The sequence below is a fragment of the Streptomyces sp. x-19 genome (assembly GCF_046549115.1).
Lineage (GTDB): Bacteria > Actinomycetota > Actinomycetes > Streptomycetales > Streptomycetaceae > Streptomyces > Streptomyces albulus_C.
On record NZ_JAJPWK010000010.1, the window covers coordinates 1 to 228,449 of the forward strand.

General features: G+C 72.6%; 192 protein-coding genes, 1 tRNA gene, 2 rRNA genes and 4 pseudogenes (1 of these 199 running past the window's edge). 121 read left to right on the forward strand and 78 right to left on the reverse strand.

Annotated elements, in window-relative coordinates:
• The 4 genes from ACLJT4_RS22880 to ACLJT4_RS22895 all read left to right on the forward strand — a co-directional run.
• A 23S ribosomal RNA gene (locus ACLJT4_RS22880) occupies positions 1 to 106 on the forward strand; the annotation flags it as partial.
• A 137-nt stretch (positions 107 to 243) separates the two neighbouring features.
• Positions 244 to 360: ribosomal RNA gene (rrf, locus tag ACLJT4_RS22885) — 5S ribosomal RNA — on the forward strand.
• Between the two features lie 248 nt (positions 361 to 608).
• Positions 609 to 1,607, forward strand: a complete 999-nt coding sequence (locus tag ACLJT4_RS22890) for a hypothetical protein (RefSeq protein ID WP_411125014.1) — start codon at positions 609 to 611, stop codon at positions 1,605 to 1,607.
• Entirely contained in the window at positions 1,586 to 2,356 is a 771-nt protein-coding gene (locus ACLJT4_RS22895; protein WP_411124993.1) for a hypothetical protein, read from the forward strand. Before ACLJT4_RS22890 ends, ACLJT4_RS22895 begins: the two co-directional genes overlap by 22 nt.
• A 94-nt stretch (positions 2,357 to 2,450) precedes the next feature.
• On the opposite strand, the gene ACLJT4_RS22900 is transcribed toward ACLJT4_RS22895, so the two are convergent.
• From ACLJT4_RS22900 to ACLJT4_RS22920, 5 genes are all read right to left on the reverse strand, one after another.
• Complete coding sequence (locus tag ACLJT4_RS22900) at positions 2,451 to 4,253, reverse strand: IucA/IucC family protein (RefSeq protein WP_411124670.1); 1,803 nt, start codon at positions 4,251 to 4,253, stop codon at positions 2,451 to 2,453.
• A complete protein-coding gene (locus ACLJT4_RS22905; protein ID WP_411124672.1) occupies positions 4,253 to 4,819 on the reverse strand; it encodes a GNAT family N-acetyltransferase in 567 nt (188 codons plus the stop codon). The genes ACLJT4_RS22900 and ACLJT4_RS22905 overlap by 1 nt, the downstream gene beginning before the upstream one ends.
• The gene (locus ACLJT4_RS22910; RefSeq protein WP_411124674.1) at positions 4,816 to 6,141 is read right to left on the reverse strand and encodes a lysine N(6)-hydroxylase/L-ornithine N(5)-oxygenase family protein; all 1,326 of its coding nucleotides are present in this window, start codon (positions 6,139 to 6,141) and stop codon (positions 4,816 to 4,818) included. The genes ACLJT4_RS22905 and ACLJT4_RS22910 overlap by 4 nt, the downstream gene beginning before the upstream one ends.
• A gap of 34 nt (positions 6,142 to 6,175) precedes the next feature.
• Complete coding sequence (locus tag ACLJT4_RS22915) at positions 6,176 to 7,723, reverse strand: pyridoxal phosphate-dependent decarboxylase family protein (RefSeq protein ID WP_411124676.1); 1,548 nt, start codon at positions 7,721 to 7,723, stop codon at positions 6,176 to 6,178.
• A gap of 188 nt (positions 7,724 to 7,911) precedes the next feature.
• Complete coding sequence (locus ACLJT4_RS22920; protein ID WP_411124678.1) at positions 7,912 to 9,177, reverse strand: DUF1015 family protein; 1,266 nt, start codon at positions 9,175 to 9,177, stop codon at positions 7,912 to 7,914.
• A gap of 177 nt (positions 9,178 to 9,354) precedes the next feature.
• On the opposite strand from ACLJT4_RS22920, the gene ACLJT4_RS22925 reads away from it, so the two are divergent.
• A complete protein-coding gene (locus tag ACLJT4_RS22925) occupies positions 9,355 to 10,404 on the forward strand; it encodes an HAD-IIA family hydrolase (protein WP_411124680.1) in 1,050 nt (349 codons plus the stop codon).
• A gap of 95 nt (positions 10,405 to 10,499) precedes the next feature.
• Here the strand turns inward: ACLJT4_RS22925 and ACLJT4_RS22930 are convergent, their stop codons facing one another.
• The gene (locus ACLJT4_RS22930; RefSeq protein WP_411124682.1) at positions 10,500 to 11,387 is read right to left on the reverse strand and encodes a siderophore-interacting protein; all 888 of its coding nucleotides are present in this window, start codon (positions 11,385 to 11,387) and stop codon (positions 10,500 to 10,502) included.
• Positions 11,388 to 11,460: 73 nt separating this feature from the next.
• Positions 11,461 to 12,489, reverse strand: a complete 1,029-nt coding sequence (locus ACLJT4_RS22935) for an ABC transporter substrate-binding protein (RefSeq protein WP_411124684.1) — start codon at positions 12,487 to 12,489, stop codon at positions 11,461 to 11,463.
• 112 nt (positions 12,490 to 12,601) lie between these two features.
• Here ACLJT4_RS22935 and ACLJT4_RS22940 point away from each other — a divergent pair, with 112 nt between their 5' ends.
• From ACLJT4_RS22940 to ACLJT4_RS22950, 3 genes are all read left to right on the forward strand, one after another.
• Positions 12,602 to 13,660: a FecCD family ABC transporter permease gene (locus ACLJT4_RS22940; RefSeq protein WP_411124686.1), complete on the forward strand. Its 1,059-nt coding sequence runs from the start codon at positions 12,602 to 12,604 to the stop codon at positions 13,658 to 13,660.
• Positions 13,661 to 13,730: 70 nt separating this feature from the next.
• A complete protein-coding gene (locus tag ACLJT4_RS22945) occupies positions 13,731 to 14,834 on the forward strand; it encodes a FecCD family ABC transporter permease (RefSeq protein ID WP_411124688.1) in 1,104 nt (367 codons plus the stop codon).
• A 100-nt stretch (positions 14,835 to 14,934) separates the two neighbouring features.
• A complete protein-coding gene (locus ACLJT4_RS22950; protein WP_411124690.1) occupies positions 14,935 to 15,768 on the forward strand; it encodes an ABC transporter ATP-binding protein in 834 nt (277 codons plus the stop codon).
• On the opposite strand, the gene ACLJT4_RS22955 is transcribed toward ACLJT4_RS22950, so the two are convergent.
• Positions 15,752 to 16,099: an SCP2 sterol-binding domain-containing protein gene (locus ACLJT4_RS22955; protein ID WP_411124692.1), complete on the reverse strand. Its 348-nt coding sequence runs from the start codon at positions 16,097 to 16,099 to the stop codon at positions 15,752 to 15,754. The genes ACLJT4_RS22950 and ACLJT4_RS22955 overlap by 17 nt on opposite strands.
• A 64-nt stretch (positions 16,100 to 16,163) precedes the next feature.
• Here ACLJT4_RS22955 and ACLJT4_RS22960 point away from each other — a divergent pair, with 64 nt between their 5' ends.
• Genes ACLJT4_RS22960 through ACLJT4_RS22970 form a run of 3 tightly spaced genes read left to right on the forward strand, consistent with a single transcriptional unit; the run spans position 16,164 to position 18,357 of the window.
• Complete coding sequence (locus ACLJT4_RS22960; protein ID WP_411124694.1) at positions 16,164 to 16,589, forward strand: hypothetical protein; 426 nt, start codon at positions 16,164 to 16,166, stop codon at positions 16,587 to 16,589.
• 14 nt (positions 16,590 to 16,603) lie between these two features.
• Positions 16,604 to 17,419, forward strand: a complete 816-nt coding sequence (locus tag ACLJT4_RS22965; protein ID WP_233660429.1) for a TlyA family RNA methyltransferase — start codon at positions 16,604 to 16,606, stop codon at positions 17,417 to 17,419.
• Positions 17,420 to 17,478: 59 nt separating this feature from the next.
• Positions 17,479 to 18,357: an NAD kinase gene (locus tag ACLJT4_RS22970; RefSeq protein ID WP_016579030.1), complete on the forward strand. Its 879-nt coding sequence runs from the start codon at positions 17,479 to 17,481 to the stop codon at positions 18,355 to 18,357.
• A gap of 25 nt (positions 18,358 to 18,382) precedes the next feature.
• Here ACLJT4_RS22970 and ACLJT4_RS22975 read toward each other — a convergent pair whose 3' ends face one another.
• Complete coding sequence (locus tag ACLJT4_RS22975; protein WP_411124697.1) at positions 18,383 to 19,855, reverse strand: S41 family peptidase; 1,473 nt, start codon at positions 19,853 to 19,855, stop codon at positions 18,383 to 18,385.
• 271 nt (positions 19,856 to 20,126) lie between these two features.
• On the opposite strand from ACLJT4_RS22975, the gene recN reads away from it, so the two are divergent.
• The 3 genes from recN (at position 20,127) to ACLJT4_RS22990 (ending at position 24,325) form a co-directional block, all read left to right on the forward strand.
• A complete protein-coding gene (gene recN / locus ACLJT4_RS22980) occupies positions 20,127 to 21,872 on the forward strand; it encodes a DNA repair protein RecN (RefSeq protein ID WP_411124995.1) in 1,746 nt (581 codons plus the stop codon).
• Between the two features lie 38 nt (positions 21,873 to 21,910).
• Complete coding sequence (locus ACLJT4_RS22985; protein WP_411124699.1) at positions 21,911 to 22,741, forward strand: hypothetical protein; 831 nt, start codon at positions 21,911 to 21,913, stop codon at positions 22,739 to 22,741.
• Between the two features lie 393 nt (positions 22,742 to 23,134).
• Positions 23,135 to 24,325, forward strand: coding sequence for a glycosyltransferase family 4 protein (locus ACLJT4_RS22990; protein WP_411124701.1), 1,191 nt, complete (start codon positions 23,135 to 23,137; stop codon positions 24,323 to 24,325).
• A 13-nt stretch (positions 24,326 to 24,338) separates the two neighbouring features.
• On the opposite strand, the gene ACLJT4_RS22995 is transcribed toward ACLJT4_RS22990, so the two are convergent.
• Positions 24,339 to 25,964 carry a PucR family transcriptional regulator gene (locus ACLJT4_RS22995; protein WP_411124703.1) on the reverse strand — a complete coding sequence of 542 codons (1,626 nt, stop codon included), beginning with the start codon at positions 25,962 to 25,964 and terminating at the stop codon, positions 24,339 to 24,341.
• A gap of 210 nt (positions 25,965 to 26,174) precedes the next feature.
• Between ACLJT4_RS22995 and ACLJT4_RS23000 the strand changes: the two genes are divergently transcribed.
• On the forward strand, positions 26,175 to 27,362 hold the full coding sequence (locus tag ACLJT4_RS23000; protein WP_411124705.1) for a beta-1,3-glucanase family protein: 1,188 nt from the start codon (positions 26,175 to 26,177) through the stop codon (positions 27,360 to 27,362).
• Between the two features lie 63 nt (positions 27,363 to 27,425).
• On the opposite strand, the gene ACLJT4_RS23005 is transcribed toward ACLJT4_RS23000, so the two are convergent.
• Positions 27,426 to 29,228, reverse strand: a complete 1,803-nt coding sequence (locus tag ACLJT4_RS23005; RefSeq protein ID WP_411124997.1) for a glycoside hydrolase family 15 protein — start codon at positions 29,226 to 29,228, stop codon at positions 27,426 to 27,428.
• 448 nt (positions 29,229 to 29,676) lie between these two features.
• On the opposite strand from ACLJT4_RS23005, the gene ACLJT4_RS23010 reads away from it, so the two are divergent.
• From ACLJT4_RS23010 to ACLJT4_RS23055, 10 genes are all read left to right on the forward strand, one after another.
• A complete protein-coding gene (locus ACLJT4_RS23010; protein ID WP_411124707.1) occupies positions 29,677 to 31,365 on the forward strand; it encodes a CTP synthase in 1,689 nt (562 codons plus the stop codon).
• A 99-nt stretch (positions 31,366 to 31,464) separates the two neighbouring features.
• Complete coding sequence (locus ACLJT4_RS23015) at positions 31,465 to 32,091, forward strand: NUDIX domain-containing protein (RefSeq protein WP_016573846.1); 627 nt, start codon at positions 31,465 to 31,467, stop codon at positions 32,089 to 32,091.
• A gap of 186 nt (positions 32,092 to 32,277) precedes the next feature.
• On the forward strand, positions 32,278 to 34,383 hold the full coding sequence (locus tag ACLJT4_RS23020; RefSeq protein WP_411124709.1) for a tetratricopeptide repeat protein: 2,106 nt from the start codon (positions 32,278 to 32,280) through the stop codon (positions 34,381 to 34,383).
• A 167-nt stretch (positions 34,384 to 34,550) separates the two neighbouring features.
• Complete coding sequence (ald, locus tag ACLJT4_RS23025; RefSeq protein WP_411124999.1) at positions 34,551 to 35,666, forward strand: alanine dehydrogenase; 1,116 nt, start codon at positions 34,551 to 34,553, stop codon at positions 35,664 to 35,666.
• 342 nt (positions 35,667 to 36,008) lie between these two features.
• Positions 36,009 to 37,172, forward strand: coding sequence for a ParA family protein (locus ACLJT4_RS23030; RefSeq protein WP_078487510.1), 1,164 nt, complete (start codon positions 36,009 to 36,011; stop codon positions 37,170 to 37,172).
• On the forward strand, positions 37,157 to 37,801 hold the full coding sequence (locus ACLJT4_RS23035) for a hypothetical protein (protein WP_411124711.1): 645 nt from the start codon (positions 37,157 to 37,159) through the stop codon (positions 37,799 to 37,801). The genes ACLJT4_RS23030 and ACLJT4_RS23035 overlap by 16 nt, the downstream gene beginning before the upstream one ends.
• A gap of 189 nt (positions 37,802 to 37,990) precedes the next feature.
• Positions 37,991 to 39,085, forward strand: a complete 1,095-nt coding sequence (locus ACLJT4_RS23040; RefSeq protein WP_411124713.1) for a segregation and condensation protein A — start codon at positions 37,991 to 37,993, stop codon at positions 39,083 to 39,085.
• Positions 39,082 to 39,765: an SMC-Scp complex subunit ScpB gene (gene scpB, locus ACLJT4_RS23045; RefSeq protein ID WP_411124715.1), complete on the forward strand. Its 684-nt coding sequence runs from the start codon at positions 39,082 to 39,084 to the stop codon at positions 39,763 to 39,765. The genes ACLJT4_RS23040 and scpB overlap by 4 nt, the downstream gene beginning before the upstream one ends.
• Entirely contained in the window at positions 39,765 to 40,907 is a 1,143-nt protein-coding gene (locus tag ACLJT4_RS23050; RefSeq protein ID WP_411124717.1) for a pseudouridine synthase, read from the forward strand. Before scpB ends, ACLJT4_RS23050 begins: the two co-directional genes overlap by 1 nt.
• Before the next feature lie 85 nt (positions 40,908 to 40,992).
• Positions 40,993 to 42,039 carry an ADP-ribosylglycohydrolase family protein gene (locus ACLJT4_RS23055; protein WP_411124719.1) on the forward strand — a complete coding sequence of 349 codons (1,047 nt, stop codon included), beginning with the start codon at positions 40,993 to 40,995 and terminating at the stop codon, positions 42,037 to 42,039.
• A gap of 35 nt (positions 42,040 to 42,074) precedes the next feature.
• On the opposite strand, the gene ACLJT4_RS23060 is transcribed toward ACLJT4_RS23055, so the two are convergent.
• Positions 42,075 to 42,800 (reverse strand): DNA polymerase beta superfamily protein, encoded by a 726-nt coding sequence (locus tag ACLJT4_RS23060; protein ID WP_411124721.1) that lies wholly within the window; start codon positions 42,798 to 42,800, stop codon positions 42,075 to 42,077.
• A 140-nt stretch (positions 42,801 to 42,940) separates the two neighbouring features.
• Here ACLJT4_RS23060 and aroH point away from each other — a divergent pair, with 140 nt between their 5' ends.
• The 5 genes from aroH to der all read left to right on the forward strand — a co-directional run bounded on the left by aroH (position 42,941) and on the right by der (position 47,453).
• Positions 42,941 to 43,303 carry a chorismate mutase gene (gene aroH / locus ACLJT4_RS23065; RefSeq protein WP_411124723.1) on the forward strand — a complete coding sequence of 121 codons (363 nt, stop codon included), beginning with the start codon at positions 42,941 to 42,943 and terminating at the stop codon, positions 43,301 to 43,303.
• Positions 43,300 to 44,385 (forward strand): prephenate dehydrogenase, encoded by a 1,086-nt coding sequence (locus ACLJT4_RS23070; RefSeq protein ID WP_016573452.1) that lies wholly within the window; start codon positions 43,300 to 43,302, stop codon positions 44,383 to 44,385. Before aroH ends, ACLJT4_RS23070 begins: the two co-directional genes overlap by 4 nt.
• Before the next feature lie 131 nt (positions 44,386 to 44,516).
• The gene (gene cmk / locus ACLJT4_RS23075; RefSeq protein WP_411124726.1) at positions 44,517 to 45,260 is read left to right on the forward strand and encodes a (d)CMP kinase; all 744 of its coding nucleotides are present in this window, start codon (positions 44,517 to 44,519) and stop codon (positions 45,258 to 45,260) included.
• A complete protein-coding gene (locus ACLJT4_RS23080; protein ID WP_016573450.1) occupies positions 45,257 to 45,913 on the forward strand; it encodes a lysophospholipid acyltransferase family protein in 657 nt (218 codons plus the stop codon). Before cmk ends, ACLJT4_RS23080 begins: the two co-directional genes overlap by 4 nt.
• Positions 45,914 to 45,983: 70 nt before the next feature.
• Entirely contained in the window at positions 45,984 to 47,453 is a 1,470-nt protein-coding gene (gene der / locus ACLJT4_RS23085; protein ID WP_411124728.1) for a ribosome biogenesis GTPase Der, read from the forward strand.
• A gap of 55 nt (positions 47,454 to 47,508) precedes the next feature.
• Here the strand turns inward: der and ACLJT4_RS23090 are convergent, their stop codons facing one another.
• A complete protein-coding gene (locus tag ACLJT4_RS23090; RefSeq protein WP_411124730.1) occupies positions 47,509 to 47,802 on the reverse strand; it encodes a hypothetical protein in 294 nt (97 codons plus the stop codon).
• Between the two features lie 170 nt (positions 47,803 to 47,972).
• Positions 47,973 to 48,761: a hypothetical protein gene (locus ACLJT4_RS23095; protein ID WP_275465297.1), complete on the reverse strand. Its 789-nt coding sequence runs from the start codon at positions 48,759 to 48,761 to the stop codon at positions 47,973 to 47,975.
• A gap of 287 nt (positions 48,762 to 49,048) precedes the next feature.
• Here ACLJT4_RS23095 and ACLJT4_RS23100 point away from each other — a divergent pair, with 287 nt between their 5' ends.
• The 3 genes from ACLJT4_RS23100 to ACLJT4_RS23110 all read left to right on the forward strand — a co-directional run bounded on the left by ACLJT4_RS23100 (position 49,049) and on the right by ACLJT4_RS23110 (position 52,045).
• Complete coding sequence (locus ACLJT4_RS23100) at positions 49,049 to 49,630, forward strand: transglycosylase family protein (RefSeq protein WP_411124732.1); 582 nt, start codon at positions 49,049 to 49,051, stop codon at positions 49,628 to 49,630.
• Positions 49,631 to 49,838: 208 nt separating this feature from the next.
• On the forward strand, positions 49,839 to 51,110 hold the full coding sequence (locus tag ACLJT4_RS23105; protein WP_411124734.1) for a glycosyltransferase: 1,272 nt from the start codon (positions 49,839 to 49,841) through the stop codon (positions 51,108 to 51,110).
• Positions 51,111 to 51,193: 83 nt separating this feature from the next.
• Complete coding sequence (locus tag ACLJT4_RS23110) at positions 51,194 to 52,045, forward strand: hypothetical protein (protein WP_411124736.1); 852 nt, start codon at positions 51,194 to 51,196, stop codon at positions 52,043 to 52,045.
• Between the two features lie 36 nt (positions 52,046 to 52,081).
• On the opposite strand, the gene ctaD is transcribed toward ACLJT4_RS23110, so the two are convergent.
• Positions 52,082 to 53,761, reverse strand: a complete 1,680-nt coding sequence (ctaD, locus tag ACLJT4_RS23115; protein WP_016573464.1) for a cytochrome c oxidase subunit I — start codon at positions 53,759 to 53,761, stop codon at positions 52,082 to 52,084.
• A gap of 477 nt (positions 53,762 to 54,238) precedes the next feature.
• On the opposite strand from ctaD, the gene ACLJT4_RS23120 reads away from it, so the two are divergent.
• Positions 54,239 to 54,457 (forward strand): I78 family peptidase inhibitor, encoded by a 219-nt coding sequence (locus tag ACLJT4_RS23120; protein ID WP_411124738.1) that lies wholly within the window; start codon positions 54,239 to 54,241, stop codon positions 54,455 to 54,457.
• Between the two features lie 116 nt (positions 54,458 to 54,573).
• Here the strand turns inward: ACLJT4_RS23120 and ACLJT4_RS23125 are convergent, their stop codons facing one another.
• Entirely contained in the window at positions 54,574 to 55,608 is a 1,035-nt protein-coding gene (locus ACLJT4_RS23125) for a phosphatase PAP2 family protein (RefSeq protein ID WP_382468940.1), read from the reverse strand.
• A gap of 265 nt (positions 55,609 to 55,873) precedes the next feature.
• Positions 55,874 to 57,067, reverse strand: a complete 1,194-nt coding sequence (locus ACLJT4_RS23130; protein WP_411124741.1) for a mannosyltransferase family protein — start codon at positions 57,065 to 57,067, stop codon at positions 55,874 to 55,876.
• 226 nt (positions 57,068 to 57,293) lie between these two features.
• On the opposite strand from ACLJT4_RS23130, the gene ACLJT4_RS23135 reads away from it, so the two are divergent.
• Entirely contained in the window at positions 57,294 to 58,937 is a 1,644-nt protein-coding gene (locus tag ACLJT4_RS23135) for an MFS transporter (RefSeq protein WP_411124743.1), read from the forward strand.
• A gap of 129 nt (positions 58,938 to 59,066) precedes the next feature.
• Positions 59,067 to 60,260: an acyl-CoA dehydrogenase family protein gene (locus tag ACLJT4_RS23140; RefSeq protein WP_016578964.1), complete on the forward strand. Its 1,194-nt coding sequence runs from the start codon at positions 59,067 to 59,069 to the stop codon at positions 60,258 to 60,260.
• Positions 60,261 to 60,269: 9 nt separating this feature from the next.
• Here the strand turns inward: ACLJT4_RS23140 and ACLJT4_RS23145 are convergent, their stop codons facing one another.
• A complete protein-coding gene (locus ACLJT4_RS23145; RefSeq protein ID WP_275465307.1) occupies positions 60,270 to 60,719 on the reverse strand; it encodes a cell division protein SepF in 450 nt (149 codons plus the stop codon).
• Positions 60,720 to 61,114: 395 nt separating this feature from the next.
• On the opposite strand from ACLJT4_RS23145, the gene ACLJT4_RS23150 reads away from it, so the two are divergent.
• The 4 genes from ACLJT4_RS23150 to ACLJT4_RS23165 are packed head-to-tail and all read left to right on the forward strand — an operon-like array spanning position 61,115 to position 64,944.
• On the forward strand, positions 61,115 to 63,598 hold the full coding sequence (locus ACLJT4_RS23150; protein ID WP_411124746.1) for a nitrate- and nitrite sensing domain-containing protein: 2,484 nt from the start codon (positions 61,115 to 61,117) through the stop codon (positions 63,596 to 63,598).
• On the forward strand, positions 63,595 to 64,020 hold the full coding sequence (locus ACLJT4_RS23155) for a roadblock/LC7 domain-containing protein (RefSeq protein ID WP_016578967.1): 426 nt from the start codon (positions 63,595 to 63,597) through the stop codon (positions 64,018 to 64,020). Before ACLJT4_RS23150 ends, ACLJT4_RS23155 begins: the two co-directional genes overlap by 4 nt.
• Complete coding sequence (locus ACLJT4_RS23160) at positions 64,017 to 64,358, forward strand: DUF742 domain-containing protein (protein WP_016578968.1); 342 nt, start codon at positions 64,017 to 64,019, stop codon at positions 64,356 to 64,358. The genes ACLJT4_RS23155 and ACLJT4_RS23160 overlap by 4 nt, the downstream gene beginning before the upstream one ends.
• Positions 64,342 to 64,944 carry a GTP-binding protein gene (locus ACLJT4_RS23165; protein WP_016578969.1) on the forward strand — a complete coding sequence of 201 codons (603 nt, stop codon included), beginning with the start codon at positions 64,342 to 64,344 and terminating at the stop codon, positions 64,942 to 64,944. Before ACLJT4_RS23160 ends, ACLJT4_RS23165 begins: the two co-directional genes overlap by 17 nt.
• Before the next feature lie 100 nt (positions 64,945 to 65,044).
• Here the strand turns inward: ACLJT4_RS23165 and ACLJT4_RS23170 are convergent, their stop codons facing one another.
• Together ACLJT4_RS23170 and ACLJT4_RS23175 are read right to left on the reverse strand one after the other, a co-directional pair.
• Positions 65,045 to 65,998 carry an ABC transporter substrate-binding protein gene (locus ACLJT4_RS23170; protein WP_411124749.1) on the reverse strand — a complete coding sequence of 318 codons (954 nt, stop codon included), beginning with the start codon at positions 65,996 to 65,998 and terminating at the stop codon, positions 65,045 to 65,047.
• Positions 65,995 to 66,501, reverse strand: coding sequence for a GNAT family N-acetyltransferase (locus ACLJT4_RS23175; protein ID WP_411124751.1), 507 nt, complete (start codon positions 66,499 to 66,501; stop codon positions 65,995 to 65,997). Before ACLJT4_RS23175 ends, ACLJT4_RS23170 begins: the two co-directional genes overlap by 4 nt.
• A gap of 490 nt (positions 66,502 to 66,991) precedes the next feature.
• Here ACLJT4_RS23175 and ACLJT4_RS23180 point away from each other — a divergent pair, with 490 nt between their 5' ends.
• The 10 genes from ACLJT4_RS23180 (at position 66,992) to ACLJT4_RS23225 (ending at position 78,117) form a co-directional block, all read left to right on the forward strand.
• Positions 66,992 to 67,855, forward strand: a complete 864-nt coding sequence (locus ACLJT4_RS23180) for an amino acid ABC transporter permease (protein ID WP_411124753.1) — start codon at positions 66,992 to 66,994, stop codon at positions 67,853 to 67,855.
• A complete protein-coding gene (locus ACLJT4_RS23185) occupies positions 67,852 to 69,756 on the forward strand; it encodes an FAD/NAD(P)-binding protein (RefSeq protein WP_411124755.1) in 1,905 nt (634 codons plus the stop codon). The genes ACLJT4_RS23180 and ACLJT4_RS23185 overlap by 4 nt, the downstream gene beginning before the upstream one ends.
• Complete coding sequence (locus ACLJT4_RS23190) at positions 69,740 to 70,672, forward strand: amino acid ABC transporter permease (protein ID WP_411124757.1); 933 nt, start codon at positions 69,740 to 69,742, stop codon at positions 70,670 to 70,672. Before ACLJT4_RS23185 ends, ACLJT4_RS23190 begins: the two co-directional genes overlap by 17 nt.
• A complete protein-coding gene (locus ACLJT4_RS23195; RefSeq protein ID WP_037634139.1) occupies positions 70,669 to 71,430 on the forward strand; it encodes an amino acid ABC transporter ATP-binding protein in 762 nt (253 codons plus the stop codon). The genes ACLJT4_RS23190 and ACLJT4_RS23195 overlap by 4 nt, the downstream gene beginning before the upstream one ends.
• A gap of 74 nt (positions 71,431 to 71,504) precedes the next feature.
• A complete protein-coding gene (locus ACLJT4_RS23200) occupies positions 71,505 to 72,473 on the forward strand; it encodes an ABC transporter substrate-binding protein (protein WP_411124760.1) in 969 nt (322 codons plus the stop codon).
• 61 nt (positions 72,474 to 72,534) lie between these two features.
• On the forward strand, positions 72,535 to 73,650 hold the full coding sequence (locus ACLJT4_RS23205) for an LLM class flavin-dependent oxidoreductase (RefSeq protein ID WP_411124762.1): 1,116 nt from the start codon (positions 72,535 to 72,537) through the stop codon (positions 73,648 to 73,650).
• A complete protein-coding gene (locus tag ACLJT4_RS23210; RefSeq protein ID WP_411124764.1) occupies positions 73,647 to 75,014 on the forward strand; it encodes an LLM class flavin-dependent oxidoreductase in 1,368 nt (455 codons plus the stop codon). Before ACLJT4_RS23205 ends, ACLJT4_RS23210 begins: the two co-directional genes overlap by 4 nt.
• A 1-nt stretch (position 75,015) precedes the next feature.
• Entirely contained in the window at positions 75,016 to 75,822 is an 807-nt protein-coding gene (locus ACLJT4_RS23215; RefSeq protein WP_411124766.1) for a DUF1684 domain-containing protein, read from the forward strand.
• 275 nt (positions 75,823 to 76,097) lie between these two features.
• Positions 76,098 to 77,009: a S1 family peptidase gene (locus ACLJT4_RS23220; protein ID WP_411124768.1), complete on the forward strand. Its 912-nt coding sequence runs from the start codon at positions 76,098 to 76,100 to the stop codon at positions 77,007 to 77,009.
• Positions 77,010 to 77,172: 163 nt separating this feature from the next.
• Positions 77,173 to 78,117 carry a slipin family protein gene (locus tag ACLJT4_RS23225; protein WP_411124770.1) on the forward strand — a complete coding sequence of 315 codons (945 nt, stop codon included), beginning with the start codon at positions 77,173 to 77,175 and terminating at the stop codon, positions 78,115 to 78,117.
• A 258-nt stretch (positions 78,118 to 78,375) separates the two neighbouring features.
• Here ACLJT4_RS23225 and ACLJT4_RS23230 read toward each other — a convergent pair whose 3' ends face one another.
• Positions 78,376 to 79,170, reverse strand: a complete 795-nt coding sequence (locus ACLJT4_RS23230; protein WP_411124772.1) for an SDR family oxidoreductase — start codon at positions 79,168 to 79,170, stop codon at positions 78,376 to 78,378.
• Between the two features lie 184 nt (positions 79,171 to 79,354).
• Here ACLJT4_RS23230 and ACLJT4_RS23235 point away from each other — a divergent pair, with 184 nt between their 5' ends.
• Together ACLJT4_RS23235 and ACLJT4_RS23240 are read left to right on the forward strand one after the other, a co-directional pair.
• Positions 79,355 to 80,239 carry a helix-turn-helix transcriptional regulator gene (locus ACLJT4_RS23235; protein ID WP_411124774.1) on the forward strand — a complete coding sequence of 295 codons (885 nt, stop codon included), beginning with the start codon at positions 79,355 to 79,357 and terminating at the stop codon, positions 80,237 to 80,239.
• Between the two features lie 428 nt (positions 80,240 to 80,667).
• The gene (locus ACLJT4_RS23240) at positions 80,668 to 81,696 is read left to right on the forward strand and encodes a S1 family peptidase (protein WP_411125001.1); all 1,029 of its coding nucleotides are present in this window, start codon (positions 80,668 to 80,670) and stop codon (positions 81,694 to 81,696) included.
• 125 nt (positions 81,697 to 81,821) lie between these two features.
• Here the strand turns inward: ACLJT4_RS23240 and ACLJT4_RS23245 are convergent, their stop codons facing one another.
• On the reverse strand, positions 81,822 to 82,262 hold the full coding sequence (locus tag ACLJT4_RS23245; RefSeq protein WP_411124776.1) for an SSI family serine proteinase inhibitor: 441 nt from the start codon (positions 82,260 to 82,262) through the stop codon (positions 81,822 to 81,824).
• A 323-nt stretch (positions 82,263 to 82,585) separates the two neighbouring features.
• On the reverse strand, positions 82,586 to 83,290 hold the full coding sequence (locus ACLJT4_RS23250) for a TetR/AcrR family transcriptional regulator (RefSeq protein WP_411124778.1): 705 nt from the start codon (positions 83,288 to 83,290) through the stop codon (positions 82,586 to 82,588).
• A gap of 136 nt (positions 83,291 to 83,426) precedes the next feature.
• Between ACLJT4_RS23250 and ACLJT4_RS23255 the strand changes: the two genes are divergently transcribed.
• Positions 83,427 to 84,197: an SDR family NAD(P)-dependent oxidoreductase gene (locus tag ACLJT4_RS23255; protein ID WP_020930774.1), complete on the forward strand. Its 771-nt coding sequence runs from the start codon at positions 83,427 to 83,429 to the stop codon at positions 84,195 to 84,197.
• Positions 84,198 to 84,336: 139 nt separating this feature from the next.
• Here the strand turns inward: ACLJT4_RS23255 and ACLJT4_RS23260 are convergent, their stop codons facing one another.
• Positions 84,337 to 85,410 carry a DUF3533 domain-containing protein gene (locus tag ACLJT4_RS23260; RefSeq protein ID WP_411124780.1) on the reverse strand — a complete coding sequence of 358 codons (1,074 nt, stop codon included), beginning with the start codon at positions 85,408 to 85,410 and terminating at the stop codon, positions 84,337 to 84,339.
• A gap of 186 nt (positions 85,411 to 85,596) precedes the next feature.
• Here ACLJT4_RS23260 and ACLJT4_RS23265 point away from each other — a divergent pair, with 186 nt between their 5' ends.
• The 3 genes from ACLJT4_RS23265 (at position 85,597) to ACLJT4_RS23275 (ending at position 91,340) form a co-directional block, all read left to right on the forward strand.
• Complete coding sequence (locus tag ACLJT4_RS23265) at positions 85,597 to 89,172, forward strand: DNA polymerase III subunit alpha (RefSeq protein ID WP_411124782.1); 3,576 nt, start codon at positions 85,597 to 85,599, stop codon at positions 89,170 to 89,172.
• Positions 89,169 to 90,266, forward strand: coding sequence for a hypothetical protein (locus ACLJT4_RS23270; protein ID WP_411124784.1), 1,098 nt, complete (start codon positions 89,169 to 89,171; stop codon positions 90,264 to 90,266). The genes ACLJT4_RS23265 and ACLJT4_RS23270 overlap by 4 nt, the downstream gene beginning before the upstream one ends.
• A 216-nt stretch (positions 90,267 to 90,482) precedes the next feature.
• Entirely contained in the window at positions 90,483 to 91,340 is an 858-nt protein-coding gene (locus tag ACLJT4_RS23275; RefSeq protein WP_411124786.1) for an esterase/lipase family protein, read from the forward strand.
• A 64-nt stretch (positions 91,341 to 91,404) separates the two neighbouring features.
• Here the strand turns inward: ACLJT4_RS23275 and ACLJT4_RS23280 are convergent, their stop codons facing one another.
• Positions 91,405 to 92,697, reverse strand: coding sequence for an APC family permease (locus tag ACLJT4_RS23280; protein WP_045788013.1), 1,293 nt, complete (start codon positions 92,695 to 92,697; stop codon positions 91,405 to 91,407).
• Between the two features lie 80 nt (positions 92,698 to 92,777).
• Between ACLJT4_RS23280 and ACLJT4_RS23285 the strand changes: the two genes are divergently transcribed.
• Entirely contained in the window at positions 92,778 to 93,245 is a 468-nt protein-coding gene (locus tag ACLJT4_RS23285) for an Lrp/AsnC family transcriptional regulator (protein ID WP_016578907.1), read from the forward strand.
• A 92-nt stretch (positions 93,246 to 93,337) separates the two neighbouring features.
• Here the strand turns inward: ACLJT4_RS23285 and ACLJT4_RS23290 are convergent, their stop codons facing one another.
• Positions 93,338 to 94,339 carry a lytic polysaccharide monooxygenase gene (locus ACLJT4_RS23290; RefSeq protein ID WP_411124789.1) on the reverse strand — a complete coding sequence of 334 codons (1,002 nt, stop codon included), beginning with the start codon at positions 94,337 to 94,339 and terminating at the stop codon, positions 93,338 to 93,340.
• Positions 94,340 to 94,920: 581 nt separating this feature from the next.
• Positions 94,921 to 97,422, reverse strand: a complete 2,502-nt coding sequence (locus ACLJT4_RS23295; RefSeq protein ID WP_411124791.1) for a SpoIIE family protein phosphatase — start codon at positions 97,420 to 97,422, stop codon at positions 94,921 to 94,923.
• Between the two features lie 188 nt (positions 97,423 to 97,610).
• Here ACLJT4_RS23295 and ACLJT4_RS23300 point away from each other — a divergent pair, with 188 nt between their 5' ends.
• From ACLJT4_RS23300 to ACLJT4_RS23325, 6 genes are all read left to right on the forward strand, one after another.
• Positions 97,611 to 98,783 carry a methyltransferase domain-containing protein gene (locus ACLJT4_RS23300; RefSeq protein ID WP_411124793.1) on the forward strand — a complete coding sequence of 391 codons (1,173 nt, stop codon included), beginning with the start codon at positions 97,611 to 97,613 and terminating at the stop codon, positions 98,781 to 98,783.
• A gap of 437 nt (positions 98,784 to 99,220) precedes the next feature.
• Positions 99,221 to 101,071: an asparagine synthase (glutamine-hydrolyzing) gene (gene asnB / locus ACLJT4_RS23305; RefSeq protein ID WP_411124795.1), complete on the forward strand. Its 1,851-nt coding sequence runs from the start codon at positions 99,221 to 99,223 to the stop codon at positions 101,069 to 101,071.
• Between the two features lie 138 nt (positions 101,072 to 101,209).
• On the forward strand, positions 101,210 to 101,599 hold the full coding sequence (locus tag ACLJT4_RS23310; RefSeq protein WP_016575414.1) for a GntR family transcriptional regulator: 390 nt from the start codon (positions 101,210 to 101,212) through the stop codon (positions 101,597 to 101,599).
• Positions 101,600 to 101,690: 91 nt separating this feature from the next.
• Positions 101,691 to 102,482: a dimethylargininase gene (gene ddaH / locus ACLJT4_RS23315; RefSeq protein ID WP_016575413.1), complete on the forward strand. Its 792-nt coding sequence runs from the start codon at positions 101,691 to 101,693 to the stop codon at positions 102,480 to 102,482.
• Between the two features lie 42 nt (positions 102,483 to 102,524).
• Positions 102,525 to 103,496: a pirin family protein gene (locus tag ACLJT4_RS23320; protein WP_411124798.1), complete on the forward strand. Its 972-nt coding sequence runs from the start codon at positions 102,525 to 102,527 to the stop codon at positions 103,494 to 103,496.
• Between the two features lie 520 nt (positions 103,497 to 104,016).
• Positions 104,017 to 104,724 (forward strand): YoaK family protein, encoded by a 708-nt coding sequence (locus ACLJT4_RS23325; RefSeq protein ID WP_411124800.1) that lies wholly within the window; start codon positions 104,017 to 104,019, stop codon positions 104,722 to 104,724.
• 83 nt (positions 104,725 to 104,807) lie between these two features.
• Here ACLJT4_RS23325 and ACLJT4_RS23330 read toward each other — a convergent pair whose 3' ends face one another.
• Positions 104,808 to 106,046 carry a S8 family peptidase gene (locus ACLJT4_RS23330; protein ID WP_411124802.1) on the reverse strand — a complete coding sequence of 413 codons (1,239 nt, stop codon included), beginning with the start codon at positions 106,044 to 106,046 and terminating at the stop codon, positions 104,808 to 104,810.
• A gap of 313 nt (positions 106,047 to 106,359) precedes the next feature.
• On the opposite strand from ACLJT4_RS23330, the gene ACLJT4_RS23335 reads away from it, so the two are divergent.
• Both ACLJT4_RS23335 and ACLJT4_RS23340 read left to right on the forward strand, forming a co-directional pair.
• Positions 106,360 to 107,166 carry an SGNH/GDSL hydrolase family protein gene (locus ACLJT4_RS23335; RefSeq protein ID WP_402541411.1) on the forward strand — a complete coding sequence of 269 codons (807 nt, stop codon included), beginning with the start codon at positions 106,360 to 106,362 and terminating at the stop codon, positions 107,164 to 107,166.
• Between the two features lie 239 nt (positions 107,167 to 107,405).
• Entirely contained in the window at positions 107,406 to 107,669 is a 264-nt protein-coding gene (locus tag ACLJT4_RS23340; RefSeq protein ID WP_351476546.1) for a hypothetical protein, read from the forward strand.
• Positions 107,670 to 107,819: 150 nt separating this feature from the next.
• On the opposite strand, the pseudogene ACLJT4_RS23345 reads toward ACLJT4_RS23340, so the two are convergent.
• Positions 107,820 to 109,050, reverse strand: a pseudogene (locus ACLJT4_RS23345) (type ISP restriction/modification enzyme).
• A gap of 170 nt (positions 109,051 to 109,220) precedes the next feature.
• On the opposite strand from ACLJT4_RS23345, the gene ACLJT4_RS23350 reads away from it, so the two are divergent.
• Positions 109,221 to 110,606 (forward strand): MFS transporter, encoded by a 1,386-nt coding sequence (locus ACLJT4_RS23350; protein ID WP_411124804.1) that lies wholly within the window; start codon positions 109,221 to 109,223, stop codon positions 110,604 to 110,606.
• A 40-nt stretch (positions 110,607 to 110,646) separates the two neighbouring features.
• On the opposite strand, the gene ACLJT4_RS23355 is transcribed toward ACLJT4_RS23350, so the two are convergent.
• Together ACLJT4_RS23355 and hmgA are read right to left on the reverse strand one after the other, a co-directional pair.
• On the reverse strand, positions 110,647 to 111,396 hold the full coding sequence (locus ACLJT4_RS23355; RefSeq protein WP_411124806.1) for a GntR family transcriptional regulator: 750 nt from the start codon (positions 111,394 to 111,396) through the stop codon (positions 110,647 to 110,649).
• A gap of 34 nt (positions 111,397 to 111,430) precedes the next feature.
• Positions 111,431 to 112,786, reverse strand: coding sequence for a homogentisate 1,2-dioxygenase (hmgA, locus tag ACLJT4_RS23360; protein WP_411125003.1), 1,356 nt, complete (start codon positions 112,784 to 112,786; stop codon positions 111,431 to 111,433).
• 324 nt (positions 112,787 to 113,110) lie between these two features.
• Between hmgA and ACLJT4_RS23365 the strand changes: the two are divergent.
• The 3 genes and pseudogenes from ACLJT4_RS23365 to ACLJT4_RS23375 all read left to right on the forward strand — a co-directional run.
• Positions 113,111 to 113,701, forward strand: a pseudogene (locus ACLJT4_RS23365) (TetR/AcrR family transcriptional regulator); the annotation flags it as partial.
• Between the two features lie 272 nt (positions 113,702 to 113,973).
• Positions 113,974 to 115,368 (forward strand): aldehyde dehydrogenase family protein, encoded by a 1,395-nt coding sequence (locus ACLJT4_RS23370; protein ID WP_411124808.1) that lies wholly within the window; start codon positions 113,974 to 113,976, stop codon positions 115,366 to 115,368.
• A gap of 64 nt (positions 115,369 to 115,432) precedes the next feature.
• Complete coding sequence (locus ACLJT4_RS23375; protein WP_411124810.1) at positions 115,433 to 116,533, forward strand: Zn-dependent alcohol dehydrogenase; 1,101 nt, start codon at positions 115,433 to 115,435, stop codon at positions 116,531 to 116,533.
• Positions 116,534 to 116,563: 30 nt separating this feature from the next.
• Here the strand turns inward: ACLJT4_RS23375 and ACLJT4_RS23380 are convergent, their stop codons facing one another.
• Positions 116,564 to 117,556, reverse strand: coding sequence for an urea transporter (locus ACLJT4_RS23380; RefSeq protein ID WP_411124812.1), 993 nt, complete (start codon positions 117,554 to 117,556; stop codon positions 116,564 to 116,566).
• 53 nt (positions 117,557 to 117,609) lie between these two features.
• Positions 117,610 to 118,272 carry a TetR/AcrR family transcriptional regulator gene (locus ACLJT4_RS23385; protein WP_411124814.1) on the reverse strand — a complete coding sequence of 221 codons (663 nt, stop codon included), beginning with the start codon at positions 118,270 to 118,272 and terminating at the stop codon, positions 117,610 to 117,612.
• 99 nt (positions 118,273 to 118,371) lie between these two features.
• Here ACLJT4_RS23385 and ACLJT4_RS23390 point away from each other — a divergent pair, with 99 nt between their 5' ends.
• Both ACLJT4_RS23390 and ACLJT4_RS23395 read left to right on the forward strand, forming a co-directional pair.
• Positions 118,372 to 119,523: an acyl-CoA dehydrogenase family protein gene (locus ACLJT4_RS23390; protein ID WP_411124816.1), complete on the forward strand. Its 1,152-nt coding sequence runs from the start codon at positions 118,372 to 118,374 to the stop codon at positions 119,521 to 119,523.
• 132 nt (positions 119,524 to 119,655) lie between these two features.
• The gene (locus ACLJT4_RS23395; protein ID WP_411124818.1) at positions 119,656 to 120,276 is read left to right on the forward strand and encodes a TetR/AcrR family transcriptional regulator; all 621 of its coding nucleotides are present in this window, start codon (positions 119,656 to 119,658) and stop codon (positions 120,274 to 120,276) included.
• 15 nt (positions 120,277 to 120,291) lie between these two features.
• Here the strand turns inward: ACLJT4_RS23395 and ACLJT4_RS23400 are convergent, their stop codons facing one another.
• Positions 120,292 to 120,753, reverse strand: a complete 462-nt coding sequence (locus ACLJT4_RS23400) for a MaoC family dehydratase (protein WP_016576217.1) — start codon at positions 120,751 to 120,753, stop codon at positions 120,292 to 120,294.
• A 125-nt stretch (positions 120,754 to 120,878) separates the two neighbouring features.
• Between ACLJT4_RS23400 and soxR the strand changes: the two genes are divergently transcribed.
• A complete protein-coding gene (gene soxR, locus ACLJT4_RS23405; protein WP_411124820.1) occupies positions 120,879 to 121,448 on the forward strand; it encodes a redox-sensitive transcriptional activator SoxR in 570 nt (189 codons plus the stop codon).
• Positions 121,449 to 121,487: 39 nt separating this feature from the next.
• On the opposite strand, the gene ACLJT4_RS23410 is transcribed toward soxR, so the two are convergent.
• The 3 genes from ACLJT4_RS23410 to ACLJT4_RS23420 form a co-directional block, all read right to left on the reverse strand.
• On the reverse strand, positions 121,488 to 122,930 hold the full coding sequence (locus tag ACLJT4_RS23410) for an amidase (RefSeq protein ID WP_411124822.1): 1,443 nt from the start codon (positions 122,928 to 122,930) through the stop codon (positions 121,488 to 121,490).
• A gap of 934 nt (positions 122,931 to 123,864) precedes the next feature.
• On the reverse strand, positions 123,865 to 124,593 hold the full coding sequence (locus ACLJT4_RS23415; RefSeq protein ID WP_411125005.1) for a 3-keto-5-aminohexanoate cleavage protein: 729 nt from the start codon (positions 124,591 to 124,593) through the stop codon (positions 123,865 to 123,867).
• Positions 124,594 to 124,673: 80 nt separating this feature from the next.
• Positions 124,674 to 125,288, reverse strand: coding sequence for a hypothetical protein (locus tag ACLJT4_RS23420; protein ID WP_233658080.1), 615 nt, complete (start codon positions 125,286 to 125,288; stop codon positions 124,674 to 124,676).
• Positions 125,289 to 125,539: 251 nt separating this feature from the next.
• Between ACLJT4_RS23420 and ACLJT4_RS23425 the strand changes: the two genes are divergently transcribed.
• Positions 125,540 to 128,362 carry a penicillin acylase family protein gene (locus tag ACLJT4_RS23425; protein ID WP_411124824.1) on the forward strand — a complete coding sequence of 941 codons (2,823 nt, stop codon included), beginning with the start codon at positions 125,540 to 125,542 and terminating at the stop codon, positions 128,360 to 128,362.
• Between the two features lie 147 nt (positions 128,363 to 128,509).
• Here ACLJT4_RS23425 and ACLJT4_RS23430 read toward each other — a convergent pair whose 3' ends face one another.
• On the reverse strand, positions 128,510 to 128,713 hold the full coding sequence (locus ACLJT4_RS23430) for a hypothetical protein (protein WP_411124826.1): 204 nt from the start codon (positions 128,711 to 128,713) through the stop codon (positions 128,510 to 128,512).
• Between the two features lie 225 nt (positions 128,714 to 128,938).
• Between ACLJT4_RS23430 and ACLJT4_RS23435 the strand changes: the two genes are divergently transcribed.
• On the forward strand, positions 128,939 to 129,979 hold the full coding sequence (locus ACLJT4_RS23435; protein ID WP_411124828.1) for a LysR family transcriptional regulator: 1,041 nt from the start codon (positions 128,939 to 128,941) through the stop codon (positions 129,977 to 129,979).
• 19 nt (positions 129,980 to 129,998) lie between these two features.
• Here ACLJT4_RS23435 and ACLJT4_RS23440 read toward each other — a convergent pair whose 3' ends face one another.
• On the reverse strand, positions 129,999 to 131,330 hold the full coding sequence (locus ACLJT4_RS23440; protein WP_411124830.1) for an MFS transporter: 1,332 nt from the start codon (positions 131,328 to 131,330) through the stop codon (positions 129,999 to 130,001).
• Positions 131,331 to 131,708: 378 nt separating this feature from the next.
• On the opposite strand from ACLJT4_RS23440, the gene ACLJT4_RS23445 reads away from it, so the two are divergent.
• From ACLJT4_RS23445 to ACLJT4_RS23455, 3 genes are all read left to right on the forward strand, one after another.
• The gene (locus tag ACLJT4_RS23445) at positions 131,709 to 132,395 is read left to right on the forward strand and encodes a hypothetical protein (RefSeq protein WP_411124832.1); all 687 of its coding nucleotides are present in this window, start codon (positions 131,709 to 131,711) and stop codon (positions 132,393 to 132,395) included.
• Positions 132,396 to 132,580: 185 nt separating this feature from the next.
• A complete protein-coding gene (locus tag ACLJT4_RS23450) occupies positions 132,581 to 139,480 on the forward strand; it encodes a polymorphic toxin-type HINT domain-containing protein (protein ID WP_411124834.1) in 6,900 nt (2,299 codons plus the stop codon).
• Between the two features lie 68 nt (positions 139,481 to 139,548).
• Positions 139,549 to 140,313: a barstar family protein gene (locus tag ACLJT4_RS23455; protein WP_411124836.1), complete on the forward strand. Its 765-nt coding sequence runs from the start codon at positions 139,549 to 139,551 to the stop codon at positions 140,311 to 140,313.
• A 99-nt stretch (positions 140,314 to 140,412) separates the two neighbouring features.
• On the opposite strand, the pseudogene ACLJT4_RS23460 reads toward ACLJT4_RS23455, so the two are convergent.
• Both ACLJT4_RS23460 and ACLJT4_RS23465 read right to left on the reverse strand, forming a co-directional pair.
• A pseudogene (locus ACLJT4_RS23460) lies at positions 140,413 to 140,610 on the reverse strand (site-specific integrase); the annotation flags it as partial.
• Between the two features lie 10 nt (positions 140,611 to 140,620).
• Complete coding sequence (locus ACLJT4_RS23465; RefSeq protein ID WP_411124838.1) at positions 140,621 to 141,889, reverse strand: exo-beta-N-acetylmuramidase NamZ domain-containing protein; 1,269 nt, start codon at positions 141,887 to 141,889, stop codon at positions 140,621 to 140,623.
• A gap of 192 nt (positions 141,890 to 142,081) precedes the next feature.
• On the opposite strand from ACLJT4_RS23465, the gene ACLJT4_RS23470 reads away from it, so the two are divergent.
• Genes ACLJT4_RS23470 through ACLJT4_RS23480 form a run of 3 tightly spaced genes read left to right on the forward strand, consistent with a single transcriptional unit; the run spans position 142,082 to position 145,145 of the window.
• Complete coding sequence (locus ACLJT4_RS23470; RefSeq protein WP_411124840.1) at positions 142,082 to 142,855, forward strand: SDR family oxidoreductase; 774 nt, start codon at positions 142,082 to 142,084, stop codon at positions 142,853 to 142,855.
• Positions 142,852 to 144,504 (forward strand): class I adenylate-forming enzyme family protein, encoded by a 1,653-nt coding sequence (locus tag ACLJT4_RS23475; protein ID WP_411124842.1) that lies wholly within the window; start codon positions 142,852 to 142,854, stop codon positions 144,502 to 144,504. Before ACLJT4_RS23470 ends, ACLJT4_RS23475 begins: the two co-directional genes overlap by 4 nt.
• Positions 144,505 to 144,533: 29 nt before the next feature.
• Positions 144,534 to 145,145 (forward strand): TetR/AcrR family transcriptional regulator, encoded by a 612-nt coding sequence (locus tag ACLJT4_RS23480; RefSeq protein WP_038518492.1) that lies wholly within the window; start codon positions 144,534 to 144,536, stop codon positions 145,143 to 145,145.
• Positions 145,146 to 145,173: 28 nt separating this feature from the next.
• Here the strand turns inward: ACLJT4_RS23480 and ACLJT4_RS23485 are convergent, their stop codons facing one another.
• The 9 genes from ACLJT4_RS23485 to ACLJT4_RS23525 all read right to left on the reverse strand — a co-directional run bounded on the left by ACLJT4_RS23485 (position 145,174) and on the right by ACLJT4_RS23525 (position 152,581).
• Positions 145,174 to 146,388: an acyl-CoA dehydrogenase family protein gene (locus ACLJT4_RS23485; protein ID WP_411124844.1), complete on the reverse strand. Its 1,215-nt coding sequence runs from the start codon at positions 146,386 to 146,388 to the stop codon at positions 145,174 to 145,176.
• Positions 146,389 to 146,395: 7 nt separating this feature from the next.
• Positions 146,396 to 147,445 carry a phosphotransferase family protein gene (locus ACLJT4_RS23490; RefSeq protein WP_275465358.1) on the reverse strand — a complete coding sequence of 350 codons (1,050 nt, stop codon included), beginning with the start codon at positions 147,443 to 147,445 and terminating at the stop codon, positions 146,396 to 146,398.
• Positions 147,446 to 147,602: 157 nt separating this feature from the next.
• The gene (locus tag ACLJT4_RS23495; protein WP_016573478.1) at positions 147,603 to 148,559 is read right to left on the reverse strand and encodes an MBL fold metallo-hydrolase; all 957 of its coding nucleotides are present in this window, start codon (positions 148,557 to 148,559) and stop codon (positions 147,603 to 147,605) included.
• A gap of 145 nt (positions 148,560 to 148,704) precedes the next feature.
• The gene (locus ACLJT4_RS23500) at positions 148,705 to 149,070 is read right to left on the reverse strand and encodes a DUF202 domain-containing protein (RefSeq protein WP_411124847.1); all 366 of its coding nucleotides are present in this window, start codon (positions 149,068 to 149,070) and stop codon (positions 148,705 to 148,707) included.
• A 14-nt stretch (positions 149,071 to 149,084) separates the two neighbouring features.
• On the reverse strand, positions 149,085 to 149,468 hold the full coding sequence (locus tag ACLJT4_RS23505; RefSeq protein ID WP_233658066.1) for a YidH family protein: 384 nt from the start codon (positions 149,466 to 149,468) through the stop codon (positions 149,085 to 149,087).
• 4 nt (positions 149,469 to 149,472) lie between these two features.
• Positions 149,473 to 150,024: an NUDIX domain-containing protein gene (locus ACLJT4_RS23510; RefSeq protein ID WP_411124849.1), complete on the reverse strand. Its 552-nt coding sequence runs from the start codon at positions 150,022 to 150,024 to the stop codon at positions 149,473 to 149,475.
• 65 nt (positions 150,025 to 150,089) lie between these two features.
• On the reverse strand, positions 150,090 to 150,881 hold the full coding sequence (locus tag ACLJT4_RS23515) for a glucose 1-dehydrogenase (protein ID WP_411124851.1): 792 nt from the start codon (positions 150,879 to 150,881) through the stop codon (positions 150,090 to 150,092).
• Positions 150,874 to 151,533, reverse strand: coding sequence for a TetR/AcrR family transcriptional regulator (locus tag ACLJT4_RS23520; RefSeq protein WP_411124853.1), 660 nt, complete (start codon positions 151,531 to 151,533; stop codon positions 150,874 to 150,876). The genes ACLJT4_RS23515 and ACLJT4_RS23520 overlap by 8 nt, the downstream gene beginning before the upstream one ends.
• 151 nt (positions 151,534 to 151,684) lie before the next feature.
• Complete coding sequence (locus tag ACLJT4_RS23525; RefSeq protein ID WP_016575377.1) at positions 151,685 to 152,581, reverse strand: DMT family transporter; 897 nt, start codon at positions 152,579 to 152,581, stop codon at positions 151,685 to 151,687.
• 332 nt (positions 152,582 to 152,913) lie between these two features.
• On the opposite strand from ACLJT4_RS23525, the gene ACLJT4_RS23530 reads away from it, so the two are divergent.
• On the forward strand, positions 152,914 to 153,525 hold the full coding sequence (locus tag ACLJT4_RS23530; protein ID WP_411125008.1) for a helix-turn-helix domain-containing protein: 612 nt from the start codon (positions 152,914 to 152,916) through the stop codon (positions 153,523 to 153,525).
• The gene (locus ACLJT4_RS23535) at positions 153,522 to 154,808 is read left to right on the forward strand and encodes an MFS transporter (protein WP_411124855.1); all 1,287 of its coding nucleotides are present in this window, start codon (positions 153,522 to 153,524) and stop codon (positions 154,806 to 154,808) included. Before ACLJT4_RS23530 ends, ACLJT4_RS23535 begins: the two co-directional genes overlap by 4 nt.
• Positions 154,809 to 154,865: 57 nt before the next feature.
• On the opposite strand, the gene ACLJT4_RS23540 is transcribed toward ACLJT4_RS23535, so the two are convergent.
• Entirely contained in the window at positions 154,866 to 155,678 is an 813-nt protein-coding gene (locus ACLJT4_RS23540) for a response regulator transcription factor (RefSeq protein WP_411124857.1), read from the reverse strand.
• A gap of 125 nt (positions 155,679 to 155,803) precedes the next feature.
• Positions 155,804 to 156,211, reverse strand: coding sequence for a (2Fe-2S) ferredoxin domain-containing protein (locus ACLJT4_RS23545; RefSeq protein ID WP_411124859.1), 408 nt, complete (start codon positions 156,209 to 156,211; stop codon positions 155,804 to 155,806).
• 148 nt (positions 156,212 to 156,359) lie between these two features.
• Between ACLJT4_RS23545 and ACLJT4_RS23550 the strand changes: the two genes are divergently transcribed.
• Positions 156,360 to 157,790, forward strand: coding sequence for a cytochrome P450 (locus ACLJT4_RS23550; RefSeq protein WP_411124860.1), 1,431 nt, complete (start codon positions 156,360 to 156,362; stop codon positions 157,788 to 157,790).
• 312 nt (positions 157,791 to 158,102) lie between these two features.
• Positions 158,103 to 159,728, forward strand: a complete 1,626-nt coding sequence (locus tag ACLJT4_RS23555) for an ABC-F family ATP-binding cassette domain-containing protein (RefSeq protein WP_411124862.1) — start codon at positions 158,103 to 158,105, stop codon at positions 159,726 to 159,728.
• Between the two features lie 87 nt (positions 159,729 to 159,815).
• Here ACLJT4_RS23555 and ACLJT4_RS23560 read toward each other — a convergent pair whose 3' ends face one another.
• Positions 159,816 to 160,499: an HAD family hydrolase gene (locus ACLJT4_RS23560; protein ID WP_411124864.1), complete on the reverse strand. Its 684-nt coding sequence runs from the start codon at positions 160,497 to 160,499 to the stop codon at positions 159,816 to 159,818.
• 335 nt (positions 160,500 to 160,834) lie between these two features.
• The gene (locus tag ACLJT4_RS23565) at positions 160,835 to 162,016 is read right to left on the reverse strand and encodes a helix-turn-helix domain-containing protein (protein WP_411124866.1); all 1,182 of its coding nucleotides are present in this window, start codon (positions 162,014 to 162,016) and stop codon (positions 160,835 to 160,837) included.
• A gap of 170 nt (positions 162,017 to 162,186) precedes the next feature.
• On the opposite strand from ACLJT4_RS23565, the gene ACLJT4_RS23570 reads away from it, so the two are divergent.
• From ACLJT4_RS23570 to ACLJT4_RS23580, 3 genes are all read left to right on the forward strand, one after another.
• A complete protein-coding gene (locus ACLJT4_RS23570; protein ID WP_411124868.1) occupies positions 162,187 to 162,417 on the forward strand; it encodes a hypothetical protein in 231 nt (76 codons plus the stop codon).
• Positions 162,418 to 162,694: 277 nt separating this feature from the next.
• The gene (locus tag ACLJT4_RS23575; protein WP_411124870.1) at positions 162,695 to 163,177 is read left to right on the forward strand and encodes a hypothetical protein; all 483 of its coding nucleotides are present in this window, start codon (positions 162,695 to 162,697) and stop codon (positions 163,175 to 163,177) included.
• A gap of 84 nt (positions 163,178 to 163,261) precedes the next feature.
• The gene (locus tag ACLJT4_RS23580) at positions 163,262 to 163,924 is read left to right on the forward strand and encodes a class I SAM-dependent methyltransferase (protein ID WP_411124872.1); all 663 of its coding nucleotides are present in this window, start codon (positions 163,262 to 163,264) and stop codon (positions 163,922 to 163,924) included.
• A 53-nt stretch (positions 163,925 to 163,977) separates the two neighbouring features.
• On the opposite strand, the gene ACLJT4_RS23585 is transcribed toward ACLJT4_RS23580, so the two are convergent.
• From ACLJT4_RS23585 to ACLJT4_RS23620, 8 genes are all read right to left on the reverse strand, one after another.
• Positions 163,978 to 165,327: a DUF3987 domain-containing protein gene (locus ACLJT4_RS23585; RefSeq protein ID WP_411124874.1), complete on the reverse strand. Its 1,350-nt coding sequence runs from the start codon at positions 165,325 to 165,327 to the stop codon at positions 163,978 to 163,980.
• Positions 165,328 to 165,421: 94 nt separating this feature from the next.
• Positions 165,422 to 166,180 (reverse strand): histone-like nucleoid-structuring protein Lsr2, encoded by a 759-nt coding sequence (locus ACLJT4_RS23590; protein WP_411124876.1) that lies wholly within the window; start codon positions 166,178 to 166,180, stop codon positions 165,422 to 165,424.
• A gap of 506 nt (positions 166,181 to 166,686) precedes the next feature.
• Positions 166,687 to 167,037, reverse strand: coding sequence for a hypothetical protein (locus tag ACLJT4_RS23595; protein WP_411124878.1), 351 nt, complete (start codon positions 167,035 to 167,037; stop codon positions 166,687 to 166,689).
• Positions 167,038 to 167,150: 113 nt separating this feature from the next.
• Complete coding sequence (locus tag ACLJT4_RS23600; RefSeq protein ID WP_411124880.1) at positions 167,151 to 168,056, reverse strand: P22 phage major capsid protein family protein; 906 nt, start codon at positions 168,054 to 168,056, stop codon at positions 167,151 to 167,153.
• 25 nt (positions 168,057 to 168,081) lie between these two features.
• Positions 168,082 to 168,450, reverse strand: a complete 369-nt coding sequence (locus ACLJT4_RS23605; RefSeq protein WP_411124882.1) for a helix-turn-helix domain-containing protein — start codon at positions 168,448 to 168,450, stop codon at positions 168,082 to 168,084.
• 608 nt (positions 168,451 to 169,058) lie between these two features.
• Complete coding sequence (locus ACLJT4_RS23610) at positions 169,059 to 169,658, reverse strand: hypothetical protein (RefSeq protein WP_411124884.1); 600 nt, start codon at positions 169,656 to 169,658, stop codon at positions 169,059 to 169,061.
• On the reverse strand, positions 169,655 to 169,825 hold the full coding sequence (locus tag ACLJT4_RS23615) for a helix-turn-helix domain-containing protein (RefSeq protein WP_411124886.1): 171 nt from the start codon (positions 169,823 to 169,825) through the stop codon (positions 169,655 to 169,657). The genes ACLJT4_RS23610 and ACLJT4_RS23615 overlap by 4 nt, the downstream gene beginning before the upstream one ends.
• A 71-nt stretch (positions 169,826 to 169,896) precedes the next feature.
• Positions 169,897 to 170,448, reverse strand: coding sequence for a hypothetical protein (locus tag ACLJT4_RS23620; RefSeq protein WP_411124888.1), 552 nt, complete (start codon positions 170,446 to 170,448; stop codon positions 169,897 to 169,899).
• A gap of 142 nt (positions 170,449 to 170,590) precedes the next feature.
• Between ACLJT4_RS23620 and ACLJT4_RS23625 the strand changes: the two genes are divergently transcribed.
• Positions 170,591 to 171,862 (forward strand): tyrosine-type recombinase/integrase, encoded by a 1,272-nt coding sequence (locus tag ACLJT4_RS23625; protein WP_411124890.1) that lies wholly within the window; start codon positions 170,591 to 170,593, stop codon positions 171,860 to 171,862.
• 88 nt (positions 171,863 to 171,950) lie between these two features.
• On the opposite strand, the gene ACLJT4_RS23630 is transcribed toward ACLJT4_RS23625, so the two are convergent.
• Positions 171,951 to 172,038 (reverse strand) — tRNA-Leu (locus tag ACLJT4_RS23630).
• Positions 172,039 to 172,342: 304 nt separating this feature from the next.
• Here ACLJT4_RS23630 and ACLJT4_RS23635 point away from each other — a divergent pair.
• The 3 genes from ACLJT4_RS23635 (at position 172,343) to ACLJT4_RS23645 (ending at position 175,339) form a co-directional block, all read left to right on the forward strand.
• A complete protein-coding gene (locus tag ACLJT4_RS23635) occupies positions 172,343 to 173,668 on the forward strand; it encodes a M20/M25/M40 family metallo-hydrolase (RefSeq protein ID WP_411124892.1) in 1,326 nt (441 codons plus the stop codon).
• 351 nt (positions 173,669 to 174,019) lie between these two features.
• Positions 174,020 to 174,253: a chaplin gene (locus tag ACLJT4_RS23640; RefSeq protein ID WP_411124894.1), complete on the forward strand. Its 234-nt coding sequence runs from the start codon at positions 174,020 to 174,022 to the stop codon at positions 174,251 to 174,253.
• Positions 174,254 to 174,448: 195 nt separating this feature from the next.
• Positions 174,449 to 175,339 carry a chaplin family protein gene (locus tag ACLJT4_RS23645; protein ID WP_411124896.1) on the forward strand — a complete coding sequence of 297 codons (891 nt, stop codon included), beginning with the start codon at positions 174,449 to 174,451 and terminating at the stop codon, positions 175,337 to 175,339.
• An 85-nt stretch (positions 175,340 to 175,424) separates the two neighbouring features.
• On the opposite strand, the gene ACLJT4_RS23650 is transcribed toward ACLJT4_RS23645, so the two are convergent.
• Complete coding sequence (locus ACLJT4_RS23650; protein ID WP_018537156.1) at positions 175,425 to 175,613, reverse strand: DUF5703 family protein; 189 nt, start codon at positions 175,611 to 175,613, stop codon at positions 175,425 to 175,427.
• A 47-nt stretch (positions 175,614 to 175,660) separates the two neighbouring features.
• On the opposite strand from ACLJT4_RS23650, the gene ACLJT4_RS23655 reads away from it, so the two are divergent.
• Positions 175,661 to 176,347, forward strand: coding sequence for a hypothetical protein (locus ACLJT4_RS23655; RefSeq protein WP_411124898.1), 687 nt, complete (start codon positions 175,661 to 175,663; stop codon positions 176,345 to 176,347).
• 81 nt (positions 176,348 to 176,428) lie between these two features.
• Here ACLJT4_RS23655 and ACLJT4_RS23660 read toward each other — a convergent pair whose 3' ends face one another.
• Positions 176,429 to 178,801, reverse strand: a complete 2,373-nt coding sequence (locus ACLJT4_RS23660; RefSeq protein ID WP_411124900.1) for a helix-hairpin-helix domain-containing protein — start codon at positions 178,799 to 178,801, stop codon at positions 176,429 to 176,431.
• The gene (locus ACLJT4_RS23665; RefSeq protein WP_411124902.1) at positions 178,798 to 179,781 is read right to left on the reverse strand and encodes an aldo/keto reductase; all 984 of its coding nucleotides are present in this window, start codon (positions 179,779 to 179,781) and stop codon (positions 178,798 to 178,800) included. The genes ACLJT4_RS23660 and ACLJT4_RS23665 overlap by 4 nt, the downstream gene beginning before the upstream one ends.
• 159 nt (positions 179,782 to 179,940) lie before the next feature.
• Between ACLJT4_RS23665 and ACLJT4_RS23670 the strand changes: the two genes are divergently transcribed.
• Complete coding sequence (locus ACLJT4_RS23670) at positions 179,941 to 180,990, forward strand: LLM class F420-dependent oxidoreductase (RefSeq protein WP_038518472.1); 1,050 nt, start codon at positions 179,941 to 179,943, stop codon at positions 180,988 to 180,990.
• A gap of 262 nt (positions 180,991 to 181,252) precedes the next feature.
• Positions 181,253 to 182,041 (forward strand): ferritin-like domain-containing protein, encoded by a 789-nt coding sequence (locus ACLJT4_RS23675; protein ID WP_411124905.1) that lies wholly within the window; start codon positions 181,253 to 181,255, stop codon positions 182,039 to 182,041.
• A 22-nt stretch (positions 182,042 to 182,063) separates the two neighbouring features.
• Here the strand turns inward: ACLJT4_RS23675 and corA are convergent, their stop codons facing one another.
• Positions 182,064 to 183,056, reverse strand: coding sequence for a magnesium/cobalt transporter CorA (gene corA / locus ACLJT4_RS23680; protein WP_233658051.1), 993 nt, complete (start codon positions 183,054 to 183,056; stop codon positions 182,064 to 182,066).
• A gap of 71 nt (positions 183,057 to 183,127) precedes the next feature.
• Between corA and ACLJT4_RS23685 the strand changes: the two genes are divergently transcribed.
• The 4 genes from ACLJT4_RS23685 (at position 183,128) to mshC (ending at position 186,807) form a co-directional block, all read left to right on the forward strand.
• Positions 183,128 to 183,823 carry a histidine phosphatase family protein gene (locus ACLJT4_RS23685; RefSeq protein WP_411124907.1) on the forward strand — a complete coding sequence of 232 codons (696 nt, stop codon included), beginning with the start codon at positions 183,128 to 183,130 and terminating at the stop codon, positions 183,821 to 183,823.
• A 126-nt stretch (positions 183,824 to 183,949) separates the two neighbouring features.
• On the forward strand, positions 183,950 to 184,540 hold the full coding sequence (locus tag ACLJT4_RS23690) for a DUF3090 domain-containing protein (protein WP_016570982.1): 591 nt from the start codon (positions 183,950 to 183,952) through the stop codon (positions 184,538 to 184,540).
• Complete coding sequence (locus ACLJT4_RS23695; RefSeq protein WP_411124909.1) at positions 184,504 to 185,409, forward strand: SCO1664 family protein; 906 nt, start codon at positions 184,504 to 184,506, stop codon at positions 185,407 to 185,409. Before ACLJT4_RS23690 ends, ACLJT4_RS23695 begins: the two co-directional genes overlap by 37 nt.
• A gap of 168 nt (positions 185,410 to 185,577) precedes the next feature.
• Complete coding sequence (gene mshC / locus ACLJT4_RS23700) at positions 185,578 to 186,807, forward strand: cysteine--1-D-myo-inosityl 2-amino-2-deoxy-alpha-D-glucopyranoside ligase (protein ID WP_411124911.1); 1,230 nt, start codon at positions 185,578 to 185,580, stop codon at positions 186,805 to 186,807.
• Positions 186,808 to 186,920: 113 nt separating this feature from the next.
• Here the strand turns inward: mshC and ACLJT4_RS23705 are convergent, their stop codons facing one another.
• Complete coding sequence (locus ACLJT4_RS23705) at positions 186,921 to 188,036, reverse strand: PAC2 family protein (RefSeq protein ID WP_411124913.1); 1,116 nt, start codon at positions 188,034 to 188,036, stop codon at positions 186,921 to 186,923.
• Between the two features lie 310 nt (positions 188,037 to 188,346).
• On the opposite strand from ACLJT4_RS23705, the gene ACLJT4_RS23710 reads away from it, so the two are divergent.
• The 8 genes from ACLJT4_RS23710 (at position 188,347) to ACLJT4_RS23745 (ending at position 197,270) form a co-directional block, all read left to right on the forward strand.
• Complete coding sequence (locus ACLJT4_RS23710; RefSeq protein ID WP_411124915.1) at positions 188,347 to 189,678, forward strand: enolase C-terminal domain-like protein; 1,332 nt, start codon at positions 188,347 to 188,349, stop codon at positions 189,676 to 189,678.
• On the forward strand, positions 189,675 to 190,457 hold the full coding sequence (locus tag ACLJT4_RS23715) for an SDR family NAD(P)-dependent oxidoreductase (protein ID WP_411124917.1): 783 nt from the start codon (positions 189,675 to 189,677) through the stop codon (positions 190,455 to 190,457). The genes ACLJT4_RS23710 and ACLJT4_RS23715 overlap by 4 nt, the downstream gene beginning before the upstream one ends.
• Before the next feature lie 90 nt (positions 190,458 to 190,547).
• Positions 190,548 to 191,600 carry a sugar ABC transporter substrate-binding protein gene (locus tag ACLJT4_RS23720; protein ID WP_411124919.1) on the forward strand — a complete coding sequence of 351 codons (1,053 nt, stop codon included), beginning with the start codon at positions 190,548 to 190,550 and terminating at the stop codon, positions 191,598 to 191,600.
• On the forward strand, positions 191,597 to 193,399 hold the full coding sequence (locus tag ACLJT4_RS23725; protein WP_411124921.1) for a sugar ABC transporter ATP-binding protein: 1,803 nt from the start codon (positions 191,597 to 191,599) through the stop codon (positions 193,397 to 193,399). Before ACLJT4_RS23720 ends, ACLJT4_RS23725 begins: the two co-directional genes overlap by 4 nt.
• Positions 193,396 to 194,427, forward strand: a complete 1,032-nt coding sequence (locus tag ACLJT4_RS23730; protein ID WP_411124923.1) for an ABC transporter permease — start codon at positions 193,396 to 193,398, stop codon at positions 194,425 to 194,427. Before ACLJT4_RS23725 ends, ACLJT4_RS23730 begins: the two co-directional genes overlap by 4 nt.
• 12 nt (positions 194,428 to 194,439) lie before the next feature.
• Entirely contained in the window at positions 194,440 to 195,441 is a 1,002-nt protein-coding gene (locus ACLJT4_RS23735) for an aldo/keto reductase (protein ID WP_411124925.1), read from the forward strand.
• Between the two features lie 38 nt (positions 195,442 to 195,479).
• Positions 195,480 to 196,331: an amidohydrolase family protein gene (locus tag ACLJT4_RS23740; protein WP_411124927.1), complete on the forward strand. Its 852-nt coding sequence runs from the start codon at positions 195,480 to 195,482 to the stop codon at positions 196,329 to 196,331.
• 153 nt (positions 196,332 to 196,484) lie between these two features.
• Positions 196,485 to 197,270 carry an SDR family oxidoreductase gene (locus ACLJT4_RS23745; RefSeq protein ID WP_411124929.1) on the forward strand — a complete coding sequence of 262 codons (786 nt, stop codon included), beginning with the start codon at positions 196,485 to 196,487 and terminating at the stop codon, positions 197,268 to 197,270.
• 19 nt (positions 197,271 to 197,289) lie between these two features.
• Here ACLJT4_RS23745 and ACLJT4_RS23750 read toward each other — a convergent pair whose 3' ends face one another.
• From ACLJT4_RS23750 to ACLJT4_RS23775, 6 genes are all read right to left on the reverse strand, one after another.
• Complete coding sequence (locus ACLJT4_RS23750) at positions 197,290 to 197,961, reverse strand: FadR/GntR family transcriptional regulator (protein ID WP_411124931.1); 672 nt, start codon at positions 197,959 to 197,961, stop codon at positions 197,290 to 197,292.
• A 90-nt stretch (positions 197,962 to 198,051) separates the two neighbouring features.
• Complete coding sequence (locus ACLJT4_RS23755; protein ID WP_411124933.1) at positions 198,052 to 199,149, reverse strand: LLM class flavin-dependent oxidoreductase; 1,098 nt, start codon at positions 199,147 to 199,149, stop codon at positions 198,052 to 198,054.
• Positions 199,150 to 199,388: 239 nt separating this feature from the next.
• Positions 199,389 to 200,993 carry an FAD-dependent oxidoreductase gene (locus tag ACLJT4_RS23760; protein WP_411124935.1) on the reverse strand — a complete coding sequence of 535 codons (1,605 nt, stop codon included), beginning with the start codon at positions 200,991 to 200,993 and terminating at the stop codon, positions 199,389 to 199,391.
• Positions 200,994 to 201,006: 13 nt separating this feature from the next.
• Positions 201,007 to 202,563: a glycerol kinase GlpK gene (gene glpK / locus ACLJT4_RS23765; RefSeq protein WP_411124937.1), complete on the reverse strand. Its 1,557-nt coding sequence runs from the start codon at positions 202,561 to 202,563 to the stop codon at positions 201,007 to 201,009.
• A gap of 46 nt (positions 202,564 to 202,609) precedes the next feature.
• Positions 202,610 to 203,398: an MIP/aquaporin family protein gene (locus ACLJT4_RS23770; protein WP_275465392.1), complete on the reverse strand. Its 789-nt coding sequence runs from the start codon at positions 203,396 to 203,398 to the stop codon at positions 202,610 to 202,612.
• A 227-nt stretch (positions 203,399 to 203,625) separates the two neighbouring features.
• Positions 203,626 to 204,390 (reverse strand): IclR family transcriptional regulator, encoded by a 765-nt coding sequence (locus ACLJT4_RS23775; protein WP_411124939.1) that lies wholly within the window; start codon positions 204,388 to 204,390, stop codon positions 203,626 to 203,628.
• Positions 204,391 to 204,628: 238 nt separating this feature from the next.
• Between ACLJT4_RS23775 and metH the strand changes: the two genes are divergently transcribed.
• The 4 genes from metH (at position 204,629) to ACLJT4_RS23795 (ending at position 212,735) form a co-directional block, all read left to right on the forward strand.
• Positions 204,629 to 208,138, forward strand: coding sequence for a methionine synthase (gene metH, locus ACLJT4_RS23780; RefSeq protein ID WP_411124941.1), 3,510 nt, complete (start codon positions 204,629 to 204,631; stop codon positions 208,136 to 208,138).
• Between the two features lie 226 nt (positions 208,139 to 208,364).
• Positions 208,365 to 209,078: an HAD family hydrolase gene (locus tag ACLJT4_RS23785; RefSeq protein ID WP_411124943.1), complete on the forward strand. Its 714-nt coding sequence runs from the start codon at positions 208,365 to 208,367 to the stop codon at positions 209,076 to 209,078.
• Between the two features lie 360 nt (positions 209,079 to 209,438).
• Positions 209,439 to 211,046 carry an ABC transporter substrate-binding protein gene (locus ACLJT4_RS23790; RefSeq protein ID WP_411124945.1) on the forward strand — a complete coding sequence of 536 codons (1,608 nt, stop codon included), beginning with the start codon at positions 209,439 to 209,441 and terminating at the stop codon, positions 211,044 to 211,046.
• 93 nt (positions 211,047 to 211,139) lie between these two features.
• Positions 211,140 to 212,735, forward strand: a complete 1,596-nt coding sequence (locus tag ACLJT4_RS23795; protein ID WP_411124947.1) for an ABC transporter substrate-binding protein — start codon at positions 211,140 to 211,142, stop codon at positions 212,733 to 212,735.
• A 97-nt stretch (positions 212,736 to 212,832) separates the two neighbouring features.
• On the opposite strand, the gene ACLJT4_RS23800 is transcribed toward ACLJT4_RS23795, so the two are convergent.
• Positions 212,833 to 213,504 carry a response regulator gene (locus tag ACLJT4_RS23800; protein WP_020929992.1) on the reverse strand — a complete coding sequence of 224 codons (672 nt, stop codon included), beginning with the start codon at positions 213,502 to 213,504 and terminating at the stop codon, positions 212,833 to 212,835.
• Between the two features lie 25 nt (positions 213,505 to 213,529).
• Positions 213,530 to 214,567, reverse strand: coding sequence for a RecB family exonuclease (locus ACLJT4_RS23805; RefSeq protein ID WP_411124950.1), 1,038 nt, complete (start codon positions 214,565 to 214,567; stop codon positions 213,530 to 213,532).
• A gap of 191 nt (positions 214,568 to 214,758) precedes the next feature.
• Between ACLJT4_RS23805 and ACLJT4_RS23810 the strand changes: the two genes are divergently transcribed.
• The 3 genes from ACLJT4_RS23810 to ACLJT4_RS23820 all read left to right on the forward strand — a co-directional run bounded on the left by ACLJT4_RS23810 (position 214,759) and on the right by ACLJT4_RS23820 (position 218,177).
• Entirely contained in the window at positions 214,759 to 216,054 is a 1,296-nt protein-coding gene (locus ACLJT4_RS23810) for a site-2 protease family protein (RefSeq protein ID WP_411124952.1), read from the forward strand.
• Positions 216,055 to 216,441: 387 nt separating this feature from the next.
• Complete coding sequence (locus ACLJT4_RS23815) at positions 216,442 to 217,395, forward strand: tRNA (adenine-N1)-methyltransferase (protein ID WP_411124954.1); 954 nt, start codon at positions 216,442 to 216,444, stop codon at positions 217,393 to 217,395.
• Positions 217,396 to 217,598: 203 nt separating this feature from the next.
• Positions 217,599 to 218,177 carry a hypothetical protein gene (locus tag ACLJT4_RS23820; RefSeq protein WP_411124956.1) on the forward strand — a complete coding sequence of 193 codons (579 nt, stop codon included), beginning with the start codon at positions 217,599 to 217,601 and terminating at the stop codon, positions 218,175 to 218,177.
• Between the two features lie 90 nt (positions 218,178 to 218,267).
• Here ACLJT4_RS23820 and ACLJT4_RS23825 read toward each other — a convergent pair whose 3' ends face one another.
• Complete coding sequence (locus ACLJT4_RS23825; RefSeq protein ID WP_016570825.1) at positions 218,268 to 218,561, reverse strand: ferredoxin; 294 nt, start codon at positions 218,559 to 218,561, stop codon at positions 218,268 to 218,270.
• Positions 218,562 to 218,810: 249 nt separating this feature from the next.
• Between ACLJT4_RS23825 and arc the strand changes: the two genes are divergently transcribed.
• The 6 genes and pseudogenes from arc to prcA all read left to right on the forward strand — a co-directional run bounded on the left by arc (position 218,811) and on the right by prcA (position 224,777).
• Complete coding sequence (gene arc, locus ACLJT4_RS23830) at positions 218,811 to 220,577, forward strand: proteasome ATPase (protein ID WP_411124958.1); 1,767 nt, start codon at positions 218,811 to 218,813, stop codon at positions 220,575 to 220,577.
• A gap of 275 nt (positions 220,578 to 220,852) precedes the next feature.
• Positions 220,853 to 222,364: a depupylase/deamidase Dop gene (gene dop / locus ACLJT4_RS23835; protein WP_411124960.1), complete on the forward strand. Its 1,512-nt coding sequence runs from the start codon at positions 220,853 to 220,855 to the stop codon at positions 222,362 to 222,364.
• Between the two features lie 188 nt (positions 222,365 to 222,552).
• On the forward strand, positions 222,553 to 222,771 hold the full coding sequence (locus ACLJT4_RS23840; RefSeq protein WP_016570828.1) for a ubiquitin-like protein Pup: 219 nt from the start codon (positions 222,553 to 222,555) through the stop codon (positions 222,769 to 222,771).
• Between the two features lie 24 nt (positions 222,772 to 222,795).
• Positions 222,796 to 222,966: pseudogene (locus ACLJT4_RS23845) on the forward strand (hypothetical protein); the annotation flags it as partial.
• 79 nt (positions 222,967 to 223,045) lie between these two features.
• The gene (gene prcB, locus ACLJT4_RS23850; protein ID WP_411124963.1) at positions 223,046 to 223,891 is read left to right on the forward strand and encodes a proteasome subunit beta; all 846 of its coding nucleotides are present in this window, start codon (positions 223,046 to 223,048) and stop codon (positions 223,889 to 223,891) included.
• Positions 223,892 to 223,961: 70 nt separating this feature from the next.
• A complete protein-coding gene (gene prcA, locus ACLJT4_RS23855) occupies positions 223,962 to 224,777 on the forward strand; it encodes a proteasome subunit alpha (protein WP_411124965.1) in 816 nt (271 codons plus the stop codon).
• A 54-nt stretch (positions 224,778 to 224,831) separates the two neighbouring features.
• Here the strand turns inward: prcA and ACLJT4_RS23860 are convergent, their stop codons facing one another.
• Positions 224,832 to 225,941 (reverse strand): LacI family DNA-binding transcriptional regulator, encoded by a 1,110-nt coding sequence (locus tag ACLJT4_RS23860; RefSeq protein ID WP_411124967.1) that lies wholly within the window; start codon positions 225,939 to 225,941, stop codon positions 224,832 to 224,834.
• 114 nt (positions 225,942 to 226,055) lie between these two features.
• Between ACLJT4_RS23860 and ACLJT4_RS23865 the strand changes: the two genes are divergently transcribed.
• Positions 226,056 to 227,315, forward strand: a complete 1,260-nt coding sequence (locus ACLJT4_RS23865) for an MFS transporter (RefSeq protein ID WP_411124969.1) — start codon at positions 226,056 to 226,058, stop codon at positions 227,313 to 227,315.
• 9 nt (positions 227,316 to 227,324) lie between these two features.
• Positions 227,325 to 228,449: the 5' portion of a Pup--protein ligase gene (gene pafA, locus ACLJT4_RS23870; RefSeq protein ID WP_407616779.1), read on the forward strand. Its footprint extends 237 nt past the window's final position; only the first 1,125 of its 1,362 coding nucleotides appear in the window; the start codon lies at positions 227,325 to 227,327; its stop codon lies off the right edge, out of view.

The window sequence follows — 228,449 nt, forward strand, 5'->3', positions numbered from 1 at the left end:
CTTGAGAGGGTAAGGCTCCCAGTAGACGACTGGGTTGATAGGCCAGATATGGAAGCACTGTAAGGTGTGGAGTTGACTGGTACTAATAGGCCGAGGGCTTGTCCTCAGTTGCTCGCGTCCACTGTGTGGTTCCCGGGTTGCGAACAGTCGCAGCATCGGTACACCAATTGATATCCCGCTATGCGGGGTAGAAATTGAACTTCTAATTGAAGAGTGTGCTTGTTCGCTAGAACCCGAATGGGTTTCGGTGGTTATAGCGTTAGGGAAACGCCCGGTTACATTCCGAACCCGGAAGCTAAGCCTTTCAGCGCCGATGGTACTGCAGGGGGGACCCTGTGGGAGAGTAGGACGCCGCCGAACAATTTTTCAAGGGCCCTTGGTCCCAGCGTTCAGCTGGGACCAAGGGCCCTTTTGCTTTGCCGGAGCGCGCCGAACGGATCGGTGCGTGAGAATGAATGCAGTACCGAAGACAGGAGTCACGTCGATGTCCACCAACTCTTCCGACGATCGCTCGGAGCGCCAGCCGAGGCGCGACGGCGGCGACCGTGGTGGTTTCCGGCGGGATGACCGGGGACCGCGGCGTGACGGCCGCGACACCCGGGACAGCCGTGACAACCGCGGGGGCGACCGCGGTGGTGACCGTGGTGGTGACCGTCGGGATGATCGCGGTGGTGACCGTGGCGGTTTCCGTCGTGACGACCGTGGCGCCGACCGTGGTGGGTTCCGCCGGGATGACCGTGGGGGCGACCGTGGCGGTGACCGCGGTGGGTTCCGTCGGGATGATCGCGGTGGTGACCGTGGTGGGTTCCGTCGGGATGACCGTGGCGGTGAGCGCGGTGGGTTCCGGCGTGACGACCGGGATGACCGCGGTGGGTTCCGTCGGGATGACCGTGGCGGCGACCGTGGTGGCTTCCGCCGTGACGACCGCCGTGACGACCGCGGCGGTGACCGTGGCGGTTTCCGCCGTGACGACCGCGGTGGCGACCGTGGCGCCGACCGTGGTGGCTTCCGTCGTGACGATCGCGGGGGTGAGCGTGGGGGCGACCGCGGTGGGTTCCGCCGTGACGACGACCGTGGCGCCGACCGTGGTGGCTTCCGTCGTGACGACCGCGGTGGTGACCGTGGTGGGTTCCGGCGTGATGACCGTCGGGATGATCGCGGCGGTGACCGTGGTGGCTTCCGTCGCGATGACCGTGGCGGTGAGCGCGGTGGGTTCCGGCGTGACGACCGGGATGACCGCGGTGGGTTCCGTCGGGATGATCGCGGCGGCGACCGTGGTGGCTTCCGCCGTGACGACCGCCGTGACGACCGCGGCGGTGACCGTCCGCGGGGTCCGCGCAGGGACGACGAGCGCGGTGGCTTCCGTCGGGACGGTGAGCGCGGCGGGTTCCGTAGGGACGACGACCGTGGTGGCTTCCGTCGGGATGATGACCGTGGTGGGTTCCGGCGGGACGACCGGGGTGGGTTCCGTCGGGATGACGAGCGTGGGGCGCGTCGGCCGTACGGCGGTGGCCGGGGTCGGGACGACCGGCGGGACGACCGTCGTGACGACCGGCGGGACCGCGACCGGGAGCCGATCAAGCGGCTGCCGATTCCGGAGGACGTGACCGGCGACGAGATCGACAAGGCGGTGCGGCAGGAGCTCCAGAGCCTGCCGAAGACGCTGGCCGAGGACGTCGCCAAGAACCTGGTGATGGTCGCGCGGCTGCTCGACGAGGACCCGGAGCAGGCGTACGGCTACGCGCAGGTGGCGCTGCGGCTGGCGTCCCGCGTCGCGGCGGTGCGCGAGGCCGCCGGCTTCGCGGCGTACGCGGCCGCGAAGTACGCCGAGGCGCTGAAGGAGTTCCGGGCGGCGCGGCGGATGACCGGCAGTGCCGATCTGTGGCCCGTCATGGCGGACTGCGAGCGCGGGCTCGGGCGGCCGGAGAAGGCGCTGGCGATGGCCGGCGAGCCCGAGGTGGGGAAGCTGGACCGGGCCGGTCAGGTCGAGATGCGCCTGGTCGCGGCCGGGGCCCGGCGGGACATGGGGCAGGCCGATGCCGCGGTCGTCACCCTGCAGAGCCCCGAGCTGGCGTCCAGCGCCGTGCACCCGTGGACGGCCCGGTTGCGGTACGCGTACGCGGACGCGCTGCTGGAGGTCGGGCGCGAGAGCGACGCGCGGGACTGGTTCGCCCGGGCGGTGGAGGCCGATCAGGCCGGTACCACCGATGCCTCGGACCGGCTGGCCGAGCTGGACGGGGTGCAGTTCACCGATGCCCTGGACGAGGACGAGACCGCGGAGGATGCCGCGGCGGAGTCTGCGGACGAGGCCGCGGGTGCCGAGGACTCCGGCAAGGGAGCCGAGAAGGCCGAGTAGCGGTGCGTCCGGCGTAGCCGGCGGCGCGACACAGCAGTGAGAGGGGCGGGCCCGGTGGGCCCGCCCCTCTTTTCGTTGTGCGGGGTGGTGCGGATCAGGGGGTGTAAGGGGCGATGGGGTTGCGGAGGGTGCCGATGAGCTGGAGGGCGCCGGCCGGGTCCTGGAGGTCGACCATCTGCTCGTTGTTGCGCAGTTGGAGCCGGTTGAGGCAGGAGAGGGCGAACTCGGGGACGAAGATGTCGTACTCGGCGAACTTGTCGGCGAGGTGGGGGTGGGCCGCCTGGTAGTCGCCGATGGTGGCGGCGACGGTGCGCCAGAAGGTGTCCTCGTCGAGGACGCCCAGGTCGGCGAGGGTGGCGCTGAGGAAGCGGAAGAAGCAGTCGAAGACGTCGGTGAAGACGGAGAGCAGCTTCTTGTCCTCGGGGACGTCGGCGCGGATGCGTTCGACGGCGGGCGGCAGGACCGCGTCGGCGGACATCACGGCGATCTCCTCGGCGATGTCCTTGAAGATCACGCGGGCCACCGCGCCGTCCTCGACGACCAGGATGGCGTTCTCGCCGTGCGGCATGAAGACCAGGTCGTAGGCGTAGAAGGCGTGTAGCACCGGGGTGAGGTAGCCGTCGAGGTAGCGGCGCAGCCAGACCTCGGGGGCCAGGCCGGACTCCGCGATGAGGGCGGCGGCGAAGGAGTTGCCGTCGCGGTCGACGTGGAGGAGGGAGGCCATGGTGGCCAGCCGCTGGCCGGGCGCCAGGGTGGGGACCGGGCTCTCCCGCCAGAGGGCGGCGAGCATCTTGCGGTACGGGGAGCCCTTCTCGGTGGCGGCCTCGTACTGGCGGTGGTGGTAGCCGATGGCGGCGCGCTCGCGGATGATCGAGAAGCGGGCGGCCTGGAAGGTGTCGTCGGCGTCGATCAGGCGGGCCAGCCAGTCGTTGATGGCCGGCGTGGCCTCCATGTAGGACGCGGAGAGGCCGCGCATGAAGCCCATGTTGAGCACCGAGAGGGCGGTCTTGACGTAGTGCTTCTCGGGGCTGGTGGTGTTGAAGAAGGTGCGGATGGACTGCTGGGCGAGGTACTGGTCGTCGCCGGGGCCCAGGCAGACCAGGCGCCGCTGGGCGACCTCGGCGGCGAAGGTGACGGACAGCTTGTTCCACCACTGCCAGGGGTGGGTGGGGAAGAAGTAGTAGGCGTCCGGGTCGAGGCCGAGGCCGGTGAGGGCGGCGGCGAAGCGGGCCCGGGTCGCGGCGGGCAGTTCGGCCTCGATCAGGGTGGCGTAGTCGAGGTCGGCGCCGGCGGTGAAGGTGCTGTGGTCGCGGTGGGCGGCCAGCCAGATCAGTGTCAGCGGGGCGGCGGCCTCGGGGGCGTAGGCGTGGTATTCGTGGATGCCGAAGCCGAGGCGGCCGTTGTTGGCGACGAAGCAGGGGTGGCCCTCGGTCATGCCGGTCTCGACGGCCTGGAAGCCGGCGGTGGCGAGTTCCGCGGCGCTGCTGGCTTTGCCGGCGAGTTTGTAGGCGGTGCCGGAGAGGGTGGAGCTGATCTCCTCCAGGTAGACCGGGAGGACGGCCGGGGACAGTCCGAGCGAGGTGTGGAACTCGGTGATGAAGTCCAGTGCGTCCAGGGGGAGTTCGGCGTCTCCGCGGTGGCGGGTGATGCTCTCCGGGGCGATCTGCCAGTGGTCCAGGGCGTGTCTGTGGGCGGTGAAGCGGTAGGTGGTGGCCGCGTCGTCGCTGTGGACGGCGTAGTGGTCGGCGTCGGCCAGTGGCTCGGGCGTCAGCAGCCGCTCGTGGGTGAACTCGGCGAGGGCCTTGCGGACCAGGGCGCGGTTGGCGCGTGCCCACAGCTCGGGGGTGAGGTGGGCGACGGCGTCCTGGGCGGCCGGGTTCTCGATGGGGGCGGGCATCAGCGGTCTCCTCGGGTGGCCAGGAACTGTTCGCGGGTGCAGGTGCTGAGGTAGGCGTCCTTGGAGGGGAGCGAGACGGTCCGGACGACCTCGAAGCCGACGGCCTTGTTCAGGGCGTGGACGGCGGTGTTGCGGGTGTCGGGTTCGACGACCACGCGCTGGACGGCCGGGTCGGCGAAGAGGCCCTCCATGACGGTGGTGATGACGGCGTGCGTGAAGCCGTGCACGGGGGTGTCCGTCGGGGCGGTCAGGAAGTGCATGCCGATGTCGCCGGGCCGGGCGACGTGGATGCCGACCAGTTCGCGGTGGGCGGGGTCGTAGCGCTCCATGAGGAAGGCCGGGGTGCCGTTGTGCAGGCCGAGGAAGGCGTCGTGGTGCGGGTCGGCGTCGATCCGGGCGAACTCCTTCTCGACGGCGGGCAGGTCGCAGTCCTGCATCAGCCAGAACACGGCCTTGGGGTGGGTGACCCAGGAGTGCAGGAGGGGGGCGTCGGCGGCGGGGTCGACGGGCCGCAGGGCGAACTCCCCCAGGGCGGGGTCGGTGCGGGTGAAGGTGGGGGTGCTCATGCGGATATCTCCATCGGGTCGTGCGGACCGGCCGGGGCGGCGAACTCCTGGAAGGCGATGGCCTTCTCGACCGGGTAGTACTCGCGGCCGAGCAGCTCGCGGATGATGCTGGAGTTGCGGTAGGCGGCCATGCCGAGGTCGGGGGTGACGAAGCCGTGGGTGTGCAGTTCGGCGTTCTGCACGTAGATGTCGTGGCCGGCGGTGTCGATGCTGTAGTTGCGGGCGACGTCGTAGCGGCCGGCGGCGTCCCAGGCGATGCGGTCGCGGACCGGCTCCAGGAACGCGGGGACGCGGTAGCGGTAGCCGGTGGCGAGGACGAGGCCCTGGGTGGTGAGGCTGAAGTCCCGGCCCTGCTCCTCCTGGCGCATGCCGAGGGTGTAGGTGCGGGTGGCCTCGTCGTAACGGGCTTCCTGGAGGGCCGAGTTGGTCAGTAGGCGGGTGCGGACCGGGCCGGCCAGGCGCTTCTGGTAGAGCAGGTCGAAGATGTCGTTGATCAGCTCCGAGTCGATGCCCTTGTAGAGGTGCTTCTGGGTGGCGTTGAGGTGGTCGCGGGTGGCCGCGGGGAGGGCGTGGAAGTAGTCCACGTACTCCGGGGAGGTCATCTCCAGGGTGAGCTTGGTGTATTCGAGCGGGAAGAAGCGGGGGGAGCGGGTGGCCCAGGTCAGGTGGTAGTCGTGGGCGTCGATGTCCTGGAGGAGGTCGTGGTAGATCTCGGCGGCGCTCTGGCCGCTGCCGACGATGGTGATGCTGTCCTTGGCCTGGAGGGCGGGCTTGGCGTCCAGGTAGCCGGCGTTGTGCAGCGCGTCGCCGCCCAGGTCGCGGCAGGCGTCGGGCAGGTGCGGCGGGGTGCCGGTGCCCAGGACGAGCTTGCGGGCCCGGAAGGTGTGCCGTTCGCCCTGGTGCTCGGCGTGGACGAGGTAGAGCTCGGCGCGCTCGTCGTACTCGACGGTGGTGACCGTGTGGGAGAAGCGGACGGTGTCGAGCTTCCCGACGGCCCAGCGGCAGTAGTCGTTGAACTCGGCGCGCAGCGGATAGAAGTTCTCACGGATGTAGAAGGAGTACATCCGGCCCGATTCCTTCAGGTAGTTCAGGAAGGAGAAGGGCGAGGTGGGGTCGGCGAGGGTGACCAGGTCGGCCATGAACGGCACCTGGAGGTGGCTGCTCTCCAGCATCATGCCGGGGTGCCAGTCGAAGCCCGGGCGGTCGTCGAGGAAGAGTCCGTCGAGCTCGTCGATGGGGGCGGTCAGGCACGCCAGGCCGAGGTTGAACGGGCCGAGCCCGATGGCGAGGAAGTCGTAAGGGGCGTCGTGGGGGACGGTCACGGGTCTCTCTTCCGGAGATGGTCGGGCGGGGAGGTCAGCGGGCGCTGAGGGCCGGTGCGGTGCGGTCGGCCGCGGGCTGCTCGGCCAGGTAGCGACCGGCGTGCTCGGCGATCAGGTCGAGGACGATCGCGATGTCGTCGAGCGTGGTCTCCGGGTTGAGCAGGGTGAACTTGAGGTAGTGCCGGCCGTCCACCTTGGTGCCGGCGACGATCGCGTCGCCGGAGGCGAAGAGGGCCTCCCGGGCGTGCAGATTGACCCGGTCGGTGAGCTCGGGGTCCTGGGTGCCGCCGGGGAGGTAGCGGAAGACCAGGGTGCTCAGCTGGGGCTGGACGACGACCTCGAAGCGCGGGTCGTCGTGCAGGAGCTTCCAGGCGTCGGCGGCCCGGTCGATGACCTCGTCGAAGAGTTCGCCGATGCCCTGGGCGCCCATGGTGCGCAGCGTCAGCCAGAGTTTGAGGGCGTCGAAGCGGCGGGTGGTCTGGAGCGACTTGTCGACCTGGTTGGGGATCCGCTGCTCGACCATCCGGCGCGGGTTGAGGTAGTCCGCGTGGTAGGTGACGTGCCGCAGCGTGGCGCGGTCGCGGACCAGGACGGCGCTGGAACTGACCGGCTGGAAGAAGGACTTGTGGTAGTCGACGGTCACCGAGTCGGCGCGTTCGATGCCGGTGAGGAGGTCGCGGCGGCGGGAGACCAGCAGGCCGCAGCCGTAGGCGGCGTCCACGTGCATCCAGGCGCCGTGGCGGGCGGCCAGGTCGGCGACCTGGGGGAGCGGGTCGATGGAGCCGAAGTCGGTGGTGCCGGCGGTGGCGACGACCGCCATGGGTATCAGGCCGTCGCGCCGGCAGCGCTCCAGTTCGGCGGCGAGGGCGTCGGTGCGCATCCGCCTGGTGTCGTCGGCGGGGACGGCGATCACGGCTTCCGCGCCCAGGCCGAGCAGGGTCGCGGACTTGCGGATGCTGAAGTGGCTGCAGGCGGAGGTGAGGATGCGGAGCCGGGGGAGCAGGTCGGTGAGCCGGGTGTTCTCGGGGGAGCCGGTGCGCGCCAGTTCGCGGCGGCAGGTCTCGTCCCGGGCGAGCAGCATGGCCTGGAGGTTGGACTGGCTGCCGCCGCTGGTGAAGATGCCGTCGGCGGCCGCGCCGAGGCCGATCCGCTCGGCTGTCCAGTCGACCAGGCGTCGTTCGATGAGGGTGCCGCCGGCGCTCTGGTCCCAGGTGTCGAGGGAGGAGTTGACGGCGGACAGCACCGCTTCGCCGACGAGTGCGGGGATCACCACGGGACAGTTGAGGTGGGCGAGGTAGCGGGGGTGGTGGAAGTAGATCGCGTCCCGCAGGTAGACCTGCTCCAGTTCGTCCAGGGCGGCGGCCGGGTCGTGGAGCGGGGTGTCGAGGTCCACGGCGGCCACGGTGGGCGCCAGTTCGTCGACCGAGACGCCGGTGAAGGGGCGGTCCGTGGTGGCGATCCGTGCGCTGATCCGTGCGACGCCCTCGCTGACGGCGGCGCGGTAGCGGTCGGCGGTGTGGTTGTTGAGGAGATGGGTGCGGCTGTCGGCCGGGTCCTCGGCGGAGTGCGCGAGGGGACTCATGAAGGGGCCCTCCCTGGAGCGGGGTCAACTGCGTCCTGTGCAGGGTGCGGAGGTGTGCACAGGGGCAGGGGAACCCGCCCGGCGACGCAGTGAGGTAAGCCTAACCTAACTGTGCCGGTGGGTGGGGGCGGGGTCCGCGGTCCGGCCGGACCAGGGGGATTCCCGCGCCGCGAGGGCGGTGGGGCGGCTCAGCTCCCTTCGTCGTCGAGCGTGCGCAGCACCAGGCCGGTGGCCGGCTTGGGGCCGAACGAGGTGGACTTGCGGGGCATCGTCACGCCCTGCTCGGCGAGTTGACGGACCGTCTCCTCGGAGGTCGCACGCATCAGGACGGCCGAGCCGCCGTGCCGGGCGGCCTGCGCCACCGCGGCCTCGGTGTGGTGGAGGTAGCCGATGTCCGACGGGTGGTCGGGGATCCGCCAGACCTCGTCCAACAGGACCGAGTGCAGCACCGTCGCGTCCAAGTGGCGCCACGCCGCGGGCCGGTCGGTGCGGATCGCCCGCTCCAACAGGTCGGGATCGGGCCGGTCCAGGAGGTGGAAGGAGTCCGGGCCGCCGGAGAGCACGAAGGCGCTGCCCGGGGTCTCGGCCAGGGCTTCCAGGGCGGCGGGGAGTTCGCCGGGCAGCCGGCGGGCCCGGAAGGCACCGGCCACGTCCGCCAGCGCCTTGGCCGGCGGCAGGTGCGGCAGCACCCGGTGGATCGCCCGGACCTGGAGCGGATGGTGGGCGGTGTCCACCAGCAGCACCAGCCCGGACGCCCAGGGCGAGTCGGGGCCGGCCTCCGGCCGCTGCTCGTGGAGCCGCTGGTACGTCGCCCAGCGGTGGTGGCCGTCGGCGATCAGCGCCTGGCGGACGGCCAGGTCGGCGTCGACCGCGGCCAGCTCCGCGGGGTCGGTGACCGCCCACAGGCGGTGCGCGAAGCCGTCCTCGGTGGTGGTGGCGAGCAGCGGGGCGCGCCGGACGGTGCGCTCGATGACGCCGTTCGCGCCGTTCGCGGTGCCCGGCCCGCGGTACGACAGCAGCAGCGGCTCGAAGTTGGCCGCGGCGGCGCCCATCAGGGCGGCCCGGTCCTCGACCACCTCCGGGATGACGTCCTCGTGCGGCAGGACCGGGCCGTCCAGTCGGAGCGCACCGATCAGACCGCGCTGCAGGACACCGCCGCCGCGCTGCTCGTAGACGTACAGCGCCGGCTCCGGGTCCGGGGTGAGGATGCCCTCCGCGCGCCAGCGGCGCAGGGTGTCGGCGGCCTGGCGGTGCCGGGTGGCCGGGTCCGCGGCCTGCGGCAGGATCAACCGCACGATGTTGTACGGATCGGAGGTCTCCAGGGCGCGGACCTCGTCCGGCCGCACGACGACGTCGTAGGGCGGTGAGGTGACCGCGGTGAGGCTGCTGACCCGGTCCGGGGCGTAGCGCAGGCCGCGGAACGGGAGGAGGCGGAGGCCGTCGGTACTGGTCATTGAAGAATGCTATGCCGGGAACGGGTGCGGGATGATCGGGGGAGCGGCCGGGAATCGGCCGGAAATTTCGGTGGCCGCGCGGCGGCGGACGGACCGGTCCGGAACGGGGCGGGCGGGGTCGTACCGGCGCGTGGACGGCCTTTGCGTACGGCACGCGGGAACGAGGAGCAGGACGGCATGGACGAGCGGATGCGCGCAGCGACGGACGGGCGCGAGCGGCACCGGCCCGACGGGTGCCGGCGGGCGCTGAACGAGGCGTACGACACGGCGCTGCTGGATCTGGACGGGGTGGTCTACGCCGGCGGACGGGCCATCGAGCACGCCGTGGCGTCCCTGACCACGGCCCGCGAGGGCGGCATGCACCTCGCGTACGTGACGAACAACGCGGCCCGCACCCCGCAGGCGGTCGCCGACCAACTGTCCGGATTCGGCCTTCCGACGACCGCCGAGGATGTGATCACGTCGGCGCAGGCGGTGGCCCGGCTGATCTCCGAGCAGGTGCCGGCCGGCTCCCGGGTGCTGACCATCGGGGGCGAGGGGCTGCGGGTGGCGCTGCGCGAGCGCGGCCTGGTGCCGGTGGCGTCGGCGGACGACGACCCGGCGGCCGTGGTCCAGGGCTACGACCCGACGTTGGACTGGGAGCGGCTGGCCGAGGCCGCGTACGCGGTGCAGCGCGGGGTGCCGTGGTTCGCGTCCAACACCGACCTGACCATCCCCAAGGAGCGCGGGATCGCGCCGGGCAACGGTGCGCTGGTGGAGGTGGTGCGGATCGCCGCCGGCGGGGCGCCGCAGGTCGCCGGCAAGCCGCAGCCGCCGATGCACCGCGAGACGGTGCTGCGGACCGGTGCCCGGCGGCCGTTGGTGATCGGGGACCGCCTCGACACCGACATCGAGGGCGCGTGGAACGGCGGGGTGGACTCGCTGCTGGTGCTCACCGGCGTCACCACGGCGGCCGCCCTGCTGGCCGCGCCGCCCGAGCACCGGCCGACGTACGTGGACGCGGACCTGCGCGGGGTGTTGCGCCCGCAGCCGGCGGTGACCGACGACGGCGCCGGCTTCCGCTGCGGCGGCTGGCGGGCCGGGACGGCCGGGGACGAACTGGTCCTGGACGGCGAGGGGACGCCGCTGGACGGGCTGCGGGCGCTGTGCGCGGCGGCCTGGACCGCGGCGGGCGCCGGGAGTTGTGCGGCGGACGCGTCCAAGGCGCTGCACCGCCTCGGCATGTGACGAGGCGCCCGTAGCCGTCGGGGGTAAGCCGGAGCGGTCCCGCTGCGCGGGGTGGCGGGACCGCGCAGCGGCGCCGGGGCGGCGGGCCGGGCGGTTCACTCCCGGCCGGCGGCGGCCGCCGCCGCGGTCAGCTCCGCGATCAGGTCCTCCTCGGTGGCGCCGCGCCGCCAGTAGCCGGTGAACTTCACCGCGCGACGGTCGAAGCCGCGCTCCCCGACGAGGTGGCGGCGCACCGCCTTGACGCCGCCCGCCTCGCCGGCGATCCAGGCGTACGGGGTGCCCGCGGGCAGGTCGGCGGCGCGCAGTGCGTCCAGCACGGGCGCGCCGCGGCCGGCCGCCGCCGGGTCCCGGACGAGCCAGTTGACCTCGGCGTCGGCGAAGGTCGGCAGCGCCTGCCGGTCGCTGTCGTGCCCGACCTCGATCCAGACCTTGGCGACCGTGCCCGGGGAGAGCCAGGACAGGATGCCGGCGATGGCCGGGAGGGCGGTCTCGTCGCCGGTCAGCAGGATCCAGTCGGTGCCGGGCGGGGGCCGGAAGTCCACTCCGCCGTTGTCCTCGACGGCCGGCGCGAGGACGGTCAGCCGGTCGCCCGCTCGGGCCCGCACCGCCCATCGGCTGGCCGGTCCGCCACTGGGCGCGGCCGGGTCGTCGGCGCCGTGCAGCGCGAAGTCCACGTCGAACTCGCTCGGGTCGGGGCGCTGTTCGCGGATCGTGTACGAGCGCATGATCGGGCGCTCGGTCGGGTCCTGGGCCCGCCAGGTGGTGTACCAGCCGTCGCCGGTGTCCGCGAAGACCGGTGCCGCCTGGTGGGCCTGCGGGAGGAACAGCTTGAAGCGCTGGTCCCGGCCGCCGGAGACCAACTCGTCCAGCCGTTCCCCGGTGAAGGTGATCCGGACCATGGACGGGCCGAGCCGTCGGGTGCGGGCGACCTGGACGTCGAAGAAGCGGAACGGCGCGGCGGTGGGGGCGGCGGTCGCGGTCATTCGGGAACCTCCCGGGACGGTGCGGGCTGGGGTGGGCGGTGCGGGCCCGCGGCGGGGCGGGCCCGGTGGTGCGTCAGGTGACCTTCTTGGCGCGCTCGATGGCCTGGGCGAGCTGTTCCATGAGCGGGGCGGCGCCGGCGTAGGAGAAGCGCGGCTCGCTGGACCAGGGGGTGATCTGGCCGGCCTTGACGGCGGGGAGCTTGTTCCAGGACGGCTTGGCGGCCAGGTCCTTGGGCTGGAGGGTGGCGGTCCGGTTGTCCAGCAGGAGCACGTCGGCCTGGTACTTGTCGGCGTTCTCCCAGCTGAGGCTCTCGAAGTAGCCGCCCTTGTCGACATGGTCGGGGACGATCAGGTCCACGCCGAGGGACTTGAAGTAGAGGAGGTCCGCGCTGATGCCGGGGTTGGAGGCGTAGAAGAGGTCGGCGCTGCCCGAGCAGGCCAGGACCTTGACGCGGTGGGCGGCGGCGGCCTTGCGCAGGCGCGCGGCGGCCCGTTCGAAGCGGGCCTTGGCGTCGGTGACCTTCTTGGCCTTCAGGTCCGCGCCGAGCGACGCGGCGAACTCGCCGTAGCGCGCGATGATCTGGTCGAGCGGCTTGCGGGACGCGGTGAGCGCCACGGTCTTGGCGAGCTTTGTGATCTTGTCCTTGCTGTCGTCCGGGACGTACCAGAGCGCGCCCGGCTCGTACATGTTGGTGACCAGCAGGTCGGGGGAGAGGCCCGCGTACTTCTCGACGTTGAACTGGTTGTAGCCGTTGCCGATGACGGTGACCTTCTTGACGTCGAGGTCGCCGGCCTGCGGGTCGGGCCTGCCGTTCGCCAACGTGGTCGGGCCGAAGACGCCGACGATCTGGTCGTCGATGCCGAAGTCGTGCAGGGCCGCGGCGGTGCCGGTGAACGCGACGATCCGGTGCGGCCGGTCGGGCAGCGCGACCTTCTGCCCGCGGTCGTCGGTGAACGACCAGGGGCCGCCCCCGCCCCCGCCGGTCGAGCCGCCTGACGCTCCGTTCCCCCCGCAGGCGGCGAGCAGGGCGCCGATGCCGACGGCGCCCCCCGCGGCCAGGACGCCGCGTCGGGACAGGGATACGCTTCGGGGGGTTCGCATGATGGTGGTGCTTCTCTCTGGAGGCGGAGTGCCCCCAACGGGCATGGTGGACGGGTCGCACCGGAAGAGCCGGTAGATCGACCGCTTGTGAGGGTAGGCTAACCTAACTAGCGTGTTGGTAGACAGTCCCCCCGTTGACAGTTCCCCCGACGCGGCGACGGCCCCCACCGCACCCGGGCGGCGGCCCGGCGTCCGTGCCGCGGGGTTGGGCGCGTCCCTCGTCCTCCTCGCCGCCGTCGCCGTCCTCGGCATCGCCGTCGGCGCCAAGCAGATCCCCCTCGACCAGGTGTGGCACGGCCTTTTCCACTACACCGGCTCCGACACCGACGTCGTCATCCACGACGTCCGACTCCCGCGCACCCTCCTCGGGGTGCTGGCCGGCGCCGCCCTCGGCCTCGCCGGCACCGTCATGCAGGCGCTCACCCGCAACCCGCTCGCCGACCCCGGCGTGCTCGGCATCAACGCCGGTGCCTCGGCCGCGGTGGTCTCCGCCATCAGCTTCCTCGGCGTCACCTCGCTCGCGGGCTACGTGTGGTTCGCCTTCGCCGGTGCCGCCGTGGTCTCCGTCGCGGTCTACGTCCTGGGCGGCACCCGCAGCGCCACCCCGGTCCGGCTCGCGCTGGCCGGCACCGCGCTGACCGCCGTCCTCACCGGCTATCTCAACGCCGTCAACCTCATGGACTCCGCGGCGTTGGACCGGATGCGCTTTTGGACGGTGGGTTCGCTGGCCACCGCGACCCTGCCCACGGTCACCCGGATCGCGCCGTTCCTGCTGGTCGGCGCGGCGCTCGCGCTGCTGCTCGCCCGCCCGTTGAACGCCGTCGCGCTCGGCGACGACCAGGCGCGCGCCCTGGGCGCCCGCCTGACCCGCACCCGGGTGCTCGCGATGGTCGCGGTGACCCTGCTGTGCGGCGGCGCGACCGCGGTCTGCGGCCCGATCGTCTACGTCGGGCTGATGGTGCCGCACGCGGTCCGCGCTCTGACCGGACCCGACCTGCGGTGGATCCTGCCGTACTCGGCGGTGCTCTCGCCGGTCCTCCTGGTCGGCGCGGACGTGCTCGGCCGCGTGGTGGCCCGGCCCGGCGAACTCCAGGTCGGCATCGTCACCGCCGTGGTCGGCGGCCCGGTCTTCATCTACCTCGTCCGACGTCGGCGGATGGCCCAACTGTGACGGGACGCAGGCAGGGAGCACGGAGCACCGCAACCGGCCCGCGGACGCGAACGAACGAGGAGGAGCAGCAGTGAACGCCACGGTCAAGCCCGGCCCGACGGACGGGGCGGGCCCGCGGGACCAGCCGCCGCCCGGCCGGCGCCGGGCCCGCACGCTACGGACCGCCGGCGGCCTCTCGATCCGCCTGGACCTGCGCGCCGTCCTGGCCGGCACGCTGCTGCTGGCCGCCGCACTGGCCGCGGCCGTCGCCCTGATCGGCTCCGGCGACTACCCGATGACGCCGTCGCAGGTGCTGACCACCCTGACCGGGGGCGGCACCACCGGCCAGCAGTTCATCGTGCACGACCTGCGGCTGCCGCGGGTGCTGGTGGGACTGCTGGTCGGCGCGGCGTTCGGTCTCGCCGGCGCGGTCTTCCAGACCGTCTCCCGCAACCCGCTGGGCAGTCCCGACGTCCTCGGCCTGTCCCAGGGGTCGTCGGTCGGCGCGCTGATCGTCCTGGTGTGGTGCCACGGCGGGACGTTCGCGGTGGCCGGCGGCGCCGTCGTCGGCGGGCTGCTCACCGGCCTCGTCATCTTCGCGCTCGCCTGGCAACGCGGCGTCCACGGCTACCGCTTCGTCCTCGTCGGCGTGGGCGTCGCCGCCATGCTCTACGCCGTCGTGCTGTACCTGCTGACGAAGGCCACCATCTACGACGCGGCCCGGGCCACCACCTGGATGACCGGTTCGCTCAGCGGTCGTGACTGGAGCCAGGTTTGGCCGATGGCCGCGGTCTGCGCGGTGCTGGTCCCGGTCGTGCTGCGCTGCGCGCGGCCGCTGCGGATGCTGGAGATGGGCGACGACGCGGCCGCCGCGCTGGGCGTCCGCACCGAACGGGTCCGGATCACCGCCCTGTTGGCCGCCGTCGTCCTCGTCTCCGCCGGCACCGCCGCGGCCGGCCCGATCTCCTTCGTCGCCCTCACCGCGCCCCAACTCGCCCGCCGGCTCACCGGCTCGCCCGGTCCCAACCTGCTGCCCGCCGCCCTGATGGGCGCCGCCCTGCTGGTCGGCGCCGACTGGGCCGCCCAACTGCTGTTCGGCGCCGACCAACTGCCGGTCGGCGTGCTGACCGGCATCCTCGGCGGCGGCTACCTGCTGTGGCTGCTGGCCACCGAACGGAAGGCGGGACGGGTATGAGCGGGCGGAGACCGCCACCACCGGCGCACGCCCCACGACCCCCCGCACCCACCGGCGACCCCGGCGAACCGACCACCCCCACCACCCCAGGAGCCCCGCAGTGAGCCGTCTCGCGGCCGAGAACGTCACCCTCGCCTACGACCAGCGGACCATCGCCGAGAACCTCTCGGTCGACATCCCCGACCGCTCCTTCACGGTCATCGTCGGCCCCAACGCCTGCGGCAAGTCCACGCTGCTGCGCGCCCTGTCGCGGATGCTCAAGCCGACCACCGGCGCGGTACTGCTCGACGGCCAGAAGATCTCCGCGCTGCCGGCCAAGCAGGTCGCCCGGACGCTGGGCCTGCTGCCGCAGTCCTCGGTCGCCCCGGACGGCATCACCGTCGCCGACCTCGTCGCGCGCGGCCGCTACCCGCACCAGGGACTGCTGCGCCAGTGGTCGGCCGAGGACGAGCGGATCGTCGCGGAGTCGATGACCGCGACGGGCGTGGCCGAACTGGCCGACCGCTACGTCGACGAACTCTCCGGCGGACAGCGGCAACGGGTCTGGATCGCCATGGCACTGGCCCAGCAGACCCCGCTGTTCCTGCTCGACGAGCCGACCACCTTCCTCGACATCCAGCACCAGATAGAGGTCCTGGACCTGTGCGCCACCCTCCACGAGGAACAGGGCCGCACCCTGGTCGCGGTGTTGCACGACCTCAACCAGGCGGCCCGCTACGCCACCCACCTGATCGCCATGAAGGACGGCCGGGTGATCGCCGAGGGCGCACCGTCCGAGATCGTCACCGACGACCTCGTGGGCCGGGTCTTCGGCATCGACTGCCGGATCATCGACGACCCCGAGACCGGCACCCCGCTGGTCGTCCCGGCCGCCCGCCGGCCCCGGGAGACCGCCGCGGCGGTCGGCACCGCGTCGGCTACAGCAGGCTCCTGAGCCGCAGCAGGTCGCGCAGCCCGGCCTCCAGCTTCACCCGGCCGCTGCTCCACGCCCGGGCGAAGTTCAGCCGGCCGTCCACCAGGGCCACCAGGTCGTCGCCGGTCATGGTCAACCGGATCTCGGCCTTCTCCGGCGGCGGCCCCGCGACGCAGGCCACGTCCTGGAGACTGCCGTCGGCCAGCCGGCCGACGAAGGTGGTGTCGAGGTCGGTGATGCGGCAGCTGACGGAGCGGTCGAGCGCCGTGGCGCCGCGCACCTCACCGTCCGCCGAGGACAGGTTGTGGGCCAGCCGGTCGAGCGCGGCACGGCACTGGTCGAGAGTTGCCATCGCGCCCGACGATACGCCAGGTCACGGACGGCCGGGGGCGCGCGAGCGAGGTAGCGTCGGGGGCATGGCAGACCCGATGAACGGCCCGGAGCCGGCGGCATCCGGCCCCCCGGTCGCCGCCGCGGCGACCGGCCCCGGCTCCCCCGATCCGGAGCCGCCGCCCCCCCGGGCCCCGACGGCTCCCCAGGCCCCCGGTGCGGCAGCAACCCCCACAGCCGCGGAGCCCGCAGAGCCCGCAGAGCCCGCCGGGCCGTCCGGCCCCCGGCCCCTCGGGGTGGCGGTGGCCCCCACCGGCCAGCCCGCCGTCGACGCGGGCCTGGCGCGCCTGGCCGAAGCCGACCACCTCCCGGTCGGCGGCCACCTCGGCATGTACGAGGATGTCCACCGTGGGCTGCGCGACGTGCTGGCCTCCCTCGACCAGCACTCCGGGCCGCCCGCACCGTCCCCGACGCCCGATCGACCCGGCCGACCCGACCGGCACGACCAGTAGGAGCTGAACCACAGGTGGCAGGAGTGGCACGACGCCGTCTCGACGCGGAGCTGGTGCGCCGCAAGCTGGCCCGCTCGCGGGAGCACGCGAGCCAGCTGATCGCCGCGGGCCGGGTGACCGTCGGCGGGGCGACCGCGACCAAGCCGGCCACCCAGGTGGAGACCAGCGCGGCGGTGGTCGTCCGGGAGGACGAGAGCGACCCCGACTACGTCTCGCGCGGCGGCCACAAGCTCGCCGGCGCGCTCGCCGCCTTCGTCCCGCGCGGCCTGCGCGTCGAGGGCCGGCGGGCGCTGGACGCCGGCGCCTCCACCGGTGGCTTCACCGACGTCCTGCTGCGCGCCGGCACCGGCCACGTGGTCGCCGTCGACGTCGGCTACGGCCAGCTCGCCTGGCAGCTGCAGAGCGACGACCGGGTCACCGTCAAGGACCGGACCAACGTCCGCGAGCTAACCCTGGACCAGATCGACGACGTCCCCGTCGACCTCGTCGTCGGCGACCTCTCCTTCATCCCGCTGGGCCTGGTGCTGCCCGCGCTCGTCCGCTGCGCGGCGCCCGACGCCGACCTGGTGCTGATGGTCAAGCCGCAGTTCGAGGTGGGCAAGGAGCGGCTGGGCAGCGGCGGCGTGGTGCGCAGCGCCGCACTGCGGGCCGAGGCGGTGCGCGGCGTCGCGGACCGCGCCGCCGCGCTGGGGCTGGGCGTCCTGGGCGTGACCGCGAGCCCGTTGCCCGGACCCTCGGGCAACGTCGAGTACTTTCTTTGGCTGCGCGCCGGGGCGCCTGCACTCGACCCGGCGGACGTCGACCGTGCAGTGGCGGAGGGGCCCAGTTGACCACTACCCAGGCAGTTGAAGGCAGCGCAGCACAGGAGACCGGCCGCGCCGGGCGCACCGTGTTCCTGCTCGCGCACACCGGCCGCCCGGCGGCCATCCGCAGCGCCGAACTCGTGGTCCAGGGGCTGCTGCGCAGCGGGATCGGGGTGCGGGTGCTGGACGAGGAGGCCGCGGACCTGCCGCTGCCCGACTCCGTCGAACGCGTCGCGACCGAGCCGTGCGCGGCCGAGGGCTGCGAACTCCTCGTCGTCCTCGGCGGGGACGGCACGCTGCTGCGCGGCGCGGACTTCGCCCGCACGTCCGGGGTGCCGATGCTGGGCGTCAACCTCGGCCGGGTCGGCTTCCTGGCCGAGGCCGAGCGGGACGACCTCGACAAGGTCGTCGACCGGGTCGTCACCCGCTCCTACGAGGTCGAGGAGCGGATGACCCTCGACGTCCTGGTCCGCAACAACGGCGCCGTGGTGCACACCGACTGGGCGCTCAACGAGGCGTCCGTGGAGAAGGCCGCCCGCGAGCGGATGCTGGAAGTGGTCACCGAGGTCGACGGCCGGCCGGTCTCCCGCTTCGGCGGCGACGGGGTGGTCTGCGCGACCCCGACCGGCTCCACCGCGTACGCCTTCTCGGCCGGCGGTCCGGTCGTCTGGCCGGAGGTCGAGGCGCTGCTGATGGTCCCGATCAGCGCCCACGCGCTGTTCGCCAAGCCGCTGGTCACCTCACCGCAGTCGGTGCTGGCCGTGGAGGTCCAGCCCAAGACCCCGCACGGGGTGCTGTGGTGCGACGGCCGGCGCACCGTCGAACTCCCCGCCGGCGCCCGCGTCGAGGTCCGCCGCGGCGCCGTCCCGGTGCGCCTGGCCCGGCTCCACCACGCCTCCTTCACCGACCGCCTGGTCGCCAAGTTCGCGCTCCCGGTGGCGGGTTGGCGGGGCGCGCCGCACTAGCGCGGCGGTCGGGCCCGGCGCCCGGCTACGCCCCGCCGTGCAGCAGCTCCCGGGCCCGGGCCAGGGCGCTGTCGCGCCGGGCGGACAGCTCCGCCTCGGTGAAGACCGGGGTGCGGACGGCGGGCGGGATCCCGGGCCCGTCGAAGGTGCGGCCGTCGGCCGTCAGGAACTCCTCGTTGGGCAGGCCGAAGCTCCAGCCGTTGGGCAGCGCCCGCTCCAGCACGTCGGAGAAGACGCCCTGGGTGGGCTGGCCGATCCGGGTGGGCGCGGGGGAGCGGCCCATCAGGGACTGGGTGAAGGTCTCGCCCGCGCTGATCGTCAACGGGCCGGTGAGGACCGCCACCGGCCCGGTGTAGACCGGTCCCCGGTGCGGGTGGACGGTGATCGGCTCCGGCGCGGTGAACGCGCCCGGTTGCCGCGGGTCGTTCCGGGCCCGCTTGCGGTAGGCGAGGTAGGGCCGGTCGGTGAGCCGGGAGGCGATGCGCAGGCCGAGTGCGTCCGAGCCGCCGCCGTTGATCCGCAGGTCCAGGACGAGCCCGCGCAGCGCGTCCGGGCCCCCGGTGCGGGCCGCGGTGAACACCGCGTCCAGTGCCCGGTCGAGCGCGGCGACGTCGCCCGCGTGGTCACCCTTTTCGGTGTACCCGGCGAACTGGGTGATCCGGAAGTAGCCGATCCGGCCGGGCAGATCGGCGTAGCGCAGCCTGCCGCCGGCCCACTGCCGCTGCACGACGTGCGGGCCGAGAGCGGCGGCGAGGGCCGCGTCGACCCGGGCGGTGGAGGCGGGGGTGGGCAGCACGGTGCCGGGGCGCTTGCCGGCGAACCACCGGTCCTTGCCGGCGACGACCCGGGTGTGCGCGTCGTGCAGCGGCTCGATCATCGCGCGCAGCACCGCGAAGAGTTCGGCGTCGGTGGTGGTGGCGGTGATCCGTGGGCGGTAGCGGTCCCGGACCGCGCGCCAGTCGATCCCCTTGGCGCGGAAGAAGGGGTAGTTCTCGGCGTACGTCTGCCAGAAGACGTCGAAGACCGCCCGCGGGTCCCGGGCCGGTCGGGCACCACAGCGCCGCGGCAGCCCGCCGGTGCGGTGCAGGGTCCGGTGGCCGACGTCGTCGGCGGCGGACAGCCGGGCCCGGTCCGGGCCCGCGGGCGCGACGGTGAGCGGCGCCCCGTCCGGCACGGTGAATCGGAGCGTGCCGTCCGCGCCGGGGGCGCCCGCACTGCGGCCCGTCACCGCACCGGGCAGGCAACTGACGGCGGTGGTCTCGTACGTGGTGAGGGTGGCGCCCGCGATCCGGACGAGCGTGCCGTAGCCGTCCGTCCGCCAGACGCCGTCCAGGGCCGGCGCCGCCGCCCGCGCCCCGGCCGCGTGGGCGGCGGCCGTCGGGGCGGCGCAGGCCGGGAGCGCGGTCGCCGCGGCCAGGACGGTGGCCAGCAGGAGGGTGGTGCGCGGACGGCGGGCCGGGCGGCGCCCGGTCGGGCGGGGCGTGGCCGGATCACTCATCGGGGTACCTCGTGGGGTCGGGACGGCAGGGTGGTGCACGCGGGGGACCGGTCCGGCGGGCGACCGGTGCGGTGTGCTGCCAGCGTGCCGATCGGGCCCGACCGGGCGCTATCCGGCGACCACCCGCCTTCCCGGTGGGGTTTTCCGCAGGTCCGGGCCGTGTGGCGGGTCCGGGGCGGGCGTTTTGGCGGCCGGGGCGGGGCGGTGGTGTGGGGGAGGCCGTCGCGGGGCGGCCCCGGGACCTCGTAAGGTCGTACCCGTGTTGGAGGAGATGCGGATCCGGTCCCTGGGCGTCATCGACGACGCTGTCGTCGAGCTGTCCCCGGGCTTCACGGCGGTGACCGGCGAGACCGGCGCGGGCAAGACCATGGTCGTCACCAGCCTCGGCCTGCTGCTCGGCGGGCGCGCGGACCCCGCCTTGGTGCGGATCGGCGCCAAGGCGGCGGTGGTCGAGGGCAGGATCGCCCTCGCGTCCTCGTCGCCCGCTGCCGTGCGGGCCGAGGAGGCCGGCGCGGAGTTGGACGACGGTGCGTTGCTGATCAGTCGCACGGTCTCGGCCGAGGGCCGTTCGCGGGCCCATGTGGGCGGCCGCTCGGTACCGGTCGGGCTCCTCGGCGAACTCGCCGACGACCTGGTCGCGGTGCACGGCCAGACCGACCAGCAGGGCCTGCTGCGGCCGGCCCGCCAGCGCCAGGCCCTGGACCGCTACGCCGGGGACGCGGTCGCCGGCCCGCTCGCCAAGTACACCGCCGCGCACCGCCGGCTGCGCACCGTCGCCGCCGAACTCGACGAGCTGACCACCCGGGCCCGGGAACGCGCCCAGGAGGCCGATCTGCTCCGCTTCGGCCTGGACGAGATCGCCGCCGCCGAGCCGCTGCCCGGTGAGGACGTCGAACTCGCCGCCGAGGCCGAACGGCTCGGCCACGCCGAGGCGCTGGCCTCCGCCGCGACCGTCGCGCACGCCGCGCTGGCCGGCAACCCCGAGGACCCCGAGGGCATCGACGCCACCACCCTCGTCGCCGGCGCCCACCGCGGTCTGGAGGCGGTCCGCGGCCACGACCAGGAGCTGGCCGCGCTGGCCGACCGGCTCGGTGAGCTCGGCATCCTGATGGCCGACGTCGCCACCGAACTCGCCGGCTACGCGGACGGCCTGGACGCCGATCCGCTGCGGCTGGCCGCCGTAGAGGAGCGCCGCGCCGCCCTCAACCACCTCACCCGCAAGTACGGCGAATACGGCAAGGACACCACGGCGGTGCTGGCGTGGTCCGAGCAGAGCGCCGCACGCCTCGCCGAACTCGACGGCGACGACGACCGGATCACCGAGCTGGCCGCCGAACGCGACGGCCTCCGCGCCGAACTGGGCGAACTGGCACAGCAGTTGACCGACGCCCGGACCGCGTCCGCGGAACACTTCGCCGCCGCCGTCACCACCGAGCTCGGCGAACTCGCCATGCCGCACGCCCGGGTGAGCGTCGCCATCCGCCAGACCGAGCTCCCCGAGGACGCCGACGACGCCGACGGCATCGAGGTGAACGGCCGCAGCGTCGCGTACGGCCCGGCCGGCGCCGACGAGGTCGAGATCCTGATGGCCCCGCACCCGGGCGCCCCGCCCCGGCCGATCGCCAAGGGGGCCTCCGGCGGTGAGCTGTCCCGGGTGATGCTCGCCGTGGAGGTCGTCTTCGCCGGGTCGGACCCGGTCCCCACCTACCTCTTCGACGAGGTCGACGCGGGCGTCGGCGGCAAGGCGGCCGTCGAGGTCGGCCGGCGCCTGGCCCGGCTCGCCAAGTCGGCACAGGTCGTGGTGGTCACCCACCTCCCGCAGGTCGCCGCGTTCGCCGACCGGCAGCTGCTGGTGGAGAAGACCAACGACGGCTCGGTGACCCGCAGCGGCGTCACCGTCCTTCAGGGCGAGGACCGGATCCGCGAGCTGTCGCGGATGCTGGCCGGCCAGGAGGACTCCGAAACGGCCCGCGCGCACGCCGAGGAACTCCTGGAGACCGCCCGCACGGGCACCTAGAGGCGAGGCCGGCCACCGGGCCGGCGAGGGGGAGCGGGATGAGGCGAACGACCACGGACGGCGGCCCGCCGGTCCGCAGTGCGGCGCTGCTCGCGGCGGCGGGCGCGAGCAGGGCCTGCTACGCGGCGCTGCGGCGCCGACCACCGGGCGGCGCCGCGCGCTGGCAGCGGACGAACCACGCGGGCCGGCCGGTCACCCTGCACGCCGGTCCGGCGGTCGCCCTCGGCACCGCGCTCGCCGCGGCCGGCGCACCGGGTCTGCCGGCCCGGACCCGCGCGGCGGCGGCGCTGGCCGTCCTGGCCGCCGGCGGCTGCGGGGCCTACGACGACCTCGTCGGCGCCGGGGACCCGCGCCGCGGCTTCCGGGCGCACCTGTCCGCGCTGCGGCACGGCGAGGTCACCAGCGGCGCCGTCAAGCTCTTCGGGATCGGCGCCGCCGGACTCGCCGCCGGCGCCCTGCTCCAGGATCGCCCGGCCGATCGGCTGTTGGCGGGCGTGGTGATCGCCGGCTCCGCCCACCTGGTCAACCTCCTGGACGTCCGGCCGGGCCGGGCCGCGGTGGCCGCCGTCGCGCTGGCGGCACCGGGCCTGCTGCGCGGCGGACCGGCCGGGGCGCTGGCCGCCGTCCCCCTGGGCGCCGCCGCCGCGCTGGCGCCCGAGGACATCGGGGAACGCACGATGCTCGGGGACGCCGGCGCGCACGCCCTCGGCGCCGCCCTCGGACTGGCCGCCGTCGCCGGAGCCGGGTCGCGCGGCGCGCACGGCGCGGGGCGCGGGGGAAGCCGGGCGGTGCTGGCCGTGCACGCTGCCGCGCTGGTCGCCGCGGCGGCCGTCGGGGACCGCGTCAGCCGCTTGGCGGGGGCGCGCTGACGGCGCCGCCGGCGGCGCGCGGCGGGCGCGGCGGGAAAGAACCGGAGCGACCCGATCCGGACAGTGAAGGACGGGTTCCGGACAGCGCGGTGCCGCACCGCGGAGGTGCGTCCACTCCGTTCGGGCGGCAATCCACACGCCCGCCAAGTCGCCCATGTGGGTGAATCCGTGGATCCGGGGGTGAGACTTCCCACCGGAACGGCGTCCGCACGGTGCCGAATTGACGCCGCCGGACTGGCATCCTGGGCGCGGTGCGCAGTGCCGGGGCGCGCCCGCCCCGACCTGCCCGCAGGACGGGGCCGACGCCACGACCCGGAACATCGCAGCACCTCGCAGTGCCAAACCGCCCCGCCGGTACGGTACGTACCGTCCCCGACCCAGGAGCCCGACCTCGTGACCAGCCCCCTGACCCCGCCGCACGGGCAGTCGCCGCTGCGCACGGTCCAGGTGCTCGGGCGCGGCGGTGCCGGCAGCGCGGCGCACGTCCGTTCGCTGTCCGAAGGGCTGGTCGCCCGCGGGGTCCGGGTGACCGTGTGCGCCCCGCCGGAGGCCGAGGAGGCGTACGACTTCACCGCGGCCGGCGCCCGGTTCGTGCCGCTCGCCCCGCGGATGGACCCGGCGGGCCTGACCGTACTGCGCGGCGCCTGCTGGGACGCCGACCTGGTCCACGCGCACGGCCTGCGGGCCGGCCTGCGCGCCTCGGTGGCGCTGCGCGGCCTGCGCGGCCCCCGCACCTGCGGCCTGGGCGCCGGTGGTTGGGGTCAGGTCCCGCTCGTCATGACCTGGCACACCAAGGCGCACACCGAGGGCGCCCGCGCCGGAATGGTGCACCTGATGGAGCGGCGGGTGGCCCGGGCCGCGGCGGTCGTCCTCGGCGCCTGCTCCGACCTCGTGGACCGGGCACGCGAGCGGGGCGCCCGGGACGCCCGCTTGGCCCCCGTCGCCGTGCCGCGGGCCCGCTCCGGCCGCGCCGGGCACGCCGTGGACCCCGACCGCAGCCGCGACAAGGAGCGCGCCGAACTGGGCGCGGTGGACCGCCCGTTGCTGCTCGCGGTCGGCCGGCTCGACCCGTCCCAGGGCCATGACCTGCTGCTGGACGCGGCGCACGCCTGGTGTGCGCTGGACCCCCAACCGCTGCTCGCCATCGCCGGCGAGGGCGAGCAGCGGGCTGCGCTCCAGCGCCGCATCGACAGCGAGCGGTTGCCCGTCCAGCTCCTCGGCCGCCGCGACGACGTGCCCGAACTCCTCGCCGCCGCCGACCTGGTGGTGCTGCCCAGCAGATGGGAGGCGCGTTCCCTGATCGCCCAGGAGGCCCTGCGCGCCGGCGTCCCCCTGGTGGCCACCGACACCGGCGGCACCCGCGAACTGGTCGGCCAGGGTGCCGCGTTGGTCCGCTACGGCGACGCCACCGCACTGGCCCGCACGGTCCTGGACCTGCTCGCCGACCCGGTGCGCCGCGCCGCGCTCGCCACCGCCGGCCGCGTCCAGGCCGCCGGCTGGCCCAGTGAGAACGACACGGTCGCCCAGGTCCTCAGCGTCTACGACGAGCTGACCCAGCCGCCGCAGCCGGCCCCGCAGGTCTGACCCGGCGCGCGTCCTACCGGTCGGTGTGCCGTCGCGCCCGCAGCGCCAGCCGCAGCCCCAGCACCGTCTGCGGGTCCTCCAGGTCGGTCCCCAGCAGCTGCGCGATCCGCGCCAGCCGGTCGTAGAGCGTCTGCCGGTTGACGTTCAGGTCGCGGGCGGTCTCCGCCTTGCGGCCGGCGCTGGCCAGATAGGCCTCCAGGGTCGGCAGCAACGGCTGGCGGGCGCCCCGGTCGTGAGCCAGCAGCGGGCCGATGGCGCGCTCCACGAAATCGGTGAGCACCCCCTGCTCGCCGTGCTCCCGCATCCGCCACAGCAGCAGCTCGATGTCCAGGCGGCGGGCGTCGTACCAGGGCGCCTCCGGCAGCCCCTGGGCCGCGGCCGCCGCCTCCGCCGCGTGCCGCAGGCCCGGGCCGGCCGCCGCCCAGTCACCCGCGGTGCCGACCACCACCACCGGGCGGTGCGCCGACGGCCGGTCCAGCCCGGCCCGGACCACGCCCGCGCGCAGCGCCTCGGCGACCCGGTCGGCCAGCGCCGCCCGGTCCGGGCCCGCCCGCAGCGCCACCAGCAGCGGCACCCGGCCCTCCACCGGCCGCACGCCGAGCAGCACCGGCACCCCGAGGGTGGCCAGTTCCTCGCGCAGCGCCTGGGCGAGCAGCGCCCAACTGCCGGGGGAGGGCAGCGCGGCCGGCAGCCGCATCACCACCGGCAACACCGACTCGGCACCCGTCCGGAAGCCCAGCAGCCGGGCCTGCGCCGGGGCCTCGGACGCGGAGATCCGACCCTCCGCCAGCTCGGCCAGGAAGTCCCCGCGACCGCGGGCGGCCAGCACCTCCTCCTGCCGGGACTGGAGCATGACCACGGCCAGCAGGTCGGCGGCGCGTTCCGCGGCGAGCCGGTGCACCGGCGCCAGCGGCCCGTTCACCGGGAGCAGCACCAGCCGGGCGCGCACCGCGTCCGGCCCGGGCCCGCCGCCGGGCACCTCGATGCGCAGGCCGGAGTCCCGCAGCCCCTCCCAGGCCAGCAGCGGATCGGCGTCCGCCGCGCCGTCGTCGCCCTCGGGCCCGGCGGCGTACAGCGGACTGCCGTCGGGGGCCTCCAGGCACAGCGGGTTGCCGGTGAAGACGGCGAGCAGCCGCAGCACCTCCGGGGCGCCGCCGCCCCGCAACAGCACGTCGGTGCAGCGCCGCAGCAGTTCGTCGGCGCGCCGCAGCAGGGTGTAGTGGCTGTTGATGATCTCGGTGTGGATCTCTTCGGTGACCGTGACGTACGGGACCTCGCGGTGCAGTTGGATCAGCGGCAGCCCGCAGTCCCGCGCGGCGTCGACCAGTGCCACGGGCAGGGTGTCGAACCGCGAGCCCAGCTCCACGACCAGCGCGGCGACGTCCCGGTCGGCGAGCTTGCGGATGAAGGCGCGCTGTTCCGACGGCCGGGTGCCCACTCCCAGCCCGGTGGTCAGCAGCAGCTCGCCGCCCTTGAGCAGCGAGGCGATGTGCGGGACCTCGCCGGCGTGCACCCAGCGCACCGAGCGTCCCAACCGGTCCTCGCCGGCCAGCACCTCCGGCAGGCCGCGCCGCAGCGCCGGCAGCTCCAGCGCCCTGCGTACCGTGACGTCGGCTTCGATCTTCCCGTGCGACCCCATGCCGGGAACGCTACCGCGCGTACGGCTATCCGGAGGAACGCGATCCGGATCACCTCCGCCGATCGCCCGGGGCGGCTCGCGCACACCCACCGGCCTGCCACTCAACTCCTTTCCCTGGGCGCACACTTGACGTTGGCAGGGGGGCCTGGGCAGGGTGCTTGGACCATACCAACGAGAGCGCTCACCCCACCCCCCACAAGGAGCCGCCTCATGATCTCCCGTCGCACCCTGCTCGGCGGACTCGCCGCCGGTGCCGCCACCGCCGCCGTCGCCGGCCGGGCCCTCGGCGCCCCCACCCCCCGGGCGGCGGGCACCCTCCCGCTGCACCTCGTCAACACGTCGGGCGCCTACGCCAACGGCTCGGTCTGGGTCTACATCCTGGGCAACGACGGCACCCAGCAGGTCCGGGTCACCCCGGACGGGAAGCTCGCCCCCGTCGCGGTCGCCGACAACGGCCCGGACGGCTTCACCGACTACGCCATCCCGCTCGCCGCCACCGGCACCACCACCCTCCAACTGCCCCCGATGTCCGGCCGGATCTACACCAGCCTGGGCGCCAAGCTCAAGATCAAGGCGGTCGCCGACGGCAACGGCAAGCCCGCCCTTGCCTACCCCGCGGGCTGGGTCGCCTCCGACCCCAACTACGACGTGCTGCACGACTGCGCCGAGTTCACCTACAACTCCGCCGGGATGTTCTGCAACACCACCATGGTCGACATGTTCAGCGTCCCGCTCGCCCTCCGGCTCACCGGCAGCGGCGACCAGACCACCGGCACCCTCAAGGACGGCGCCCGGGCCCGGATCTTCTCCGAGGTCAAGGCCGCCGCCGGCTTCGACCGCCTGGTCGTCGACGACCGGCGGGTGATAGCCCCCGGCCACGGCCTGGACAGCGGCCTGTTCGCCGCCGACTACTTCGCCCCCGCCGTCGACGCCGCCTGGTCCGCCTACGCCGGCAAGGACCTGACCGTCACCACCAACGCCGGCACCTTCACCGGCCGGGTCAGCGGCGACCAACTCACCTTCACCGGCCCCCAGGGCCGCGGGACCCGCTCCGCGGCCGCCGCCGGCCCGATCGCCTTCGGCAAACCGTCCACCCGCGACGTGCTCTTCTGCGACGGCATCCTGGCCGCCCCCAACGACGGCGTCCGGGGCCCGCTGGCCGCCGTCCTCGGGGCCGCCCTCAACCGCTCCACCCTGGCGACCCACCCCGCCCAGCCGGGTACCGACCCGGCCGCCTTCTACCAGCAGCAGGTCACCAACCACTACGCCCGCGTCATGCACGGCGCCACCCAGGACGGCAAGGCGTATGGCTTCGCCTTCGACGACGTCGCCGGCTTCGCCTCCTACGTCGAGGACCACGCCCCCAAGGAACTCACCCTCACCCTGACGCCTTTCTAGGGACGCCGGCCGGCCGCGGACCGCAGCGAAGGACCTCCGGGGGCGTGGTGCCCCGAAGGGGCGTCACCCCCCGTAGGCCCCGCTCGCGGTCAGCCGCAGCGCCGTGTCGATCAGCGGGACGTGGCTGAACGCCTGCGGGAAGTTCCCCACCTGCCGCTGGAGCCGGGAGTCCCACTCCTCGGCGAGCAGCCCCAGGTCGTTGCGGAGCGAGAGCAGCTTCTCGAACAGCTTGCGGGCCTCCTCCACCCGGCCGATCATCGCCAGGTCGTCGGCCAGCCAGAACGAGCAGGCCAGGAACGCCCCCTCGTCGCCTTCGAGGCCGTCCACGCCGAGCCCTTCGCCGGACGTCGGGTAGCGCAGCACGAACCCGTCCTCGGTCGACAGCTCCCGCTGGATCGCCTCGATGGTGCCGATGACCCGCTTGTCGTCCGGCGGCAGGAACCCGACCTGCGGGATCAGCAGCAGCGACGCGTCCAGCTCCTGCGAGCCGTAGGACTGGGTGAAGGTGTTCCGCTCCTTGTCGTAGCCCTTCTCGCAGACGTCCCGGTGGATGGTCTCCCGCAGGTCCTTCCACCGGTCCAGCGGGCCGTCCACGTCCCCGGACTCGATCAGCTTCACCGTGCGGTCCACCGCGACCCAGGTCATGACCTTGGAGTGCACGAAGTGCCGGCGCGGTCCGCGCACCTCCCAGATGCCCTCGTCCGGCTCGTCCCAGTGCTTCTCCACCCACTCGATCAACTTGATCTGGAGCAGCGAGGCGTAGTCGTTGCGGGCCAGCCCCGTCATGTGCGCCAGGTGCAGCGCCTCGGTGACCTCGCCGTAGACGTCCAGCTGGAGCTGGCCGGCGGCGCCGTTGCCGACCCGCACCGGCCGCGAATCCTCGTACCCGGGCAGCCATTTGAGTTCGGTCTCGCCCAGCTCCCGCTCACCGGCGATGCCGTACATGATCTGGAGGTTCTCCGGGTCGCCGGCCACCGCCCGCAGCAGCCACTCGCGCCAGGCCCGGGCCTCCTCGCGGTAGCCGGTGCGCAGCAGCGACGACAGGGTGATCGCCGCGTCCCGCAGCCAGGTGAAGCGGTAGTCCCAGTTGCGGATCCCGCCGAGGCACTCCGGCAGCGACGTCGTCGGCGCCGCCACGATCCCGCCGGTCGGCGCGTACGTCAGCGCCTTCAGCGTGATCAGCGAGCGCACCACCGCGTCCCGGTAGGGCCCGTGGTACGTGCAGTGCTCGACCCACTCCCGCCAGAACTCTTCGGTCGCCTCCAGCGACGCCTCCGGGTCCGCCAGGGCCGGCGGCTCGTGGTGCGAGGGCTGCCAACTGATCGTGAACGCGATCCGCTCGCCCGGCGACACCGTGAAGTCGGAGTACGTCGTCAGGTCCTTGCCGTAGGTCTCCGCCGAGGTGTCCAACCACACCGAATCGGGCCCGGCGACCGCGACGGTGCGCCCGTCGACCTTGTGCACCCAGGGGACCACCCAGCCGTAGGCGAACCGCATCCGCAGCTCCGAGCGCATCGGCACCCGGCCGCTGACGCCCTCCACGATCCGGATCACCTGCGGAACGCCGTCCCGCGGCGGCATGAAGTCGATCACCCGGACGGTACCGCGCGGAGTGTCCCACTCGGACTCCAGGACGAGTGAATCCCCGCGGTAGCGCCGCCGGTCCGCGGCCCGCGGGCCCTCCGCGCCGATCGGGCCCATCCGCCAGAAGCCGTGCTCCTCGGTGCCCAGCAGTCCGGCGAACACCGCCGGCGAGTCGAAACGGGGCAGGCACAGCCAGTCGACCGTGCCGTCCCGGCACACGAGAGCGGCGGTCTGCATATCACCGATAAGTGCGTAGTCCTCGATGCGCCCGGCCACGTGCATCTCCCGTCGAACTGGAGTCACGCCCCCCATGGGACGTTGTGTGCTGTCCGTCCTGCCCATGAAACGTCGCCGAGCAGCGGGACCGGGAAACGGGCTGGGAGCACTCCCCCAGCTATCACTGGGGCTCCACCCAGCGGTGACTGGGGGAGAGCGGTGCCTTCCCGGACGGCTCGTAGCGAGTGTCCGAGCAGGATACGACGCAGGGGGGTGCTCCGCGCGACGCTCACGTCGAGTGGGGGTGGTCCGAACGGGTGGCCTGGTTGCGGACGCCTTCCGGTGCGTGGCCGGACGCGACCATGTCCGGTCGCTGATAGCCTGGTACCCCGTGGACCGGTGGGACCCAACGGAAGTACGGCACCCCCGAACCGCAGCGACGGCGCCCCTGGCTCTCAGGACCGGCGTCCCTCGCATCTCTCCACCTCGCGACCACGGGAGCCCCCTCTTGGCCATGCCGCCCTCTGCTTCTCGAAAGAACGCAGCCACGACGACCAAGCACCTCTTCGTCACCGGGGGCGTCGCCTCCTCGCTCGGCAAGGGGCTCACGGCCTCCAGCCTGGGTGCTCTCCTGAAGGCGCGCGGCCTGCGGGTCACGATGCAGAAGCTCGACCCCTACCTGAACGTCGACCCCGGGACGATGAACCCGTTCCAGCACGGTGAGGTCTTCGTCACCAACGACGGTGCCGAGACCGACCTGGACATCGGCCACTACGAGCGGTTCCTCGACGTCGACCTCGACGGCTCGGCGAACGTCACCACCGGCCAGGTCTACAACACCGTGATCGCCAAGGAGCGGCGCGGCGAGTACCTCGGTGACACCGTCCAGGTCATCCCGCACATCACCAACGAGATCAAGCACCGCATCCGGCGGCTGGCCACCGACGACGTCGACGTGGTCATCACCGAGGTCGGCGGCACGGTCGGCGACATCGAGTCGTTGCCGTTCCTGGAGACCGTCCGCCAGGTCCGCCACGAGGTGGGCCGGGACAACGTCTTCGTCGTGCACATCTCGCTGCTCCCCTACATCGGCCCGTCCGGTGAGCTGAAGACCAAGCCGACCCAGCACTCGGTCGCGGCCCTGCGCAACATCGGCATCCAGCCCGACGCGATCGTGCTGCGCGCCGACCGCGAGGTGCCCACCGCCATCAAGCGCAAGATCTCGCTGATGTGCGACGTCGACGAGGCCGCGGTCATCGCCTGCCCGGACGCCCCGTCGATCTACGACATCCCCAAGGTCGTGCACGCCGAGGGCCTGGACGCCTATGTCGTCCGCAAGCTTGACCTGCCGTTCCGGGACGTGGACTGGACCCAGTGGGCGGACCTGCTCGACCGGGTCCACAACCCCTCGCACGAGGTCAAGGTCGCGCTGGTCGGCAAGTACATCGACCTGCCCGACGCCTACCTGTCGGTGACCGAGGCGCTGCGCGCCGGCGGCTTCGCCAACAAGGCCCGCGTCAAGATCAAGTGGGTCACCTCCGACGACTGCAAGACCCCGGCCGGCGCCCGCGCGCAGCTCGCCGACTGCGACGCGATCTGCGTCCCCGGCGGCTTCGGCGACCGCGGCGTGGACGGCAAGGTCGGCGCGATCACCTACGCCCGGGAGAACAAGCTCCCGCTGCTCGGCCTCTGCCTGGGCCTGCAGTGCGTGGTGATCGAGGCGGCCCGCAACCTCGCCGGCATCGAGGGCGCCAACTCCACCGAGTTCGACCCGGCCGCCACCGACCCGGTGATCTCCACCATGGCCGAGCAGATGGACATCGTCGCCGGCGAGGGCGACATGGGCGGCACCATGCGACTGGGCATGTACCCGGCCAAGCTCGCCGAGGGCTCCATCGTCCGCGAGGTCTACGCCGGCGAGCCCTACGTCGAGGAGCGCCACCGCCACCGCTACGAGGTCAACAACGCCTACCGCGGCGAGCTGGAGAAGAAGGCCGGCCTGCTGTTCTCCGGCACCTCCCCGGACAACAAGCTGGTCGAGTACGTCGAGTACCCGCGTGACGTCCACCCCTACCTGGTCGCCACCCAGGCGCACCCGGAGCTGCGGTCCCGCCCGACCCGCCCGCACCCGCTCTTCGCCGGTCTGGTGAAGGCCGCCGTCGAGCGCCAGGAAGCAGCGCGGGAGGCGGGCGCCAAGAAGTAGGCGCCGGCCCGCCGGTTACGGTTGCCGGGGTACGGCCTCCCCCACGGGAGGCGGTACCCCGGTTTCCGCGTTGGCACAGCTATCCACAGGAGGACGCGCATGGCGATCAAGGACACCGCGGTCGAGTGGACGGTCACCGGGACCACCACGCCGTTCACCGGGGCCAAGACGAGCGTGCGCACCGACCGCGTCGTCATGCCGGACGGTTCCACCGTCAGCCGCGACTACCAGGTGCACCCGGGCTCGGTGGCGGTCCTCGCCCTCGACGACGCCGACCGGGTGCTGGTGCTGCACCAGTACCGCCACCCGGTGCGGCAGAAGCTGTGGGAGATCCCCGCCGGGCTGCTCGACGTCCCCGGCGAGAACCCGCTGCACGCCGCACAGCGCGAGCTGTACGAGGAGGCGCACGTCAAGGCCGAGGACTGGCGGGTGCTGACCGACGTCTACACCACCCCCGGTGGCAGCGACGAGGCGGTGCGGATCTTCTTCGCCCGGGGGCTCTCCGAGGTCGACGGCGAGCGTTTCGAGGTCTCCGAGGAGGAGGCCGACATGGAGCTGGCGCGGGTTCCCCTCGACGAGCTGGTCCGCGGCGTCCTCGCCGGCGAACTGCACAACAACTGCCTGGTCGTCGGCGTGCTGGCGCTCACCGCGGCACGGGCCGGCGGCGGCCTGGACGCCCTCCGGCCGGCCGAAGCGCCCTGGCCGGCCCGCCCCTTCGGGGCCTGACACCGGCGCCGGGCGCCGCCGCCCGCCCCCGTTTCCGCTCCCGGTCGGATGGTCCGCCGATCCGATCGAGTGACCCAACAGTCCTGCTCCGCAGGGGACGTGACGGGTCGTGAACTACGCTCGACAGGGTTCCCGTACGCGTCCGCGACGGGAACGTGTCAGCGCGGGCGGACGGGAGCGTGACCGGTGACGGACCAGGTGGTGGGCGGGGGACACCGCGCGCCGGAGGCGGCGCGCGGGTCCGGCACGGGGGACCGACGGGGGACCCTGCCCCGCCAGGACGGCGCCGCCACCCGTTCCGCACTCCCCGGATTCGCCGGCCGCCGCCACGAACTCAAGGCGCTGCGCACCGACATCCGCCGGGCCGGCCTGGACACCCTCACCGGCCGACGGGGCGCCCGCAGCCGGGTCCTGCTGATCGCCGGCCGCCCCGGCTCCGGCCGCACGACCCTGGCCGAGGCCCTGCTGCGCGAGATCGCGGACGAGTACCCCGACGGGGTGCTGCGCGCCGTCCTGACCGGCCGGGACGGCGCCCCCGTCGGCCTCGACCGGACCGCCCGCGACCTGCTCGCCGCGCTGGGCGCCGACGCCCCGCCGGGCGCCGACGAGGACGAGCTCGCCGAGGCGGTCCGCACGGCACTGGCCGACCGGCGGACGGTGCTCCTGCTGGACGACGCGCCGGGTGCCGAGGACGTCGAACCGCTGATCCCGGACGCCCCGGACTGCCTGGTCGTGGTGGTCTCGCAGGGCCCGCTGACCGGCATCTCGGACGTCCGCCCCTGCGCCCTGGGCGGCCTCGACACCGCGGCCGCCGTCGAGGTGCTGTGCCACTACGCGGGGGCGACCCGGGTCACCGTCGACCCGCGGACCGCGGAGGCCGTCGCGCAGGAGTCGGGCGGTCAGCCGGCGGCGCTGATACTGGCGGGTGCCTGGCTCGCCGCCCGCCCCAAGCTCTCCGTCGCCGACCTGCGCCAGGCGCTGCTCGCCGCCCCCCTGCCGCCGGACCTGCCGGCCGGCGCCCACCCCCTGCACCGTGCCTTCCGTCTCACCTACGACGCGCTGCCGCAGGCCGCCGCCCGGATACTGCGACTGGCCACCCTCGCCCCGGACGGCCTGGTGGACCCGCACACCGCCGCCGCACTGGGCGGCTGCACCGTCCCGGCCGCCGCCGCGGTCCTGCACGACTTCGTCGCCCTCGGCCTGCTGCGGCCGCTGCCCGAGGACGACGGGCCGACCGCCCCGCCCGCGGACGCGGCGATCGGCCCCCGGTACCGGCTCCCCGGTTGCCTGGTCCCGCTCTCCCGGGACCTGCTCCGGGAGCAGGAGCGACCGGCCGACGTCCAACTCGCCCGCGCCCGGATGTTGGAGCGGACCGTACGGCTGCTCCAGTCCTGCCGGGCCGCCGCGGAGCCGGAGGGCTCGCCGTCCCGGCGCAAGGCCGGCGAACTGCCCCGCTCGCTGCGCTTCGGCAACCGGGCCGCCGCCGCGTACTGGCTGCGCACCCGCCGAGGCGCCCTGTTGGACGCCGCCCGGATGGCCGTCGAAGACGGTCAACTCGACACGCTGGACCGGAGGTTGATCTCCGCGCTGACCCGCGCGCTGCTCGCCCACCACGGCCCCGAGCGGGCCGCACCCGACCTCTACACCCTGCACGCGCTGGTCCTCCGGGTCGCCGAGCGGCGGCCGTTGCCGCGCGAGCGGGCCGCCGCGCTGCTCAACCTCGGCGACCTGGACGCCGGTGCCGACCGCAGGGAGCAGGCGCTCACCCGGTACCGGGGAGCGCTGGAGGCGGCACGTTCGGTGAAGGACCCGGTGGCCACCGGGCGGGCGCTGGAGTCGCTGGGCGACACCTACGGCGCGCTCGGCGACTGGGTCCGCGCCGCCGACTGGTACGGGCGGGCGCTGGAACTGCGGCTGGGCCGGGGCGAGCGGGCCGACGCGGCGCGGCTGCACGCCCGGATCGGTGCCGCGCACGGTGCCGCCGGCCGTTACGAGCAGGCCCTCAAGGATTGCCGGGCCGCCGCCCGGGCCTTCCGCAGGCTCGGTGATTCCGCAGGTCAGGCGCGTGCGGCGGAGGCGGCAGCCGGGGTCCACGAGCACGCCGGGGAGCTCGACGCGGCGCTGCGCAGCCGCCTGGAGGCGCTCGATTTCGCCCGTGAGGCGAGCGACACACCGCTGGAGATCCGCCTCCAGCTACGGATTGCGGAGATCCTCGACCGGCTCGGCGACCCAGCAGCGGCACGGCTCCACCGGGCGGCGGGGGAGCGACGACAGAGGGAGCCGCGCGACTGACCTACGAAATCGGTAGTGCTCTTCCGAAAAATGGGTCCTTTGCAAGGCTAGACAACGCGAGGTCCTTCAATAGACTGGTTGAGCCGCGTCCGGCGCGGTCAGTTCCGTCATGCATCGCATGAGGGATAATTCCTTCTGCAAGCTCTCATCCAAGGACCGTGATCGACGTGAAGGTCGGCATCCCCCGCGAGGTCAAGAACAACGAGTTCCGGGTGGCTATCACGCCCGCCGGAGTCCACGAGCTGGTCCGCAACGGCCACCAGGTGTTCATCGAGAAGGACGCCGGCCTCGGCTCGTCCATCCCGAACGAGGAGTACGTCTCCGCCGGTGCCACGATCCTCGACACCGCCGACGAGGTGTGGACCACCGCCGACCTGCTGCTGAAGGTCAAGGAGCCGATCGCGGAGGAGTACCACCGCCTCCGCAAGGACCAGACCCTCTTCACCTACCTGCACCTGGCCGCGTCCAAGGAGTGCACGGACGCGCTGCTGGAGTCCGGCACCACCGCCATCGCCTACGAGACCGTCGAGACCGCCAACCGCGCGCTGCCGCTGCTGGCCCCGATGTCCGAGGTCGCGGGCCGGATCGCCCCGCAGGTCGGCGCCTACCACCTGATGCGCCAGGCCGGCGGCCGCGGCGTGCTGCCCGGCGGCGTCCCCGGCGTCCAGGCCGGCAAGGCCGTCGTCATCGGCGGTGGCGTCTCCGGTTGGAACGCGGTGCAGATCGCCGTGGGCCTCGGCTTCCACGTCACCCTGCTCGACAAGGACATCAACAAGCTCCGCGAGGCCGACAAGATCTTCGGCACCAAGGTGCAGACGATCGTCTCCAACGCCTACGAGCTGGAGAAGGCCGTCGTCGAGGCCGACCTCGTCGTCGGTGCGGTCCTGATCCCCGGTGCCAAGGCCCCCAAGCTGGTCACCAACGAGCTCGTCGCCAAGATGAAGCCAGGCAGTGTCCTTGTCGACATCGCCATCGACCAGGGCGGCTGCTTCGAGGACTCGAAGCCGACCACGCACGCCGAGCCGACCTTCCCGGTCCACAACTCGGTCTTCTACTGCGTCGCCAACATGCCGGGCGCGGTGCCGAACACCTCCACCTACGCCCTCACCAACGCCACCCTGCCCTACATCGTGGAGCTGGCGAACCGCGGCTGGGCCGAGGCGCTGCGCCGTGACCCCGCGCTGGCCAAGGGCCTGAACACCCACGACGGCAAGGTCGTCTACCCCGAGGTCGCCCAGGCCCACGGCCTGGAGTACGTGGAGCTGCGCACCCTCCTCGGCTGAGGCGTCAACCGCACGCGTCAAGCACCGCACAACCGGCCGGGCCGCCTCGACAGGGCCCGGCCGGTCGCATGTGCGACGCGCCCCCGAGGGGGCCTTCCTCGGCCGTCTCTCAACTCGCCGTGAACGTAACCGTTTAACCGATTCGCGCACCCCCGAAACATCCGTCTTGTGCGCTGTGCACTCTTGACATCGGGGGGTTCCGTTACCGACACATCGGGCCGGGTCCGGCGGATTGTGTTGCTGCGGACGCCCGACACGCCATAGAGTCGCCAACCGTCGGCATGGTGCCACGCTGACCTATCGATAAGTTTCCTGGTCACATCCAAGGAGGTAAGACGACTTGTGAATGAGTCGACATTTACTCCCGGAAGTGGTCGGCCAGGAGCGGTTGCACGGGGCCAGGGTCCCTCGGGGCGCGAGGCTGTCGGCTCCGTAGCGGTCCACACCTTCGCAGCCCATCAGAGCACTTCCACGACAGCCCACCAGAGCATGGACGGCCAACACGTGAACGCCATGGCCGGCGACCGGGGCAGTGGACAACCCGCCCGTCTCGCTGACTACGACGACCTGCCCGAAGGGCACTTCTACGACCCGGATGCCGAGTACGAGCCGGACCCGGAATACGCGGCGACGCTCGCACCGGACGCGGCGCGCCAGCGTCGCGAGCGGGTCGGCCCGACCGGGCGCCCGCTTCCTTACTTCCCCATCCCGGGGCCGTTGTCGGAACACGGCCCGGCGAAGATCATCGCGATGTGCAACCAGAAGGGCGGGGTCGGCAAGACCACCTCGACCATCAACCTGGGTGCCGCACTCGCCGAATACGGCCGCCGGGTGCTGCTCGTCGACTTCGACCCGCAGGGTGCCCTGTCGGTCGGACTCGGCGTCAACCCGATGGAGCTGGACCTGACGGTCTACAACCTGCTCATGGAGCGGGGCATGTCGGCCGACGAGGTCCTCCTCAAGACCGCGGTCCCCAACATGGACCTGCTGCCCAGCAATATCGACTTGTCTGCGGCAGAGGTCCAGTTGGTCAGCGAGGTCGCCCGCGAGTCGACGCTCCAGCGGGCGCTGAAGCCGCTGCTGCCCGACTACGACTACATCGTCATCGACTGCCAGCCCTCGCTCGGCCTGCTGACCGTCAACGCCCTGACGGCCGCTCACAAGGTCATCGTGCCGCTGGAGTGCGAGTTCTTCGCGCTGCGCGGTGTCGCGCTGCTCACCGAGACGATCGAGAAGGTCCAGGAGCGGCTCAACCCCGAACTCCAGCTGGACGGCATCCTCGCGACGATGTACGACTCCCGGACCGTGCACAGCCGCGAGGTCCTGGCACGCGTCGTCGAGGCGTTCGACGACCACGTCTACCACACCGTCATCGGCCGTACGGTCCGCTTCCCGGAGACCACCGTCGCCGGTGAGCCGATCACCACCTACGCCTCCAACTCCGTGGGGGCCGCGGCCTATCGCCAGCTCGCCAGGGAGGTGCTCGCCCGGTGTCACGCCGAGTGAGTCTGCCCGGAGCCGACGAGCTGTTCCGCACCACCGGGGGAGTGGGCCTGCAACCGTCCACTCCCCGCCGTACGAACGGTGGCGCGGCCACCGGGGGCGACGACGCCCGGGTGCCCGCGCCGGCCGGCGAGCCGACCCCCGCGTCGGACGCGTCCGAGGAGGCCCCCGCGGCGCGTCGGCGGCGGGCCGGTGGCGGCCCGGACGGAGGGGCGCCGTCCGCCGGTGACGGCGCCGTCGGGGCGGCGCGCAGCGCACCCGCCGCGGCGCCGGCCGAACACGCCGGCCGCGAGTCGGAGGCGGAGGCCGCCGCGGGGCACCGCACGCCGGACGGCCGGGCGGCCCGCGCCGAGCGGGAGGCCGCGGCCCCGGCCGGTGCGTCGGGCCGCCGTCGGGGGCGCGGCGCCAACCGTCGCCCCAGTGGCCGGGAACGGCACGACGAGAAGATCACCGTCTATGTCTCCGCCGAGGAGCTCATGGACCTCGAACACGCCCGCCTGGTGCTGCGCGGCGAGCACGGCCTCGCGGTCGACCGCGGCCGGATCGTGCGCGAGGCGGTGGCCGTGGTCCTCGCGGACCTGGAATCGCGCGGGGACGCCAGCATCCTGGTGCGGCGGCTCCGCGGCCGCTAGGCACGCCTTCCCCGCGCCGCGGCCCGCCCGGCCCGGCTGACGCTGCCTGGGGCCCCGTCCCGGGGCGCGTGCGACACGCCCCGCGGGACCGGTCCCCGGCGCGCGGCGGGATAGCCTGCCAGTCCGGCGGGGTGTCCCGCCGTGACCACCCCCCCGCCCCAGCGCGGGACCGCAGCACCCTGGACCGCCATGCCGACGACCGACGACGACGCCCCCGCCCCGCGCCCTACCCGCCGCACCCTCGGCCGGGGGCCGGGCACCCTCCTGGAGGAGGCGCCCGGGACGTCCGGCCGGACGGTCGTGGCGCATCACGACACCGCGGACGAGGGGGCCACCGCCGCGGCGCAGGCGGGTGTCCCGGAGCCCGTGGCGGGCGCGGAGACGGCCGCGCCGACGCCCCGGAAGGGGGACGCGGAGGGTGGCGACGGCCGGTTCACGCTCCGGCTGGAGAACTTCGAGGGGCCCTTCGACCTCCTGCTCCAGCTGATCTCCCGGCACAAGCTCGACGTGACCGAGGTCGCGCTCTCCCGGGTGACCGACGAGTTCATGGCCCACATCCGGGCCATGGGGCCGGACTGGGACCTCGACCAGACCACCGAGTTCCTGGTCGTCGCGGCCACCCTGCTCGACCTCAAGGCGGCCCGGCTGCTGCCCGTCGCCGAAGTGGAGGACGAGGCCGACCTCGCCCTCCTGGAGGCCCGGGACCTGCTCTTCGCCCGGTTGCTCCAGTACCGCGCGTACAAGCGGATCGCGGAGATCTTCAGCGGCCGGCTGGCCGAGGAGGCCCGGTGCTTCCCTCGTACCGTCGGACTGGAGCCGCACCACGCGGAGCTGCTGCCCGAGGTCGTCATCGGCATCGGGGCGGAGGGGTTCGCCAAGCTCGCGGTGAAGGCGATGCAGCCCCGGGCGAAACCGCAGGTCTACGTCGACCACATCCACGCCCCGCTGGTCAGCGTGCGGGAGCAGGCCGAGGTGGTGATGGCGCAGCTCCGGGCGTCCGGCGAGGCCGCCTTCCAGGACCTGGTCGCGGACGCCCCGGACACCCTGACCGTCGTGGCGCGCTTCCTGGCGCTCCTGGAGCTCTACCGGGAGCGGGCGGTCGCCCTGGACCAGGAGGAGGCGCTGGGCGCGCTGATGGTCCGTTGGACGGGCGCGGAGGGGGCGGCCCCACGGGTCACCGACGAGTTCGACCGGGCGGCCGGCGCCGCGGACGGGGGGACGGCGGGGACGGCGGGGACGGCGGACCAACCGGAGACGGACGACGAGCAGGAGGAGCCGGCGTGAGCGGCGCGGGATACGAGATCACCGAACAGGGGCCGGGGGAGCACCGCGGGCCCGGGGAGGCGCCGGCGGGTGCGCTGGGCGTGGCCGCGCTGGAGCTGAAGCCGGCGCTGGAGGCCGTCCTCATGGTCGTCGACGAGCCGGCGACCGAGGAGCACCTGGCCCGGGTGCTCCAGCGGCCCCGCCGGGCGGTGGCGCTGGCGCTGCGCGAGCTGGCGGACGACTACACCCGCCAGGGCCGCGGCTTCGACCTGCGGCTGGTGGCCGGCGGCTGGCGGTTCGCCTCGCGCGCGGCGTACGCGGACGCGGTGGAGGGCTTCGTCCTGGACGGCCAGCAGGCCCGGCTCACGCAGGCCGCATTGGAGACTCTGGCCGTGGTCGCGTACCGTCAGCCGGTCAGCCGTTCCCGCGTCTCGGCCGTCCGTGGGGTCAACTGCGACGGCGTGATGCGCACGCTCCTCCAGCGCGGCCTGGTGGAGGAGGCGGGGACGGAACCTGAAACAGGTGCGATCCTGTACAGGACGACGAATTACTTTCTGGAGCGGATGGGCCTGCGCGGCCTGGACGAGCTCCCTGAGCTGGCCCCGTTCCTCCCGGAGGCGGACGCGGTCGAGGGCGACTCCCCGGAAGGTATCCCGTCGTTCGACGTAGACGACAGCGGCGACTCTCAGACGGATCATTGATGCGAAGCAGCGGCAGTAACAGCAGGGGCAGCGGCGGCGGTAGGGGCAATTACCGCGACGCGGGTGGGGGTACCTCCCGGCCGAAGGCTGGGGGAAAGCGGGACGAGAAGCAGCAGCGCGCTGGCCGACCCCGTCCCGAGGAGCGCCGCTACGACGTCGGCGGATCCGCGGGCGGCGACGAGCGCCGGGACGGCGGCAAGTCCGGCGGAGCCCGGGGCGCGGCGGCCCGCGGCGGCGCCAAGGGCGGTCCCCGCACGGGCGCGTCCCAGGGCGGCCGGTCGGGCGGCAAGGGCGGTCAGCAGCGCGGCCGCGGCCAGGCCCCCGCACGGCCCCGCGAGTACGACGCCAAGATCGAGGAGCGCAACCGCGCCCGCTACGAGAACAAGCCGCCGGTCAAGACCCCCAAGACCTTCGGTGACCAGGAGGGCGAGCGGCTGCAGAAGGTGCTGGCCAGGGCCGGCATGGGCTCCCGGCGCGCCTGCGAGGAGCTGATCGACCAGGCCCGGGTCGAGGTCAACGGCCGGATCGTCACGGAGCAGGGCGTCCGGGTCGACCCGGAGAAGGACGAGATCAAGGTCGACGGCCTGACGGTCGCCACCCAGTCGTACCTCTTCTTCGCGCTGAACAAGCCCGCCGGTGTGGTCTCCACCATGGAGGACCCCGACGGCCGCCAGTGCCTGGGCGACTACGTCACCAACCGGGAGACCCGGCTGTTCCACGTCGGACGGCTGGACACCGAGACCGAGGGCATCATCCTGCTCACCAACCACGGCGAGCTGGCCCACCGCCTCACGCACCCGCGGTACGGCGTCACCAAGACCTACCTGGCCGCCATCCAGGGCCCGCTCCCGCGCGACCTGGGCAAGCGGCTCAAGGACGGCATCCAGCTGGAGGACGGCTACGCCCGCGCCGACCACTTCCGGGTCGTGGAGAACACCGGTAAGAACTACCTCGTCGAGGTGACCCTGCACGAGGGCCGCAAGCACATCGTGCGCCGGATGCTCGCGGAGGCCGGCTTCCCGGTCGACAAGCTCGTCCGGACGCACTTCGGCCCGATCGGGCTGGGCGACCAGAAGTCGGGCTGGCTGCGCCGGATGACCAACACCGAGGTCGGGATGCTGATGCGCGAGGTCGACCTCTAAGGATCGCCCCGTCCGGCCCGGCCGTCGCTTGCGGGGCCGCCCACCACCCCTTAATGTCACCATGACGATTAAGGGGTGGTTTTCCATGACCGAAGCGATGGGGGAAGCGATGCGGGCGCCGGCGGGCGCCCGGACCGCGGCGACCGGCGCGCTCGTCGGGCTGGCGCTCGGTGACGCGCTCGGCTTCCCGACGGAGTTCGACGACGTACCGGCGATCCTCGCCCGGTGCGGTCCCTGGCGGGAGCTGGCACTGCCCGAGCCCGCCCTGGTCAGCGACGACACCCAGATGACGCTGGCGCTGGGGCGCGCCGTCCGCGCGGCCCTGGACGGCGGCACGCTGACCGCCGCGACGCTTCTTCCGCCGGTCCGCCGGGAGTACGTGGCCTGGTGGCGCTCGCCCGACAACGACCGGGCCCCCGGCGGCACCTGCCTGCGGGCCTGCGCCCTGCTCGCCGACGCCCACCGCCCCTGGGCCGAGGCCAGCCAGATCGGCTCGAAGGGGTGCGGCGCCAACATGCGGGTGGCGCCCCTCGCGCTGGTGCCCTCACTCACCCCCGAACAGCGCGCCGGCGCCGCCCAACTGCAGTCCGCGCTGACCCACGGGCACCCCACCGGGCTCGCCGCCAGCGACCTCACGGCGCGTGCGGTGCGCGCCCTCGCCGACGGCGTCCGCCCCGCCGAACTGCCCGGCCTGCTGCGCGCCCACGCCCACGCGCAGCGCACCCGCTACCGCGAGGACTGGCTCGGCGACCTCTGGCGGCGCTCCACGGCCCCGACCCCGACGACGTTCATCGCCCGCGGCTGGGACGACTGCCTGCGCGCCCTGGACCGGCTGGACGCGGCGCTCGCCGCCCCCGACCGGGAGGCCGACCCGTGCCTGGCCACCGGCGCCGGCTGGATCGCCGAGGAGGCGCTGGCCACCGGCCTGCTGTGCTTCCTGCTCTTCCCGGACGAGCCGGTCACCGCCCTGCGCCGGGCCGCGTGCAGCTCCGGCGACTCGGACTCGATCGCCTGCCTCGCCGGCGCCTTCGCCGGCGCCCGGCTCGGCGCCGACGCCTGGCCCCGGGAGTGGACCGCCCGCATCGAGCACCGCGACGAACTCCTGGCCCTCGGGGCGGCGTGGGACGGCTGATCCCGGCCGTGCGGGGCGGCCGTGGCCCGGGCGCCTCAGTCCCGCAGCGCCGACGCGCGGCGCGTGCGGTGCAGGAAGTCCGCGACCCGGGCCCGGTCCGGGCCGGCCGGCAGCGGCGAGTCGGGCAGTGCCGCTGCCGCCTGCGCGCACAGCACCGACAGCCGGCGCTCGACCTCCTCCCACGGAACGTCGCCCCGGCCCACCGCCAGCAGCTCCTCGCGGGCCGCGCCGACCTCCAGCGTCAGCACGCCGGTGCGGAGCAGGTCGCGGACGCCCGCCATCGTGCGCAGCAGGTGCATCGCCTGCTTCCACCGCGGCGCCCCGCGCCGGGCCACGTCGGCCCGCAGTTCCTTGCGCCGCCCCGCGGCGTAGCGGGCGTAGGTGTCGTGGACCGCGCGGGACAGGAAGGCGCCGCGTAGTGCCAGCAGTTCCCGGCCGGTGGCGTCGGCGTGCTCCACGAGGGGGGAGTGCAGGCATTCCAGGGCGGTGGGGTTGGCCCGCAGCGCCAGCTCGCAGAAGCGTTCCAGCTCCCAGGAGAACTGCTCCGGGCGGGGCCCTTCCACATGGGTCGGCGGCTTCTCGAAGCGCCAGAAGAGCGGGGTGGGCGCGAGGAAGACCCCGCGCCGGTCGGTGTCGCTGTCCTCGGTGGCCAGCCCGAAGGCGCGCGAGCCCATCACGCACGCGTAGACGGTGTGCCCGGTGACGAGCGCGTGGTGCGACGGGTCCGGGGGGCTGGCTGGATCCGCGGGAGGGGTCGGCATGACCGGATTGTCGCCGGGCGGGGCCGTCGCCGGCCACCGGTTTCCCGGGAGCTCGGGGTCCGCTCGTCGGTGGCGCTGGTTACGCTGATCAGTGCGTACGCGGACGTGTGCGCGTACGCACGACGCAGGGGAGCAGGGACGTGGCGGTACGGGCCGTGCGCGGGGCCGTCCAGTTGGAACGGGACGACGCGGAGCACATGCGGGAGCAGGTCGGCGCGCTGCTCACCGCGCTGTTGGAGCGCAACGACCTGCTGCCGGACGACCTGATCAGCGTGTGGTTCACCGCCACGCCCGATCTGCACAGCGACTTCCCGGCCGCCGCCGCCCGCGCCCTGGGGATCACCGACGTCCCGCTGATCTGCGCCCAGGAACTGGACGTGGCCGGTGCCATGCCGCGGGTGGTGCGGGTGCTCGCCCACGTCGAGACCGAGCTCTCCAAGGCCGGTGTCGCCCACGTCTACCTCGGCGCCGCCGCGGCGCTCCGGAAGGACATCGCCCAGTGAGAACCGCACTCGTCATCGGAACGGGCCTGATCGGCACCTCGGCCGCCCTCGCGCTCAGCGCCCGCGGCGTGCAGGTCTACCTGGCGGACCACGACCACGCCCAGGCCCTGACGGCCGCCGCGCTCGGCGCCGGCACCGCCGAGCCGCCCCCGGGGACGGTCGACCTGGCCGTCGTCGCGGTGCCCCCGGCGCACGTCGCCGCGGCGCTGGACGACGCGATCCGGCGCGGCGCGGCGCGCGCGTACATCGACGTCGCCAGCGTCAAGGGCGGCCCGCGCCGCGAGCTGGAGGCACTCGGCTGCGACCTGTCCGGCTACCTCGGCACGCACCCGATGGCCGGCAAGGAGCGCTCCGGACCGCTGGCCGCCACGGCCGACCTCTTCGAGGGCCGCCCCTGGGTGCTCACCCCGTCCCCCGGCGGCGACACCGAGGTGCTCAACCTCGCCCTGGAGCTGGTCGCGCTCTGCCGGGCCGTCCCGGTGGTGATGGACGCGGACGCCCACGACCGCGCCGTCGCCCTGGTCTCGCACACCCCGCAGCTGGTCTCCAGCCTGGTCGCGGCCCGCCTCAAGGGCGCCGACGAGACCGCCGTCCGCCTGTGCGGCCAGGGCATCCGCGACGTGACCCGGATCGCCGCCTCCGACCCCGGGATGTGGATCGACATCCTCTCCGCCAACCCCGGCCCGGTCGCCGACGTCCTGGCCGAGGTCTCCGCCGACCTGGACGCCACGGTCCGCTCGCTGCGCTCCCTGGAGTCCACCGACGAGGACAAGCGCGGCACCGGTGCCGACGGCATCGCGGACGTCCTCCGCCGGGGCAACGCCGGCCGCGAGCGGGTACCGGGCAAGCACGGCGCCGCCCCGTCCGTCTACGAGGTCGTCGCGGTCTACATCGGCGACCAGCCCGGTGAACTGGCCCGGATCTTCGCCGACGCCGGCCGCGCCGGGGTCAACATCGAGGACGTCCGCATCGAGCACGCCACCGGCCAGCAGGCCGGCTTCATCCAGCTCATGGTGGAGCCGCAGGCGGTGCCGGGGTTGACCGCGGAGCTGCGGGAGCGGGGGTGGTCGATCCGGCAGTGACACCGTGGACGGCGCGCTCCGGGTGAGCCAGTAACCTTGTCCGAGGCCCTGGGCCTCTTCGTCGAACGCCCGACCGCCGGTCGACGACCGGATCCAGCGTCCTGGACCGCGCCCCGTGTGTATCAAGAAAGGTGTTCGTCACCGTGGAAACCGCCGACCGGACCGCCCCGGCTGCAGTGATTGTCGCCATCGACGGCCCCGCAGGCACGGGCAAGTCCAGCACGTCCAAGGCCGTCGCCGGCAAGCTGGGTCTGGGCTACCTCGACACCGGTGCGCAGTACCGCGCGATCACCTGGTGGATGCTGACCAACGGCATCGACGTCAACGACCCGGTCGCGGTGGCCGACGCCTGCGTCAAGCCCGTGATCGTCTCCGGCACCGACCCGGCTGCGCCCACGATCACCGTCGACGGGCTGGACGCCGCCGGGCCGATCCGCAGCGCGGAGGTCACCGCCGCGGTCAGTGCGGTCAGCGCCGTCCCCGAGTTGCGCGCCGTCATCACCGACCTGCAGCGCACCATCGCCGCCGAGGCGCCGCACGGCATCGTCGTCGAGGGCCGGGACATCGGCATAACCGTCCTGCCGGACGCCGACCTCAAGATCTTCCTCACGGCCTCCCCCGAGGCGCGGGCCGCCCGGCGCAACGGCGAGCTCAGGGGCACCAACGCCCAGCAGGCGACCGACCTGGCCGCCACCCGCGAGGCGCTGATCAAGCGGGACGCGGCGGACTCCTCCCGCAAGACCTCGCCGCTGGCCAAGGCGGACGACGCCGTCGAGGTCGACACCACCGACCTGACGCTGGATCAGGTCATCGAGTGCGTGGTCACCCTCATCGAGGGTGTCAGCGCCGAGAAGGCGGGGCGGGACATCCGGTGACCGACGGCGGCAAGGCGCCGAGCCCCCGCGGGGCCGCGGTCGGCCGGCGGATCGGCATCGGACTGATGTACGGCCTGTGGAAGCCGCGGGTGCTGGGCGCCTGGCGGGTGCCGGCCTCCGGGCCGGTGATCCTCGCCGTCAACCACTCCCACGGCATCGACGGCCCGATGCTGATGGGCACCGCACCCCGACCGGTGCACTTCCTGATCAAGAAGGAAGCCTTCGTCGGTCCGCTGGACCCGTTCCTGCGGGGCATCGGACAGCTGAAGGTGGACCGCCAGAGCACCGACCGCAAGGCGATCACCGACGCGCTCGACGTGCTGACGTCCGGCGGAGTGCTGGGAATCTTCCCGGAGGGCACCCGCGGCGAGGGCGATTTCGCGTCCCTGCGGGCCGGCCTCGCCTACTTCGCGGTGCGCTCCGGCGCCCCGGTCGTCCCGGTGGCGGTGCTCGGCAGCACCGACCGCCTCAGCCGGCTCACCCCGGCCCTGCCGCGGCTGCGCGGCCGCGTCGACGTCGTCTTCGGCGACGCCTTCGACGCGGGCGACGGCAGCGGGCGGCGCACCCGTAAGGCGCTCGACGAGGCGACCGTACGGATCCAGGAGCGGCTGACCGCCCACCTGGCACAGGCCCGGCGCCTTACCGGGCGCTGACCGACACTTGAGCAGTGGGCCCGCCTTCGAGCGGCCCACCGACCACATGGATGAACGAGGAACGGACTTCATGAACGACCAGATCCCCACCGGCGACGAGCACGGTGCGCTTGGCGACGCCGAGTACGCGGAGTTCATGGAGCTCGCCGCGGAAGAGGGCTTCGACCTGGAGGAGGTCGAGGGCGACATCGCCGCGGCCGGCCACGGCCCGCTCCCGGTGCTCGCCGTCATCGGCCGTCCCAACGTCGGCAAGTCGACCCTGGTGAACCGCATCATCGGCCGCCGCGAGGCGGTCGTCGAGGACCGGCCGGGCGTCACCCGCGACCGCGTCACCTACGAGGCCGACTGGAACGGCCGTCGCTTCAAGGTCGTCGACACCGGCGGCTGGGAGCAGGACGTCCTCGGCATCGACGCGTCCGTGGCGATGCAGGCCGAGTTCGCCATCGAGGCCGCCGACGCGGTGGTCTTCGTCGTCGACGCCAAGGTCGGTGCCACCGACACCGACGAGGCCGTGGTCAAGCTGCTGCGCCGGGCCGGCAAGCCCGTCGTCCTGGTCGCCAACAAGGTCGACGGCCAGTCCGGCGAGGCCGACGCGGCGATGCTGTGGTCGCTGGGCCTGGGCGAGCCGCACCCGATCTCCGCGCTGCACGGCCGGGGCACCGGCGACATGCTCGACGCGGCGCTGGAGGCGCTCCCCGAGGCGCCTGCGCAGACCTTCGGCACGGCCGTCGGCGGCCCCCGCCGGATCGCCCTGATCGGCCGGCCGAACGTCGGCAAGTCGTCGCTGCTGAACAAGCTCGCCCGCGAGGAGCGGGTGGTCGTCAACGAACTCGCCGGCACCACCCGCGACCCGGTCGACGAGCTGATCGAACTGGGCGGCAAGACCTGGAAGTTCGTGGACACCGCCGGCATCCGCCGCCGGGTGCACCTCGTGGAGGGCGCCGACTACTACGCCTCGCTGCGCACCGCGGCGGCCGTGGAGAAGGCCGAGGTCGCGGTCGTCCTGATCGACGCGGGCGAGTCCATCAGCGTCCAGGACCAGCGGATCATCACGATGGCCGTGGAGGCCGGTCGGGCCCTGGTCATCGCCTACAACAAGTGGGACAACCTCGACGAGGAGCGCCGCTTCTACCTGGAGCGCGAGATCGAGCGGGACCTGGTGCAGATCCCGTGGGCGATGCGGGTCAACGTCTCCGCACGCACCGGCCGCCACATGGACAAGCTGGTGCCGGCGATCGAGACCGCACTGGCCGGCTGGGAGACCCGGATCCCCACCGGGCGGCTGAACGCCTTCCTCGGCGAGATCGTGTCCTCCCACCCGCACCCCATCCGCGGCGGCAAGCAGCCCCGGATCCTCTTCGGCACCCAGGCCGGCACCAAGCCGCCGCGCTTCGTGCTCTTCGCGTCGGGCTTCCTGGAGGCGGGCTACCGCCGCTTCGTCGAGCGCCGACTGCGCGAGGAGTTCGGCTTCGAGGGGACGCCGATCCACATTTCGGTGCGGGTGCGCGAGAAGCGCGGCACCAAGAACAAGAAGAAGTAACCGCGGTCCGGTCCGCGGGCGGCGCCCCGCTCCGCCCGCGCCGGCCCGGTACGGGTCAGCGGCCGCCGTGGGGCCGGGAGCCGTCCCGCGGGCCCGGCGGCAGCGCCGCCGGGAGCTGCCCCCGCGGCCGGAACGGCTGCCGGCCCACCACCTCCCACTGTCCCGGCGCCGTCGCGCCGTGGCTCCAGTTGCCGCCGCGCAGCGCCTGCGGTACCTCCGGCTCGTCCGTACGGTCCCCGGGCAGCGCCCGGAAGGAGCGGCGGTACTCGGCGTAGAGCGCGTCGTAGATCGGCGTGGCCGAACCGCGGTCGGCGATGCGCGGCGCCCCGTGGTCGCGAGCCGGGCGCATGCCGGGGATGGGGTGGGGGAACTGGGCGCGGGGGGAGGGGTCGTATGCGTGCACGTAGGTGCAACGACCCCGATCCTCACGGGATGCGGCTTTCGGGGCGAAATGGCTGATCGCGGGTGCAATCCCGCCCCGTTGGCCGGTCATGCTCCCGCGATCGGACGACCGGATGCTCAGGTTCCGGCCAGCGGCATCGCCGCGGCGACCAACAGGCCCTTGGCGGCGGCCTGCTCCAGCGCCTGGCGCATCAGGTCCTCCCGCGGCTGATGGCCGATGGTGCCGGACGGCGCGGCGTACATCAGCACGGTCTTCTCCTTGTTGGCCGCGGTGCGCCAGCCGTCCGAGACGGCCAGCGGCTGGTGGGCCTGCCACCAGGCGGACTGGCTGCCGGTGGTGCCCGGTTGGAGCACGGCGTGCAGCTTGCCCATGGCCAGCAGTGCCGACCAGCCGGCGATCGGGGCGGGCCGCTGGTTCATGTCCGACACCGGGGTGAAGCCGTGCTCCAGGAGCAGCGGGAGGAAGTCGTCGTCCAGGCTGGTGGAGCCGGGACGGGCGATCGGGCCGTTGGGCTCGACCACGAGGGCCGGGTGCAACTCCTCGTTGATCAGCACCAGTCCGCAGGTGATGCCGAGGGTGGCCTGGCGGTCGGTGGTGGGGATCGGGGCGCCCGGGGCGGGGGCGGCGTCCTCGCCGGTGATGGAGCGCACGGCCCCGCGGAGCTGCTCCTCGGAGACCGGCACGACCTGCGAGGGGATGCAGGTGGCGTGGGCGAACGCGAGCACCGCGGTCTCCTCGCCGACGAACAGGACGGTGCTGGTGCGCTCCTGCTCGCTGTTGCCGGGCGTCCGGCAGGACGTGCAGTCGTAGCTGCCGGGGGCGTCCTCTCCGGCCAGCAGCCGGTCGGCTTCTTCGTCGCCGATCTCGGCGCGAACGTCGTCGCTGACGTCGAGCATGCGCGGCACGGGTGGCTCCTCGATCTTCATGAACGGCTGCCGGGCGGTCTCCCGGCTCGTACAAAAACAACGGGCGACCCCCGGCAGAGTCACGCGCGGACGCGAACAGAATCGAACCATGACGCGCACGGTGGGGAAGCGGTGCAAACCCGTCGTCCCGGTGGTCACGCAACGCCAATTCCTGCGCAGAACCTGGCGCAGGTGGCCGTGTTTTGTACACCGGACGGGGTGGGGTCGTCCCCTGGAAGGGCGCGGCGCACCGGCGCCCGCCGACCCGCTGCCTACCGTCACCGGCTATGTCGGACAACTCTTCGGCGCCGCGGCGCCGCGTGGAATCCGTCGGGCTGCTGATCGCGGCGGCCGCCGCCCTCGTCCTGTGCCTGCCCGGCGCCGCCGCCGCCGACGGGGAGCCGGGCGGAGACGGCGGCGGGGAGGACGGCGGTCGACCGTCGTACGCCTGCGCCGACGACCAGTGGCCCTGGGGCTGCCTGGCCGAGTGCGAGAGCAGTGGCGACTGGCACATCAACACCGGCAACAGCTACTACGGCGGGCTGCAGTTCTGGCAGCCCACCTGGGAGGCGTTCGGCGGCCTGAAGTACGCCAAGCGGGCCGACCTGGCCACCCGGGACGAGCAGATCGAGGTGGCCAAGCGGGTGCAGGCCGCCCAGGGCTGGGGCGCCTGGCCGGTGTGCGCCCGGCGCTACGGCCTGCTGGAGAGCGGCCGCACCCACGTCGTCCGGCGCGGCGACACCCTCGTCGAGATCGCCCGCCGACACCGGGTGGACGGCGGCTGGCAGGCCCTGTACGACGCGAACCAGGACGTCGTCGGGGGGTACCCGAACCGCTTGCGGGTCGGCATCCGCCTCACGCTGAACTGAGCACGGGCCCGTGACCGGGGGCGGTGCGCCGCCCCCGGAAGAGTTCCCGCCACGCCATACCGATGCCCTAACTTTTTCGGCACGACTTGGCCAATACCCCCAACCCTGAAGGCCGTTTCGCGGTCTTACCTTTCAACAGCCGGACACCGGGCGTCCGGACCACGGGGGGACCAGGACCAGTGCGAGGGACCAGGGGACGCGGGGACGGATGCACATCTCATTCCTGATGCACCACGCCTACGGCGTCGGCGAGACCGTCCGGGCCACCTTCGGCCTGGCGGACGCGCTCGCCGCACGGCACGACGTCGAGATCGTCTCCGTCCTGCGGCACCGCGACGCCCCGGCGCTCGACCTCGGTCCCCGGGTGGCACTGCGGCACCTGGTGGACCTCCGGGAGCACGCCCCCTCCGGCGACCGCAGGGACCCGGCGCACGCCCGTCCCGCCCGGGTCTTCCCGGCCGCCGAACCGCGCTTCGGCCAGTACAGCGAGCTCACCGACCGTCGGATCGCCGACCACCTGCGCCGGACCGAGGCCGACGTGGTCGTCGGCACCCGGCCCGGCCTGACCGTGCACGTCGCCCGGCAGACCCGCCGCGGCCCGCTCCGGGTCGGCCAGGAGCCGCACTGCCTGGCCGTGCGCGGCCGGGAGCTGCGGCTGGCGCTGCGCGGCGCCTACCCGCGGCTGGACGCGCTGGTCACCGCCACCGAGGCGGACGCCCGCGCCCATCTGCGCCGGCTGCGCCTGCCCGGCGTCCGGGTCGCGGCGGTGCCGCGCGCGGTGCCGGCACCGCGACTGGCGCCCGCCGACGGCACCGGCCGGTGGGTGGTCGCCGCCGGCCGGCTGACCCGGGCCAAGCGCTACGACGTGCTGGTCCGGGCCTTCGCGGGGGTGGTCGCGGCGCGTCCCGACTGGCGGCTGCGGATCTACGGCGGCGGGCCGGAGAAGCCCGCGCTGCGCGCCCTGATCGACGAACTCGGCCTGTACAACCACGTCTTCCTGATGGGCCCGGCCGGCCCGCTGGAATCCGAGTGGGCCAAGGGCTCCCTCGCCGTCGACCCGGCCGGTCGGGAACCCGCCGGCGCGGCCCTCGCCGAGGCGATGCGCTGCGGTCTGCCCGTCGTCGCCACCGACTGCCCCTACGGGCCGGGCGAACTCGTCGAGGACGGCGTCACCGGCCGGCTGGTCCCCGCCGGGCAGCCCATGGCGCTGGCCGCCGCGCTGCTGGAGCTGATCGACGACGACGCCGCCCGGGCCCGGTTGGGCGCCGCGGCGCTCGCCGGATCCGCCCGCTTCGACCCGGTGGCGGTGGCCGGCCGGCACGCCGCGCTCTTCGAGGAGTTGGTCGCCCGGCGGCGCGGCAACGGACTGCGCGGTTCCCTGCACCATGCGCGAGGAGCCCTGATCGGCGGTGCGTACGCCGTCAAGTACGCCACGAGGCACACCGCCCGTGCCGCGGTGAGAGGGGTGCGGACGGTATGAACGCATCGACGCAGTCGCCCGTGACCGGGCCCGGAGCGGCCGAGCGCCCGCGGCGGACCGCCGCGGCGGGAGGAGGGGCGCCGGTGCCCGTGGACCTGAAGGCCGACTGCATCGCGGACTCCGCCGGCGGCCTCACCTTCGACCTGAACGTCCCGCAGGGCACCGGCACCACCTGGAGCGCCGCCCTGGTGCTGCGGTTGCGGGCCGGCGCCGACGACACCGGTGCCGCCGAGGGCACCGACGCCGACGAGGTGCGGCTGCCGCTCGGGCCCAACGGTCCGGGCCGGCTGCGTGCGGTGCTGCCCAGCACCGTCGCACTGGCCGAGGGCCGTTGGCACGCCTTCGCCGACCTCGGTGACGGGGTGGACCCGCGCCGGTTGCTGCCTGGCGTGAACGACCTGCGGTCGCTGGTGGACCGCCGGCCGCTGGCGGGCATCGGCCGGCTCGGGGTGCGCATCCCCTACGCCACCAAACTGGGCAACCTCGCGCTGCGCAGCTGGTTGCGCGGGCCGCATGCCGAGGCCGGCGACATCCTCGTCGCCCCCGAGGGCCTCACCGTCACCGGGCGCCTGTACGGGGCGAGCCCGACGGCCGGCGCCCATGCGGAGGCCCGCGCCCGCCGGGCCGGTCTGGACCCGGTCGCCGTTCCGCTGACCGTGGACGGGCCGGACTTCCGCTTCACCCTCCCCTTCGAGGAGTTGGCCGCCCGGTGGCGGCACGGCAGCGAGCCCTGGGACCTGTGGCTGTGCCCCGCCGTCGAGGTGCCGCCCGTCAGGATCGCCCGGCTGCTGGACGACGTCCCGGAGAAGAAGCAGGTGTTCAGCTATCCGGCGCTGTCGGTGCCGGCGGCGGACCGCGAGTTGCGGATCGGCCCGTACTACACGCTCGACAACGACCTGGCCGTACGGGTCAGCGGCCCGGCCGGCGAGGAGTAGGCCGGGACCGCGGAGCGCGGTCCGCCGCCGGCCGGTTCAGGCCCGGGGCCTGCCGGCCTGGGGGAGGGCGGCGGGCCAGTCGGTCATCTCCGGGTGGTGCAGGTCGAAGGCCGGGGATTCCGAGCGGATCCGGGGCAGCGTGGCGAAGTTGTGGCGCGGCGGCGGGCAGGCGGTGGCCCATTCCAGGGAGCGGCCGAAGCCCCAGGGGTCGTCCACGGTGACGCGGGTGCCGTAGTGCCGGGTGTGCCAGACGTTGTAGAGGAACGGCAGGGTGGAGGCGCCGAGGAGGAATGCGCCGACGCTGGAGAGGGTGTTCAGGCCGGTGAAGCCGTCGGCGGCCAGATAGTCCGCGTAGCGGCGCGGCATGCCGGCCACGCCCAGCCAGTGCTGGACGAGGAAGGTGGTGTGGAAGCCCACGAAGAGCAGCCAGAAGTGGAGCTTTCCCAGCCGCTCGTCGAGCATCTTGCCGGTGAACTTCGGCCACCAGAAGTAGAAGCCCGCGAACGTCGCGAAGGTGACCGTGCCGAAGACCACGTAGTGGAAGTGGCCGACGACGAAATAGCTGTCGGTGACGTGGAAGTCCAGCGGCGGGGAGGCCAGGATGACGCCGGTGAGCCCGCCGAACAGGAAGCTCACCAGGAAGCCCACCGACCACAGCATCGGGGTCTCGAACGACACCGAGCCGTGCCACATCGTGCCGATCCAGTTGAAGAACTTCACCCCCGTCGGCACCGCGATCATGAACGACAGCAGGGAGAAGAACGGCAGCAGCACCGCCCCGGTCGCGAACATGTGGTGGGCCCAGACCATCGCCGACAGTGCGGTGATGGCCATCGTCGCGCCGATCAGCGTCACGTAACCGAAGATCGGCTTGCGGGAGAAGACCGGGATGATCTCGGTGATGATCCCGAAGAACGGCAGCGCGATGATGTAGACCTCGGGATGGCCGAAGAACCAGAACAGGTGCTGCCACAGCAGCGCCCCGCCGAAGCGGGCGTCGAAGACCACCGCGCCGAACTTCCGGTCCGCCTCCAGCACCAGGAGGGCCGCGGCCAGCACCGGGAACGCCATCAGCACCAGCACCGAGGTGAACAGGACGTTCCAGGTGAACACCGACATCCGGAACATCGTCAGGCCCGGTGCCCGCATGGTGATGATGGTGGCGATGAAGTTGACCGCGCCGAGGATGGTGCCGAAACCGGAGAACGCCAGCCCCATGATCCACAGGTCGGCGCCGATGCCGGGCATCCGGACGATCGAGTTCAGCGGGGCGTACGCGGTCCACCCGTAGGAGGGGGCGCCCTCGGGGGTGAGGAGGCTGCTCAGCACCATCAGGCCGCCGAAGAGGTAGAACCAGTAGGCGAGCATGTTCAGCCGCGGGAAGGCGACGTCGGGGGCGCCGATCTGGAGCGGCATGATCTCGTTGGCGAAGCCGGCGAAGGCCGGGGTGGCGAAGAGCAGCAGCATGATCGTGCCGTGCAGCGTCACGGCCTGGTTGAACTGTTCGGCGCTGATCAGTTGGAGTCCGGGACGGGCCAACTCGGCGCGCATCAACAGCGCCATCAATCCGGCCACGAGGAAGAAGCCGAACGACGTGATCAGGTAGAGGTGCCCGATCTTCTTGTGGTCGGTGGTCGAGAGCCAGTCGGCCAGTACCGCCCCGCGGCGTCGTGCCCGGCGCGGCCCGGCGCCCTCCCGGGAGATCTGACTGACCATCGGTTTCCACCTCGCTGGCCGGGGGTGTATCGGTGCCCGGTCATGATGCGCGGGGCCCGGTCGCCAAGCGAGGGGGCGCTCCGGTCCGTTCCGGTGGGATCCGCGCCGCCGCCCGGCCGTCCCGGGGCGATGTGCGGGAAATGTGTGTGGAATGTGTCTCGTTGGGCAATTCCAGGACGGCCGGAAAAGGGCGTTAGGTAGGGGGAATCCGGGGCGGTCGGGCGATTAATCCCGGCGGGCTGTCCGGCCTTGCCCGAAGTGGCGGCACACGCTTCCGCTTCTGATCAAGGGGGAATTCCGGCCGCTTTGTTTTCCACCCGGTTGCGGGGGTGTGCGGCGCCTATGGGGGAGGGGCCGGCGGCAATCGCCGGGGCGTTCGCCGTGACAGAAGTGTGACCAATGGGGGACCGGCGGGTCACCGTGGTGTGCGGGGGGCGGGCCTTCCGTGGGTCGCCGCGGGCGCCTACGGTGGCTGCCATGGCACCGAACCTTCCTGGAGAGACACCGGAAACCCCAGACGACCCCGAGGTCTACGTGGGCCTCACCCAGGAGGCCGCGGAGGAGCGGGCCCGCCACCAGGGCTGGAGCACCGTCCGGGCGGTCCCACCGGGCGCGATGCTCACCATGGAGTACCTCGTCGGCCGGATCAACTTCGAGGTCGAGGACGGCGCGGTGGTGCGCAGCTGGCGCGGCTGACGCCGGCCCCGCCGGCCCGCCCGGTCCGCCGACGACGAAGGCCCCGACCGCTCCTGCCGGGAGCGGTCGGGGCCTTCGTCGTGCCGGGCGGGGTGCGTACGGGCCCGGCGGGGTCGTCAGCCGGTGCCGTTGCGGGGGCGGCCGCCGGTCGGGCCGAACGGTGCGGCGCCGCGCGGGACGCGGTCCGCGTGCGGCGGCCGGCGGCTGCCCGTCGGGGTGACCGGGGTGCGCTCGGTGCGCGAGGTGTGCGGGCGCGGCGGGTGGTGCGGCCAGCCCTCCGGGGCGTGGGCGGTGCGACCGGTGGTGGCGCCGACCGCCTCGCGCACCAGGACCTCCCCGTCCGGGGAGATCCGCTGGCGGGACACCTCGGAGGCCAGTGCGCCGGCCGGCAGCGGGCCGCGCAGCGAGTTGGGTCGCAGGCGCAGCCACAGCCGCAGCAGGATGCCCATGAGCCGGTCCTCGACCCAGGTGATGCCGGGCTCCAGCCACGGCATCGCGAGCAGCACCAGCAGCCCGGCGGCCCAGCCCAGCAGGACGTCGCTGACCCAGTGGGTGCCGAGGTAGACGGTGGTCATCCCGACGCCCAGCGCGCCCAGTGCGGCGATCACCGACAGGGTGCGGCGGCGCAGCGGGGTGGTCGCCAGGTAGGCCAGCACGCCCCAGGTGACGACCGCGTTGGCGGTGTGGCCGGAGGGGAATATGTCGCCGCCGAGCCACATCTCGTTGGAGCCGACCACCGTCGCGTAGTGCGGGCCGAGGCGGCCCATCCCGAGCTTGGCGGCGCCGACCGTGATGTTCAGCAGCAGCAGTGAGGCGCCGAGCACCAGCAGCGGGTGGAGGTTGCGCTGCCGCCAGCAGCGCCAGCCCAGCCAGGCGGCCACCGCCAACGCGGTCGGCCCGCGCTGCCCCAGGACGACGAAGTAGTCGAGGAAGGCGTGGACCTCCGGCCACTGCTTGTACGGCCGGAAGAGCATGAGCTGCCAGTCGATGGCGACCAGGGAGGTGTTGGCGAGCACCCCCGCGACGATCGCCGCGTACACCGCCAGCGTGCCCCAGAACAGCCACAGGCGGGTCCGGGTCATGCGCGGCGGTCTGACGCGATCGGTCGGGAGGCGCTCCTCCATCTGGTCGAGCTTGTCATCGGTACGCACTCAAACGACGTTACCGCGTGTGATGTATGCACTTGGTCAAACCGTGCGCTTTGTAATGACGATGTGATGTGGAATGGGTCTCAATCCGGGCCGGGTTCCCGGGATTTCGAAGAGAATTTCCGGGGTACTGGATTCTGTTCCAGTCGTCCGCGTGTCGCCCGCATAGGTGTTTATCTGTTTTTCGACGGCGGAGTTTATCCGTCATTCGCATGGGTGTCGCGGCGTGTTTTCCCCGGACCGGTGATTACGGAACGAGATCTTCCGGTCACGGCGGGCCCGAGCCGTTGAGCCAGAACGCCCCGTAGACCGCCGAGCCGACCGCCACCGCGCCGATGACCAGCCACGACCGCGCCGGGCGCCATCGGGCCAGCCCCGCCGCGAGCGGCAGCAGCAACGGGAAGGCCGGCATCATCAGGCGCGGCTTCGACCCGAAATAGCCCTTGGCGGTGAGCGCGATCAGCAGCACGGTGCCGCCGTAGACCGCCAGCGGCAGCGGCTGGCCCTTGCGCACCCCGTGCACGTACAGCCAGATCACCAGCGCGACGCCGACCAGCAGGCCGAGGCCGGCGGCGAACGCGGGCCCGGTCAGCTGGTGCCAGATGAAGGTGCCGAACGCGATGCCGCCGTCGAAGCCGTTGTGCCAACCGGCCTGGACGTCCAGGTAACCGGTGAGTGACCCCTGGCGGGCGCTGACCCACAGCACGTAGCCGCACCAGCCGAGCGGGGCCAGCAGGACGCCGAGCAGCATCCGCCGGTGCCGGCCGTGGAGGAAGGCGCGCGGTCGGACCCCGCCGGCCCGTTCGTTCGCCACCGTCACCGCCGCGGTGATCCACACCGCCGCGACCACCGCGGCGCCCACCGGGCGGGTCAGCCCGGCCAGCGACGCCAGGACGCCGGCCCAGACCCAGCGGCCGCTGAGCACGCAGTAGACGCCCCACGCCGCGAGGGCGGTGAACAGCGACTCCGAGTAGGCCATCGACTGGACGATCCCGACCGGCAGTGCGGCCCACAGTGCGGCGAGCGCCACCCCGGCCCGTGGCCCGTGCAGGCGCTCGCCGGTGGCGTACAGCGCCACCGCCGCGGCCAGTGACGCCAGCCAGGCCACCGCCATGCCGGCGTCCGCGGCGGAGAGCGGGGTGAGCGCGGACAGGCCGCGTTCCAGCCAGGGCAGCAGCGGGAAGAAGGCGAGGTTGGAGTGGACGTCGCCGTTGGCCAGGTGGACGGTGTAGCCGTAGCCCTGCTCGGCGACCCGGGTGTACCAGAGGGAGTCCCAGCGGGCGGTGAGCAGCGTGTGCCAGTCCTTGCCGTTGGCGGTTGACCAGGCCGCGAGGACGACCAGCCCCAACGACCGGATCGCCGCGTACGCGGCGAGGCCGGGGACGGCACGGCGCAGCGCGGCGCGGACGGCGGGCGGACACAGGGCCCGGCCGGGTGCGGCGGTGGAGGCAAGATCGTTCACCCGGTCGATTATCCAGGTGGCCGAGGCCCGCCGGTCCGTGCCCGCCGCGGGAACGCCGGGGCTGCGACGAGCGTCTCACCGTGAGGTGGACCACGCAGGCCACGGTGGGACTCGCGTAGTCTGACGTCTCCACTCGCCCGTGCCGCCGGTTCCGCCGGCGCGTCGTCGCGTCCTTGACCGCGCGGCCGCGAGCGCAGCACGGCGAGCGCATGACAGGAGGTTCTGTATGTCAGGGACGACCGCGTCCGGCAGGGGGCGGACGGGTGGTGTTCCCGGGCACACAGGCGGCGGCGTGAACCGCTGGACGGTGCTGACCGTGCTCTGCGTCAGCCTGCTCTTCGTCGCGCTGGACACCACCATCCTCTACGTGGCGGTGCCCTCCATCACCGAGGACCTGCGGCCCGGCCCGGTCGAGCTGCTGTGGATCGTCGACATCTACCCGCTGATCGCGGCCTCGTTGCTGATCCTCTTCGGCACGCTCGGCGACCGCGTGGGCCGCCGCCGCGTCCTGTTGCTCGGTTACGGGCTCTTCGCGTTGGCCTCGGCCGCCGCCGCGCTCGCGCCCAATCCGCAGATCCTGATGGCGGCCCGGGCCCTGCTCGGCATCGGCGGCGCCATGATCATGCCGGCCACGCTGTCCATCCTGCGCCAGGTCTTCCCCGACCGGCGGGAGCGGGCGGTCGCCATCGGGGTGTGGAGCGCGGTGGCCGCGGTCGGTGCCGCGGTCGGCCCGGTGCTCGGCGGCTTCCTGGTCGAGAACTTTTGGTGGGGTTCGGTCTTCCTCATCAACATCCCGATGATGGCGGCGATGTTCCTGATAGGGCGCTGGCTGCTGCCCGAGTCGCGGGGTGAGCGCAACGGCCCCTGGGACCTGCTGGGCGCGGTGATCGCGGCGCTGGGCGTGCTGGGCATCGTCTTCGGGGTCAAGCGGCTGGGCAGCGGCGCCCCGGTGGTCGGGGTGACCACGCTGCTGCCGATCGTCGTCGGCGTCGTGCTGCTGATCGTCTTCGTCCGTCGGCAGGGCGGCCGCACGCAACCGCTGATCGACATGCGGCTGTTCGCCCGGCCGGCGTTCGGCACCTCCGTCGGCTGCATCGTGCTCGCCATGCTCGCCCTCGTCGGGCTCCAGCTGATCGCCGTCCAGTACCTCCAGTTGGTGCTGCACCTGAGCCCGCTGGAGACCGGGCTGCGGATGCTGCCGCTGGTGTTCTCCGCGATGGCCGCCGGACTCACCGGCTCCAAGCTGTTGCAGGCCCTCGGCCCGCGGGTGATGGTCTCCGGCGGCTTCACCCTCACCGCGCTCGCGGTGGTCTCGCTGACCGCGTTGGGCAGCCAGGACCGCTTCTGGCAGCTGTCCCTCGGCTTCGTGCTGCTCGGCTACGGCTTCCAGTCGACGCTGTTCGGCGCGTACGAGTCGATGCTCAGCGAGGCCCCGGCCGCGCAGTCCGGCGGCGCGGCGGCGCTCGGCGAGACCGCCTACCAACTGGGCGCCGGCATCGGGGTGGCGCTGCTCGGCAGCGTGATGAACGCCGCCTACGCGCCGGGCCTGAACCACGTCGAGGGGGTCTCGGAACGGGCCTCCCGTTCGGCCTCGCACTCGCTGGGCGAGGCGTACAAGGTCGCCACCGGCCTCGGGGAGCACGCCAGGGAGGCGTTGCGGGTGACCGCCCGGGACTCCTTCATCCACGGGCTGCGGGTCACCCTCGTCGCCAGCGCGGTGCTGCTGCTGGTCGGCGCCGGGATCGCGCTGCGGCTGCCGCGCCGGGCCGCGGAGTCCACGGAGCGCGCGGATGCGGACGCCGCGGCAGAGGAGGGCGCCGCGGGCGCCGGGTGCGAGGGGACGCCGGCCCCGGCGAACTCCGGGCGTTGACCCGGGGGCGGGACGGTGGGCGTCGTCGGGCGGGTGACCCTTGCCGGCGCGCCGCCGGGGACCGTACCGTCGGACGCGCGTAACTACCACTGCTAGTTTTTCGCGCGAGAAGCCGCCGGAGGACCCGCCATGACCGCAACGCCGTCCCCGCTCCCGCCCTTCGACCCCAGCGATCCGCTGGGCCTGGACGACCTGCTCACCGACGAGGACCGGGCGGTCCGCGCCACGGTCCGGCGGTGGGCCGCCGACCGGGTCCTGCCGGACGTCGCCGACTGGTACGAGCGCGGCGAACTCCCCGGCATCCGCGAACTCGCCCGCGAGCTCGGCGCGATCGGCGCCCTGGGCATGTCCCTGACCGGCTACGGCTGCGCCGGCGCCTCGCACGTCCAGTACGGACTCGCCTGCCTGGAACTGGAGGCCGCCGACTCCGGCATCCGCTCGCTGGTCTCCGTCCAGGGCTCGCTCGCCATGTACGCGATCTGGCGGTTCGGGTCCGAGGAGCAGAAGCGGCAGTGGCTGCCGCGGATGGCCGCCGGCGAGGTCATCGGCTGCTTCGGCCTGACCGAGCCGGACCACGGCTCCGACCCGGCGGGCATGCGCACGCACGCCAGGCGCGACGGGTCCGACTGGGTGCTCACCGGGCGCAAGATGTGGATCACCAACGGGTCGGTGGCCGGCGTCGCGGTGGTCTGGGCCCGCACCGACGACGGCATCCGCGGCTTCGTGGTCCCCACCGACCTGCCCGGTTTCGCCGCCCCCGAGATCAAGCACAAGTGGTCGCTGCGGGCCTCGGTCACCAGTGAACTGGTCCTGGACGAGGTGCGGCTGCCCGCCGACGCGGTGCTGCCGGACGCCCGGGGGCTGGGCGCGCCGCTGCGCTGCCTGGGCGAGGCCCGCTACGGGATCGTCTGGGGCGCGATGGGGGCGGCGCGCACCTGCTTCGAGGCGGCGCTCGACTACGCGCGGACCCGGGAGCAGTTCGGCCGGCCGATCGGCGGCTTCCAGCTCACCCAGGCCAAGCTGGCCGACATGGCGCTGGAGCTGAACAAGGGGGTGCTGCTCGCGCACCACCTGGGGCGGCGGCGCGACGCCGGCACGCTGCGGCCGGAGCAGATCAGCTTCGGCAAGCTCAACAACGTCCGCGAGGCGATCGACATCTGCCGCACCGCGCGGACCGTCCTCGGTGCCAACGGCATCTCGCTGGAGTACCCCGTCATGCGGCACGCCACCAATCTGGAGTCGGTGCTGACCTACGAGGGCACCGCGGAGATGCACCAACTGGTGCTGGGCAAGGCGCTCACCGGGCTGGACGCCTTCCGGTGAGCACCCCGCTCAACTCTGGTTGAAGAAGCCGCCGTTGCGGGTGCCGCGGGTCTCGCCGGTGACGACCCGGTAGTCGGCCGGCGTGAGCAGGAACACCCGGGTGGCGACCCGTTCGATGGAACCGCGCAGGCCGAAGGTGAGGCCGGCGGCGAAGTCCACCACCCGCTTGGCGTCGGCGGACTCCATGGCCGTCAGGTTGACGATCACCGGGACGCCGTCCCGGAACAGTTCGCCGATGCCGCGGGCGTCCCGGAACGAGGCCGGGGTGACCGTGGCGATGCGGGTGCCCTGGTGCTGGGCGGCCTCGTCGGCCACCCGGACCCGGGGGTCGGTCACCCAGGGGCTGCCGCCCGAGTCGGCGGACTCGGGCCCCTCGGCGTAGTCGTCGTCGTAGTAGCGCTCGTCATCGTTGTCGTCGACGAGGCCAAGCCAGGCACTCGCCTTGCGCACCGATCCCATTGACGCCTCCTCTCACCCGCGGCGTGCGTGTTCCGTTCGCCCTATCGTCGTCCATGAGGGCGAGGGAGTGCCAAGCGGATAGCCGCCGCACGGGGGGTTCGTGACATATCTGGTGCAAAGAGGGTGGTGCGCCGTCAGCTTCCGTGCCCCCGTCGTGAACTGACAGTACGAAAGGCATCACGGAAGGTACCCGAATTGGTGATGTCGACAAGTTGACCGCGGCGGCGGGATTCGACTGCGGGGTAGGTTCGGGCCTGGGACCAGGGCATATGTCCGGGGTCTTGGCAACACTGTGCAATGCAGCCCGATGATCGGGTGACTGGCCCATCGGAGTGTCGTTGACACCGGAACAGAAAAACCTCTGTTCCTCTACAGACACTCCGAAAGTTCAGCACGTGACTACACCGATCACGGAGCAGCGCATCCCGCGCCTCCGCAGGGCGTTCACGGCGACGGTCGTGGCGCCCCGCACCATCCGCGCCAAGCTGATCCGCATCCTCGCGGTGGCCCTGGCGATACTCCTGGCGCTCCTGGGCCTCTCCGCCGCCCGTCAGCTCGGCGACTACGAGAACGCCAGCACCACCGCCGCCGACGCGCACCTCTCCGACGCGCTGCAGGGCTTCGTCCACGAGCACCAGAAGGAGCGTGGCCTGACCACCGGTTACGTGGGAGGGATCACCGAGTTCCACGACCGGATGCTGGCCCAGCGCAAACTCACCGACCGGGCGCTGGCCCAGGTGCAGGAGGAGCTGGCGGGCCGTCAGGACCGCGCCGCCGACGCCGTGCGCCGGGACCTGGGCCGGGTCGACGCCCTCCAGGGCATCCGGACCGCCGCGGACCGCGGCACCGGGCAGGTCGAGCGCACCTACGACTACTTCACCAACACCAACACCGCCCTGAACCGGATCGGGACCGGGCTGGTCGAGGTCCGGGACGCCCAGCTGCGCGCCGACTACCAGGCGCTGCAAGTCGTCAGCGGCGCGAAGGAGTTCACCGGGCAGGAGCGGGCCATCGTGCTCGGCTCGCTGCACGCCGGGCGGTTCCTCGGCAACGACTACACCCGCTTCATGACCACCCGGTCCGGGCGGCTGGCCGCGCTGGACGAGTTCCCCCAGTGGGCCACGCCCCGCCAGGAGCGCCTGGTGACCCGGGCGCTGGCGACGCCGGCCGCCAAGGAGCTGTTCGGCTACGAGAAGCAGATCGTGGCCGGGCGGGGCACGCTGCCCGGGGCGGGCACGGTGCCGCCGGGCGCCTGGTACAACTCCGCCACCGCCACCATCAACGGGCTGCGCACCGTCCAGGTCGCCCTCGGCTCCGACATCAAGGACCGCGCGACCGAGCTGGAGGACGAAGCCGCCCGCACCCTGGCGCTGTTCGCGGCGCTCGCCGTCGGCTCGGTGCTCGCCCTGGGCGCGCTCGCGGTGGGGGCCGCCCGCTCGGTCGCCGGGCCGCTGGGCTCGCTGACCCGGCAGGCCAAGGAGGTCGCCGACGAGCGGCTGCCGGCCGCGGTCGCCCGGGTCCAGAACGAGTCCGGCAAGCCGGAGCCGCTGCAACCGCTGACCGTGCCGCGCGGCGCGGGCGCCGAGGTCCAGCAGCTGGCCGACGCCTTCGACCAGGTGCAGAAGGCCGCCTACGACCTCGCCACCGAACAGGCCGTGCTGCGCCGCAACGGCACCGAATCGCTGGTCAACCTCGGGCGCCGCAACCAGAACCTGGTCCGCCGGCAGATCAGCTTCATCAACAAGTTGGAGCACGAGGACGCCGACCCGACGACGCTGGCCAACCTCTTCGAGCTGGACCACCTCGCGACCCGGATGCGGCGCAACGCCGAGAGCCTGCTGGTGCTGGCCGGCGAGGCCAGCCCGCGGACCTGGGCGACCCCGCTGTCCGTCACCGACGTGATCCGGGCGTCCCTCTCCGAGGTCGAGGACTACCGCCGGGTGAAGCTGCGCCGGGTCGACGCCGCCTTCCTCAGCGGCACGGTCGTCTCGGAGATCTCCCACCTGCTGGCCGAGCTGATCGAGAACGCGTTGAGCTTCTCGCCGCCGGACACCGACGTGGAGGTCGAGGGCCGCCGCACCAGCGCCGGCTACCTCGTCGCGATCGTCGACCACGGCACCGGCATGGACGCGCAGGCGATGGCCGAGGCCAACGTCCGGCTCTCCGGGGCCGCCAGCTTCATGGCCGAACCGACCCGGTTCCTCGGGCACTTCGTGGTCGGTGCGCTGGCCCGCAAGTGCGGGATCGAGGTCCGCCTCGGGGAGGCGCCGGCCGCCGGCACCGTCGCCCGGGTGCTCATCCCGGCCGCCCACCTCGCGGAGTCGGCCGCCACGCCGGCGGTGCCCGTCGCACCCGAGAAGCCGGCGCGGGACACGGTGAAGAAGAAGGGGAACGCGGTGCCGGACGAGCACGCCACGGCGGCGGACGGCGGTGCGGACGCCGGCCGCGCGGACGCGGCACGACCCGCGGCGGGCGGCGAACGGTCCGAACCGCTGCCCCGGCCCCGTGCGGAACGGGCGGAGCGGGAGGCCGCGACCGCCGCCCCCGGCGGGCCGCGCGGTTCCTCGGCCGCCCGCACCCGCAACGGACTGGTCAAGCGCGCCAAGCGCAGCGCCATCCAGTCGGCGGTCGACGAGGCGGCGGCGCCGCGGTGGCAGCAGGAGGCCGCACCGACGCCGGACCGCTCGCCCGACGAGGTCTCCGGGATGCTCGCCACTCTCCGCAGCGCCCACATGCGCGGCGGGATCAGCGTGGAGAAGGAACGCGAGCGGGCCAAGGAGCACGAGCGGGGGACCGCGGGCCGGGACGTGCCGGGCCGCGGGCAGGACGAGCAGGCGCAGCGGGCGGAGCCGGCCGCGCCGAAGGGGGACCAGAAGTGAGCGTCGACCTGCACAACGATTCGCAGACCTTCAACTGGCTGCTGGCCAGCTTCGTCCGCAAGACGGACGGGGTGCGGGACGCGGTGGCGGTCTCCTCGGACGGTCTGCTGATCGCGGTCTCGGACGGGTTGAACCGGACCGACGCGGACCATCTGGCGGCGGTCGTCTCCGGGCTGTCGAGCCTGGCCCGCAGTGCCTCGCGGCGCTACGAGTTCGACGGCGTCAAGCTCATCATGATCGAGATGGGCCGTGGCTTCCTGCTGGTCTCGGCGATCCGGGACGGCAGCTGTCTGGGCGTGCTCGCCGACTCGACCGGCGAACTGGGCCTGGTCGGCTACGAGATGGCCGTCCTGGCCGAGCGGGCCGGGGACCTGCTGAACCCGACGCTGATCGCGGACCTGCGGCAGGTACTGCCCCGATGAGCGAGGAAGCCGAGGAGGACGAACTGTTCGTCCGGCCGTTCATCATGACCGGCGGACGGGCCGAGCCGATGCACGCCGGGCTGCGGCTGGAGACGCTGGTCGTGGCGGTGCCCGAACCGCCGCTGGCGACGCTGGAGTTCGAACGCCGACGGATCGTCACGCTGTGCGCGCAGCCGACGACGGTGGCCGAGGTGGCCGCCGGGATCGGGGTGCCGCTGGGCGTCGCCAAGGTGCTCATCGCCGACCTCGTCGTCGGCGGACTGCTGGTCTGTCAACAACCCAAGGAGCTGCCGCTCCATGTCCTGGAGAGGATCAGGGACCATGTCAGGGCGCTCTGAGAAGGTCGCACCGCTCGCCGTGAAGATCGTCATCAGCGGCGGGCTGGGCGTCGGCAAGACGACGTTCATCGGCGCGATCTCCGAGATCGAGCCGCTGGACACCGAGGCGGCGATCACGCAGGTCTCGGTCGGGGTGGACTCGCTCGTCGGTGTGGAGAACAAGACCACCACCACGGTGGCGCTTGACTTCGGCCGGATCACCCTCGACCCGTCGATCGTGCTGTACCTCTTCGGTACGCCGGGACAGGACCGGTTCTCGTTCCTCTGGGACGACCTGGTGGAGGGGGCGCTGGGGGCGATCGTGCTGGTGGACACCCGGCGCATCGAGGACTCCTTCCCGGCGCTGGACTTCTTCGAGGAGCGCGGGACGCCGTTCGTGCTGGCGGTGAACCACTTCGACGGCGCCCAGCACTTCGCGCTGGCGGAGGTCCGGGAGGCGCTGGGCATCGACGACGCGGTGCCGGCGATCGCCTGCGACGCCCGGCACCGGTCGTCGGTGCGCGACGTGCTGGCGGCGCTGATGGACCAGGTCGTGCTCCGGCACGCGGCCGGCGGCGCGCCCCGGGTGGGGGCGCTGGCGCGCTGAACCGGGCGGGTCCCGCGGGGCGGGCGGACCGGGCCCCCGGCCGACGGCCGGGGCCGGGACGCCCGCCCCGCGTGCGCGCCGGCCGCGGCGCGGCGCACGGTCAGCGGATCTCCGGCGGGCTGATCCGGGAGGCCGTGAGGGCCGAGGGGCCGGTGCCCCACTTCCCGAGGATCCGGTCGTAGGTCCCGTCCTTCCGCAGACGGTTGACCGCGGCCTGGAAGGCGGGGGCCAACGGGGTCCCCTTCTTGAAGGCGAAGCCGACGTCCAGGCGCTTGAACTCGTTGAGGAAGCGCAGGTCCGGCTGTTGCTTCACGGCGTACCGCAGCCCGTTGATGGTGCTCATCACCACGTCGCTGCGGCCCTGTTGGAGCGAGATCCACAGGGCGCCCTGGTCGGCGTAGGTCTTGACGTCGTAGGGCCGCTTCCCGGCCTCCCCGCACCGGTGGGCGTTCTCCTCCAGCGTGGCTTCGAAGGTGGTGCCGGCGCCGGTGGCGACGGTCAGGCCGCACAGCTGGGTCAGTGCGGTGATCTTCTTCAGCGGGCTGTCCCGGCGGGCCGCGAAGCCCTGGCCGTCGTTGACGTAGGTGACGAAGTCGAGTGTCTTGCGGCGTTCGTCGGTGACGCCGAAGTTGCCGGTGCCCACGTCGTACTTGCCGCTGCCCAGCGCCGGCAGGATCGCCTCGAAGCTGGCCACCTCGCGGGTCAGTTTGAGGCCGAGGACCTTGCCGACCGCGTCCGCGAAGTCGATGTCCTGGCCGGCGAGGGTCCTGCCGTCGGGCAGGTAGGTGGCGCCGGGCGGCGTGCCGACGCTGCTGGCCAGGGCGAGGGTGCCGCGGGCGCGGACGTCGGCGGGCAGCAGCGCGGCCGCGGCCGGGTCCTTGCGCACGGCGGAGACCACGTCGGTGGTGGGGATCTGGGCGCGGCCGGCGGCCGGGCCGGCGTCCTGGGTGCCGGCGGCCGTGCCGTCCGCGCCGCAGCCGGTGACCGCCAGGACCGCGGTGGCCAGGAGCGCGGCGGTGCGCAGCGCGGTGCGGGTGGTGCGGGTGGTGGTCATGGGCGCGGGATCTCCAGGTGCTTCTCGAACGGCAGCGGGCCGATCGACTCCGGGTCGGCGGTCAGGTCGAACAGGGGGCGGTAACCCGCCGCCAGGTAGAGGTGTTTGGCCTCCGGCTGGCGGGGGCCCGTGGTGAGGTACAGCCGGGTGTAGCCGCGGCCGGCGGCGTGCTGTTCCAGGGCGGCCAGGACGCGGCGGGCCAGTCCGCGGCGGCGGTGCGCGTGGTGCGTCCAGATGCGTTTGAGTTCGGCGGTGTCGGGGGCGTAGCGGCGGTAGGCGCCGCCGGCGACCGGTGCGCCGTCCTGAAGGAGCAGCAGGAACGCGCCCCGGGGCGGGGTGAATTCGGTGGCCGGGTACTCCTGGTCCAGGTCGACGGGACGGCCGTAACGGGTGGTGTACTCGTGGGTCAGCTCGTCCAGCAGGGGGCGGGCGAGCGGGTCGGTGACGGTGGTCTGACGGATCGTCAGTGTGGCCGCACGGGGCGGCCGTGGCGCGGCGGACATCGGCGCCTCCGTGGCCGGCGGCGGCGCTCGACGGCGTGCGAGCGTGCCGGATGGACAGGACGGGGCGGAGCAGGGAGGGCAAAGCGGTGGAGCGAGGGGAGGGTGCGCCGGACGGCGGCGCGGGTGTGAAGGCGCGCGGCGGGAAGGAAGGAGAACCGCGGAAACAGCCCGGCCTGGAACGGCGGGCCTCAAGGGCAGGGGGTCAGCTCAACAGGAGGACGACCACACGCGACCGAAGTCGATGTGGTCACGGGTGACCAGCCGCTGCCATGGATGCATGCGACCAAGTGGAACAGGCATCCGTTTCCGCGTCAACCGTCACGTGATCCATCGCTCACCACGTGGACGGCATCCCCGACGCCCTTGACAACGGGCCGTGTTGACCCCATAGCCTCAAGGGCCGGTCGTGCTGAGGGGCGCGACCCGTTCTCCGCCGTGTGAAGGCGCTCCACTCCCGTGTCTCGATCTGACGCGTCCACGGAGCCTTCGCATGCCTTCCGACACCCTCGACGCCCCTGCCGTGTCCGCGGCGCCACCCGCCGGGCCGGCGCCGGCCGGCCCGCGCATCGTGCCGCGCCGCCGCTTCGGCCAGTGGACGGCCGCCGCCGTCCTCCTCGCCCTGCTGGCGCTGGCCCTCACCTCCGTCGTCCGCAACCGCGCCTTCCAGTGGGACGTGGTCGCCGACTACTTCCTGACCTCCGCCGTGCTGCGCGGCCTGGGCCTGACGCTCTGGCTGACCGTCGTGGTGATGGTGCTCGGCTTCGCGCTGGGCACCCTGCTCGCGGTCCTCCGACTGTCCGGCAACCCCGTGCTGCGCGGCATCGGGTGGGGCTACGTCTGGCTGTTCCGCTCGATGCCGATCCTGGTGCAGCTGCTGTTCTGGTTCAACATCGGGGCGCTGTACCCGGTCGTCCTCGGCGTGAAGACCGTCAACCTGCTCTCGCCGGTCGCGGTCGCCGTCATCGGACTGACCCTGCACGAGGCCGCCTACGCCGCGGAAGTGGTCCGCGGCGGCATCCTGTCCGTGGACAAGGGGCAGTTGGAGGCCGCCCAGGCGCTGGGCCTGGGGGCCGGCCGGCGGCTGCGCCGGATCGTGCTGCCGCAGGCGATGCGGTCGATCGTGCCGCCGGCCGGCAACATGCTGATCGGCACCCTCAAGGGCACCTCCATCGTCAGCGTCATCGCCGTCCAGGACCTCCTGTACTCCGTCCAGTTGGTCTACCACCGCACCTATCAGGTGATCCCGCTGCTGCTGGTGGCCACCCTCTGGTACGTCCTGGTCACCTCGGTCCTCAGCGTCGGCCAGCACTACGTCGAGCGGCACTACGCCCGCGGTACGGCCGGTGCCCGGTGAGCCCGGCCGCGGGCACCCCGCGCCGCCCGTCGGTGGTGATCGTGGGCGCCGGCCCACGGGGCACCGGGGTGCTGGAGCGGATCGCCGCCAACGCCCCCGAGCTGTACGGCGACGCGCCCCTGGACCTGCACCTGATCGATCCGCACCCGCCCGGCGGCGGCCGGATCTGGCGGCGGGCGCAGTCCCCGCTGCTGTGGATGAACTCCACCGCAGAGGACGTCACCATGTTCACCGACGACAGCGTCGAACTGGCCGGCCCGGTGCGGCCCGGCCCCTCGCTGGCCGAGTGGGCCCGCGCGGTGCGGGACGGACGGCTCGCCGCGCCGCCCGACGTGGCCGACGACGTGGCGGCGCTGGGCCCGCGGGACTTCGCCGGGCGGCGGCTGCAGAGCGCCTACCTGCGGTGGGTCTACGAGGACGCGGTGGCCGCCCTGCCGCCCCGGGTGACCGTGCACGAGCACCGGGGGACCGCGGTGCGGATCTCCGGTGCGGCCGACGGGCGGCAGCAGGTGTGGCTGGCCGGTCGTGCCGCCCCGCTGCTCGCCGACGCGGTGGTGCTGACGCTGGGGCACCTGGAGTCCCAACCCGGCTCGGACGAGAACCGGTTGGCGGACTTCGCGGACCGGCACGGGCTGACGTACCTGCCGCCGGCGTTCACCGCCGACAGCGACCTGGACGCACTGCGGCCCGGCGAACCGGTCCTGGTGCGCGGCTTCGGGCTGGCCTTCGTCGACCTGATGGTGCTGCTGACCGAGGGCCGCGGCGGCACGTACACCACCGGCCGGGACGGGGAACCGACCTACCACCCCTCGGGGCGTGAGCCGGTGCTGCACGTCGGGTCCCGGCGCGGCGTCCCCTACCACTCCAAGATCGGCTATCCGCCGGTCGGCGACCGGCCCCCGCTGCCGCGGTTCCTCGGGCCCGCCGAGGTCGACGCGCTGCTCGCCCGGCCCGGGGGCGTCGACTTCCGGCGGGACGTCCGGCCCTTGATCGACAAGGAGTTGGGCTTCGCCCACTACCACCGGCTCTTCACCGCGCACGCCGACCGCACGCGGATGGCCTGGCCGGACTTCGAGGAGAAGTACGCCGCCGCCGAGCCCGGCAGCGCCGCCCTCCAGGCGCTGGTCTCCGCCGCCGTCCCCGACCCGGCCGACCGGATCGACCTGGACGCGCTGGACCACCCGTTGGACGGGATCCGCTACGCCGACGGCGCGGCCCTCCAGGCCGGACTGCGCGGTCACGTCGAGGCCGACCTGGCCCGCCGGCACGACCCCGCCCACAGCCCCGACCTGGCGGTCTTCCTCGCGCTGCTGTCGGTCTACGGCCAGTTGGTCCGGCTCGGCGACCACGGGCCCTGGTGGCACGGGTTCTTCAGCTTCCTGGCCTCCGGACCGCCCGGCCCCCGGCTGCGGCAGCTGCTGGCGCTCTCCCGGGCCGGCGTGGTGCGCTTCCTGGGCGCCGGACTGACCGTCACCGCCGACCGGGACCGCGGGGTGTTCCGCGCCGGGTCCGCCAGCGTGCCGGGGGAGTGGACCGAGGCCCGCGCCCTGGTCGAGGCGCGGCTGCCGGAGCCGACCGTGGCCCGCACCCGGGACCGGCTGCTGGCCGCCCTGCACGCCGAGGGCGCCCGGGCCACCGCCGGCGGCCTGCTGGCCGTCGACCCCGCCGACGGCCGGATCCTGGACCGGTCCGGGCGCCCGCACCCGCGGCGGTTCGCCCTGGGACCGCACACCGACGCCCGCGGCAGCGGTGCCTTCACCCGTCCCCGCACCAACGCGCCCGCCTTCCGGCAGAACGACGCGAGCGCGCGGGCCCTGCTCACCTTCCTCCGCGACCGCACCGCCCCACCGGTCCCGGTCCCCGCACCCCCTTCGAGGAGCGACGATGCCGCCGACCGGTGATTCCACCGTCACCCACCGACCCCCCGCCCGTCCCGCCGGGGACGACCCGCCCGTCCCGCAGCGGGCCGGGCCCCAGCCGCCGGACGATCCGGCGGCGCTGAGGGTCGTCCCGGTGCGCCATCCCTGGCGCTGGGTGGGGATCGCGGTGACCGCGGTGCTGCTCGCCCAGTTCGCGCACGGCCTGCTGACCAACCCGGCCTGGCAGTGGGGGGTGTTCGCGCGGTTCTTCACCAACACCACGATCCTCCAGGCGGTCTGGGTCACCCTCCAACTGACCGTCTACGGCACCGCCCTCGGCTTCGTGCTGGGCCTGGTGCTGGCCCTGATGCGGCTGTCCGCCAGCCCGTTCCTGCGCTGGGTGGCGTTCGGCTACGTCTGGGCGTTCCGGTCCATCCCGCTCATCGTCCAGCTGCTGTTCTGGTTCAACCTCGCCTACCTCTACAAGCGGCTGGACTTCGGAATCCCGTTCGGCCCCGGCTTCTTCCACTTCGACACCATGGGGCTGGTCGGGGCGATGGGCGCCGCGGTGCTCGGGCTGGCGCTGCATCAGGCCGCGTACGCCGCCGAGATCGTCCGGGCCGGGGTGCAGGCCGTGGACGCCGGCCAGTTGGAGGCCGCCGCCGCGCTCGGCCTGCCGCGGCTGCGCCGGCTGCGTCGGATCGTGCTGCCGCAGGCGATGCGCTCCATCCTGCCGAACGCCACCAACGAGGTGATCTCGCTCTTCAAGGGCACCTCCATCGTCTCGGTGATGGCCATCGGCGAACTCTTCTACCAGGTCCAGGTCATCTACGGACGGAACGGCCAGGTGGTGCCCCTGCTGATGGTCGCCACCGCCTGGTACATCCTCCTCACCACCGTGCTCTCCGTCCTCCAGCACTACGTCGAACGCCACTACGCCAAGGGGGCCGCGCGATGAGCGCCATGGTCGAAATCCGTTCCGTCCACAAGAGCTTCGGGTCCGCGCAGGTGCTGCGCGGCATCGACCTGGAGGTCGCGGCCGGCGAGGTGACGGTGGTGCTCGGGCCGTCCGGATCGGGCAAGTCGACGCTGCTGCGCACCATCAACCACCTGGAGAAGGTCGACAGCGGCTGGATCAGCGTCGACGGGGCGCTGGTGGGGTACCGGAGGTCCGGCGACCGGCTGTACGAGCTGCGGGAGCGGGAGATCCTCAAGCAGCGGACCGGCATCGGCTTCGTCTTCCAGAACTTCAACCTCTTCCCCCACCTGACGGTGCTGGAGAACCTCGTCGAGGCCCCGATCGCCGTGCAGCGCCGCCCGCGCAAGGAGGCCGAGGCCGCCGCCCGCCGCCTGCTGACCCGGGTCGGCCTGACGGAGAAGGCGGACGCCTACCCCAAGCAGCTCTCCGGCGGCCAGCAGCAGCGGGTGGCGATCGCCCGGGCGCTGGCCCTGGAGCCGACCCTGCTGCTCTTCGACGAGCCGACCTCGGCCCTCGACCCCGAACTCGTCGGCGAAGTCCTCGACGTCATCAAGGACTTGGCGCACCAGGGCACCACCATGATCGTCGTCACCCACGAGATCGGCTTCGCCCGCGAGGTCGCCGACACCGTCGTCTTCATGGACGGCGGGCGGATCGTCGAACAGGGCCCGCCGGCGCAGGTCCTCGACCACCCGCGCCACGAGCGCACCCGGGCCTTCCTCTCCAAGGTGCTGTGAACGTGCCCGCCGCCACCACCCGTACGACCCCCACGCCCCCCTTCCTGCCCGCAACGCCTCCAAGGAGACGCCCCGTGATCCGCCGCACCCTCGCCGCCGCCCTCGCCCTCGCCGCCGGCTCCGCCCTGCTGACCGGCTGCGGCGCCGGCGACGCGGCGAGCGCGGAGGTCGCCGCCGGCAACCACGGTCCGAAGCTCAACATCGGCCCCGAGCAGCACCGCGTCCGCGGGACCAAGGACCCCCGGAGCGCCGCGCTGGTGCCCGCCCGGGTCCGGGAGAGCGGCGCACTGCGGATCGGCGTGGGCGCCGAGAGCAGCCCGCCGCTCAGCTTCTACGCCACCGACGACAAGACCCTCATCGGCGTCGAGGAGGACGTGGCCACCCTGGTCGCCGACACCCTCGGCCTCGCCCCGCGCTTCGAGCCGCTGTCCTGGGAGAACCTCTTCGTCGGCCTGGACAGCGGCAAGCTCGACGCGGTCTTCAGCAACGTCACCGTCACCGAGGAGCGCAAGGACAAGTACGACTTCGCCACCTACCGGCTCGACCAACTGGCGATGGAGGCGAAGAAGGGCAGCGGCTGGAAGGTCCGCGGCGCGGCGGACGTGGCGGGCAGGACCGTCGCGGTCAGCTCCGGCACCAACCAGGAGAAGATCCTCGTCGACTGGAGCAAGGAGGACGAGGCGGCCGGCCGCAAACCGGTGGACATCAAGTACTTCCAGAAGGCGTCGGACGTCTACCTCGCACTCCAATCGGGCCGGATCGACGGCTACTTCGGCCCCAACCCGACCGCCGCCTACCACGTCGGCGTCGCCGGCCAGACCGAGATCGTCGGCACCTTCTCCGGCGGCGGCGCCCGCCTCAAGGGCGAGATCGCCGCCACCACCCGCAAGGGCAGCGGCCTGGTCAAGGCGTACGCCGCGGCCCTGCAGAAGGTCATCGACGACGGCCGCTACGCCAAGGTGCTGGCCCGCTGGGGGCTGTCCGGGGAGGCGGTGCGGACCTCGCGGATCAACCCGCCCGGCCTGCCCAGGACCAGCGACTGACACCCGGCACCCGGCCCCGTACCCCACCGGCCCCAGAGGCCCCACAGGAAGGCCCCTCCCCATGCCCGTACCGCACCCCCCGCTGCGGCTGGCCGTCGCCCTGGACGCCCCGCAGGCCCCGCCCCGCTACGACGCCGCCCACCACATCGCCCTCGCCCGACTCGCCGAGCGCGGCACCCTGGACTTCGTCACCCTCGACGACCGCTTCGACGGCGCCGGCCCGGACGCGCTGGCGGTGCTCGCCCGGATCGCACCCGCCACCGAACGGATCGGACTGGTCCCCACGGTGACCACCACCCACACCGAGCCGTTCCACGTCTCCACCGCCGTGGCCACCCTGGACTGGGTCAGCCGCGGCCGGGCCGGCTGGACGGTGGAGGCGTCCACCACCGAGACCGAGGCCGCGCTCGTCGGACGCCCCCACGCCCTCGCCTCCGCCCCCACCGGGAGGGAGCCCCGTCCGACCGCCCCGGCGGCCGAGGTCTGGTCGGAGGCCGGCGAGGTCGCCGACGTCGCCGGGCTGCTCTGGGACAGCTGGGAGGACGACGCGGAGATCCGCGACCGGGCCACCGGCCGCTTCGTCGACCGCGCCAAGCTGCACCACGTCGACTTCACCGGACGCACCTTCGCGGTCCGCGGGCCGTCCATCGTGCCCCGTCCGCCGCAGGGCCGCCCGGTGACCGTCGTCGACGCGACCGGGGAGACCGGCGGGCCGGACGGTGCGGACGGCGCGCCGGTCGGGGCGGGCCCGGAACCCGGCGGGGCGCGCTGGGAGGTGGCCGCCGCCCGGGCCGACGTCGCCCTGGTCCGGGCCGAGGACCCGCAGACCGCCGGCACCGCCCGCACCGCGCTGCACGCCCGCGCCCGGGCGCTCGGCCGCGACCCCGACCGGCTGCTGGTCCTGGCCTCGCTCCCGGTCGAGCTGCACTCCCCGGCCGACGCCGCCGGGCTCGCCGATCTGCTCGGCGACTGGTTCGCCCAGGGCGCCGCGGACGGCTTCCACCTGCGCCCCGCCGACCCCGGCCGGGACCTGACCCGGTTCGTCGAGGGAACCGTCCCGCTCCTGCGGGAGCGCGGCCTGTTCCGCCGCTCCTACGAGGGCACGACCCTGCGCGAGCACCTCGGCCTGCCGCGCCCTGCCAGCACGTACGCCCTCGCCCGGGAGGCCGCCCGATGAGCCGGGAACCCCGTCCCCGCAAGCAGATCCACCTCGCCGCGCACTTCCCCGGCGTCAACAACACCACCGTCTGGGCCGTCCCGCCCGCCAGCCCGACCACCACCCCTGGCCGAGACGCTGCGCGTCACCCCGCTCTCGGCAGCCAGATCGACTTCTCGTCCTTCGAGCACCTGGCGCGGACCGCGGAGCGCGGCCTGTTCGACTTCTTCTTCCTGGCGGAGGGGTTGCGGCTGCGCGAGCACAAGGGCCGGATCCACGACCTCGACGTGCTCGGCCGGCCCGAGTCGCTCACCGTGCTGAACGCCCTGGCGGCGGTCACCGAGCGGCTGGGCCTGGCCGGCACGGTCAGCGCCACCTTCAACGAGCCCTACGAACTCGCCCGGCGCTTCGCCTCCCTGGACCACCTCAGCGGCGGCCGGGCCGCCTGGAACGTCGTCACCACCTCCGACGCCTTCACCGGGGAGAACTTCCGGCGCGGCGGCTTCCTCGACCGCGCCGACCGCTACACCCGCGCCGCGGAGTTCCTCGCCACCGCACGGGAGTTGTGGGACTCCCGGCCGGTCGGCGAGCCGCCGCGGCGGGTGGACCACCAGGGCCGGCACTTCACCGTCCGCGGCGAGTTCGGCGTGGCGCGCAGCCCCCAGGGCCACCCCGTCGTCATCCAGGCCGGGGACTCCCCCGAGGGCCGGGAGTTCGCCGCCTCCGCCGCCGACGTGATCTTCACCCGGCACGGCGGGTTGGCGGCCGGCCGGGACTTCTACGCGGACGTCAAGCGCCGGCTCCCGGCGTACGGGCGGCGGCCCGCCGACCTCAAGATCATGCCGGGGGTGACCTTCGTCCTCGGCGACACCCTCGCCGAGGCCCAGGAGCAGGCCGCCGAGATCCGCCGGCAGCAGGTCTCCCCGCAGACCGCGCTGGTCACCCTGGAACAGGTCTGGGGGGTGGACCTGTCCTCCTACGACCCCGACGGGCCGCTGCCGGACATCGACCCGGACCCCGACGGCGAGCTGGCCCGCGGCCGGGTGCGGATCGCCGACCCGCAGGCGGTCGCCGACAAGTGGCGGGCGCTCTCCCGCGCCAAGGGGCTGTCCATCCGGGAGACGGTCATCGAGACCACCGGGCGGCAGTCGTTCATCGGCACCCCCGAGAGCGTCGCCCGTGAGATGGACGACTTCGTGCAGGGCGACGCCGCCGACGGCTTCATCGTCGTGCCGCACCTCACCCCCGGCGGCCTCGACTCCTTCGTGGCGCGGGTCGTCCCCCTGCTCCAGGAGCGTGGCGTGTACCGCACGGAATACACCGGGACCACCCTGCGCTCCCATTTGGGGCTGCCCGATCCGGCGCGCCCCGTACGGAAGGACTGACATGAGCAGCAGCACGACCGAGCCGGATGCCGTCCGCGCCTGGCAGGAGTGGCGCGAGGGTCGCCTGACCACGGTCGCCGCACCGTACGGTCCGCTCGCCCTCGTCGGCACCCACTGGCTCGCCGACCACCCCGACGGCCGCATCGCGGGGCTGCCGGGACACTGGACGGTCGCCGCCGACGGGGCCGCGGTCGTCCTCCGGGCCGCGCCCGAGGACGGGCTCACCGTGGACGGCGCACCGGCCGCCGGTACCGTCCGGCTCGACCGGGACGGCGGGCCGGCGGCGGCCCGGGTCGCCCATGGGGCGCGTCGCCTGGTGGTGCTGGAGCGCGAGGGCCTGTGGGCGGTCCGCGACTTCGATCCGGACTCGCCGTCCCGGCGCGCCTTCGCCGGCATCGACGTCCACCCGTACGACGCGCGCTGGGTGCGCCCGGGCCTGTTCCGCCCGTATGCCGAGCGGCGGACCGTCCGGGTGCCCAACGCCGACGGGCAGGAGCGGGGCTTCGTCCTGGGCGGGGAGCTGGCCTTCACCCTCGACGGCGACGAGCACGTCCTCCAGGTCGCGGTCGAGCCGGACGGTTCGCTGTGGGCGGTGTTGGCCGACGCCACCAGCGGAACCGACAGCTACCGCTTCCGCTTCTTGCGGACGCCCGAACCGGCCGCGGACGGCACCGTGCCGGTCGACCTCAACCGCACCCAGTTGCCGCCCTGCGCCTTCGCCGACCACTTCATCTGCCCCTTCCCGGCGCCCGGCAACACCCTGCCGTTCGCCCTGCGGGCGGGGGAGCGGAACGCACTCGTCCGCTGAGTCGGACATCCCCCGCGTGCGAGGCCAGCCGCCCCGGCAGTCGTCAACTCGACTGCCGGGGCGGCGCGTTGGGGGCGCGCGTCGGGGTGGTGCGCAGGGCGTGGGATCGCGCCGGCCCTCTTGCGCCACGGGGGCCGGGCACCGGACACTCCCGCTCAGCGAGCTTTTGTCAGGGGCACGCAAAAAGGCGGGGTTCCCCACACGTCCGCGTGCCCTTCGGCTGCTCGCCTCACCGGTCGCCCCTCGGCGGCCCCCGATCCCCCTCGGAGGAATCAGTGAGGAACGAGCGCACCACCCCCCGCAGCGGCGTGGCGAGACGCACCCGGCTGATCGCCGCGGCGTCCGGACTGGTGGCCGTCGGCGCCATCGCCCTCCCGACCGCCGCCGGCGCCCAGACCCCTGCCCCCGCCACGACGTTCAGCGCCGCCCAGCTCAGTGCCGCGGGCAACGCGGTCCGCACCGCGGACGTCGCGGGCACCGCCTGGCGGGTGGACCCGACGACCCACACCCTGGTCGTCACCGCCGACAGCACCGTCTCCCCGGCCCAGCTCACCAAGATCCAGCAGGCCGCGGGCAGCAACGCCGGGGCGGTCCGGATCGAGCGCACCGCGGGCAAGATCCGCAAGCTGATCGCCGGCGGCGACGCCATCTACGCGCCCAGCTGGCGTTGCTCGCTCGGCTTCAACGTGCGCAGCGGCAGCACCTACTACTTCCTGACGGCCGGCCACTGCACCGACGGCAAGCCGCCCTGGTACACCAACTCCGCCGGCACCACCAGCATCGGACCGACCACCGGCTCCAGCTTCCCCGGCAACGACTACGGCATCGTGAAGTACACCAACGCCTCGGTGGCGCACGAGGGCACGGTCGGCAGCCAGGACATCACCAGCGCCGGGAACCCCACGGTCGGCCAGGCGGTCACCCGCCGCGGCTCCACCACCGGCATCCACAGCGGCAAGGTCACCGGCCTGAACGCCACCGTGAACTACGGCAACGGCGAGATCGTCTCCGGCCTCATCCAGACCACCGTCTGCGCCGAGCCCGGTGACAGCGGCGGCCCCCTCTACGCGGGCACCAAGGCGCTGGGCCTGACCTCCGGCGGCAGCGGCGACTGCACCAGCGGCGGCACCACCTTCTTCCAGCCCGTCACCGAGGCGCTCAGCGCGTACGGCGTGAGCGTCTACTGACCGGCTGAGACGGCTCGCCCGCGCGCGAGAGGGCCCCCGCCGACCGGTCGGCGGGGGCCCGGCGGCGGGCCCGTCGCCGGGCCTCGACCGGCCTCGGGGCCGGGCCTACCATGGGAGACGAAGGCGACTCGGGCGATGCGACGGCACGTTTCAGGGGGCCGTGATGGTCGGAGAACTGGTGGCGGCCGGAGTGGCGCTGGCCTCCGCGGGGACGGTCTACGTGATGGCCGCGGCACGGGTGGTCAAGCAGTACGAGCGCGGCGTGGTGCTGCGGCTGGGTCGGCTGACCGCCCCGGTGCGCGCCCCGGGCTTCACCATGATCATCCCGGGCGTGGACCGGATGCGTAAGGTCAACATGCAGATCGTCACGATGCCGGTGCCCGCCCAGGAGGGCATCACCCGGGACAACGTCACGGTCCGGGTGGACGCGGTGGTCTACTTCAAGGTCGTCGACGCCGCCGACGCCATCATCGAGGTGGAGGACTACCGCTTCGCGGTCTCCCAGATGGCGCAGACCTCGCTGCGGTCGATCATCGGCAAGAGCGAGCTGGACGATCTGCTGTCGAACCGCGAGAAGCTCAACCAGGGCCTGGAGCTGATGATGGACAGCCCGGCGATCGGCTGGGGCGTGAGCGTCGACCGGGTCGAGATCAAGGACGTCTCGCTCCCGGAGACGATGAAGCGCTCGATGGCCCGCCAGGCGGAGGCCACCCGGGACCGGCGGGCCCGGGTGATCAACGCGGACGCCGAGCTCCAGGCGTCCCGGAAGCTCGCCGAGGCCGCCGCGGCCATGTCCGACCAGCCCGCGGCGCTGCAACTGCGACTGCTGCAGACCGTGGTGGCGGTCGCCGCCGAGAAGAACTCCACCCTCGTCCTGCCCTTCCCCGTGGAGCTGCTGCGCTTCCTGGAGCGCTCCGGCCTCCAGGCCGAGGCGCAGACCGCGCAGGTGGCGGCGGAGGGCCAACGGGCCCGTGCGCAGCGGCCGGCCGGTGCCGCCGCCCCGCCCCCGGCGTCGAAGCCCCCGGCCCGGGGCCCGGTGGGCGGCGGTCGCGTCGAGGACGTCCTGCCGGCGCTGGAGGACCTCCCGGAGAGCGAACGCCTCGGCTAGTGCGCCGACCGCGATGGTTCGCCGGGTTGGAGGGGTGCGCAATCGGCGCGGTGAGGCTGCCGAGCCCGGTGTCGCACAGGCTGCCTGCCACCAGAAGGCCGAAGATCACGCGCAGACGGCTGGAGGTCCTCTGGCGCGCGTCCGGTCAACCGGACGGGTGGACCGGCGCCGTCACCAGCGCCGACCACGTCCACCTGCATCACCGAATCAGCGCGTCGTTGAACCGGGCGAACCTTCGCAGTCGGAGCCCTGGGCGGCCTACGCGGTTGTGGCGATGCCGCCGTCGACGGGGATCACGGCGCCCGTCAGGTAGGCGCCTGCCCGGCTGGCGAGGAACACGGCGACACCCGCCATGTCGTCGTCGCGGCCGATCCGGCGTAGTGGGGCCGACGCCGCGATCGCCTCGCCGAACTCATCGAGGGTGGCGGCCATCATCGTCGACGGGAACGGTCCCGGCGCCACGGCGTTCACGGTGACGTGCTGCGGTCCCAGTTCCTTGGCGAGCACTCTGGTGAGTTGGTGCAGTGCGGCCTTGCTGCTGGAGTACGAGTAGTTGGGCCGCTGGGGGATGTGGATGGCGGCGATGCTGCCGATGTTGATGATCCGCGCGGGATCGTCGGCGGTGCCCGCCCTGCGCAGTGCGGGCAGCAGCGCCTGGACCAGCCAGAACGGCGACTTCAGGTTGAGGTCGACGACCGTGTCCCAGGCCGCGTCCGGGAACGTCGCCAGCGGCTCGTCCCACATGGCGCCCGCGTTGTTGACGAGGATGTCGAGAGGCTCCGAGTCGGCGGCGACGAGGTCGGACAGCCGCCGACACTCGTCGTGGCGGGACAGGTCGGCGGGGATGGCCCGCACCGCACCGAACGTGGACAGCCGTTCCTGTGCCTGAGCGCACGCTTCCGCGTTGCGTGAGCTGATGACCACGCGGGCGCCCGCCTGGAGAAGGCCACGCGCGATCATCATCCCGATGCCTCTGGTGCCACCGGTGACGAGCGCGCGCCTTCCGCTCAGATCGAAAAGTTCTGCATGCGTGGTGAATTGGTTGTCTGCCACGTGACGCCTTTCTGGTTGGTCGTGCGGGATGGTGCGTCGGGGTGTTCGGCAGGTCGATGTGGGGGTGCTCCGCCCTGCTGTGTCCCTGCCATGGAACCCGTATGCGTGCGCGGGTGGGAGCTACTGCTCTTCCGGGTAACGGCAGTACCTCCCAGCACACCGCCGCACGACCTACGGTGGTGAGGTGAACGACTGCGAGAGGCGCGAGCAGGCCGACGAGGTGCGGGAGTTCCTCAGCACCCGTCGCGCCCGGATTACGCCCCAGCGGGCGGGGCTGCCCGTCTTCGGTGGCAATCGACGTGTGACGGGGTTGCGCCGGGAGGAGGTGGCACTGCTGGCCGGGATGAGCGTTGACTACTACATCCGCCTGGAGCGCGGGAACTTGAAGGGCGCCTCGGACTCGGTGCTGGACTCCTTGTCCCGCGCACTTCAGCTCGACGATGCCGAGCGGGCCTACCTCTACGACCTGGCCCGCGCGGCCACCGCGTCCGAGCGTCGGCCACCTACTGCGGTGGGGCGGATCCGACCGGTGGTTCTGCGGGTGCTCGACGCGATGACCGACCTGCCGGCCTACATCCGCAACGGGCGGTTCGACATCCTCGCCGCCAACGCTCTCGGCCAGGCTCTGTACGCCCCGGTCTACGATTCCCCGTTGTTCGCGCAGCGTGGTCCGGTCAACACCGCGCGGTTCGTGTTCCTCGATCCTGGTTCTGCCGATTTCTGGCCCGAGTGGGAGAGGGCCGCCAACGACTCGGTCGCCTACCTGCGCACCGAGACCGGCCGCTCGCCGCAAGACAGGGGGCTGATGGACCTGATCGGCGAGCTCTCCACAAAGAGCGACGAGTTCGCCCAGCGTTGGGCCAGGCACGACGTGAAGTTCCAACGCTCCGGCGTGAAGCGACTCCACCACCCGCTCGTCGGGGACCTGGCCCTGCCCTACGAAGCCCTCGATCTGCCCGCTGCCCCCGGGCTCCGTATCACCATCTACGCACCCGAGCCCGACGCACCCGAACGCCAGGCACTCGATCTTCTGGCCAGCTGGACCGGCTCGACCGCAGTCGAGCGCTGACCATCGTCACCCCGCGTCCGCCGTCCGTGCGCCCGGCCGTCGGGCCCGTGACCGGACCGGAATTCCGCAGACGTTTTCCGGACAGCCGCGGCCCTCACACTTCGGGTGCCGCCGCCCGTGCCGCGCACCGTCTGATGTCCGCACTCAGGACTTCGGCGCGCGAATATCGGTGTGAACGCCGTGTGCTGAAAACGTGAACTCCCGTACCTGAGACCGGAACCCGGTCTTGTGCACGAGTGGGGCGGGTGGGAATACTCGGCTCCGTTGGCATGGACGCGACTCCCCGCGGCGGCTGCCACGGGGTCGACCCGTCCGTGCTCGGTACCTCACACCTCGCTCTCGGGCCCGCAGGACTCCCCACGGTCTGGGCCCATCCCCCCACGGGAGGCTCTGAGTTGACGCACCGACGCATACCCCACCACCGCGCGATGCTGGCCAGTGCGGGCGCGCTCGCGCTCGCCGCCACCGCGACCCTGACCCTCGCCAACGCCCACGCGGCCCCCGCGCCCTCGGCGGCCAAGCTCTCGCCGGCCGCCGCGACCACCCTGGCGTCCCAGTTCACGTCCGGTACGGCCGGCGCGTTCTACGACGCCAAGGCCCAGAAGCTGGTCGTCAACGTCGTTGACGAGGCGTCCGCGGCGACCGTCCGGGCCAAGGGCGCGGAGGCCAGAGTCGTCAAGCACTCGATGGCGCAGCTCGACGCCGCGCGGCAGACGCTGAAGGCCAAGGCGACCATCCCCGGCACCGCCTGGGCGATGGACCCCCGCACCAACAAGGTCGTGGTGACCGCCGACCGCACGGTCACCGGCGCCAAGCTGGACCGGCTCACCACGGTCGCCAAGGGCCTCGGCGACACCGTCGAAGTCCGCCACAGCAAGGGCGAGTTCAAGCCCCTGATCGCCGGCGGCGACGCGATCTGGGGCAGCAGCGCCCGCTGCTCGCTCGGCTTCAACGTGGTCAAGGACGGCCAGCCGTACTTCCTGACCGCCGGCCACTGCGGCAACGCGGTCAAGGAGTGGTCCGACCAGCAGGGCGGCCAGACGATCGCGACCACCGAGGAATCCACGTTCCCGGGCAACGACTACTCGATCGCCAAGTACACCGGCAACACCGAGCACCCCAGTGAGGTGGACCTCTACGGGGGCACCCAGAAGATCACCAAGGCGGCGGACGCCACCGTCGGCGAGAAGGTGCAGCGCAGCGGCAGCACCACCCAGGTGCACGACGGCACCGTCAAGGCGCTGAACGCCAGCGTCAACTACCAGGAGGGCACGGTCAACGGGCTGATCCAGACCGACGTCTGCGCCGAGCCCGGCGACAGCGGCGGCGCCCTCTTCGACGGCGAGAGCGCCCTGGGCCTCACCTCCGGCGGCAGCGGCGACTGCTCCAGCGGAGGCGAGACCTTCTTCCAGCCGGTTCCGGCCGCCCTCCAGGCGTACGGCGCACAGATCGGCTGACCCGGCTGCTCGGCCCCGGCCGATGGCAGGCACCGGCCCCCGGACGCGCTCCTCGTCCGGGGGCCGGCGCCGTTGTCGCCCGTCGCCGCGTTCCTGACGTCACATCAGGACGTGGCCGGGGCGGGTCAGAACTCGAAGACCGAGCTCTTTCCGGCCGTCATCTCGCAGGAGTTGGCGAAGGTGTGGGTGTACGAGACCCGGCGCCCCTGCCAGACGCCGTCCGCGGTGACCACGATGGGGGCCCAGATCTTGTTGCATATCCGCTGGCCCTGGGCCTCGGTCACCTTGGTGAAGTCACCGGCGACGGTGCGCAGTTGGGCGCAGGCGGCCTGCGCGTACGGGTGGCTGCCGGCGGCCTTCGGCATACAGCTCAGCGTCGCCGCGCGCAGCGCCGTGGCGCTCGCGCGACTGTCGCCCTGGCCGATGGTCAGGACCATTTCGGTGGGTGCGTACAGGCCACCGGTCCGGGCGGGCTGGGCCGGTGCGGCGGCGGCCTGCGCGGTGGTGGACAGCGCGCCCAGAACCAGCGCCGCGCCGATTGCGACCGCCCCAGTGATGTACCGCATGACGAACACTCCTTTGTGTCGTGGGTGCAGATGCCGGACGGGAGTCTGGCCCAACCGCATCTCAAACGCACGCGGCCCGATCACTTTCAGTCGATAGATGAAAGCTGAGGGTAATGGCGCGAATGCGCCCGGCGGCGGGGGAGTGGAGTGCCCGGGGGCGGTGTGCGGCCAGCGCCGATGAGGCTCCGCCGGTGGCGGCGGGAACGCCCCCGTGCGGAGCGAATCCGGCCGCCGACCGGTCGTTCGGGCGGTCTTCGATCTCCGGCGATTGGCCGAAGGGCAGGGCCTGTTCGGCGGTCGTCGCCGCCGCCCCGCGGGGCCGTCTACCCGTTGCCCGGCCCCGCATTCCCGCCGCCCGCGCCGTCGGGGCGCTCGTCCAGGCCGGGCAGTCCCGCGGTGAGTGCCCGCATGCCCCGGGCGACCAACTCCGCGGGGCCGTGCGGGCCGTCCGCCCGCGCGTCGCCGGCGGCCCACTCCTCGACCGCGACCCGCATCGCGGTGTTCGCCGCGGCCGCGGCCAACCGCACGTCGAGCGGGTCGGCGCCGGTGAGCCGTGCCAGCACCGGCTGCAACTCCTCCTCGGAGTCGTGGTGGACGCGGTGCCAGACCGCGCGCAGCGCCGGGTCGCCGGGCATCGCCCGGAGCAGCCCGCGGGTCCAGCGCAGGGCCTCCTCGGCGGGGCCGTCGGTGGGGGTCAGTGCGCGGCGGGCGGCCTGCTCCAGCGCGGCCCGGGTGGGCGGTGCGTCCGGGCGGGCGGTGGCCTCGGCCAGGTCGTCGATCCACTGCCGGACGCCGACCGCGAGCAGCGGGGCCACCGCGTCCTCCTTGGTCCGGAAGTACCGGTAGAAGGTGCGCAGGGCGACCCCCGCGGTGCGGGCGATCTCGTCGGCGGTGACGCCGGGGCCGCGCTCGGCGAACAGGGCCGCCGCGGTGCGGGCGATCTCCAGTTGCGTCTCGGCCTTGCGGCGCTCGGTGAGGGAGGGTCGCGCGGGGGTGTGCGCGGCTGTGGTGCGCGGTGCGGTGGGCATGGTCCCAGCTTACGGAGCGCAGTGGCGCATAGGCATGACGTGCGAATATGGCACATCGTGCCAAGTGGGCGTACGGTGCGGACAGAACCCCCTAGAGGCACCCCGCCCCCGGGCACTTCACGAACGGAGCAGGACCATGAACCGCTTTGACGGACGTCGCGCACTGATCACCGGCGGCGGCTCGGGCATCGGACAGGCCACCGTGCACCGGATCCTCGCGGAGGGCGGCCGGGTCGTCGCGGTGGACGTCGACGAGGCGGGCCTGGCGGCCACCGCCGAGCGGGCCGCCGCGGACGGCACCGCCGACCGCCTCCACACCACGCGCCTGGACATCGCGGACGAGGCCGCGGTGCAGTCCGGCGTCGCCGCCGCGGTGGCGCACCTCGGCGGGCTGGACGTGCTGGTCAACGCGGCCGGCATCCTGCGCTCCGCGCACACCCACGCCACCACGCTGGACTTCTTCAACAAGGTCATTTCGGTCAACCTGACCGGCACCTTCCTGATGATCCGCGAATCGCTGCCGGCCCTGCTGGAGGGGCAGACCCCGGTGATCGTCAACTTCAGCTCCACCTCGGCGTCGTTCGCCCACCCGTACATGGCGGCGTACGCGGCCAGCAAGGGCGGCATCCAGTCGATGACGCACGCCATCGCCAGCGAGTACAGCAAGCAGGGGCTGCGCGCGGTGTGCGTGGCGCCGGGCTCGATCGCCAGCAACATGACCACCGGCCGTGGCCCGGGGCTGCCGGAGGACGCGGACATGAGCCTGTTCGTGAAGCTTGCCCCGGCGCTCGGTCAGGGCTTCGCCGGCCCGGAGACCGTCGCCGGCGTGATCGCGATGCTCGCCTCGGAGGACGGCGCGTTCGTCACCGGCACGGAGATCCGCATCGACGGCGGTACGCACATGTGACGGACCGGCGACGGCCGGAAACCGCCGGCCCGTGGGGATCACCGCGGGCCGGGGGCCGCGAGAATGAGGGACGGCGCCCCGTGCGTGCCGCGTCGGGAGGGGCGTGGCAGGCGCGGGGCGCCGTCGTTCGTGCCGGTGCTCAGGCCGGCAGGTGCTTCTCGCCGTCGGCCGTCACGCCGCCGGCCCGCTCGTCGGCCGTCTTGTGCAGCGTCGCCAGCGCGACGGTGACCAGCGCGCCGCCCACCGCCCACGCGGAGAGCACCAGCAGCGGTCCGGTCAGGGACTGGCCCCGGAAGTAGGCGATCGAGCGCGCCGCCCAGGTGCCGGCGCCCGGCGGCAGGGCGGGGCCGATCGCCCGCCAGAACGGCGGCAGCAGCGGGTACGGGTAGGCGCCGCCCGCGCTCGGATTGCCGAACACCACGATCACCAGGATCGCCAGGCCGATGCCGATGACGCCCAACAGCCCCTGGAAGGCCAGGGTGGTGGCGCCCACCGCGAAGACGGTCAGCGCGCCCAGGCCCCACAGCCCGAAGAGGCTGCCGGGCAGCGCGCCGAGGACCGGGCCGACCACGATCGCCCCGGCCAGCCCGGCGGCGATCGCGTAGAGCGCCAGCGCGGCGAGCCGGATGACCGCCCGCTGCCGGTTGGCCGGGCGCGCCCCGGCGCTGATCGCCAGGATCGCGGCGCACAGGTAGCCGCCGACGCACCACCCCACGACCAGGTAGAAGGACGACAGGCTGCGGCCGTCGCCGGCGTCGGTCGGGATCACGTCCTGGGTGCGCACGGTCCGTCCCTGCTGCTTCTCGGCCGCCGTCACGACCGCCTCGACGGCCTGGGAGAGCGAGGCGCCGCCCCCGCTGGCGACCAGCAGCCGGTCGGTGGTGCCGCGCGGATCGACGAGCAGCGCGGCGTCGAGGGTGCGGTCCTCGATCTGGCGCCGGGCGGCCTGTTCGGAGGCGACCGGGCGCGGGTCCAGCGGTGCGCCCGGGAGCCGGTCGAGCTTCTGCACGAGGTCCCCGCGGATCTGGGCGGGGGCCACCACGGCGAGCGGCACGCGGTCCGGCTTCGGGTGGTGGAAGGCGCCGGCGTACGACGTGATGAACGCGACCATCAGGCCCAGCACCCCGATCACCAGGAGCGCCGCCCGGGCCGTCACCGCGCTCTTCACCTCCTCGACGAAGGTCGGGCGGGTGCCGTCGTCGATCGTGGCCATGCGCCGCTCCGTTCTGGGGTTCGCAGCTCTTTCAGGGGCTTTATATCCTTTTTGGTCGATATCTCCCGAATCGGGTGCGTCCCGGGCGCGTGTTCGTACGGATGTTCGAAAGAGGCGTTATGGTGGAGGAAGCGAAACGAGGGACGCGAATACAGCCGGGGGGCGTATGAGGTGCAGGAGGTGCGGATGCCCGGGTTCACGCATCTGCACACCGCTTCGGGCTTCTCACTGCGCTACGGCGCCTCCCACCCGGAGCGGCTGGCCGAGCGCGCCGCCGAACGCGGGATGGACGCCCTCGCCCTGACCGACCGGGACGGGCTCTCCGGCGCCGTCCGGTTCGCCAAGGCCGCCGCCGCGGCCGGCGTCCGCCCCCTGTTCGGCGCCGAACTGGCCGTCGCCGACGGGGAGTCCGCGCCCCGACCCGCCGCCCGCCCCCGCACCCCGGTCCGCGGCGGCGCCTTCCTCGACGAGTCCGCCGCCCGCGTCGTCTTCCTGGCCCGGGACGGCGCCGCCGGCTGGGCCGCCCTGTGCCGACTGGTCTCGGCCGCCCACGCGGGCCGCACCGGACGCCCGGTCCTGCCGCGGCACGCCCTGGACGCCGCCACCGACGGGCTGACCGTCCTGCTCGGGCCGGACTCCGAGGTCGGCCGGGCGCTGGCCGCCGCCCGCCCGGACCACGCCGCGCGGCTCCTCGCCCCCTGGCGCGAGCGGTACGGCGACGCGCTGCGCCTGGAGGTCGTCGACCACGGGCGCCCGGGCAGCGGCCCCGGTTCCCTGCGGCTGGCCGCCCGCACCCTCGGCTTCGCCGTCGACCAGGGCGTCCCCGCCGTCCTGAGCAACGCGGTCCGCTACGCCGACCCCGGTCAGGGCCCGGTCGCCGACGTCCTGGACTCCGCCCGCCGCCTGGTGCCGGTGGACCGGCGCCGCCCCGAGACCTGGGACGGCGGCGAGCGCTGGCTGAAGGACGCCGCCGCGATGGGCCGCGCCGCCGAGCGGATCGCCGAGGCGGCCGGCTTCCGGCGCGGCCGGGCCCACCGGCTGCTCGCCCTGACCGAGGAGACCGCAGGGGAGTGCCGGGTGGACCCCCGAAGCGACATCGGACTCGGCCGGATCCACTTCCCCGAACCCGCCCTGGTCGGCGCCGCGCACCGCACCGCCGCCCGGGTGCTGCGCTCCCGCTGCGCCGCCGCGATGGTGCTGCGCGGCTACGACCGCGACCGCACCCGCTGGGCCCGGCTGCACGACGAACTGGGCACCATCGAGCGGCTCGGCTACCCCTCGTACTTCCTGACGGTCGCTCAGGTCGTGGACGACGTCCGGAGCCTGGGGATCCGGGTGGCCGCCCGGGGCTCCGGCGCCGGGTCCCTGGTCAACCACCTGCTGGGGATCGCCCACGCCGACCCGGTCGAGCACGGGCTGCTGATGGAACGGTTCCTGTCCGGGCGGCGGGCCGCACTGCCGGACATCGACATCGACGTGGAGTCGGCGCGCCGGCTGGAGGTCTACCACGCGATCTTCGACCGCTTCGGTGCCGAGCGGGTGGCGACCGTCGCGATGCCCGAGACCTACCGCGTCCGGCACGCCGTGCGGGACGTGGGCGCCGCCCTGGGCCTGGACCCGGCGCGGGTCGACGGGCTGGCCAAGGCGTTCCCGCACATCCGGGCCCGGGACGCCCGCGCCGCGCTGGCCGAACTCCCCGAACTGCGCGGGGTGCGGGAGGGCGTCGACGAACGGCTGTGGCAGCTCGTCGAGGCGCTGGACGCGCTGCCCCGCGGGACGGCCATGCACCCGTGCGGGGTGCTGCTCTCCGACGCCACGCTGCTGGACCGCACCCCCGTCGTGCCCACCAGCGGCGAGGGGTTCGCGATGTCCCAGTTCGACAAGGACGACGTGGAGGACCTGGGACTGCTCAAGCTCGACGTGCTGGGCGTGCGGATGCAGTCCGCGATGGCGCACGCGGTCGCCGAGATCGGCCGGGCCACCGGGGTCCGCCTCGACCTCGACGACCCGGCGCAGGTGCCGCCCGGCGACCCGGCCACCTACGACCTGATCCGCTCGACCGAGACGCTGGGCTGCTTCCAGATCGAGTCGCCCGGCCAGCGCGACCTGGTCGGCCGGCTCCAGCCCGCCACCTTCCACGACCTGGTCGTCGACATCTCGCTGTTCCGGCCCGGCCCGGTCGCCGCCGACATGGTCCGGCCCTTCATCGAAGCCCGGCACGGCCGCGCGCCCGTCCGCTACCCCCACGCCGACCTGGCGGAACCGCTGCGCGAGACCTACGGGGTGGTGGTGTTCCACGAGCAGATCATCGAGATCCTGCGGATCATGACCGGATGCGGCCGGGACGAGGCGGACGAGCGGCGGCGCGCCCTGGCCGACGCGGAGCAGCAGGCCCGGGTGCGCGACTGGTTCGCCCGGCGGGCCGCCGGCCGCGGCTACGCCCCCGACGTCGTCGCGCACACCTGGGAGATCGTCGAGGCGTTCGGCGCGTACGGCTTCTGCAAGGCGCACGCGGTGGCGTTCGCGGTGCCCACCTACCAGTCCGCCTGGCTCAAGGCGCACCACCCGGCGGCCTTCTATGCCGGGCTGCTCACCCACGACCCCGGGATGTACCCCAAGCGGCTGCTGCTCGCGGACGCCCGGCGGCGCGGGGTGTCGGTGCTGCCGCTGGACGTGAACCGGTCGGCGATCACCCACCGGATCGAACTGGTGTCCGGTCGAGAGGGTGCTCCGGACGCCTGGGGGCTGCGGCTGGCCCTCTCCGACGTGCACGGAATGAGCGGGGTCGAGGCCGGCCGGATCGCGGACGGCCAGCCCTACCGCTCGCTCGCCGACCTCTGGCAGCGGGCCCGGCCGAGCCGCCCGGTGGCCGAGCGCCTCGCCCGGGTCGGCGCCCTGGACGCCTTCGGCGCCAACCGCCGGGACCTGCTGCTGCACCTCACCGAACTGCACCGGCACGGACGCGGCGCCCCCGGCGGGCAGTTGACGCTCCATCTGGGCGGATCCGGTGACGGGGCGGGAGTCGAACCGGTCGAACCGGTCGAACCGGTCGAACCGGCCGGCCTGCCCGACCTCAGCGACGTGGAACGGCTCAGCGCCGAGCTGGGCGTCCTCGGCATGGACGCCTCCCGCCACCTGATGGCCGACCACCGGGACTTCCTCGCCGAGTTGGGCGCGGTGCCGGCCCGGCTGCTGCGCGACGCCCGGCACGGCGACACGGTGCTGGTCGCCGGCGCCAAGGCGGCCACCCAGACCCCGCCGATCCGCTCCGGCCGCCGGGTCATCTTCACCACCCTCGACGACAGCACCGGCCTGGTCGACTGCGCCTTCTTCGACGCTCCCCCGGGCCACGGGGGCCCGGGAAGTGCCCCCAGCCCCGTTGCGGCGTGCGCCCGGACGGTCTTCCACTCGTGGCTGCTGCTGGTGCGCGGCACGGTCCAGCGCCGCGGCCCGCGCAGCCTCAGCGTGGTCGGCAGCGCCGCCTGGAACCTCGCCGAACTGGCCGAACTCCGCCGCACCGGCGGCCTGGAGGCGGTCACCGCCCGGCTCGCCGCCGCACCGGAACCGGACCGTGCGCCCCAAGACGGCGCCCCCTCGGACGGGCCCGCCGCCGAGCCCGGCCCCTCCGGCGCGGGCGCCGGCCGCACCATCCGCCTGGAGACCGGTTACGCACTGCACCCGTGGGCGGACCTCCAGCCGCCCGGCGAACGCGCCGCCACCGGCCGCAAGCTCTGGCACGCCAGCCCCGGGAGCGCCGGATGACCCCCACCCCGAAACCGCCCGCCGCCCCGCCGCCCCCGACCGGGGGCCGACGGCCGCCCGGCACGCTCTACGTCCGCTTCCGGACCGCCGCCGGCGAGCCGGACGGCCCCGGCGGCCCCGTTGACGTTCGCCAGTACGAGCAACTGCTCGCCCTGCTCGGCCAGTTCACGCCCGTCGTCCAGGCGCTGCCGCCGGACGCCGCGCTCGCCGACGTCCGCGGTGCACTGCGCTACTTCGACCGGGACGCGGCGGGCATCGCCGCCCTGATCCGGCTGCGCGCCCTGGCCTGGCACGGCGTGCGGTGCACCATCGGCATCGGCGGCAACCCGCAGCTGGCCCGGATCGCGGCCCAGGACGCCCCGCCCGGCGGCATCCGGGCCGTGCCCGCCGACCCCCGGTCGGTCGCCGCCTTCCTCGACCGCCGCCCGGCCTCCGCGCTGTACGGCGTCGGCCCCGCGGCGGCCCGCGCGCTGTCCGCCTACGGGCTCGACAGCGTCGGCCGGATCGCCGCCGCCCCGCCCGCCACCCTCCAACGCATCCTGGGCGCCCGGGCCGGCCGGGCGGTCTCCGAACGGGCCCGGGGCATCGACCCCACCCCCGTCACCCCCGACGCCGCCACCCGCTCGATCGCCGCCGAACACCGCTTCCCCCACGACGAACTGGACCCGGACCGGCGTCGCCGGGCGCTGCTCTCGCTCGCCGACGAACTCGGCGCCCGGCTGCGCGCGGACGGCCGGGCGGCCCGCGCGCTCACCCTCACCGTCCGCTACGCCGACCGTTCCACCACGACCCGCACCCGGCGGCTGGACGCGCCGACCGCGCACGGTCCCGCACTGACCGCGGCGGCCTACGCGCTGCACGCCGCCCTCGGCCTCCAGCGGGCCCGGGTGCGCGCGCTGGCCCTGCGCGCCGAGGGCCTGTGCCGCGCCGAACGCGCCGCGCGCCAACTGACCTTCGACCCCACCGACGACAAGGCGCACCGCATCGAAGCGGCCGTCGACCGCGCCCGGGCCCGCTTCGGTGCCGCGGCGGCGCGCCCCGCGGCGGTGCTCGGCCCGGCGGCCCCCGGGGCGGACCGGCCGCCCGGTCCGTAGCGCCACCCGTCATCTCCCCTGCACGCAACCGGCGTTGCGCACCCGGTGGTGCGGTGCGGATCGGGTGCGTTTTCCTTCACCGTCACGCCACTGGTACGCCCTGCTTACCCGCTCGTAACTTACTTGGCAGTCACCACGTTGGCCCTTGCGATCCGGATCGCAGGTGACCGGCTCACGAAGCACTTCGGAAGCCCCTCACCCCGCAAGGAGCATCGTATGAAGCTGCGTTGGTCGAGACTGTGCGCAGTCCTCCCGGCGGCCGCCCTGGCCCTCGGACTCACCACGGCAACCCCCGCGGCGGCGTCCCCCACCGTCAGCAGCGGCTGGAACGACTTCTCGTGCAAGCCCTCCAGCGCCCACCCCCGCCCCGTCGTCCTCGTCCACGGCACCCTCGGCAACGCCGTCGACAACTGGCTCGGCCTCGCCCCCTACTTGGTCGCCCGCGGCTACTGCGTCTTCTCCCTGGACTACGGCCAACTGCCCGGCGTCCCCCTCTTCCACGGGCTCGGCCCGATCGACGCCTCGGCGGGCCAACTGGCCACCTACGTCGACCGGGTGCGGGCCGCGACCGGCGCGGACAAGGTGGACCTCGTCGGGCACTCCCAGGGCGGCATGATGCCCCGGGTCTACCTGAAGTTCCACGGCGGCGCGGACAAGGTGCACACACTGGTGGGGCTGGCCCCCGACAACCACGGCACCACCCTCGACGGCCTGACCAAGCTGCTGGACCTCTTCCCCGGCGCCAAGCAGTACCTCGACACGTTCACCCCGGGGCTGACCGACCAGGCCACCGGGTCCGCCCTCCTGGCCCGCCTCAACGCCGGCGGCGACACCCTCCCCGGCGTCCACTACACCGTCATCGCCACCAAGTACGACGAGGTCGTGACGCCCTACACCTCGGGCTTCCTCAAGGGCTCCGACGTGCACAACGTCGTCCTCCAGGACCTGTGCGCCCTCGACCTCTCCGAGCACGTGGCCATCGGGACGGTCGACCGGATCGCCTTCCACGAGACGGCCAACGCGCTCGACCCGGCGCACGCCACCCCGACCACCTGCGCCTCGGCCGCGAGTTGAGCGCCGGCCCGGCCCGCGGTCGGCGCGCGGGCCGGGCCATGGGCCGGGTGGCTGCCCGCACGGTTCAGCGGGCGCCCCGGCCCGTCCGGCGCAGCGTCAGGAAGGCGCCGGACGCGCCCGCCAGCACCACCGGGATCAGCAGCAGCCACCCGGAGAAGGCGAGCACCGCGGCCGTCAGCACGGAACTGGCCAGCCCGCCGTACCAGAGCGGGGTGCGCCGGGGCAGCAGCACCGACGCGGCGACCAACCCCGCCAACGTCACCGCGGCCAGGCAGGTGGCGGTGGCCCGCATCAGCAGGTCCAGGTCGGCGACGCCGGCCCCGGCCGGCACCGCGAGCACCGCCGCCACCCCGCCCAGCACCGCCAGCGACCGGCGCGGCACCTCGCCCGGCGCGCCGCCCTTGGCCATCCAGCGGGGTGCGGCGCCGTCCCGGCCGAGCGCCGCGCCGAGCCGGGAGGCCCCGGCCAGATAGGAGTTGACCGCCCCGAAGGTCAGGAACAGCGCCGCCGCGGCCGCCACCGGCCGGGCGGCGGTGCCCACGCTCTGGGCGAGCAGGGCGGTCAGCGGGGTGTCGGTCCTCGCGGCGGCCGGACCCAGCGCCCCGATGGTGGTGACCGCCAGCCCCAGGTACAGCACGGTGATCACGGCGAGCGTACGGCGGGTCACCCGCGGCAGGTCCCGGGCCGGATCGGCGAACTCGCCCGAGAGGTGGCTGGCCGCCTCCCAGCCGGCGAACGCGAAGAACAGCACCGAGGCCGCCGACCCCACCGACGTCCAACCGCCGGGCAGGAACGGGGTGAAGTGGTCCGCGGACACCCGGGGCGCGGCGGCCAGCACCGTGCACAGCAGCACCGCCGCCAGCAGCCCGCCGAGCAGCAGCTGCACCCGGCCGGACATCCGCAGCCCGACCGCGTTGGAGACCAGCGCCCCCACCAGCACCGCCGCGCCGACCGCGGCCGCACCGGTCGGGCCCCAGCCGGCCGCGTCGGCCACGTACTTCCCGCCGATCCAGGCGGCCGAGACGACCCCCAGCGGCACCGCCCCGTAGAACCACCACCCGACCACCGCCGCGGCCCGCGGGCCGATCGCCCGGTGGACGTACGTGGCGACGCCGCCGCCGTCGGGGAACCGGGCGCCCAGCGCCGCGAACGACGCGGCCACCGGGACGCACATGGCGAGTAGGACGACCCAGGCCAGCAGGGAGGCCGGACCGGCCGCGGCGGCGGCCAGCGACGGCAGCGTCAGCACGCCGGGACCCAGCACGGCACCGGCGCACAGCGCGGTACCGCTGCCGATGCCCAGCCGCCGTACATCCGGCCGTGGAGAAGCAGTAAGAGATGTTTCTTGTACGGACACAGCCGAAGACGCTAATCGGAACTTTGATCATATTGCGGTTGCGTCGAACTAAATTCGGCACCGGCCGCCATCATGGGCGCATGGACGACATTGATTCGGCGATTGTCCGGGAACTCCAGCGCGATGCACGGCAGACCAACCGCGAACTGGCCGGCAAACTGAACATCGCCCCCTCGACCTGCCTGGAGCGGGTCCGTGCCCTGCGCGCCCGCGGAGTGATCACCGGCTACCGGGCGACGGTCGACCTGCGCGCCCTCAACCGCCCCGTGCAGGCGCTGCTGACGGTCCGGATCCGGCCGATGAACCGCGAGGTGATCGAGCGGTTCAAGGCGTTCTTGACCTCGCTGCCCGAGGTGCTCAGCGTCTACGTCGTGGCGGGCGGCGACGACTTCCTGGTGCACGTCGCGGTCCCGGACGTGGACCGGCTGCACGCCCTGCTGATGGACCGCATCTTCAAGCGCCGGGAAGTCGTCGACTGCCGCAGCTCGGTGATCTACCAGCACGTCGCCAACGACGTCGTCGAGCCGCTGCCGGCCGAGCGGTCCTGAGGGACCCACCCGGACGGCGGCGGCTCGACGACGGCCCGACCCGGCCCGACCCGCGGCGGCCCGACTCGCGACGGGCCGGGCCGCCGCGCGGTCTACCGGCGGACGGCCCGGCGGCGCGCGGTCGTGAACAGCACCGCGGCGCCCACCGCGAGCACCGCGGCGCCCCCGATGGCCAGCGGGGCGGTGCTGCCGTCGCCGCCGGTCTCCGCCAGGTGCCTGCCGTCGACCGGCTTCGACGCACCGTCCGGGTGCGCACCGCCCGCCGCGGAACCGGCGTCCGGCGCGGGGGCCGGGCCGTCGGCCGGTGCCGCGCCGGACGGCTGCTCGTGGCCGCCGCCCATCGCGTGGTCGTGCTGGCTCATGTCCATCGAGGACCTGTCGGCGCCCGCCGCGATCTGACGGTCGGTCGGCGCGGACGCGGCCGGCGCCGGCGTCGACGGACCGCCGGCACCGCCACCGTCCTTGCCGAACACCACGTCGGAACAGGTGTAGAAGGCTTCCGGGCTGTCCGAGCGCTGCCAGATGCTGTACACGAGGTGCCGGCCGGACCGGGCGGGCACCGTGCCGTCGAAGACGTAACTGCCGTTGGTCAGCGTCGGGTCGGTGACCTTGGCGAACGGCTGCGCCTCCAGGTCGGACCACTTCAGGGGCTTCGTCGGGTCGTAGCCGTCCTTGGTGAGGTACAGCTCGAACGTGCCCTTGTGCGGGGCGGTCGCCCGGTAGTGGAAGGTGCGCTTGCCGGCCTTCATCGGGGTGGACGGCCAGTCGGCGCGCGGCAGGTCCAGCCCCTTGTACTCGTCGTTGCCGGCGCTGCACAGCTTCCCGTCCGGGATGCGCTCCTTCGACTTGCCGCCGGCGGCGCCGTCCCGGACGCCGTTCCAGTCGTACAGCGCCTGCGCGCCGCCGACCTGCACGGCGGCCTTGCACGCGGCGGACCGCGGACTCTCGGGGCCCTCCGCGTAGCAGGCGGAGACCCGGCTGACCGGGTCCGACATCGACCCGTGCGCGGCGGCCGGGGTCGCGGTGAGCGCGGTGAGCGCCACGGGGGCGAGGCCGAACAGGGCGATCCCGGCGGCCTTGCGGCGAACGGTCATCGTGGGGGTCTCCTTCATCGGGCGGGTCGGTTGCGGCCGCGCGGCACCGGCCCGCGCCTGGCGGGGGCGCGGGGCGGTGCCGCGCGGACGGGTGCGCCGGCGGTGGGGGGTCGGTCCGCGGCCGGCACCGGTGCCGCCCCCCGGAGAACGGCACCGGCACGTCCGCGAACCCGCCGTGCGCAACCGAAGCTAGCCGCCCTGAACAGCGGATTTGAGGCCCGACGGGCAATCCGGCGGATCCTTATGCTGGTGTTAAGGAAGGGCTAAGCGGGAGCACAGGAAACGCCGTGCGGGAGCCGGCAGTTGAGGCGTCGGCCGGCCGTGGGCGCCCGGGGGCGTCGATCCTCCCAGGCCCCGGGAGGACCGACGCGGAGGAGGCGCCGGTGACGGAGATCGCCGGGCCGGCCGTTCCCACTCGAACGCTTCGCCGAGGCCGTCGCGTTCGCCGAGGCGCCCGCGCACGGCGCCAAACCGCTCCTCGTCCTCGACGACGACCGGGGCGACGGCGACGCGTAGGCCGCCGCCGCGCGGCGCGCCGCCCTTCGAGGCGCCCTGCCGGCGCGCCGGCCGACCGGTGCCGGTCAGGTGCCCGCCGGGTCGTCGAAGGCGTCGACGAGCGCGTCGAGGGTCTTTGCGGCCGGGCCCTCGGCGACCGTGTCCAGGGGAAGTTCGGCCCAGATGAACTTGCCCTGCGGGGTGTAGCGGGCGCCCCACCGCCGGGCGTACCGGGCGATCAGGAACAGCCCGCGGCCGCCCTCGTCGGTGGTCCGGGCGTGCCGCAGGTGCGGTGCGGTGCTGCTGCCGTCGGAGACCTCGCAGATCAACGCCTCCGCCCGGATCATCCGCAGCCCGATCGGGCCGGAGGCGTGCCGGATGGCGTTGGTGACCAGTTCGCTGACGATCAGTTCGGTGGAGAACTCCAGTTCCGCCAGGTCCCAGCGGGCCAGCTGGTCGGCGGCGGACCGGCGGGCCGCGCCGACCGCCGAGGGGTCCGCGGCGACGTCCCAGGCGGCCAGCTGCTCCTGCGGCACGGCCCGGGTGCGGGCCAGCAGCAGGGCCACGTCGTCCATCGGCCGGGTGCCGGGCAGGCTGCTGATGACCCGCTCGCAGAGCTCCTCCAACGGGGCCTGGGGGTCGGCCAGCGCGGTCCGCAGCCGGGTGATCCCGCCGTCCAGGTCGAGCGCCTTCCCCAGCAGCAGCCCGTTGGTGTAGAGCGCCAGCAAACTCCCTTCGGGCAGTGGCAGTTCGACGGATTCGAAGGGCATCCCGCCCAGCCCCAGCGGCGGCCCGGTGGGCAGCTCCAGCAGTTGGCAGCCGCCGGCGGGGCTGACCAACAGGGGCGTGGGGTGCCCGGCCCGGGCCAGGGTGCAGCAGCAGGCGACCGGGTCGTAGACCGCGTACAGGCAGGTCGCCCCGATCACCCCGTCGTCGCTGTGCGCGTCGTGCGCGACCCGGTTCACCATGTCGTCCAGGTGGGCCAGCAGCTCCTCGGGGGCCAGGTCGAGGCCGGCCAGCGCCTGCACGGCGGCCCGCAGCCGGCCCATCGTGGCCGCGGCGTGCACCCCGTGCCCGACCACGTCGCCGACCACCAGCGCCACCCGCGCCCCGGACAGCGGGATCACGTCGAACCAGTCCCCGCCCACCCCGGACTGCGAATCGGCGGGCAGGTAGCGGTAGGCGGCGTCCACCGCGCTCTGCTCGGGCAGGTCGCGCGGCAGCAGGCTGCGTTGCAGGGTGAGCGCCGCGGCGTGCTCCCGGGTGTACCGGCGGGCGTTGTCGATCGAGATCGCCGCGCGGGTGACGAACTCCTCGGCCAGGACCAGGTCGTCGGGCTGGAACGGGCCGGTGGGCCGCCAGCGGGCGAAGGTGGCCGCGCCCAGGAAGTTCCCCCGGGCCCGCAGCGGCACCACCATCAGCGAGTGGAAGCCCAGTGCGCGCAGTCGCCCGGCCCGCACCGGGTCGTCGGCCGCCCAGTCGGCGCGGTCCAGGTCCAGCTCCGGCAGCAGCACCGACTCGCCCCCGGTCAGGCTCAGCACCACCGGCGCCGACGGCGGGTACGCGGTCCGCTCCCCGACGGCGATCACCGCCTCCGGGCACCCCTCCCGGACGGACTGCTGCCCGGCCCGGCGCACGCTGAGCAACGCGGCGGGCTCGACCGGACCGGCCGCCGGCTCCTCGCCGGTGAGCATCGCGTCGAGCAGGTCGACGGTGACGAAGTCGGCGAGGTCCGGCACCGCCACGTCGGCCAGCTCCTGGGCGGTCCGCCAGACGTCCAGGGAGCCGCCGATCCGCTCGCCGGCGCGGCTGAGCAGTGCCATCCGCTGCCGGGCGCGGTAGCCCTCGGTGACGTCGAGGACCATGTAGCAGATGCCGAGCACCTGGCCGGACTCGTCCTCCAGGCGGAAGAAGGACGTGGAGTAGGCGTGTTCGTGCTGCGGGTCGGACTCCGGGCGTCCGAGGTACTCGTAGCCCATGGACGGCACGCCGGTCCGCAGCACCCGCCGCATCTCCGCCTCGACGGACTCCACCGCCAGGTCCGGCAGGACGTCGCTCAGCCGCTTGCCCAGCCGCTCGGCGCGCGGGGTGCCGCCCATCCGTTCCAGGGCGTCGTTGAGCCAGACGTAGCGCAGCTCGGGGTCGAGCATGGCCACCCCGATCGGGGACATCCGCAGGATCCCGTTCAGCAGCGAGCGGCTCGCCCCGGACCAGGGCGTCCACGCCACCTCGGCGGCCAGCACCAGGCGTGCGGACGGATCCGGGCCGGCCCGCAGCGGCAGCACCCGCACGTCCAGGTCGAGCCGGTGTCCGGTGCGGTCGCGCACCGCGACCAGTCCGCTCCAGCCGCCCTCCGCCGCGAGCCGGTGCCGCCAGACCCGCTCCCCGGACGCGCTACGGGCGTCCGCCGAGGTGAACAGCTCCGCCAGCGGCCGTCCCAGCGCCCGGGCCGACGCGTGACCGAGCAGCCGCTCGGCGCCCCCGGTCCAGCCCCGCACCACCCCCGCCCGATCGGCCAGCACCACGGCGGTCCGGGTGAGGTCGAAGGCACCGTCGCCAGGAAGGCGGCTGCTCGGGGAGGCGCTCATACAAGACCGATCCACTGCCGGCTCCACACCCTGCGAAGGCCCGGTTCGCCGGGCCGCCACCGCGTACCACCAGCGCCTCCCACGGTACTCCGGGAACCCGCCGGGGCGCTTGTGCAGCCGGCCCCCGCACCGCCCGGTCACCGCCGCCGGCACCGCCCGTTGTCAGTGCCCGCTGGCACCCTCGGACCATGAGCGCACCCACCCCCGCCGACCCGGCGGGACCGCCGCCCGTTCCGTCCGCCGCCTATTGGGAAGCCGCCGCCGCGACCTACGACACCGAGCCCGACCACGGCCTGCGGGACCCGGCCGTCCGCGCCGCCTGGGCCGCCCGGCTGCGCAGCTGGCTGCCCGCCGAGCCCTCCGACGTCCTCGACCTCGGGTGCGGCACCGGCAGCCTGGCCCTGCTCGCCGCCGAGCAGGGCCACCGGGTCACCGGGGTCGACCGCTCCCCGGCCATGCTGGCCCGCGCCCGGACGAAGCTCGCCGGCCGGGCCGCCCGGTTCGTCGTCGGCGATGCCGGTCAACCCCCCGTCGGGCAGCGGCGGTTCGACGTCGTCCTGGTGCGGCACGTGCTGTGGGCGCTCCCGGACCCGGCGGCCGTCCTCGCGCGCTGGGCGGGGCTGCTCGCCCCCGGCGGCCGCCTGGTGCTGGTCGAGGGCCGCTGGGGCGAGTCCGCCCCGGCGGGCCTGTCCGCCGTCGAACTCACCGCGCTGACGGCCCCGTTGACGGCCCGCACCGAGCTCGTCCCGCTCTCCGCCGACCCGACGCTGTGGGGCCGGGAGGTGCGCGACGGGCGGTACGCGCTGGTCGTGCGGGTGGCGCCGGTGCGGCCCGCTCCCCGGCCGCGCCACACCGAGGTCGTCGACGTCCACCTGGTGCTGCGCCGCGGTGACGAGGTGCTGTTGGCCCGCCGCGCGGGGACCGGCTACGCGGACGGCCTGCTCAACTGTCCCTCCGGTCACGCCGAGGACGGCGAGGACGTCCGCGCGGCGCTCCTGCGCGAGGCCGCGGAGGAACTGGGACTGCGCCTGGCGCCCGAGGACGTGCGGGTGGCCCTGGTGATGCAGCACTGCGCGCCGCCGCCCGCGCGGCCCCGGATCGGCTGGTTCTTCGAGGCGGCGTACGGGGCGGGCGGCGAGCCCCACAACCGCGAACCGGACAAGTGCGCGGGGCTGGCGTGGTACCCGCTCGACGCCCTGCCGGACGACATGGTCGCCTACTGCCGCGCCGGGTTGGACGGGCTGCGCGCGGGCCAGCGCTTCCTGCTCCACTGGCACCGGCCCGGCGACGCGATCGCCCACGACCCGGCCGGCCCCGGCCGCGCGGTCGCCCTGGACGGCGGGGGCGACGCCGTGCCGTGAGGGCCGTGTGGCGGCCACGGTGCGGGCGGCGACCTCGCCGTCGACGGTGACCACCGCGGTGGCCTCCGCGTCCGCCTCGTACCGGCGGCGCGGGGCGGCCCCGAAGTCCGTGCCGGTGTACAGGCGGACGCCCGGCGGGAGGGCGGCCCGCGCGAGAGCGAGTCGGAGGGAGCCGGTCCGGCGGGTGGGCCGGTGGCCGTGGCGCGCGGTGAGGGCCGGCGCACGGGGTTCGTCCGCGGTCCAGGCGTGGCCACGGCGCACGTCGAGCGCGCTCGGGTGGGCCTCACTGGCCCGGTGAGCGGTGGCGGCGTGGCTCATTCCGGACGGTCACCCAGACGTATAGGTGGCTCCTGCAACTATCCGGGCGTACGGTGATCGCGCAGGCCGCCGCCGGGAACGCGCGCGGCCCGGCGTACCCCGAAGGAGGAGCCGCGAGCATGTGCGGAATCACCGGATGGATCTCCTACGACAACGACCTCACCACCCAACGCCCCGCCCTTGAGGCGATGACCCGGACCATGACCTGCCGCGGCCCCGACGCCGGCGGCATATGGCTCGGCCCGCACGCCGCGTTGGGGCACCGCCGGCTTGCCGTCATCGACATCGACGGCGGCAAGCAGCCGATGAGCGTCGAACACGACGGCCGCACCCTGATCGTCACGACCTACAGCGGCGAGGTCTACAACTACCTCGAACTGCGCGCCGAGTTGACGCGACTGGGTCACGCCTTCCGGACGAACAGCGACACCGAGGTCGTGCTGCACGCCTACCTCGAATGGGGCGAGGCGTTCGTCGAGCGCCTCAACGGCATGTACGCCTTCGCGCTCTGGGACCCGCGCACCGAGCACCTCCTGCTGGTCCGCGACCGGATGGGCATCAAGCCGCTCTTCTACTACCCGACCCGCGACGGCGTCCTCTTCGGCTCGGAGCCCAAGGCGGTGCACGCCCACCCGGACGTCCGCCCGGCCGTCGACGCCGAGGGCCTCGCCGAGCTGATCACCTTCACCAAGACGCCCGGCCACGCCGTCTACAAGGGCCTGCACGAGGTCCGCCCCGGGCACGTGGTCCGCGTCGACCGCAACGGCGTCCACGTCACCCGCTACTGGGCCCTCGAAGCCCGCGAGCACACCGACGACCTGGACACCACCGTCGCCCGCGTCCGGGAACTGCTCGACGACATCGTCGCCCGCCAGCTGATCGCCGACGTGCCGCTGTGCACCCTGCTCTCCGGCGGCCTGGACTCCTCCGCGATCACCGCGCTCTCCGCCAAGGCACTGGCCGCCCAGGGCAGCGGCCCGGTCCGCTCGTTCGCCGTCGACTTCACCGGCTACACCGAGAACTTCACCCCCGACGACCTGCGCGGCACCCCCGACGGCCCGTACGCGCACGCCCTGGCCGAACACGTCGGCTCCGACCACCACGACATCGTGCTGGACACCGCCGCCCTGATGGACCCCGGCCACCGCGCCGCGGTCCTGGCCGCCCGCGACCTGCCCAACGGGTTCGGCGACGGCGACACCTCGCTCTACCTGCTGTTCAAGGCGGTCCGCGAGCAGTCCACGGTCGCCCTCTCCGGCGAGTCGGCGGACGAGGTCTTCGGCGGCTACCGCTGGTTCCACGACCCGGAGTCGGTCAACGCCGACACCTTCCCCTGGGTCGCCGCGGGCCTGTCCGGCCGGTTCTCCGGCGGCAACTCGGCCCGCGAGGCGCTCCTGGACCGCGCCCTGCTCAAGCGGCTGGACCTGCCCGGCTACGAGCAGCGCCGCTACCGAGAGGCGCTCGCCGAAGTCCCCTACCTGGACAGCGACACCGGCCACCAGCGCCGGATGCGCGAGGTCAGCTACCTGCACCTGACCCGCTTCGTGCAGATCCTCCTGGACCGCAAGGACCGGGCCAGCATGGCCGTCGGCCTGGAGGTCCGGGTGCCGTTCTGCGACCACCGCCTGGTCGACTACGTCTTCAACACCCCATGGGCGATGAAGACGTTCGACGGCCGGGAGAAGTCGCTGCTGCGCGCCGCCACCCGCGACGTACTGCCCGACCTGGTCGCCGACCGCGTCAAGAGCCCCTACCCCAGCACCCAGGACCCGGGCTACAACGAGGCGCTGCGCAGCGAGCTCAAGGAGCTGGCCGCGGACCGCGACGCCCCCGTCCGCCCGCTGCTGGACTCCGAGGTGCTCGCCGAGGCCACCGCCGTCGGCGCCGCCCACGACGTCCGCCCCGCTGCCGAACTCGTCCTCGGCATGAACGCCTGGCTGCGCACCACCGGGACCACCCTGGAGCTGTAGGCCGCCGCGGCCCCCTCCGGGCACGGTGGCCGCTCCTGACGCACAATGGATGCGACAAAACCGCGCACCCCGCGCCGACGGACGCGTGCACCCCGCGCACCCGCCGCCCGCGTCACCACCAGCACCAGGAGCGCCACCGTGTCCCCGCAGTCCCTGACGATCACCATCGACCCGGCGGCGGCCGAGGCCCCGTTCGAACAGGTCCGCACGCAGATCGCCGACCAGGCCCGCACCGGCACCCTGCCGGTCGGCCACAAACTCCCCACCGTCCGCGGCCTCGCCGAGGACCTGGGCCTGGCCGCCAACACCGTCGCCAAGGCGTACCGCGCCCTGGAGACCGACGGGGTGATCGAGACCCGCGGCCGCAACGGCAGCTTCGTCGCCGCGGCCGGCGACGCCGCCGACAAGGAGGCCGCCGCGGCCGCCGCGGCCTACGCCCACCGTGCCCAACGGCTCGGCCTGGACCGCACCGCCGCGCTCGCCGCCGTCACCGACGCCCTGCGCGCCACCTACGACGGCGGCGCCTGAGGCGGCCCGCGGCGCCGCGCAGCAACCGGCCCGCGACCGGGGCCCCACCCGGCAGCCCGGTCCGGGCCCCGCCCCAGCACCGGAGGAGACCATGCCCAGCAGGCTCGCCCTCGTCCGACGCCCCGGCCCCCGCCTCGCCGAGGGCCTGGTCACCCACCTCGACCGGCAACCCGTGGACCCCGCGCTCGCCCTGCACCAGTGGGAGGCGTACGTCCGGGTGCTGCGCGACCACGGCTGGCGGACCGTCGAGGTGGCGCCCGCCGACGACTGCCCCGACGCGGTCTTCGTCGAGGACACCATGGTCGTCTTCCGCAACGTCGCCCTGCTCGCCCGCTCCGGCGCCGACTCCCGCCGCCCCGAGCTGCCCGCCGCCCGCGAGGCTGCCGCGGCGCTCGGCTGCTCCCTCAACGCCGTCCGCGCCCCCGGCACGCTCGACGGCGGCGACGTCCTCAAGGTCGGGGACACCGTGTACGTCGGCCGTGGCTGCCGCACCAACGCCGAGGGCGTACGCCAACTGCGCGCCGTCTTCGAGCCGCTGGGCGCCCGGGTGGTCGCGGTGCCGCACCGGCGGGTGCTGCACCTGAAGTCGGCGGTCACCGCCCTGCCCGACGGCACCGTCATCGGCTACCTGCCGCTGGTCGAGGACCCTTCGGTCTTCCCGCAGTTCCGGCCGGTCCTGGAGGAGGCGGGCGCGCACGTGGTCCTCCTGGGCGGCGACGCGCTCCTGATGGCCGCCTCCGCACCCCGCACCGCCCGGCTGTTCGCCCGGCTCGGCTACCGTCCGGTCCCGGTCGACATCAGCGAGTTCGAGAAGCGCGAGGGCTGCGTCACCTGTCTGTCGGTGCGCCTGCGCGACCTGGTGGCGGACCCGGGACGGGGGTGACGTGACGTCACCCGGGGGACCGGCCCGGGGCATCCTTGCGCCATGAGCAACCTCGACCTCAGCCCCACCCCCACCCGCTGCGGCGGCAACCGCCACACCGGCCCGGTCCGCGAACTCCAGCCCGGCAAGCAGGTCCCGCTCGGCGAGAGCACCCTGGTCCGACGCCTCCTGCCCAACCTGGGCCGCCGCATGGTCGGGGCCTGGTGCTTCGTGGACCACTACGGCCCCGACAACATCGCCGACGAACCCGGCATGCAGGTCCCGCCGCACCCGCACATGGGTCTCCAGACCGTCAGCTGGCTCCGCGCGGGCGAGGTCCTGCACCGGGACAGTCTGGGCTCCCTGCAGACCGTGCGCCCCGGCGAACTGGGCCTGATGACCGCGGGCCGCGCCATCGCCCACTCCGAGGAGTCGCCGCGCCACCACCCCGACGTCCTGCACGGCGCCCAGCTCTGGGTGGCGCTGCCCGACGCCCACCGGGCCACCGCCCCCGCCTTCGAGCACCACGCGGACCTGCCCGTCATCACCGGCGGCGGCGGGCTGCGCGCCACCGTCTTCATGGGCGAACTGGCCGGCGCGGCCTCGCCGGGCACCACCTACACCCCGCTGGTCGGCGCCGACCTCGCCGTCGCCGCCGGCACCGACGCCCGCCTGCCCCTCGACCCGGACTTCGAGTACGCCGCACTGACCATCGCGGGCACCCCCGAGGTCGACGGCGTCCCGCTGACGCCCGGTTCGCTGCTCTACCTCGGGTGCGGCCGCACCGACCTCCCGGTGCGCGCCACAGAGGCCAGCGACCTGCTGCTCCTGGGCGGCGAGCCGTTCGAGGAGGAGATCGTCATGTGGTGGAACTTCGTCGGGCGCACCGGCGACGAGATCGCCGGCGCCCGTGCTGCGTGGAACGCCGACGCCGACGGCGACGGCTTCGGCACCGTCCACGGCTACGCCGGTGACCGGCTGCTCGCCCCGGAGCTCCCGCCGGTCCCGCTCAAGCCGCGCGGACGGGCCCGCTGACCCGGCCGGGCACGAGCGGCCCGCGGTCCCTGTAACGCCGTTATCGGCGCACGTCCCGAGGCCGTGCCCGCGAGGTCGCGCCGCGAACGCCGCACCCTGGGGGCGTGCTCCGAGGGCGTGCCCCGTGCCCGGGGAGCGGGCCGGGTCCCGAGCGGTCCGAGGACGGTCGGCGTGCGGTCCGTGCGCCGGAACGCGCCCTGTCCGCGCCGGTCGGGGCCTGCCTAGGGTGGTCCGCCGTGCGACGTCGCGGTGGAGAACGGCAGGGACGGCGGCCCGACGGGCCGGAGCGGACGGCCGACGGGCCCCTGCGGGGGCGCCGGGGGACGGCCTTCGGGGTGGCGGTGGTGGTCGGGGTGGCGGCGCTGGCGCTGCTGTTGGTGATGTGCGGGGCGGGCGGCGCGCACGGGGTGGGGCCCCGGGCGGGGCGCCCACTGACGGCGCAATGGCCCGGCGTCGCCCCCACGGGTGCGGAGACTGGCCGGACGCCGACCCGAGGTGCCCGGTGGAAGGAGCCGCATCCGTGGAGCCGCCCAGCGGAGTCGCCCTGACGGTGGTCATGGCGTGCCTGACCGTGGTGACCGGCGTGCTCGACGCCGCGAGCTTCCTGACCCTCGGTCATGTCTTCACCGCCACCCAGACCGGCAACCTGCTCTTCCTCGGCTTCGGCATCGCCGGGCAGGGCGGGCTGCCGGTGGTCGCCACGGTGGTCTCGCTCGGCGCGTTCCTGGCCGGGGCGGCGGCCGGGGCGCGGGTGGAGTCCGCCCTGGCCCGGCGCCGGCGCCCGTGGTTCCCGGTCGCCCTGCTGGTCGAGGCGGTGCTGCTGGTCGGCGCGGCGGTGGCGAGCTGGGGCACCGGTCCGGCCCGGGAGCTGACGGTCGACCAGCGCTACACGGCCATCGCCCTGATGGCGGCGGCGATGGGCATGCGCAACGTCACCGCGCTGCGGGTGGCCGCCCCGGACTTCAGCACGACGGTGGAGACCCGCGCGATGACGGCCCTGGTGAGCGGCTCGGTGTTGGGCGGCGACCGGCGGCTGGGCTACGGCACCCGCGCCGTGCCCCGCCGGCTGACGTCGGTGGGCGCGATGCTGCTGGGCGGGCTGTTGGGGGCGTGGCTGATCGGGCTGGGCACCCGCACCTCGCTGGTGGTGCTGCTGGCGGCGGTGACGGTCGCGGCCACCGCCCTCCTCGTCCCGGGGCTCGCGCACGGGCGCAGCGCCGACGGCTGACCGGTCAGCCGTCGGCGCTGCGCACCGACCGGCTCCCGCGGGCGGCGCCCGTCACCGGGCGTCCCGCGCGGGGCCGCCGTGCCTTACGGGACGAGCTTCAGCAGCTTGTTGGGCGAGCCGCTGCCGGGGCTGGTCACGACCCCGGAGGTGGCGCCGTTCACGAGGGCCGTGGCGACCTGGGCCGGCGTGGCCGTCGGGTGCCCGGCGAGGTAGACCGCGGCGGCGCCCGCGACGTGCGGGGTGGCCATCGAGGTCCCGGAGATGGTGTTGGTGGCGGTGTCGCTGGTGTTCCAGGCGCTGGTGATGCTGCTGCCGGGCGCGAACAGGTCGACCCGGGAGCCGTAGTTGGAGTACGAGGCGCGGGCGTCGGCCGAGGTCGTCGCGCCGACGGTGAGGGCCTCGGGGACCCGCGCGGGGGAGTAGTTCTGCGCGTTGTCCCCCGAATTGCCGGCGGCGATCGCGTAGGTCACGCCGCTCTTGATGGAGTTCTGCACCGCGGCGTCCAGCGCGGCGTCCGGGCCGCCGCCGAGCGACACGTTCGCCGCCGAGGGGCCCTTGTGGTTCTTGGTGACCCAGTCGATGCCGGCGACGACCTGGGCGGTGGTGCCGGAGCCGGAGTTGTTCAGCACCCGCACGGCGACGATCTTCGCCTTCTTGGCGACGCCGTACGAGGCGCCGGCGATGTTGGCCGCGACGTGGGTGCCGTGGCCGTTGCCGTCCTGCGCGACGTTGTCGTTGTCGATCGCGTCGTAGCCGTTCGACGCCCGGCCGCCGAACTCCTGGTGGGAGATCCGGACGCCGGTGTCGATGACGTACACGGTGGCGCCGGAGCCGGCGGTGGTGGGGTAGGCGTACTTCTTGTCCAGCGGCAGCTTCGCCTGGTCGATCCGGTCCAGGCCCCAGGACGGCGGGTTGTCCTGGGTGTCCAGGGCGTGCACGGCGCGGTCCTGGTAGACGCGGTCGACGGCGGGGTCGGCCGCCAGCCGTCTGGCCTGGGCCTCGGACAGGGTGACGGCGTAGCCGTTGAGCGCGGCGGTGTAGGTGCGCTTGACGGTGCCGCCGTAGGCGGATATCACCCCGCGGCCGTCCGCCGAGGCGGCCTTGAGGCCCGCGGTCGGCTTGAGCGTGACGAGGTAGCTGCCGTGCACGGCGTCCGCGGCGCCGGCGCCGACGACGGTGCCCTGGGCGGGCGCCGCCTGGGCGGGCAGCACCAGGGCGCCGAGCGTGGCGGCGGCCGTGGCGGTGGCGACCGCCGCGGCGATCCGGAGGGTGCGGGAGCGCCGGTGGTCAGCGCGGGGGGTGGTGGAACGCATCACTGCCATCGCGAGGGAGTCCTCCTCATCGGTGGCGCGCCGTGGTGCGCGCGCAGGTGGGGCGTACGGGGTCGTACGCAATCGGCCGATCTGGGAAAGTCCGTGACCGACCGTCAAAAGGTTCGATGAGTCGCACCCAGGTATCAAGAGTCCCAACGGGATGTCATATGCGCGTCATGGAAAGGCAATGGCGCCGCAGTGATGAACCTGACACATCGGCAGATTGTTCGTGAACTCTGTACGACTTTTGGCATGGACACTACCGGCGGCGCGGGACTCTTGGTACGACGGATCACGCAGAGATCCTGCTATGGGAGGTTCCATGAGAGTGTCCCGTTTCGCGGCATTGACATCCGCCTTCTTCGTTGCTTCGTCGCTCGCGCTGACCGGCGCCGGCGCCGCCGAGGCAGCCCAACTCACCGCCGCCGGGGGCTATGTGGCCCTCGGTGACTCCTACTCGGCCGGCGTCGGCGCCGGTAGCTACGACAGCGGCAGCGGTGCGTGCAAGCGCAGCACCAGGGCCTATCCGGCCCTCTGGGCGGCCGCGCACTCCCCCTCGTCGTTCTCGTTCGCCGCATGTTCGGGGGCCCGTACGGGTGATGTCGTCAGCGGCCAGCTCGGTGCGCTCGGCTCCGCCACGAGCCTGGTCAGCATCACCATCGGCGGCAACGACGCCGGATTCGCCGACACCATGACGACCTGTGCCCTCCAGGGCGAGAGTGCCTGCCTCGCCCGGATCGACCAGGCCCGCGCTTACATCAAGAACACCCTCCCCGGCAAGCTCGACACCGTGTACGCGGCGATCACCAACAAGGCCCCGTCCGCCCGCGTTGTCGCCCTGGGGTACCCGCACTTCTACAAGCTCAACGGCGTCTGCGTCGGCGGCCTCACCGAAAAGTCCCGGACCGCCATAAACGCCGCGGCCGACGACATCAACGGCGTCATCGCCAAGCGGGCCGCCGACCACGGCTTCGCCTTCGCCGATGTCAACTCGACCTTCGCCGGCCACGAGCTGTGCTCCGGCAGCCCGTGGTTGCACAGCGTGACCTACCCCGTCGACGAGTCCTACCACCCCACCGCCGCCGGCCAAGCCAGCGGCTACCTCCCGGTGTTCGGCTCCGCTGCGTGACCTTCCGTGCACAGGGCGCGGAGGAGGGGCTCCCCGCCTCCGCGCCACGCCCCGTCGGGCACCCCGTGCGCTCCCTCAACTCGCCCTGGCGCGCGTGCTGTACGTGACATTCCGTATGGTGTTCGTCAACGTCAAGGCAAGGCAGGTGAATCCGTTGACCGGTCTGCACGCGTGTCCTCCAAGAGAGATAGGGTTACCCTGCCCGTTGGCCGGGTGCCCTCGTACGGGTGGGGAGAGTCATGGAACAGATAACAGTGCGCAGCAGGGCGAGGGTCCCTGCCATCACGTGCGGGAGCAGCGCGACCAGTGCGCGGCTCGACCGTCATCTCGCGGTGCTCGGCGGTCCCGCCATCCCGCAGCGTGAGGTGGAGGGTGCCACGTCGCTGATGCAGGAGCTCACCGCGCGTGACCACACGCGCACCGTCAAGAGCCGCGGCCATCGCGTGTCGCTGTTCGCGCCGTTGCGCAGGTTGCGCCGTTCGCTCTTCGGCGGCCACGGCTGAGCCGCCCCTGAAGCGGCACCACCGGCTCAGGCGACCCACCGTCCCGGCCCGGCGCAACGCCGCCGCCAGGTGCCTCCTTCTCACCACCCGTCACCCCGTGGCGGGTGGTTCCTTGTGTGCCCGCACACCGGCCGCGGTGCGGCGCGCGGCTCACAGCAGGGCGAACTGGCCGTCCGGTCCTTCCTCTTGGTGGTCCAGCACGGACGCCGGCCGGGTCGCCGCGGCCGGTACCGGCGCCACCCCGGCGGCCCGCAACTCCGCCACCCCGACCCGCGGCCCCGCCGCCACCGCCCGCCCCAACTCGGCCACCCTTGGGGCCAGTTCGGCCCGCAGAGCCAGGACGGTCACCAGCTCCAGCAGCTCCGAGGTCCACTCCTGCGGCCAGGCGGTGGGCCGCAGCGCCGCCAGGGAACCGGGCTCGGGGGGCTCGCCGCCCGCGGTCGCACTCCCGGCGCGTTGCGCGAACCACTCCGCCACCACCCGTACGCCCCCGGTGTGGAACTCCCAGGCACCCGCCGGCACCGGTGAGATCCGGCCGTCGCCCAGCAGCAGTGCCTCGTCGGCGGGGTCGTAGTCGAGGGTCTGCGGCAGCCCGCGGGCCGGCAGGGCGGCCCGTACGTAGGGCCGCCGGCCGCCCGGGAGCCGTGGCCGCCCGGCCGGCCCGTCGCCGCCGCCCCGGTGCGCGCCCCAGGTGCCCAGCCAGAGCAGCCGGGCGCCGAGAGCCACCCCGCGGTCCCAGAGGTCCGGGTCGGTGGTGAGCGGCACCGTGGTGCCGTCGGGGGAGTGGGTGGCGGTGGCGGTGATCCAGGCGAGCAGGTCGGTGGGCCCCACCGGGCGGTCCAGGTGGTGGGCGAGGAGCGCGGTCAGGCCGGGGGCGAGGTTGGGTTCGACGCCGCCGGGCCGGCGGTAGAGCGGGTGGATCCGGCCGGGCCGCCCGGCGGGGGAGCGGCCGTCCGGCAGCAGCGCCGAGCAGACCACGGCGGGGCCGGCGGCCTGCGGGACGTGACCCAACTCCACCAGGAACAGCTGGTGTTCGTCGGCGACCCGCCACAGCTCCGGACGGGCCGCGTCGAGCAGCCGGTGGTCGGGCAGCAGCCACTGCCGGTCGAACGGGCCGTGCAGGATCCGCACCGGTCCCGGTGTTCTGTCCGGGGAGCTGGCCGACCGCGGAGTGCAGGGTGCGCGCCCGGGACGGCCGGAACAGTCGCTCGCGGACGGCGGGGTCCGCGGCATCGGCGAGCGCCTGCCAACGGGCCCGCAGGGTGGCCGGATCCGGTCCCATCACCCAGGTGCGGCCGGGTCGCAGCGGCGCGACGGACCACGGCATCAGGTCCGACAGCCGTGGCGCGGCCGCCTCTGGCGCGCCCTGCTTCGCCGTCACGCGGAGCCCCTCCCGGACCGTTGGTTGCGCCTGGTTGCCCCCGGCATGGTAGCGGCGGGCGCGGTCCCCGTTCACCGCACCCGCCCCTGCCGGCCGGCGCAGGCGCTCTTCCGTCTGCTGATCTTGGCGGAGTACGGTCCTGGCCGTACGTCTGCCGAGGGAGGGCCGCCATGACGGAGACGTCCCCCGCGCCGGAACGGCGCGGGACCGCCAACGGGCCGCGGGTCGCCGCACGGTTGGACCGGCTGCCGCCGTCCCGGTGGCACCGCAAGGTCACCCTCCTCGTCGGGATCGGGGCCTTCTTCGACCTCTACGAGATCTTCCTGGGCGGGGTGCTCGCCGCGGTCCTCGCCGAGCAGTGGGGCCTGGGGCCCACCGCGAAGTCGGCGGTGATCGCCGCCGGGTTCCTGGGGATGTTCGTCGGCGCCAACGTGCTGTCGGTGCTCGCCGACCGGCTCGGGCGGCGCCGGATGTTCCTGGTCAACCTGGGCGGTTACGCGTTCTTCTCGCTGGCCGCGGCGGCCGCGCCGGACCTGGGCTGGCTGCTGGCGCTGCGCTTCCTGGCCGGCCTCGGACTCGGCGCCGAACTCGTCCTGGTGGACACCTATTTGGCGGAGTTCCTGCCGCGGGCGGTCCGCGGTCGCTACCTCGCCCACGCGTACACCCTCGGGTTCGTCGGCGTTCCGGTGGCGGCGCTGCTCGGCGCCCGGCTGGTGGCCGGGCATCCGGTGCTGGGCGTGGACGGCTGGCGCTGGCTGCTGGTCGTGGGCGCGCTGGGGGCCGCCTTCATCCAGCTGATGCGCCGGCAACTGCCGGAGTCGCCCAGGTGGTTGAGCGTGCACGGGCGCTCCGGGGAGGCCGACCGCATCGTCACGGACATCGAGCGGCGGGTGGTGGCGGAGACCGGCATCAGTCTGCCGTCCGTGCCGGACACCACGGACGTCCCGGAGCGCAGGGTGCCGTTGGGCGCGATGTTCCGCGGCGAGCAGCGGCGCCGGACCGTGATGTGGTGGATCTTCCAGGTGCTCCAGACCGTGGGCTACTACGGCTTCGGCTCGTTGGCGCCCGTGGTGCTCACCGCCAAGGGGCACACCGTCACCGACTCGCTGCTGTACGCGGCGCTGAGTTATTGCGGCTATCCGCTCGGCTCCGCGCTGTCCGTCCCGCTGATCGACCGGATCGAGCGCCGGACGCTGATCGTCGCCGCCGCGCTGGGCATCGCCGGCTGCGGGCTGGCCTTCGGCTTCGCCACCGCCACCTGGGCGATCGTCACCTTCGGCGTCCTGCTGACGGTGTGCAGCAACGTCTTCTCCAACGCCTTCCACGTCTACCAGACCGAGATCTTCCCGACCGGTCTGCGCAGCAGCGCGATCGGGAGCGCCTACTCGCTGTCCCGACTCACCTCGGTCGTGCTGCCGTTCGTCGCGCTCGGCGTGCTGACCGACCTCGGCGCGCCCGCGGTCTTCGCCGGTTCCGCGGTGCTGATGGTGCTGCTCTGCCTGGACGTGGTGCTGCTGGGGCCGCGCAGCACGGGGCGGAGCCTGGAGCGGATCTGAGGCCCGCGCCCGTCCGGCCGCGGGTCCGGCATCCGGGTGCTCAGTGCGCGTCCAGCGTCACCGTGAAGGAGAACCGGTCGCCGCGGTAGTGGATCTGGGCGATGTCGAGCACCTGCCCGGACTCGTCGTGGGTGATGCCGGTGTAGTGCAGGATCGGGCTGAGCAGCGGCACGTTCAGCAGGCGGGCGGTCTCGGGGTCGGCCAGCCGTGCCTCGACGGTGTCGGTGATCCGCCCGATGCGGATGCCGACCGCGTCGCGCAGCACCTTCGTCATCGGCCACCGCTCCAGGTCCCCGAGGTCGATCCGGGCGGCGATGTCGGGGCGCACGAAGTTGCGGGCGTGGTTGGTCGGTTCCCCCGTCGCCTCGTCGCTGCGCAGCCGCCGAAATCCGGCCACCTCCGTCATGTCAGGAAAATATTCGGCCAGTTCGGTGGGAACCGGCACCGGCCCGTGCTCCAGCACGACGGTGCTCATCCCGGACTGCTGGGCCACGATCGCGTCCACCGAGCCGAGCAGGCGCACCGGCGCGGCCCGCCGCGCATGCGGCTCGATGAACGTTCCCCGCCGTCGGTGCCGGCTGATCAGGCCCTCCTCCTCCAGCTCCTTGAGCGCCTGACGCATCGTCAGCACGCTGACGCCGTAGTGCGCGGCGAGCGCGTCCTCCGTGGGCAGCCGCAGCGGCGCCTCGGGGGAGCGGCCCAGTATGGAGGCGCGCAGGGACTGCGAGACCTGGTACCACAGCGGCAGCTTGCGGTTCAGGGCGAGCGAGTCGGGAGCGAAGGTCGTCAAGGGCGTTCCCCGGTCTGCGGTGCTGGTCCCGGTGTCACGGGCGGAAGTGGCGCTGGAGACCCTGCCACACGTCGTCGTAGCCGCGCTGGCGGTGTCCGGCGTCCCGGGCCTGCTCGGTGAGGGTCAGCGGCCAGCGGGTCTCGAACATGAAGGCCAGCCCGTCGTCGATCTTCTGCGGGGCCAGTTCGGCGGCGCTGGCCCGGTCGAAGGTCTCCCGGTCCGGGCCGTGCGCCGACATCATGTTGTGCAGCGAGCCGCCGCCCGGCACGAAACCGCCCGGCCCGGCGGTCTTCGCGTCGTAGGCGCCCTCGATGAGGCCCATGTACTCGGTCATCACGTTGCGGTGGAAGTACGGCGGTCGGAAGGTGTCCTCGCCGACCAGCCAGCGCGGCGCGAAGACCACGAAGTCCACCCCGGCCAGCCCCGGGGTGTCCGAGGGCGAGGTCAGCACGGTGAAGATCGACGGGTCCGGGTGGTCGTAGCTGATGGAGCCGATGACGTTGAAGCGGCGCAGGTCGTAGACGTACGGGACGTGGTTGCCGTGCCAGGCGACGACGTCCAGCGGCGAGTGGTCGTAGGTCGCGGTCCACAGCTGGCCGCAGAACTTGTTGACCACCTCGACCGGGCCCTCGACGTCCTCGTAGGCGGCGGTCGGGGCGAGGAAGTCCCGGGGGTTGGCCAGCCCGTTGGCGCCGATCGGGCCGAGGGCGGGCAGTTCGAAGGGGCGGCCGTAGTTCTCGCAGACGTACCCGCGGGCCGTCGGGCGGCCGGTGTCGGGGGCGTCGTCCAGCAGCTCGACCCGGAAGCGGACCCCGCGCGGGATCAGCGCCACGTGGCCCGGCTCGACGCGCAGCAGCCCGAACTCGGTGCGCAGCAGCAGCCCGCCGTGCTCCGGCACGATCAGCAGCTCGCCGTCCGCGTTGCCGAACACCCGCCGCTCCATGGAGGCGTTGACGTGGTAAAGGTGCACCGCCATGCCGGTGCGCTGGGTGGCGTCGCCGTTGCCGCCCAGCGTCCACAGGCCGTCGACGAAGTCCGTCGGGTCGGCGGGCGCGGGGAGCGGGTCCCAGCGCAGCCGGTTGGGGTCCGGCAGGCACTCGGTGAACGGCGCGGAGCGGATCTCGCCGCGGTTGGCGCGGGCGAACGGCGGGTGCGCGGCCGACGGTCGGATGCGGTACAGCCAGGAGCGGCGGTTGTGGCTCCGCGGCTCGGTGAACGCGGAGCCGCTGAGCTGCTCGGCGTAGAGCCCGAGGGGTGCCCGCTGGGGGGAGTTGCGGCCCACCGGCAGCGCGCCGGGCACCGCCTCCGAACTGTGCTCGTTGCCGAAGCCGGAGGAGTAGGCGAGCCCCTCGGCCGCCTTCCTTGTCCGCTCGTTCTCCGTACCCGCCATCACACGCTCCCGCCGCTCGCCGAACAAGACGTCCACGCACTTCGAGGCACCACAGGACCCGAGGAGGGCCGCAGGCAATCCTATGGAAGACATTAGGAATGAGGCGGGGGTACGTCAACGACGGGCGCGCCTCCTGTCCGAGCGAAGCCGAAAGTCGGGGTAATCCCGGCCGTCGTGGCCGAATCGCCCCGCCCGGTCATCCCCGGCCCGTGCGCCGGGCAAGATGACCACGTGCAGCCTTCGACGCCCCCGCCCGCCACGCCGCCCGCCTCGCAGCCCACCCAGCAGTCCGTCGAGCCGCCCGCCGCCCCCGCGGCCCCGCCCCTGCTCCGCCGCGCGCCCGTCCAGCGCCGCAGCGCCCAGCGCCTGGCCCGGATCCTCGACGCCTGCGCCGAACTGCTCGACGAGACCGGGTACGAGGAGCTGAGCACCCGCGCGGTGGCCGGCCGTGCCGGCGTCCCGATCGGCTCGGTCTACCGCTTCTTCCCCAACAAGCGCGCCATGGCCGAGGCGCTCGCCCGGCGCAACCTCGACGCCTACGCGGACCGGATCAGCGCCCGGCTGACCGCCCCGGACCAACCGGCGGGCTGGCGCGCCGCGATGGACGTGGTGATCGACGAGTACCTGGCCATGAAGCGGACGCTGCCGGGCTTCGCCCTGGTGGAGTTCACCGTGCCGGCGCCGCGCGAGTCCCGGCAGGCCAACTACGAGGTCGCGGACCGGCTGCTGCACCTGCTCACCGAACGGCTCGCCCTGGACCCCGCCGACGCCCGGCTGCGCACCGCGTTCCTGGTCGGCGTCGAGACCGCGGACGCGCTGCTCCAGCTCGCCTTCCGCACCGATCCGGCGGGCGATCCGGCGATCGTCACGGAGACCAAGGAACTGCTGCGGGCCTATCTGGCGCGCTATCTGGACGGGGACGGGGACGGGGACGCGGGCGGGGACGGTCCGGCGGACGGGACGGCTGCGGTGGAACCGGGCGGAGCCGGTCCGGCGGGCGGTGCGCCCGGGACCGGTGGCGGGGAGCCGTAGGGCGGCGAGACGGTGGCCGATCCGCCCCGGGCGGGTCGTGGTGCCGCTGGCGGCCACGAAACTACCGGCGCTAGTTTGGATGGTGTCCCCCTAGGAAGTGCCCCAGGGCGCCCCTAGGGTGCCGATCACGACCAGCCGGCCCGGGAGGACCACACGTGAAGCACCACGAGGCGATGTACATCGGCGGCCGCTGGCGGCCCGCGCGAGGCAGCGGCACGATCGAGGTCGTCAATCCGGCCGACGAGCAGGTCATCGGCACCGTCCCGGCCGGCTCCGCCGAGGACGTGGACGACGCGGTGCGGGCCGCCCGCGCGGCCCTGCCCGACTGGGCCGCCACCCCGCCCGCCGACCGCGCCGAGCGGCTGGCCGCGCTGCACGGGCAACTCGTCGCCCGCGCCGAGGACATCGCGCGGACCGTCACCGCCGAACTGGGCGCACCGCTCGCCTTCAGCCGGGCCGTGCACGCCGGGGTGCCGGCAGCGGTCTGCGCCTCGTACGCCGCGCTCGCCCGCGAGCACGCCTTCGAGGAGACCCTCGGCAGCTCCACCGTGCTGCACGAACCGATCGGCGTGGTGGGCGCGATCACCCCGTGGAACTACCCGCTGCACCAGATCGTCGCCAAGGTGGCCCCGGCGCTGGCCGCGGGCTGCACGGTCGTCCTCAAACCCGCCGAGGACACCCCGCTGGTGGCCCGGCTGTTCGCGGAGTGCGTCGAGGCGGCCGGGATACCCGGCGGGGTCGTCAACGTCGTCACCGGCCTCGGCCCGGTGGCCGGGCGGGCCCTGGTCGAGCACGACGGCGTCGACCTGGTCTCCTTCACCGGGTCGACCGCGGTGGGCCGGACCGTCGGCGCGCTCGCCGGCGGCGCGGTCAAGCGGGTCGCGCTGGAACTGGGCGGCAAGTCCGCCAACGTCATCCTGCCCGGCGCCGACCTGGGCCGGGCGGTCGCGGTCGGCGTCGCCAACGTCATGGCCAACTCCGGTCAGACGTGCAGCGCCTGGACGCGGATGCTGGTCCACCGCGACCAGTACGACGAGGCCGTCGCGCTGGCCGTCGCCGCGACCGCCAAGTACGTCCCCGGCGAACGGCTCGGCCCGCTGGTCAGCGCCCGCCAGCGGGACCGGGTGGTCGGCTACCTCGAACGCGGCGTCGCGGAGGGCGCGAAGCCGGTGGCCGGCGGCCCGGCGACGCCCACCGGACCGGGCTTCTACGTGCACCCCACCGTCTTCGCCGAGGTCACCCCGGAGATGACCATCGCCCAGGAGGAGATCTTCGGCCCGGTCCTCACGGTCCTGCGCTACGAGGACGAGGACGACGCGGTGCGGATCGCCAACGGCACCGTCTACGGCCTGGCCGGTGCGGTCTGGGCCGGCGACGACGCCACCGCGGTGGCCTTCGCCCGCCGCCTGGAAACCGGGCAGGTCGACATCAACGGCGGCCGGTTCAACCCGCTCGCCCCGTTCGGCGGCTACAAGCAGTCCGGGGTCGGCCGGGAGCTGGGCCCGCACGGCCTGACCGAGTACCTCCAGACCAAGTCCCTCCAGTTCTGAACCCGCCCGCCGCCCGCCCGCCGAGCCCGCCCGCCGTCGTTCCGCCCCGCACCGAGGAGATCCCGTGGTCCGCGCCGCCGTCCTGCCCGCCGTGAACGCCCCGCTGAAGATCACCGAGATCGACCTGCCCGCGCCCGGCCCCGGCCAGGTCCGGGTCCGGCTCGCCGCCGCCGGCGTCTGCCACTCCGACCTGTCGCTGTCCAACGGGACGCTGCGCCAACCCGCCCCGGCCGTGCTGGGGCACGAGGGTGCGGGCACGGTCACCGCGGTGGGCCCGGACGTGACCGGCACGGCGGTCGGCGACCGGGTGGTGCTCAACTGGGCGCCGTCCTGCGGCGACTGCCACTTCTGCCACCTGGCCGAGCCCTGGCTGTGCGTCGCCGCGGACCGGGCCGCCGGCGCTCCGTACGCCACCCTCGCCGCCGACGGCAGCGCGCTCTACCCGGGCCTGGGCACCGCCGCGTTCGCCGAGGAGACCGTGGTGCCGGCACACGCCGCGCTGCCGCTGCCGGACGGGGTGCCGCTGACCGACGCGGCTCTGCTCGGCTGCGCGGTGCTCACCGGGTGGGGCGCCGTGCACCACAGTGCCCGGGTGCGGGCGGGGGAGTCGGTGCTGGTCGTCGGCGTCGGCGGGGTGGGGCTCGCGACCCTGCAGGCGGCGCGGATCGCCGGGGCCGGCCCGATCGTGGCGGTGGACGTCTCGCCGGCGAAGGAGGAACTGGCGCGGGCGGCCGGCGCCACCGACTTCCTGGTCGCCGACGGCCCGGCGTTCTTCGCGAAGGAGGGCGCCAAGCGGGTCCGGGCGCTCACCGGCGGTTTCGGCGCCGACGTCGCGGTGGAGTGCGTGGGCCGCGCGGAGACCATCCGCGCGGCCTGGTCGGCCACTCGCCGCGGCGGCCGGACCACGGTGGTGGGCATCGGCGGCAAGGACCAGCAGGTCACCTTCTCCGCCCTGGAGCTGTTCTACTTCGGCCGGACGCTCGCCGGCTGCGTCTACGGCAACAGCGATCCGGCCCGCGACCTGCCGGTGATCGCCGAGCACGTCCGCTCCGGCGCGCTCGACCTCTCCGCACTGGTCACCGACCGGATCCCGCTGGACGGCATTCCGGCCGCCTTCGAGGCGATGCTCGCCGGGAAGGGCGGCCGGGCGCTGGTGGTGTTCTAGCGCCGTGCGCGCCGGCCGTCCCGCCCGACGTCAGCCGTCGGCCCGGCGCAGCCGCGGGAAGGCCGGCGCGGCGACCAGGAACACCAGCGCGACCAGCACGAACGGCCAGGTGAAGGCGTGCCCGCCGGACGGTGCGAAGAGCGCGCCGAGCGCCGGGCTCAGCACGGTGGAGGTGACCGCGCCCACCAGCGCGTACCCCACGCTCCAGGCGTTGGTGATCAGGAAGACGCCGCCCAGCGCCATCGCGACCAGCACCGCGTCGTACCCCATGAGGCCCTGCCGCACCTGGTCGGCGGGGGCGCCCAGGGCCCAGGACGTCAGGATGGCGACGGCGCTGCCGGCGCAGGCCAGGGCGCCCAGCCGGCGGTCGGCGACGAAGATCCCGACCAGGAAGATCAGGCCGACGTACCACTGCGGCATCAGGAAGATCTCACCGATGTTGGTGAAGAAGGCGTGCCACAGGTCGGTGAAGTTCAGCGCGGTGGGCCCGGAGGCCGTCCTGGGCAGTGCCGCGAGGCCGTCCTCCAGGTGCCAGACGTGCCGGAAGCTGGGCGCGGCGACGGTCAGCGCGCTGGCCGTCAGGCAGAAGGGCAGCGTGAAGGTGGGCAGGCCCCAGGTGCCCAGCACTCGGGCGGTGGCCGCCGTGACGACCGTGACCGCCGCGCTGGCGGCCACCGCGACCAGCAGGGTGGAGAGGTGGTCGGCGTCGAGGAAGACCGCGCAGGCGACGCCGACCAGGCAGGAGTTGAAGCCTTCGAGCCCGGCCTCCAGCCGGCTGCGGTCCACGCCCAGCAGGTGCGCGGTGCCGGTGCCGACGGCCGCGCCGAGCAGTCCGTAGAGGCCGAACTGCCACCCCGCGACGAACAGGGCGATCGAGAACACCACCCCGGCCAGCGCGCTGGGCAGGAAGTCGACCTGCGCCTGACCGCGCAGCACCTCCGTGACCCACCGACCCCAGCGGCTCGCTGACAGGTCGTAACCCTTGGCTATCGGACCTTCGTTGGCCGTACTCGACTGGCGCATTTCCGCCTCCCGCAGGACGCACATCGTCCCTGCCCGCCAGGGACTGCTGCACCTTACCCGCGTGGCCTGAATTCGTTGTCGGGAGGTCCGAGTTCTGGATGATGCAGCGTCAAGCCGTCCACCAGCGCCTCCAGCCCCGCCTCGAAGGCGCCCTCGTCGACCCGGCGCTGGTGCTCGGCCAGCAGGTGCGCCTGCCCGAGGTGCGGGTAGTCGGCCGGGTCGTAGGCGCCGGGGTCGTCCACGAAGCCGCGGGCGAACGAACCGAGTGCGGAGCCGGCGACGAAGTACCGCACCATCGCGCACACCTTGGTGGCCAGGGCGGGCGGCCAGCCGGCCTCGACCATGCCGCCGAACGCCGCGTCGGCCATCCGCAGCCCCGCGGGTCGGCGTCCGGGGCCCTGGGCGAGGAACGGCACGACGTGCGGATGGGCGGCCAGCGCCGCGCGGTAGGAGCGGGCCCAGTCGAGCAGGCCGGCCCGCCAGTCGGCGCCGGTCGCCAGTGTCGACACGTCGACCTGGGCGATGACCGTGTCGGCCACCGCGTCGAGGATCTCGTCCTTGGTCGTGAAGTGGTTGTAGAGGGAGGGGCCGCTCACGCCGAGTTCGGCCGCCAACCGCCGGGTGGAGAGCGCCGCGAGCCCCTCCGCGTCGATCAGCGCCAGTGCGGTGGTGACGATGCGTTCGCGGCTCAGCAGGGGCTTGCGGGGTCGGGCCATGCCGCACATAGTAGGGGCCGTCCGGCTAAAACTAGCACCGCTAATTAACGGCTCGTTCATGGCCGCCGCACTCCCGTTCCCGACGACAAGGGGCCCGAGATGAACCTGGAGCTCACGCCCGAGCAGACCGCCGTCCGCCGGCTCGCCGCGGACTTCACCGACCGCGAGATCGCCCCGCACGCCACCGCCTGGGACCGTGCCGAACAGGTCGACCCGGGCATCGTCCGCAAGCTCGGCGACCTCGGATTCCTCGGGCTGACCGTTCCCGAGGAGTACGGCGGCTCCGGTGGCGACCACCTCTCCTACGCGCTGGTCACCGAGGAGTTGGGGCGCGGCGACTCCGCGGTCCGCGGCATCGTCTCGGTCTCGCTCGGGCTGGTCGCCAAGACCCTCGCCGCCTGGGGCGACGAGGAGCAGAAGCGGACCTGGCTGCCCCGGCTCACGTCCGGCGCGGCGCTCGGCTGCTTCGGCCTGACCGAGCCCGGCACCGGCTCCGATGCGGCGGCACTGACCACCCGCGCGGTCCGGGACGGCGCGGACTGGGTCCTCGACGGGTCCAAGATGTTCATCACCAACGGCACCTGGGCCGACCTGGTCCTGCTCTTCGCCCGGACCGGCGGCGCCCCCGGCCACAAGGGGATCAGCGCCTTCCTGGTGCCCGCCGACACCCCGGGCCTGACCCGCCGCGCGATCCACGGCAAGCTCGGGCTGCGCGGCCAGGCCACCGCCGAACTGGTGCTCCAGGGTGTGCGGGTGCCCGCCGACGCCCTGCTGGGCCCCGAGGGCAAGGGCTTCTCGGTCGCGATGTCCGCGCTGGCCAAGGGGCGGATGTCGGTCGCCGCCGGCTGCGTCGGCATCGCCCAGGCCGCACTGGACGCCGCGCTCGGGTACGCCGGGCAGCGCGAGCAGTTCGGCGCCCCGATCGCCGGGCGCCAGCTCGTCCAGGAGCTGATCAGCGACATCGCGGTGGACCTGGACGCGGCGCGGCTGCTGACCTGGCGGGTGGCCGATCTGATCGACCGGGGCGAGCCGTTCGCCACCGAGGCGTCCAAGGCCAAGCTCTTCGCGTCCGAGGCCGCGGTGCGCGCCGCGAGCAACGCCCTCCAGGTCTTCGGCGGTTACGGTTACATCGACGAGTACCCGGTCGGCAAGCTGCTCCGGGACGCCCGGGTGATGACCCTGTACGAGGGCACCAGCCAGATCCAGAAGCTCCTCATCGGCCGCGCCCTGACCGGCGTCTCCGCCTTCTGACCCGCCGCCCGCCAGCGCCCTCGCGACCGCGCCCCACCCCCCGATCGGGGCCTAAGCGCTTGCTCAGTGGCGCGGTATGGTGTTCGATCCGGCAGAGGAAGGCCCCTGGCGGATCGAGGAGCGGGGAGAGCGATGGGTGCGGCCGAGCGGGCGGCGAAGGAGAGCGGCGAGTGGTCCGGGGTGACGCCGGACGCCGCGCGGCGGCTGGTCAGCGCGGCCGTCCAGGCGTTCGCCGAGCGCGGCTACCACGCCACCACCACCCGCGACATCGCCGGCCGCGCCGGCATGAGCCCGGCGGCGCTCTACATCCACTACAAGACCAAGGAAGAGCTCCTCTACCGCATCAGCGGCACCGGCCACGAGGAGGCGCTGCGCATCATGGGCGCCGCCGCCGAGGCCCAGGGCAGCGCCACCGACCGGCTCCGGGACGCGGTGCGCACCTTCGCCCGCTGGCACGCCGAACACCACACCACCGCCCGGGTCATCCAGTACGAGCTCCAGGCACTCAGTGCGGAGCACTACGCCGAGATCGCCGGGCTGCGCCGCCGCACCGACCGGCTGCTCCGCCAGATCATCGAGGACGGCGCGGCCAGCGGGGAGTTCCGGGTGGACGACGTCCCCGGCACCACCCTGGCCGTGCTGTCGCTCTGCGTGGACGTCGCGCGCTGGTTCTCCGCCGACGGCGCGCGCACGCCCGACGAGGTCGGCGCCCTCTACGCCGACCTCGTCCTGCGGATGGTGGGCGCCTCCTGACGGCCCGCCCGCCTGCTACAGGTAGAAGCGGCTGACCGACTCCGCCACGCACACCGGCTTCTCGCCGCCCTCCCGTTCGACCGTCACCACCGTGGTGAGCTGCACCCCGCCGGTCACCTCGGTGACCTCCGCGATCCGGGCGCGGGCCCGCAGCCGCGCGCCGACCGGGACGGTCGCCGGGAAACGCACCTTGTTGGTGCCGTAGTTGATGCCCATCTTCACGTTGTCGACCCGCAGCAGCTGCGGCACCAGGACCGGCAGCAGCGACAGCGTCAGGTAGCCGTGCGCGATGGTCGTGCCGAACGGTCCGGCGGCGGCTCGCTCCTCGTCGACGTGGATCCACTGGTGGTCGCCGGTGGCCTCCGCGAACAGGTCGATCCGCTTCTGGTCGACCGCCAGCCAGTCGCTGGGGCCGAGCTCCTCGCCGACCGCAGCCCGCAGTTCCTCGACCGACCCGAACACCCGGGGCTCTGCCATCCTCGTCCGCCTCCTCAGCCGCGATACTAAGCGCTTGCTCAGCATGCGAGGACGGCCGCCCGCTGTCAACGCCCCGACCGCCGACCGCACCGGGGAACCACCGCACGGGCCGTAGGGTTGACGCCGTGCCCCAGCTTCCGTTCAAGGTCCACGAGCTCTCGGTCGGCCAGCTCTCCGCGCGCAGCGGAGCGGCCGTCTCCGCGCTGCACTTCTACGAGTCCAAGGGGCTGATCAGCAGCACCCGCACGGCCGGCAACCAGCGCCGCTACACCCGGGAGACGCTGCGCCGGGTCGCCTTCGTCCGCGCCGCGCAGCGGGTCGGCATCCCCCTCGCGGTGATCCGGGACGCCCTGGCGGAGCTGCCGGACGAACGCACCCCCAACCGCGCCGACTGGGCCCGGCTCTCCGAGGTCTGGCGCAGCGAACTCGACGAACGGATCAACCAGCTCGTCGAACTCCGCGACCGGCTCACCGACTGCATCGGCTGCGGCTGCCTCTCGATGGAGAAGTGCGCGCTGTCCAACCCCTACGACAACCTCGGCGAACAGGGCCCCGGCGCCCGCCGGCTCCGCGTCGACCGCCGCAGCGCGAACCCGGCGCCGACCCGGGCGGCCCAGGAGGCCGCCCCTCCCACCGACGCGGCCGAGGGCTGCACCCCGGACGTGCGGGACTGCGCGTCCCGGCAGGAGTGCTGACGGCGCCCGGCGCCCCGAGGGGCACCGGGCGCGCTGCGTTCACCAGACGGGCGGCTTGCGGTGGGCCCAGGGGCGGGCCGCCTCCAGCTGCGCGGAGAGCGCGATCAACGTGGCCTCGTCGCCATAGCGGCCGGCCAGCATGACGCCGATCGGCAGCCCCGCGGCGTTCCAGTGCAGCGGGACGTTGACCGCCGGCTGACCGGTGACGTTGTAGAAGGCGCTGAACGGCGTGAACCGGCCGACGGCGGCGAACTCGGCCTGCGGATCGGCGTCGTCGCGCAGCGCCCCGACCGGGGGCGGCGGCGCGGCCACGGTGGGGGAGAGGATCACGTCGTACCCGCCGTCGGGCGGCATCAGACCGTCGGCGAGGCCCTGGGCGAGCGCCCGGAAGGCGTACAGCGCGCCGGCGAAGTCCGTGCCGGACACCTCCCGGCCGCGGGCCCGCAGGTAGCGGGAGAGCGGCATCAGCCGATCCTCGGCGTCCGCCGGGACAGGCCGGTTGGCGGCCGTCACCGACCAGACCCGGGTGAAGTCGAGCAGGATCCGCTCGTCCACCGGCAGCGCCAACTCCTCCGTCTCGTGACCGAGTTGACCGAGCAGCGAAACGGTCTCCGCGACCGCCGCGCGGCAGTCGGGATGCACCTCGACGTCCGGGAGCGGCGTCTGCGTCAACACCGCGATCCGCAGCCGGCCCGGGTCCCGCCGGACCTGGTCGGCGAAGGTCTCGCCGGGCGGCAGGTCGGGCGCCGCATACGGATCGCCGGGCAGGGTGCCGGCCATCGCGTCCAGCAACACCGCCGCGTCCGCGACCGTACGGGCCAACGGGCCGGACGTGCTCAGGCCCGTCACGTCGTGCAGCAGCGGACCGGCGCTGACCCGGCCGCGGCTCGGCTTGATGCCGTAGAGCCCGCAGAGCGACGACGGGATGCGGATCGACCCGCCGCCGTCACTGCCGTGCGCGACCGGCGCCAGCCCGCCGGCCACCGCAGCGGCCGCGCCGCCACTGGAGCCGCCCGCCGAGCGCGCGGTGTCCCAGGGGTTGCGGGCCGGCGGGGCGAGCGCGTTCTCCGTGTAGCAGGGCAGCCCGAACTCCGGGGTGTTGGTCTTCCCCAGCATGATCGTGCCGGCCCGGCGCAGCGCGGTGACGACGTGGTCGTCGCCGTCCGGGACGTGGTCGGCCAGCGCGGCCGAACCCATCGTGCAGCGCACCCCGGCGACCCGGTTGAGGTCCTTCACCGGCACCGGGACGCCGTACAGCGGCGGCAGCGCCCGCCCCTGGCGACGGGCCGCGACGACCTCCCCCTCGGCCTCCGCGGCCTGCTTGCGGGCGAGTTCCGGCGTGCGGGTGAGGAAAGCGCCCAGCACGTCGTCCAGCCGGTCGATCCGCGCGAGGTAATGCTCGGTGAGCTCGACCGGGGACAACTCCCCGGACCGGATCTCCGCGGCCTGTTCGAGCGCGGTCAGATCGTGCAGTTCGGCCATGGACGTCCACCCTCTCGTCGGGGCCCGTGCGGCCGGTGCCGCACGCGCCGGACGGACCGGCGCGCAGACGCGCGCCCTCCGGCGATCAGCCCGTGAACAGTTGCTTCAGTGTGCCGCCCGCCCAGCAAAGGCCCTAGGCGAACGGGACAGCCACCCACGGCCGCGGGCTTCTTCCCACGTTGCCGCTGCGCGGGGCTTCTTCCCACGTTGTTGGCTTTCCCGCCGTGGTGGTTGGCGTTTGCGCCTGGCGGCGCGGGCGTTGTCGGCTGTCCCGCCGTGGGGGTTTTCGCCGTTGCGCCTGCGGCGCGTTGCCGCTGCGCGGGGCTTCGTCGTGGGGTGTTGGCTTTCTCGCCGTTGCGCCTGCGGCGGGCGGGGTCCGCTGCGCGGGGCTGTTGGGTGCGGTGACGGGCCTGCGGGGGTGGTGTGCAGGACTGCTGCGCTTTACGTCCTGCACACCACCCCCTCCGGCCCGCCACCTCCCGTTGAGGGTGGGTGGAAAAACGGCTGAATGGGGCCCAACGCGAGTGGTCCGCCGCCTGGCCAGCACTCACCAACGTGCCCGCACCAACCCTGCCGGGCGCACCCCCACTCACCCCACCACCCGCACCCCCGACACCGCACCCCACAAGCCCCGCGCAGCGGCCCCGCGCCGCAGGCGCAAACAGAAAACCCCACGGCGGGACAGCCGGCGACGTACGACGACGCCCCGCGCAGCGGCCCCGCGCCGCAGGCGCAAACGGCAACCCCCACGGCGGGACAGCCGGCGACGTACGACGACGCCCCGCGCAGCGGCCCCGCGCCGCAGGCGCAAAAGAAACCCCCACGGCGGGATAGCCGGAGACGTACGACGACGCCCCGCGCAGCGGCCCCGCGCCGCAGGCGCGAACAGAAACCCCCACGGCGGGAACGCCGAAAACGTGGGAAGACGCCCCGCCTAGGGGCACGCGGCGCTCGTCAGTTTCACGGCGTGGGTGATGAGTTGGGCGTTGTGGGTGGCTGGTGTGCCGTCGGGGAGCAGGAGGGTGTCCTCGATGCCTATGCGGGTGGCGAGGCCGAGTGTGTCGGCCAGTTGGAGGACCGGCCAGGTGCCGCCGTCGTGGCCGTGCAGCAGTACCGGGCGGCCGTGTGGTGCGCGGGCCAGTTCGGCCAGGAGGGTCCGGGCCGTGGCGGGGGCGGTGGTGGGGTCGGTGTCGTCGATGACCTCGGCGAGCACCCGTAGCACGCGGGGTGCGAGTGGTGAGGTGGCGAAGCGTGCGGCGGCCGTGGTGCCGGCCCAGATGCCCGCCTCGACGCCGACGCCGCGGGCCAGTAGGGCCTCGGCGACGGCCTCGGCGCCGTCCTCGTGCCAGTTGACCGAGGCGTGGTCGGGCAGGACCGTCCAGGACGCGATGCGTTGCGCCCGGCGTTCGGGGTCGGGTTCGGCCCAGGCGCCGGTCGTCACGCCGACCGGCACGTCCACCGCCTCCTGTATTGCTTCCAGGACGGGGCCGACCACCCGCGGTGAGAGGGAGTCCTGGCCGCACGGGGTCTTGGGGTGGACGTGCACGTCTTGGGCGCCGGCCGCGACCGCCTGCCGCGCGGCGTCGGCGAGCGCGGCCGGCGAGAGCGGCACGGCGCCCGAATCGGCCCCGGTTCGCGCGCCGTTGAGACACACCTGAAGCATCTGCAGCATGTCGTCGATGATGGCAGGAGGGTCTGACAGGCGTGCACGAACGGGGTGAACGGTGCGGTGCGCAGGGGGCGTCAGGCCGCGGCGAAGGCGTTCGTGAGGGGCTGTCCGGCCGCGGTGTGCAGCGCCTCCGGGGCCAGTACGGCCGTCGGGGCGAGCACTCCGCAGTCGCGGCAGGCCGGTCCGGTTCCCGGGTCGCCGTCGGGGTCGGGGACCCACGCGAAGCGGGTGCAGCCGCAGACCGGGCAGTCGCGGCGCGGGCGTCCCGCCTCCATCGCCGCGATCATGCGGTGCAGCACCTCGGAGAGGCGGGCCGCCGGGTGCCGCTGCGGGGAGGCGCAGGGCACGATGTCGTAGCCGCCCCAGGTGCGGCGGTGCCATGCGTCGAGGGCGCCGGGCTGCCGGATGCCGTCGTGCTTCTCGCGGCGGCGCCGGGCGGCGAACTCCTCTTCGTAGGCGAGCCAGAGGGCGCGTGCCTCTTCCAGCTCGGCCAGCGCGGCCACCAGCCGCGCCGGATCCGGGTCACGGTCCTGGATGGCGAACCCGGCCCTGGTGCACAGGTGGTGCCAGGTCGCGCGGTGCCCGTATGGGGCGAAGCGCTCCAAGCACTTGCGCAGGGCGGTGCGTCGTCGAACGGTGACGAGCCGCGGGTTGCGGACCTGTTCTGCGAGGGCTCTGAAACCGGCCATGGTGCTTCCACCTCCGAGGAGGATCCCGACTGGACAGGGAATGGACGTACCCGGCCGCCGCCTGGATCCATCGAATTCTTTTGCGGTTTTGGGCGGCGATGTGCCGGGGTGTCCGGCCGTAACGCCTGCCCGCTGTGGGGAATTCGAAAAGGTGACTGTTGTTCATCTTCCGGTAACGAGTAACCGACGGTAACGTCCGGCCCACTCTTCCCCGAGCCCTCACGGGCAGGGGGACCCCTAGAGGAGCAGGAATGCGACGACGTACCGGAAGGCTCAGGGCTGCCGCCACCGCGGCCCTGTTCGCCTTGGGGGCCACGTTCTTGGCACCGCCCCCCACCGCGGCCGCGGCCGCACCGCAGACTTCCGAGGACTACTGCCAGGGCCAGTGCGCGGACATCTTGCCGCCGGGCGCGACGGGCAACGCCACCCTGATGCAGATCCTCGGCAACAAGCTGTTCGGCACCCACCCGCCGCACACCACCGACCAGATCGCCCCCTACAACGCACTGGCCGGCGGCTACCGTTCGCTCACCGACGACACCCTCACCGACTTCTTCAACGACGCCTCCTTCGGCGTCGCGAAGGACCAGGTCGCCTCGGTGAGCAGCCCGCGTCCGGACGTCACCATCACCCGCGACAAGAAGACCGGCGTCCCGCACATCAAGGGCACCACCCGTTACGGCACCGAGTACGGCGCCGGCTACGCCGCGGGCCAGGACCGACTCTGGCTGATGGACCTCTTCCGGCACATCGGGCGCGGCGAGCTGACCTCGTTCGCCGGCGGCGCCCCCGCCAACCAGGGCCTGGAGCAGCAGTTCTGGCCCTCGGCCCCGTACACCGAGGCCGACCTCCAGGCGCAGGTCGACGCGATCCGCAACGACAACGGCGAGCGCGGCAAACAGGCCATGGCGGACGCCCAGGCGTACGTGGACGGCATCAACGCCTACCGCGAGCAGTCCAAGAAGGGCCGCTACTTCCCCGGCGAGTACGTCGTCACCGGTCACGTGAACGCGATCACCAACGCCGGTGAGATCCAGCCGTTCAAGCTCACCGACCTGATAGCCCTGGCCTCCGTCGTCGGCGGGCTCTTCGGCAACGGCGGCGGCGGCGAGGTCCCCTCGGCGCTCGCCCTGCTCTCCGCCCAGCAGAAGTACGGCCTGGAGAAGGGCACCAAGGTCTGGGAGTCCTTCCGCGAGCGCAACGACCCCGAGGCGGTCAAGACGCTGCACGACGGCCAGAGCTTCCCCTACGCCGTCAAGCCCGCCAAGGCCAAGGGCACCGCGCTGCCCGACCGCGGTTCGGTCACGCCCGAACCACTGGTCTTCGACCGCACCGGTGCCGCCGCCTCCAAGAGCGCCACCCCGCCCCGCGATCCGGTCAAGGCCCCCGAGAAGTACCGGAAGCTGGAGGGCCTCTTCAAGGACGGCGTGCTGCCCAAGGGGAGCTTCGACCCGACCCAGCACCGCGGGATGTCCAACGCCCTGCTGGTCTCCGGCAAGCACACCGCCAGCGGCCATCCGGTCGCCGTCTTCGGCCCGCAGACCGGCTACTTCGCGCCCCAGCTGCTGATGCTCCAGGAGATCCAGGGGCCCGGCATCAGCGCCCGCGGCGCGTCGTTCGCCGGCGTCGGGATGTACGTCCAGCTCGGCCGCGGGCAGGACTACGCCTGGAGCGCCACCTCCGCCGGTCAGGACATCACCGACACCTACGCCGTCGACCTGTGCAACGCGGACGGTTCGGAGCCCACGAAGGATTCCACCTCCTACCGCTACCACGGCCGGTGCCTGCCGATGGAGAAGCTGGAGCGCACCAACTCCTGGAAGCCCACCATCGCCGACCCCACCGCGGCCGGCTCGTACCGGATGCAGGTCTTCCGCACCCGGTACGGCGTCGTCACGCACCGCGCCACCGTCGGCGGCAAGCCCGTCGCCTACACCGCGCTGCGTTCCACCTACCGCCACGAGGCCGACTCCATCATCGGCTTCCAGATGCTCAACGACCCGTCGTACGTCCGCGACGCCAAGAGCTTCCAGCAGGCCGCCCAGCACATCGGCTACGCCTTCAACTGGTTCTACGCCGACTCCCGCGACATCGCGTACTACAACAGCGGCCTCAACCCGGTCCGCAACCCCGACGTCGACCCGGCGCTGCCCGTCAAGGCCGACCCGGCCTACGAGTGGAAGGGCTTCGACCCCACCACCAACACCTCCGCCTACACCCCGCCCGCCCAGCACCCGCAGTCGATCGACCAGGACTACTACGTCTCCTGGAACAACAAGCAGGCCAAGGACTACGACTCGGCCGGCTTCGGCAACGGCTCCGTGCACCGCGCCAACCTGCTCGACGACCGGGTGCGCGCCCTGACCGCGGACGGCGGGGTCACCCGGGCGTCCCTGACCCGGGCGATGGCCGACGCCGCCCTCACCGACCTGCGTGGCGAGGACGTGCTGCCCGACATGCTGCGGGTCCTGGGCAGCAAGCCGGTCGCCGACCCGGCGCTGCGGACCGCGATCCAACGGCTGGACGCCTGGCGCAAGGACGGCGCCCAGCGCCGCGAGACGTCCCCCGGCTCGCACGCCTACGCCCACTCCGACGCGGTCCGGCTGATGGACGCCTGGTGGCCGCTGATGGTCAAGGAGGTCTTCCGGCCCGGCCTCGGCACCGACCTCTACGACGCCCTGGGTGCCAACCTCGCCATCGACGAGTCGCCCTCGGCCGGCCACGGCCCCACCGGGGCGCACGCCGGGTCGGCCTTCCAGTACGGCTGGTGGAGCTACGCCGACAAGGACCTGCGTGCGGTGCTCGGCGACAAGGTCCAGGGCCCGCTCGCCGTCCGCTACTGCGGCGGCGGCGACCTCTCCGCCTGCCGGGACACGCTGTTGACCACTCTCGCGCAGGCCGACGCGCAGACCGCCGCCCAGGTCTACCCGGGCGACGACAACTGCAAGGCCGGCGACCAGTGGTGCGCGGACTCGATCATCCACCGCGCGGTGGGCGGTCTGACCCACGACAAGATGACCTGGCAGAACCGCCCCACCTACCAGCAGGTGGTGGAATTCCCCGCCCATAGGTAACGACCGGGCGGCCACCGCAGAGCGACACGAGCGATACGAGCGACACGAGCGATACGAGCGACACGAGCGATACGAGCGACACGAGCGACACGGCCCCGGGGTCCACACCCCGGGGCCGTGTCGCATTTCCCTTCCGTTTTTCCGCCGTCAGCCGGAAACCGCGGCGGTCGGCTGCGGCGCCGGCGCGTTCCGCATGCCGTTCCACAACTGTTCCGCGTAACGGCCGTTGGGCGGCAGCCAGGCGAGCACCGCCGCCGTCACCGCGGTGGCCAGTGCGGGCAGGGGCGCCGCGGTGACCGAGGGCGGCGGGAGGTCGCACCAGACCAGGGCCTCCCAGGCCGGCCCGGTCATCGCCTTGAGGGCGGCCCGGGAATGGGTCGCGAACCTAACTCCCCTTGTGAAGAACGTGGTTGTGCGGTGCGGGATCGGCCCGACCATTCCACGGGTACCGCAAACGCATCCAGTATTTTCTGGAAGAAATCCACAGATAATCCCCGGTGGTCTCCGGATGGCTTTTCCGGGGCGGCTATGCTGCTCATTCCTGAATTTGGGGGAAGGGAAAGCGAGTAGGGGCGCATGGTCGTGTCAGGTCCGCAGTGGAACCCGGGGCAACGGCAGTACCCGACGGAGCTGCTCGACACCACGATGGACCAGCTGCGCACGCTCATCACGGTGCACGAGGCGGGCACCGCGCTGGCGGCGGCCCGCCGGCTGGGCCGGGAGCAGTCCAGCGTGCAGAAGCAGCTCGACACCATGAACCGCACCTTCGCGGCGCTGTGCGGCGAGGAGTTGGTCCTCAAGCAGGGCCGCGGGCGTGACGCGCTGTTCACCGCCACCGGCGAGGCCCTGGTCGAACTCGCCCGGCGCACCCTCGGCGAGTGGTCAGCGGGCGTCCACGACGCCCGCCGCCGGCTCGGCCGCACGCTCTCCGTCGGCACCACCCGCTACACCCTCGGCTTCCTCCTGGACGCCGTGGAGTACGTCAGCGGGGACTTCGACCGCGAGGGCGTCGACCTGAAGATCACCCACGTCCGCACCGGTGACCTGTTCACCAAGCTGCGCTCCCAGGAACTCGACCTGGTCTGCGGCAGCGTCGTCGTCACCGAGGGCGAGGAGAGCGCCCAACTCGCCCCGTACGAGGTGATGGAGTGGCGGCGCAGCGGGCTGTCGCTGTTGACGAACCTGCCGCCGGAGCGGTTGCCCGGCGGCTCGTTCCGTGCCGCCGACCTGCCGCGGCTGCCGCTGGTGGTCTCCACCGGCGGACTCATCGACCGCTTCCTGACCGCCTGGTACGGCAGCGACTACCGCCAGAAACTGACCGTCGCGGCCGAAATAGAAGCCGCCCACTACGGTTTCGAGCTGCTCCGCTCGGGCGTGGTCAGCGGCGCGATGCTGGTCACGCGCGGGCTGGGGGAGGCCGCGTCGGACGGTCACCTCCCGGAGGCCGAGGGCCTGCGCACCCTGGAGGTCACCGGGGACGTCGGCCCCCGCACCGAAGTCCTGGTCGGCGTCTTCACCCGGCGCGGCGAACGGGCCTCCTACGGGCCGGAGCACCCGCTCAACCGCCTCTGGGAGGCGCTCTCGTGGGAGAGCGAGCGGTGGTGGCTCCGGCCCTGAGCGGCCCCTGCGGGACGGCTCAGCCCAGGAGTTCGCGCTCCCGGGTCTCCGGCAGCGCCAGCACGCACGCCAGCGACACCAGCGCCATCGCGGTGACGTACCAGCCCACCGACGCCGAGCCGAACGCCGCCTGGAGCCGGGTGGCCACCAGCGGCGCGACCGCCCCGCCCAGCACCCCGCCGAGGTTGTAGGCGAGCGAGGCGCCCGAATAGCGGACCGTCGTCCCGAACAGCTCCGGCAGGTAGGCGCCCATCGGTCCGTAGACCACGCCCATGCAGAACAGCGCACCGCCGATGCCCAGGGCGATCAGCACCGGCTGCCGGGTGTCCAGCAGCGGGAAGAGCGCCAGCCCCCACACCGCCGCGAGCCCGGAGCCGCCCAGGACCAGCTTGCGGCGTCCGACGCCGTCGGAGCGGGTGGCGGCCAGCCAGGTGCCCGCCGCCAGGAACAGGCAGGCGACCAGCGAGAGCCCGAGCATGGTGGTGCGGGAGAGGCCGAGGGTGCCGGTGGCGTACGAGAGGCAGTAGGTCGTGGCGGTGTAGAAGAGTCCGTAGGCGATGACCATGCCGCCGGCGCCCAGCAGCAACTCCCGCGGGTGGCGCCGGAACACGTCCACGGCCGGCACCTTGCTGGCCTCCTGGGCGTCCCGCACCTTCGCGAAGACCGGCGTCTCGCTGATCTTCAACCGGACGAACAGTCCCACGCCGACCAGCAGGAACGACAACAGGAACGGCACCCGCCAGCCCCACGAGCGGAACGCCGCGTCGCTCATCACGTCGGACAGCAGCCAGAACACCCCGGTCGCCGCGAAGAACCCCACGGACGGACCGAGTTGCGGAAACGCGGCGTACAGGCCCCGCCGCCCGCGCGGCGCGTGCTCGACGGCCAGCAGCGCCGCCCCGCCCCACTCGCCGCCCAGGCCGATCCCCTGGAGGAACCGCAGCAGGATCAGCAGCAGCGGGGCCCAGATCCCCAACGTCCCGTAACCGGGCAGCAGTCCGACGAGCGCCGTGGACAGGCCCATCAACAACAGCGACGCGACCAGCACCGACTTGCGCCCGGCCCGGTCGCCGAAGTGCCCGAACACCACCGACCCCAACGGCCGGGCGGCGAAAGCCACCGCGTAGGTGGAGAACGACGCGAGGGTGGCGTTGACCGGGTCGAGGGTCGGGAAGAACGCCTGGTTGAGCACCAGGGCGGCCGCGGTCCCGTAGATGTAGAAGTCGTAGAACTCGATGGCGGTCCCGATGAACGAGGCCACCGCCACCCGCCGCAGGCTCTCCCCGCCCACCCCCTCCCCCTCCGGAACCGCCGCCGTCTTCCCTGCTGCTGATCTCGCGTCACTGTGCACGAGCCGCACTCTCATGGTTGGTGTAGGGGGCAGTCAATGGAGGGGGTGGGGGGTCCCGGATGGTGAGACGCGTGGGGTGCCGCGTCCGGTGACGGCCGTGACCGTGGGGTGGTGCGTGCGGCCCGCGATGTCGCGATTCCGCTCTGATTACGGCTTGAACGCGTACAACCCCGCACCGTAGTGACGCGGATCACGCACCTCCGTCATCCGAAATGCCGCTTTCGCTATGCGAGGGGAGATTGCCGGGGCTTCCCAGCGGGGCTGGCGCTCCCTTACGTTCCCGCACACAACTTCTTCAGAGAATTTTCATCTTTGTGAGCGGGGGGTGGGGCGATCATGTCGTCTGTTGGGGTGGGGCGAAGACGTAGGTACCGGTGGTTGTCGGTCGGCGCGGCCGGCTGGTTGACGGCCGGCCTGCTCTCCGGGCCGGCGGCCCCCGCCGCGCACGCCGCCCCCACGGCCCGTGCCGCGCAGCCCACCACGCCCGCGGACGCATCCCAGGCGCCCACCGAAGACGCCGCGCTCGAACAGGCGAAGCGCACCGGCAAGGAGGTCGAAGTCGCCTCCCTGCGCGGGGAGTCGGTGGACGTGGTCGCCACACCCGAGGGCAAGCTGCAGGCCCGCCAGTACCTCCGACCCGTGCGCACCCGGATCGAAGGTCGCTGGCAGGACATCGACACGGACCTGGCCCGGCAGACCGACGGGACGCTGGCGCCGAAGGCCACCTCCGTAGGGCTGGCCTTCTCGGGCGGCGGCGACGGCCCCCTGGTGCGGATGCGCCGTGCCGGACGCGAACTGGCCCTCTCCTGGCCGGGGAAGCTGCCGACGCCGGTGACGGACGGCGCGACGGCCACCTATCCGGACGTGCTGCCGGACGTGGACCTGCGGATGGGGGCGCAGGCGGACGGTTTCACCCAGCTGCTGGTCGTCAAGTCGGCCCAGGCGGCGTCCAGTCCGGAACTGGCACGGCTCGAACTGAAGCTGGCGACCGAGGGGATGGACGTCAAGAAGACCGCCGCAGGGGGACTGTCCGCGGTCGAACCCGGCACGGACGCGACGGTCTAGGTCGCCAGGATGGCCGGTGCCTGGACCGGGCTGCCGACCGAAGTGCCCGACGTACCGGGCCCCGTCTGACGCACCGCGGTGTGCGGGGCCGGAGCTCCGCACACCGCATCCGATCGGAATTTTCCTTCAACGCCGTCACCCGGGCATCCGCATGCCCGGACGGCGACCAGGGGTGGGAACGGAACATGAACGGAAAGCTCTTCTTCCGACGCAGACGCCTGCGGCGTCGACTCGCCGTGGGACTCGCCGCGGCGCTGACCGGCTCGTTGCTGACGGCACTGTCCCCGGCGGCGCAGCCGGGGACGTCCGGGGCGTCGGCCAGCCGCCCGGATCCGGGCCGGCCCGTCCCGGGGGCTGACGGCCTGCGGGTCAAGCCCCGCAAGCTCTCCGCGGGACCCAGGACCCCGCAGGAGCGGCCCAAGAGCGCGTGGCCCGAGCCCGGCACGGTGACCCTGCCCGTAGCGGGGACTGCCACGTCAACGCCGTCGAAGAGTTCGGGCGACGGTGGTACGGACCTTCCGCTGACGCTCACCCCCGCCCGGCAGCGACCGGCCGCCGTGGCCAAGGGCCGGGCGGCAGCCGGTGCCGCGGCACCGGACACGGTCGACGTCCGCGTGCTGGAGCGTTCGAAGGCCCGCCGGGCAGGCGTCGACGGCATGCTGTTCACCCTGCGACCCGCGGGGGAGGCCGCCGCGGCATCTGCCCGCCCCGCCCCGGTACGGGCGAGGCTCGACTACACCGCCTTCGCCGGAGCCTACGGCGGCGGTTACGCCTCCCGCCTGCGCCTGGTGGAGCTGCCGGCCTGCGCGGTGACCACCCCGGAGAAGCCGGCCTGCCGCACGTCCACCCCGCTGGCGACGCGGAACGACACCGAGCGGCACACCCTCACCGCCGCCGCGGTCCCGATGCGGTCCGGGGCCCCCACCGTCCTCGCCGCCGTGGGTGACGACAAGGGCGTCAAGGGCGACTACAAGGCCACCAGCCTCGCCCCCTCCGCCACCTGGAACACCAGCCTCAACACCGGTGACTTCACCTGGTCCTACGACATGCCGGTCCCCGAGGTCCCCGGCGGCCTCAAGCCCAAGGTCGGGCTGTCGTACTCCTCCGGCGCCATCGACGGCCGTACCGGCGGCACCAACAACCAGGGCTCCTGGGCCGGGGACGGCTTCGAGATGTGGCCCGGCTACATCGAGCGCCGCTACAAGCCCTGCTCCGACGACGGCGAGAAGCACGCCGACGGCAACAAGCCGGGCGACCTGTGCTGGGCCTACGACAACGCGTTCCTGTCGTTCAACGGCCGGGCCGGCGAACTGGTCCCCGCGGGCAAGGACCAGTGGAAGCTCCAGACCGACGACGGCACCCGCATCAAGCGCCTGACCTCGGCCGACCGTGACAACGGGGACAACGACAACGAGTACTGGGAACTGACCGACACCACCGGCACCCGCTACTACTTCGGCTACCACAAGCTCCCCGGCTGGGCCACCGGCAAGGAGACCACCGACGCGACCTGGACCGCCCCGGTCTTCGGCAACAACAGTGGCGAGCCCTGCAACAAGGCCACGTTCAAGGACTCCTGGTGCCAGCAGGCCTGGCGCTGGAACCTCGACTACGTCGTCGACCCGCACGGCAGCGCGATCGCCTACTACTACGACAAGGAGACCAACACCTACGGCCGCGACCTCGACAAGGACAGCGGCACCGCCTACACCCGCGGCGGCTCCCTCAAGCGCATCGAGTACGGCCGCTCCGCCGGCGACCTCTACACGGGCAAACCGCTCGCCCAGGTCACCTTCACCAGCGCCGAACGCTGCCTGCCCGAGACCGGCGTCACCTGTGCCGCGGACACCATCGACGCCAAGAGCTTCTACTGGTACGACACCCCCTGGGACCTCAACTGCAAGGCCGGCACCGCCTGCGACCAGGGCCGGTTCTCGCCCACCTTCTGGACCCGCAAGCGCCTGACCGGCGTGAGCACCGAGGTCCTCAAGGGCGGCGTCCTCACCCCCGTCGACTCCTGGGCGCTGACCCACCGCTGGGGCAAGGCCGACGTCGACTACCAGCTGGAACTGGACTCCGTCCAGCACACCGGCCGCACCGCCGCCACCCCGATCACCCTGCCGAAGACCACCTTCGCCTACACCCAGCTCGCCAACCGCCTCGACAAGACCGGCGACGGCTACGCCCCCTACGTCAAGGACCGCCTCTCCCACGTCGCCGACGAATACGGCGGCCAGCTCAGCGTCAACTACTCCGAACCCGCCTGCTCCTTCGCCAGCCTGCCCACCCCCGAGTCCAACACCACCCGCTGCTTCCCGCAGTTCATCGGCGGCAGTGCCGGCGACGACATGGAGCAGTCCTGGTTCAACAAGTACGTCGTCACCTCCGTCACCACCACCGACCGCACCGGCGGAGCGCCCGACCAGGTCACCCGCTACGGCTACCTCGGCGACGCCGCCTGGCACTACGACGATGACGACGGCCTGACCAAGGAGAAGTTCAAGACCTGGTCCCAGTGGCGCGGCTACGGACAGGTCCGCGTCCAGACGGGCGGCCAGGGCACCGCGGCCGACGCCATGAAGACGCAGCAGGACACCTACTTCCTGCGCGGCATGGACGGCGACCGCAAGAGCGCGGGCGGCGGCACCAAGGCCGTCGGCGTCACCCTGCCCGACGGTGAGGGCGAGCCCCTGACCGACGACGCCTCCGCGGCCGGGTTCGCGTACAAGACGGTCACCTACTCGGCGCCCGGCGGCAAGGTCCTGGCCAAGACCGTCAGCCGGCCCTGGCACCACGAGACGGCCAAGAAGGTCCGTGACTGGGGCACCGTCACCGCCAACTTCAGCGGCACCGCGAGCGCCCGCGCCTTCACCTCCCTCGACGACGGCGCCGGCGCCAAGTGGCGCACGACCACGACCGCCTCCACCTACGACACCGTGGCCGGCCGCGTCACCGAGGTGAGTGACCGGGGCGACGACGCCACCACCGACGACGACCGCTGCACCCGCACCACCTACGCCACCAACACCGACAGCAACATCCTCACCCTGCCCGCCCGCGTCGAGACCGTCGCCACCGAATGCGGCACCAGCCCCGACCGCGCCAAGGACGTCCTCTCCGACGTCCGCACCGCCTATGACGCCGGCGCCTACGGAGCGGCCCCCACCAAGGGTGATCCCACCGCCGTCGCCACCCTCAAGAGCCACGACGGCACCACCGCCACCTACCTCGAATCCACCACCGGCTACGACGACTACGGCCGCCCGCAGAAGACCACCGACCTCACGGCCGACGTCACCGCCATCGGCACCAGCGCCCCCACCCGCACCCCCCGCACCGACGGCCGCACCACAACCACCACCTACACTCCCGCCACCGGCTTCCCCACCCAGACCCTCACCACCACACCCCCCGCCAACCCCGCGGACCCTCTCTCCGCCCAGACCACCGTCACCGAACTGGACCCCCTGCGGGGCCTGCCCACCGCCACCGTCGACACCAACGGCAAACGCACCGTGATGGCGTTCGACGCCCTGGGCCGTTCAACCAAGGTGTGGCAGCCGGACCGCAGTTCCACGGCCCTCCCGACCTACCAGTTCGACTACTACGTCGAAGAGGGCAAGCCGACCGCCGTCGCCACCCGCGCCCTCAACACGACCGGCACCAGCCAGCTCGTCTCCTACACCCTGTACGACGGCTACCTGCGCACCCGCCAGACCCAGGCCCCCGGCCCCGACGGCGGACGACTGATCAGCGACACCTTCTACGACGAACGCGGCCTGGCCACGAAGGCGTTCGCGCCCTACTACAGCACCGGCGCCCCGGCCCGCGACGTCTTCAAGCCCGCCGACGCGCTGGGCGTGGAGTCCCAGACCTGGCAGACCTATGACGGTCTCGGCCGCGAGACCGAGTCCCGGCAGGTCGCCGGCAACGGCGAGGGCGGCAAGGTACTCGCCGTCACCCGCACCACCTACGGCGGCGACCGCACCACCGTCATCCCGCCCGAGGGCGGCACCGCCACCACGACCGTCATCGACGCCCGCGGCCAGACCACCCAACTCCTCCAACACCACACCCGCGACGCCGGTGCCCCGGCCGACACCACCCGCTACACCTACACCCCCGCCGGCAAGCTCGCCCAGGTCACCGACCCGGCCGGCAACAACTGGAGCTACGCCTACGACCAGCGCGGCAACCAGATCCAGGCCGACGACCCCGACAAGGGCGTCCTGAAGAACACCTACGACGACCGCAGCCAACTGACCACCACCGAGGACGCCAACGGCGCCGCCCTGGCCTCCGTCTACGACGGCCTCGGCCGCAAGATCGAACTCCACGACAAGACCGCCGACGGCACCCTCCGCGCCAAGTGGGTCTACGACACCGTCGCCAAGTCCAAGGGCCAACTCGCCGAGTCCACCCGCTACGTCGACGGCAAGCCCTACACCACCAAGACCACCCAGTACGACACCCTCTACCGGCCGCAGCGCGTCTCCGTGGTCATCCCCGACTCGGAAGGCAAGCTCGCCGGCACCTACGAGGCCACCACGGCCTACTACACGAACGGCCTGCCCAAGGCCCGCAGCATGTCCCAGGTGGGCACCCTCCTCGGCAAGGGCTGGAACTACTCCTACGCCAACGACACCCTGCGACTGACCTCCGTCTTCGGCGACGGCATCCGTTCCGACGCCACCTACAACCTCGTCGGGCAGCCCCTCACCTACCGGATCGGCACCAGCACCGGCAAACCCACCCAGGTCACCAACACCTACGAGTGGGGAACCCGGCGCCTCTCCAACTCCCGCGTCGACCGTCAGGACGTCAACGGCGTCGACAAGTCCGCCACCTACGCCTACGACCCCGCTGGCAACATCACGTCCCTCTCGGACGTCTCCCGTTCCGGCACCGACACCCAGTGCTTCGCCTACGACCACCTGCGTCGCCTCACCGAAGCCTGGACCCAGTCCGACAGGACCTGCGCCACCGCTCCCGCCGGCAACCTCATCGCCGGCCCCGCCCCGTACTGGCAGTCCTACCGCTACGACCTCGCCGGCAACCGCACCGCCCGCACCGAGCACGACCCCACCGGCGACGCCGCCAAGGACACCAAGAGCACCTACACCTACCCCAAGCCCGGCACTCCCCAGCCCCACACCCTCACCGCCGTCGACACCACCGCCCCCACCGGCACCAGCGCCTCCGCCTACACCTACGACCCCACCGGCAACACCACCACCCGCACTCTGCACGGCGACAAGCAGACCCTCACCTGGGACGCCGAAGGCCACCTCGCCAAGGTCACCGAACCCGCCGGCGACAAGGGCACCAAAACCACCGCCTACCTCTACGACGCCGATGGCAACCGCCTCATCACCCGCACCGACACCAAGACCACCCTCACCCTCGGCGACCACACCGAAGTCACCCTCGACAAGGGCTCCGACACCCCCAAGGGCACCCGCTACATCCCCCTCGGCGGCGGCAACCAGGCCGTCCTGACCGACGGCGGCACCTACACCGTCACCCTCGCCGACCACCAGGGCACCGGCCAACTCGCCGTCAACACCGCCAATCAGGCCCTCACCCAACGCCGCGCCCTCCCCTTCGGCGGCCCCCGCGGCGCCCAACCCGACACCTGGCCCGGCACCAAGTCCTTCGTCGGCGGCACCAACGACACCACCGACACCGGCCTCACCCACCTCGGCGCCCGCGAATACGACCCGGACACGGGCCGCTTCCTGTCGGTCGACCCGCTCATGGACCTGGCGGATCCCCAACAGTTCAACGGCTACACCTACAGCAACAACAACCCCACCACCTTCAGCGACCCCAGCGGCCAGATGTTCGCCGGCGACGACGGCCGCGGCTACGGCGTCGTCCAGAACAAGGGCGGCGGCCAACGTCTTTCCGGTACCCGCGACTGGACCCCGGGCCCGGGGTCATGCATTCTCCCCAACTGCCACACGCCCAACAACGGCCCTGCCGTCAAGCGCGAAACCCCGACGTGCTATTACGCGATGGGGACGAACCCCAACTGCTCTGCAAGCGGGGTCTCCTCCAGCGCACCCTCGGAGGGGGCTGCTCCCAGGCTTGTGGCCGGCAGCTACCCGGAAAACGTGGAAGCACATCGCCCTCCCCTGTCGCCGTGGCAGAAGGTGGGGCTGGTCGTCGCCGGTGTGCTCGGTGGTGGTGTGCTCATCGCGCCGATAGCGGGCCTGGTACTCCCGGAGTGCCTTGCAGCGCTGCCGCTCTGCGCGGAAGGCGTTGCAGGCCTCATCACCGGCGGAGCGGATGGCGGTAGCTTCCCCAGTGGTGGTGCTGAAGGCGCGATTGCGGGGAAGCTCAGAAATTGCGCTCATAGTTTCCTCCCCGACACTGAAGTCGCCCTCGCGAGCGGCAAGCGGAAGCGCATCGAAGACGTCAAAACCGGCGACAAGGTCATAGCCACCGACCCCGAAACCGGTAAGACCACTACCCGCGCCGTAGTAGCCACCATCGTCACCAAGGACGACAAGCAATTCACCGACCTGACGGTCAAAACCCCCTCCGGCGACTCCAGCATCATCGCCACCGACACCCATCCCTTCTGGTCCGTCGACAAGAAGAAGTGGATCAACGCCGGCGACCTCCGCCCGGGCACCGAACTTCGCACCCCCGAGGGTGCGGTGGTCAAGGTCGTCGCGGTTCGTCACTTCGGCAAGCAGCAGCAGACGCACGACCTGACCATCGAGGGCACGCACACGTACTATGTGCTCGCTGGTCAGACACCGGTCTTGGTTCACAACAGCAACTGCCCCAATGGGAAGCTGTCGGATCCCCTTCCCAGGGGGATGAATAACAAGATCGCTTCAGCCTACGACGACGTGAAGGCAGGGCAGATTCCTTCGCACGACACGTACGGGGGACGTGAACACCCGTGGTGGGCAGGTTCCAAGGAGTACCGCGTGCCGGGCAGGCCCGAAACTGACAGAATCCTGGAAAAGGAGCTGCCGAACGGCGTCAAGGTGTACGGCTGGACGTCCACGCATTACACGAAGATTCAACGCTTCAGTGCACCCCATTTCCCTGACTCGGGGTGGAATTAGTAGCTCTATTGGTTAACTGGTGCAGTGACTTGATTGTCGCTGCACCAGTTCCGGTTTGGGGATTAGATATGGCTGGCGAACTGCCTGTAGTGGGCAAGGTGGATTTTCCGCTGTACGTGGTATCAGATGAAGAGTCCGGGGAGGTGCTTGTTGCCGCTGAGGGAGTAGAGGGATTTTTTGTCGACCCGGAAGAAGAGTCGTCGGAAGTGGCCTTCCTCGGGCCCCGTGAGGTCGAGAAGGGTAGGCGGAGGGTCGAAGATGCAGTGATGGCAGTCATGAATCGCCAACGGGAGAAGATTGGTGAGTACTTCATTGGTCGGGTTGTGCTCGGCGATACGGATGTAGAGGAGCCGGGCGGAAATATTTCGCGAGTCGCGTGCCGGTTCTTTGGTAATCGCTGCGAGTATCCTGAAGCTGAGAGAATTTGGCCGCGTTGGGCATCAGGGATCGCCCTGGAGAAGGCTGAATGGATTCGGTGGCCAGCGAACTATCAGAGCGCGTGGCTGCACGTTGTTCAGAATTCTTGGTTCGCTTCGAACCGTAGGGCTGCCCGCTATGGAATGGAGGATGTCGTCCACTTGGACGGTGAGCAAATTTCCACGAAGTCGGGGTTCTACTGCGCATTGGGTGAGGCGGTAAATGGTCCGGGCGGTTACTTTGGATCGAATCTTGACGCTCTCGCGGAATGTATTTCTTCGAGTTTCGGCGAGGGGCCTCCGGCGAGGATTATTTGGCGGAACTTTCAGGCGTCTCAAGAATTTCTTGATCATGCCTTTCTGGATTCCATTGTGGGGCTATTGCGTGAATTCCGCGTAGATCTCGCCACTTGCTGACTTCGGGTCAGGCGTGCGCGCCCGAGCGAATCTGATGCTCCGTCAGTTGCTATCTGGCGGGGTGTCTGGGGGAGGTGACGGCAGTAGTTGACGGCAACGTCAGCGGACGACGGCTGCGTTGGGTGGGGCATCGGGGGCGTCGCTTGGGCCGAGGACATTGCCGAGGGTGTTGACAGCCTGGCGCTAGAGGTGGAGCCGGACGTGGGCGTAGCCGCCGGTGGTGGCGCCGATGTGGGCGTGGCCGAGGAGTTCCTTGATCACGGCCAGTTGGACTCCCTGCCCCAGGAGGATGGCCGCCCCACCACCCCTACCCATACCGCAAATACCTCCCCCGAACCCCCCGGAACCCCCGCAGACCCTCCTCCCAGGTATCGACGACCTCCTCCACCTCCGCCCCCGCGTCGATCATCTTGCGGACGGTGTCCGTGCCTGCCAGGTGGTCGAAGTGGGAGGTGAGCCAGGTGAAGTCGGGGTAGAGGTGGCGGGCGGTGGTCAGGAGGGCGAGGCCGGTGCGGATCGGGTCGAAGGTGGTGCGGTCGTGGACGTGGAGTTGGAGGCCGCCGATGGTCTTGCCCTGGAACTTGGAGAAGGTGGGGGCGAAGTACGCCTCGCGGAAGTGGACGCCGGGCAGGGCGAGTTCGGTGACGGCTTCGGCCCAGTGGCGGTCCAGGCCGTCCGCGCCGAGGAGTTCGAAGGGGCGGGTGGTGCCGCGGCCCTCGGAGAGGTTGGTGCCTTCGAAGAGGCAGGTGCCGGCGTAGGCCAGGGCGGTGTCGGCGGTCGGCATGTTGGGGCTGGGCGGCACCCACGGCAGGCCGGTCGCGTCGAAGAAGTCGGTGCGGTGCCAGCCGGTCATCGTGACGGTGTCCAGCGCCACCGGCCGTCCGGCCGCCGCGGGGACGAACTCGCCGTTGAAGAGCAGGGCCAGCTCCACCACCGTCATCCCGTGCGCCTGGGCGATCGGTTCGCGGCCGACGAAGGAGGCGTAGCGGCGGTCCAGGACGGGGCCGGTCGCCCGCCGGCCGGTCACCGGGTTGGGGCGGTCCAGCACCACGAACCGCTTGCCGGCCAGGACGGCCGCGACCATGCAGTCGTAGAGCGTCCAGATGTAGGTGTAGAAGCGGGCGCCGACGTCCTGGATGTCGAAGACGACGGTGTCGACGCCGGAGGCGGTGAAGACGTCGGCGAGTTCCCGGCCGCTCTTGTCGTAGGTGTCGTAGACGGGGAGGCCGGTGGCCGGGTCGTCGTAGCGGCCTTCGGAGCCGCCGGCCTGGGCGGTGCCGCGGAAGCCGTGCTCGGGGCCGAAGACGGCGGTGAGGCGGACCCGGGGGTCGGCGTGCATCACGTCCACGACGTGCCGCACGTCGTGGGTGACGCCGGTGGGGTTGGTGACGATGCCGACCCGGTGGCCGTCCAGGAGGCGGTAGCCGTCGGCGGCCAGGCGGTCGAAGCCGGTGCGCACCCGCCGCCGGCCGTCGTGCGGGGCCGCCTGGGCCGAGCCCGGGCCCGCGGTGACCGCCGCCGCGGCCGCCCCGGTCGCCGCCAGGTGCCCCAGCAGAACGCGTCTCGACAGAGCCATGCGCACACCTCCGTGAACAGTGGTGGACCCGATGTGTGTCGTGGGCACGCTAATGCTCCGCGGCCCGCTGCGGAACGTGCCCGGCCGTGGCGGGAAACAGAGACTTCCGCTGGGACATACCGACTGGTTAGTCTGCCCCTGCCGGCACCCGGCGAACGGGTGGGCCAGGGCGACGACCGAGGGAGACGCAGCGTGGCAGTCGTACGGGACAAGGCCGTTGTCGTGACCGGAGCGGGCGGGGGGATCGGCGCCGCACTGGCCCGCCGGTTCGCCGCCGAGGGCGCCCGGGTCGTGGTCAACGACCTGGACGAGGCCAAGGCCCGCAAGACCGCCGAGGAGATCGGGGCGGTCGCGGTCCCCGGCGACGCCTCCGGCATCGTCGGCCCGGCCCGCGAGGCGCTCGGCTCCACCATCGACGTCTTCTGCGCCAACGCCGGGGTCGGCACCGGCGGCGGACCCGAGGCCCCCGAGGACGACTGGGCGCTGGCCTGGGACGTCAACGTGATGGCCCACGTGCGGGCCGCCCGCGAGCTGCTCCCGGAGTGGCTGGCGCGCGGCAGCGGCCGGTTCGTCTCCACGGTGTCCGCGGCCGGCCTGCTCACCATGGTCGCCGCGGCGCCCTACAGCGTCACCAAGCACGGCGCGTACGCCTTCGCCGAGTGGCTGTCGCTGACCTACCGCCACCGCGGCATCGACGTGCACGCCATCTGCCCGCAGGGCGTGCGCACCGACATGCTGGCCGCCACCGGCGTCGCCGGCGACCTCGTCCTGACCCCGACCGCCATCGAACCGGACGCCGTCGCCGACGCGCTCTTCACCGCCATGGCCGACCGCCGCTTCCTGGTCCTGCCGCACCCGGAGGTCGCCGACTACGTCACCGCCCGGGCCGCCGACCCGGACCGCTGGCTGTCCGGAATGAACCACCTCCAGCAGAAGTTGGAGGCGCGCGAGGGGGAGACCCGGTGACCACCTACCAGGACAAGCCGTGGCTGGCCCTGCTCACCGCCGCCCAACGCGCCCCCGTCCAGCCGCCGCCCTCCCCGCTGCACACCTTCCGCACCGCGGTCCGCCGCGCCCCCGACCGCACCGCGCTCGCCTACTTCGACGGCCGGATCTCCTACGCCGAGGCCGACGCGCTCTCCGACGGCCTCGCCGGCCACCTGGCGGCCCGCGGCTTCCGGCCCGGCGACCGGGCCGTGGTCATGCTCCAGAACACCCCGCACTTCGTGCTCGCGGTGCTCGCGGTCTGGAAGGCCGGCGGCGTGGTCGTCCCGGTCAACCCCATGTACAAGACGGCGGAGACCCGGCACATCCTGGAGGACGCCGAGGTGACCGCCGTCCTGTGTGCGGACCGCATCTGGGCGGACCACCTGCGCGCCACCACCGCCCGGACGCCCTCGGTCCGCATCGCGCTGACCGCCGACGAACGCGGGCTGCAGGACCGCCACGACGCCCGCGTGCTGCGCGGCGCGCCCGCCGGCCCCCAGGACGGCGCGGACGACCTGCTCGCCGCCGCCCGCACCGGCGGACCGGCGCCCGCCGTTCCGGAGCCGGACGCCACCGACACCGCGCTCATCAGCTACACCTCCGGCACCAGCGGCACCCCCAAGGGCGCCATCAACACCCACGGCAACATCAGCTACAACGCCGAACGGCAGCGCACCGGCCTCGGCCTCCCCGAAGGCGCCACCTACTTCGCCCTCGCCCCCCTCTTCCACATCACCGGCATGGTCTGCGAGTTCGCCGCCTGCCTCGCCACCGTCGGCACCCTGGCGCTGGCCTACCGCTTCGAGGCCGGCACCGTCCTGGACGCCTTCCTGGAGCACCGGCCGGCCTTCACCGTCGGCCCGTCCACCGCCTACATGGCGCTGATGGCCCACCCGGACGTCACCCCCGGCCACTTCGCCTCCTTCCACTGCATGAGCTCCGGTGGCGCACCGCTGCCGCCGGCCCTGGTCGAGAGGTTCCGCGCCGACTTCGGGCCGTACGTGCACAACGGCTACGGCCTGACCGAGTGCACCGCGCCCTGCGCCAGCGTCCCGCCGGGGCGCCGGGCCCCCGTCGACAAGGTCTCCGGCACCCTCGCGGTGGGCGTCCCGGGCCCGGACACCGTCGTGCGGATCGTCGACGACGCCGGCCGTGACCTGCCGTTCGGGGAGCAGGGCGAGATCGCGGTCCGCGGTCCGCAGGTCGTGCCCGGGTACTGGCGCCGGCCGGACGCCACTGCCGAGACCCTCCCGGACGGTGAACTGCGCACCGGCGACATCGGGTTCATGGACCGCGACGGTTGGCTCTACGTCGTCGACCGCAAGAAGGACATGATCAACGCGGCCGGTTTCAAGGTCTGGCCCCGCGAGGTCGAGGACGTCCTCTACACCCATCCCGCGGTGCGCGAGGCCGCCGTCGTCGGGGTGCCCGACCCCTACCGCGGGGAGACCGTCAAGGCGTACGTCAGTCTCCGCCCGGGCGCCTGCCCCGCCCCGGAGGAACTCGCCGCCTACTGCAAGGAACGACTCGCGGCCTACAAATACCCCCGTGTGGTGGAGGTCCTGCCGGAGCTGCCCAAGACCGCGAGTGGCAAGATCCTCCGACGGGAGCTGCGCCAGCGCGCATGACGGACGCACGTAAGGAACAGGTGAGAGCGATGGCCGGCATCAAGGAAGGCGCCAGCAACGGCGGCGGCGCGGCGAAGCCCGTCGCGCAACGACTGCTGGCCACCGCCACCAGGCTCTTCGCGGAGCAGGGCTACGACCGCACCTCGGTCCAGGAGATCGTGGACGCGGCGGGCGTCACCAAGGGCGCCCTGTACCACTACTTCGGTTCCAAGGAGGACCTGCTCCACGAGGTCTACGGGCGGGTGCTGCGGCTCCAGCAGGAGCGGCTGGACCGGTTCGCGGACGCCGACGCGCCGGTGGAGCAGCGGTTGCGGGACGCCGCCGCCGACGTGGTGGTCACCACCATCGAGAACCTCGACGACACGAAGATCTTCTTCCGCTCGATGCACCACCTCAGCCCGGAGAAGGACAAGCAGGTGCGGGCCGAACGGCGGCGCTACCACGAGCGGTTCCGGGCGCTGATCGAAGAGGGCCAGCACACCGGGGTGTTCAGCGCGGACGTCCCCGCCGACCTGGTCGTCGACTACCACTTCGGTTCGGTGCACCACCTGGGCACCTGGTACCGCGAGGACGGGCCGCTGAGCCCCCAGCAGGTCGCCGACCACCTGGCCGGACTCCTCCTGCGGGCCCTGCGACCGTAACGGGCACGTTCCCCGGAATACCCCCGCCCTACAGGTACCGCTTCAGCTCACGCCGTGCCAGTGAGCGCTGGTGCACCTCGTCGGGGCCGTCGGCCAGCCGCAGCGTCCGGGCGGCGGCCCACAGTTCGGCCAGCGGGAAGTCCTGGCTGACGCCGCCCGCGCCGTGCAGCTGCACCGCCTTGTCGAGGATGTCCACCACCGTGCGCGGAGTGGCGATCTTGATGGCCTGGATCTCGGTGTGCGCGCCCCTGTTGCCGACGGTGTCCATCAGCCACGCGGTCTTCAGCACCAGCAGCCGCAGCTGCTCCACCGCCACCCGGGCGTCCGCGATCCACTCCTGGACCACGCCCTGCTGGGCCAGCGGCTTGCCGAACGCCGTACGGTCCACCGCCCGCCGGCACATCAGCTCGATCGCCCGCTCGGCCATCCCGATCAGCCGCATGCAGTGGTGGATCCGGCCGGGCCCGAGCCGCGCCTGCGCGATGCCGAAGCCACCGCCCTCCTCGCCGATGAGGTTGCCCACCGGCACCCGGACGTCCTCGAAGACGACCTCCGCGTGCCCGCCGTGGTAGTGGTCCTCGTAGCCGTAGACCTGCATGGCGCGTTTGACGGTCAGGCCGGGGGTGTCCCGAGGCACCAGCACCATCGACTGCTGGCGGCGCGGGTCCGCGCCGTCCGGGTCGGTCTTGCCCATCACGATGAAGATCCGGCACAGCGGGTTCATGGCCCCGGAGATGTACCACTTGCGGCCGTTGATGACGTAGTCGTCGCCGTCCCGCTCGATGCGGGTCTCGATGTTGGTGGCGTCCGACGAGGCGACCTCCGGCTCGGTCATCGCGAACGCCGAGCGGATCTCACCCGCCAACAGCGGCTCCAGCCACCGCTTCTTCTGCTCGTCGTCGCCGAACTGCGCCAGCACCTCCATGTTGCCGGTGTCCGGTGCCGCGCAGTTCAGTGCGGTCGGCGCCAACTGCGGGCTGCGGCCGGTGATCTCGGCCAACGGTGCGTACTGGAGGTTGGTCAGCCCCGCGCCGTGCTCCGCGTCCGGCAGGAAGAGGTTCCACAGGCCCTGCCGGCGCGCCTCGGCCTTGAGGTCCTCCACCACCTGCGGGGTGTCCCACGGCGAGGCCAGCGAGGCCCGCTGCTCGTCCGCGACCCGTTCCGCCGGGTACACCCGGTCGGTCATGAACGCGTCGAGCCGGGCGCGCAGTTCCTCGGTACGGGCGTCGAATGCGAAGTCCATCGGTGCCTCAGCCTTCCTTGAGGGTGGTCAGTCCGCGGTCGATGAAGACGGGCACCAACTCGCCGATCCGGTCGAAGCCCGCGCCGACCGTCTGGCCGAGCGTGTAGCGGTAGTGGATGCCTTCGAGGATCACCGCGAGCTTGAACCACGCGAAGGCGGTGTACCAGGCGATCCGTCCGACGTCCCGGCCGGAGCGCTCGGCGTAGCGGGCGATCAGCTCGTCCGGGTCGGGGTGGCCCGGTGCACCGCTGGTGGTGCTGACCGGCGACCCGGGCAGGCCCAGGTCGGTGCAGTACATCGCCAGCAGCCCGAGGTCGGTCAACGGGTCGCCCAGCGTGGACATCTCCCAGTCCAGCACCGCGGTGAGGGTGTCGCCGGCGCCCACCAGGACGTTGTCCAGCCGGTAGTCGCCGTGCACCACGGTCGGCGCGGGGGAGGTGGGCAGGGCCCGGCCCAGCCCCTCGTGGAGCGCGTCGATGCCGGGCAGGTCGCGGTTCTTGGAGGCCGCCAGCTGCTTGCCCCAGCGCCGCAACTGGCGCTCCAGGAAGCCGTCCGGGCGCCCGAAGTCGCCCAGCCCGGCCGCCGCCGGATCCACCGCGTGCAGTTCCACCAGCGTGTCGACCAGCGACAGCACCACCGCCCGGGTCCGCTCCGGCCCGAGCGGGGCCAGCTGTTCCACGGTCCGGTACGGGGTGCCCGCCACCAGCTCCATCACGTAGAACGGCGCGCCGATGACGGACTCGTCCGTGCACAGCAGCAGCGCCTCCGGCACCGGCACCGCGGTGTCGTGCAGTGCGCTGATCACCCGGTGCTCGCGCCGCATGTCGTGCGCGGTGGCCAGCACGTGGCCGAGCGGCGGGCGGCGGACCACCCAGGAGGCGGTGCCGTCGGTGACCCGGTAGGTGAGGTTGGAGCGCCCGCCCTCGATCAGCTGCGCGCCGAGCGGCCCGGAGACCAGGCCCGGCCGCTCCCGGTCCAGGTGCTCCCGCAGGCGCTCCGGATCGAGGCCGGGGGGTGCCTTTCCGGCGGCCGGCGGGGGCGGGGTGCCGTTGCTCATCGTGCTTCCTCCGTACGGAGTGGACGGTCGGACGGTCCAGGGCCGGCGGGCCCGTCCCGCCTGATCATGCCGACTAGTCGGTATGGCGTCCAGTGTCCGTCCGTGGGGCGTCGGTCACCCGATGCGTTTGCGCCACCCCGCGCCCGCCCCGGCCGGCTCAGGCGTGGCAGGCCGGCGGCACCCCGCCGTTGAACTCCGCCATCGCCCCGAACCCGGCCACCGCGTCCAGCGGCGCGCCCGGCGCCGCCCCGTCCAGCTCCGCGTACGCCCGCAGGAGGTTGGCCACCAGCCGCTCGTGCTCCTTCAGCTCCGCGAACGCGCCGAGCTCGGCCTCCCGGGCCACCTCCAGCGGCGTCCGCCCGGCCGCCCGCCCCGTACGGGCCAGCTCCGCGACGAACCGCAGGTACCGTTCGACCTCGTCGTAGACCTCCGGTCCGGCCACCGGACCGTGTCCGGGCACGACCGTCTCCGCGCCCAGCGACCGCAGTACCTCGATCGCCCGCAGCGACCCGGTCAGCGAGCCCATGAAGAGGAACGGGGTGCCCCCGTTGAAGATCAGGTCCCCGGTGAACACCACCCGCTGCTGCGGCAGCCAGACGATGGTGTCGCCGGGCGTGTGCGCCACCCCCGGGTGGATCAGCTGCACCTCGACGTCGCCGGCGTGCACCGTCAGCCGGTCCTCGAAGGTGACCTCCGGCGGGGTCAGGACGATGTCGCCGTACGGCACCTCGGGCCACACCGCGTGCAGTTGGTGGCCGGCGGCCAGCAACTCCCGGCGGCAGGCCGCGTGTCCGATGACCGTCGCCTCGGGGGTGAACACGCCGTTGCCGTAGGTGTGGTCGCCGTGGTGGTGGGTGTTGACGAGGGTCCTCGGGGTGGGGGCGCCGCTCTCCGCGATCCGGCGGCGCAGCAGCCGGGCCCGGCGCTCGGTGGCGGCGGTGTCCACGACCAGGGTGGCGGTGCCGTCGGTGACGAAGCCCGCGTTGTTCAGGCACCAGCCGCCGTCCGGCTGGATGAACGCGTGCACGCCTGGGGCGAGTTCGGTGAGGTAGGGCTCGGGGAGGTCGCCGTCGGTGTCGGCGGCGGTCTCCGGAGCGTGCTGGTGGTCCGTCATGTCCCGCTTTCGGGTGGGGGGTGGTTCGGTCCCGCGCGGACGTCGTCGTCGCTGGTCGGGTCCGGCGCCGGCGCGGTGCCGTGCGGCCCCGCCGTGACGATCCGTCTGCCGCGCGGCACTCGTAACGGTACCTGCGGGCCCGACCTCACCGTCCCGGCGCCAGCAGTGCCGCTCCGCACACCGCCAGTCCGACCGTGCAGCCGGCCACCAGGAGGGCCGGGCGTGGCGACAGGGCGGCCGGGCGGCCGGCCGTCAGCGCCCGCATCCGGCGGTGCGCGACGACCGCGAACGCCCACCACAGCAGCGCCACCAGCACCATGAGCACCGCCTCGACCGGGCCCGGCGCGCCACCGCGCAGCACCTGCCGGCCGGCCAGCACCGCCGCCACGGCGGCCGACAGCACCGTCCGCCGCCACGCCAACCTCGTCCGCTCCGGCTGGAGTCCGGGGTCCCGGTCCGCGACCGGCCGCGACGCCCCGCCGCTCCGCCCGGCCTCCCCGGGTGCGCCCATCGCCCCGGCCCCCGCTAGTCGGTCCGGCCGAGCAGCGTCAACGCCACCACCGCCACCGCGAGCCCTGCGACGCACAGTGCCAGCACGGTGGGGAAGCGGGAGAGCGGCAGGTCCTCGCCGCGCCGCATCGCGCGCTCGCAGCGCACCCAGTGGTTGACCGCCCGCAGGGCGCACAGCGCCCCGCCGACCAGCAGGACGACGGTGAAGGCGAGCCGCAGGCTGCCGTGCAGCCGGGGCAGGAACTGGTCGACCGCGAAGCCCCCGCCGATCAGCGCCAGTCCGGTGCGCAGCCAGGCGAGGAAGGTGCGTTCGTTGGCGAGCGAGAAGCGGTAGTCGGGTGTGGTGCCCTCCTCGCGCACCCGCTCCGGGAAGAACCACAGTCGGAGCCCGGGGCCCATCGGATCAGACCTCCCCGGCCGCCCGCCGGGCGAGCAGTTCCCGGTACGCGGCCAGCCCGTCCGGGGTCCACGCCCACGCGTCCAACTGCCGGGCCAGCTCCTCCTCCGGCAGGAAGGCGTGCCAGTCGATCTCCGACTCCTGGGGCGCCACCGGCAGTGTGCAGCGCACCTGGTAGACCGCGGACCACCAGGTGTGCTCGGGCGTCTCGTACAGGAAGCGGAACAGCGGCTCCGGACGCGGCAGTCCGGACACCCCCAGTTCCTCCTCGGCCTCCCGCAGGGCCGCCTCGTCGTACGTCTCCCCAGTGCCCACCACGCCGCCCACGAACATGTCGTAGTGCGAGGGGAACACCAGCTTCTGCGGCGTCCGCCGGTGGACGAACACCCGGTCGTCGGCGTCCCGGACCAGGACGAACGCGCACCGGGTGCGCAGCCGGCGGGCGTACGTCTCCGCCCGTGGGGCCTGCCCCACGACCCGGTCCTGCTCGTCGACGACATCGAGGACTTCGTCCGCGTTGAGCGGCGCCTGCGCGGTGTGCGGTGGGTGATCGGTCATGGGGCCATGCAACCACCCGTGGCGGCCCGCGCACCTGCCGGGGCGCGCCGCCACGGGCAGCAGGCTCACTGCCCCATGACGTACTTCACGGTCGGGCCGGTGGTCCAGCCGCCGTCCACCGCCAGCTCGGCGCCGGTGATGTACGAGGCGGCGTCGGAGAGCAGGAAGACCACCGCACCGGCGATCTCGTGCGCCTCGCCGACCCGGCCCATCGGGGTGTTCGGGTAGTTGCCCTCGCCCACCTGGATGCCGACCTGGGCGGTCATCGGGGTGTAGGTCATTCCGGGGTGCACCGAGTTCACCCGGACCCGGGCGGTGCCCCACTCCACCGCGCCGATCTTGGTCAACCCGCGGACGCCCCACTTCGACGCGCCGTAGCCGCCGGTCATCGCCAGGCCCATGAGCCCGGCCGCGGAGGAGATGTTCACGATCGACCCGGCGCCGCGCTCCTTCATCGCCGGCTGCACGGTCTTCATGCCGATGAAGACGCCGGTGAGGTTGACGTCGAGGACCTTGCGGAAGAAGTCGACCGAGACCGTCTCCAGGGGCGCCCCGGTCGATATCCCGGCGTTGTTCACCAGTCCGTCGATGCCACCGAACTCCGCCACCGCGAAGTCCGCGACCCGCTGCCAGTCCTCCTCGGAGGTCACGTCGTGGGCCAGGAAGCGGGCCCGCTCGCCCAGCCGGGCCGCGGTCGCGGTGCCCTCCTCCTGGAGGACGTCGGTGAGGACGACGTTGGCGCCGGCCGCGACGGCCTGTTCGGCGGCCGCGGCGCCCAGCCCGCGGGCCGCGCCGGTGAGGATCACGGTCTTGCCGCTCAGGTCCGCGGCGGGGGCCGCCTTGATGGGCTCACTCATGGGGAACTCCTTCGGTTCTGGGGGCGGCGGCGAGCAGGAACGCGGTCGTCGTCCCGGTGAGGTCGGCGAGGAACAGTTCCTCGCCCGTCAGGGGTGCGGCACCGTCCAGGTAGTGCCGGGCCCGGTCGGCCATGCCCGCGCCGATCAGCGTCAGCGCGAGGTCCAGCCGCTCCAGCCGCACCGCCTCCGGCAGTCCGGCGGCGGCCAGCGCCTCCTCGACCCGGCAGATCAACCGCCAGTACGCGGTGCCGGCGAGCGTCGGGTGCGGGACCCGGGTGCGGACCCCGCTCTCGTGGCTGAGCTGCGCGGAGATCCGCAGGCAGCGTCGGCCCTGGTCGGTCCGCAGCTCGGTGGCCTCGGCGGTCACCAGCAGCGCGATCAACTCCCGCAGCGCCGGTCCGTCGTCCGCGGCCGCGGCCGCGGCCAGCAGCGGCGCCAGGGCCGCCTCCGTACGGGCCAGTCGGCCGGACATGACGGCGTCCAGCAGTCCGGCCCGGGAGCCGAAGTGGTACTGCACCGCCGACGGGTTGTTCTGGCCGGCCAGCGTGACGATGTCGCGGATCTGCGCACCGTCCACGCCTTGCGCCGCGAAGACTTCCTCGGCGGCACGGATCAGCTTCTCCCGGGTCTCGGGGCCTGATGTCCTGGGCATGCCCCCGATTCTAATGCCCGACATTAATAAACCGGGAAGGGGGCGTCGGAAGTTTCCCGACGGGCGTGTCGGCGGGCCCTCGGGCGGGCCTGGAGGCCGTGCGGCCCGGCACGGTCGTCGGGGCGCGTTGCGGCGGGGGAGTCGCCCGTGCTCAGCGCGGCGGGCACTCCTGCGCCGCGCTGCTGGGCCCGGCCCCCGGCGGCATGGCCGGATGGCTGCCGATCAGGACGATTCCCGCCACCACCGCGGCGATGCCGGCCGCCTGGAAGGCCAGTGCCCCGGTCGTCACCCGGAGCTGGTCGCCCAGGAAACCCACCCCGCAGAGGATCCCGGCCAGCGGCTGGGCGGCGGTCAGCGCCGGCAGCGACATCCGCAGCGGCGCCGACTCGAAGGCGCTCTGCACCAGCACCAGCGCCACCACCCCCAGCACCACGATCGCGTACGGCTGCCAACTCGTCAGCAGCGCGTGCCAGCCGCCCGCGGTGAACCGCAGCCCGCTGATCCGGGTCAGCGCGTCCTGGAGGCCGTAGAGCAGCCCGGCCGCCACGCCGAGCAGCGCGGCCTCCAGGCTGACGTGCACCCGCTCCCGTTTGGCGACCGCCGCCAGCACCAGGGCGGTGGACGACACCCCGCCCATGATCAGCCACTGGGCCAACTGGCCCACCTCGCTGTTGTGCCCGCCGTGTGGTTGCCCGGCCACGATGAACGCGGTCACCCCGCCCGCCAACAGCAACAGGCCGGCCCAGCCGCTGCGGCCCAGGCGCTGCCGGGAGACCCGCCGGGCCAGCGCCATCGCGAACAGCAGGTTGGTCGCCATCAACGGTTCGACGAGGGTGATGTCCCCCATCCCCAGCGCCACCGCGCCCAGCGCCATCCCCGCCACCATCAGCGCGATCCCGGCCACCCACCGGGGCATCCGGACCAGGTCGAGCAGCAGTCGGAAGGAGAGGTAGTCCTGTGGCGGGGCGTGCTGGGCCGCGAGCTGCTGGAAGACGAACCCGGTGCCCAGACAGCATGCCGCGGCAAGGGCGAGCAGGATCACCGTCACGTCGCACACCTCGTATCGCGCGGGGCGGGGGATGCGCCCGAGGATAGTCAGCCGCGATGGCCGAAACGCGTCCCTCGACCCCGCCATTCTCGCGCGTACCCGTCTGTACCACCGGCGGTCCTCCGTGCGGCACCACCGCCCGCGGAGCCGGTCGCCCCGCCCCGGCCTGCGCCCCCCGAAGCACCTCGCCCCCGCCGTCGCCCCGCCAATTCCAGGGAGAGCTTTGCAGAGAAACCTATGCAGAGAACTCTCTGCATCTCTACGCTGACGCCATGACCCACGACGACGCCCGCCCCGAAGAGCCACCGCCCGCGCCCCGCCCCACCCGTCGGATGGACGCCCGCAGCCTGCGCGGCCTCGCCCACCCGCTGCGGATGCGCATCCTGGAACTGCTCACCCTCGACGGACCGGACACCGCCACCGGCCTGGCCCGCCGGCTCGGCGAGAACACCGGCACGGTCAGCTGGCACCTCCGCCACCTCGCCGACCACGACTTCATCGAGGAGGAGACCGGCCGCGGCACCAAGCGCGAGCGCTGGTGGCGGGCGGTGCCGGTCTCCCGTCAGCTGAACACCACCGACTTCCGCGACGACCCGGACGCCCGCGGCCCGCTGGCGCTCTACGTCCACGAACTCGTCCAGCAGCACTTCCAGCAGGTCACCGGCTACCTCGCCGAGGACTGGGGCCCGGAGTGGAAGGACGCCGGCATGGTCGCGCAGTGGCCCGACCTGACCCTGACGCCCGACCAACTCGCCGCCATGAACCGCGAGTTGGAACAGGTCGTGCTCCGGCACCGGGCCGCCGCCGCGCAGGCCGACCCGGACCGCGAGGCGCCCGCGGCTCCCGGTGCGTCGGCCGCGCGGCCCGTCATCGTCCAACTCCAGTCCTTCCCCCGCAGGCCCGGCCCGGGCCGGGCCGGGGACGACGGGCGGACCGGGTCATGAGCGGCCTGCTCCGTCGCCACCGGGACTTCCGGCTGCTCTGGTGCGGCGAGACCGCGGGCAAGTTCGGCGCCGCGGTCACCGGGGTGGCGATGCCGCTGACCGCCGTCGCCGCGCTGGGCGCCGACACCTTCTCGGTCGGCGCACTGAGTGCCTGCGGCTGGCTGCCCTGGCTGCTGATCGGGCTGCCGGTCGGGGTCTGGGTGGACCGGGTGCGCCGCCGCCCGCTCATGGTGGGCGCCGCCGCGCTCTCTGCGGTGGTGTTCGCCGCCGTCCCGGTCATCGCCTGGTGCGGCGGGCTCAGCCTCGCGCTGTTGACCGGCGCGGCCCTGCTGAGCGGCGGCGCCGCCGTCGTCTTCCAGACCGCGTACAGCGCCTACCTCCCCGGCCTCCTCGCCCCCGCCGACCAGGCCGAGGGCAACGCCAAACTGCACGGCAGCGCCTCGGCGGCGCAGCTCGCCGGGCAGGGCGCGGGCGGCTTCCTGGTGCAACTCGCCGGCGCCGCCAACGGGTTGCTGGCCAACGCGGCCACGTTCCTGGTCTCCCTGCTGTGCCTGTCGGGCATCCGGCACCGGGAGCCGCGGCCGACCGGCGCCGGTGGGCGCGCCCGGCGGCCCCTGCGCGCCGAGGTCGCCGAGGGGCTGCGGTGGGTGTCCGGGGACGTCTGGCTGCGCACCCTGACGCTCTTCGGCGCCGCCTCCAACCTGTCCCTGATCGGGTACCAGTCGATCCTGCCGGTCTTCCTGGTCCGCGAGGTCGGACTGTCGCCCGGCACCGTCGGGACCCTGCTGGCGGTGGCCGGCACTGGCGGCATCGCGGGCGCCTTCGCCGTCCGTCGCGTCGCCGCCCGGATCGGCACCGCTCGGGCCACCCTGGTCTTCGAACTCGGCCTGCCCGTAATGGCGTTGCTGATCCCGCTCGCCACCGCTGGGCCCGGCGCCGCACTGTTCGTGGTCGGCAGCTTCGGCGTCTCCGCTGGCGTGGTCGGCGGCAACGTCCTCAAGGCGGGCTTCCAGCAGGCGTACTGCCCGCCCGCGCTGCTCGGCCGGGTCACCGCCAGCGCCGCCTTCCTCAACTACGGCACGCTGCCCCTCGGCGCCCTGCTCGGCGGCGCGTTGGGCGCGGCGCTCGGCGTCCGTCCGGCCCTGTGGATCACCACCGCCGGCGTTCCGCTCGCCGCCCTGATCCTCGTCGCCTCCCCGGTCCGCACCGCCCGCGACCTGCCGTCCCGCCCGTCGGTAGGGGACGCCGACGGTCCCGCCGCCGACCTGCTCGCCCGCTCCTGAACGCACCGCGGCCCGGCGGTCCGCACCGGCCCGGCCGCGCCGCCCCGTCGAGGAGCCTCACCCGTACTGCCGCACGTCCCGCGGCGCACCGCCCATCGGAGCCGGCTCGCCGACCAGCGCGTCCTCGGGCACCCCCACCACCTCACCGCCCCCGGGATCGAAGCGGTAGCCGGCGCCCCACACCTCCGTCAGCAGCCGCGCCGCGGCCGGCTCCCGGTCCACCTCCGCACGCAGCGCCGCCACCCGCGCCGCCACCGTCGACAGGTCGCCGAAGTCCCGCCCCCACACCCGGCGCAGCAACTGCTCCCGCGAGAAGACCCGCCCGGGGTGCCGCATCAGGAACGCCAACAGCGCGAACTCGTGGGAGGTGAGGGCGAGTTCCCGGCCGGCGCGGGCGGCCCGCCCCGTTCCGGGGTCCGCGCTCAGCTCACCGACCCGCAGCACCGGCGCCCCGCCGGCCGGGGTCGCCCTGCCGGCCCCGTGCAGCGCCGCCGCCACCCGCGCCACCGACTCCCGCGCACCCACCGGCCCGGCCCCGGCCGGCTCCGCGGCTTCCGCCGCCGTGCCGGCGGGCCCGGTCAACGGCACCAGGAGGACCGCGGCCCCGTCACCGCTGCGCCGCAACCGGCGCCGCAGGCGGAGCGCCTCGATGCCCGGCAACGCCGGATCGAGGACCACGGCGTGCGGGTGGAAGTCGGCGGCCAGTTCCAGCGCGGTGAAGCCGTCGGTGGCGTACGCGGTGGTGTGGCCGGCGCCGGCGAGCGCGGCGGTGACCGCCGTGGCGACGGCCGGGTCGTCCACGACGACCAGGACGCGGTGCGGCGGCCCGGGGGAGCCGGCCGGGGGAACGGGCGGCGTCGCGCGGGGCACGGCTCAGCCCGCCGGGCCCGGGCGGCGCGTCCGGGGGCGCGCCATCAGGCGAGGGCTCATACCTCCAGCCAACACCCGCCCGCGCGCCGCCGCGCGCCGGGGCCGGCCCCGCCCCGGGGCGCCGGCTACTTCTCCAGCTGTTCCCGCACCCGGCGGGAGACCGTCAGCGCGTACAGGTCCAGGACGCCGGGCGGCTCGGCGAGGCCCGGCCCGCCGGCCCGTATCCAGGCGGCGATGTCGGCCAGCGCGTCGTCGTCGTTGACCAGTCCCAGCCATACCGGTCGGCCGCCCGCGGCCCGCCCGGCCGCCGAGGGCTGCACCACGACCACGTTCGCCTGGTCGCAGACGTCCAGGCACTCCGAGGCCCGGACCGGCGCCGCCCCGTCCAGCGCCGCCCGCAACCGGGGTATCTGCCCGGCGTGGTCGACCCCCGGGATCTTCGCCGCGTCCCCGCAGCAGCAGCCGCGGCAGACGGTCACCCGGCACTGTTGCGCGGTGGCCCGCCCCGCCCGTCCGGCCCGCTTTTCGATCATCCGGCCATGCTACGTGCCCGCCCTGCACCACCCACCGGTCCCCGGCCACCGATCCCGCCACCCCGGGGCGCCGCCCCCGCCCCGCCCGTTGCGCACACCACGGCAGCGCACGACATTCCCAGGCCCGTTCCTGGATAGGAATCGGGGCATGTCCCTGACCAATTCACCGACTCCGGCCGACCCCGAAGCGGAGCGGGCCTCCCGGCAGCCCCGCCCGACCGCGATACCCGGCCCCGCGGGCCTCCCCGTGATCGGCTCGCTGCTCGACCTCCGCCGCGACTCCCTGGGCGCCTTCTTAAAGGCCCAGCGCGAACACGGCGACGTGGTCCGCCTGGAGGCCGGCCCACCCGGACTGCGCAGCGTCTTCTACGCCGTCTTCGCGCCCGAGGGCGTCCAGCAGGTCCTCGGCACCCAGGCCGCCAACTTCCGCAAGGACCACCCGCTCTACGAAGAGGTCCGCCAGTCGTTCGGCAACGGCCTGCTCACCAGCCAGGACGACGACTACCTCCGACAGCGCCGGCTGGTGCAACCGCTGTTCACCAAGCGCCGGGTCGACGGCTACGCCGCGGCCGTGACCACCGAGGCCGACGCGGTCACCGCCCGCTGGCGGTCCGCCGAGGGCGACGTGGTCGACCTCGTCGCCGAGATGAACCGGCTCGCCCTGCGCACCGTCGCCCGGATCCTCTTCGGCCTCGACGTGGAGGCCGCGGTGGACACCATCCACCGCTGCGCCCCCGTCATCAACGACTACGTGGTCCGGCGCGCCTACACCCCCCTGAAGGTCCCCCGCGACTGGCCCACCCCCAGGAACCTCACCCACCGCAAGGTCACCACCGAACTCAACGCGCTGTGCGACCGGATCATCGCCGAACGCCGCACCGCCTCCGCCACCGGCACCGCCGCCACCCCGGACCACAACGACCTGCTCTCCCTGCTCGTCGCGGCCGGCAACGAGGAGGACGGCACCCTCGACGCCACCGAGGTCCGCGAACAGGTCCTGATCTTCCTCCTGGCCGGCCACGAGACCACCGCCACCTCCATGGCCTTCGCCCTCCACCTGCTCGCCCGGCACCCCGCCGAGCAGACCCGGATCCGCGCCGAACTCACCCGCGTCCTCGGCGACCGCACGCCCACCGCCGCCGACCTGGACCGACTCCCGCGGCTCACCCAGGCGTTCAAGGAGGCCATGCGGCTCTACCCGGCGGCCGCCGTCGTGGGCCGTCGCGCCGTCGAGGCCACCGAGGTCGCCGGCCACCGCCTCCCGGCCGGCGCCGACGTCGTCGTCGCCCCGTGGGTCACCCACCGCCACCCGGGCCTGTGGGAGGACCCCGAGCGGTTCGACCCGGACCGCTTCGCCCCCGAACGCGAGGCGGAGCGCCACCGCTACGCCTGGTTCCCGTTCGGCGGCGGCCCGCGCGCCTGCATAGGCCAGCACTTCTCGATGCTGGAGTCCGTCCTGGCGCTGGCGACCCTGCTGCGCTCCCACGAGCTGACGGCCGTCGACCAGGACGTGCCGGTCGCCGCCGGCATCACCCTCCAGGCGACCGGTCCGGCCCGGGTCCGCCTGCGCGCCCTCTGACGGGGGCCCGGGCGGGAAGGTAAACGCAACAAAAATAGCGTTTGCCTTCCCGCCCGCCACCCCTTACGGTCGTGTCCGTCCACCCCGCCCGGCATCGCCCGGCGGGGCTCCCTCCCGACAGGAGAAGGCCGTTGCTCGTCTGAGGTCCGGAAGACACCGCGCCCGCGCCCGGCGAATCGCTCCGCGATCCGCACCCCGCGTGGCCCGTCCCCGACCTCGGCGTACGCACGGCGTACCCGAACCCCGGCACTGCCGCGGTGTCTCCCTGCGCACGCACCACCCCACCCCGCGCACACCTCCCAGGAGACCCGCATGTCAAAGCCCGCCACCACCCCCGCCGCGGCCGTCGTCTGCACCCGCACCGACTTCGCCTGGCCCGACGGCACCCCGGTCCTGAACGGCTTCCAGTTCTCCGTCGGCCCCGGCCGCACCGGCCTGGTCGGCCTCAACGGCTCGGGAAAGTCCACCCTGTTGAAGCTCATCGCCGGCGAACTCACCCCCACCGGCGGCAGCGTCAAGACCGTCGGAGAGGTCGGCTACCTCCCACAGCACGCCGCGCCCGACACCCACCTCCGGGTCGACGAGGCCCTCGGCATCGCCGCCACCCGCACCGCCCTGCACGCCATCGAGGCCGGCGACCCGAGCGAAGCGCACTTCACCGCCGTCGGCGACGACTGGGACGTCGAGGAGCGCGCCCGCGCCACCCTCGCCCAACTCGGCCTGTCCGCCCTCGACCTCGACCGCACCATCGGCGAGGTCTCCGGCGGCGAGTCCGTCCTGCTCCGCCTGGCCGCCCTCCTGCTCCGCCGCCCCGACGTACTCCTCCTCGACGAGCCCACCAACAACCTCGACCTGCCCGCCCGCCGCCGCCTCCACGACGCGGTCACCGCCTGGTCCGGCGTCCTCCTCGTGGTCAGCCACGACCGCGAACTCCTCGAACGCGTCGACCGGATCGCCGACCTCCGCGACGGGGAAGTCCACTGGTACGGCGGCAACTTCACCGCCTACGAACAGGCCCTCGCCGTCGAGCAGGAGGCGGCCGAACGGACGGTCCGCGCCGCCGAGGCCGACGTCGCCCGACAGCAGCGCGAACTCGCCGACGCCCACGTCAAACTGGCCCGCCGGGTCCGCTACGGCAACAAGATGTACGCCCAGAAGCGCGAACCCAAGATCATCATGAACGCCCGCAAGCGGGAGGCCCAGGTCTCCGCCGGCAAACACCGCACCCTGCACACCGAGCGCCTCCAGGAGGCCAAGGGCCGCCTCGACGAGGCCACCGAAGCCGTCCGCGACGACGACGAGATCCGCATCGACCTCCCGCACACCGCGGTCCCGCCGGGCCGCACCGTCCTCACCCTCACCGGCCTGCGCACCCGCCACGGCACCCGCGCCGACCTGGAGGTGCGCGGACCCGAACGGATCGCCCTCACCGGCCGTAACGGCTCAGGCAAGACCACCCTGCTCCGCACCCTGACCGGCGAACTCCCGCCGGCCGTCGGCACCGCCGCCCTCCACGTCCCGCACCGCTTCCTCCCACAACGCCTCGACGAGGTCCTCGACCCCGACCTCACCGTCGTCGAGAACGTCGCCCACTACGCCCCGGAAGCCACCAACAACCGCATCCGCGCCCGCCTCGCCCGCTTCCTCTTCAAGGGCGCCCGCGCCGACCAACGGGCCGGCACCCTCTCCGGCGGCGAACGCTTCCGGGCCGCCCTGGCCGCCCTGATGCTCGCCGAACCCGCCCCCCAACTCCTCCTCCTCGACGAACCGACCAACAACCTCGACATGTCCTCCGTCCGCCGCCTGGTCACCGCCCTCCACTCCTACGAAGGCGCCCTCCTCGTGGTCAGCCACGACCCCCGCTTCCTCCGCGAACTCGGGCTCACCCGCTGGCTGACCCTCACCTCCGACACGCTCACCGCCGCCGACCCGCTGTGACCGCACGGGCCGCCGCCGGGCCCACGACCGCCCCGCACGGGGACGGCCGCGCGCCCGGCGGCGGCCGGCGGACCTGCGGGCCGCGCCCTAGAAGTGCCGCACCAACTCCCCGAACTCCGCCAACCGCAGCACCTTCGCATCGTCCGGATCCACCTCCTCGTGCTCCAGCACCCAGGTGTGGACGTGCGGGATGAACACCGCGTTCAGCCCTGCCGACCGGGCCGGCAGGATGTCCGACTTCGGGGAGTTCCCGATCATCCACGTCCGCTCCGGCACCAACCCGTAGGCCCGCGTCAGCTCCTCGTACGTGGCGACGTCCTTCTCCGGCACGATGTGCACCCCGCGGAAGTGCCCGGTCAGCCCCGAAGCGGTCACCTTCCGCTGCTGCTCCGCCTGGTCCCCCTTGGTCAGCAGCAGCAACTCGTGCCGCCCCGCCAGCTCCGCCAACGTCTCGGCCACCCCCGGCATCAACTCCACGTGATCGCCCGCGAACGCCGCCTCCCACCCCGCGATCCGGCTCCGCTCCGCCGCGGTGGCCGCCCGCCCCCGCACCCGCTCCACGCACTCCCCGAGGCTCCGCAGGAACACCCTGCTCCCGTACCCCAGCGTCACCGCGTTCGCCGCCTCGATCCCGTCGAGCACCGCCCGCACCGCCGCCCGGTCCAGCCCCGGCCCCGCCAGCCACCCCGTGAACTCGTCGATCACCCGCTCGAAGATCACGTTGTTCTCCCACAACGTGTCGTCCGCATCAAAGATCAACACCCCGCGCACCCCTCTCACCGTCCATGATCGGAGGCACCCTACGCAGGGGCCCCGCGCCCCCGCACCGGAAATTCCGCACGCCCGGCGGGGCCCCGAGGAGGCGGCGGCGGAAGGCGCCAGAACGACAACAGGCCCCGGATCCGAAGATCCAGGGCCTGTGCCATGTGGTGTCCGAGGGGGGACTTGAACTCTCCACTCGGGCACCAGCATATTAGCTAGCTGACCTGCGGGAACGTACGCGACACGCCACAGAGTTGACGACTGTCGTTGGTCATGCATTCCCCCTGTTTCGGGCCGATTCGGACCGCTGTTGGTCATGCGTTGGTCACGTGACCAACCATGGATCAGAGCGCGATCCCAGAGAGCTTGGAAAGCCTGACCAGCTCCGGGTTGCTGCGTCGGTGCAGGGACGACACGACCCGGAACACCTCCCGTCCCATGGGGTGGATCCGTGCCATCTGGGGAGCCACATCCCAGGCGACCGTCAGGTTTTCCAGCGCCCCGTCACGGTCCCCGATATCGAGCTGCGCCCGTGCCATGTTGATACGGGTCGGAGCGATGCGCGTGGGCGGCAACCCCTCAAGGATGGTGTCGATGTCCTCCGCAGCGCGTAGTGCCTCACGGGGCTTGCCCAGGTCCAGCCGGGTGGCCAATACGTGGGTGGCTGTGTTTTGGGGGCCAAAGATCATGTGATGGCGGTTCCAGTCTCGATCGAACCACTCGGCCGCCGCAGCCGCAGAGGCAATATGCCGCTCAGCCTCGCGCTTCCCCTCGGCTTTATCGTTGAGCCGCCCGGCCAGTGTCATGCCTCGGAGATTCAGCACACCGATGGCAAACGCGCGTTCCTGCCCTGCCAGGCTGCTCTGAGCTGCTGCAATCGCACGATCGACGATCACAAGCCCGCCCTCAAAATCCCCGCCGTTCAGGTAGGCCCCGGCTCGGTCCCGTGCAGCAAGAGCCGTACCCAAAGGATTGGTTCGCTGCTCAACAGCCCATCGCTGTCGCGTCACGGCCAGCTCCGCCATGTCCATCCAACGATGCCGAGCGGCCAGCCAGTAGACGGTGCTGTAGACGTCGGATAGCGCGGCCCAGGCTTCCGCCGTGTTGGCGGTGTGAGCGTGCTCCGTGGCGTCCCTGAGTAGCTTCGGAAGCATTGCCAGGAGCCGAGTTACCTGCACGTCATCCCGGAGCCGCCCAACTGTCTCCAGCGCGGCCCCAATTTGGTCGCCGTGGACTTCTTGCCCTCCCGGCAAGTCGTAGTCCCTTACCGCCGAACGCAGCGCTGACAGGTGCGCTTCCGCATCTTGTGCAACGGCCGCTTTGCCCAGCACTTCGGCCATGGCCAACCCCAAGGGCTTGGCCAAGGCAGCCGCGACGGCAGGCGTCAGGGTCCTGTCCCCGATTTCAACCTTGGACAGGAGCGAGACCGAGATGTTGGCCTTCCTGGCCAGCAGTGCCTGAGACCACCCACGCGCCTTGCGGAGGGCAGCGAGGTTCGCTCCGGGTGCAAGTTCAGTCGTGCTCATGGGCTCAATCTTCCTCGGGGAGTCCTCTCGGTTCCATGGTCACAGGTGACACGGGTGCCCGCACGCCCGTTGTGCAAACTCTGTGCAAGTTCCCCTGCGTGTACGGGCGTTGACTGGCTGTACGGGTCAGCCAACGACGGAGTGACGAGGCGGACGTGATGAGACAGGCAATGGAGTGGAAGCCCGGCACGGCTGTGTTCGACCGGGGTTCTCAGATGGTCGGGATAGTCCAGGAGCAGCGCGGAACGAAGCTGACTCTCAAAAGGCCCTCGGGGCTGAGCTGGCACACGCGCACCGTGGCCGTCCGTGAAGCGAACGACCGGGAGAAGGTCCAGCTCGCGGCGCTGGTCAAGCACAACCGCAACGTGCGCGGCCTCGCCGCTATCAGGGCCACGAGGTGAGCCGGTTACGGGGCTGGAAGATCACCCAAGACGGCACGTTCTGGGGTGGGATTTTGGCTCTGCTCACGTGGGGAACCGCCGTTGCGCTCCTGGTCATGGCGGCTGCCGGAAAGCTCACCGCAGCACATCCATGAGTTTCCGTTCCCAGCCGGTGAAGCGGCCCGGTGGGGAGCGGGGAACAACGGCCCGATCGGTCGCACGCCACCGTGAAGCGGAGTCGGCCGGTCGGGTCAGCAAGTGCAGTGCACCACTCCACGACAGCAGGAGGAGACGCACGATGAGCACAGCAGTTCAGACGCGGACCCGTGATCCGCGCATCATCCTCAACGCGGTTCAGGAACGCGTCCCGCATCTGGTCGCGGACGTGGGCGTGGCCGACCTGTGGGAACGTGAGGTCGCGCTCCTGCTCCGGGACAGCGTGGAGGTTCCCAGCCTCGCTGAGCGCATCCTCGGGCAGGGCATCGCGTACCTGATCACCGCCATGGAATGCCCCGGCGTTGACATGGGCGTCGGCAAGACCGTGGACGTAGGCGTTCATCAGCTCATCCTCGATACGCCGCTCTACTTCGCCCTGTGCGAGGAGTACAACGGCGGGCGGTACAAGCACCACGCCCCGCTGATCGAGCGCCGCCGGGACGGCACTGTGATGCGCACGGCCGAGCTGCTGCGCAAGAACGGCTTCACCGTCGATGACGAGCTGTGGGCGGTGGACGCGTCCGACTGCTCGCCGTGTGACAACAAGGTCCCCGACAGCCACTGACGCGGGACTAGAGTGCCCTCGCCCCCAACTCCGAACGAGGGGCGGGGGCACCCTCTTGCCCGCCCCGACACAGAGGAAGCGCCGTTGCCCGCACGACACAACATCGAAAGCGAACGCGAACTCTGGGACACCTTCGCCGAGAGCACCAAGGACAAGGTGTTCGACGCTGATCCCGTCTTCTGCTGGACGCAGTACGCCGGGCACGGGCCAGGGCCCGAACTGCTGGGCGATCCGACAACCGCGCTGGAACTCGGATGCGGCACGGGGAGAGCGCTCGCCTACCTCGCACAGCAAGGAGTGAAGGCAACGGGCGTGGACCTCTCACCCGTCATGGTCGCGAACACCACGGAACGGTGGGGCCCGTTGGGAGCACGGTTCGTCTGCGCCGAGGTTCTGGACTACCTGAGCACCAATACGGAGACCTACGACGCCGTGTACTCGATCTTCGGGGCGGTGTGGTTCACCGATCCGGCCAAGCTGCTTCCTTTGATTGCCAAGCGGCTGAATCCGGGCGGCGTGCTCACGTTCTCTCACCCCCCGGCCATCCCCGGCGCCTACGGCCCGCAGGGCATGTACAAGGGCGGTTTCGCGGGCAAGGCCATGTACACGTACCGGTACAGCTACACGCCCCGGAAGTGGGAAAGCCTCCTGCTCAAGGCCGGGTTCAAGGACACGGATGTACAGGTCTTGGATGCTATGAAGAAGGACCACATCGGAACGTTGATCGCTCGTGCGGTAGCGAGCTGAACCGAAGCAAGAACGCCCCGGCCCGCAATGGGCCGGGGCGTCTCTTTGGTTGGCTAGAGCAGAGCAAGGAAGGGGTTGGAATCGGCGAGCGGTTCCGGTCGTCTCACAGGCTTGGGCTTCGGGGCCTGCTTGCATGTCGGCCGGTAGGCGTCCATCTGCACGACCGTGGCGCGGTTCACGTCGTCACGCTCCGCGCTGGCCGGCTGAGGGTTCGGGGCCTCGTTCGGCTCCTCTGCGTGAACGGGAGTGTCACCACGGAGTGTGAAAACAGTGGCCGGGCGGCCGGTCTTCCCCGACCGTTCCACCGTGACGACGACTCCGGGCAGTTCCTTGACCTCCGCTGCGGTGGCCCCGACGTACGGGAGCACCTGAGACGACGTGGCGGCACCGCCGTGCATTTCGATGCGGGCCCGGACCTTCTCCGCCAGGCTGAGCGGCTGACGCTTGCCCGTGGTTCCCGTACCGGCCGTGATCTCCTCAACCGATTCCATGGCGTAGGTGACCAGAGCGGTAGCGGCTTCCAGGTCTTCGGGCGTGATTTGGGAGCGCAGATCGAACAGGGCGAATAGGGCCGCGATGCGCCGCACCTGCTCATTGCAGCGGGCCGCGAACGGCTTCAACTCCTCGGACTCACGAGCCTTGGTGAGCATGTCACGCCGGATGATGTCGGCCGCGTCGTAAGCGTCCTCGGACAGGGTAACCAGTTCGGCCCGCTGGCCATGGCGCACCGCACGAGCCATGGCTTCACCCGCTTCCGGGATCACGTGCGCGGGCATCTGGTCACGCTCACTCAGCCAACGCACCTGCGTGACAGGAAGGATCAGCAGACGGTTGTAACTGCCTCCGTCGCGCTCGGTCGTAGACATGCTGGCCCTGAACTCCTCGGGCGTGATGTGCCCCATGATCGCTACGCGCGGGTCATCGACCTGGACGGGTTCTTTGGCCCTGGACGTGGCGACCGTGGCCCCGTCCCACAGGTCCCGGAGTACCTGAGACAGGTTGGCTTGCCGACGCCCGGCCCGCAGCACGCGGGCGTACTCGGTGTCCACAATCATGGCGTGCCCGTCCCGGTCGGCCACGGCCTGAATCAGCCCGGCCCCGCCAACCACACCATTGATGACGTGCCCGGCCATGAACGTACTGTTCGCGTCCTTGGCCACGGCCGAAGCAACCCCCCAGGACTGGCCCTTGCCCTCCCCGGTACCCCCACACAGGAGCACGTGGAGCATGAGCGGCATGGAGCCGGAACCGCGCTGAACTCGGGTCTCGGGGACCATCGCGGAGAAGGCGCACAGCAGGCCACCGAGCAGACCGATCGGGGACCACTCCACATGCGGGGCCAGGGAGGCGAGGACCGACCGGAGTCGGCCCGTGGCCATGGTGCGGAAATCGGGGATGCTCATGCTGCCTCTATCTCAAGGTCACGAAGGATTAGTTGGGTGGCCGCTGGCCGGGGAGGCCGGGCGCACTCAGCGCCCGGCACGGCGGGGGTGGCGTTCAGGCCGCAGCCGCTTTCCCCTCCGAGTCCCTGTGCGTCAGTTCGTAGGCGTGCCGTACATGCATGGGGATGCGTCCACGGTCGGGCACGGTGTAGTCGTTGGCTCGCGCCCACTGACGTACCGCCCTGTTGCGCTCGCGCTCGCTCATACCCGCCCGATCAACCTTGGCAGGCTCGGGAAGCGGGTCACCACCAACGAACTCACCTGACAGAACGCCCGACTTGAAACGGCCGGGCTCGCGCACGTCCATGCACGGGATGGAGCGTTCACGCGCGTCCCTCAGCTTGTGCCCGTTGCGTTCCCCACCCTCACCCAGGATCAGCAACACCGTGGAGTCATCGGCACGGCCCACCACCTCATAGCCCGCGTTCCGCAGCGCGTCCCGTGCTGTCTGCCAGTCGTACCCGTCGATCTCTCCGGCCACCATCACGGACCGCACCGGTTCAGACTCGTTCGCTTCATCGCTCACGTCCTCCGCTTCGATGACGGGCGACGGCTCAGCCATGGGCTCAGGCTCGACAGCCACCACGACGGGCTCAGGCTCGGGCCCATCCTGTGACTTGTCCGCGTCCGTATCCACACCGACCCCCAGGGCGTCTATCAGGTAGCGGCCGAACGTGATCGAGTGCTCCAGACACAGGTCCCACGTACGGGCTCCCAGCGTCAGCGTGTCCGTCGCCTCTACCTCGCTCGCATCGCGGGCTATGTGGGCATCGCAGTATCGGCGCTGAACGGGAATCATGACGGTCCGGAGCATGGCACGGAATCCTTAGATGAGAGCGGAGCGAGTGAGTCTCAGAAGTGGCCGGAGTGTTCTCTGGCGGCGGCCGCATTCGATCTTGCGGAACTGAATTCATCCTGCCCCACGACACTCTCAAGACAAGCACAATTACGCGTGACCTATATCACAATTATGCATTTCCATTTCAATTACGGACCGGGGGTAATGGATTTAGTTTCTTTCCGAAACCCCATCAGGGATGCCTTCCTTCGGCTGCGTTTGCCAATCAGAATATGGGGGACGGAGAGCCGGGTCGGCTCTCCGTTCTCATTTCATTCCACGGCAGGTGAAGCAGCGCATCGGATCGTGCTTCAAATCGTCACCCCAAGGCCGCGTCAGGCCGGTCAGCTCCCAGCCGGTATGGATGGCGAACTCTTGGACGCAGCCAGAGCACTGTGGCTCTGACCAGGGGCATTCGGTGCCGGTGCGATGTGTTCCGTCGTGGGTGACGGCGGTCCCGGCCTTGGCGGCCCTGCGGGTGCTCAATGGCCACCGCCCGCGTTCTGGAAGGTCCATCCGAGGCGTTTCATGCCGTCTGCGGTGAGCCCGAGCGCGGTGGACAGGTGGCGGAACTCCATCTGATGATTGGCATTCGCTGAGCCATCCAGGATCTTCCCGAAATACGTCAGCATCACTGCCACCGTCGGGATGAACGACTCATCCCACATGGCGGCCTGCGGAGACTCCCACCACTGTCGCCATTGGTCACGCTCAGAATCGGACCACTCCCGGTTTTTGGGTAGATCGGGAATTGGCAGGCCGTGTTCCCAAGGTAGTTCTACCAAACCGTGAAAACGGGAGTGCGGGGAATTGGGGTTACGCATCTTGGGCATGAGAGTGTCCTCCTGTCTATGTCGGCAGAGCGTGTCCGGACAGCGCGCCGGCCGCCCGACGCAGCGTGACCGGAACGGGGCCTCCACCATTTCGGCAGAGGCCCCGTTGCGGGTCAGGCGAGCTTGAGGCCGACCGAGCGCCGCTCGTCCAGGACGGTCGAGCCCACATAGGCGTCCATGATGGAGCGCTGGTTCAGACTGTCGTCGTTGAAGGTCATCAGCCAGCGCATCGAGTAGCCCTGATGCCCGACCGAGGCGGAGAACTCACTCCGCACCACGGGCGGCGCACAGACCGCCATGGCGAACGCCGAGCCTATGTAGGCAACTGCGGTCTTATCGGCCAGAAATGGCGAGTACACGACTGTGAAGCCGTACGCCTCACCGATGACGCCCCCGCGCAGCGACTCATCCGAACCCGCCTGGGCGACCTGAGAGAAGTTGTCATCCTTCAGCAGGGCGTTCTTCACGTCCGGGGAGACGGCCAGCCAACGACGGCCCGCCGTGCGGCTCTTGTCCAGGACGGTGCCCGCGTCGATGATCGCGTGCCGGGGCTGATCGGCCTTCATCGTGATGAGGCCAGGCGCCTTGTCGGTGGTCCGCTGGTTCATCGTGTTGGCGATGTTCTGTTCCAGATAGTCACCCACGCCTGCGGACTGCGGAAGGGTGATCTGCTGCTCGAAGGTGTAGAGGTCAAAGCGCATCTCCTTGTCTGTTAGCTCGACCGCCGACAAGGCATGGTCGGTGATCTCCAGCTCGATTGTGGTCTCCCGAACGGACTGCACCATGCTGTTCACCGAGCCGTTGAAGTTCCCGGCCTTCAACACCTCGGGGCGGCGAATGCGGACCTTGGTGCCGACACCGCCCCTGAAATCCTGCTCGGCATCCCGGTGCACGGTGTGGGCCAGGCCCTTGAATCCGACGAGCATATCCAGCGCGGACGTGGCAACGATCTGAGAGATTGCGAAAGCGTTCTCCGACTGCACGGCCTCTTGCATCGTGATGGGCTTCTGATTGGTCATGACGTTCTCCTCTGCTGGGAATCAATCAAAGGGAATGGTTGGTGCGGTCCTCGCGGGCCGCCTCACGGGCCTGCGAGGAAGTCATCAGAGAGCGCTCCGAGCCCGGCTCTGCGGCCCTCATGGCCTCTGCGACGTGAATAGCTGCGACCATCACGTTGCGGCCTTCAGAATCGAACGTGCGGCATTCCTGGGCGGCCTGCTCGATCAGAGAGGAAACCGGAATGCGAAGGTGGTGGGCCATCCGCACGAACGTGAGGAGATCCGGCTTACGGGCGCCGTCCTCGTACCGGTAGACGGTGGTAGCCGAGGTGTCGATCAGTGCCGCGAGCTGGGGCACGGACAGACCCAGGCTGTTACGGCGGGCCTTCGCCCGGTAGCGGTCGTACAAGTTCATGACGTACTCCAAACCATTCGGTGAATCAGAGAGAAAAGAGAAGACCCCGGCCACCACGAAGGTGGCCGGGGCCAGAGAGAAGCGCGAAGGAACTAGCTTCACCTAATGCGTCGGCGAGACTTTCACGGAACCTCTCGGCGATTGAGGCAAGTGAGACGCGGGACACACCACAAGGTGAGAACTTTTCCTCTCACTATTAATGTCGGTGTCCCTCGCGCGCCGAAGGGACACGAAACGGAGGAGGAGTTCCCTCTGCCTAGTACTTAGCTGTTACTATGGACGGTTGGTAACAGGGAATCCGAGAAGCGTTGTCGAGATCACCCGCCAGAGCAGGGCGGAATGCTCAGGATTGGGAACGACCTCCCCTCGCCGGGAGGTCGGCCTCGTTCTTTATCTCGTGGTTCCTTCTGTCGCTTCGCTCGTCAGATCCTCACTCGATGGCCTGGGCTGGTTCAGGACCTCTCAAGGTCCTGGACCCTGAAGTCATGAATGAAGGTGAGGCCTCGACAAAGGGGCCTTCTTCTCACTACCAACTACGCTCTATGAGCTACGTACTACCAACTACCCTCTACTAACTAAGTCCCCGGTACAGCGGGGAAATGGCGTGGCTACGCAGCCTGGAGACGGACGCAGACCTCCAGACCCCATGGAACGGAGTCCGAGAACGGGTCATTCGGGTCCGGGCAGTTCCCTTCCGGGTGCGCGGGGCAGACCTCGGCGCTCCCGTTCACGTCAGGTTCGGCCGGCCGTGACACAGCGTCGACCGCCACGGCCTTGCTGGGCGGCCTGGACGGCTTGGTGTCCGCCGCGATGACGACCTCTCCGTGTGCGGCCTCGGCCAGCGTCGCGTAAGCGTCGAGCACAGCCACGGGCGCGGACAGGTACAGGTTCGCCGCCCTCCCCTTCTTGCCCTGCTGGGTGAAGAAGCCGAACCGGGTCAGCGCGACCCGGGACGCCTTCCCCGGATGGTCCTTGGTGTTGTAGCCGAGCCGTTGGGCTATCTCCGTGTCCCCGGTGAACATCGCCCCGGTCCGTCCGTTCACGGCCCGAAGTTGTGCCAGCGCCCACAGCAGATGTTCACGGCCGAACTCCGGGGCCTCACGGGCAAGAAGCCCGCCTGGCCCGAACGCGTCGAACAGGGCACGGCTCCACTCCTCCTTCACGTCATAGGTGGCCTTGAGCAGGCGGCGCGGGTGGGCCATGCTCACGGCTGGCCCTGCCCGTCCAGCCACCGGTCAAGGTCGCTGGGGCGGCACCGGAGCGACTGCCCCACCTTCTTGAAGGGGATGCCCTCCCGCTTGTGGTTGTTGTAGACCCACGACTTGGGGACATCCAGGTACACGGCCACGTCATCAACGGTCATCAGCTTGGTCAAGGAATCCTCCGAGAAAAAGAAAGCCCCCGATGGCCTCGGGGGCGTGGTCATGCAAGCGTGCAGAACGGGGATTACCGGGCATCTCCCGCATCCGGCAGGGAATCGAGTACGGCCGTGGCCTTGTCGGTCAGTTCCCCACCGGCCTTACCTGCAAGGGAGCTCAAGTACCCATCCCTGCGGGCCTTCTTGAGGTGGTCCCGGACGGTCTCCGGCCGCCGCTCGATCAGCCCTGCCAGCCAGTCGACGGGACGGTTCGCGCCGGTGCCCGCCATCTGGACGTACGTGGCCGACAGCATGACCAGGTAGGGAGCCGAGACACCTTCAAGGGCGAGCAGCCGTCCGGCCGTCTTCCCCGCTTCCTCGATCGTCTCAGTGATCCCCCGAACCTTGTCTTCCAGGTTGGGGGCGGCGTCGTGTGCCGCTTTGACCGCGCCCGCGAGGTCGAGCCTGCGGAGCACAGTGGTGGAAATGCCACGTGCCACGTCGCGCGCCGGGGCGTCCTCAGCCTCCTCGACCGTGATGCGTTGCGGCCCTCCCGTCACCGGCCCGCTGGGCCACCACATGCGGATGTTCCATGCGCCTTGGCGCTGGGTGATCTCGAACCCGGTCTCGTCTGCGTCCATGCCGGAACGGTACCACGGATGGTGGTCCACCATCAGTTGACAAGAGGTGGTGATTCGTGATCAAAGTGAGAGCGCCGGAGCGACACACCGGCCCGGTACGGCACACGCCGACCGGCGGACCCGACAGAGAGCACCACCACCCGTGGCAAAGCGCGGAAACGGACTCGGCGGCACCCCCGTGGAGATCAAGCGAACGGGACGCCCCAACACCTGGGGTGTGCGCACGCCCCTCCACTTCAACAAGGCAACCGGAAAGCAGGAGCGCTATTGGATCGGCAGGGACTACAAGACGAAGACCGCAGCGGAGAAGGCGCTTCGCGACTGGCACGCCGACTATGAGGCGGGGAAGGTCGCACCTCGCTCGGACATGACGCTGGGGGCATGGCTCGACCGCTGGCACAGCAATCTAAGGAAGGAGGGGACGACCGTGGCCGGGTATGAAACCAAGATCCGGCTGCACATCAAGCCGCACATCGGCGGCATGAAGCTGTCCGAGGTCACCGATGACACGTTGGACGACCTGTACCGGATGCTGGAAACCGTCCCGTGCCCCACCAATAAGGGCAAGCCGCTCGGGGCCAAGTCCGTGCGGCACGTCCACAACATCCTGTCTGGTGCGCTCGATGCGGCCGTGCCGAAGCTGATACCCGCCAACCCGGCCGCCACCGCCAACCCGCCCACGGGCCGGGAGATCCGGGCGCAGGAACGCGACTTCCCCACCCTGGACGACGACAGGACCGCCCGGTTCCTGTCCTCGGTGTGGGAGCCCTGCGGCAACCGCGCCTGTGACGGCGGCCTGATCCACCACTGCCTGCGGGACGCATCACTGTGGACCGTCTACGCCGCCACCGGAGTGCGGCGCAGTGAGGCCCTGGGCATGAAGTGGTCCCTCATCAACTGGGATGAGGGCTCGATCGAATTGGGCTGGGTCGTGGTCGAGGAGGGCAACACCTACCGCCTGCGGAAGCTGACCAAGGATGGCGACGCCAACGCCATCATCTACGTGGACCAGTCCGTGATGAACGTTCTCAAGTGGCAGAAGGAGCGCCAGGACGCGGAGCGTGAACGCCTCGGCTCCGCGTGGACGGATCACGACCTGGTGTTCGCCCGCGACGGCTTCAAGCTCTACCGGGGCGAGGCAGGTGGACCCCAGGACCCCGAGAAGGTCTCTGCGCGCTGGCGCACCCTGCGCACCCGCTTGAAGCTCCCCGAGGAGTTCCGCATTCACGACTGGAGGCACAGCAAGGTCACGAACGATCTGGAGGCCGGGGAAAACCCCGTAGAGGTCTCCGCCAACGTCCGGCACCACTCGCCGGGCTACACCATGGCCCGCTACGGCCACAGCAGGAAGAACGGAGCCCGGAAGCTCGCCGCCTCCGGAGCCAACAGGCTCGGCCTGTCATCCCTGGTCTGACCAGGCGATTTCCTGGGCCGTTGGTCACGTGGTTGGTCACGCCGCTGCCCAGAAAAGCAGAAAACCCCACGTGAAGTGGGGTCTCAGCTGGTGTCCGAGGGGGGACTTGAACCCCCACGCCCGATAAAGGGCACTAGCACCTCAAGCTAGCGCGTCTGCCATTCCGCCACCCGGACAGGGTGTCTGTCGTTGCGGCCTCCGGGCCGTTCCGACGAGGAAAACAATAGCAAACGTTCAGGGGTGGTCGATCACCCCCGGTCCGAGGGTGCCGCGCGGCTGTGACCAGCGCATGTCGGGAACATTGCGGCCTTGGGCGGAGCGGGCGCGGGGTGGAGGATGGCGGTGGACCCCGCCGCGGGGTGCCCTCGGACGCCGCCGCGGCCGTGAACCAACAGGAGGCAGTGTGAGCCAGCTCCGCGAGCGAACGACGGAGAGGTGCGAGGCCCGTGCATGCGGGGCCGGACGAAGCGAGGTTTCGGCATGAGCGAGGCGCAGCCGTCCCGCACGATCACCGGTGAGGACGAGGTGGTCGACCTCTGCCGGGACCTGATCAGGATGGACACCAGCAACTACGGGGACCACTCGGGTCCGGGGGAGCGCGTCGCCGCCGAGTACGTCGCGGAGAAACTCGCCGAGGTCGGCCTGGAGCCGCAGATCTTCGAGTCGCACAAGGGCCGGGCGTCGACCGTCGCACGGATCGCGGGCGCGGACCGGTCGCGGCCGGCCCTGCTGATCCACGGGCACACCGACGTGGTGCCGGCCAACGCCGACGACTGGACCCACCACCCGTTCTCCGGGGAGATCGCCGACGGGTGCGTGTGGGGCCGCGGCGCGGTCGACATGAAGGACATGGACGCGATGACGCTCGCCGTCGTGCGGGACCGGCTGCGCACGGGGCGCAAGCCGCCGCGGGACATCGTGCTGGCGTTCCTCGCGGACGAGGAGGCCGGCGGCACCTACGGCGCGCGGTACCTCGTCGACCACCACCCCGAGCTGTTCGAGGGGGTGACCGAGGCGATCAGCGAGGTCGGCGGGTTCTCCTTCACCGTCAACGAGAACCTGCGGCTGTACCTGGTGGAGACGGCCCAGAAGGGCATGCACTGGATGAAGCTGACCGTGGCCGGCTCGGCCGGGCACGGTTCGATGATCCACCGGGACAACGCCATCACCGAACTCTCCGAGGCCGTGGGGAGGTTGGGTCGGCACGAGTTCCCGGTGCGGGTGACCAAGACGCTGCGGGCCTTCCTGGACGAGCTCGGGGACGCGCTGGGCACCGAGCTGGACCCGGAGAACATGGACGCCACGCTGGCCAAGCTCGGCGGCATCGCCAAGCTGATCGGCGCGTCGCTGCGGAACACCGCCAACCCCACGCAGCTGGGCGCCGGTTACAAGATCAACGTGATTCCGGGCGAGGCCACCGCCCACGTCGACGGCCGCTTCCTGCCCGGGTACGAGGAGGAGTTCCTGGCGGACCTGGACCGGATCCTCGGGCCGCGGGTCAAGCGCGAGGACATCCACGCGGACAAGGCGCTGGAGACCACGTTCGACGGCGCCCTGGTGGACGCGATGCAGTCGGCGCTCCAGGCCGAGGACCCGATCGCCCGGGCCGTGCCGTACATGCTCTCCGCGGGTACCGACGCCAAGTCCTTCGACGACCTGGGCATCCGCGGGTTCGGGTTCGCCCCCCTGAAGCTGCCGCCGGAGCTGGACTTCGCCGGGATGTTCCACGGGGTGGACGAGCGGGTCCCGGTGGACGGGCTGAAGTTCGGGGTGCGGGTGCTCGACCGGTTCATCGAGCAGAGCTGAGCATCGAGCAGAGCTGAGCGCGGCACACCGCTGCGCCCCGGCCGGAAGGGAAAGCCCGTTCGGTCGGGGGAGGGGTGTGCGGGCGGGTGTGCGGCCGGTGGCGACGTGACTGGTGGGTCGTGTCGTCCGCGCGCGGAGCCGTCGGCGGCTTCCCTGCGGGATCGTGCCTGCTGGAAGGCGGCCCGTGCGGCGTCCCACGGTGAGTGTGAAGTCGATGTGAATTCCCTGCCTTTCACCTTGACTTCGCCGGAAAGGGTGAATGCTGCGATGTGTTCGTAGCTTCAACGGCACGGCCTTCGTTGATCAGACTGCGGTCCGCGGCTGGGACCGCATTGCCTACTAGGAGGAACCATGATCAAGAAGGTCGTCGCCGCTGCCGCGATCGCCGGTGGTGTCGTCATCGCGGGTGCCGGCCTGGCCGTTGCCGACTCCGGCGCCCAGGGTGCTGCGGTGCACTCCCCGGGTGTGCTCTCCGGCAACGTCATCCAGGCTCCGGTGCACATCCCCATCAACGCGTGCGGCAACACGATCTCCGTGATCGGCCTGCTGAACCCGTCCTTCGGCAACACCTGCGTGAACGGCTGACGTTACCGATGACGTCTCCGGCCCGTTGAGGGCCGGCCCGGTCCGGCTCCGGAGTGTCCTTGCGGCATTCCGGAGCCGCTGGGCATTTTCGCGGCCGGGTGCATCCTCCACCTGAGGCGGTCCGCGGAGCGTGACCCACACCTCCGCCGGCCGCCACCCGCCGTATTCCAGTAAGGCACAAGGCAGGGGAAGACTATGAGGCAGGTCGCACGAAAAGGCCTGATCACCATGGCGGCCGCAGGCGGCATGCTCGCCATGGCCGCCGGATACGCCCAGGCGGACTCCAACGCCGCGGGCGGTACGGCACATTCGCCGGGGGTCGGATCGGGCAACACCATCCAGGCCCCGATCGACGTCCCGGTCAACGTGTGCGGCAACACCGTCGACGTGGTCGGCGTGCTCAACCCGGCGTTCGGCAACCACTGCGCGAACGGCGGCCAGCACGGCGGCGGCCACGGGCGGACGCACGACCAGGGGGGCACGCACCGGCGGACGTCCGGTGGGCACGGCGGGGCGACCGCCGTGGGCGGGGCGAAGGGTTCGCCCGGCGTCGCGTCCGGCAACACCATCCAGGCCCCGGTCGACGTTCCGGTCAACGTGTGCGGCAACAGCGTCGACGTGGTCGGCGTGCTCAACCCGTCCTTCGGGAACGACTGCGCCAACACCGCGCCGTCGGGCCCGGGACGCCCGCACCACCCCGGGAACCCGTCACACCCCGGGAACCCGTCACACCCCGGGCACCCGTCGAATCCGGGGCACCCGTCGCAGCCCGGCCAGCCGCCGGAGCACGGTCACCCCGGTCACCCCGGTACTCCCGGTCACCCCGGCACCCCACACCACCCGGGGACGCCGCACCAGCCCGGCAGCCCGCACGAGCCGCGGTCGTCCACCCCGCAGACGCCGGACGTCCCGGGCGTGCGGACGCAGACCGCCGGTGCACCGCACGCCCGGACGGTGACGCCCGAGCACGGGGAGCAGCTGGCGCACACCGGCGCCGGGGCCCTCGGGTACGCGATCCCGGCCAGTGCCGGCATGCTGCTCGGTGGCGCCGTCCTCTACCGGCGGGCGCGCACCGCCCGTAGCTGAGCGGCGACCCCGGTGTGACAGCACGACGGAGCGGGCCCCGTACCTCACCGGGGCCCGCTCTGCTGCGATCACGCGCTCCCGGGACTCACCAGGTGGCGCGGAGCTGTCGGATGATCCGGCGGCGCAGCCGCACCCGACGACTGCCATCGGGATTGAGACGAAGTCGGTCCAACTCCCAGTGTCCGTACTCGGCGTGGTCGGTCAGCAGGCGGGTGGCGGCCTTGCGGGAGACGCCCCGAGGCACGTACACATCGCAGAATTCGTATTCCGGCATCGCATCTATTGTGCGGGACCGGCCTCGGTACGGATAGCGTCTGCACTATGTCTGATGCTGCGCAGCCTTCCGCTGCCGAGGTACGTGCCGCCGCTGAGGCGGTCAAAGCCGCGCTGGACCGTCACCTCGACGCGGTCGAGCGCCGCTCGGGGCCGGAGGACCCGGCCGTCTACGCCGCGTTCGACGAAGTCGCCGCGGCCGCTGAGGCCTATGACGAGCTGCTCTACGACGCCTACGACGAGGTCACCCCCTTCGAGATCCCCGGGAACGACGCCCTGCCCGCCTACGCGGGCCCCGAGGAGCCGAGCGCGCTGAGCGTGCTCATCCGGCGCGACTACACCGTCGCGAAGCCGCAGCGCCTGCTGCATCAGGCACAGCGCATCGCGGCGCTGGACCCGGACGCCGCCACTGACGCGACCGGCCGCGCCGCCGACGCCGTCGCGGTGGTCGGCAGCAGCGTCCACGCCGCGCTCGGGGTGCTCTTCGGCGAGTACGAACCGGACGAGATCGCCTCCCGGCACCGGGAGTTCGGCCTGGAGGAGGGCGACTCCACGCTGTGGGTGGCGGCCGCGGACGAGCCGGCGGAGCCGGGGGAGTGGCTCGCCGCGCCGTTCGACCACGCGGATCCGCAGCGGGTGGTGTGCCGCTTCGACGTCAGCTCGGTCTTCGACGAGGAACTCGACGACGACGATGACGAGGACGATCTCCTGGAGCCGGCCGACCGGAGCAGGTGAGACGCGGCGCAGCGGGCCCGCGGGGCGGACGGCAGGTGTGCCGTCGCCCCGCGGGCCCGTCGCCGCGCGGGGTGCGTGCGGTCAGTCCTCCGCCGGGTCCGCCGCCTGCTCCTCGGCCTGCAACCGCAGCAGCGTCCGCAGCCGGGTGGTGCGTTCCTTGGCGGGCAGTTCGGCGACCGCCCGGGCGAGCGCCTGGTCCACGCCCTGGACCACCGACAGGTGCCGCTCGCCGCGGCTGAAGGCGGTGTAGACCCAGGCGCGGGTCAGCCCGCCGGCGGCGTCGCCGGGCAGCACCACGACCGCGGCGGGCCAGCGCGAGCCGGCCGCCTGGTGGGCGGTGAGCGCCCAGCCGTGCCGGACGGCGCCCGACGCCACTTCCTCGCGGGGGACGACCACGGCGGTGCCCTCGCAGTCGAGGTGCAGGCCCTCGGCGTCGGCGCCGGTGACCGTGCCGGTCAGCGTCCGGCCCGGCGCCGGGGCGTAGGCCACGCGGTCGCCGGAGTCGAAGCCGCCGAACCGGCCGGCTCCGGGGTTGAGGCGTTCCTTGAGCGCGGAGTTCAGCGCGCGGGTGCCGGCGGCGCCGCCGTGGCCGACGGTGATGACCTGCGTCTGGTCGGCGGGGATGCCCAGTGCCCGGGGCACCGAGTCGGCGACCAGCTGGACGGTGCGGTGGACCGCCTCGCCGGCGTCCCGGACCGGAACGGTCACCACCTCCTTGCCGGGCGCCTGGACCGCGTCGAGCTCGCCGACGCCGATGCCCGACACCAGCTCGCCGATCGGGCCGAAGTCCGGGGTACGGGACGCGACCTGGGGGCAGAACCGGGACTGCAGGACGTCCTGGAAGAGCCGGCCGGGGCCGGCGGACCACAGGACGCCGGGATCGCCGCTGAGCACCAGGCGGGTCCCGTCGGACAGCGACTCGACGAGCACGGCGGCGGTGTCCAGGTCGAGCTGTGGGGCGTCCAGCACCACGAGGAGGTCGAGGGCGAGCGCACCGTCGGCGTCCCGGCCCGGGCCCTCCTGGCCGGCCAGCAGGCCGGCGACGGTCACCGCGGCGTCCGCCCCGGCCGGCTCGGCGGCGGCGCCGTCCGCCGCGACCTCGGCGAGGTGGGCGGCCAGCCGCCGGCGGCCGTCCGCGGTGTGGGTGGCGCCGCACGCCCGCAGCCCGAGGGCGCGGGCCGCGGCGATCAGTGCGGCGGGTTCGGCGCGGGCCGCCTCGCCGCCGGTGTGCGTCGTCAGGCCGCTGAACGCGACGGTCTGGATCAGCTCGGCGGCGGAGGACGACGGTGCGGCCGTCGCGACGGCCGCCCAGGCGCCGGCGGAGGGGTGGACGCGGGCGTCCGCCGCGTCGTCCGCCCCGGCGTCCTCCGGGGCGGCGGCTTCGGGGCCGTCCTCGGTCGCGGTGTCCTGGGGCGCCGGGGGCTCGCCGTCGGCCCCGGCGTCGTCGGCGGTGGCGCCCGGCGTGGTGGTCGCCGGCTCGTCCGCCGGCCGTTCGAAGGTGTTCAGCAGGCGGGCCAGGCCGTCGGCGACGCTCTCCTCGGCCATCGCGAACCGGTCCAGGCCGAGCAGGACGCGGACCGGCTGCTGTTCCTCGTCGTCGTCCGTGGCGGGCCGGGCGCGGCCCGGGGTCTCCAGCGTGTCCTGGAAGACCAGCACCGCGCCGTCCGCGATGGCGTCCTGCAGGGCCTCGTCCGGGTCGGGTACGGCGCGCTGGGCGAGGGCGGCGCGCAGTGCGGACGCCTCCAGGGCGGAGTGGCCGGCGAGGGCGGCCTGCTCCAGCAGCCAGCCGATCAGTGCCTGGGCGCGCCGTTCGTCGCCCGGCCCGCAGGCGGCGCCGAGCAGGGCCCGGGCGAAGCCGTCGGCCTGCTCGGGGCGGACGCCGGGGACCGCGAGCAGCTGCCAGGGATCCTCGGTCAGCGCCTCGGCGGCCTGCTGGCCGAGCGTCTCCGCGGCCCGCTCCGCGAGCGCTTCGGGGGCGCCGCCGGCCGCGAGCACCCGCCGCACGCCCTCGATGCCGGGTGCCGGGGCGACGGCGGGGCGGGCCGCGGGGACCGCGGGGGCGGGCGCGGTGTCCCGGGCGGCGGGGTCCGGTGCGGTCGGGCGGGCCGGGGCGGGCGCCGGCCCGGCGGGGCGCGGGGCGGTGGCCGTGGGCGCCGGGCCCGCCGGAGCCGGCTGCCCGCCCCGGCCCGGGCCTTCGGTCCCGGCGGCCGCGGGGCGGGCGGCGGGTGCGGCGGGCTTGCCGGCCCGCGGGGCCTCGGCGAAGAACGACGCGGCGGAGCGCTCACCGCTCTCCACGGCCCGCACCGCCGCCGCCAGCGCCGCCACCGAGGCGGCGGGGCCGGACTGGGGGGCGCCCTCGGCGCCGGCCGCGCTGCCGGCCGCGCCGACCGCCTCGTCACCGGGCGCGGCAGCCTCCTGCTCGGGCGGGTTGTCGCCGGCGCGGTCGGTACTCACAGCGTGCTCCAGTCGTGGTCGGGATAGTGGTGCACCGGAGCCGACACATCGTCCAGCGCCCGGCGGATCTCGTCAGGAAGACTAAGCGTCTCCACTGACAGTGCGGCTCTGAGCTGCTGCGCAGTGCGGGCGCCGAGGAGCGGGGCGGTGACGCCCGGGCGGTCGCGGATCCAGGAGAGCGCGACGTGCAGGGGCGTGACGGCGAGTCCGTCGGCGGCCGTGGCGACCGCGTCGACGACCCGGCTCGCGGTGTCGTCCAGATAGGGCGCGACGAACGGCGCGAGGTGGTCCGAGGCGCCGCGGGAGTCGGCCGGAGTGGCGTGGCGGTACTTGCCGGTGAGCACACCGCGACCCAGCGGGGACGAGGGCAACAGCCCGAGGCCCAGATCCCGGGCGGCGGGCAGTACTTCGCGCTCGACGCCGCGCTGGACCAGGGAGTACTCCATCTGCGTGCTCGCCAGCCGGTTGCGGACGTCGGGGGCGGCCAGTTGCCAGGTGGCGGCCTTGGCGAGCTGCCAGCCGGAGAAGTTCGCCAGGCCCACGTAGCGCGCCCGGCCGGTCGTGACCGCCAGGTCGAGCGCCTGGAGGGTCTCCTCCAACGGGGTGCGCGGATCGAAGGCGTGCAACTGCCAGAGGTCCACGTAGTCGGTGCCCAGGCGGGCGAGGGAGGCGTCCAGGGCGGTGAGCAGGTGGCGGCGCGAGCCGTCGACCCGGCGGTCCGCAGCGAGGACGCTGCCGGCCTTGGTGGCGATGACCAGGTCGGGGCGTGGCACCAGCCCCTCCATCAGCCGGCCGAGGAGGTACTCGGCGCCGCCGTCGGCGTAGATGTCGGCGGTGTCGACGAGGGTGCCGCCGGCCTCCCAGAACGTCTTGAGCTGTTCCGCGGCGTCCTGTTCGCCGGTGTCGCGTGCCCAGTTCAGGGTGCCCAGCCCGAGGCGGGACACGCGCAGACCCGTGCGGCCGAGGTGCCTTTGCTCCATGGGCCCAGACCCTACGCGCCGTGCCGCACGATCAGGGGACCTGTGGACAACGGCACCGCGACGGGTCCCGGGCCGGTCGTCGCCCACCGATGACGGCTCCGGCACCCGCGCGCTAGAGTCCGCGGAACAGCGACGTTACTGATGGGTAAGGGGAGCGGTATGAGGCTTGGCATCAACCTCGGTTACTGGGGCGCCGGCATGGACTCCGACAATCTCGCGGTGGCGCAGGAGGCCGACCGCCTCGGCTACTCGGTCTGCTGGGCGGCCGAGGCGTACGGCTCCGACGCCCCCACGGTGCTGTCCTGGGTGGCCGCGCAGACCGAGCGGATCGACGTCGGCTCGGCGATCTTCCAGATCCCGGCCCGCACGCCCGCGATGACCGCGATGACCGCGGCGACCCTGGACTCGCTCTCCGGCGGTCGCTTCCGGCTCGGCCTGGGCGTCTCCGGCCCGCAGGTCTCCGAGGGCTGGTACGGCGTGAAGTTCGACAAGCCGCTGGCCCGCACCCGTGAGTACGTGGAGATCGTCCGCAAGGCGATGTCCCGCGAGCGGCTGTCCTACGAGGGCCAGCACTGGACGCTCCCGCTGCCGGACGGCCCGGGCAAGCCGCTGAAGCTCACCGTCCACCCGCAGCGCGAGCACATCCCGCTCTACATCGCCGCGATCGGGCCCAAGAACCTCCGGCAGACCGGTGAGATCGCCGACGGCGCGCTGCTGATCTTCCCCTCCGCCGACCACCTGGAGGAGACCGCCCTCTCCCACCTGCGGGCGGGCCGGGAGGCGGCCGGCGCGACCATGGAGGGCTTCGACGTCTGCCCCACCCTCCCGCTGGCGGTCGGCGCGGACGTCAGCGCGCTCGCCGACCAGTTCCGCCCGTACACCGCGCTGTACGTCGGCGGCATGGGCAGCCGGAAGCAGAACTTCTACAACCAGCTGGCGCAGCGGATGGGGTACGAGAAGGAGGCCGCCGAGATCCAGGACAAGTACCTGGCCGGTGACAAGGCCGGCGCCGCCGCGGCGATCCCCGAACGGCTGATCGACCAGACCACCCTGCTCGGTTCGGTCGACCGGATCGCCGAGCGGATGCAGGCGTACGCGGCGGTCGGCGTGACCACCCTGACGCTGGCCCCGGCCGGCTTCACCCTCGACGAGCGGGTGGCCGCGCTGCGCGCGGGCGTCGAGGCGCTGGAGCGCGCCGGCCTGGCGTAGCCCCCGCGGCGTCCCGGACGCCCGACAGGCCCGGTGCCTGGGCACCGGGCCTGTCGGGGAGCACTGCGGCCGTGGTGGGGGCTCGGGGGTCTTCCCCGCCACGGCCGTCACGGAACTCAACGGCTCAGCCGCGGGCGGGTTACGGGCCCGGCGCCGACCCGGTCAGGCGAACGGACGCACGGGGCCCCGCCCCCGGTTGCCCCCGCCGGAACACGGCATTTGGCTTTCCGTTCACGGGCGTGTCCGTTCGGAGGTGACGCTGATGTTCTCGGCCAGGAGCCTGTTCCAGGAGATCGTCGACAACGACGCCTCCTACCGCCTGTTCTGCTCCATCGCGGCCAGCGGGGAGGCCCAAGGGGGCTGGGAGAACGGCCGGATCGCCGCACTGCTCCCGACGTCCCAGCGCGCGCTGGCGCCCAAGGTCGCCCGGCACGGCGCCGACGAGGACAAGCACGGCCGGATCTTCCACGCGCTGCTGCGCAAGCGCGGCCTGACGCCCGTCGAGGTCCCGGCGGCCACCGACTACACCGTGCTGCTGGAGCGCCGCGGCATCGGACTGGCCCACGACAAGCTCCACGGCGACGAGCCGCTCACCGAACGGGACGTCATCACCTACCTCGCCCACAGCCGGGTCACCGAGCAGCGCGCGGCCGAGCAGATGCTGCTGCTGCGCCGGTTCTTCGGCGACCACCCCGAGGTCGGCAGGGCGGTCACGATGATCTGCCACGACGAGGAGAACCACCTCGCCTACTGCCACGAGGAACTGCTGCGCCTGGCCCGGGCCGGCCACGGGCGGACCATCCAACGGGTCCTCCGGGCGTGCGCGCTCGCCGAGATCGCCGTGCACCGGGACGTCAGCCTGGCCGTGATGGCGCACATGGGCCGCCTGCTGCGCTGGCCGCCGCTGAAGTCCGCGCTGCTCACGGCGGGGATCACGGCCTACTACGGCTACGAGCGGCTGCTCGGTTGGCGGCGGATGGTCAGCCTCGCCATGCCCGAGCGGCGCGACGCGCTGGGCGGTCCGGCCACCACCGCACCGGACTTGGCCTGACCGGCGCGCCGGGCCGGGCGCCTCACAGCCAGCCGCGGCGCTTGAACAACCGGTAGAGCGACACCTCGATGACGGCCATCAGCAGCAGGATCGTCGGATAGCCCAGTGACCAGGACAGTTCCGGCATGTCGTGGAAGTTCATGCCGTAGATGCCGGCGATCAGTGTCGGCACCGCGGCCAGCGCCGCCCACGCCGAGATCTTGCGCATGTCGTCGTTCTGCCGGACGCCCATCTGCGCCAGATGGGCGGCGAGGATGTCCGACAGCAGCCGGTCCAGGCCCTCCACGGACTCGTTGACGCGGGTGAGGTGGTCGTCGACGTCCCGGAAGAACGGCCGGGCGTGGTCGTGGATGAACGGCACGCGGGTGTCCTGCAGCCGGCTCATCGGATCGACCAACGGCACGGTGGCCCGGCGGAATTCGAGGACCTCGCGCTTGAACGCGTAGATCTGCGCGGCGGTGTTCCGGGTCTCCCGGCGGATCGGGGCGAACACCTCCGCCTCCAACTCCTCCATGTCCACCTGGAGTTCGCCGGCGACCTCCAGGTAGTGGTCCACCACCGCGTCGCTGACCGCGTACAGCACCGCACCGGGGCCGTGCCGAAGGATCTCCGGGTGCTGCTCCAGCCGCTGCCGGACCGTCGCCAGCGGGCTGGCCGTGCCGTGCCGGACGGTGACCACGAACGAGTCGCCGACGAAGAGCATCAGCTCCGAGGCGGTCACGGTGTCGGCCGCGACGTCGTAGGTGATCGGCTTCAGCACCATGAACAGCGAGTCGTCGTAGACCTCCAGCTTGGGCCGCTGGTGTGCCTTGAGGGCGTCCTCCACGGCCAGCGGATGCAGGCCGAACTCGCTGCTGACCTGGTCGAACTCGTGCTGGGTCGGCTCGTGCATGCCCAACCACAGGAAGGAGTGGCCCTCCGCCCGGGCCGCGTCCAGCGCGCGGGAGAAGTCCGTCGCGCACTCGCTGCGGCGGCCCTCGCGGTAGATGGCGCAGTCCACGATCACACCAGGCATTCTCGCCCGTCGCCGGGGCCCCTGCCAGGGAAGTGGGCCAGTCGCCGGCGGCCTGCCCTAGGGTTGCGGTCATGCCCACGCTGATCCTGGTGCGGCACGGCCGCTCCACCGCCAACACCTCCGGGGTGCTCGCCGGCCGGACCCCCGGTGTCGCCCTCGACGAACGCGGCGCCGCCCAGGCCGCGGCGCTGCCCGCCCGGCTCGCGGGAGTACCGCTGGCCGCCGCCGTCTCCAGCCCGCTCCAACGCTGCCTGGAGACCCTGGCGCCGCTGCTGGACGCCCGTCCCGAGCTGCGCCTGGAGACCGACGAACGGATCACCGAGTGCGACTACGGCGACTGGTCGGGCCGCAAGCTCGCCGAGCTGACCGACGAGCCGCTGATGGAGACCGTCCAGCAACACCCCTCCGCGGCCGCCTTCCCCGGCGGCGAGCCGATGCGGGAGATGCAGGCCCGCGCGGTGAGCGCGGTGCGGGACTGGAACGCCCGCGTCGAGGAGACCGCCGGCGCCGAGGCGAGCTATCTGATGTGCTCGCACGGTGACATCATCAAGTCCCTGGTCGCGGACGCACTCGGCATGCACCTGGACCTCTTCCAGCGGATCTCCGTGGAACCGTGCTCGGTGACCGTGATCCGCTACACCCGGCTCCGCCCGTACCTGGTGCGGCTGGGCGACACCGGTGACCTCGCGTCGCTGCTGCCCCGCGCGGACGGCGCGGCGGGCAGCGAGCGGGACGCGGCCGTCGGGGGCGGCGCGGGCGCAGCGTGATCAGCGGGCGCAGTAGGGTGGTGCGACGGCGCTGCGACGCCCGTGTGAACCGCGCAGTACCCCTCCGGGGCACCGCGACCGCAGCGCCCGCACTGACCCAGCAGTCGACACAATCGGAGCAGGACGTTGTCCCGTCAGGTGTTCTTCTACGACCTACCGGACCGTTTCGTGGCCGGTACGGTCGGGCTGCCTGGCCGCCGTAGCTTCTTCCTCCAGGCCACCGCGGGCGGTCGCACCACCAGCGTCGCCCTGGAGAAGACGCAGGTGGCGGCGCTCGCCGAGCGGATCGACGAACTGCTGGACGAGGTGGTGCGGCGCAGCGGTGGCAGCGCCCCGGTGCCCGCCGTCTCGCCGTCCGAGATGACCGACACCGCGCCGCTGGAGTCGCCGGTGGAGGAGGAGTTCCGGGTCGGCACCATGGCGCTGGCCTGGGACGGCGAGGACGAGCGGATGATCGTCGAGGCCCAGGCGCTGGTCGAGCTGGAGGCCGACAGCGACGAGGACCTCGCCGACGCCGAGGAGCGGCTGCTCCAGGACGACGAGAACGGTCCGCCGATGCTGCGGGTGCGGCTGACCGGCACCATGGCCCGGGCGTTCGCCAAGCGGGCGCTGGACGTCGTCAACGCCGGCCGTCCGCCGTGCCCGCTGTGCAGCCTGCCGCTCGATCCGGAGGGACACGTATGCCCGCGCCAGAACGGATACCGGCGGGACGCCTGAGCCCCATGGAGCCCACCGTCGAACCGGCCGGCCCGGACGCCGCCCCCACCACCCCGGCGGAGCCCGTCGGCAGCCTGGCGCCGGAGCTGCTCGCCGAGGGCGAGCTGACCGTCCGCGGCCAGATCCAGGACGCCTCCAACGCCGTGCTGTACTGCACCGTCGCGCTCGACGGGCGCAGCGCCGCCTGCGTCTACAAGCCGGTCCGCGGCGAGCGCCCGCTGTGGGACTTCCCGGACGGCACGCTCGCCCAGCGCGAGGTCGCCGCGTACGAGGTCTCCCGGGCCTGCGGCTGGGACCTGATCCCCACCACGGTGCTGCGGGACGGCCCCTACGGGACCGGCATGGTCCAGGAGTGGATAGCCCCGCCCGGGGACGGCGACGAGGCGCCGGAGCTGCTGGCGCTGGTCGCCGAGGACGAGCCGGCGCCGGGGTGGAAGGCGGTCGGGCGGGCGGAGATCGGCGCGGGCCGCACCGCGCTGCTGGTCCACGCCGACCATCCGCGGCTGCGCCGGTTGGCGGTGCTGGACGCGGTGATCAACAACGGTGACCGCAAGGGCGGCCACCTGCTTCCCGGCGCCGGCGGCGCCTTCTTCGCGATCGATCACGGTGTGACGTTCAACTCGGCCGACAAGCTGCGCACGCTCCTGTGGGGGTGGGCCGGGGACCCGCTCACCGACGAGGTGCTGACGGTGCTGCGAGGGGTGCGGACCGAGTTGGCGGACGGTGCGCCGCTCGCCGTCCGGCTGGCGGAACTGATCACGGACGCCGAGCTGGCGGCGCTGCGGGCGCGGGTGGACGGGCTGCTGAGCAGCGGGCGGCATCCGGAGCCGAGCGGGGAGTGGCCGGCGATTCCGTGGCCGCCGGTCTGATCCCCGGCGCCGCCGGGCCCCGGTGCGGGCGCCGGCTCCACCGGAGTGGCTGACGCACGTGCCGCCGTTCGCGCCTGGCACATCCGGCGGTGGAACACAAGACCGCCTTTCCGGCCAGAGAGGCCCTCCGGTTCGTATGCGGAACATCCGTCCGGTTACGCTCAAGGCATGCATGCATGGCCCGCTTCTGAGGTCCCCGCCCTGCCCGGTCAGGGCCGCGACCTGAGGATCCACGACACCGCGACCGGCGGACGAGTAACCCTCGCCCCCGGTCCCGTCGCCCGTATCTACGTCTGCGGCATCACGCCGTACGACGCCACCCACATGGGGCACGCGGCGACCTACAACGCGTTCGACCTCGTTCAGCGCGTGTGGCTCGACACGAAGCGTCAGGTGCACTACGTGCAGAACGTCACCGACGTCGACGACCCCTTGCTGGAGCGGGCGGTGGCGACCGGCGACGACTGGACCGTGCTCGCCGAGCGCGAGACCGCCCTGTTCCGCGAAGACATGACGGCGCTGCGGATGCTGCCGCCGCGCCACTACATAGGCGCCGTCGAGGCGATACCGCGCATCGTGCCGCTGGTGGAGCGGCTGCGCGACGCCGGTGCCGCCTACGAGCTGGACGGCGACGTCTACTTCTCGGTCGCGTCCGACGCGCACTTCGGCGAGGTCTCCGGCCTGGACGCCGCGGCCATGCGGCTGCTGTCCGCCGAGCGCGGCGGCGACCCGGACCGCGAGGGCAAGAAGAACCCCCTCGACCCGATGCTGTGGATGGCCGCCCGCGACGGCGAACCGAGCTGGGACGGCGGCTCGCTGGGCCGCGGCCGGCCCGGTTGGCACATCGAGTGCGTCGCCATCGCCCTGGAGCACCTCGGCATGGGCTTCGACGTCCAGGGCGGCGGCTCCGACCTCGCCTTCCCGCACCACGAGATGGGCGCCTCGCACGCCCAGGCGCTGACCGGTGAGCACCCCTTCGCCCAGGCGTACGTGCACGCCGGCATGGTGGCCCTGGACGGCGCGAAGATGTCCAAATCCAAGGGCAACCTGGTCTTCGTCTCCGCGCTGCGGCGCGCCGGCACCGACCCGGCCGCCATCCGCCTGGCGCTGCTGGCCCACCACTACCGCAGTGACTGGGAGTGGACCGACGCGGAGCTCACCGCCGCCGAGGCCCGGTTGGGCCGCTGGCGGTCCGCGGTCTCCCGTCCCGACGGGCCGCCCGCCGAGGCGCTCCTGGAGGAGATCCGCGCGGCGCTCGCCGACGACCTGGACGCGCCGGCGGCGCTGGCCGCGGTGGACCGCTGGGCCGCCAGCCAGCAGGACGGCGGCGGCACGGACGAGGGCGCGCCCGGCCTCGTCTCCCGCGCGGTGGACGCGCTGTTGGGCGTGGCGCTGTAAGGGCGCCCGACCGCGACCTGATTGCGTGCGGGGCGCCCCCACCGGATGGTGGGGGCGCCCCTTTGCCGTTGGCGTGCCGCCCGGGGCCCGCTCGGGGCGTGCCGGTCGGCCGCTCAGTCCTCGGTGCCGCGGTCCGGCGGGCCGTCGCCGTCGGTGCGGCCGTCGTCCGGTCCTTCGCCCGGCGTGCCGGTGCCCTCGCCGGTCTCCGGGGCGCCGGGGGCCTTCGGGGGCGCGGCGTCGTCCGACGGCCGGGGTTCGCGCGGTTCCTTGGGCGTGGCCCGCGGGGGCCGGGTGCGGCCGCTGGCGGTGTCACGGAGGTACGAGGCGTCCCGGCCGTCGGCGAGGCCGCCCTCGGTCGCCACCCCCGGGCCGGCCTGCGGGTCGCGGCGGCGCAGGTAGCGCTCGAACTCGCGGGCGATGGCCTCGCCGGACGCCTCCGGGAGTTCCGCGGTGTCCCGGGCCTCCTCCAACGACTGGACGTACTCGGCGACCTCGCTGTCCTCCGCGGCGAGTTGGTCCACGCCCAACTGCCAGGCGCGGGCGTCCTCGGTCAGTTCGCCGAGCGGGATCCGCAGGTCGAGCAGGTCCTCCAGGCGGTTGAGGAGGGCGAGGGTGGCCTTGGGGTTCGGCGGCTGGGAGACGTAGTGCGGCACCGCGGCCCAGAGGCTGACCGCCGGGACGCCGGCGTGGGTGCACGCCTCCTGGAGGATGCCGACGATGCCCGTGGGGCCCTCGTAGCGGGACTCCTCCAGGTCCAGCCGGCGGGCCACGTCGGCGTCGGAGGTGACGCCGCTGACCGGTACCGGCCGGGTGTGCGGGGTGTCGCCCAGCAGGGAGCCCAGCACCACCACCATCTCGACGCCCAACTCGTGGGCGAAGCCGAGGAGTTCGTTGCAGAACGAGCGCCAGCGCATGCTCGGCTCGATGCCGCGGACCAGGACCAGGTCGCGGGGGTTGCCCTTGCCGTCCGCGTCCCCGATCCGGACGACCGAGAGCCGCGTCGTGGGCCAGGTGATCTTGCGGACGCCGTTTTCCAGGAAGACCGTCGGGCGGTTCACTTGGAAGTCGTAGTAGTCCTCCGCGTCGAGCGCGGCGAAGACCTCGCCCTTCCACTCCCGGTCCAGGTGGGCGACCGCGGCGGAGGCGGCATCGCCGGCGTCGTTCCAGCCCTCGAACGCGGCCACCATGACCGGGTCGATCAGCTCGGGCACCCCCTCCAGCTCGATCACCCAGCCCCTCCTTCCGGCCGGCCCGACCGCCCGGGGCGGCCGCCGGCTTTAGTTCCGTTGCGTGCGCTCCCAAGACTACGGCGTCCGGGGTACCGATCCGCAGCCCCTTTGCGAGCGCGTGTACGGATAGGTCCGAGGTGTTGCGTGACGGAGTGCGGGGCGATCGGTCAACCACCCTGGCAGTCCTGGCGGATTCGGGTACGGGGTATGGACGAGGTCTTCGGGGCGGGGCTATACATCGGAGGACCGGGAAAGGTCCGATGTTCTCCCGCGACCTGTGCGTGACACGACATCCCCAGGGGGCGTGCCCATGGCCGGAACCGACACCGTCACCGGGCTGGAGGTCCACGACGTCCGCTTCCCCACCTCCGACCGGCTGCAGGGTTCGGACGCGATGCACCCCGACCCCGACTACTCCGCCGCCTACGTCGTGCTGCGCACCGCCGACGGCCCGGACGGCCACGGCCTCTGCTTCACCCTCGGACGCGGCAACGACGTCGTGGCCGCCGCGGTCCGGGTCCTGGCCCCGTACGTCGTCGGCCACCCCGCCCCGGTCACCGTCGGCCGGCTCGGGGCGCTGCACCGGGCCCTGACCCACGACTCCCAGCTGCGCTGGCTCGGCCCCGAGAAGGGGGTGGCGCAGATGGCCGCCGGGGCGGTGGTCAACGCGGCCTGGGACCTCGCCGCGCGTCGCGCAGGCCGCCCGGTCTGGGCGTTCCTGGCCGGTCTGACGCCCGAGGAGCTGGTCGGACTGGTCGACTTCCGCTACCTCTCGGACGTGTTGACGCCCGCCGAGGCGCTGGCCCTGCTGCGGGCCGCCGAGCCCGGCCGGGCCGCGCGCACGGCCCGCCTCAAGGCCGAGGGCTACCCCGCCTACACCACCTCACCCGGCTGGCTCGGCCACGACGACGCCACCCTGGTCCGGCTCGCCGAGGAAGCGGTGGCCGACGGCTTCGCGCAGATCAAGCTGAAGGTGGGCGCCGACCTCGACGACGACCTGCGGCGGCTGGGGCTGGTCCGCGCCGCGGTCGGGCCCGGCGTGCGGATCGCGGTCGACGCCAACCAGCGCTGGGAGGTGGCCGAGGCGGTCCGGTGGATGACCGCGCTGGCGCCCTACGCCCCGCACTGGATCGAGGAGCCGACCAGCCCGGACGACGTCCTGGGACACGCCGCGGTGCGCGCCGGGCAGCCGGTGAAGGTCGCCACCGGCGAGCACGTCGCCAACCGGGTCGGGTTCAAGCAGCTGTTGCAGGCCGGCGCGGTGGACTTCGTGCAGATCGACGCGGCCCGGGTGGCCGGCGTCAACGACAACCTGGCGGTCCTGCTGATGGCCGCGAAGTACGGGGTGCCGGTGTGCCCGCACGCCGGCGGCGTGGGGCTGTGCGAGCTGGTGCAGCACCTGGCGATGTTCGACTACGTGGCGGTGTCCGGGAGTTGGGAGGACCGGGTGATCGAGTACGTGGACCACCTGCACGAGCACTTCACCGATCCGGTGGTCGTCGCCCGCGGCCGCTACCGCGCACCGACCGCCCCCGGGTTCTCCGCCCGGATGGCGCCGGCGTCGCTCGCCGCGTACCGCTACCCCGACGGGCCGGTGTGGCGGGAACGCGGTGCGCGCCGGGACGCGGGGGTGCCGGCATGAGCGGGCCCGCCGCGCAGGACTTCACGGGGCTGGTGGCCCTGGTCACCGGTGGCGGCTCGGGCATCGGGGCGGCCACCGCGGCCCTGCTGCTGGCCCGCGGAGCCCGGGTCGCCGTCGTGGACCGCGATCCGTCGGGGGCGCCGGCCGGGGCGTTGCGGATCGCCGCGGACGTCACCGACGACGCCGGTGTGCGGGCCGCGGTCGCGGCGGCGGTGGCGGAGCTGGGCGCCCTGCACGCCCTCGTCGGCAACGCGGGGACCGGCGCCGTCGGCACCGTGGCGGACAACGACGACGAGGAGTGGCGGCACGTCCTGGACGTCAACGTGCTGGGGCTGGTGCGCACCGCCCGGGCCGCGCTGCCGCACCTGCGGCGGGCCGCGGCCGAGGTGCCCGGGGCGGTCTCCATCACGCACACCTGCTCCATCGCCGCCACCGCCGGACTGCCCCAGCGGGCCCTGTACGGCGCGAGCAAAGGGGCGGTGTTGGCGCTGACCCTGGCGATGGCCGCGGACCACCTGCGGGAGGGCATCCGGGTCAACTGCGTCAACCCCGGCACCGCGGACACCCCCTGGGTCGCCCGGCTGCTCGACCGGGCCGCCGACCCGGTGGCCGAACGGGCCGCGCTGAACGCCCGTCAACCCATGGGGCGGATGGTCACCGCGGCGGAAGTCGCCGCGGCCATCGTCCACTTGGCGTCCCCGGCCGCCTCCGGCATCACCGGCACCGCGCTGGCCGTGGACGGCGGGATGCAGGGGCTGCGGCCCCGGCCGGCCGGTTGAGCCGTGCGCGCCGGACGTCCGCCGCGTACCGCCCGCTGTGCCCCGACCACCACGACCGAGGGGCCACCGACCCGACGGGAGGGACCACCCATGAGAACGCGCACCCGCACCACCGGCACGGCGGCCGGCGCCGCGGTGCTCGCGCTGGCCGTGCTGGCTGTGCTGGTCGTGCTCGCCGGCTGCAACCGCGGCAGCGCCGCCGCCGGCCGGATCGGCATCGACGTGCCCCGCACCGACACCGACTTCTGGAACTCCTACCAGCAGTACCTGGAGGCGGACCTGGCCCGCGGCGGCCCCGCCGCGCTCCCGTTGGCCAACTCCCAGAACGACGTGGGCAAGGTCGTCTCCGACGTCCAGGCGCTGACCGCCCAGGGCGCCCGGGCGATCGTGATGGCCCCGCAGGACACCGGCGCCATCACCGCCGAACTCCGGCGCCTGGCCGCCAAGAAGATCCCGGTCGTCAGCGTCGACACCCGCCCCGACGACGGCCCGGTCTACATGGTCGTCCGGGCCGACAACCGGGCCTACGGAGAACGGTCCTGCGCCTACCTCGGCGCGCGGCTCGGCGGCCACGGCCGGGTCGCCGAACTCCAGGGCGACCTCAGCTCGATCAACGGCCGGGACCGTTCGGAGGCGTTCGCGTCCTGCATGAAGCGGAAGTTCCCCGGGATCACCGTCCACGAACTGGCCACGGACTGGAAGGGCGAGGTCGCCTCCGCCAAGCTCCAGAGCCTGTTGGCCCAGCACCCGGACCTCGACGGCGTCTACCTCCAGGCCGGCGGGGCCTTCCTCCAGCCGGTGCTGGCCCTGTTGCGCCAGCGCGGACTGCTCAAACCCGTCGGGACGCCGGGCCACCTCACCCTCGTCTCCAACGACGGCATCCCCGAGGAGCTGGCCGCCATCCGGGCCGGCACCCTGGACGCCACGCTCTCCCAACCCGCCGACCGCTACGCTGAGTACGCCCTGTACTACGTCCGCGCGGCGCTGGCCGGGAAGACCTTCCGGCCCGGGCCGACCGACCACGGTTCGACCATCGTGCGGATCGAGAACGGCCTGGAGGACCAGCTCCCCGCGCCGCTGGTCACCAAGGACAACGTCGACGACCCGCACCTGTGGGCCAATCAGACGGGGCAGGGGAGGTGACGGCCGCCGCCCCCGGTGGCCCGCCGCCGGAGCGGTCGGCGCCCGCCCAGCCGGCGCCCGAAGCGCCCCCGGCCGTGCACGCCGAGGGCCTCGTCAAGCGCTACGGGCCCACCGTCGCCCTGGACGGCGTGCGGCTGACCGTGCGGGCCGGCGAGGCGCACGCCCTGGTCGGCCGCAACGGCGCCGGCAAGTCGACCCTGGTGTCGGTGCTGACCGGACTGGTCCGGCCGGACGCCGGGCGGGTCAGCTTCGGCGGGGTCGAGGCGCCCGGCTGGGACGACCCCGCCGCCTGGCAGCGGCAGGTCGCCTGCGTCCACCAGCGGTCGATGACGGTGCCCGGGCTGACGGTCGCGGAGAACCTCTTCCTCAACCACTTCCCCGGCGGCCCGATCCTGCGGTGGCGGGCGGTGCGCGCCCGGGCCCGGGAACTGCTCGCCGGCTACGGCGTGGACGTCGACCCGGGCGCCCGGCTCGGTGAACTGAGCGTCGAGCAGCGGCAGTTCGTGGAGATCGCCCGCGCCCTGTCGCGCGGCGCCCGGCTGATCGTCCTGGACGAGCCCACCGCCCGGCTGGACGCGGCCGGCACCGTCCGGCTCTTCGGCAAGGTGCGGGAACTGCGCGCCCAGGGGGTGGCGTTCCTGTTCATCTCGCACCACCTCCAGGAGGTCCATGCGCTCTGTGACACCGTTACAGTCCTCCGGGACGCACAGTGGGTGCTGACCGCGCCGGTCGCCGCACTCGGCGAGGACGCGCTGGTGGCGGCGATGGCGGGGGAGGAGGCCGGGCGCCCGGGCCCCGGCCGGAGCGTGCCGTCGCCGGCCCGGGCCGCCACGTCCACCACCTCCGCCGCCGGGTCCGCCACCGGGTCCACCGCCGGTCCCGCCACCGCCGGTCCCGCCACCGGGGAGCCGCTGCTGCGGGCCGAAGGGCTGGCGCTCCGCGGGCACTTCGGGCCGATCGACCTGACCGTCCGGGCCGGCGAGGTGGTGGGCCTGGCCGGCGCCGCGACCGCCGGCACCACCGCGGTCGCCGAGGCGCTGGCCGGACTGCGCACCCCCGAGGCCGGGCGGATCACCGTCCGCGGCAGGCCGGTCCGCCCCGGGAGCGTGCCGCACGCCCTGGACGCCGGCATCGGCTACGTCCCCGAGGACCGGCACCGCGAGGGACTGATCCCCGGCCGCAGCGTCGCCGAGAACGCCACCTTGACCGTCACCACGCACCTGGGCCCGTGGGGAACCGTCCTGCCGGCCCGGACCCGCGCCTTCGCCCGGCGGATGATCGCGGCGCTGGACATCAAGACCGCCGGGCCCGACCAGCCGGTCGCCGGGCTCTCCGGCGGCAACCAGCAGAAGGTGGTGGTCGCCCGCGCACTGGCCCGCGCCCCCGCCGTCCTGGTCGCCGTCCGCCCCACCAACGGCGTGGACGTCCGTTCCAAGGAGGCCCTCCTCGGCGTCGTGCGACGGGTCGCCGACGACGGCCGCGGCGCTCTGGTCGTCTCCGACGAGCCGGCCGACCTGCGGATCTGCGACCGGGTGGTGACGGTCGTCCGCGGCCGGACCCGGACCGAGTTCCGCCGCGGCTGGCGCGAGGCGGACCTGCTGGCCGCCCTGGCGGGCGCCACCCCCGCCATCTCCGACGCCTCCACCACTCCCGATGCCTCCGCCATCCCCGCCCTGCCCGCCGCACCGGACCCCGGGCCGGACTCCGTATCGGACGCCGGGCCGGACTCCGCGCCGGACGCCCCCGCGCAGGAAAGGACCGCGTCGGAAGGGACCGTGACCGAAGGGACCGCGCCATGACCGACACCACGGCACCACCGACCGCCGAGGCGCCGCCGGCCCGCCCGGTGCACCGCCCCCGGACCGCGGCCGGCCGCTGGCGGGACCTCTCGCTCGTCCCGGTGATCCTCCTCCTCGGCGTCGTCGGCTTCATCGTCTCGCCCGCCTTCCTCACCGAGGACAACCTCATCGGCGTCGTCCAACAGTCCACCGAACTCGGCCTGTTGGTGCTCGGCGAGGCGCTGGTGCTGATCAGCGGGCGGATGGACCTGTCGCTGGAGTCGACCATCGGCCTGGCGCCGGTGGTCGCCCTGTGGCTGGTGCTGCCCGCACACGGCACCCGGTTCGCCGGCCTGGGGCTGCTGCCCTCCTGGAGTGCGGTCCCGCTGTGCCTGGCCGTGGGCGCGGTCATCGGCGCCGCCAACGGCTTCCTCATCCTCCGGTTGCGGGTCAACGGCTTCATCGCCACCCTCGGCATGCTCACCATGCTGCGCGGCCTCCAGGTCGGCCTCTCCGAGGGCCGCTCCCTCAGCGACGTCCCGGACTCCTTCGGCTACCTGGGCCGGACCGCCTGGCTGGGCGTCCCCGCCGCCGTCTGGATCTGCCTGGCCCTCTTCGCCCTCGGCGGTGCGGCGCTCGGCTACCTCCGGCACGGCCGCGCCCTCTACGCGATCGGCGGCAACCCGGAGGCGGCCCGGGCGGCCGGCATCCGCACCGACCGGATCACCTGGACCGTCCTGGTCCTCGCCGGCGTCCTCGCGGCCTTCGCCGGCATCCTCTACACCGGCCACTACGGCGCGGTCTCCGCCAGCCAGGGCAGCGGCTGGATCTTCCAGGTGTTCGCCGCCGCGGTGATCGGCGGCATCAGCCTCAAGGGCGGCCGCGGCACCCTCTTCGGGGCGCTCACCGGCGTCCTCACCCTCCAACTCGTCATCAACGTGATGACCCTCGGCGGTGTGCCGCCGCTGTGGACGCAGTTCCTCAACGGCGCGATCATCCTCCTCGCGCTGATCGTCTCCCGCTTCACCAGCGGCGAGAAGCAGGACTGACGGGCCGCCACCATGAGCCGACCGCCCCACGGGCCACGCCACCTCGGCCGCAGCGGCGTCACCGTCCCCCCGCTGGGCCTGGGCTGCGCACCCCTGGGCAACCTCTACCGCGCCGTCCCCGAGGCCCGCGCCCGGGCTGTCGTCCGCACCGCCCTGGCCACCGGCGCCCACTACTTCGACACCGCCCCGCACTACGGCGTCGGCCTGTCCGAGGAGCGCCTCGGCCGGGCGCTGCGCGGCCTCGACCGGTCCGGCTACGTGCTGTCCACCAAGGTCGGCCGCCGGCTGCGCCCGCTCGCCCCCGGCGAACGGCCCGCCGGCGAGGGCTTCGTGGCCACCCCCGCCCGGGCCCGGGTGCGCGACCTCACCCGGGCCGGCATCCGGGCCACCCTGGAGGCGTCCCTGACCCGTCTCGGCGTGGCCGCGGTGGACGTCGTCTACCTCCACGACGTCGAACACCACCTGCGCGAGGTCTACGAGACCGGCTACCCGGCCCTGGCCGAACTCCGTGCCGAGGGCACCGTCCGCGCCATCGGCTTCGGCATGAACCACAGCGGCGTCCTGGCCCGCCTGGTCGCCGACCTCGACGTGGACGTGGTGCTCTGCGCCGGCCGCTGGACGCTGCTGGAGCAGACCGCCGCCACCGACCTGCTGCCGGCGTGCGCCCGGCGCGGCACCTCGGTGGTGGTCGGCGGGGTCTACAACTCCGGCCTGCTCGCCGACCCGACCCCCGGCGCGCCCTACGACTACGCCCCGGCGCCGCCCGCGGTCCTCGCCCGTGCGCGCCGACTCGCCGCGGTCTGCGCCGCGTTCGACGTCCCGCTCAAGGCCGCCGCGCTGCGCTTCCCGTTCGGGCATCCGGCCGTCGCCGCGGCCGTGGTCGGCGCCGCCTCGCCCGACGAGGCCGCCGAGAACGCGGCCCTGTTCCGCCACCCCGTCCCGGCCGGCCTCTGGCGCGCCCTCGTCGCCCGCGGGCTGCTCGACCCCGACCTGCCGCTGCCGGCGGATGCCTGACGCCCCGCCCGCCGCCCCGACCACCGGGAGCCGCCCCGATGCGCATCGACGCCCACCACCACCTGTGGGACCTCGGCCGCCGCGACCAGCCCTGGATGGACGGGCCCTGGGCCGACCCGATCCGCCGCAGCTACGCCCCGGCCGACCTCGCCCCGCACGTCGCGGCGCACCGCATCGCCGGCACCGTCCTGGTCCAGTCCTCGGCCTCCGCCCGGGAGACCGTCGAACTCCTCGCCCTGGCCGCCGAGAACGGGCCGGTGCGCGGCGTCGTCGGCTGGGCCGACCTCACCGCCGCCGGCCTGCCGGACGCACTCGCGGCCCTGCCCGCCGGGCTCGTCGGCCTGCGCCACCAGGTCCAGGACGAACCCGATCCGCACTGGCTGGCCCGCCCCGACGTCCGGCGCGGCCTGCGCACCCTCGCCGCCCACCGACTCGTCTACGACCTGCTGGTCACCCCGCGCCAACTGCCCGCCGCCCACGCCGTCGTGCGGGCCCTGCCGGAGCTGTCCTTCGTCCTGGACCACGCCGGCAAACCGGCGATCGCCCGCGGCGCGTGGCAGCCCTGGGCGGCCGCGCTCACCGCCCTCGCCCGCCTCCCGAACGTCACCTGCAAGCTCTCCGGCCTGGTCACCGAGGCCGACTGGCACGCGTGGCGGCCGTCGCACCTGCTGCCGTACGCCCGGCACGTCCTGGACGCGTTCGGCCCGGAGCGGGTGATGTTCGGCTCCGACTGGCCGGTCTGCACCCTGGCCGCCGGCTACGGGGACGTCGTCGCGCTCGCCGAGGCCGCCACCGACCACCTCACCGGCCCGGAACGCGCCGCGGCCTTCGGCGGCACCGCGACCCGCGTCTACGGCCTCGACGCCCGGCCCCCGTCCGGCGTGGACTAGCCGTCCGGATTCCGCCAGCACCGCCCACCGCGCTGCCGGAGGATCGAGCCGTACCGCGACGGAAGCGAGCGGAGCGCCACGAACCGGCGCTCATAGACCGCTATCGCATCAACCCGGTACGAACGGCTCGAAGAGGAACGTGAGACAAAGGTGATGACGATGACGACGACCACGGCGTCCGCGACCCCGGTGCCCGGCACCCGCCCGCTGTCCGGCAAGGCGGCCCTGGTGACCGGCGGCAGCCGGGGCATCGGCGCGGCGATCGCGGCCCGGCTGGCGGCCGACGGGGCGGCGGTGGCGCTGACCTACCAGCACCGGGACGACCTGGCCGCCGAGGTCGTCCGGCAGATCGCGCGGGCCGGCGGGCGGGCCTGGGCGGTCCGCGCCGACGGCGCGGACCCGGAGGCGGTGCGGGCCTCGGTGGCCGCCGCGGCCGACCGGTTCGGACGGTTGGACGTCCTCGTCAACAACGCCGGCGCCGGCGTCATGGGCCCCTTCGAGGGGATCGCGCTCGACGACGTGGACCGGGTGCTGGCGGTCAACGTCCGAGCCCCCTTCCTCGCCGCGCAGGCCGCCGCCGCCCATCTGACCGAGGGCGGCCGGATCATCTCGATCGGCAGCTGCATGGCCGAACGGGCCCCCTTCCCCGGCGGCTCCCTCTACGCCACCAGCAAGGCCGCGCTCGGCGGCCTGACCAAGGCGCTGGCCAGGGAGTTGGGGCCGCGCGGCATCACCGTCAACCTCGTCCTGCCGGGACCCGTCGACACCGACATGAACCCCGCGGACGGCGAGGGCGCCGCCCTCCAGGCCCAGTTGACGTCGCTCGGCAGCTACGGGCAGCCGGCGGACGTGGCGGCGATGGTGGCCCACCTGGCGGGCGACGGCGGCCGGTACGTCACCGGCGCCGCGCTCGCCGTCGACGGCGGCTTCGCGGCCTGAGCGGTGGCCGCGGGCGTCCTCACAGCGACGCCCGCAGCCACTGCTCCACGCTGGCGACGTGCACCGTCGCCCACGCCCGCGCCGCCTCGGCGTCCCCGTCGCGCAGCGCACCGAGGATCGCCCGGTGCTCGGCGAGGGTGCGGGCGACCGCGTCCTTTTGGGTCAGCCCGCGCCAGATCCTGGCGCGGGTGGTCGGCCCGGACAGGCCGTCCAACAGCGAGCAGAGCACCGAGTTGCCGGCCGCGGCGACGATCCGACGGTGGAACTCCAGGTCGCCGGCGATCAGTTCCTCCAGCGCCGGCTCGGGTCCCAGTGCGTCCAACGCGGCCTGGAGGGCGTCCAGTTCGGACGCCGGGAGTCGCCCGGCGGCCATGCCGGTGGCGGCCGGCTCCAGGATCCGGCGCACGGCGAGGAACTCCAGCACCGTGTCGTCGCGGTGGAAGTCCACCACGAAGCTCATCGCCTCCAGCAGGAGTTGCGGGTCCAGGCTGGTGACGTAGGTGCCGTCGCCCTGCCGGACGTCCAGGATGCGGATCAGCGACAGCGCGCGCACCGCCTCCCGCAGGGAGTTGCGCGACAGCCCCAGTTCCGCGGCGAGTTCGCTCTCCCTGGGCAGCCGGTCGCCCGGCCGCAGCGCACCGGAGACGATCATCCCCTTGATCTTCTCGATGGCCTCGTCGGTGACCGCCATGGCCGTCCTTCCCGTCCGGACCCGCCCGGACGCCGCGGGGTGCGGCCCCAGACCTCCGATGTCTGGGGCATTATGACCCGCGGCGCCCGGTCAGCGCCCGTCCCCGTCCACCCCGATCCCGCCCGCCGCGTCCTCCCACAGCGTGCTGGGCGCCTCGCGCCGGACCACCGGCGCGACCTCCTCGGCGAACCGCTGCAATGTCTCCAACTGTTCGCCGTGCTCCAGGCCGAAGCCGTCGACGGTGATCGACTGGAGGTCGTGCCCGTACACCGCGTGGTAGCCGAGGATCTTGTCGATGACCTGCTGCGGCGAGCCGATCAGTTGCGGCCCGTTCGCGATGGCGTCCTCGATGGTGCGGAACGGGGTGTTGTACCCGGCCTTGCCGGCCAGGTGCGGTCGGAAGGTCTGGGCGACCTTCGCCTCGTAGAGGTCCTTGTAGCGGGCGATCGCCGCCCGCTCGCTGTCGGCGAGCAGCAGCCCGCCGGAGCCGGCGGCCACCCGGGCCCGTGCCGGATCGTGGCCGTACGCGGCGAACCGCTCGCGGTAGTGCGCGATCAACTCGGCGTACGCGGCCCGCGGTTGGACGGCGTTGGCGGTGAACAGCGGATCGCCGTGCTTCGCCGCGAGCTCGGGGGAGTTGCGGCTGGTGGCCGAGCCGTGCCAGATCCGCGGCGGACCGCCGTACGGGCGCGGCACGGTCGTCACGTCCTTCAGCGGCGGCCGGAACTCGCCCGACCAGTCGACGTGCTCCTCGCTCCACAACCGGCGCAGCAGCTCGTACTTCTCGGCCTGGAGGTCCCACTGCCGCGCCTCGTCGAGCCCGAAGAGGTCGAAGTGGCCGGCCTCCGCGCCCTTGCCGACGACGAGTTCGAGACGGCCGCGGGCGAGGTGGCTGAGGGTGGCGTAGTCCTCCGCGACCCGCACCGGGTCGAGGACCGCCACGACGGTCACCCCGGTCAGCAGCCGGATCCGGGAGGTCCGGGCGGCCAGCGCCCCCAGCACCACCGACGGGCTGGAGGACAGGAACGGCCCGGCGTGCCGTTCACCGACGGCGTACGCGTCGAAGCCGAGCCGTTCGGCCGCCACGGCGGTCTCGACGACCTCCGCGAACCGGTCGGCGGGGGAGGGCAGGTGACCGGTCAGCGGGTGCGGTGCGTGGCCGATCAGCGAGAGCACGGAGAATCGCATGGTGTCCTTCCGGCGTGGGTTCCGGCCGGGCGGACGGGCGCACTGCCGGCCCGCCGGCGGGTCCTCCCACTGTGCGCGCCGGACGTTGCCGCGGTGTGTCGGCACCGTGGCACCCGTGCGGCAGAAGCACCGCGGCGCGCGCCCCGTCCGGGACACGCGCCGTGGTGCTGCGTGCAAGGCGGTGGGGCGGCCTCCCGGCCGTCCCACCGCCGTTCACCGATCGCTCGGTCGAGGGTCCGTCAGTCCTCCAGCATGCCCTTGACGCGGGCCCGCACGCCCTCGGTGTCCAGCCCGCGGATGGTCAGCGTGGTCCGGCGGCGCAGTACGTCGTCGACGGTCTCGGCCCACTCGTGGTCCCGGGCGTAGGCGACCTGCGCCCAGATCTCCGGGGCGTCCGGGTGGATCCGCTCGGCCAGCGCCGGGTCCTCGTTCGCCAGCCGGGCGATGTCGAACGACAGCGAGCCGTAGTGCGTGGCGAGGTGCCGCGCGGTGTCGGCGGCCATCCGGGGGCCGGGCGTACCACCGTCGACCAGCAGTCGGTGGGCGACCGCGTTGGGGTTGGCGATGCCGGGCAGCGGGAGCTTCTTCGGCAGCTGCGAGATCGGCTCCATGTCCTCGGCCAGCGGGTGGCCGGGCAGGGCGGCGAGCTTGTTCATCACCGTGCGGCCGATGTGCCGGAAGGTCGTCCACTTGCCGCCGGCGACCGACAGCATCCCGCCGGAGCCCTCGGTGACCACCGTCTCGCGCTTGGCCTTGGAGGTGTCGCCGGGGCCGCCGGGCAGCACCCGCAGACCGGCGAACGAGTAGGTGATCAGGTCGCGGGAGAGCTGCTGGTCACGGACGGAGAAGGCGGCCTCGTCCAGGATCTGGGCGGTGTCCTTCTCGGTGACCGAGACGTCCGCCGGGTCGCCCTCGTACCCCTCGTCGGTGGTGCCGAGCAGCAGCATGTCCTCCCAGGGGAGGGCGAAGGTGATGCGGTACTTGTCGATCGGGGTGGCCAGCGCGGCCTTCCAGGGGGAGGTGCGCTTGAGGACCAGGTGCGCGCCCTTGGACAGGCGGATGGAGGGGGCCGCGTTGGGGTCCTCCATCTTGCGCAGGTGGTCGACCCAGGGGCCGGTGGCGTTGAGCACCAGGCGGGCGTTGACGCCGAACTCGCTGCCGTCCAGGCGGTCCTTGAGCTCGGCGCCGGTGACCCGGCCCTGGGTGAAGCGCAGGCCGGTGACCTCGGAGTGGTTGAGGACCGTGGCGCCGGCCTCGACCGCCGCGCGGACGGTCATCAGCGCCATCCGGGAGTCGTTCATCTGGTCGTCGCCGTACACGGCCACGGCCTTGAGGTTCTCCGTGCGCAGCTCCGGCACGTCCCGCTGGGCCTTGGCCGGGCTTATGACGTGGCCGACGCCGTCGCCGAACGCGGACAGCGCGGAGTAGGCGAAGACGCCCGCGCCGAGCTTGGCCGCGCCGTGCGGGCCGCCCTTGTAGACCGGCAGGTAGAAGGTGAGCGGGTTGGCCAGGTGCGGGGCCACTTGGCGGGAGACCGCGCGCCGCTCGAAGTGGTTCTCCGCGACCAGCTTGACCGCGCCGGTCTGCAGGTAGCGCAGACCGCCGTGCAGCAGCTTGGAGGACGCGGAGGAGGTGGCGCCGGCGAAGTCGCCGGCGTCCACCAGGGCAACCCGCAGTCCGGCCTGCGCGGCATGCCAGGCGGTGGAGATGCCCAGGATGCCGCCGCCGATCACCAGGAGGTCGTACGTCGCCTTGGACAGCTGCTCCCGGGTTTCGGCGCGGCTCGGCAGGGAACCGGCGGCCGGGTGCGTCCCGAGGGCCGGGACGCTCTGCAGGGTGCTCATGATGTGCTCCTCGTCAGCTCTCGTCGTCGAGCCAGCCCATGGTCCGCTCAACGGCCTTGAGCCAGTTCTTGTACTCGCGGTCACGGATGGCCGCGTCCATGCGGGGGGTCCACTCGGCGGCCCGACGCCAGTTGGCGCGCAGTTCGTCGGTGCTGGACCAGAAGCCGACGGCCAGACCGGCCGCGTAGGCAGCGCCGAGGCAGGTGGTCTCGGCGACCATCGGGCGCACCACGGGGGCGTCCAGGAAGTCCGAGATCGTCTGCATCAGCAGGTTGTTGGAGGTCATTCCGCCGTCGACCTTGAGCGCGGTCAGGTCGACGCCGGAGTCCTTGGTCATGGCGTCGGTGATCTCGCGGGTCTGCCAGGCGGTGGCCTCAAGGACGGCACGGGCGATGTGCGCCTTGGTGACGTACCGGGTCAGGCCGGCGATGACGCCGCGGGCGTCCGAGCGCCAGTAGGGGGCGAACAGGCCGGAGAAGGCCGGCACGAAGTACGCGCCGCCGTTGTCCTCGACGGTGCTGGCCAGCGTCTCGATCTCGGCCGCGCTGTTGATCAGCCCCATCTGGTCGCGCATCCACTGGACGAGCGAGCCGGTGACGGCGATGGAGCCTTCCAGGGCGTAGACCGGCTGCTGGTCGCCGATCCGGTAGCCGACCGTGGTCAGCAGCCCGTTGTAGGAGTTCACCGGCTGGTGGCCGGTGTTCATCAGCATGAAGGTGCCGGTGCCGTACGTGGACTTGGCCTCGCCCTCGGCGAAGCAGGTCTGGCCGAAGAGCGCGGCCTGCTGGTCGCCGAGTGCGGAGGCGACCGGGACGCCTTCGAGCACCCCGGCGGCGGTGGTGCCGTAGACCTCGGCGGAGGAGCGGATCTCCGGCAGCAGGGCCGCCGGGATGCCCAGCGAGTCCAGAATCCGCTCGTCCCACTGCAGGGTGTGCAGGTTCATCAGGAGGGTGCGCGAGGCGTTGGTCACGTCGGTGACGTGCCGACCGCCGTTGACGCCGCCGGTGAGGTTCCAGATGACCCAGGAGTCCATGGTGCCGAAGAGGATCTCGCCGCGCTCGGCGCGCTCGCGCAGCCCCTCGACGTTGTCCAGCAGCCAGCGGATCTTCGGGCCGGCGAAGTACGAGGCCAGCGGCAGGCCGGTCTCGCGACGGAAGCGGTCCTGGCCGACGTTGCGGCCCAGCTCCCGGCAGAGCCCGTCGGTGCGGGTGTCCTGCCAGACGATCGCGTTGTGGACCGGCTCACCGGTGTTCTTGTCCCAGAGCAGGGTGGTCTCGCGCTGGTTGGTGATGCCGATCGCCTTGACGTCGGCCGAGGTGAAGCCGGGGTTGCTCTGCGCGGCCTTGTCGATGGCGCCCTCGACGACCTGCTGGACGTTGGCCCAGATCTCGGCCGCATCGTGTTCGACCCAGCCCGGCTTGGGGAAGATCTGCTCGTGTTCCTTCTGGTCGACCGAGACGATCCGACCGTCCCGGTCGAAGACGATGCAGCGGCTGGAGGTGGTGCCCTGGTCGATCGCGGCGATGAACGGACCGTGGCCGTGCGAGGAGGTGCTGGGGGTGTCGCTCATGGTGTGCTCCAAGGTTCGGTGCGGGCGGCGGGGCGGGCGGGGCGGCTCAGGCGAACGCCAACTGGTAGATGCCCCCGGCGAGGGCGCCGCCGATCAGCGGGCCGACCACCGGGATCCAGGCGTAGCCCCAATCGGAACCACCCTTGTTCGGCAGCGGCAGCAGCGCGTGCACGATGCGCGGACCGAGGTCGCGGACCGGGTTGATGGCATACCCGGTCGGACCGCCCAGGGACAGGCCGATGCCGGTGACGACCAGGGCGACCAGCAGCGTGCCGATCGCGCCCACGCCCTTGCCGTTGTCGCTCAGCCCGAGGGTGAGGATCGCCAGCACGAGCACGATGGTGGCGATGATCTCGGTGACGAGGTTCTGCACCACGTTCCGGATCTCCGGGCCGGTGGAGAAGATGCCCAGCACCGGGCCGGCCTTCGGAGCGGCGGCCGGGTCGACCATGCCCTCCTCGCCGTTGTGACCGGCCAGCACCTCGGGGTCGGTCAGGTGCGCCCGGAACTGTCCGTAGTAGACCAGCCACACCAGCACCGCACCGATCAGGGCGCCGAGGAGCTCACCGGCGAAGTACACCGGCACCTGACTCCACTCGATGCCGCCCTTGATCGCGATGCCGATGGTGACGGCCGGGTTGAGGTGTGCGCCGGACTTCGCGGCGATGTAGGCACCCGTCAGCACGGCGAAGCCCCACCCGAAGGCGATGGCGACCCATCCGGCGTTGAACGCCTTGGAACGCTTGAAGGTGACGGCGGCGCAGACACCACCGCCCATCAAGACCAGAACAGCGGTACCGATGGTCTCGCTGATGAAGATGTCGGAGCTGGACACCCGCGACTCCTTTGTCCTTCGTCCAGGGGAAGGCGAACCCCGGGTCCCTCCGGTGGTCCGCACCCTCCGAGAGGGCGTTGGTCGGCCCGCGGCAGTCCACACCCTAACGCTTATTGCCGTTAGGTGTTCGGCAATGCCGACCGACGAACGGCAGTTTTATTTACCTCCCAGACCTCGTCAAGGGTTCTGTGGCGAAAAACTTAGGTGAACATTTGAGACATAGGGGGTCAGAATCGCCCTGCGCCCAGGTCGCGAGAGACCGCACGTGCGCAATCCCTCACAGCAGCGACGATTTCCGGCCGCAGTTCGCCGTCGCGGCACACCCGCTCCACGGCCCCTGTGACCCCCACCGCGCCCACCGGCATCCGGCGCCGGTCATGGATCGGAGCGGCGATCGAGGCCACGCCCTCCCAGGTCTCCTCCACGTCCGCGGCCCAGCCGCGCGCCCGCGTGAGGTCCAGCACCGTCTCGAAGTCCGCCAGGCCGGTCGTGGTCCGCGGCGTGAACGCCTCCCGGCCGGTCTCCACGGCCTCGCTGTGCGCCACCGGGTCGTACGCCGACAGCACCTTCCCCAGCGCCGTGCTGTGCAGCGGCTGCATCGCGCCGACCTCCAGCACCTGCCGGCTGTCGTCGGGGCGGAAGACGTGGTGCACGATCAGTACGCCCTGCTGGTGCAGGACGCCCAGGTAGACGCTCTCGCCGCTGGAGCGGGCCAGGTCGTCGGTCCACACCAGGGCGCGGGCCCGCAGCTCGTGGACGTCCAGGTAGCTGTTGCCCAGCCGCAGCAGCTCGGCACCGAGCTGGTAGCGGCCGGAAGCCTGGTCCTGCTCCACGAAGCCCTCCTGCTGGAGCGTGCGCAGGATGCCGTGGGCGGTCCCCTTGGCCAGCCCCAAAGAGGAGGAGATGTCGGAGAGGCCCAGTCGCCGTTCTCCCCCCGCGAGCAGCCGCAGCATGGCGGCTGCTCGCTCCAGCGACTGGATGGTGCGTGCCATCGGGCGACCTCCGAAGTATCTGGTTCGACAATGCTGAACGATATCGGCCCATGCCGACCGTGGGGAGTGGGTTGGGCCTTCGACGATCATGGATAACGGACCGAGCCGCGCTCAGGCGCCGCTGTCCACGCCGTGGAATGGTGAACACCTGTCCCGGCCCGGAAGCTACGCTGGCCGGGTGCGCCCTCTTCAGGAGGGGTGCAAAGCCGACAGCCGTCGCAACCACGGGAGCACCTCCATGGCTTCGAATACGCCCTCGTCCACCAGCTCGTCCCGCGTCACCGCGTTCCGCGAAGCGCTTGCTTCCCGGGTCGTGGTTGCCGACGGTGCGATGGGCACGATGTTGCAGGCGCAGGATCCGTCCATGGAGGACTTCGAGCAGCTGGAGGGCTGCAACGAGATCCTCAATCTCACCCGGCCGGACATCGTGCGTTCGGTGCACGAGGAGTACTTCGCGGTGGGTGTGGACTGTGTGGAGACCAACACCTTCGGTGCGAACTTCGCGGCGTTGGCGGAGTACGACATCGCCGATCGCGTTTTCGAGCTGTCGCAGGCCGGTGCGGCGATCGCGCGGGAGGTCGCGGACGAGTTCACCGCGTCGAGCGGGCAGCAGCGGTTCGTGTTGGGTTCGATGGGGCCGGGCACGAAGCTGCCGACGTTGGGGCACGTCGACTACGTGACGTTGCGCGATGCCTTCCAGCAGAACGCCGAGGGCATGATCGTCGGTGGTGCGGACGCGTTGCTGGTGGAGACCACGCAGGATTTGTTGCAGACCAAGGCCGCCGTGCTGGGCGCGCGGCGTGCGCTGGTGGCGACTGGTACGGATCTGCCGGTCATCTGTTCGGTGACGGTGGAGACGACCGGCACGATGTTGCTGGGGTCGGAGATCGGGGCGGCGCTGACGGCGTTGGAGCCGTTGGGCATCGACATGATCGGTCTGAACTGTGCGACCGGACCGGCGGAGATGAGCGAGCACCTGCGCTATCTGGCCCGCCATTCGCGTATTCCGTTGTCGTGTATGCCCAATGCGGGTCTGCCGGTGTTGGGCAAGGACGGTGCGCACTATCCGCTGACGCCGGCCGAGCTGGCCGATGCGCAGGAGACGTTCGTGCGGGAGTACGGGCTGTCGTTGGTGGGTGGGTGCTGCGGTACGACGCCGGAGCATCTGCGGCGGGTGGTGGAGCGGGTGCGGGGGGCCGCTCTGAGTGAGCGTGTGGTGCGTCCGGAGCCCGGTGCGGCCTCCCTCTACCAGACGGTGCCGTTCCGTCAGGACACCTCCTACTTGGCGATCGGTGAGCGGACCAACGCCAACGGGTCGAAGAAGTTCCGTGAGGCGATGCTGGACGGTCGCTGGGACGACTGTGTGGAGATGGCCCGGGAGCAGATCCGCGAGGGCGCGCACCTGCTCGACCTGTGCGTGGACTACGTGGGTCGCGACGGTGTGGCCGACATGGCGGAGCTGGCCGGCCGCTTCGCCACCGCCTCCACGTTGCCGATCGTGTTGGACTCCACCGAACTGGAAGTGATCCAGGCGGGCCTGGAGAAGCTCGGTGGCCGTGCGGTGATCAACTCGGTGAACTACGAGGATGGTGACGGGCCGGAGTCGCGGTTTGTGAAGGTGACGCGGCTGGCGGCCGAGCATGGTGCGGCGTTGATCGCGTTGACCATCGATGAGGTGGGTCAGGCGCGCACGGCGGAGAAGAAGGTGGAGATCGCCGAGCGGTTGATCGCCGACCTGACGGGCAACTGGGGCATTCTCGAGTCGGACATCCTCATCGACACCCTGACCTTCACCATCTGCACCGGTCAGGAGGAGTCCCGCAAGGACGGCATCGCCACCATCGAGGCGATCCGGGAGCTGAAGAAGCGGCATCCGGACGTCCAGACCACGCTGGGACTGTCCAACATCTCCTTCGGCCTGAATCCGGCCGCGCGCATCGTGTTGAACTCCGTCTTCCTGGACGAGTGCGTCAAGGCGGGCCTGGACTCCGCGATCGTGCACGCCTCGAAGATCCTGCCGATCGCGCGCTTCGACGAGGAGCAGGTCACGGTGGCGCGGGATCTGATCTACGACCGGCGGGCCGAGGGTTATGACCCGCTGCAGAAGTTGATGGAGCTCTTCGAGGGTGCGACGGCCAAGTCGCTCAAGGCTGGTCAGGCCGAGGAGTTGGCGGCGTTGCCGTTGGACGAGCGGCTCAAGCGGCGGATCATCGACGGGGAGAAGAACGGCCTGGAGGCCGATCTTGAGGCGGCGTTGGCCGAGCGTCCGGCGTTGGACATCGTCAACGAGACGTTGCTGGACGGTATGAAGGTGGTCGGTGAGCTGTTCGGCTCCGGTCAGATGCAGTTGCCGTTCGTGTTGCAGTCGGCCGAGGTGATGAAGGGTGCGGTGGCTTATCTGGAGCCGCACATGGAGAAGTCCGACGATGAGGGCAAGGGCACGATCGTGCTGGCCACGGTGCGTGGCGACGTCCATGACATCGGTAAGAACCTCGTCGACATCATCTTGTCCAACAACGGCTACAACGTCGTCAACCTCGGGATCAAGCAGCCGGTTTCGGCGATCTTGGAGGCGGCCGAGGAGCACAAGGCCGACGTGATCGGCATGTCGGGGTTGCTGGTGAAGTCCACGGTGATCATGAAGGAGAACCTTCAGGAGCTCAACCAGCGCAAGATGGCCGCCGACTACCCCGTCATCCTCGGCGGTGCCGCCCTGACCCGCGCCTACGTCGAACAGGACCTCCACGAGATCTACGAGGGCGAAGTCCGCTACGCCCGGGACGCGTTCGAGGGTCTGCGGTTGATGGACGCGTTGATCGCGGTCAAGCGCGGGGTGCCCGGCGCCACCCTGCCCGAGCTCAAGCAGCGGCGGGTGGCCAAGCGGGACGTGCAGGTCTCGGAGCCGGAGCCGGAGCAGGGCGCGATCCGTTCCGACGTGGCCGTCGACAACGCGGTGCCCACCCCGCCGTTCTGGGGCACCCGGGTCATCAAGGGCATCCAGCTCAAGGAGTACGCCTCCTGGTTGGACGAGGGCGCCCTGTTCAAGGGTCAGTGGGGGCTCAAGCAGGCCCGCACCGGCGAGGGCCCCAGCTACGAGGAGCTGGTGGAGAGCGAGGGTCGGCCGCGGCTGCGCGGCTGGCTGGACAAGCTCCAGACCGAGAACCTCCTGGAGGCGGCCGTCGTCTACGGCTACTTCCCGTGCGTCTCCAAGGGCGACGACCTGATCCTGTTGGGCGAGGACGGCACCGAGCGGACGCGGTTCACCTTCCCGCGGCAGCGGCGCGGTCGGCGCCTGTGCCTGGCCGACTTCTTCCGCCCCGAGGACTCCGGCGAGACCGACGTGGTCGGCCTCCAGGTCGTCACCGTCGGTTCGCGGATCGGCGCGGCCACCGCAGAGCTGTTCGAGGCCAACTCCTACCGCGACTACCTCGAACTGCACGGTCTGTCCGTGCAGTTGGCGGAGGCGCTGGCCGAGTACTGGCACGCCCGGGTCCGCGGCGAACTCGGCTTCGGCGGGGAGGACCCGGCCGACGTCGAGGACATGTTCGCGCTGAAGTACCGCGGCGCCCGGTTCTCCCTCGGCTACGGCGCCTGCCCCGACCTGGAGGACCGCGCCAAGATCGCCGACCTCCTCCAGCCCGAACGGATCGGCGTCCAGCTCTCCGAGGAGTTCCAGCTCCACCCCGAGCAGTCCACCGACGCCCTCGTCATCCACCACCCGGAAGCCAAGTACTTCAACGCGCGGTAGTGCGGTGGCGCGTCCGGGGCCCGGGGTACGTCCCGGCTCCGGCGGTGACGCACCGTAGCGGCGGTCCCGGCGGGACGCCCGGGGAAGCGGATCCTCCGCACTCCCCGGGCGTTTCGCCGCACTCGGTCGTACACTTATCGGTCCGGTAGTGGCCGGTCGTTTCCCCCCACCGGGGAGGCGGCCGGCCCTTTCGTCCCTCCGGGGGCGTCCTCAGGGAGGTGGATGGATGACCAGCAGCATCCCCGCAGTCGGCACCCGCTCGGCCGAAGCCGCGACCCTCCAGGCCGTCTTCCTCGATCTGGACGGCACGCTCGTCGACACCGAGGGCTTCTGGTGGGAGGCCGAGGCCGAGGTCTTCGCCCGCCTCGGCCACACCCTCGACGACCGCCACCGGGAGGTCGTGGTCGGCGGGCCGATGTCCCGCAGCGCCGGCTACCTGCTCCGCGAGACGGGCGCGGACATCGGCCTGACGGAGCTGAGCACCCTGCTCAACGAGGCGTTCGTGGCCCGCATCGGCCGCGGGGTGCCGCTGATGCCGGGCGCCCGCCGGCTGCTGTCCGAGCTGGCCGCCCACAGGCTGCCCGCCGCGCTGGTCTCCGCCTCGCACCGGACCGTCATCGAGCAGATGCTGCACTCCCTCGGCCCGGAGAACTTCGCGCTGGTCGTCGCCGGCGACGACCTGATGCGGACCAAGCCGCACCCGGACCCGTATCTGACCGCCGCCGCGCGACTGGGCGTCGACCCTGCCCGGTGCGCCGTCGTCGAGGACACCCTGACCGGCGTGCGTGCGGGCGAGGCGGCCGGTTGCCGGGTGGTCGCGGTGCCCTCCGTGACACCCGTTCCCGCAGCTCCGGGGCGTACCGTGGTGCGCTCGCTCGAAGAAGTCGATCTCCCTTTTCTCCAGGCGCTCATCACGGAAAGCCGAGGGGTCGTGCACTGAGCGTATTGCACGCAATGCCCGGGAACTCACGGCAGCGGGCCGCTTATTTTCCGTGACGAATACCCGGGGGAATTCACCCGGCGACCGGACCGCTAAGATGCGTGACGTTTCTCACGCGTCGGGCCGTCGACAGGGGGCTCGGCCGGTGTTCCAAAGGGGTCCTCCGGTGGTTTCTACGGGGGTAAGTGTCCGGATTGGTGGGGCAACGTGCGATACGTTCCGCCGTCCGGATATCGATCACCGAGTCCCCGTTATCCGACCGCCATATCGCTGTAACTTCCTTGCGTCGATGACCCGCTGGCGGCGCCTACTAATCTCGACGCGAGCAACACCTCTGCGCTGATAAGGAACCTGCCGACGATGAATCGCAAGACCTTGGTGCTGCCGGCGCTGGCCGGTCTCCTCGCCCCGGCTCTCGCTGCTTGCGGCAACACCGACGGCGCGGGCTCGAGCGGCTCGCCGATCGTCGTCGGCGTCGCCTCCCAGATCGAGGCCACCAAGGCGGCGCCCGCGCCCCTCGACCCGGCACAGGCGTACGACGTCGACGCCTGGAACGTGTTGCGCAGCACCTTCCAGACGCTGATGCGGCTGCCCCGCACCGGCACCGCCGTGGTGCCCGACGCCGCCGAGTCGTGCGGCTTCCGCGACACCCAGAACGAGCAGTACCGGTGCACGTTGCGCAGCGGCCTGAAGTTCTCCAACGGGCACGCGCTGACGGCGCAGGACGTGAAGTTCTCCATCGACCGGCTGCGGACCATCAACTACACCAACGGTCCGGTGTCGCTGCTCGACGACATCGACCGGGTCGAGACGCCCAGCGACAGCGAGGTGGTCTTCCACCTCACCAAGCCGGACGCCACCTTCCCGCAGAAGCTCGCCACCCCCGCCGCCGCCATCGTCGACAGTCAGGTCTACCCGAAGAACAGCCTCTACAAGGGCTGGGAGACCGTCGGCTCGGGCCCCTACGCGCTCACGACCGAGCACGCCGGCAACCGCCTCACCAAGGCCGTCTTCACCAAGAACCCCGAGTACAAGGGCGGGCTGACGGTGAAGAACGACAAGGTCGAGATGCGGTTCTTCGACGACTCCGCGGACATGGAGGCGGCGCTCCGCAAGGGCGACATCGACCTGCTGAGCCGCGGCCTGACGCCCGACCAGGTCAAGAGCCTGCAGAACTCCCGCGACAAGCACCTGATGCTCCAGGAGATGCCGGGCCAGGAGATCCGCTACCTCGCCTTCAACACCAAGGACCCGTCGGTCTCCAACAAGGCCGTCCGGCAGGCGATAGCGCAGGTCGTCAACCGCTCCCAGCTGGTGCGCGACGTCTACGCGTACACCGGCGACCCGCTGTACTCGCTGGTCCCCTCCGGCCTCACCGGGCACATCAACTCGTTCTACACGAAGTACGGCGACCCCGACGTCGCCGCGGCCCGGCAGACGCTCCAGCAGGCGAACATCACCACCCCGGTGAAGTTCACCCTGACCTACAGCAAGTACCACTACGGGCCGAACACCGCGAAGGAGTTCGCCGCCCTCCAGCAGCAGCTCAACAGCACCAAGCTGTTCGACGTCAGCATCAAGGGCATCGACCGCTGGCAGACGTTCCGCACCGACGAGTCGACGGGCAAGTACGCGGCCTTCGGCATGGGGTGGTTCGCCGACATCCCGGACGCGGACAACTACATCGCACCGTTCGTCGGCAAGGGGAACTTCCTCAACTCCCCGTACCGCAACGAGAAGATCGAGTCGCAGCTGATCCCGGCGACCCGCCAGCAGACCGACCGCAACGCCGCCGCGGCCGGCTTCAAGCAGGCCCAGGACATCCTGGCCGACGACGTCCCCTACCTGCCGCTGTGGCAGGGCAAGCAGTACGTCGCCGCCCGCGACAACATCACCGGCGTCGAATGGGCCCTCAACTCCTCCTCGGCGCTCCAGATCTGGGAGCTGGGCCGCGGCGTCTCCAGCTGACCGCCCGCCCCGCCCCGCCCCGCACCGAACCGTCCCCGCCGCGGCACCCCGCCGCGGCCCGACCGGCACCACCAGAACGTGAGGAACCACCGAGTGAAGCGTGACCAGTGGCTGTCCGCCCCGATCGGAGCGGGACTGGCGACAGTCCTGCTCGCGGTCGCCGGGTGCGGCACGGACACCTCGGAGTCGTCCGGCCACGGCGAGCCCGTCGTGATGGGCATGACCGACAAGGTCGTGGCCACCGACCCAGCCTCGGGCTATGACCCCGGCTCCTGGCTGCTGTTCAACAACGTCTTCCAGTCACTGCTCAGCTTCCCCAAGGGCGGCACCACCCCGGAACCGGAGGCCGCCGAGAGCTGCGGCTTCACCGGTTCCGACAGCAAGGTCTACCGCTGCACCCTCAAAGAGGGCCTGACCTTCAGCAACGGCGACAAGCTCACCGCCCAGGACGTCAAGTTCTCCTTCGACCGCATCAAGCGCATCAAGGACAAGAACGGCCCCGCCGTGATGTTCGCGGCGCTGGACGACGTCCAGACCCCGGACGACCGCACCGTGGTCTTCCACCTCAAGACGCCCGACGCCACCTTCCCCATGAAGATCGCCTCGGGCGCCGGCTCCATCGTCGACCACGCCGCCTACCCCGCGGACCGGCTGCGCACCGACGGCAAGGCCATCGGGTCCGGCGTCTACGCCCTGGACTCCTACGGCCCGCGGCAGGCCAAGTTCTCCGTCAACACCTCCTACAAGGGCCCCGCCAAGGCCAAGAACTCCGGGATGACCCTGAAGTTCTTCACCAACCGCGACCAGCTCAAGAAGGCCGTCCAGAGCGGCAGCATCGACGTCGCCTACCGCGGCCTGGCCATGAAGGACATCGCCGCACTGGACCGGGCGTCCCTGCACCAGCAGCACGGCACGCAGGTCGTCGAGGGCGGCAGCGCCGAGGTCATGCACCTGGTCTTCAACCTCAAGGACCCGGTAGCCGGCAAACTCGGCGTCCGCAAGGCCATCGCCTACCTCCTGGACCGCTCCACCCTCGTCCGGGACGTCTACCAGCGCACCGCCGAACCGCTCTACTCGGTCGTCCCGGCCGGCATCACCGGCCACAACACCGCCTTCTTCAACACCTACGGGGACCGCCCGCAGCCCGACAAGGCCGCCGCCGCCCTGCGCGACGCCGGCCTCCAGGGCAAGGTCCCGCTCACCCTGTGGGCCACCCCCGACCGGTTCGGCCCGGGCACCGTCCCCGCCGTCCAGGAGATCGCCGGCCAGCTCAACGCCAGCGGCCTGTTCGAGGCCAAGGTGCGCAGCGTGCCCACCGACGCGTACGACGAGGGCATGGCCGCCGGCCGGTTCGGCGTCTACGTCAAGGGCTGGATCCCCGACTATCCGGATCCGGACAACTTCACCCAGCCGTTCTTCGGCAAGGACAGCGTGCTGGGCAACCACTACAGCTCGCCGGAGATCACCGGCCGGCTGCTGCCCGAGACGGCCGACCAGCCCAACCGCGGCGCCACCAAGACCGCCTTCCGCGAGCTCCAGGACATCGTCGCCCAGGACCTGCCGGTGATACCGATCTGGCAGGGCAAGCAGTACGCGGTGGCCCGCCAGGGCATCGCCGGCCTGGAATGGACCCTGGACTCCTCGACGGTCTTCCGCTTCTGGGAGATCAGCAAGTCCGCCGGCGCCTGAGCCGGCCCGGCGCGCACGGACGACGGACGGCGGGGCCGGTCCGGGGACACCCAGACCGGCCCCGCCGCCGTTCGCACCTCGACCGCACGCGCCCCGACTACTGCGCGCCGGGCCGCACCAGCCCGCTCTCGTAGGCGTACACCGCGGCCTGCACCCGGTCGCGCAGCCCCAGCTTCGTCAGCACGTGCCCCACGTGTGTCTTCACGGTCGTCTCGCTGACGAACAGGTCCGCGGCGATCTCCGCGTTCGACAACCCGCGGGCCACCAGCTTCAACACCTCCACCTCCCGCTCGGTGAGCGTGTGGAGGGTGTCCGGCACCGGCTCCTCACCCGACGGCAGGTGCCCGGCGTACTTGTCCAACAGCCGGCGGGTGATGCTCGGCGCGAGCATCGCCTCGCCCCCCGCCACCACCCGGATCGCCTGCACCAGTTCGTTGGCCGGCGCGTCCTTGAGCAGGAACCCGCTGGCCCCGGCCCGCAGCGCCTCGACGACGTACTCGTCCAGGTCGAACGTGGTCAGCACCAGCACCTTCGCCGGACCGTCCTTGGCCGGGCCGGTGATCTGCCGGGTCGCCTCGACGCCGTCCATCCGCGGCATCCGGATGTCCATCAGCACCACGTCGGGCTGCAACGCCCGCACCTGCTCCAGCGCCTGGAGCCCGTCGCCCGCCTCACCGACGACCGCCAGATCCTGCTCGGCCTCCAGAATCATCCGGAAACCCGTACGCAGCAGGGGCTGGTCGTCGACCAGCAGGACGCGGATGGCCACAAGCTCTCCTTCAACGGGCGGCGATCTACTCGATCCGCTCCATTCTGCCCTGCGGCTCGCCCCCGCCCTCCGCCGGGCGCACCGGCGACGACGGCGTCTCCTGGGCGGCGGCCCCCGAACCCCCGGCCGACTCACCCGGCCCCCGCACCGACAACGGATACACCGGGGGAGTGCCGCCGAACTCCGGACAGTGCGCCTGGTGGTCGCACCAGCCGCACAACTTCGTCGGCCGCGGCCGCCAGTCACCGGTCTCCGTCGCCTGCCGGATGGCCTCCCACAGCGCCAGCAACTTCCGCTCCACGCCCCGCAGATCGCGCTCGTCCGGGTCGTACGTCAGCACGTCGCCGCTGCCCAGGTACACCAGCTGGAGCCGGCGCGGCACCACGCCCCGCAGCCGCCACACCACCAACGCGTAGAACTTCATCTGGAACAACGCGCCCTCGGCGAACTGCGGACGCGGCGCCTTCCCGGTCTTGTAGTCCACCAGGCGCACCTCGCCGGTCGGCGCCACGTCGACCCGGTCGATGAAGCCCCGCAGCCGCAGCCCGGAGTCCAGCACCGTCTCCACGTACAGCTCGCGGTCGGCCGGCTCCAGCCGCGTCGGATCCTCCAGCGTGAACCAGCGGTCCACCAGCGCCTCGGCCTCCGCCAGCCACTGGCCCAGCCGCGCCCCGTCCGCGTCGTCGGGGAACAGCTCGGCCAGCTCCGGGCGCTTGGCCAGCAACTTCTCCCACTCCGCCGGCACCAGCGCGCGGGCCCCGGCCGCCGTGCGCTGCCCCGCAGGCGCGTCGAAGAGCCGCTCCAGCACCGCGTGCACCACCGTGCCGCGGGTCGCCGCCGGACTCGGCTTCTCCGGCAGCTTGTCGATCACGCGGAAGCGGTAGAGCAGCGGGCACTGCATGAAGTCGCTGGCGCGCGACGGCGACAGCGCCACCGGTGGCTGCGCCCCGCCCTGCGCCGGCACCACGGCCCCCGCCGGCGCCGAACCCCCGGCGGGCCCCGCCGCCGACTCCGGCCCGCCGCCCGGCACGTCCGCCTCGGTCATCTCCGTGCTCGATCCCATGCCACAGAACCCTACGGCCCGCCACTGACAAGCGCGCTCGCGTCACCGACGGTGAGCCCACCGCCAGGTCCGCCCCCGCAACCGATCACGGCCGGAAGCTCCGCATACCATCGACGTCGGACACCTTTGCCCTGCATGATCGAGTTGTCAGACGGTGCAGGTGCCGAAGCCGCATTCAACGAGGGGACGTCGTGGACGAGAGCGGGAAGCCGCAGGACCCCCAGGAGTCCGGGCAGGACCGGCCGCCCCAGCCGCCCGAGCGCACACCCGACGGGCCCCAGGCGCCGCCCCCGGGCGCACCGCGGGGCGGCGACCGGCGCGACACCGGCCCGAAGGCCCCCGGCGGCGGCATCCTCATGGGCCGTCCCTTCGGCGTGCCGGTCTACGTCGCACCTAGCTGGTTCCTGGTCGCCGCCCTGATCACCTGGGTCTTCGGCGGCCAACTGGAGCGGATCCTGCCGGAACTGGGCGCCGCGCGCTACCTGGTCTCGCTCTTCTTCGCGGTCGCCTTCTACGCCTCCGTGCTCGTCCACGAACTCGCGCACACCGTCGCGGCGCTCCGGTTCAAGCTCCCGGTCCGCCGGATCCAGCTCCAGTTCTTCGGCGGCGTCTCGGAGATAGAGAAGGAGAGCGAGACCCCTGGACGGGAGTTCGTCCTCGCCTTCGTCGGCCCGCTCCTCTCCCTCGTCCTCGCCGGCGTCTTCTACGCGGGCATGCAGGTGGTCGAACCGGGCACGGTCCCCGGCGTCCTGCTCGCCGGCCTGATGGTCTCCAACCTCATCGTCGCGGTCTTCAACCTGCTGCCCGGCCTCCCGCTGGACGGCGGCCGGATGCTGCGCGCCGTCGTCTGGAAGATCACCGGCAAGCCGATGAGCGGCACCGTCGCCGCCGCCTGGGTCGGTCGCGCGCTGGCCGTCACCGTCCTCATCGGCCTCCCGCTGCTCACCCGCACCGGCGCCCTCGGCCGGGCCCCCGAGGAGCTCAGCGGCGCCGATTCGCTCACCGACGCGCTGCTCGCCGCGATCCTCGCCGCCATCATCTGGACCGGCGCCGGCAACAGCCTGCGCATGGCCCGGCTCCGCGAGCGCCTCCCGGACCTCACCGCCCGCACGCTCACCCGGCGCGCCATCCCCGTCGAGGCCGACACCCCGCTCTCCGAGGCGCTGCGCCGCGCCAACGACGCCGGGGCCCGCGCCCTGGTCGTCGTCGACCGCCAGGGGTTCCCCACCGCCCTGGTGCGCGAGGCCGCCCTCGTCGGCATTCCCGAACACCGCCGCCCATGGGTGTCCGTCGGCTCCCTCGCCCAGGACCTCAAGGACGGCATGCGGGTCGCCGCCGAACTCTCCGGCGAGGCCCTCCTGGACCACCTCCGGGCCACCCCCGCCACCGAGTACCTCGTCGTCGAACCCACCGGTGCGATCTACGGCGTCCTCACCACCGCCGACGTGGAACGCGCCTTCGTCGCCGCCATGGCCCGCCCGTCCTGACCACCCAGGGACCGCCGGGACAACCCATCGCGCGGGAACCGGTCGACGGGCCCCGCAGCCCCTGGCCCCGGCCGCTCCGGAACCCCAACGCCCCGCGGTCCGGCCGCACCCGGACTCCGGCGCACCGGGGCCGGACGGACTCCGGCGCCCCGGGGCCGGGCGCCCGACCTGCCCCGCCGGTGCCCGCGTCCCACCGCCGCGCGCGGTTCCCCGCCACCGCCCCCGGGTAGCCCCCAGCCGGGGGGCCGGCCCCGTTCGACGCACCCGTAGGCGCTCGCCCGCCGGCACCGCCGAGTGGTGCGCCGCAGGCCCGCTCCGCGGCCGGTGCGGGGGCCGGGACCCGTGCCCGTGGTACGGCGGACGCGGAACGGCCGGTAGGCTGGTCACATGTCCGAACCGACCGGTGCCGCCCGCCGTCGCGGGCCCTTCAAGGTCGGGGACCAGGTCCAGCTCACCGACCCCAAGGGACGCCACTACACCTTCACGCTCGAAGAGGGCAAGAGCTTCCACACCCACAAGGGAGCCTTCCCCCACGACGAGCTGATCGGCGCGCCCGAGGGCAGTGTTGTCCGTACCACCGGAAACGTCGCTTACCTCGCGCTGCGTCCCCTGCTCCCCGACTACGTCCTGTCCATGCCCCGCGGTGCCGCCGTGGTCTACCCCAAGGACGCGGGGCAGATCCTGGCGATGGCCGACATCTTCCCCGGCGCCCGCGTCGTCGAGGCGGGGGTGGGCTCCGGCTCGCTCAGCAGCTTCCTGCTGCGCGCCATCGGCGACGACGGCATGCTGCACTCCTACGAGCGCCGCGCCGACTTCGCCGAGATCGCCACCCAGAACGTGGAGCGCTACTTCGGCGGTCCGCACCCCGCCTGGACGCTCACCGTCGGCGACCTCCAGGACAACCTCTCCGACACCGACGTCGACCGGGTCATCCTGGACATGCTCGCCCCCTGGGAGTGCCTGGAGGCCGTCTCCAAGGCCCTGGTGCCCGGCGGCATCCTCTGCGCCTACGTGGCCACGACCACGCAGCTGGCCCGCACGGTGGAGGCGATCCGCGAACACGGCACGTTCAACGAGCCGTCGGCCTGGGAGACCATGGTCCGCACGTGGCACGTGGAGGGCCTCGCGGTCCGCCCCGACCACCGCATGATCGGCCACACCGGCTTCCTGCTGACCGCCCGCCGGCTGGCCGACGGCGTCGAGCCCCCGCTGCGCCGTCGCCGGCCCGCGAAGGGCGCCTACGGCGAGGACTACAGCGGACCGGGGCGGGAGAAGACCGCCGCCGACAAGCCCGACGGGACCGCTGCCGACCTCACCGACGGCTCGCCCGAGCGCGACTGACGCCTCTGGCAGGCCACCGAACCGACCGGCGCCGCCGACGAGTTCCCGTTCTGCGGGAACCGTCGGCGGCGCCGTTTCGTTCTGCCTGCGGACCGGTACGGAAAACTCCGCAAACTCCGCCCCCGCCGGTTCCTTGCTGCCCCCGGCTGTGGAACGATGCTGGGCACTCCCACCGCCACAGCACCTCACAGGAGTTACCCCTAGTGCAGCCCTTGGCAGGCCAGGACCTGTTGCACACCCAGCCCCACCCCATGCACTGGCTCGCCACTGCCACAGCCGTCTCCGCGGTGATCGCGGTCTCGTCCCTCTTCCAGCCCTCCGCGGCCACCGCCACAGCCGCCGGCACCGCCTCCGCCCCGGCCGCCGCGCCCCCCGACCCGAGCCGCGTGACGTTCCCGGTCAACTGCGGACCCAACCGCCTCGACGTGGTCCAGAAGGTCTCCGGCGACCTCGACGGCGCCGGCGGCACCCAGACCGTCGCCGTGGTCCGCTGCCACACCGAGGCCGGCAGCCCACCCAGCGGCGTCTACGTCCTCGCCCAGCCGTCCGACCCCAAGGCCGCACCGCGGATCGTGGCGACCCTCCTGGCGCCCGCGCAGCGGCTCTCGGTCCAGGACCTCACCCTCCAGGGCCGGGCCGTCTCCGCGACCCTCCAGGGCTATTCCTCGGCCTCCGTGCCGCGCTACATGCCGGACGTGCACAAGACCGTCAAGTGGCAATGGCAAGGCGGGAAGTTCGTCCAGAGCGAACTCCCCGCCTCCACCGCGACCGAAGGTGCCTGATCCGTCACTCGGTGCGGACGTCTACGGCGATCTGCCGCGTCCTGCCTACGCCGCGTACGCACGGCGTCCACTCCGGGTCAGCGGAGCTCGTCACTCCGCGTCGGGTCCGTAGACCTCGACGTGGTCGGAGACCCGGCGCACGTGGATGCAGTCGCCGGGGCACTCCTTGGCCGAGTCGCGCACGTCGGTGAGCAGCGGCAGCGGGACGGGCGTTGTGGCGCCCTTGTCCTGTAGCAGCTCGTCGTCGGCGCTCTTCACATAGGCCAGCCCGTCGATGTCCAGCTCGAAGACCTCGGGCGCGTACTGCGCGCAGATCCCGTCCCCGGTGCACAGGTCCTGGTCGATCCAGACTTCCAGCTCCGGTGCTTCGTCCTGCGCAGTCATGTCGCCTGCCGTTCCTGCTTACGTGAATCGTTTTTGTCTAAGTGGCGCCAGCCCTGACGGGTGTTGACCGACTCGACGATACAACCGCTCGCTTTCCGATGTTGTTGGGTGGGTATTCCCTTGGCGTGAGGACGTGCGCAAGGGTGAAGATCGGACACACCCCGACAGTCTTTTCGATCTAGGGGTTTCAACCTGCACCGGCCCAGGTAGGGTCTGGAAGCGTCCAGCTCCTTGGAGGAGGTGAGGACCGTGGCAGCCCACGACGACGACATCAACCGCGGCATCCGGCCGGGGCGCGGGTCTGAAGATCCAGCCGGTCAGGTTGCCTATCTTGAGCAGGAGATCGCCGTCCTGCGACGTAAGCTCGCCGACTCTCCGCGGCACACGAGGATTCTCGAAGAGCGGATCGTCGAGCTGCAGACCAACCTGGCCGGCGTGTCCGCCCAGAACGAACGCCTCGCCAATACGCTCCGCGAGGCCCGCGACCAGATCGTGGCCCTCAAGGAAGAGGTCGACCGGCTCGCACAGCCGCCGGCCGGTTTCGGTGTCTTCCTGCAGGCGAACGAGGACGGCACCGTCGACATCTTCACCGGGGGCCGCAAGCTCCGGGTGAACGTCAGCCCCAGCGTCGAGGCCGAGGACCTCCGGCGCGGCCAAGAAGTGATGCTCAACGAAGCGCTCAACGTGGTCGAGGCCATGCAGTTCGAGAGCGCCGGCGACATCGTCACCCTCAAGGAAGTCCTGGAGGACGGCGAGCGCGCGCTGGTCATCGGGCACACCGACGAGGAGCGGGTGGTGCGGCTCGCCGAGCCGCTGCTGGACATCACCATCCGCCCCGGCGACGCCCTGCTGCTCGACTCCCGCTCCGGCTACGTCTACGAGGTCATTCCCAAGAGCGAGGTCGAGGAGCTGGTCCTCGAAGAGGTCCCGGACATCGACTACACCAAGATCGGCGGTCTGAGCGGTCAGATCGAGCTGATCCGGGACGCGGTCGAGCTCCCCTACCTCTACCCGGACCTCTTCAAGGAGCACGAACTCCGCCCGCCCAAGGGCGTCTTGCTCTACGGCCCGCCCGGCTGCGGCAAGACGCTCATCGCCAAGGCGGTCGCCAACTCCCTTGCCAAGAAGGTCGCCGAGGTGACCGGGCAGCCCGCGGGGAAGAGCTTCTTCCTGAACATCAAGGGCCCCGAGCTGCTCAACAAGTACGTCGGCGAAACCGAGCGGCACATCCGCCTGGTCTTCCAACGCGCCAGGGAGAAGGCGAGCGAGGGCACGCCCGTCATCGTCTTCTTCGACGAGATGGACTCCCTCTTCCGCACCCGTGGATCCGGGGTCAGCTCGGACGTGGAGAACACCATCGTCCCGCAGCTGCTCTCCGAGATCGACGGCGTCGAGGGCCTGGAAAACGTGATCGTCATCGGTGCCTCGAACCGCGAGGACATGATCGACCCGGCGATCCTGCGCCCCGGCCGCCTCGACGTGAAGATCAAGATCGAGCGTCCGGACGCGGAGGCCGCCAAGGACATCTTCTCGAAGTACCTCACGGAAAGGCTCCCGCTGCACGCCGACGATCTCGCCGAGCACGGGAATTCCCGTAAGGCTGCGGTCAGCGGAATGATCCAGTCGGTCGTCGAGCAGATGTATGCGGAATCCGAGGAAAACCGTTTCCTGGAGGTCACCTACGCCAATGGTGACAAGGAAGTCCTCTACTTCAAGGACTTCAACTCCGGCGCGATGATCGAAAACATCGTGGGTCGTGCGAAGAAGATGGCCATCAAGGCTTTCCTGGAGCACAACCAGAAGGGTCTGCGGGTCGCGCACCTCCTCCAGGCGTGCGTGGACGAGTTCAAGGAGAACGAGGACCTGCCCAACACCACCAACCCGGACGACTGGGCGCGGATCTCCGGAAAGAAGGGCGAGCGGATCGTCTACATCCGGACCCTCGTCACCGGAAAGCAGGGCGCGGACACCGGTCGCTCCATCGACACGGTGGCGAATACCGGCCAATACCTGTAACACCGCTCTCCGGCTGCGGATGTCCTGGATGGGGCGTCCGCAGCCGGACGCTTTTCCGGGGGCGCGCGGGCCGCTGGGGCGGTCCGGCGACGGACCAGGGAAAACCGGACTGGAGCAATGACTGTAATGATCTCCCCAGCGCCGCAAAGGCGTTCTAGGCTCTTCGGTACCGCTGCGTCTCGCTGTGCGGGTGCGGGGAACGCACGGGAACCGGAAGTGCAGCGGTTTTTGAGCGCCTGCCCCATCCGGGGGCGCCGCCGGGCAAGGAGGGCCGCATGACCGTACGGCGAGTAATGGGTATCGAGACGGAGTACGGGATCTCCGTCCCCGGTCACCCGAACGCCAATGCCATGCTCACCTCGTCCCAGGTCGTCAACGCGTACGCGGCGGCGATGCACCGGGCACGACGTGCTCGCTGGGACTTCGAGGAGGAGAACCCGCTGCGGGACGCGCGAGGCTTCGACCTCGCCCGTGAGGCCGCCGACTCCAGCCAGCTCACGGACGAGGACATCGGCCTGGCCAACGTCATCCTCACCAACGGGGCCAGGCTCTACGTCGACCACGCCCACCCCGAGTACAGCGCGCCCGAGGTCACCAATCCGCGCGACGCGGTCCTGTGGGACAAGGCCGGCGAGCGGATCATGGCGGAGGCCGCCGAGCGCGCGGCGCAGGTCCCGGGCGCCCAGCCCATCCACCTCTACAAGAACAACACCGACAACAAGGGCGCCTCCTACGGGACGCACGAGAACTACCTGATGAAGCGGGAGACCCCGTTCTCGGACATCGTGCGCCACCTGACCCCGTTCTTCGTCTCCCGGCAGGTGGTCACCGGCGCCGGCCGGGTCGGGATCGGCCAGGACGGCCGCGAGCACGGCTTCCAGATCAGCCAGCGCGCCGACTACTTCGAAGTGGAGGTGGGCCTGGAGACGACCCTCAAGCGGCCCATCATCAACACCCGGGACGAACCGCACGCCGACGCCGAGAAGTACCGCCGGCTGCACGTGATCATCGGCGACGCCAACCTCTCCGAGATCTCGACGTACCTGAAGCTGGGCACGACGGCGCTGGTGCTGTCCATGATCGAGGACGGTTTCATCGCCGTGGACCTCGCCGTCGACCAGCCGGTCCGCACCCTGCACCAGGTCTCGCACGACCCGTCGCTGCGCCATCTGATCACGCTCCGCAGCGGGCGCACCCTGACCGCGGTGCAGCTCCAGATGGAGTACTTCGAGCTGGCCCGCAAGTACGTCGAGGACCGTTACGGCGCGGACGCGGACGAGCAGACCCGGGACGTGCTGTCCCGGTGGGAGGACGTGCTGGGCCGGCTGGAGAACGACCCGATGAGCCTGGCGGGCGAGCTGGACTGGGTCGCGAAGCGGGAGCTGATGGAGGGCTACCGCCGCCGGGACGGCCTGGACTGGGACGCCGCCCGGCTGCACCTCATCGACCTCCAGTACGCCGACGTGCGCGCCGAGAAGGGCCTGTACAACCGCCTGGTGGCGCGCGGCCGGATGAAGCGGCTGTTGGACGAGCCGACGGTGGAGCAGGCCGAGCTGAAGCCTCCGGAGGACACCCGGGCCTATTTCCGCGGCCGCTGCCTGGAGCAGTACGCGGACGACGTGGCCGCCGCCTCGTGGGATTCGGTCATCTTCGACCTGCCCGGGCGTGACTCTCTGCAACGGGTGCCCACACTGGAGCCCCTGCGCGGGACCCGTAAGCACGTGAAGGAGCTACTGGACCGCTGCCGCACGGCAGAAGAGCTGGTCAGGACGTTGTCCGGACGCTGACGAGGGGCAGGTTCATGGCAAATACACCATGATCCGCAGTCGATCGACGGCTGAATCGGCCCCGCCGCGGGAATCATTCAGGTGACTCTCGGGCGTTGCAGCAAGTGCAGGGCCGATGTCGGACCCTGCTTGTAGGGTCGGATCTTGAAGGTCACATCGAGCGGGGCAAACCGAGCGGGGTGAGGGATATGGCGACCAAGGACAGCGGCGGCGGACAGCAGCGGGCCACCCGGTCCACCGAAGAGGTCGAGGAGCAGGCCCAGGACGCGGAAGCGTCGGGGGACCTCAAGGAGCGCCAGGAGAAATTGTCCGACGACGTGGATTCCGTCCTGGACGAGATCGACGACGTCCTCGAAGAGAATGCCGAGGACTTCGTGCGGTCATTTGTCCAAAAAGGCGGACAGTAAGCGCAAATCGGGCGCTTATCTCTGATGCTCGCCGGCCGGTGTGCCGTGCGCGGTGCGAAAAGAAATTCCCGCGTACGGCGCCCGGTCGGCGCGCACGGCTTCGGGCGGATTCTGCCCGGCCCGTTCGATACCGGATCCCGACATGTGGATCACGGCTTCGGGACGGGTAGGGTCCCAGTCGTACTCTGCTTCAGCTGCAATGCAGCCTTGGGTCAATTCAAGGATCGGCCGGACGTACTTCGGGGCGGGCGGCCGAGTATCCGGAAGGAAACGTGTGGAAGCCAATACACCGAGCACCGGGCGTCTGCCAGCTGCCTTCCTGACGCCTGGATCCTCGTCATTCATGGACTTCCTCGGGCAACAGGCGCCCGAGCTGTTGCCCGGCAAGCGCTCGCTGCCGCCCGTGCAGGGCGTCATCGAGGCACCGCACGGCACGACCATCGTGGCGGTGTCGTTCCCCGGCGGTGTGGTGCTCGCCGGTGACCGCCGGGCGACGATGGGCAACGTCATCGCTCAGCGCGACATGGAGAAGGTGTTCCCGACCGACGAGTACTCGGCGGTCGGCATGGCGGGCACGGCCGGCCTCGCGATCGAGATGGTCAAGCTCTTCCAGCTGGAGCTGGAGCACTTCGAGAAGGTCGAGGGCGCCCAACTCTCCCTGGAGGGCAAGGCGAACCGACTCTCGACGATGATCCGCGGCAACCTCGGGATGGCCATGCAGGGCCTCGCCGTGGTGCCGCTCTTCGCCGGCTACGACCTGGAGCGCGAGACGGGCCGGATCTTCTCCTACGACGTCACCGGCGGGCGTTCGGAGGAGCACGGCTTCGCGGCGACCGGCTCCGGCTCGGTCTTCGCGCGCAGTGCGCTCAAGAAGCTGCTCCGCGAGGACTTCACGGAGCAGCAGGCCGCCACCGCCGTCGTCCAGGCGCTCTACGACGCCGCCGACGACGACTCGGCGACCGGCGGTCCGGACTTGGCGCGGCGGATCTACCCGATCGTCACGGTCATCACCGAAGAGGGATTCAAGAAGTTGACCGAGGCGGAGGTCTCGGAGATCGTCCGCGCCGTGCACGAGCGGCGCCTCGACCAGCCCGACGGCCCGCGCGCCGCGCTGCTCTGACGGGACGGATGGTTTCGTGGTGCGCCCCCAGACAGCGAGAGAGCTTTTGACAGGAAGGGACGGATAGCCGGTGTCGACGCCGTTCTATGTCTCACCCCAGCAGGCCATGGCCGACCGCGCCGAGTACGCCCGCAAGGGCATCGCGCGCGGGCGCAGCGTCGTGGTGTTGCAGTACACCGACGGCGTGCTCTTCGTCGCCGAGAATCCGTCCCGCGCCCTGCACAAGGTCAGCGAGATCTACGACCGGATCGCCTTCGCGGCGGTCGGCAAGTACAACGAGTTCGAGAACCTGCGGATCGGTGGCGTGCGCTACGCCGACCTGCGCGGTTACACCTACCACCGGGAGGACGTGACCGCCCGAGGGCTGGCCAACGTCTACGCCCAGACGCTCGGCACGATCTTCTCCAGCGCCGCCGAGAAGCCCTACGAGGTGGAGCTGATCGTCGCCGAGGTGGGCAACGCCCCCGAGGACGACCAGATCTACCGACTGCCGCACGACGGCTCGATCGTGGACGAGCACGGCTCGGTCGCGGTGGGCGGCCAAGCCGACCAGATCAGCACCTACCTCGACCAGCGCCACCGCGACGGAATGTCGCTGGCCGAGGCGCTGCGGCTGGCCGTCGACTCGCTCTCCCGGGACACCAACGGCGGCGAGCGCACGCTGACCGCCGAGCAGCTCGAGGTCGCGGTGCTGGACCGCACCCGTCCACAGAAGCGGAAGTTCAAGCGGATCCTGGGGCGTCAGCTGTCCCGGCTGCTGGACGAGCACGCCGACGCGGAGCAGGAGAAGGACGAGCCCGCGGCGGACGCGGGGGAGTCCTCGGGTGACGCCCCGTCGGGCAAGGGCGGCAAGAGCACCGGCAAGGACACCGACGCGGAGGACTGACCGGCAGTTCCTCCGCTTCCGGGCCGCACGGCACGGACCGCGCGCCCCGGTGGGTCATCGCCCGCCGGGGCGCGCGGCGTTGTGTCCGGCGTCCGGCGGCGGGGCCGTGGAGCCGCGCGGCACGAGGGCGACCGGCAGGGTGGCGGCCTCGACCGGGGTGCCGTCCAGAACGGCCATCAGGGCCCGCATCCCGGCCTCCCCGAACTCCTCGGCGGGCAGTCGAACGGTCGTCAGTTCCGGCTCCACGGCGACCGCGAGGGCCAGGTCGTCGAAGCCGGTGACCGAGACGTCCTCCGGGATCCGCAGGCCGAGCCGGCGGGCCGCCTTGCAGGCGCCGGCGGCGATGATGTCGTCGTCGCAGAGCAGCGCGGTGGGGCGGGGGCCGGGGGCGGTCAGCGCGGCGTGCGCGGCCCGTCGGCCGGCGTCCACGCCCAGTGCGGAGGGCTGGCGGCGCAGCACGGCGCCGGGGACGTCGGCCAGCATGTCGGCCAGGGCCCGGGCGCGGACCGCGAAGGTCCAGGACTCCACGTCGGCGGCGAGGTGGGTGATCCGTCGGTGGCCCAGTCCGGTGAGATGGGTGGCCAACTGCCGTGCGCCGTCGGCGATGTCGAGGTTGACGGCGGCCGCGGCGGTGGGGTCGTCCGGGTCGCTGTCGAGCATCACCAGCGGCAACCCGGCACCGCGCAGCGCGGCGAGTGCGTCGGCCGCCATCGACGAGGCGATGACGCCGTCCAGCGCGGCCGAGGCGGAGTCGAAGGGGCTGGGGGCCACTCCGTTGCCCTCGGGGGAGGGGTAGAGCACCACGCCGAAATCGTGGTCCGCGGCGAGCCGTGCGGCGCCGGTGTAGACCCGCGCGAAGAACTCGGTGGTGAGCGCCGGGACGACGAGCAGCGCGGTGCGGGTGCGCCCGGTGCGCAGGCTGCGGGCGGCGAGGTTGGGGCGGTAGCCCAGCTCGCGGGCGACGGTTCGGACGACCTCTGCCTTGCCGGGGGAGACCCGGCCGCGCCACTTGTCGCCGAGGACCAGGGAGACCGCGGCCTGTGAGACGCCGGCGGCGCGTGCGACGTCGCGGCTGGTGACCCGTGCGGCGGCCCGGGCGGGCGAGCCGTCCGGCAGGTGCTGTGGGTCGCCGGGTGCGGCCTCGTCGCTGGTCACCGGGCGCATCACTCCTTGGTCCGACACTGCGGGGGTGGACCCGCGGGTTGCCGTCATGGTACTTATGACGCCACACGTTATACGTAACACGCCCTGGCGTGGACCGGGCGGAGAGGGGTGGGCGTGGCCGCCGGATATGCGGATTTGCTCAAGACCCGGTATGCCGCACGGCTGCTGGTCGGAACCCTGGTCGGGCGGCTGCCGAACGCCACCGCCGCGCTGGCGGTGGTCCTGTTCGTGCGCGGCCAGGGCGGCAGCTACGCCCTGGCCGGCGCGCTCTCGGCGATCTACGGCGTCTGCAACGCCCTCGGTCAGCCGCTGCTCGGCCGCGCCGTGGACCTCTACGGCCAGCCCCGGGTGATGCTGCCCGCCTCGGTGCTCTCCGGCCTGGGCATGGCGCTGCTGGCCGCCGTCGGGGTGGAGCCGCGGTGGCCTGCCTACATCGCGATGGTGATCGCCGGATTCTTCACCCCGCCGCTGGAGGGCGGACTGCGGGCGCTGTGGCCGGCGGTGCTCCAGCGGACGGACCGGGTGCACGCCGCGTACGCGCTCGACGCGGTGGCGCAGGAGGTCATGTTCGCGGTCGGCCCGTTGCTGGTCACCCTGTGCGTGGCCGCCTGGTCGGCCGCGGCGGCACTACTGGTGATCAACGGCATCGGGGTGCTCGGCGCGCTCTCCGTCGCGGTCTCCGCACCGTCGCGGCAGTGGCGCAGTGCGCCCCGGGAGGCGCACTGGCTCGGTGCTCTGCGCGCGCCCGGACTGTTGGTGCTGGTCGGCGCGTTCTTCTTCGTCGGGCTGGCGCTGGGGTCGATCGCGGTGGCGGCGGTGGCCTACGCCGACCTGCACGGCGGCGGCATGGTCTCCAGCTACCTGCTCTCCGCGCTGGGCGTGGGGGCGCTGGCCGGCGGTCTGGTCTACGGCGCCCGCCAGTGGCCCGGGCGCCCCGAGTCGCGGCTGCGGCTGCTCGTGGGGCTGTTGGCGCTGGGTTATCTTCCGCTGTTCCTGGTGCCCGGGGTGGCCGGCATGACGGCGCTGACCGGGCTTGCCGGGGTGTTCCTGGCGCCGGCGCTGGCCTGTGCGTTCGTGGTGGTGGACCGGCACGCGCCCAAGGGGACGGTGACGGAGGCGTTCTCGTGGCTGGTGACCACGTTCGGCGTCGGTTCGGCCGCCGGCGCCTCGGTGGCCGGCCCGGCGCTGGAGAGCGGTGGACCGGCCGCGGGGTTCGCGGTCGCCGGTGTCTCCGGAGTCGCCGGTCTGCTGGTGCTTTTGTCGATGAAGCGATTCCTGGGCGATCCGGTGGCACCCGTCGACGACGCGGTCCGGGCGGAAAATGATCGAAACGGGGCCGTCGAACCCGGTTTCAGAGCAGGCCATCAGGCGTAATGTTCAGTCATGGACCGCCGCATTTTCGGGCTGGAGAACGAGTACGGCGTCACGTGCACGTTCAGGGGACAGCGCCGACTGTCACCTGACGAAGTGGCGCGGTACCTCTTCCGCCGTGTCGTGTCATGGGGCCGCAGCAGCAACGTCTTCCTGCGGAACGGCGCCCGCCTGTACTTGGACGTGGGGTCGCACCCGGAATACGCAACTCCCGAGTGCGACAACGTGACCGAACTGGTCACCCACGACAAGGCCGGCGAACGCATTCTCGAAGGTCTGCTCGTCGACGCCGAACGCCGCCTGCACGAGGAGGGAATCGCGGGCGACGTCTACCTCTTCAAGAACAACACCGATTCGGCGGGAAACTCCTACGGCTGCCACGAGAACTACCTCGTGGCCCGGCACGGGGAGTTCTCCCGGCTCGCGGACATCCTCATTCCGTTCCTCGTCACCCGGCAGTTGCTGTGCGGTGCCGGCAAGGTGCTGCAGACGCCGCGCGGCGCGGTCTACTGCGTCAGCCAGCGTGCCGAGCACATCTGGGAGGGCGTCTCCTCGGCGACGACCCGCTCCCGGCCGATCATCAACACCCGGGACGAACCGCACGCGGACGCCGAGCGCTACCGCCGGCTGCACGTCATCGTCGGCGACTCCAACATGTCCGAGACCACGATGATGCTCAAGGTCGGGGCCACGGACCTGGTGCTGCGGATGATCGAGGCGGGCACCGTCATGCGCGATCTGACGCTGGAGAACCCGATCCGGGCGATCCGTGAGGTCAGTCATGACACCACCGGTCAGCGCAAGGTGCGGCTGGCCAGCGGGCGCGAGGCGTCCGCCCTCGAAGTGCAGCAGGAATACTACGAAAAGGCCGTGGATTTCTGTGACCGTCGCGGAATCCGCACGGGCACCGTCGAACGCGTCCTGGAGTTGTGGGGCCGCACCCTCGAAGCCGTGCGCGACCAGGAACTCGATCGCATCGCGACGGAAATCGACTGGGTGATGAAGCATCAGCTCATCGAGCGGTACCGCGCGAAGAACAACATCAGCATGTCCCATCCGCGCGTGGCGCAGATAGACCTCGCGTATCACGACATCCACCGCCGCCGGGGGCTTTACTACCTCCTGGAGCGGAAGGGA

Coding starts and splice junctions, on each gene's coding strand:
- ACLJT4_RS22900 (WP_411124670.1), bottom strand. CDS start 4,253: ATGCCCGCCCCCATCGAGAACCCGGCCGCCCAGGACGCCGTCGCCCAC.
- ACLJT4_RS22905 (WP_411124672.1), bottom strand. CDS start 4,819: ATGAGCACCCCCACCTTCACCCGCACCGACCCCGCCCTGGGGGAGTTC.
- ACLJT4_RS22915 (WP_411124676.1), bottom strand. CDS start 7,723: ATGAGTCCCCTCGCGCACTCCGCCGAGGACCCGGCCGACAGCCGCACC.
- ACLJT4_RS22920 (WP_411124678.1), bottom strand. CDS start 9,177: ATGACCAGTACCGACGGCCTCCGCCTCCTCCCGTTCCGCGGCCTGCGC.
- ACLJT4_RS22925 (WP_411124680.1), top strand. CDS start 9,355: ATGGACGAGCGGATGCGCGCAGCGACGGACGGGCGCGAGCGGCACCGG.
- ACLJT4_RS22930 (WP_411124682.1), bottom strand. CDS start 11,387: ATGACCGCGACCGCCGCCCCCACCGCCGCGCCGTTCCGCTTCTTCGAC.
- ACLJT4_RS22935 (WP_411124684.1), bottom strand. CDS start 12,489: ATGCGAACCCCCCGAAGCGTATCCCTGTCCCGACGCGGCGTCCTGGCC.
- ACLJT4_RS22955 (WP_411124692.1), bottom strand. CDS start 16,099: ATGGCAACTCTCGACCAGTGCCGTGCCGCGCTCGACCGGCTGGCCCAC.
- ACLJT4_RS22960 (WP_411124694.1), top strand. CDS start 16,164: ATGGCAGACCCGATGAACGGCCCGGAGCCGGCGGCATCCGGCCCCCCG.
- ACLJT4_RS22975 (WP_411124697.1), bottom strand. CDS start 19,855: ATGAGTGATCCGGCCACGCCCCGCCCGACCGGGCGCCGCCCGGCCCGC.
- recN (WP_411124995.1), top strand. CDS start 20,127: ATGCGGATCCGGTCCCTGGGCGTCATCGACGACGCTGTCGTCGAGCTG.
- ACLJT4_RS22985 (WP_411124699.1), top strand. CDS start 21,911: ATGAGGCGAACGACCACGGACGGCGGCCCGCCGGTCCGCAGTGCGGCG.
- ACLJT4_RS22995 (WP_411124703.1), bottom strand. CDS start 25,964: ATGGGGTCGCACGGGAAGATCGAAGCCGACGTCACGGTACGCAGGGCG.
- ACLJT4_RS23000 (WP_411124705.1), top strand. CDS start 26,175: ATGATCTCCCGTCGCACCCTGCTCGGCGGACTCGCCGCCGGTGCCGCC.
- ACLJT4_RS23005 (WP_411124997.1), bottom strand. CDS start 29,228: ATGCACGTGGCCGGGCGCATCGAGGACTACGCACTTATCGGTGATATG.
- ACLJT4_RS23010 (WP_411124707.1), top strand. CDS start 29,677: ATGCCGCCCTCTGCTTCTCGAAAGAACGCAGCCACGACGACCAAGCAC.
- ACLJT4_RS23015 (WP_016573846.1), top strand. CDS start 31,465: ATGGCGATCAAGGACACCGCGGTCGAGTGGACGGTCACCGGGACCACC.
- ACLJT4_RS23040 (WP_411124713.1), top strand. CDS start 37,991: ATGCCGACGACCGACGACGACGCCCCCGCCCCGCGCCCTACCCGCCGC.
- ACLJT4_RS23050 (WP_411124717.1), top strand. CDS start 39,765: ATGCGAAGCAGCGGCAGTAACAGCAGGGGCAGCGGCGGCGGTAGGGGC.
- ACLJT4_RS23055 (WP_411124719.1), top strand. CDS start 40,993: ATGACCGAAGCGATGGGGGAAGCGATGCGGGCGCCGGCGGGCGCCCGG.
- ACLJT4_RS23060 (WP_411124721.1), bottom strand. CDS start 42,800: ATGCCGACCCCTCCCGCGGATCCAGCCAGCCCCCCGGACCCGTCGCAC.
- der (WP_411124728.1), top strand. CDS start 45,984: ATGAACGACCAGATCCCCACCGGCGACGAGCACGGTGCGCTTGGCGAC.
- ACLJT4_RS23090 (WP_411124730.1), bottom strand. CDS start 47,802: ATGCGCCCGGCTCGCGACCACGGGGCGCCGCGCATCGCCGACCGCGGT.
- ACLJT4_RS23100 (WP_411124732.1), top strand. CDS start 49,049: ATGTCGGACAACTCTTCGGCGCCGCGGCGCCGCGTGGAATCCGTCGGG.
- ACLJT4_RS23105 (WP_411124734.1), top strand. CDS start 49,839: ATGCACATCTCATTCCTGATGCACCACGCCTACGGCGTCGGCGAGACC.
- ctaD (WP_016573464.1), bottom strand. CDS start 53,761: ATGGTCAGTCAGATCTCCCGGGAGGGCGCCGGGCCGCGCCGGGCACGA.
- ACLJT4_RS23120 (WP_411124738.1), top strand. CDS start 54,239: ATGGCACCGAACCTTCCTGGAGAGACACCGGAAACCCCAGACGACCCC.
- ACLJT4_RS23135 (WP_411124743.1), top strand. CDS start 57,294: ATGTCAGGGACGACCGCGTCCGGCAGGGGGCGGACGGGTGGTGTTCCC.
- ACLJT4_RS23140 (WP_016578964.1), top strand. CDS start 59,067: ATGACCGCAACGCCGTCCCCGCTCCCGCCCTTCGACCCCAGCGATCCG.
- ACLJT4_RS23145 (WP_275465307.1), bottom strand. CDS start 60,719: ATGGGATCGGTGCGCAAGGCGAGTGCCTGGCTTGGCCTCGTCGACGAC.
- ACLJT4_RS23160 (WP_016578968.1), top strand. CDS start 64,017: ATGAGCGAGGAAGCCGAGGAGGACGAACTGTTCGTCCGGCCGTTCATC.
- ACLJT4_RS23165 (WP_016578969.1), top strand. CDS start 64,342: ATGTCAGGGCGCTCTGAGAAGGTCGCACCGCTCGCCGTGAAGATCGTC.
- ACLJT4_RS23170 (WP_411124749.1), bottom strand. CDS start 65,998: ATGACCACCACCCGCACCACCCGCACCGCGCTGCGCACCGCCGCGCTC.
- ACLJT4_RS23175 (WP_411124751.1), bottom strand. CDS start 66,501: ATGTCCGCCGCGCCACGGCCGCCCCGTGCGGCCACACTGACGATCCGT.
- ACLJT4_RS23180 (WP_411124753.1), top strand. CDS start 66,992: ATGCCTTCCGACACCCTCGACGCCCCTGCCGTGTCCGCGGCGCCACCC.
- ACLJT4_RS23190 (WP_411124757.1), top strand. CDS start 69,740: ATGCCGCCGACCGGTGATTCCACCGTCACCCACCGACCCCCCGCCCGT.
- ACLJT4_RS23195 (WP_037634139.1), top strand. CDS start 70,669: ATGAGCGCCATGGTCGAAATCCGTTCCGTCCACAAGAGCTTCGGGTCC.
- ACLJT4_RS23205 (WP_411124762.1), top strand. CDS start 72,535: ATGCCCGTACCGCACCCCCCGCTGCGGCTGGCCGTCGCCCTGGACGCC.
- ACLJT4_RS23210 (WP_411124764.1), top strand. CDS start 73,647: ATGAGCCGGGAACCCCGTCCCCGCAAGCAGATCCACCTCGCCGCGCAC.
- ACLJT4_RS23215 (WP_411124766.1), top strand. CDS start 75,016: ATGAGCAGCAGCACGACCGAGCCGGATGCCGTCCGCGCCTGGCAGGAG.
- ACLJT4_RS23225 (WP_411124770.1), top strand. CDS start 77,173: ATGGTCGGAGAACTGGTGGCGGCCGGAGTGGCGCTGGCCTCCGCGGGG.
- ACLJT4_RS23240 (WP_411125001.1), top strand. CDS start 80,668: ATGCTGGCCAGTGCGGGCGCGCTCGCGCTCGCCGCCACCGCGACCCTG.
- ACLJT4_RS23245 (WP_411124776.1), bottom strand. CDS start 82,262: ATGCGGTACATCACTGGGGCGGTCGCAATCGGCGCGGCGCTGGTTCTG.
- ACLJT4_RS23250 (WP_411124778.1), bottom strand. CDS start 83,290: ATGCCCACCGCACCGCGCACCACAGCCGCGCACACCCCCGCGCGACCC.
- ACLJT4_RS23255 (WP_020930774.1), top strand. CDS start 83,427: ATGAACCGCTTTGACGGACGTCGCGCACTGATCACCGGCGGCGGCTCG.
- ACLJT4_RS23260 (WP_411124780.1), bottom strand. CDS start 85,410: ATGGCCACGATCGACGACGGCACCCGCCCGACCTTCGTCGAGGAGGTG.
- ACLJT4_RS23265 (WP_411124782.1), top strand. CDS start 85,597: ATGCCCGGGTTCACGCATCTGCACACCGCTTCGGGCTTCTCACTGCGC.
- ACLJT4_RS23270 (WP_411124784.1), top strand. CDS start 89,169: ATGACCCCCACCCCGAAACCGCCCGCCGCCCCGCCGCCCCCGACCGGG.
- ACLJT4_RS23275 (WP_411124786.1), top strand. CDS start 90,483: ATGAAGCTGCGTTGGTCGAGACTGTGCGCAGTCCTCCCGGCGGCCGCC.
- ACLJT4_RS23285 (WP_016578907.1), top strand. CDS start 92,778: ATGGACGACATTGATTCGGCGATTGTCCGGGAACTCCAGCGCGATGCA.
- ACLJT4_RS23290 (WP_411124789.1), bottom strand. CDS start 94,339: ATGACCGTTCGCCGCAAGGCCGCCGGGATCGCCCTGTTCGGCCTCGCC.
- ACLJT4_RS23295 (WP_411124791.1), bottom strand. CDS start 97,422: ATGAGCGCCTCCCCGAGCAGCCGCCTTCCTGGCGACGGTGCCTTCGAC.
- ACLJT4_RS23300 (WP_411124793.1), top strand. CDS start 97,611: ATGAGCGCACCCACCCCCGCCGACCCGGCGGGACCGCCGCCCGTTCCG.
- asnB (WP_411124795.1), top strand. CDS start 99,221: ATGTGCGGAATCACCGGATGGATCTCCTACGACAACGACCTCACCACC.
- ddaH (WP_016575413.1), top strand. CDS start 101,691: ATGCCCAGCAGGCTCGCCCTCGTCCGACGCCCCGGCCCCCGCCTCGCC.
- ACLJT4_RS23320 (WP_411124798.1), top strand. CDS start 102,525: ATGAGCAACCTCGACCTCAGCCCCACCCCCACCCGCTGCGGCGGCAAC.
- ACLJT4_RS23330 (WP_411124802.1), bottom strand. CDS start 106,046: ATGGCAGTGATGCGTTCCACCACCCCCCGCGCTGACCACCGGCGCTCC.
- ACLJT4_RS23335 (WP_402541411.1), top strand. CDS start 106,360: ATGAGAGTGTCCCGTTTCGCGGCATTGACATCCGCCTTCTTCGTTGCT.
- ACLJT4_RS23340 (WP_351476546.1), top strand. CDS start 107,406: ATGGAACAGATAACAGTGCGCAGCAGGGCGAGGGTCCCTGCCATCACG.
- ACLJT4_RS23350 (WP_411124804.1), top strand. CDS start 109,221: ATGACGGAGACGTCCCCCGCGCCGGAACGGCGCGGGACCGCCAACGGG.
- hmgA (WP_411125003.1), bottom strand. CDS start 112,786: ATGGCGGGTACGGAGAACGAGCGGACAAGGAAGGCGGCCGAGGGGCTC.
- ACLJT4_RS23380 (WP_411124812.1), bottom strand. CDS start 117,556: ATGCGCCAGTCGAGTACGGCCAACGAAGGTCCGATAGCCAAGGGTTAC.
- ACLJT4_RS23385 (WP_411124814.1), bottom strand. CDS start 118,272: ATGGCCCGACCCCGCAAGCCCCTGCTGAGCCGCGAACGCATCGTCACC.
- ACLJT4_RS23390 (WP_411124816.1), top strand. CDS start 118,372: ATGAACCTGGAGCTCACGCCCGAGCAGACCGCCGTCCGCCGGCTCGCC.
- ACLJT4_RS23395 (WP_411124818.1), top strand. CDS start 119,656: ATGGGTGCGGCCGAGCGGGCGGCGAAGGAGAGCGGCGAGTGGTCCGGG.
- ACLJT4_RS23400 (WP_016576217.1), bottom strand. CDS start 120,753: ATGGCAGAGCCCCGGGTGTTCGGGTCGGTCGAGGAACTGCGGGCTGCG.
- ACLJT4_RS23410 (WP_411124822.1), bottom strand. CDS start 122,930: ATGGCCGAACTGCACGATCTGACCGCGCTCGAACAGGCCGCGGAGATC.
- ACLJT4_RS23415 (WP_411125005.1), bottom strand. CDS start 124,593: ATGCTTCAGGTGTGTCTCAACGGCGCGCGAACCGGGGCCGATTCGGGC.
- ACLJT4_RS23420 (WP_233658080.1), bottom strand. CDS start 125,288: ATGGCCGGTTTCAGAGCCCTCGCAGAACAGGTCCGCAACCCGCGGCTC.
- ACLJT4_RS23425 (WP_411124824.1), top strand. CDS start 125,540: ATGCGACGACGTACCGGAAGGCTCAGGGCTGCCGCCACCGCGGCCCTG.
- ACLJT4_RS23430 (WP_411124826.1), bottom strand. CDS start 128,713: ATGACCGGGCCGGCCTGGGAGGCCCTGGTCTGGTGCGACCTCCCGCCG.
- ACLJT4_RS23435 (WP_411124828.1), top strand. CDS start 128,939: ATGGTCGTGTCAGGTCCGCAGTGGAACCCGGGGCAACGGCAGTACCCG.
- ACLJT4_RS23450 (WP_411124834.1), top strand. CDS start 132,581: ATGAACGGAAAGCTCTTCTTCCGACGCAGACGCCTGCGGCGTCGACTC.
- ACLJT4_RS23455 (WP_411124836.1), top strand. CDS start 139,549: ATGGCTGGCGAACTGCCTGTAGTGGGCAAGGTGGATTTTCCGCTGTAC.
- ACLJT4_RS23465 (WP_411124838.1), bottom strand. CDS start 141,889: ATGGCTCTGTCGAGACGCGTTCTGCTGGGGCACCTGGCGGCGACCGGG.
- ACLJT4_RS23480 (WP_038518492.1), top strand. CDS start 144,534: ATGGCCGGCATCAAGGAAGGCGCCAGCAACGGCGGCGGCGCGGCGAAG.
- ACLJT4_RS23485 (WP_411124844.1), bottom strand. CDS start 146,388: ATGGACTTCGCATTCGACGCCCGTACCGAGGAACTGCGCGCCCGGCTC.
- ACLJT4_RS23490 (WP_275465358.1), bottom strand. CDS start 147,445: ATGAGCAACGGCACCCCGCCCCCGCCGGCCGCCGGAAAGGCACCCCCC.
- ACLJT4_RS23495 (WP_016573478.1), bottom strand. CDS start 148,559: ATGACGGACCACCAGCACGCTCCGGAGACCGCCGCCGACACCGACGGC.
- ACLJT4_RS23500 (WP_411124847.1), bottom strand. CDS start 149,070: ATGGGCGCACCCGGGGAGGCCGGGCGGAGCGGCGGGGCGTCGCGGCCG.
- ACLJT4_RS23505 (WP_233658066.1), bottom strand. CDS start 149,468: ATGGGCCCCGGGCTCCGACTGTGGTTCTTCCCGGAGCGGGTGCGCGAG.
- ACLJT4_RS23510 (WP_411124849.1), bottom strand. CDS start 150,024: ATGACCGATCACCCACCGCACACCGCGCAGGCGCCGCTCAACGCGGAC.
- ACLJT4_RS23515 (WP_411124851.1), bottom strand. CDS start 150,881: ATGAGTGAGCCCATCAAGGCGGCCCCCGCCGCGGACCTGAGCGGCAAG.
- ACLJT4_RS23520 (WP_411124853.1), bottom strand. CDS start 151,533: ATGCCCAGGACATCAGGCCCCGAGACCCGGGAGAAGCTGATCCGTGCC.
- ACLJT4_RS23530 (WP_411125008.1), top strand. CDS start 152,914: ATGGACGCCCGCAGCCTGCGCGGCCTCGCCCACCCGCTGCGGATGCGC.
- ACLJT4_RS23535 (WP_411124855.1), top strand. CDS start 153,522: ATGAGCGGCCTGCTCCGTCGCCACCGGGACTTCCGGCTGCTCTGGTGC.
- ACLJT4_RS23545 (WP_411124859.1), bottom strand. CDS start 156,211: ATGATCGAAAAGCGGGCCGGACGGGCGGGGCGGGCCACCGCGCAACAG.
- ACLJT4_RS23550 (WP_411124860.1), top strand. CDS start 156,360: ATGTCCCTGACCAATTCACCGACTCCGGCCGACCCCGAAGCGGAGCGG.
- ACLJT4_RS23555 (WP_411124862.1), top strand. CDS start 158,103: ATGTCAAAGCCCGCCACCACCCCCGCCGCGGCCGTCGTCTGCACCCGC.
- ACLJT4_RS23565 (WP_411124866.1), bottom strand. CDS start 162,016: ATGAGCACGACTGAACTTGCACCCGGAGCGAACCTCGCTGCCCTCCGC.
- ACLJT4_RS23570 (WP_411124868.1), top strand. CDS start 162,187: ATGGAGTGGAAGCCCGGCACGGCTGTGTTCGACCGGGGTTCTCAGATG.
- ACLJT4_RS23575 (WP_411124870.1), top strand. CDS start 162,695: ATGAGCACAGCAGTTCAGACGCGGACCCGTGATCCGCGCATCATCCTC.
- ACLJT4_RS23585 (WP_411124874.1), bottom strand. CDS start 165,327: ATGAGCATCCCCGATTTCCGCACCATGGCCACGGGCCGACTCCGGTCG.
- ACLJT4_RS23590 (WP_411124876.1), bottom strand. CDS start 166,180: ATGCTCCGGACCGTCATGATTCCCGTTCAGCGCCGATACTGCGATGCC.
- ACLJT4_RS23595 (WP_411124878.1), bottom strand. CDS start 167,037: ATGCCCAAGATGCGTAACCCCAATTCCCCGCACTCCCGTTTTCACGGT.
- ACLJT4_RS23600 (WP_411124880.1), bottom strand. CDS start 168,056: ATGACCAATCAGAAGCCCATCACGATGCAAGAGGCCGTGCAGTCGGAG.
- ACLJT4_RS23605 (WP_411124882.1), bottom strand. CDS start 168,450: ATGAACTTGTACGACCGCTACCGGGCGAAGGCCCGCCGTAACAGCCTG.
- ACLJT4_RS23620 (WP_411124888.1), bottom strand. CDS start 170,448: ATGGACGCAGACGAGACCGGGTTCGAGATCACCCAGCGCCAAGGCGCA.
- ACLJT4_RS23635 (WP_411124892.1), top strand. CDS start 172,343: ATGAGCGAGGCGCAGCCGTCCCGCACGATCACCGGTGAGGACGAGGTG.
- ACLJT4_RS23640 (WP_411124894.1), top strand. CDS start 174,020: ATGATCAAGAAGGTCGTCGCCGCTGCCGCGATCGCCGGTGGTGTCGTC.
- ACLJT4_RS23645 (WP_411124896.1), top strand. CDS start 174,449: ATGAGGCAGGTCGCACGAAAAGGCCTGATCACCATGGCGGCCGCAGGC.
- ACLJT4_RS23650 (WP_018537156.1), bottom strand. CDS start 175,613: ATGCCGGAATACGAATTCTGCGATGTGTACGTGCCTCGGGGCGTCTCC.
- ACLJT4_RS23655 (WP_411124898.1), top strand. CDS start 175,661: ATGTCTGATGCTGCGCAGCCTTCCGCTGCCGAGGTACGTGCCGCCGCT.
- ACLJT4_RS23665 (WP_411124902.1), bottom strand. CDS start 179,781: ATGGAGCAAAGGCACCTCGGCCGCACGGGTCTGCGCGTGTCCCGCCTC.
- ACLJT4_RS23670 (WP_038518472.1), top strand. CDS start 179,941: ATGAGGCTTGGCATCAACCTCGGTTACTGGGGCGCCGGCATGGACTCC.
- ACLJT4_RS23675 (WP_411124905.1), top strand. CDS start 181,253: ATGTTCTCGGCCAGGAGCCTGTTCCAGGAGATCGTCGACAACGACGCC.
- corA (WP_233658051.1), bottom strand. CDS start 183,056: ATGCCTGGTGTGATCGTGGACTGCGCCATCTACCGCGAGGGCCGCCGC.
- ACLJT4_RS23685 (WP_411124907.1), top strand. CDS start 183,128: ATGCCCACGCTGATCCTGGTGCGGCACGGCCGCTCCACCGCCAACACC.
- ACLJT4_RS23695 (WP_411124909.1), top strand. CDS start 184,504: ATGCCCGCGCCAGAACGGATACCGGCGGGACGCCTGAGCCCCATGGAG.
- mshC (WP_411124911.1), top strand. CDS start 185,578: ATGCATGCATGGCCCGCTTCTGAGGTCCCCGCCCTGCCCGGTCAGGGC.
- ACLJT4_RS23710 (WP_411124915.1), top strand. CDS start 188,347: ATGGCCGGAACCGACACCGTCACCGGGCTGGAGGTCCACGACGTCCGC.
- ACLJT4_RS23715 (WP_411124917.1), top strand. CDS start 189,675: ATGAGCGGGCCCGCCGCGCAGGACTTCACGGGGCTGGTGGCCCTGGTC.
- ACLJT4_RS23720 (WP_411124919.1), top strand. CDS start 190,548: ATGAGAACGCGCACCCGCACCACCGGCACGGCGGCCGGCGCCGCGGTG.
- ACLJT4_RS23730 (WP_411124923.1), top strand. CDS start 193,396: ATGACCGACACCACGGCACCACCGACCGCCGAGGCGCCGCCGGCCCGC.
- ACLJT4_RS23735 (WP_411124925.1), top strand. CDS start 194,440: ATGAGCCGACCGCCCCACGGGCCACGCCACCTCGGCCGCAGCGGCGTC.
- ACLJT4_RS23740 (WP_411124927.1), top strand. CDS start 195,480: ATGCGCATCGACGCCCACCACCACCTGTGGGACCTCGGCCGCCGCGAC.
- ACLJT4_RS23745 (WP_411124929.1), top strand. CDS start 196,485: ATGACGATGACGACGACCACGGCGTCCGCGACCCCGGTGCCCGGCACC.
- ACLJT4_RS23750 (WP_411124931.1), bottom strand. CDS start 197,961: ATGGCGGTCACCGACGAGGCCATCGAGAAGATCAAGGGGATGATCGTC.
- ACLJT4_RS23755 (WP_411124933.1), bottom strand. CDS start 199,149: ATGCGATTCTCCGTGCTCTCGCTGATCGGCCACGCACCGCACCCGCTG.
- ACLJT4_RS23760 (WP_411124935.1), bottom strand. CDS start 200,993: ATGAGCACCCTGCAGAGCGTCCCGGCCCTCGGGACGCACCCGGCCGCC.
- glpK (WP_411124937.1), bottom strand. CDS start 202,563: ATGAGCGACACCCCCAGCACCTCCTCGCACGGCCACGGTCCGTTCATC.
- ACLJT4_RS23775 (WP_411124939.1), bottom strand. CDS start 204,390: ATGGCACGCACCATCCAGTCGCTGGAGCGAGCAGCCGCCATGCTGCGG.
- metH (WP_411124941.1), top strand. CDS start 204,629: ATGGCTTCGAATACGCCCTCGTCCACCAGCTCGTCCCGCGTCACCGCG.
- ACLJT4_RS23785 (WP_411124943.1), top strand. CDS start 208,365: ATGACCAGCAGCATCCCCGCAGTCGGCACCCGCTCGGCCGAAGCCGCG.
- ACLJT4_RS23790 (WP_411124945.1), top strand. CDS start 209,439: ATGAATCGCAAGACCTTGGTGCTGCCGGCGCTGGCCGGTCTCCTCGCC.
- ACLJT4_RS23805 (WP_411124950.1), bottom strand. CDS start 214,567: ATGGGATCGAGCACGGAGATGACCGAGGCGGACGTGCCGGGCGGCGGG.
- ACLJT4_RS23815 (WP_411124954.1), top strand. CDS start 216,442: ATGTCCGAACCGACCGGTGCCGCCCGCCGTCGCGGGCCCTTCAAGGTC.
- ACLJT4_RS23825 (WP_016570825.1), bottom strand. CDS start 218,561: ATGACTGCGCAGGACGAAGCACCGGAGCTGGAAGTCTGGATCGACCAG.
- dop (WP_411124960.1), top strand. CDS start 220,853: ATGACCGTACGGCGAGTAATGGGTATCGAGACGGAGTACGGGATCTCC.
- ACLJT4_RS23840 (WP_016570828.1), top strand. CDS start 222,553: ATGGCGACCAAGGACAGCGGCGGCGGACAGCAGCGGGCCACCCGGTCC.
- ACLJT4_RS23860 (WP_411124967.1), bottom strand. CDS start 225,941: ATGCGCCCGGTGACCAGCGACGAGGCCGCACCCGGCGACCCACAGCAC.